Genomic DNA, 230,686 nt, shown 5'->3' with positions numbered 1-230,686 from the left:
CCGGTGAACGACACGTTCAGCGGGGTGCGCAGGTCGGCGCTCTGGGTGTCGGTCAGGCTCATCAGCAGCGACCAGACGACCGGCAGCAGCATGAAGGCCAGGAACAGGGCGAGGAACGGGGCAGCGAGAGTCCAGGCGGCGCGGGCCTGACGGCCCTGTGCGCTGCGGCCAAGTGAGAGGCGCGGGCGGCCTGCCGCCGGCTGGTGGCCGACGGAGGCGCTCTCGTCTCGGGTGCCGCCCTGCCCCGGAAGGGTGCTCGTGGGCATGGTTGTCATCCGTCCGTACGAGGATGCGGGAGACGGCTTCAGCGGCCGGTGCCGATGCTGGTGGCTTTGGACTGCAGGGTCTGCTCCACCTGGGCGACGGTGGCCTTGCCGTAGGCGAGCTTCTCCAGCTCGGAGTCGATGGCGTCGGCGACCTGCTGCCAGGTGGTGATGGCCGGCGGGGCCTTGGTGACCTTCAGCTGGGTCTCGAAGGCCGCCATCTTCGGGTTCTGGCTCAGCTTCCCCTCCGACCAGGACTGGACGGCTGCGGGCAGGTTGCCGGTGGCATCCCCGTACTCGGCCAGGTTCTTCGGGTCGGTGAGGAACTGGACGAACTTCCAGGCCGCATCGGCATTCTTGGCGCCCTTGAAGACCGCCAGGTCACTGCCGCCGGCCAGGCCGGCGGACTGCGTGCCCTTCGGCAGCGGCATGGTCTGCCACTTGCTGTCCAGCTGGGGGGCGTTCAGGTGCAGGTTGCCGCCAGTGCTGGCGCCCTGCTGCACGGTGGCGATCAGCCCGCTCTGGAAGTTCTGGCCTTGGTCGGTCTTGTCGTTCGGCGACAGGCCGTCCTTGAAGATGCCGCTGTAGTACTGAAGGGCCTTGGCGGCCGCGGGCGAGTCGAAGGTGAACTTCTTCGTGCCGGCGTCGTAGATGTCACCGCCCTGCTGCCACACCATCGGCAGCCAGAACAACCATGAATTGAAGCCCGTCAACAGCTGGGTGGCATGGCGCAGCTTGGGGTTCTGCTTACCCGCGGTGGCCTGAATGGCCTTCAGGTCCTTCAGGTAGCCGGCCCAGTCGTCCGCAGGGGCACCTTTGATGCCGGCCTTGGTGGTGATGTCGGTCCGGTAGTAGATCACGGACGTGTCGGCGATGAACGGGACACCGTAGGAGGTGTTCTTGTACTTGGTGGTGTCCCACTGCCCGGGGAAGAACACCGACGGCTGGAACGAGGCCGGAGTGGCCTGGAAGCCGTTCATGGCCGCCATCTCGCCCATCCAGGTGGAGCCGATCAGCGACATGTCCGGGGTGTTGCCGCCGGCGATCGAGGTGGTCAGCTTGTCGTGTGCGGCGTCCCACGGCACCGCGGTGATCTGGACCTTCACGTCCGGGTTCTGCTGCTCGAACTTCTTGGCCAGGCTCAGCAGAGCCTTGTCAGGGTCGCCCATGGACCACATGACCAGCTTGCCCTTGGCCTTGCCGCTGCTGATCTCCGCCGGGGCGTTGTCGGCCGCGGAGTCGGCGCTGCGGCCGCAGCCGGTGGCCAGCAGGGCGGCTCCGATGGTGGCGCAGGCTATCTGGAGGATTCTGGCGGTGGGACGGAGGGTGCTCATGGTTGCGGCTCCTTGCGGTCGTGCTGAACAGGGCGCGTGGGGTGTGGTGGGGCAAAAGGGACTGCGGCCGGTGGGTCAGCCTGGGGGGTGCAGGCGCCCGTCGTCGACGGTCACGTCGGCGGCGAGACGCGCATCACGGCTGGAGCGTCCGACATGGAGGCGGTAGCGGCCGGGCGGAGTACGCCATGCGCGGGCCTTGCTGTCCCAGATCTGGAAGGCGCGGGCGGGCACGCGTACCTCGGCTGTGACGTGGGCACCTGGCGCCGCCTGGACGGTGGCGAAGCCGGCGAGCAGGCGCACCGGCCGGTCGATGTCGTCCTGCGGCGGCTCCACGTAGACCTGGATGACCTCACGGCCGGCCCGGGGGCCGCGGTTGGTCAGCCCCACGGTCAGGTTGAGCCCGTCTCCGCCTGCGGGGCTGGGCAGAATGGCGGAGACGGGAGTTGGGGAGAGGGCGACGGACTCGTACGTCCATCGGGTCCAGCCGAGCCCGTGGCCGAAGGGGAAGGCCGGGACGAGACCCGCCTTGTCCCAGGCCCGGTGGCCGACGTGGACGCCCTCGCTGTAGTCCACGACGCCGTCGCGGGGCACTGCGTCGGGGACGGGGACATCCTCGGCGCGAGCGGGCAGGGTCCACGGCAGTCGGCCGGACGGCTCGATCCGGCCCAGCAGGACGTCGGCCAGGGCGTGCCCGGCCTCCTGGCCCGGCAGCCACGCCCACAGCAGGGCGGGTGCCTCGTCGGCCCAGGGCAGCAGCACCGGCGCGCCGGCGTTGACGACCACGATGGTGCGCGGGTTGGCGGCGAGCACCTTGCGGACCAGGTCGTTCTGATGACCGGGCAGGTCGAGCCCGGTGCGGTCCCAGCCCTCGGACTCGACCTCCTCGTTGGTGCCCACCACGACGACGGCCACATCGGCCGCCTGCGCCGCGGCGGCGGCTTCGGCGATCTCCTCGTACGGCGTTGGCCCGGGCGGAGCGTGCCGCAGCTGGGCGGTAACAAAGCGGCCGTAGCCACCGGCGTCCACGACGGTGAGGTCAAGGGCGAGCGCGAGCCTGCGACCTTCCGGTCCCACCTCGACGTCGATCCCCCTCAGTGGCGGGTGATTGTGGCTGGACTTCAGCACCAGCTCCACACCCCGGCCATCGTCTCCGGCCAGGATCTCCTCGCCGTCCACGGTCACGCTGAAGCGCCCTGGGCAGCCGAACTCCAGACGGTGCGTCCCCGGTTCGGCGAGGGTCAGCACCGTGCGCAGCAGCACCCGATGGGTCTTTGCGTCGAAGCCGTCGTACGTGGTCCAGTCCCCGGTGGCGTTTACCTCGCCGCCGATCCGGTTGCCGCCGGCGTCCAGGTGGTCGGCGCGCACGCCCGTCTCGCCGGTGTCGGGATCGGTGAGCAGCGCGGCGGTGGCGTACGGCAGGCGCAGGCGGGCTTCGCCGCCCCGATGCACGGTCAGTCGGACGGCCTCGGGGAGCGCGGCGCGCAGCCCTTCCTCGAACGACACGGTGCGCACCGCCGGGACGTAGGCGCTGCCGCCGCCCTGGAGATACGGCGCCACGGCGTTGGGGCCGATCAGCGCGACGCTGCGGATGCTGTCCGGCGTCAGGGGCAGCAGGTCTTCCTGGTTGCGGAGCAGCACGGTGCCCCGGGCGGCGACTTCGCGCAGCAGCCGGAACTCCTCGGCAGCGGGTTGTGCCGGTACAGGGGCCGGCCCCGGCTCGTCGAGTCGGCCGACGTGCCCGGCCAGGCGCAGCAGCCGCAGCACCTTGTCGTCGACGAGTTGCTCGTCCACCTCGCCCGCGCGCACGGCCGCCGCGAGAGCGTCACCCCAGGGACCGTCGGGGCCGGGCATCACCAGATCCAGACCACCGACCGCCGAGGCCACGGTGGACCGGGTCGCGGCCCAGTCGCTGACCACCGGCCCGGAGAAAGCAAACTCGCCCTTCAGCACCTCGCGCAGCAACCGCGCGTTCTCGGTCATCGGCGCCGACTCGGTCCCGTCGTCCAGACCCGAATACGCGGCCATCACGCTCCACGGCTCGGCTTCGGCGAGGACGTGCGCGAAGGGAGCCAGGTAGACCTCCCGCAGCGTCCGCTCGTCCAGCCTGGCGCGGTACTGGGTGCGGTCGGTCTCGGAGTCGTTGGCCACGAAGTGCTTCAGGCACGCGCCCACACCCCGGCTCTGCAGGCCACGCACGACGGCGGCGGCCAGGGTGCCGGTGAGCAGCGGGTCCTCGGAGAAGTACTCGAAGTGACGCCCGGCGACCGGGGTGCGCTGCAGGTTGACCACCGGCGCCAGCACCACGTCGACGCCCTTGCGACGGGCCTCCGTGGCGAACAGCTCCCCCAGGCGCTCGGCGAGGCCGGTGTCCCAGGCTGCCGCGAGCGCACTCGGCGCGGGGGCCAGCAGCCCGGTTTCGTCAGGGTCATCACCCGTCCCCCGCACGCCCTGCGGGCCGTCGGACATCGTCACCGCGGACAGCCCGAGACGGGGCTCGGCCGGGAGTCTCCACAGGTCGGCGCCGGTCAGCAGGCGGATCTTGGAGTCCAGGTCCAGACCGCTGACGCGATCACGGAGCTCGGTGTCATCAGGGAGGGCAGGGCGGCTCATGCTCGTCCTTCCAGGCCGCGATGCGGCACGAAGCGGGCGGAACGGGAGCAGGAAAGCACACTTACTAAGTACTTAGTAAGTCCTTGTGCGTAAGTTCTTTCTCAGGTTTGATCGACGGGTGACCACTGATCGACAGCCCCGTAGACTCCGCACGATGAGCGAGAGCACGCCGAACGGGGGGCGGCAGCCCCGCACAGGGAAGAGCCTCAAAGCCCAGCAGCGACGTCAGGAAATCCTGCAGATCGCCATGGACACCTTCGCCGCACGCGGCTACAACAACGCCTCCCTGCAGGAGATCGCCGACCGGGCCGGAGTCACCCAGGCCGGCGTCCTGCACTACTTCCGCTCCAAGGCCCAGCTGCTCACCAGCGTCCTGGCGCTGCGCGACGAAACCGGCATCGAACAGCTCGGCAGCGAGCGCCCCCGGGGCCTGGCCTTCCTGCGCCACCTGGTCGACACCGCCCACCGCAACGCCGAACGGGAAGGCATCGTCCGGCTGTATACCGTCCTGTCGGCGGAGAGCGTCACCGAGGGCCACCCCGCCCAGGAGTACTTCCGTGACCGCTACGCGGGACTGCGCGTCTTCGTCACCGAGGCCCTCGCCGAAGCATGCGAACTCGGCGAGGTCCGGGCCGACGCGAACCTCGAACACACGGCCAACGCGATCATCGCCGTCATGGACGGCCTCCAGGTCCAGTGGCTGCTCGCCCCCGACTCGGTCGACATGGCAGCCTCCACCGACCGCGTCATCACGGCACTCCTGGCAGACCTCACCGACAGCCGCACCTGATCTCGAGCACCGCTCGGCTCCCCGGCTCTACGACCCCGCAGCCGTAGCGGAGAACCCCCTGGCCGCAGGGGGCAAGCGCTCAGCGGAGCTTCGGGGAACTTGCCGGGTGTTGCACACTACGAATCTGAGACTGGGCTGGTCAGGTCGCCAGGCGCCATCACCTACAAGGGTGAAGAGGCTGCCCTGACGGCCGCAGCGGAGGTCGACCGGTACCGAGACTGAGCAGCTTGGCCATGGGCCGCGAGGTCCTACAGGTGGCCAGGCGGTCGCGGTGTACTTCGACATCTCCGACGACGCCTGCCTCGCGGAGCTGGTCGCATCCTGCTCTCCTGCAAGGGGTCGTGGATCAACGGACAGGCCCTGAACATCGACGGCGGCACCGCCGTGCGCCGACTCGCAGCTGTGGCGGCACAATGTGGGCGTGGGCATCCTCGGCGTCACGGCCGTTCGCGTCGCCCCCGCCAGCAGCCTCTTCGCCACCTGCTTCACAGTCCTCCAGGGAGAGTTCATGCCGTCCGCCCGCCCACGGCTCCTGTACGTCACCGACCTGTCCTACCCGGCGCGCGGTCGCCGCTACTGCGACGAGGACATCTTCCTGACCGCACGCCTGCGTGAAGACTTCGACCTCGCCCTGTGCCACCCGCTGGACGCGGCAGCACTGATGCACGCCTTCGACGCCGTGGTGGTCCGCAACAGCGGGCCGGTCCTCGAGTATCAGGCCGCGTACGACGAATTCCGCGAGCGTGCGGCCGCCACCGGGACCCGCGTCTACAACCCGCTCACGGGAAAGGCCGACATGGCGGGCAAGCAGTACCTCGTCGACCTGTCCGCCGCGGGACACCCGGTCATCCCCACTGTCGACCGCCCGGAAGACCTGCACCGTCTGCCGAAGGCCGACGCCTACGTGGTCAAGCCCAAGCTGGGCGCGGACTCCATGGGCCTGGAGATAGTCCCCGAGGACCGCCTGCGCGGCCTGGCAGACGGGAACGTCCTCGTCCAGCCGCGCATCGACTTCACGTACGAGGTCTCGTTCTGCTTCGTCGACCACGAGTTCCAGTACGCCCTGTACGCCCCGCACACCGACCGGCGCTGGCAACTGGAGCCGTACCGGCCCGCCCCGGCCGACCTCCGCTTCGCCCAGCACTTCATCGACTGGAACGGTCTCGGCCATGGCGTCCAGCGGGTGGACGCCTGCCGAGCCCCGGACGGCGAACTCCTCCTGGTCGAACTGGAGGATCTCAACCCGTACCTGTCCCTGGACGCCCTCGACGAGGAGACCCGGCGCATGTTCGTCGCCGCGCTGAAGGCGTCCCTGGCCCAGTTCCTCGACGCCGCGCCGCGTACCTGAAATCCTCGGGATCCGCAGCATCCTCAGCGTTCGAAGACCACCCGCCCGTCGAAGACGGTGAGATCCACCTCGACCTCGACGATGTCGTGCGGGTCGAGGTCCAGCAGCGGGCGGTCCAGCACGCACAGGTCCGCGATCTTGCCCAGCTCGATGCTGCCCTTCCAGTCGTTGGCGAAGTCCTGCCAGGCCGGAGTGGCCGTGTAGGCGCGCAGCGCCTCGGCGAGCGTCACGCACTGCTCGGGGCCGCTGGGCCTGCCGCTGGCCTTCGACTCGCGCAGCAGCATCGCGGCCACGCCCTGGCGCCAGTCCGGCTTGGTGACCGGCGCGTCGGAACTCGCGCACACCCGCACCCCGGCCTCGATCGCCGACCGAACCGGCCACTGGTACGCCGACCGCACGGGTCCCACGACCTCGTCCATCAGATCGGAGATGGTCCACTTGATGGCGGGGTTCATGTTGACCCCGTACCCGTGCGCCGCCAGTTTCGCCAGGCTCTGAGCGCCGATGAAGTCGCCGTGGATGACGTAGTGCCGGGCGTCGGCGCGAGGCGCTGCGGTCTCGGCGTCGACGAACGCGTCGACAACGGTGTCGATCGCCCGGTCGCCGGTGACGTGCACGCCGAGCTGGAAGCCGGCCTCGTGCGCGACCCGGATCATCTCCCGCAGCTCGTCCACCTGGAGCGCGGGGGTGGCGCCGTGCACGCACAGCGCGCCGTGGCCGCCCTCGGGATACGGGTCGTTCATCCAGGCCGTACGGTTCGGCGGCACCCCGTCGGCGAAGATCTTGACGCCGATGGCGTTGAGGCGCCGGGGGTCGGCGGATTCCGGTCGGCGCAGCTCGGCCAGCCCTTTGCGGACGTCGTCGGCGGAGCCGCCCATGGGCGCGGGGAGCAGCAACACACTGATCCGGGCGTCCAGTTCACCGTCGACGACCAGTTGGGCGTACGCGGTCCAGTTGTCGGTGCTCAGCCCGCCGGAGAAGGTCTCGTCACCGCCCGGCCCGAGACCGGGCTCGGTGTAACTGGTGATCCCGCGCGAGTGCAGCTCGCGGACCACCCCCTGGATGGCCAGGCGCCGCTCGGCGAGGGTGGGGGAGGGGAGCCCGGACTGCACGAGCCCCTGGGCCGCCTCGCGCAGGATGCCGGTGGGCTGCCCGTCCGCGCCGAGGTCGATGACACCGCCGCCCGGCGCCGCACTCTCCGCGTCGATCCCGCAGGCACGCAGCGCCGCGCTGTTGACCCATGCCATGTGCGCCGAGAAGTCGGTCAGACACACCGGGTGGTCCGGCGCGACCGCGTCCAGGTCCCGGCGGTGCGGAAACCGCCGCGGATCGGCGAGACACTCCGCCAGATACCCGGGGTCCCAGCCCAGCCCGACCACCCATTCGCCGGGCAGCGCCTCCCGGACCGCCCGCTCCACGGCACCGGCGATGTCGGCGATCGAGCCGACCGTCGGATGACCGACGTCGATGGCGAAGGGCGGCTTCGTCATCCCGTACGCCGCCCCGTGCAGATGCGAGTCGTTGATGCCGGGCAGGACCGTACGGCCGTTCAGTTCGACGACGCGGGTGTCCGGGCCTGCCAGGGCGCGCACCTCGGCGTCTGTCCCGACGGCGACGATGTCCCGGCCGCGCACGGCGACGCCCTCCGCCACGGTGAAGTCGCCGTCGACGGTGAGGACCTGACCGCCGGTCAGGATCAGGGTGGGGGAGCTGTCGCTCACGCGGAAACCTCTTTCACGGAGTTGATGCAGCTGACGCAGTTCATGGAGTTCACGGTGTTGATGGTGTTCACGGCCCCTGGGGTGTTGACCCCGTTCACAACCGACAGGCCCGGCCGAAGGGTTCACCGGGACGACCGGGGCGCGAAGTGCGCGAGCGCGGCGCCGGCCACCAGAGCGGTCCCCTGCGCCATCTGCTGCCAGAAGGTGGGCACATCGAGCAGTGTCAGCCCGTTCTGCAGGCTGCCGAGGAACAGCACGCCGAGAAGCACCCCGAGTACGGACCCGGATCCGCCGCTGAGCGCGACCCCGCCCAGCAGCACGGCGGTCAGCACGGTCAACTCGAACCCGGCCCCCGAGGTCCCGCCGACCGCACTGTCCAGCACGGATGCCTTGATGGCCCCGGCGAGCGCGGCGGCCACCCCGGTGACGACGAAGAGCGCGAAGGGCGTACGCCGGATGCTGATACCCGACAGATATGCGGCCTCCCGGTTGACCCCGATCGCGAAGACATGCCGCCCGGCCGGCGTGAGCGCCAGGAACAGGGCGCCCGCGACCAGCACGAGGGCGGCGATGACGACCGGTGCCGCGATCCCGGCGATCCGCGACCCGCCCAGCCAGGCGAAGCCGGAGCCGAACCCGCTGAGCGGCAACGGGAAGAGCTGCTGCGCGAGCCCGCGTACGGCGGTCAGCATGCCCAGCGTCACGATGAACGCCGACAGCCCGAAGTAGCAGCACAGCACCCCGTTCACCGCGCCGACCGCAGCCCCGGCGGCCAGTCCGCCCAGCACGGCGACGACCGGCGACTGCCCCTGCCCGGCCAGCCACCCGGCGACAAGTCCGCCGAGGGCGAGCGTCGAACCGACGGACAGATCGAGATACCCGCTGATCACGAGCAGCGCGAGGGGCACGGCGACGATGGCGAGGGTGGCCGCGTCGGTGGCGATGCCCCGCAGATTGGCCGGGTCGAGGAAGCTCCCCGTCGATACCTGGAACACCAGCACCATCACTGCGAGCACCAGGATCAGCGGATGCCGTCGCACGGTACCGAGACCGCCCGCGGCGAGGGCGCGCGGGCGCACGAGGACGGAGTCGGCGGTGGTCATACTGCTCCTTCGGCGGTGACGGACTGCTGGTGTGCGGGTTCGGCGGCGGAGGGCTCGGAGGGCTCGGAGGGCTCGGAGGTCTGGGAGGCGTTGTGCACGGCCGACAACAGGGCCTCCTCCGTGAGTTCGGCTCCGGACAGCTCGCCGACGACACGGCCCCCGGCGACGACGAGGCACCGGTCGGCGAGCTCGACGATCTCCTCCGGGTCGCTGGACGCGAACAGCACGGCCGTGCCCCGGTCGTCGGCGAGGGAGCGCACGACCCGGTAGATCTCCCGCCGGGCGCCCACGTCGACGCCCTGGGTGGGCTCGTCGAGGAGCAGCGCGCGGATGTCCCTGGTGTCGTTGATCCACCGGCCGAGGACCAGCTTCTGCTGGTTGCCGCCGGAGAACGAGGCCGCCGGCAGCCGGGGTTGTGCCGGACGCAGGCCCACCGCACCGGCCAGCGCGTCGAACACCCGCCGCTCGGCGCCGAGTGCGCGTACCCCGTACCGGGACAGCGGGCGCACCGCGGGAAGCAGCGCGTTGTCCCGGGCGCTCAGCGTCGGGAACAGCCCCTGCCTGCGCCGGTCCGCCGGTACGAGGGCGATCCCGGCGGCCAGCGCGTCGCCGGGCCGGGCGGCCCTGACGGTACGGTCACCGACCCGCACGGTCCCGCCGGAAGCGCGGCGCCTGCCGTAGAGGGTCTCCAGGATGCGCGTACGACCGGAACCGATCAGCCCGTACAGCCCGACGCGTTCACCACTGCCCACGGTGAGGGTGACGGGTCCGAAGCCGGGGCCGCACAGGCCCTCCAGGACCAGGCCGCCGTCGGATGAGCCCACACCCCGCGCCACTGGAGCGGCGGGGGAGGTCGTGGCGCGGGGTGTGGTGTCGGTGGGGACCCGGCCCCCGCTGGGCGGGAGCATGTCCCCGGGACCCACGCGATCAGGAACCTCGGCGTCGGGGCCCGCGCGATCAGGAACCTCGGCATCGGGGACCCGGCCGGGCCGCGGTCCCGAGTCGGCGAGCCCGCGGCCGGGGAACCCTTTGCCGCTCGGCTCACCGCCAGCTCCTCGGTCCCCGCCAGCTCCTCGGTCCCCGCCAGCCCCTCGGTCCCCGCCGGGACCGGCACCGGCGAGCCGGTCCCGGGAGTCGTCCTCGACCGGTCGGCCCGCGATCGCGGCGACCAGCTCCCGTCGGCTCTGTCCGGCGCCCACCGCGTGGTGGGCGACCCGGCCGTCCCGCAGCACGGTGACCGCGTCCGCGAGTCGTTCGACCTCCGCCAGCAGGTGGGTGACGTAGACGATGGCGAGTCCCTGGGCGCGGAGGTCCTCGACCCGCTCGGCCAGGGCGTCGCTCTCGGCGGTGGAGAGGGCGGCGGTCGGCTCGTCGAGGACCAGGACCGAGGCGCTGCGGCTGAGCGCCTTGGCGATCTCAACCAACTGGCGCTGTCCCATAGGGAGTTCGCCGACCCGGTCGCGTGGTGAGCAGGTCGCCGCCACCCGTTCCAGGAGTCCGGCGGCGACCTCTTCCTGGGCGCGGCGGTCGATCCGGCCGTATCGGGTCCACTCCTGGCCGAGGAAGATGTTCTCGGAGACGGTGAGTGCGTCGACCACGCTCAGCGTCTGGAAGATGATCGCCACGCCCGCCGTGATCGACTCGCGCGGGCTCAGCCGCTCGTACGCCCGCTCGCCGACCTCGATCGTGCCCGAGTCCGGCGGGTACGCCCCGCCCAGGCACTTGATGAGCGTGGACTTGCCGGCGCCGTTGTGCCCGAGCAAGGCGTGGACCTGTCCCATCGGCACGGTCAGGTCCACGCCGTCCAGGGCTCGGACGCCGCCGAAGGACTTGGTCAGTCCGCGGATCCGAAGGCTCACCTCCGTCATGACGGTCCCCTAGCCGTTCTGGGCGAGCAGTGCGTCGATCTTCGCGGTGTCCCGGGGGCCGACGAGCGCGATCGGTACCTCCACGCCGGGGTTCGCCCTGCCCGCGGCGACCGCGAGCGGCACGTCCACGATGGCGTTCGCGATGTCCTGCGGCGCGAGGGCGGCCGAGGCACGGTAGAACGTGCCCGCCTTGATCGCGAGCAGCGAGGGTGCCGCGCCGTCCTGCCCGCCGACGAACGTCTTCGCGTCGTCCTTCGCCCGCCCCGTCTGCTCCAGCGCCTTGTACCCGCCGTATGCCGCCGCGTCCGTGACCCCGAGGACCAGGTTGAGGTCGGGATGCTTGGCGAGGATGGCCTTGGTCCTGGTCAGGCCCGTGTCCGGGTCGATGGCCTGCTCCTGGGCGACCACGTCGACGCCCGGTGCCAGTCTGGTGAAGGCGTCGACCATGCCCTTGGTGCGTTCGCGACCCAGTTCGATCGTGCTGTCGGTGAGGAAGGCGATCTTGCCCTTGCCGCCCAGGTTCTCGAGCGCCCACTTGGCCGCCGCCTCGCCGAGCAGGGTGCCGCCCTCCCGGAAGCTGAACCGGATGTCGGCGCTCTGGTGCTCCAGTGTGCCGCCGTACGTCACCCAGATCAGGCCCGCGTCCAGCGCGGCCCTGGCGAGCGGCTCGGCGGCCTCGAACACCATCGGGAACGACACGATCGCGGGTGTCTTGCGGGCGACCCAGGTGTTGAGGTTGGTCGCCTGGGCGTCGGCGCTGCTGCCGTCGCTGGTTGTCAGCAGGGAGACCCCGTGCTTCTTGGCGGCGGCGGTGGAGAGCTTCACCAGCGTGGCGTAGAGCGGGAGTTGGGTGAACGGATAGTCCAGGCCGATCTTCGTCAGGGGCTCACCGGAGTCCTTGTCGGCGGCGGCTTTCTGCCCCGACGCCGCCGTGTCGCTGCCGGGCGCCGAACAGCCGGCGGCGGCGAGGGCGAGGGCCGCACCGGACCAGGCGAGGAACTGTCTGCGCGAGGCCGTGGAGTCGGCGAACGGGGATGTGATCATGGCGGTGCTCTCCCAGGGGATGTGCCCGTCGGGGGCGGGCTGCAAGGGGTACGGCAAGGGAACTGAGGGATACGACAAGGGAACTGAGGGGTAGGGCAAGGGGCTTGTGACGCTGCCGGTCAGGAGGACCGGCCCGTGCCGAACAGAAAAGACCCCCTGGCCCCGCCGCACCATCCGTACAAATACCGACCGCCTCCCGACCGCTCCCAACCCCGGTGGCAGGGCCGGGACCGATCCCGTCACGTCGGGGTGAACGTCTTGCCCGGCACGGGTCGCAGGCCTATCGTTAGAGGCCAAACGAACTGGCTCTGGATGACTCCCGGCCGGCTCCCGGAGGCGCGCATGCTCAGCCACCACCAGATCGCGGCGGCCACCCGCATCGGCATGCTCACGCGCGAGCGCGACACCGTGTCGGCGTGCTCCCAGGCCCTGGAGGAACTCGGCCGGGCCCTGCCTCTCGACCTGGCGACCCTGCTGTCCATCGACCCGCTGACCGGCGAACACGTCCAGGTCGCCGGCATCGGCTACACCGCCGAGACCTCGCAGGCACTGGCCGCCGAGTTCGTCGACACCCCCTGGTATCGCAACGTCGTCCGGCAGGACGTGCCGCCTTCCATCTCCGAGGACGCCGACGACCCCGGCCAGCGTTTCCGGCACGGCTGGTTCTACGCCGAGCGGGTCCGCCCGGCCGGCCTGCGCGACGCCATGACCGGAGCGCTCCGGCACGACGGACGCCTCGTCGGCCTGATCAACCTCTCCACCCGCGACCCGGACGCCTACGACACCGAGGCCCGCCGCCTCCTCGCCTCCGTCATCCCCGCGCTCGGAGCGCTCGCCGACCCGACGGCCCACACCGGCGACCTGCACGGACTACCGCCCGAGGGTGCGGCGAGCCTCGTCGCGGAGGGCGGGAGCGTCGGCCTGCCGGGACGGGAGCGTGCCCGGGTGGTGGCGGACGAGGAGTTCCGTCCGCTGCTGCGCGCCTTCGCCGAGACGGGTGGCCGACGGCTGCGGCTGCTGTGGCCGCTCGACGGCACCTGGTACCGCATCTCCTTGCACCGGCACACGACGGCGCCGGGGCTGACCGGCCCGGCTGCGGCGGTACTGGTCCACGAGACGCCGACCGAACTGCCGTACGGGCTCAGTCCGCGCGAACTGGAAGTGCTCACCCGCGCGGCCACCGGGCAGACCAACCAGGCCATCGCCCAGGCGCTGTTCCTGTCCCCGCGAACCGTGCACAGCCATATCGAGCATCTGCTCCGCAAGACCGGCGCCGCCTCCCGCGCCGAGGCCACCGCCCTCGCAGTCCGCGACGGTCTGCTGCGGCCGACCCCGGACCACCTGGGCCACTTCGTCGAGCGCGGCGGCGGTGGGGCCGCCGACGGACGCCGTACTCCCCGCAAGCTGCGCCCGTCGCACTGAACCCAGCGGCCCCTGACCGCGTATCACTCCACGGAGCCGCCGCGTCGCCGTACGCGCTCCGTGTGCAGTTCGTACGCAGGAACTCAGGAACTGAGAACTCAGGGACGCAGGGAAGGGGAGCAGAGTGTCGACACCGCCCGCTCCGGGTCGGCCGGAAGGCCGCCGACCCCTGGAGCCGACGCGCGTGGTGCGCCGTCGCCGCACCGATGCATTGGCGCAGCTCATGCGGGAGCACAAGGAGGCGATGGCAGAAATGCCGGAGAGGTACGAGTCCGTGCCCCTGCCGCCGCCTGTGCCCCGGCCCTGGCCCCGGCCGGCGCCTGGCGCCGAGGACGCGACGCAGGAGTTGCCGCCCGTGTCCCGCCGCCGACGTGCCGAACGGACGGAACGCACCGGCAGCGGCTTCGGGTTCGGCCCGAACCTGCGCCGCGTCGCCGTCGTGGTCGCCGTCGGCGCGGCGGCCCTGGTCGGCTTCGGCTCGGCCCTGCTGCTCCCGGGCAGTGCCGAGGGCGAGGAGGTCCGGCCGACACCCTCGGCCGCACCCACCGAGGCCCCTGTCGCGGCCCCCACCCCGTCGACACCGGCTTCGGTCGACCCGGACGGCCCCGGCACCCTCCGGGAGGGGGACAGTGGCCCTGAGGTGACCGAGCTCCAGGAGCGGCTGCTGCGCATCCCGAACGTCTACGACCACGGCGCCAGGACCGGCAGTTACGACACCACCCTCACCGAGGCCGTGGCCCGCTTCCAGCTCTGGTACGGCATCCGCGGCGACGAGAGCGGCGTCTACGGCGATGACACGCGCAAGGACCTGGAGTCCCGTACGGGCTCCTGAACGTCCTTGCGAGGGGCGACCTGACCGGGCGGTGGGCTCAGCGGGCGGCGTGGGTGTCGACCAGGGCCTGGGTGACCGCGCGGATGCTGCGGGCGATGTGCTGGAGCTGGAGCACCTCGGCGGCGTACATCTTGATCGTGTGCTCGATGACCGACTCGCTCAGACCGAGACCGGGCAGGTCGGCGCGGGCCGTCTGGAGGGCGGTGCGGGCGACCCGGATCTCGTGCTGGACCTGGATGTGCGCGTGCCGGGCGAGCAGGACGGGGTGGCGGATCAGCGTGGGGTAGCCCGCGTAGCGCGTCGGCACCAGCTCGCGCAGCCACTTGACCGCCGAGCGCTCCCAGTCGTAGCTGCCGGGGATCTTGACCTGACAGGGCCAGTCCGGGCTGGTCCGCGTGGTCATCGTGGACGTCATGGGCATGATCATCGCTCCGGGAGTGCGGCGTCGACAGGGTGGTGCGACGGATTCAGCGGCCCCGGCCTAGGGGATGGCCGGGGCCGCAACGGGTGTTCGCGCAGGCGGCACCCGTCCGGACACCCGCGGCGCCGACGCGGGTAGGAGACGGCGGCAGCGGGTGTACAGGGCGTGGATCGTGCCCCGGAGTCCCACCGGGACGCGATCCGTGAGCAGTATTTATATATGCCGTCTGCTTTGCAAGAAGTATGAAAAAATTCATGCACAAATCGGGATGAACGCCCATAACACCCCTGCGCTCGGACGAGGACACCGACGAGGGCACGGACGCCGACTCAGTCCCGAAGGAAGAACTGGTGCAGGTCGGCGCTCTGCTCGTACTCCTCCAGTCGCCCCTGCGTCCGCTCCGGATCGGCGTCCGTCATGGCCTGGAGCAGCGCGGCAGACAGCACCGCGGGCCCGGCGTACGAATCGAACACCAGCCGGGAGCCCGTGCCGGTGGCGAAGGCGATGTCGGCCTCGTCGGCCAGCGGGCCGAGGGCCAGGTCGGTGATCAGGGCCACCTGCAAGCCGGCCCGCCTGGCGACCTGCACCGCGGTGAGCGTCTCCTGCGCGTGCCGGGGCATCGAGAACGCCAGCACCCAGGTGCCCCCGGCCTCCCGCGACTGGAGGAGCGCGTCGTAGGCGGTGCTGCCGCCCCGGGTCACCAGTCGGACGTCCGGGTGGATGCGGCGGGCGGCGTAGGCGAAGTACTCGGCCAGCGATCCGGAGATACGCAGGCCGAGCACGGTCAGCGGAGTCGAGCGCGACAGGCTCCGGCCGACCTCGATCACCCGGTCGGGGTCGGCGAAGTCCCGCCGCAGGTTCTCCAGGTTCGCGATCTCGGCGTCCACCGCCGCCTGGAGTTCGTTGCTCCGGTTCTCCTCCGTCGTGCCCGGCGCGCTCGCGAGGGTGCTGAGCGCGATGGCCTGGAGTCTCTCGCGCAGTGCCGGGTAGCCGCTGAAGCCGACGGCCGCCGCGAACCGGGTCACGGACGGCTGGCTCACACCCACCCGGTCCGCGAGGTCCGTGATCGACAGGAACGCGGCCTCGGTGATGTGTTCGATCAGATACTGCGCGATGCGCCGCTGTCCGGGGGAGAGCCGGGGCCCGTCGAACAACTCCCGCAGCCGGGAGGTCGGCGCCGCTTCCACCTCCGGGGCCGTCTTCCCCGAGGTGATCGCGGACGCCTGGGCGCGAGCCTGCTGCGGCGATGGCACCGATGTGCCTCGTTCGTCTCCCACAGCGAGCCAACATAGCTCACCGTTCACCGGCGGAAGATCGTGATCGAGTGGCCGACCTCGTCGACCTCGTGGCTGCTGTGGATCAGCCGCGCCAGCCGCCCCTGAGCCTTGGCGACCGACGAGTCCGACACCACCAGCAGCCCATGCACCTTCCCTTCGGGCTGGCGGCGCGGATCGGACGCGTGGATCCCGTAGTACGACGGAACGCCGCTGCCCTTGTAGACCAGCCAGACCCGCTGACCCGCGTACCGGTCCCGCAGCCGGTCCGCGAGCCGCCCCAGGTCCTGCCCCCAGTCGACGTTGGAGTCGTGCAGCCGCTCGTGCGTCTTCGTCGGTCCGCCGAACGCCTCGTTGGCGTACGGCAGATAGAACGGGAACGTCCGCAGCGAACTGACCGCCACGAACGCCAACAGCCCCGCCGCGGCGACCGGTACCCACCGCCGCCGCAGCTCGAGCACACCGACCGCCGCCACTGCCCCGAACATCGGCACGAAGATGGCGTACCGCACCCCGAAGTCCCGCTGCCCGTCCATGGCCGAGGCCAGCAGCACGACCGTCGGAAGCAGCAAGTAGGGAGCGGCGGGCCTAAGTTGACGAGCCGTCAAAAACACGGCCGTGCCTGCCGCCCACAGCACCAGCATGCCGAGCGGCGTCTTCACCAGGAGCGCGGCCGGCAGGTAGTACCAGAGGGAACCCTCGTAGTGCCGCCCGAAGAGGAAGCCCTCCCAGTGCGCGTTCTCCAGGCCGAACTGCATCCGCATCCCGTCGCGGTAGGCGTCCGGGAAGGGCAGCAGGCTCGTCAGTTGCGCCCGCAGTCCGTGCACGGCCGGTACCTCGCCGGCGGACGGCGTCCAGCGCAGCCGAGGATCGACGACGAGATACGACGCCCAGACGACGGCCACCGCGACCAACGCCACCAGGACCGCGCCCGCGACGGCCCGCGCGAGCAGCTTCAGGCGCGCTCCCGGAACCGCCGTGCGCCGGGCACGCCACACCGAGAGGCCGGCCAGCAGGAGCAGCACGGGGACGGCGGCGAGGGTGTTCATCTTCGTGGCCACGGCCGCCCCGAGGGCCGCACCGGCGAGCGGAAGATACAGCCGAGGCTGCCGCCGCGCCCGCCACATTAGCCACACCGATGTCAGCACGAACCCGGCCGCCGGTACGTCGAGCGTGGCCAGCGAGCCGTGCGCGACGACGTCCGGCGAGAACGAGTACAGGGCCAGCGCCCCCAACCCGCCCACCGCACCGGCGAGTTCACGGCCGAAGGTGAACACCACCAGCCCGAAGAGCAGCGTCAGAACGATCACCGGCAGACGCGCCCACAGCATCAGACGCCAGGGGTCGTTGCCGGACTCGTAGAGCAGATGGCGGCCCACGTGGCTCTGGTCGCCGGCATAGCCACGGTCGAAGTGCGGGCCGGCCACGGCGACCCCGACGGCGATGATCAGCTTGCCCAGCGGCGGGTGCTCCGGGTTGAGACGCAGGCTGTGCTCGTGGAGGTAGACGGCCGCCGTGCCGACGTACACCGGCTCGTCGATGGTGGGCGTCTGCTCCACCGCCGTCGTGATCATCACCACGGCCAGCTGGAGGAGCAGGACGGCCACGGCGAGCGGGACCAGCAGGCGCCGATGGTGTCTCAGACGGGCGAACAGTTGCGCACGTCCGGACGGGGTCGCCGGCGCGGCGGGAGCGGCACCGGGGAGCACTTCCTCCGGAGTCTCGGAGCCGGGCGGACTCCCCGCGGCGGGGGGAGTCGTGGGGGCGAGAACCGTGTGCCGATCGCGCGTCATCGTCCGCCCCGCGGCGACGCCGACCGTGCGGTGGCGGGAGTGATCCGGAGCCGGGCCATGGCCCTACTCTCGCATCAGCTCCCGCCCCGCAGCGTGCATTACCGCTTCAGGAGTCGTACCGACAGTCCTTCCGCCGTGTAGACGGGTACGGCGCGGACCTTGTCCGAGTTCACCTCGATACGGGCGAACTGGCCGCACAGCGACGGAGCGTCGATGACGGGGACGACGCTGCCCACGGCGGGCGGGTTCTCGGCGTCGAGGTTCAGCGACAGGACGCTGCCCTTCTCCAGGACCACCCGCCGTGTCACCCTCACGGCCTCCTTGCGACGGCCCGCGCGCAGTGCGACGGCCAGCGTTCCCGACTGCTGGGCGTACGTGCCGTGCAGCTGGACCGGCTCGGTCACCCGCAGCGTCCCGCCCAGCACCCGGACGTCGCCGTGGCCCAGCGCGTGGGCTGAGGCCGAGACCAGCGCGCCCTCCTTGAGGACCGTCCCGCCCGTGTAGCTGTTGTGCCCGGTCAGCGTGAGCGTGCCGGTGCCGGTCTTGGTCAGTCCGCCCCGGCCGTCGATGTCGTTGCGCCAGCTGTCGGCCGCACCGAAGCCGCCGGCCGCCGCGTCGAGCCCGACGGTCACGTCGGACTCGAAGGAGCCGTAACCGTCCGCCGCGGCGAACAGGTTGAGCCGCCCCCACTGCTCGAAGCCGTCGAGCAGGACGTACCCGGCGGGCAGCGCGGTCGTGCGCAGCACCGCGCGCCGCTGCGCCGCGTCGAGGTACGGCTGACGCGTCTCCAGCAGCACCTCCGCGCCCTTCGGCACGGTCAGCGCCTGGTCGCGGCCCTTGCGGTTGAGGATGTACGTCAGCTTCGGCGTGACCGTACGCAGGTTCGCGTCCCGGTCGGCGTACGCGTCGCCGGCGCCCGGGTGCGCGTAGGCGTACAGGGTGTCCGCCGTCGTGCCCGTCTGCGCCTCGAAGTAGGCGAGAGCCTGGGCGCGCGCCGCGGCCTTGAGACCGGCGTTGGCCGGATCGGCGAGGGCGGCGGCGGCCAGGGCGGTGGCCATGACCCGCCCACCGAGGACGTCCGTGGGGGAGTGCATGCCCGACATGATCCGGGTGTGGCTCAGCTCGAAGGCGCGCGTCACGATCTCCTGGAAGCGCTCCGGAACCGCGTACGCGAACGCCAGCGCCGCCAGGTGGAAGGCGTTGGTGTGGCCGCTGGGGAAGCCGCCGTCCTCGGCCGCGTTGGTGCCGCGCTGGCGCAGCAGCTGGGTGACGACGACCACGTCGGACTCGTACACCGGGAAGCCGAGGGCGTCGGTCGCACCCGTCGGGACGACCTCGCTGTTCGCGTTCAGGCGCCACGGGCGCGGGTACTGGAAGGCGAACTTGGCGGGGTTGCCGGAGGCGAACGGCCCGCGCACGGTGTCGACCAGCTTCGCCACCTGACCGAGGTCCGAGGTGTACGAGCCCGCACCGAGGGCGGAGCCGGCCGGCGCGCCCGCCGGAACGGAGTCGCTGATCGTCGTCGCGGGCGTCGTGTCCGGCGCCGTCGTGATCGACGTGACCGCCTTGGCACCCGCCTTGTACAGGTCGGCCAGCGGGCCCAGCGCGCCGATCATCGCGTAGCTCTGGTGCTGGCGGTCGTAGACGAACGCCTCCTTCGCCTGCGCCTCGGTGCGCGCGTGGGTGATGCGGGCGCAGTAGCGCACGTTGGCGCGCAGCACCTCGGGCATCAGCGGGATGCCGGTGTTCCAGGCGTCGCCGGTCTTCCACACCTTGGCGAAACCGCCGAGAGCCCGGATCACCGCGTTGGTCTCGGGCGTCTGGTTCGCGACGATGTTGGTCGTGTAGTCGTCGACGAACGCGGCGGCGGTCGTCGCGCCGGCCGCCGAGGAGGCCGTCGCGGCGCTCGCCTGGCCGACGCTCGCCCAGGTGATCACGGTCGGGCCCGCGACCAGACCGGCCGACGCGGCCAGTGAGGTCTTGAGGAGCTTCCGCCGGTTCAGGGCGTGCCGGCCCGACGACGCGGTGGAGTTGAGCCCGTCTGTAGACGGCATGCGCGTGCCTCTCTTCAGTTCTTCGGCCGTGCGGCCAGGAGGGAAGGTGGAGCGAACGACAGGAGCTCGATGAGCACATGAGAAGCGCCGGCCCCATGCGGCCTGTGGTGAGGGCGAGTCGTACGGGTGAAGATCTACGGTCGGGCGATGTCCGGCCGGGGTCTGCTCAGCGACCGGGACATGTCATACCAGTGAACGGGCCAGTGCCACGGCACCCTCCACCGGCGGTACCCGCAGCGGCCGCAGCCGGGAACCGGGGACGAGTATGGCAAGTGACGCCAACAGAGCGTCGTGCAGGGCAGGTTGGGCGAGCACTGTACCGCCCGAGACCACCACGTCGTCGACGGGGACCCCGCGTGCGGCGAGCCGCACCACGAGCGACGCCAGCTCCCGGCCCCCCTCGGCGATCACCTCGCCGGCGATCAGGGAACCGCTCGCGGCGGCCTCGAACACCACGGGAGCGTGCCGCCCCCACTCGGCCGAGACATCCGTGGCGCTCTCCAAGGCAGCGCCCAGCGCGGGTACCTCACTCACCCCGAACGCGGATATGAGCCCCTCGGCAAGCGCGTCGGGCCCCTCGCCCCGGTCATGGGCGGCCCAGACGGCCCGCGCCGCCTCGCGCACGAGACCCGCGGCCCCTCCTTCGTCGCCGAGCACCGCGCCCCAGCCGCCTACCTGCACGAGGTCGCCGTCGGGACGCCGTCCCACGGCGACCGAGCCGGTGCCGGCGACCAGCCCGACACCCTTGTCCAGCCCCGCCGCCGGGACCAGCAGTTCGGCGTCGCCGACCACCAGGCACGGCACACCGAGACGTTCTTCGAGTACGGAGCGGATCTTCGCGCACTGCCGGGGCGTCTCACAGGCGTGACCGCCCACGGCCACCGAGGCGGGACGGGCGCCCGTGGGCAGCGCCTCGTCGACCAGGGCGCACAGCCAGTCGGCGGCGGCCACGGGATGGTGCGGCCGCCAGCCGCTGCTCGAACGAACCTCGTCCACGACGGTGGCGCTCCCCGCGAGGGCGCGGAGATGGGTCTTGGTGCCGCCCACGTCGATACCGACGGCGATGGGCGTGGAGTCCTGCACGGCTTCTCTTTCGTCGTTGCGCTGGGGCTGCGACGGTGGGCGAACCGTGTCTGGAGCAGGGAAAACCTGATGTACAGAAGAGCTAGGGAAGCCCCGGGACGGGCCTCTGCGCGGACACGGCAGGCGAGTACCGTGACATTCGTTAGGAAGTTAACTAACGAAGTACAGTGCGTGTCAAGAGGTATCGCGCACCCGACCGCGGAGGTGGCCCGACCGGGCCGGAACGCGGCGGGAAACCGCGATACCAGGGCATCCCATCGCCGCATCCCACGACATCGAGCTACCGGGGGAGCGCGGCCCTCGACCTTGGGGAGACTGTGGAACACGACGTGGCGAAGGCCCTCCGCCTGACCGAGAGCGCGAGCGCGGTGTTCGCCGTGCTGGCCGGGGCGGGCACGGCCACCCGGCCGCAGCTCGCGAGTCTGGCGGGCCTGTCGAAGCCGACCGTGTCCGCCGCCGTGGCGGAGCTGGAGAACGCCGGGCTCGCCGCCCACTCGGGCATCGCCTCCGGCGGTACGGGCCGTTCCGCCGCCGTGTACGGACTCGGTCCCGCGGCCGGCTCCGTACTCGCCGTCGACCTCGGCCCCGCCCTGACCCGGGTGCGCGGCTGCGCCCTGGACGGCACCCTGCTCGCCGAGGCCACCGGCTCCCGCGAGGAGGCCGCCGTCGTGGTGCGCGAAGCGCTGTCCGCGCTCCCCGCCGACGCTCCGCTGCGCACCATCGTGGTGGCCGTCGGTGACGTCACCGCGCGCGCCGAGGAGGGCACCGTGCGCCCGGCGACCGCCAAGGCTGGACCCGTCTTCGACGCGGTGGCCGTGGCGCTGCCGCCCGGCGTGCCCGTCCACCTGGAGAACAACGTCAACTGCGCCGCGCTCGCCGAGCTGCACGAGGGCGCGGCGCGCGGCCGGCACACCTTCGGCTATCTGCGGATCGGTGTCGGTATCGGTCTCGGCATCGTCGTGGGGGGCCACGTGCTGGCCGGGGCGAACAGGGCGGCCGGAGAGCTCGCCCGGCTGCCCTACCCCTGGGACGACGACCTGCAGCCCCGCCGCGAGGCCCTGGAGGAGTACATCGGCGCCCACTCCCTGCTGAGCCGGGCCGCCCAGGCCTGGCCGGAATCCGACGGCTCGTGCCCCCGTACCGCCGAGCAGCTGTTTTCGCTGGCCGGACAGGGCGGCGCCACGGCCCGCGCGATCATCGACCGGCACGCGGTGGACGTGGGCCGGCTGGCCGCCGCGGTGACCGCCGTACTGGACCCCGGGCTGCTCGTTCTGGGCGGCAGCACCGGCGCGTTTCCGCAGCTCCTGCCCGGTGTGCGGGCCGAGCTGGAGCGGCTGAGCTGGCCCACCGAAGTGGTCAGCAGCCAGGTCGGTGATCTCGGCACCGTGGTGGGCGCGGCGAGGCTCGCGGTCGCCAGAGGAGTCCAAACCGTGACCGAGGCGGCGCGGACGAAGGATTGACGGGTTCGGACTCGGTCTGCCAATGTCCGGACAAGCGCTTTCTAAGTCGGCCGGGACGCCGGCTTGGGGCGAGCCTCCCGCCCGTACTCGACGTACGGCAACCGCACGAGGGCGTGCCCGTGCGGTGACGGCCAGGACGGCCGGGGATCCCGCCCCGCGTGGACGACGCGGCCGGGCGAGGCCGCGCCCCGGAAAGCAACTTCTCCTGCAAACTGCACCCGTGCCGCCTCGGTCGGCGCCGTGCTCTGTCCCCTACGACGAAAAAAAGGGATCGAAGATGACCACTGTGGGTGTGCGGCGCTCCCGCCGACTCGGCCGCGGCGGTATGCGCCGCCTGGCTCCCCTCGCTGCCGTTGCCACGGCAGGTGCCCTGCTGCTCTCCGCCTGCGGAGGGGGATCCGACTCGGGCGGGACCTCCAAGTCGCTGACGTTCTGGATCTCCACGGTTCCGGGGCAGGACGCGGGCTGGAAGAAGATGGTGGCGCAGTACAAGAAGGAAGCCGGCGTCGACGTCAAGCTCGTCAACATTCCCTACGACGGCTACACGACGAAGCTGCACAACGCCGCGCAGGCGAACTCCCTGCCCGACGTGGCGGCCGTGCCGGCGCTGGACCCGATCTGGTCGAGCAAGCTGATCGACCTCAAGTCCATCGCCAACAACGCGACCAACAAGATCAACGCCAACTTCCTGGCGAAGGACTCGTCCGGGAAGGTGCTGTCCATCCCCTCGGACGTCACCGCGTCCGGCATGTTCATCAACAAGTCGCTGTTCGAGAAGGCCGGCGTCTCCTTCCCGACCTCGCCCCAGAAGACCTGGACCTGGGACGACTTCATCAAGGCGGCGAACGAGGTCCGGGAGAAGACCAAGGCCAAGTACTCCCTGACGTTCGACCAGTCGCCGTCCCGGCTCCGCGCCATGGTGTACGAGATGGGCGGGCAGTACGTCCACGCGGACGACTCCGGCAAGTTCTCGGTGGACGCGGCGACCAAGAAGGCCGTCAACACCTTCGTCGGATGGAACGACGACAAGACCATGCCGAAGTCGGTGTGGACCAGCGGCGCCGACCCGTCGGCCATGTTCCAGAGCGGTGACGTGGTCGCCTACTGGTCCGGCGTGTGGCAGGTGCCCGCCTTCGCGGAGAGCATCAAGAAGTTCGAGTGGGCGAGCGTCCCGACCCCCGCGCAGCCGGTGCAGGCCAGTGACGTCAACAGTGGTGGCCTGACGGTGGGCTTCAACAACAACGCCGACGCGTCCGCCGCCGCGACGAAGTTCCTGTCCTGGCTGTACGAGCCGGCCCACTACCAGGCGCTGTGCGAGGCGTCCGGGTTCCTGCCGGTCGAGAGCGGTCTGAACCCGAAGTACCCCTTCAAGTCCGAGGCGGCGCAGGCGGCGTACAAGCTGTACAACGAGTCGATCCCGCTCTACGCCCCGATCTCCGGCTACTTCAGTGGCGCGCAGACGAACTGGGTGCTGAAGGGCAAGACCCTCACCGAGGACCCGACCAAGACGGAACTCGGCAAGGCGATCAACGGCCAGCAGTCGGCCGACAAGGCCCTGGAGAACATCGTGGCCGGCTACAACCAGCAGGTCGGCGGCTGATCGCAGGCCAGTGGGCCGGGCGGCGGGGTCGAGACACCGCCGCCCGGCCCGGGCGCCCGCGCAACGCCGGGCTCATGGCGTGAGCCCACCGGAATCCATTCCACCAGCACGGAGTCAGGAAGATGACAAAACGCGCCTCGGCCGTGTCCGCGAGCCCGCCCAGGAGCAGGAGACGCAGTAAGTACACCCTTGCGCCGCTCGTCCTCATCGCGGCCAATGTCGTGCTCTTCTCGCTGTTCTTCGTCTGGCCGGCGGTGATCGGGCTCGTCTACTCCTTCACGAACTACACGGGTGTGGGGGCGTTCCAGTACATCGGACTGGACAACTACCACAACCTGTTCGGGGACTCCACCTTCTACGACGCGCTGAGCCGGACGCTGCTGTACGCCGTGCTCTTCGTACCGCTGAACTTCGGGCTCTCGCTGCTCGCCGCCAACCTGGTGGTGAACAAGCACGCCAAGGGCGCGTCGGTAGCCCGCGTCGTCTTCTTCATCCCGTGGCTTCTGTCGCCCATCGTCGTGGGTGTCCTGTGGCGGTGGCTGTTCGGTGAGAACTTCGGACTGGTCAACTACGTCATCGAGAAGTTCGGCGGAAGTGCCGTTCCGTGGCAGTCGAACGCGGACCTGTCGTTGATAGTGGTGGTGATGGCGGCATCCTGGGCCTGGACGGGTTTCTCGATGCTGCTGTTCATCGCGGCGATCAAGAACGTACCGGTGTCGTACTACGAGGCGGCCTCGCTCGACGGCGCCGGCCCATGGCGCCAGTTCATCAGCATCACGCTGCCGAGCATCGCGCCCACCTCGTTCATCGTCATCCTGCTCAACACGATCAACGCGATGAAGGAATACCCGGTGTTCGTCGCCCTCAACAACGGCGGACCCGGCACATCGAACAACCTGCTCGTCCAGTACATCTATGAGACCGGCTTCAAACGGGGCCAGATCGGCTACGCGAGCGCCGCGTCGTTCGTGCTCATGCTCATCCTGATGGCCGTCGCGATCATCCAGCTGATCGTCAACCGGCGGGTGGAGAACCGATGACAACCACAGACATGCCACGCCCGGTCGACTCCGATCCCAAACGGTCCGTCTCCAAGAAGCGGCCCTACAAGGCGGGTAGCGGCGGGCTCCGGCGGGCGGTGCCCGCAACGACACTGCTGTGGATCATGGCGTGCCTGTACGGGGTGCCGGTGCTGTGGTTCATCCTCAGCTCCTTCAAGCCGGCCGGCGACCTGTTCTCCTATCCGCTGACGCTGGTTCCGCACAACCCCACCCTGTCGGGTTTCAAGGCGGCGTGGGACAGTGCCAACTTCTCCCAGTACTTCATCAACACGGCCCTCGTGTGCGTGGTCACGACGATCCTCACGGTGGGTGTCAGCTGCTGCACGGGGTACGCGCTGGCCAAGTACGACAACAGATGGCTCAAGGCGTTCTTCATCTGCATCCTGGCCACCACGATGCTGCCGGGCGAGGTCATGCTCGCCCCGGAGTTCCTGGTGGTCCGCAACCTCGGCCTCTACAACTCCTTCGCCGGCATCATCCTCCCGGCGGTGCTCACCGCGACCGGATGCTTCATGTTCCGCCAGTTCTTCCTGACGGTTCCCGACGAACTCGTGGAAGCCGCACGCATCGACGGCGCGCGTGAGCTGTCGATCTTCCTGCGGATCATGGTGCCGATCTCCCGGCCCATCATGCTGACCCTCGCCATTCTGTCCTTCCAGTGGCGGTGGAACGACTACATCTGGCCGCTGCTGATGCTCAACGACCCCGACAAGTTCACCGTGCAGATCGGCATCCAGAGCATCGTCGGCGCGCAGAACATCAACTGGTCGGTACTGCTCGGCGCATCGGTCATCTCCATGATCCCGCTGATCCTCGTCTTCCTGGTCTTCCAGCGCTATGTCATGGGCGCCGACATCAACGCCGGACTGAAGGACTGACCTGACCGTGCCCACCGCGCTCGACCACGAGTTCGTCCGCGCGGCGGCCCGCGCCGCCGACCGGCAGGCCGCCCCGCTGGCGGCCTGCCCCGACGAGGAACCCGCCGGTGTGGCCCACCGCGCTCTGGCACGCCGGGTGAGGACTCTGGTCGCGGCATACCGTTCCCCGGACTCGGCACTGCACGGCAGCGGGCAGGCCGTCGCCGCCGCGATGACCCACCTCGGCGCCCTGCGGGCCGCGCAGACCACCACCGGCCTCTTCGCCGGCGGCGACAACGTGCAGTCACCGCCGGACTCCGCGTTCACCGTCAACGACGTGTGCGACGCGCACGTCCTCGCCGCCGGCGCGGGGCCGGAACTGCGCGACGTCACGGCCGCGCTCGCCGAGATCGCCGGCGCCGCCTCCGGCAGTCTCCTGACGGGTGGGGTGCACACCCCGAACCACCGCTGGGAGCTGTGCGCGGCGCTGGCCCGGCTGCACCGGTCGTTCCCTGACGACCGGCTGCTCGACCGTGCCGAGGAGTGGCTCTCCGAGGGCGTCGACATCGACGCGGAGGGCCTGTACTCGGAACGCAGTGCCGTCTACGCGTCCCTCGTGACCAACCCGTCGCTGCTGTTGCTGGCCGAGGTGCTCGGGCGTACCGACCTGCTGGACGCCGTCGAACGCAACCTCGCCACGACCCTGGACCTGATCAGGCCGGACGGCACGGTGGAGACCGTCCACTCGCGCCGCCAGGACCAGAAGCTTTCGTTCCCGCTGTGGCCCTACCTGCCGCACTACCGGCTGCTCGCGATCCGCACCGGCCGGGGCGACTTCGCCCGGGTGGCGCGGCTGGCGGCCGCCGACGGCATCGACGACCCCGACCTGCTCGCCGAGACCCTCCTCACCCCGGACCTGTGCCGCGCCCTGCCGGCCCCGGACGCGGAGAAGCTCCCGCGCGACCGGTACCTCCCCACCGCACGCCTCGCCGCACACGCCTCGGCCACCGCGCACACGGTGGTGTACGGCGGCTCCGACGTGCCCGAGCACCGGCGCATCCGCTCGGGCCTCGCCTGCAACCCCACCTTCCTGCGCATGTTCGCCGGTGCCGCCGTCCTCGACGCGGTCCGCCTCTCGCGGGTGTTCTTCGACCTGGGCCCGTTCCGCGCCGCCGACATGGAACAGCTCGCCGACAACCGATACCGGCTCACCCAAACCCTCACGACCGCCTACTACCAGCCGCTCCCGAAGGACCGAAGGCGCGACGACGGCGCCTACCGCCTGGTGGACGAGGGCCGCTTCTCCGCGGCGATGGCCTTCCCCGACCGCCCTCAGGACGAGGTCTCCCACACGACCCGAGTCGAGGTCGACCTGCGGGAGGACGGGGCCGACCTGCGGATCGACATCAGCGGCCCACCGGTGCCCTGGGCCCTCGAACTGACCTTCCGGCCGGGCGGCGAGCCGCAGGGCGCCGTACCGATCGGCGACGGACGCTGGTGCCTGACGGACGGGCCGTTGACCTATCGGGCCGGTGGCGACGAGATCCGGGTCGAGGCCGCCGTCGAGACGGGCGAACCGCTCGCCGGACCGGACCGGAGCGACGTACTGCGCTACGACCCGGGCCAGGACCACACCGTGGTGGGCGGCACCGACGCGACGACCGGGAACCGCGTGTACCTCGGTGGACACGGCCCGAACACACTGACTGTCGCGCTGCGAGCCCGCCGGCCCGCACCTGTCGTGTGACTCCGATGACGATGACTCCGACGAACCACACCATGGCCACCCCAGGCATGAAGGGCTGATCCCGTGCACCTCACGTCCCCTCCCGTGCACCTCACGCACCAGCGCGGACCCCTGCACGACCTGCCCGACAGCCCCGAGGCGTACGACGCCCTCCTGACCGCCGTCGTGGGTGAGGCGCTCACTCGCCTCACCCGCGACGGCAACCTCGAACACCCCGCCGCCACCGACGACATCGGCGACACGTCTCTCGGGATCACCTCGCTCCTGGCCCTCGCCTGGCAGCGCGGCAAGGACCCGCGCCTGCCCGAGGCGGTGGCCCGCAGTCTCGCCTTCCACCTCCGGCAGCGGGTCTACACCGAGGACAACCCCGGCTACCCGAACCTGAGAGTCCGCAACTCCGGTCTCCCGTACGCCCGTTACGTACTGGAGTCCGGCGCCCACCCGATCGGCGACTGGCCGAGCACGGTGTGGGCGCTGCTCCAGGCGGTGAACGTCCTGGACGCGGCGGAGGGACTCGTCGCCGACGAACAGCGCGCGGAACTGGTCGAGTTGGCGCACGGCTACTGGCGCTGGCTGACCGAGGCGACCTTCTTCAACCCGCAGGAGGCCGGCAACCAGGCCATCGGCTGCATCGTCGGCGGCCTGATGCTGGCGTCCCATCTCCGCCCGGAAGACGGCGAGTCGGTGCGCTCGCGCGCGATCTCGTTGTACGTCGACAAGATCCGCGCCCACCGGGTGAGCGACCGGGGCGCGGCGCTGCCGCCCGAGCACGGCGGCGCCTACGACAACAACTACGGCCCGATCTCCCTCTCCTTCCTGGCCCAGGCCCACCGGGTCAGCGGCGAGGAGATCTTCGCCGAGGACGGCGAGGCGCTGGCCCGCTATCTCGACGCCCGTCTGACGAACGGCGGCTACGACAACGGCGGCCCCCGCTACAGCGAACAGCACTCCGCCTTCGAATCGGTCCTCGGCCTGCGCTACTTCGGCCACCGCATCGGCGCCGACCTCGGCCGCTACCGGGGCGACAGCCGCTGGGCCCGCCACGCGGTCAAGCAGGACGGCGGCATCGACGGCCACTTCGCGTGGATGCTGGTCTGGCAGATCCAGGACACCACCCCCTGGCGCCGCACGCCTTCGACCGAACCACAGCGTCACCAACTCCGCGCAGGCACGGTCTCGGTGGCCTTCGACGACAAGATGACCCCGTCGCTGGTCGAGGCGGCGGGCACGTACTACCTCCCGGCGGCGGTCGACCGCCAGCACGGCTTCGGCCCGGTGACGGACGGCTTCCTCCTCTGCCGCCCGATGGGCGAGGTCCGCGTCCGCGACGTCCGCACCGACGGCCTCGCGGCCAAGCTGGTCACCAAGCCGGTCGTCGGCCGCGACCACGTCCTGCGCCACCTCCGGTCCCTGTACGTCACGGACGGCACGACCCTGTGGGTCACGGTTGCCGTCGAACACCTCGACGGCACCCCGTACCTGCTCGCAGGACTGCCGTACGCCACGGACGACGGCGACCGGGTCCGCAGGACCGCGGAAGTCGGCGCCGTGACCTCTGCGGGCCCCCTGCGTCTGACACACCCCCGGGCGAAGGGCGCGGACCACTTCGACGCCCGCACGCAGACGACCCAGGAGCAGGCGGCCTTCGCCCTCGCGGCCGACCCGCGCGGTTACGGCAACCCCGACGAGGGCTGGCGCCACCTGGTCAGCTCCACGGCACTGGAGGCCGACCCGGCCCCCGGCGCACCGGAGGGGCTGAGCGTCTTCGCCGTACGGTACGGCGACGGTGACGGCGGCGCCGAGTTCGCGCCGGTCCTCGAGGCGACGCCGGAAGGCCTGAAGGTGCGCACCGAGGCGTTCACGGCTGTGATCGGCGAGGTGGCGGGCGACGCCCACGGCGAACCGGAGCTGACGCTCGCCGGCCGGGAAGGCTGAGCGGGACCGCACCGGACGTACTACGTGGCCGAGCAGCTCACCCGCGCGCTGCTCGGCCACGCATGTCCTGTGCGGTGCTCAGGTCAGCTTCTCCACGACCAGATCCGCCCGGTCCCGGGTCGCGGCGACCAGGTCGGCGTTGCGCTGGTCGGTGCCCCGCACCCACGCGAGCGCCGTGTCGTGGTCCTTGCCGAACTCCTCGTGCCGGGCGACGAGCCGGCGGACCCGCTCGGCCTCGTCCAGCGCGCAGAACCACACCTCGTCGAGCTGGTCCCGCACCCGCTCCCACGAACCGTCGCTCAGAAGAAGGTAGTTGCCCTCGGTGACGACAAGCCGCGCCGACGGAAACACCGGTACCGCGCCCGCGATCGGCTGCTCCAGCACCCGCTCGAACCCAGGCGCGTAGACGATCTCCCCCGCGCCCGCCCCCGCACGGTCCTCACGCAGCCGCCGCAGCAGCGCCGCGTACCCCGCCGCGTCGAAGGTCTCCGGCGCGCCCTTGCGGTCCCGCAGGCCCAGCCGGTCCAACTCGACGTCGGCGAGATGGAAGCCGTCCATCGGCACATGGGCGACCCAGGGCGCGCCGTCGCCGTTCAGCGCCCGGACGAGCCGCTCGGCGAGCGTCGTCTTGCCCGCGCCGGGACTCCCGGCGACACCGAGCACGGCACGCCGGTCGTCCCGGACCAGCGCCCGGGCCCGGCCGAGGAGTTCGTCGAAAGTGGGTGCGGGGGAGGAGAGGGGGCGTTCCACGCGGCCGAGTCTCTCACCCGGACAGCCCTTCGTAGGCGGCCGCGAGGATCAGGAAGGCCCGGTCGTCGCCGAGGGCGCCCGCGTCGAGCATGCGGTTCATGACGTACGCCACCGTCAGGCGCGCGTCCATGTCGACCAGGACCATCGAACCGCCCCAGCCACCCCAGAAACACGTGCGGGGGTTGAGGAGCCCGCCGCTGTTCAGGCCGTACCCCATGCCCCAGCGCATGGGCACGCCCAGCACCGAGTCCGTCCCGGCGAACTGCTCCTCCAGGGCGCGTTCACAGCCCGCCTCCGACAGCAGCCGTACGCCTCGTGCGGTGCCGCCGCAGGACAGTACCGACTGGACGGCGGCGACCGAGCGGGCGTTGCCGTGGCCGTTCCCGGCGGGGATCTCGGCGCGCCGCCAGGCCTCGGTGTTGGCCGTCGAGGACGGGATGTCGGGGTTGCCGGCGCGGTCACGCGGAAGCTCGGCGTTCGGATCGAGCACTCGCTCGGGTGGAGCGATCACAGGCGCGACGCGATGGTCGTGCTCGGCGGGCAGCCCGATGTGGAAGTCGGCGTCCAGCGGCCCTGCGATCTCCTCGGCGAAGAAGACACCCGGGGTGCGGCCGGTGACCCGGCGGATCACCTCGCCGACGAGGTGGCCGAAGGTCACGGCGTGGTAGCCGCCCTCGGCGCCGGGCTTCCAGGCCGGGGTCTGGGCGGCGAGCCGGGCGGTGGCGGTCGGCCAGTCGTAGAGGTCCTCGACCGTCATCGGCTCGTCCCAGGTGGGCAGCCCCGCCGTGTGACCCAGCAGGTGCCGCACCCGGACGTCGTCCTTGCCACCCGCGGCGAACTCGGGCCAGTAGCGGGCGACCGGCGCGTCCAGGTCGAGTTCCCCCCGGTCGGCGAGGACCAGGGCGCACAGCGCCGTCATCGTCTTCGTCGTGGACCACGTGTTGGTGAGCGTGTCGCGCTCCCACGCGGCGGTACGCGCCTCATCGGTGTGGCCGCCCCACAGGTCGACCACCGGCTCGCCGTCGAGGAACACCGCCACGGACGCGCCCACGTCCTTGTCGTTGAGCGAGGCCGTCAACGCCTCGCGTACGGGGGCGAACTGGTCGGTGCACGTGCCGGAGGTCTCCACCATGCCGAGACCGTAGCCAGACCCTCGCGGAGACGGCCACCGATTAATTCCGGCCCAGTGCCCGGCCCGAATCAGGTCCGGTCGATGTGCACGCTCGTCGACTTCACCCGGGCCGTGGCCTCCACCCCGACTTCGAGGCCCAACTCCTCCACGGCCTCCCGGGTCAGCAGCGACACCAGCCGGTGCGGGCCCGCCTGGATCTCGACCTGCGCGGCGACATCGCCGAGTTTCACGGCCGTGACGATGCCGGAGAAGGCGTTACGGGCGGAGGTGTACGACGGCTCCTCCTCGCCGGAGCCGGTGCCCGCGCCCGTGCTGGCCAACTCGATGGAGAAGGCGGCCAGATCCCGTCCGTCGATCAGGCGTCGCCCGCCCTCGTCGCGGTGGGTCTTCACGCGGCCCGCATCCGCCCACCGCCTCGCGGTGTCGGGGCTCACGCCCAGCAGACGGGCGGCCTGACCAATGGTGTAGGACTGCATACGCGCCAACCTAGCTCGTTACCCGATCTCGCAAAATGAGCAACCGCGCCCGTCCAGGCGTACTGAAGTGGTAGGGAACGCACGCACGCAGCACAGCCACGCCCGGAGGTACCTCGCCCGTGAGCATCACCAAAGCGGCCCCGCCCGGGGCCGGCCACCGCGACACGGAGGCTCCGCCGGACGAGGCGAAAGGCAATGTGACGGACGAGCAGCAGGGCTGGCAGTTCAGCTCGCCGCTCGTCCTGACCATGCTGCTGATCCTCGTGGTCGCCCTGCAGGGGCCGATCCGCCGGGCGGTGTCCGCGCCGGTGATGCAGAGCTGGATGACGGTGTTCGTCGCCGTCGTCGTCCAGGCCCTGCCCTTCCTCGTCCTCGGCGTGCTGCTGTCGGCGATGCTCGCGGTGTTCGTACCGCCGTCCTTCTTCGTCCGCGCCCTGCCCAGCCGGCCCGCCCTCGCGGTGCCGGTCGCGGGGATGGCCGGGGCGATCCTCCCCGGCTGCGAGTGCGCGTCCGTACCGGTGGCAGGCGCGCTGGTGCGGCGGGGGGTCGCCCCGGCCGCGGCGCTGGCGTTCCTGCTCTCCGCCCCGGCGATCAACCCGATCGTGCTCACCGCGACCGCCATCGCGTTCCCCGGCAAGCCGGAGATGGTCGTCGCCCGGTTCGTGGCGAGCCTGCTGGTGGCGTGCGCGATGGGCTGGCTCTGGCAGCGGCTCGGCCGCACCGACTGGCTGCGCCCGCCGGCCCACCCCTCGGACGAGGGCCTCGGCAAGGGCGCCGCGTTCTGGAGCTCCGTACGGCACGATGTCATGCACGCGGGCGGCTTCCTGGTCGTCGGCGCGATGGCCGCCGCCACTCTGAAGGCCGTGGTGCCGGCGAGCTGGCTGAGCCTCGCGGCGGACAACCCGGTGGTGGCGGTCCTCGCGCTCGCCGTCCTCGCGGTGCTGCTGTCGATCTGCTCGGAGGCGGACGCGTTCGTCGCCGCGTCCCTGACCCAGTTCTCGCTCACGGCCAGGCTGGCGTTCCTCGTGGTCGGCCCGATGATCGACCTGAAACTCTTCGCCATGCAGACGGCCACCTTCGGCCGCGGGTTCGCCCTCCGCTTCGCGCCGGCCACCTTCGTCATGGCGGTGGCGTCGGCGGTTCTCGTCGGGGCGGTGCTCCTTTGAATCCTCCCCCAGCAGAAGCAGGGGATTCCTGGCTCACGCCGCCTGCGGGTCAGCGACCCAACAGGTCTTCCACGATCAACACCAGTCGGGTTGAAACCAGCCCGGTTTGTACCGCAAAGCTTGGAGGTGCATGTGCTGTCTTGGTTCTCGATCAGCACGACGTGCGCGCTTGGTTCTCGTAACGCACGGCGACTAGTCTACCCGCCCGCGTGGGCAGTCTTTCGCCATGGAGGCGAAACCCCGTTCCCTGCCCTGCTCCGCAGGAGTCCGGTTCCTCACCGTCCTGAAGGCCGGGGCATCCTCGGAGGCCTCAGGTGAACCGGCAGGCACAGGCGGTCGTTCTGTTCCTGGTCGGCGGAGCGATGGTGCACGCCGGCTCCACCGACCTCTACCTGCGCTACGTCAAGGCAGGGCTCCAGCCGATGGTCATCGGCGCCGGCGCGGTGCTGATCGTGGCCGCGCTGGCGACGGTCTGGTACGAGCGGAAACTCTCGAAGACGGGCCCCGACAACGAAGTTCACGCCCACGACGAGGAGGTCCACGTTGACAACGGGGAGGTCCACGTCCACCGTGAACCGCGCGTCTCCTGGCTCCTGGTCCTGCCCCTGTTCGCGCTGATCCTGGTGGCCCCGCCCGCCCTGGGCTCCTACAGCGCCCTGCGCACGGGTACGGCCCTCCAGGCGCCGTTGGCCTACGCGCCCCTGCCCTCCGGTGACCCCGTACGCCTCAGCCTGGTCGACTACGCGGGCCGGGCGGCCTACGACCACGGACGTTCGCTGGGCAACCGGCGGATCACGATCACCGGGTTCGTCGCGCTCGACGGCAAGGGCACCCCGTACCTCGTCCGGATGGCCCTCAACTGCTGTGCGGCGGACGCCCAGCCGGTCAAGGTCGGTCTGACCGGCCGGATCCCCCCGGTGCTCCAACCGGACACCTGGCTCGAACTCACCGGCACCTACACCGACCGGCGGACCAAGGACCCGGTGAACAGCGGCATCATTCCGTTCCTGGACATCACCGAGGCCAAGCCGGTACCGACCCCGCGCGACCCGTACGACGAGAGCTGGAACAACTGAGGCCCGAGTCAGGAGCCCGGGCGGGGCATCCGCTCAGGGCCGGAGCAGTCCGCGCTCGTACGCCTTGACCAGCCGCTGCGGCACCATGTGCGCGACCCCGTCGACGGTGACCGGCACCAGCTGGGTGGTGGTCGCCTTCCACTGGGCGCGGCGGTGACGGGTGTTGCTGCGGGACATCTTCCGTTTGGGAACGGCCATGGGATCCTCCTCGGTCGGCAAGCGAGACAGGACGCTACATGAAAATGGATCCCATTAACAGTTGGGGTCGGTCTGATCGGGAGAGCTGGAGGAAGGGGACAGGAACACCACGACGTCCGACTCCGCGCCCGGCAACGGCGCCGGTTCCCGCCAGCCCGTCCGGCGGTAGAAGGCCACCGTCTCGTGCGCCTGGTCCCAGGTCAGCAGCCACGCCCGGCCGCCCGGCGCGGCAGAGGTGAGCGTGGACAGCAGCCGCCGCCCCAGTCCGGTGCCCCGGGCGTGGGCCCGCACCCCCAGCTCGTCGATCTCGAAGGCGCCCACCAGCAACTCGTCGACACGCTCCGCGCCGAGCAGTTCGGTCACCCTGCCGTACGCACGGTCGGTGCGGAACGGGGCCTCGGTGATCCAGCCCGTGACGAACCCCCGTATCCCGCCGCCGTCCGCGAAGGAGACGACGGCATGGAAGCCGGGGCGGTGCGCGTCCGTCGCCAACCGCGCACGGAACCTGGCCGAAGTCTCCTCGGGGTCCCGGTCGTCCCAGGGTGGGGCGGTGAAGATCTCGACGTACGCTTCGGTGAGTTCGTCCGCGATGGTGAGAACGTCGGGTCCGAAAGTCCGCATGGGGAGCGAACATACCCCGTCGACGTCGCCGGGCGGCGTCCACCTGCACCGTGACTCCTGAGGAGAGCGACGACAGCTCAGGGAGCGGCGCGCAGGGAACCCTGGGGGTCATGGGGGTTCGGCTGTGTCGTTGGGCCCTCCCCGGCCAGCCAGTCGGCGACGGACCGGGCGATCGGCTGCCCGGTGTCCATCTCGACGAAGCCGAACTGGCCGGACTGGTTGCATTCGAGAAACCACCAGACACCCTCGAGATCCTCCGCGAAGTCGAAGGCCCCATAGGCGAGTTCGGCCTCTCTCAGATACCGGTGCACGGCCTCGGCGAGCCGCGGCGGCACCTCGACCGGACGCCACGGCTCGTCCGAGGGCGCGAACCGGACATCGATGTCGTCGGGATGGGCGTTCGGTGCTACGGCCTTGCGGGCGGCGAGGATCTGGTCGCCGACAGCCGTCAGGCGGATGTCGGCCCGCTTGTCGACCCGGCGTTGCAGCAGTGTGGGCCCGAAGGTGACGGCGGCGAAGTCGACATCGGGCGCCACCCGGCTCGTCGGCACCACCCTGGGCGGCTCCTGCGGATGCGATCCGGAGACGGGCTTGACGACCAGGTCGGGAAACCGTCGCGCGAAATCCCGGGCCGCCTGCGGAAACGTGGTGATCAGCGTGGCCGGTACGGGGAGCCGGCTGCGCTGCGCGAGATGCAGCTGCCAGGGCTTGTGGCGGGCCCGGGCAGCGGCATCGGGATGGTTCATCCAGCGCGCGCCGGTGCCCCGGAGCATGCCGTAGAAGGCCTGCGAGGCCTCCTCGGTGAGCCAGCCGGACGGCTCAGCGACCCGCGTGCCCGGAACCCCCGGCCTGCGCACCCAGACGGACCGCAGCCCGCCCATGCTCACCAGCCTGCCCCCGACGGACAGCTGCCCGCGAAATACGCCGTGCACGTACTCGCCGGACAGGGCGACCTCGCCGGGCAGATCGGCGGGATCGAGCCGGACCACGGGAACACCGGTGCCGTTCAGCCTGGCCACCACGAGATCCGCCGTCACATCGTGTTCGGACGTCAGAACCAGAACCGTCATCGCGTCAGGTCCACGTTCAGTCGTCGAAGTGCGTCTTGGAACCGGCAGTTGACGTAGTAGCCCCGAATTCACGCATCACAGCATGGTCATGAGCGGCAATCCGCCCACCCGGCAACACATTCAACTGCAGTCCGCAGTCGTAGCTGTACGGAGGGCTCACCTCCAACTGCTCAGCTGGGCGCGCGTAGTTCAGAACGAACAGCTGCATCGCTTCTCCCCGATCGGCGTCGACGTCGGTCAAGTGGACGGTGGAGGTCCGGTATTACAACTGTCCCGTCCCCGGTGCCCCGCTTCCAAGGAGTTATACGAATCGAACGCCTGAATGGTTGCCTCACGTTGTACCCAACCGCGTCCGGGCAGCCGTCCGCGGGCCGCGACCCATGCTCCACGGGTCGCCGGACCAGGGTCACGGAGAGGTCAGTGGCGCCCCAGGCCGCCACTGCCGAAGGAGCCGCTGGAACCGGGATCCCAGCGTCCCCGCTGCTGGTCCTCCCGCCGTTTCGTCGACGCGTGGTGGAGTTCGTGCGGCAGCAGCCGCTCCCGCTCCTCGCCCGCGAGCGGCATCTCGTCGGGCTCTCGCATCTCACGGATCTCACGGACCGGACCGGAGGGCGGGAGTGTGGGTTGTTCGTCGGGGCGGGGCCGGGCGGATTCCCGGTCCCGGACCCGCATGCCGAACCAGAAGGCCCAGATCAGTGCACCAGCGATGAACAGGCCTGCGACAAATGCGGCCGTTACGTTGAGTAGATCGCTCGACGCGGCCAGTAGTTCAGACGTTGTCGTACTCATATACCGATTATCGCCGACGGCCTATGAATGCGCGTCTGAAAACAGCCTGTGGAATCACTGTCCCTTTCTTGTCCAGCCAGGACTTCCAGCCGGGGCTTCCGGCCAGGGCTTCCGGTCAGGGCTTCACGGCGACGGCACCGAATTGCGGAAGAGCGCCGACGGAGTCGTCCTCCGGGTGCCACTGCGCACAGGAGACGAGCCCCGGGTCGAGAAGGTCCAGGCCGTCGAAGAAAGCGGCGACCTCGCCTCGGGGGCGGGCGGTGATCGGCGGGGTGGCGTTCTCGTTCCAGAACTTCATCGCCTCGATGTTTCCCTCACCGCCGAGGTCCGAGTCGGTCGTCGGATGGGTCAGGACCAGATAGCTGCCCGAGGGCACCGACGCCATGACCCGGCGCACGATCTCCTGCGCCTTGCCCGTGTCGAGCACGAAATTCAGGATGCCGAGCATCATGACGGCGACGGGCCGGTCGAAGTCGAGGGTCTCCGAGGCACGGCTGACGATGGTTTCGGGGCGGTGGACGTCCGCGTCGATGTAGTCCGTGGCCCCCTCCGGCGTGCCGGTCAGCAGCGTACGGGCGTGCGCGAGCACGATCGGGTCGTTGTCGACGTAGACGATCCGGGACTCGGGCGCGATGCGCTGGGCGATCTCATGGGTGTTGTCCACCGTCGGCAGCCCCGTCCCGATGTCCAGGAACTGCCGCACTCCCCGCTCGGCGACCAGGAAGCGCACGGCTCGCCCGAGGAAGGCGCGGTCCGCGCGGGCCACGCTGCGGATCAGCGGGAACATGGCGTCGATGTGGTCGCCGACTCCCTGGTCGACGACGTAGTTGTCCTTGCCGCCGATCCAGTAGTTCCACACCCGCGCGTTGTGGGCCACCGAGGTGTCCAGCCGGCTGCGTCCCTCTGACGTGCTGCCCTGCTCGCTCACGCCGCTTCCTCTCGTCACTTCCCTCACCCCGCACCGACGTTGACGCCCATACGGGCCGTCAACATCGTTCGCGCCTACGAGGGTGATCTTATGGCCGGGCGCTTCGCGGCCGGGCGGGGAGGCGCCGGGCGCGCATGCTGATGGGTGCCGGCGGGGCCTCTCGGCGGACCTGGTGAAGTCGGGTGTGCGACAGCGCCCCGAAAGGGACGCGGGCTGCATCGCGTGTGCGGCTCCGCCGCGTGTGCGCGGCCGGCCACGACGGCGCCGCGGCGGACCGGCACCTCACCGCACCTTCAGCGGAGCGCCTAGTCTCGCCGGACAGGCCCCAGGGGAGCGGGAGAGACGAATGGACCACGACGCCTACGACTACGACCTCGGTACTCACGGTCGGCCCGTGACGACATCGTCCGCCGAGGCCCAGAGGTGGTTCGACCGGGGCCTGGTGTGGACGTACGGCTTCCACCACGAGGAGGCCGTCGCCTGTTTCGAGGCTGCCGCCGCGGCGGACCCCGACTGTGCCATGGCCCACTGGGGCATCGCGTACGCCCTCGGCCCGAACTACAACAAACCCTGGGAGTTCTTCGACGGCGAGGACCTCGCACGGACCGTCGCCCGCACCCACGCCGCCGTCGAACTCGCCCAGCGGAAGGCGGCCGGTGCCACGCCCGTCGAACAGGCCCTGATCGCCGCTCTGCGGGCCCGCTACCCGCAGGCGGAGGCCGTCGAGGACTGCTCGGTCTGGAACGAGCCCTACGCGGACAGCATGCGGACGGTGTACGAACTGGCGCCCGACGACCTCGACATCGCCGCGCTGTACGCCGACGCGCTGATGAACCTGACGCCCTGGCAACTGTGGGACGTACGCACGGGCGAGCCGGCCGAGGGCGCCCGCACACTCGCCGTGAAGGCCGTCCTGGAGCGGGCGATCGCGACCGAGGCGGGATCGCGCCACCCGGGCCTCCTGCACCTCTACATCCACCTGATGGAGATGTCCTCCGCCCCGGAGACCGCCCTGCCCGCCGCGGACCGACTGCGCGGCCTGGTCCCGGACGCCGGCCACCTGCAGCACATGCCCACACACCTGGACGTGCTCTGCGGCGACTACCGGCGTGTGGTGGCGGACAACAGCGCGGCGATCGTCGCCGACGAGAAGTTCCTTGAGCGGTCCGGCGCGATGAACTTCTACACCCTCTACCGGGCGCACAACCACCACTTCAAGATCTACGGCGCGATGTTCCTCGGACAGTCCAGGACGGCGCTCGAGGCCGCCGCGCGACTGGAGGCCGCCATCCCGGAGGAGCTCCTTCGGGTGCAGAGCCCGCCCATGGCCGACTGGCTGGAGGGCTTCCTCGCCATGCGCGTCCATGTGCTGATCCGCTTCGGCCGCTGGTCGGACATCCTCGAACTGCCGCTGCCCGCCGACCCGTTGCTGTACTGCGTGATGACGGCCATGCTCCGGTACGCCCGAGGGGTCGCCCTCTCCGCCACCGGCCGGACCGCCGAGGCCGAGGCCGAGCGCGAACTGTTCCGCGCGGCGCTCACCCGGGTCCCGGAGACGCGGATGCTGTTCAACAACACCTGCCCCGACATCCTCGCGGTCGCGTCGGCGATGCTCGACGGTGAACTGGAGTACCGCAAGGGCAACCACCAGGCCGCCTTCGCTGCGCTGGAGCGCTCGATCGAACTGTGCGACAACCTCCCCTACGACGAGCCCTGGGGATGGATGCAGCCCACCCGGCACGCCTACGGCGCCCTGCTCCTCGAACAGGGACGCGTCGCCGAGGCGGAGGCCGTCTACCGCGCCGACCTCGGCCTCGACGAGACCCTTCCGCGCGCTGTGCAGCATCCCGGCAACGTCTGGGCCCTGCACGGGTTCCACGAGTGCCTTGAACGCCTGGGCAGGGAAGGGGAGGCGCGGATCGTGGCCCAGCAGCTGAAGATCGCGCTCGCCCTGGCGGACGTCCCGATCGAGGCGTCCTGCTTCTGCCGTCTGGACGTCGGTACGGGCGGCGCGGACGCGGGCTGCTGCTGAGGAGGAGCTCGACGCGACAGGTGGTCAGCAGCACATGTGATACGAAATGTTGACGTTTCATATCAATATATGCTAGCGACATGGCCTCACTCACTCTTACCGAGCTCACCGAGCGGCTGCCCAAGTCTCTCGGCCGCCCCGAAGCCGACCTGCTGGCGCCGGGCGGTCCCTGGAACCTGTCCCAGACGCTGCAGCACTGTGCCCAGACCGTCCGCTACTCCGTGACCGGATACCCCAGACTCAAGCCCGCCCTGTTCCGGGCCACGGCAGGCGCCCTGGCCAAACGCCTCTTCCTGCGCCGCGGAGCGACGAAGCACTCGCTCGGCGCGGAGATCGACGGGGCTCCGCCCCTGGACCCGAGCCTCCCGTCGGCAGAGGCCGCGTCCGGCCTCGCGGACGCGGTGGCCCTGTTCACCGGCCACACGGGACCGCACGCCCCCCACCCCGCCTACGGACGCTGCACGCACGACGAGTTCGCACGTCTGCACGCCATGCATCTCGCCGAACACCTACCCGGACTGGCCGACGCCTGACGCCGGGCCGCCCCGCGGACCCCCGCGACGCAGCTGCCGGCTCCGGCGAACGCGGCAGCAGCGTCACGGACGAGGCCCGCCGTCACCCCGGTTCGGCGGCGGCGCTCTTGATCGCCGCGGGCGGACACGGACGTAGGTCCCGCAGCGGCAGACGTTCGCGATCGCGTCGGTATCGGCGTCCGTGGGGTTCTTCGTGCGCATCAGCAGGGCCACCGCCGCCATGATCCGGCCGCGTCGGCAGAACCCTCTGCTCAAGCCGCGACCGGACAACGCTCATTGCCGAAAAGCGCGGACCGCGCGTCCCATTCTGGTCACCGCCTCACGCAGAACGGACGGTGTCGTCGCGAAGTTGAGGCGTACGTGTCCCTCGCCGCCGGAGCCGAAGACATGGCCGGAGCTGAGGGCGACCCTGGCTTCGGCGAGGAACATTTTCGCGGGTCCGGCCAGATCGCCCACCACGCCGGGGCCCTCGGCGTCCTGGTCGTTGTGCAGTCCCAGCCACGTGCAGTCCAGCCAGGCCAGGTAGGTGCCCTGGGGCTCCTGGTACCCCACCTCGGGGAGGTGTTCTTCGAGCAACTGCCCCAGCAGGCGCCGGTTGGCGTCGAGCCCGAGCAGCAGTTCGTCGAGCCAGCCCCCGCCCTCGCGGAACGCCGCGGTGTGGGCGATGACCCCGAGATGGCTGGGGCCGTGGCCGACTTCTTCCGGCAGGAGCCGAAGCTCGTCGGCGGCTTCGGAGCCCGCGACGGCCAGAGCAGCCTTCAGCCCGGCGAGGTTCCACGCCTTGGACGCGGAGGTCACCGTGAACGCGTTCTCGGCGCCGGGGACGCTCAGGAAGGGGGTGAAGGTGGCCCCAGGCAGCACCAGAGGGGCGTGGATCTCGTCGGACACCACTCGCACGCCGTGCTTGCGGGCGAGGGCCGCGACGGCCTCCAGTTCCTGGCGGGTGTGGACGACACCGGTCGGATTGTGCGGGTTGCTCATCAGGAACGCGGCGCGGCGGCCCTGACATCGTGCCCGCACGAAGGCCTCCTCAAGAGCGGCCAGGTCGACGCGCAGGTCGGGACCGAGGCGCGCCTCGACGATTTCGCGGGCGTCGTGGGCGACGAACGCGTAGAAGGGCGGGTACACCGGGGAGCACACGACGACCGCATCCCCGGGGCCGGTCACCAGCCGGAGCACTTCGACGATGCCGAGCATCACATCGGGGACGATCGCCGTGTGCTCGACGCGCAGCCCGTCCCACTTCCACCGCTCGGCCGCGAACGCGGCGAGGGCCTCGGCGTAGGCGCTCCCGTACGGATATCCGGTGTCACCGAGGTCGATCGCCGTGCGCAGGGCCTCGGCGATGGGCGGAGCCATCGGCACATCCATCTCCGCCACCCAGAGCGGAAGCACGTCCTCCGGGTGGGCACGCCACTTCATGCTGGTGCGCCGCCGCAACTGCTTCAGGGACAACTGGACGAGAGGATCAGTCCGGTCGGCTTCGGAGGCATCGAGGGCTTCGCTCTTCGCGGCGTCTGTCATTCCATGCTCCAAATCCCGGGCTCGCCGGGTCGGTAGGGATGTGCCACGACCCCGGCCGGCATCCCGACGGCGCCGACGGACCGACGGAAGCCGCCCGCAGTCACAACACTGCCCTGTGGTCGGCTCCAGAACCTCCTGCCCCTCGGCCCGCACGGCCGGCGAGGGCTCCCGGCGCCGAACACCCGCAGGGTGCGCGGCTCCGGGGAAGCCTCCAGTGTCCCGCCCAGCCGATCGCGGGTCGGGTGACGGTCCCGGACCGTCAGCGGTGGGCGTGCAGGCCGTCGAGGAGCGGGTGGTGGCTGTGCCGCCAGCCGCTGGCGACGCGTCGCGCGTCGGCCAGATGCGGGTGCCCGGCGGGGAGACCGGCGTGCTCGTGCTCGACGGGTGAGGGTTCGCGCACCGGCCACAGGCGTACGGCGAGCAACGCGGCGGCCAGGGCGACGGCGCCCAGGGCGAGCACCGCGGACCGAAGCCCGGCCACGGCGCCGAGCCATCCGGCCAGTGGGTACGTGAGCAGCCAGCAGCTGTGCGAGAGGGAGAACTGGGCCGCGAACGCTGAGGTGCGCGCCTCGGCGGGCGCCGCCCGGCGGATCAGCCGCCCCGTCGGAGTGAGCACCATCGAGCAGGCGGCGCCGAACGCCGCCCAGGCGGCCAGCAGCGCGGGCCAGCGCCAACTGCCGCTGTCCGCCGCGGTGATGACACCGAGCGCGACGAAGCCGGCGGTGAGCAGCAGCGCTCCCCGCATCATCACCGTGCGGTCCGCGACCCGGTCGAGCACCCGGGGCAGAAGCAGCGCCACGACCATCGAACCCGCCCCGAACGCGCCGAGCGCCAGGGGTACGTCGCCGACGCTCCGGCCGAGCAACTCGCGGACGTACACGACGCTGTTGACGGTGACCATGGCGCCCGCGGCGGCCACCGCCAGGTCGAGGGCGAGCAGGGCGCGCAACTGAGGGACGGCGAGGAAGAGACGGGTGCCGGCGGTCGCCCTGGCGTACGCGCCGCCGGTGTGCGGGGTGGTGGCGACGGCGGGCTTGGGCAGTGCGGCGGAGGTGACCAGGGCGGCCGAGGCCAGGAATCCGGCCACCGTGCCCAGGAACAGCCAGTTGTACGTGATCAGTGACAACAGTGCGGCGGCGAGGGCCGGGCTGAACAGGCTCTCCAGGTCGTAGGCGAGCCGGGACAGGGACAGAGCCCGGGTGTAGTCGCGTTCGGCGGGCAGAACGTCCGGTACGACGGCCTGGAAGGTGGGGGTGAACGTGGCCGACGCTGCCTGGAGCAGGAAGATCAGGACGTACACCTGCCAGACCTGGTCAACGAACGGCAGCAGCAGCGCGACCCCGGCCCGCGTGAGGTCCGCCCCCACCAGCAGCGCGCGTCGCGGCAGCCGGCCGGCGACCACGCCGACGGCCGGGGCGATCACCACGTACGCCACCATCTTGACCGCGAGTGCCGTGCCGAGCACCGAGCCGGCGTCGGCGCCCGCGAGGTCGTAGGCGAGCAGGGCGAGGGCGACCGTCGCCAGCCCGGTGCCGGTCAGGGCGACGACCTGGGCCGTGAAGAGGCGGCGATAGGTGCGGTTGTGGAGTATGGAGAGCATGCGGCGATCCCTTGGCCGGTCGGGGAGCGGGCGCGGTCCGACTTCACTGTAGCCATAGGTGCGCACCTGCGCACCTGTTGGTGCGGGAATCCGTACGCCGACACCCTCGACGGGGTCGTCCTGCCTCTACGCTGAGCCCATGCCTGTTCGCGAGCCCTTGCCAACTGCGGCCGATACGCACCTGCGTGCCCCGGACAGCGCGCGTCTCGCGGAGGCGACCGAGGTGTTCGCGCTGCTGTCGGATGCGACGCGGCTGCATGTGCTGTGGCTGCTGGCCCAGGGCGAGTCGGACGTCGGCTCGCTGACGGCGCGGTGCGGGGCGTCGCGGACGGCGGTCAGCCAGCATCTGGCGAAGCTGCGGCTCGCGGGGCTGGTGGAGACGCGGCGCGAGGGGCGGTACGTCCACTACAGCCTTCGCGACGGGCATGTGCGGCGCCTGGTGGTGGAGGCGTTGAGCCACGCCGACCACAGGGTCAGCGGGAAGGCGCCGCACGACTGAAGGGGCCTTGTCCTCAAACGCCGGACGGGCTGGATGGTGCCCGGCCGGCGCTTGAGCGTCCCCGGTCCGGCTACTGCTGGGCGGTGCCCCGGCGTCGTACGAGATAGACGGCCGCGCCCGCCACCACGACCACAGCCGCCCCGATGCCGATCCAGGCCCCCGCTGACATCCCACCGTCGTCATCGCTCGCCGCCTCGGCTGCCGGGGAGGCCGGCGCCTCTGTGGCCTCGGCCGTGGGTGTCGGCGACGCGGACGGTGACGGCGACTCCGACGCCGTCTCGCTCGGCGACGGGCTGACCGGCTTCGCGCCCGGCGCGGCCGCCTTCAGCTTGAGCACCGGAGCGGGCTGCTCACTGCTCTCGTCCAGTTCGATCCAGCGGTCGATCTTGCCGTCGCTGTAGGTCTGCAACGACTTGAAGGCGATTTCCTTCACGTCGGGGAGCTGTCGTACGACGACGGAGTACTCGGCGTTCACTCCGGCCTTCAGCGCCGGGCCCTTGATCGTGTAGCCGTCGTCGGCGGTGGTGAACTTCCAGCCCTTGGGGCCCTCGCCGTACGTCACGTCGCCGGGCGCGATGCCCTTGGGCAGGATCACGCGGACCTCTGCGATCCCGGCGGTGTCGGACTCGGCCTCCGCGTCGAAGGAGATCTCGACGTTCTCGGCGAGAGCCTGGGCCTTGTCGGACTCGACCTCCACGTGAGCGGCGGCCGGTCCGGCGGTGAGGAGGACGAGGGTGCCGGCAGCGGCGGCCGCGAGGGTCAGGCGTCGCGCGGTGCCGTGCTGGGTGGGAGCAGTGAACATGGGTGTCTCCGGGTCTTTCCGGGCGTGCGGTGGCACGGAACGGCCGACCTGCGTCGGGCCGTCGCGGCAGGGTCAGTTGGCGAGGGCGAGCCACGCCGGCGGAGGACCCCGCCGTACCACCACGTTCGCGAGGAGCGCCCCCCTGAGCGGCGGCGGCTCCGTCCGGCTCGGGCGGCGCACCCGCGATCCGCGCCCGGTCGGCACCGGCCGGCCGTCGAGCAGTGCCCGTACGGTGGCGATCCGTGCCCGTACCGCCTCGACGGTCCCGGTCAGGCCGCGCGCCAGCGACCAGCAGGCCGCGTCCGCGCGGTGCAGCAGCACGGCGACGAGGACGGCGGCCACGGCGTGGAGGACCGTCATCGCCGCCGAGTCGTGCAGCCGCCCGGGCCAGGCCCCGTGGGCAGGCAGCGCATGATGCGCATGCCCGGGCATGACCATGGCAGCCATGTGGCGTGAGTGAGCGGCCGACAGCCACACATGCAGTCCTGTCTGCGCTGCCGCGCTCGTCACCACCACCGCGACAAGCGATCGCGGGCGCCGGGTACCGGCCAGCCCCACGGCGAACAGCAGCGCCGCCGCTGCCACGCTCGACCGCCACGGAGCCGGCCCCTCGGCGACCAGATGATGCGCGCTGACCCCGAGCACCGTGCCGACGACGGCGAAGACCGCTGCCCGGAACACGGGCAGGGGCGCGGAGTGCGTCGTCGGCGTACGGAGCATGGTCATGACCCGCCCATCATCGACCATGCGGCGGCTGGGGAGGGACCGGGCCTCAGGATTTTCTTGTTCCTCTCCCATGACAGACCCGGGCATTGGTTACAGGACGGTCAAGTACCCAATGGGGGTTGGGGTTCTCCTGGTCGGTGACCTCGACCACGCCTGGCGCTACCCCCTGTTGAGCCGCCCGCAGGTGTGGCGCCGCCACACCTCTCCGAGCCCGCCCCGCGCCTGGCGGCCCCGTGGCAGATGGCCCAGCCCTGGGTCTCAGCCCCCGCCGAATGCCTTGAGGATGCGCTCGGCAGCGAGGGTGGCCGTCAACTCGCCGTTTCTGACCTGCTGTTCGAGGCCGGGGGTGAGGGCACGTACGCCCTCGTCCGCGTGCAGGCGGCCCAGCAGTTCGTCGCGGACCATCGTCCACGTCCAGTCGACCTGCTGGTCACGGCGTTTGGCGGCGAGGCGGCCGGTCGAGTCGAGCAGGGTGCGGTGCTGTTCGAGGCGGTCCCAGACCGAGTCGAGGCCGGTCGACTCGCGGGCGCTGCACGTCAGCACCGGCGGTGTCCAGGCGGCGTCCCTGCCGTGCATGAGCCGCAGGGCGCCCGCCAACTCCCGTGCGGCGGACTGGGCGTCGCGCTCGTGCGGGCCGTCGGCCTTGTTGACGGCGAGTACGTCCGCGAGCTCCAGGATGCCCTTTTTGACGCCCTGCAGCTGGTCGCCGGTGCGGGCCAGCGTCAACAGCAGGAACGAGTCGACCATGTTGGCGACGGCGGTCTCCGACTGGCCGACGCCGACCGTCTCCACGAGCACCACGTCGTAGCCCGCCGCCTCCATGACGACGATCGACTCGCGTGTCGCCTTGGCGACCCCGCCGAGCGTGCCCGCGGTGGGGGAGGGCCGGATGAAGGCCGCCGGGTCCACCGCCAGACGTTCCATCCGGGTCTTGTCGCCCAGGATCGATCCGCCCGTACGGCTGGACGACGGGTCCACCGCGAGCACCGCCACCCGGTGCCCGAGCCCGGTCAGCATCGTGCCGAACGCGTCGATGAACGTCGACTTCCCGACCCCCGGCACCCCGCTGACCCCGATCCGCCGGGCCCGGCCGCTGTGCGGCAGCAGTGCGGTCAGCAACTCCTGTGCCAGCGCCCGGTGCTGGGGCCGGGTCGACTCGACGAGGGTGATGGCCCGCGCCACGATCGCCCGCTTCCCGTCGAGCACGCCCTTGACGTACGCGTCGAGATCGATCACAGGTCGTGCCCGAGGTCGGCCGAGAGCCGCTGGACGAGGTCGTACGCCGCGTCCGGGATCACCGTCCCCGGCGGGAACACGGCGGCCGCGCCCATCTCCAGGAGCGTCGGCACGTCCTGCGGCGGGATCACCCCGCCGACGACGATCATGATGTCCGCCCGGCCCTCGGCCGCCAGCTCCTCGCGCAGCGCCGGTACGAGGGTGAGGTGTCCTGCGGCCAGTGACGACACCCCGACGATGTGGACGTCCGCCTCCACAGCCTGCCGGGCCACCTCGCCGGGGGTCTGGAACAGCGGACCGACGTCGACGTCGAAGCCGAGGTCGGCGAAGGCGGTGGCGATGACCTTCTGGCCGCGGTCGTGGCCGTCCTGGCCCATCTTGGCGACCAGAATGCGCGGCCGGCGCCCCTCGGCCTCCTCGAAGGCGTCCACCAGCGCCCGGGTGCGGTCGACGGACGGGGACTCGCCTGCTTCGTTGCGGTACACCCCGGCGATCGTACGGATCTGGCCCGCGTGCCGCCCGTACACCTTCTCCAGAGCGTCCGAGATCTCCCCGACCGTCGCCTTCGCGCGGGCGGCGTTCACCGCCAGCTCCAGCAGGTTCCCCTCACCGCCCGCCGCCCGGGTCAGCGCGTCCAGCGAGTCCTGGCAGGCCCGCTCGTCGCGCTCCGCGCGCAGCCGCCGCAGCTTCTCGATCTGCTGGGTGCGTACGGAGGAGTTGTCGACCTTGAGGACATCGATCTGCTCGTCGGTCTCCACGCGGTACTTGTTGACGCCGATCACCGGCTGGCGCCCCGAGTCGATGCGGGCCTGGGTGCGCGCCGAGGCCTCCTCGATGCGCAGCTTGGGGATGCCCGCGTCGATGGCCTGCGCCATACCGCCCGCCGCCTCGACCTCCTCGATGTGCTGCCAGGCACGGCGCGCGAGGTCGTAGGTGAGCTTCTCGACGTACGCGCTGCCACCCCACGGGTCGATGACCCGGGTCGTGCCCGACTCCTGCTGGATCAGCAGCTGCGTGTTGCGGGCGATGCGCGCCGAGAAGTCGGTGGGCAGCGCGAGCGCCTCGTCGAGGGCGTTGGTGTGCAGCGACTGCGTGTGGCCCTGTGTCGCCGCCATCGCCTCCACGGCCGTCCGCGTCACGTTGTTGAACACGTCCTGCGCGGTCAGTGACCAGCCGGAGGTCTGTGAATGGGTGCGCAGGGAAAGGGACTTGGCGTTCTGCGGGTCGAACTGCCGGACCAGCTTCGCCCACAGCAGGCGCGCCGCGCGCAACTTGGCGATCTCCATGAAGAAGTTCATGCCGATCGCCCAGAAGAAGGAGAGCCGGGGCGCGAACGCGTCGACGTCCATCCCCGCCTCCCGCCCCGCCCGGATGTACTCGACCCCGTCCGCGAGCGTGTAGGCCAGCTCCAGGTCGGCCGTCGCCCCCGCCTCCTGGATGTGATAGCCGGAGATCGAGATGGAGTTGTAGCGGGGCATCCGCTGCGAGGTGTACGCGAAGATGTCGGAGATGATCCGCATCGACGGCTTCGGCGGATAGATGTAGGTGTTGCGGACCATGAACTCCTTGAGGATGTCGTTCTGGATGGTCCCGGCCAACTTCTCGGGCGGTACGCCCTGTTCCTCGGCCGCCACGATGTACAGCGCGAGGACGGGCAGCACGGCGCCGTTCATCGTCATCGACACCGTCATCCTGTCCAGCGGGATGCCGTCGAAGAGCTGGCGCATGTCATAGATGGAGTCGATCGCCACGCCCGCCATGCCGACGTCGCCGGTCACGCGCGGGTGGTCGCTGTCGTAACCCCGGTGCGTGGGCAGGTCGAAGGCGACCGACAGGCCCTTCTGGCCGGCCGCGAGGTTGCGGCGGTAGAAGGCGTTGGACTCCTCGGCGGTGGAGAAGCCCGCGTACTGGCGGATCGTCCAGGGCTGGTTGACGTACATCGTCGGGTACGGGCCGCGCAGATACGGGGCGGCACCCGGATACGTCGACAGGAAGTCCAGGCCCTCCAGGTCACGTCCGGTGTAGAGCGGCTTGACCGCGATGCCCTCCGGGGTCTCCCAGAAGGCCTCGTCCGAGCCGGTGGCCCCCTTGACGGCCGTACGCCAGTCGACGGCGTCGGCGTTGGTGGTCGGGGTCCCCAGTTCGATTCCGGAGAAGTCGGGGATTCCCATCAGGACGCTCCCATGCGGTCGAGGGTGGCGGAGAGCACGGCGACGGCGTCGCAGCCCGCGAAGACGTACGCGTCGACGTCCGTGTACTGCCCGGGGCGGCCGGCGAGGAACACCTGCGAGGCGCCGGCGGCCTTCAGTTCCGCGGCGACGGTCGACGCCTGCTCCTCGTACAGCGTGTCACTGGAGCAGAGGCAGACCTCGGTGGCGCCGCTCTCCTCGAAGGTGCCCTCCGTGACGGGCTCGATGCCGCCCGCCTGGAAGAGGTTCGACACGAAGGACGTGCGGGCGGTGTGGGCGGCGGCCGGGCCGATGGTCGCCAGATAGACGCGCGGCCGGGTCCCGGTGGCGGCGAGATGGGCGTCGGAGCGGGCGCGCAGAGCCTCGTACGCCTCGTCGCGCCGCACCCGGGGGAGCCCTCCGGGCGGCGGCTCGGGCGCGGGCTCGCGGTCCGGGAGGCGCTCGGCGAGGTTCGGGAACTCGCTGACACCGGTGATGGGTTCGCGCCGCTTGGCCAGCTTGGCGGAGCGGGCTGCCCAGGTGGTGGCCAGCGCCTCACCGAGCCGGCCCGAGCGGAGGGCGGGCGCAAGGCCGCCCAGCCCCTCGAGCCACTGGAAGAACTCCCAGCCCGCGTGGGCGAGTTCGTCGGTGAGCCGCTCCACGTACCAGGAGCCGCCCGCCGGGTCGATCACCCGCGCCAGATGCGACTCCTCGACCAGGATCGTCGAGGTGTTGCGGGCGATGCGGCGCGCGAACGCGTCCGGCAGGCCCAGCGCGTGGTCGAAGGGGAGCACGGTGACCGAGTCGGCGCCGCCGACCCCGGCGGCCAGTGTGGCGACCGTCGTGCGCAGCATGTTCACCCACGGGTCGCGGCGCGACATCATCACCGGCGAGGTCACGGCGTGCTGCGTCTGCGCCCCGGCTGCCGGCGCCCCGCACACCTCGGCGACCCGCGCCCACAGCCGCCTGGCCGCGCGCAGCTTGGCGATCGTGAGGAACTGGTCCGCGGTGGCCGCGTACCGGAACTCCAGCTGCGCACAGGCCTGTTCGACGGACAGCCCCGCCCCGGTCAGTTCCCGCAGGTAGGCGACCCCGGTCGCCAGGGACGCGCCCAGTTCCTGTGCGGCCGAGCCGCCGGCCTCGTGGTACGGCAGCGCGTCCACGTTCAGCGCGCGCAGCCCCGGGTACTCCTCGGCGCACAGCCGCGCCAGCTCGATGACCGGGGCGAAGGCAGACTCCTCACCGGTGCGGGCCTCGTGGCCCAGCGGGTCGCCGCCGAGGTTGCCGCGCGCCGCTTCCCTGGCGACGCCCCGTTCCTCGTACAGCCGCAGCAACTCTCGTGCAGCGGGCTCGACTTCCCGTCCGGCGTCCAGGACGACGGGGGCCAGGTCGAGATAGACGCCGTCGAGGGCCCGGGCGAGCGACGCCACCGGGATCGCGTCCTGGCCGACGGTCAGCCAGAGCGAGGTGACGCCGTTCTCCAGGTCCGCGAGCACCGAGTCGCCGACGAGGGCCGCGTGCCGCTGCCGTACGTCCCAGCCTCCGACGGTGCTCCCCTCGGGCCGTCCGCCGCGGACGAAGGGGGCGAAGCCGGGGAAGCCGGGTTCGGGAGCCTCGTCGAGCGCCGTGTAGAGGGGGTGGGTGGTGAGCCCGTCCTCCAGCGCGGTGGACAGCGCGTCCTCGGCTGTCGCGGCGGAGACCTCCTTGCCCGCTTTGCGCAGCACGCCTTCCACCAGGCGCTGCCACTGCTCATGGGTCGTGGAAGGGAACTCGGCGGCCAGCGAGAGCCCGTCGTTGGGCAGGACTGTCATGCCCGGATGCTAGGGCAGAGAGGTCCGGCCACAGCAGAGCCCCAGCCTGTGACCTTGACCTCGGCTGAACTGTGACCCCGGCCTCACGGCGATTCAGGACCCCGCGAGGGGGCGGTGGGAGGCCTTCGCGGCCCTCTCGGAGCGGGGTGACAATTGGCGTCGCGTGAAGAAGACCGAGGTCCCGCTGGGCGAGGACCGGTGGCTGACCGTGGTCTCGCGCCCGAGGATCCCGACGGGACCGAACTGCTGCTGGAACCCTCCGGCCATCCCGCGGTGAAGCCCTACAGGGACGCGCCGGCCAACGACGGGATCCCGGCCACCACCTTCGCCGTGGACGATGTGCACGCGGAGTACGCCCGGCTGCGCGGTCCGGGCGTGCGATTCACCCAGGAGCCGCTGGAGATGGGCCCGGTCACCACAGCGGGGCTGGACGACACCTGCGGATACCTGATCCAGATCGTGCACCAGGCATGGGGAAAGGTGCCGGGCGATCACCCGGCCCGATATTCGGTGGCGGCCGATGCCGACGCACGCGACCATGCCCCCATGGATTCGCGCGCGCACGACAACGAAGCAACGGCGACTCGTTGGACGGTCGCGACCGTCTACGACGACATGTGGGTCGACCCGGACGACGACCCGCGCGAGACCGACACCGAGATCGTCGACGAACGCGGCACGCTGATCGAGGGCCTGCGCCACTACCGCCTCACCGTGGAAATGAAGTGCGCCGGCCTGGACGCCGAGCAGATGGCCCGGCGCTCCGTGCCGCCGTCCACGATGTCCCTGCTCGGGCTGGTGCGGCACCTGACCGAGGACGAACGGCACTTTCGCCGGGTCATGGCCGGCGAGGACGCGCCCAAGCTGTACCGCACCGACGACGACCGCGACGGCGACTGGAACGGCGCGGTCGCCGACCCGCAGGTCGTGGAGGACGCCTGGCGGCAGTGGCGGGAAGAGGTGGAACGGACCGACCGCTTCATCGCGAGCGTCGCCGACCTCGGCACCACGAACGCCGGCTTCTCCGACTTCGGCGCCGAGCACGGCGGGGCGATCCAGCTGCGTGACGTTCTGTCAGCGCACGTCAACGAGTACGCGCGGCACTGCGGCCACGCCGACCTCCTGCGCGAGCGGGTCGACGGCCGAGTAGGCCAGTGAGCGCCGCGTCATCGCTGAGACGGATCGGGTGGAACAACTCGTCGCGCCACCGATGAGTTTCCGCACCAGGATCGGTCGAAAGAGGTGACAGCGTTCCCGCTTCAGGAGGTACTCCATGACCACCGACGGATTCACCACGTGTCTCTGGTTCGACGGCCAGGCCGAGGAAGCCGCGCACTACTACGTCTCGGTCTTCAAGAACTCGAAGCTCGGCAGGATCGGCTACTACAACGAGGCCGGCCCCGCCCCCGCCGGCGGCGTGCTGGCCGTCGACTTCGTGGCCAACGGCCAGAAGTTCGTCGCCATTAACGGTGGCCCGCAGTTCAAGTTCAGCGAGGCCGTCTCCTTCCAGATCTACTGCGCGGACCAGGCAGAGGTCGACCACTACTGGGCCAAGCTCACCGAGGGCGGCGGCGAGGGCGGCCCCTGCGGGTGGCTCAAGGACAAGTACGGCCTGTCCTGGCAGGTCATCCCCGACGGCCTCATCGAGATGCTCAGCGACCCGGACCAGGAGAAGGCCGTCCGCACCACCAAGGCCATGTACGCGATGGGCAAGCTGGACATCGCCGCCCTGAAGAAGGCGTACGCGGGGGAGTAGGGGGGGCGAACCCGGTCCGGCCGAGCCGCCCAGCCCGGGCGGCTCAGCCCGGCCGACCGCTGTGCAGCGCCGTGTAGACAGCGCCGCGCCGCAGCAGCTCCGCGACGGGGAGGCCCTGGACCATCACTCTGGTGGAGCAGGGGCCCCGCATGCTGGCGCCGTACCCGGTGTCCCAGGTCGCACGATCACGTTGGCCCGATCAGCTCAGGGCACCACAAGCCAGCAAGCGGACGATCTCACGATCGAGCTAATCGAGCTAACGGGGCGTCGATCTCCGCCTCGTCCGCACGCATCTTCAGGGCACACATGGGATCATCCCAGCCGCCGACGGGCCCACGGTCCAACGATTTTCCACGGCAAGGAAAGGCAGGCGCCGGTGCGGGTCGTCCGGTGCGAACGCCCCGCAGCCGGCGCTCAGGGCCTGCCGTGGTTCACGGCGTCATTCCGTTGGTGCACGCGGCACCGGGCTCGGGCGTCTGCGCGCCCTGGACGTACTTGTCGAGGAACTTCGCGACCCGCGGGTCCGACGCCTTGTCCACCTTGAGCTGGTGCTCCCAGGCGCTCAGCACGATCGGCGACGACTGGTCCTCGTACGGACTCATGAAGGTGTACGACGTGTTGGTCACCTTCTCGGAGAGCGTCTCGACGTCCGCCTTGGCCGCCTTGTCGTTGTACGTGATCCAGACGGCACCGTGTTCAAGGGCGTGCACCGCGTTCTCGTTGGGGACCACCTTGGTGTAGACCTGCCGGTCGCAGTTCACCCACACCTGGTTGTGGTCGCCACCCACCGGCGGGCTCATCTTGTAGGTGACGGCCTTGGTGACGTGGTTCTGGGTGAGCTTGGACCAGCTCTTCACGCCAGAGATCGGCGCCGCCTTCGCCTCTTCCTTGTCCTGGGCGGAGTCGACGAGATACCAGCCGCCGCCGGCCAGGCCGACGAGTATGACGGCGGTCGCGCCGAGCGTGAGCAGACGCATCCGTCGCTCACGGGCCTGCTCGGTCTTGCGCAGCTCTTCCATGTGGGCGCGGCGGGCCGCGGTCTTCGCCTTGGCATTGGATGTACCCATGGGATGTCCTTCTCCGGGCCATGCCCGTCTCCGGGCACGGCGCTGCACGCTGGGGTGATGGTCGTGGTCGTGGCCAGGCAGAACCGGCCGTCGGATCGGGCCCTCGAACATGGGGCCCGGCCACGGCCTAGACCCGCAGCAACTGCAGCTCGTGGAGATCGGGAGGGCGGGCGGTGCCCGGGATCCGCGACGGGCCGAGCGGCAGCCGGGCGGGGGCGCTGCTCGGCTGGTCCAGTGCGGCGGCCCGGTCCGCGCCGATGAAGGGCGCGTGGTTGAGGACGCCGTGGTTCCCGGGGGCGTGACAGCCGTGGTGCGGGCCCTCCTGGCAGGGGTCTCGGTCGGCGATGTGCACGGCGTGCGCCGAAGCCGACACCGACGTCGACTGCGAGAGCCCGGTGTCCGGCGAGGGCAGGGCGCCGGCGCAGGAGAACGCGAACGCCGCGAGGACGAGAACCAGGACGCCCAGCAGGTGCGGGAGGCCGCCGTGGGCATGCCGTGTCGCGAGGCGACGCACCCGTGCAGCGGACATCTGGGCACCTGGAGGGAGTAGAGGGTCAGGAGAGACGAGCGCCGATGAAATTATCAGACTGCGGGGGTGTGTTATTGCCCTGCCCTGTGGGTTGTTTGTTGGCTGAGCGCCGGTGGGGGCTTGTCGCGCAGTTCCCCGCGCCCCTTTGGGCGGTCTGTGACAGCCAGGGCCGTTCGGCGCGCGTCCCGGACGAAGGCTGGCTAGCGTGAGAATCCGGACCACCCGACCAGATCGACAAGACCGGAGAGGCCGGAGCCATGGCCGTGCAACCTGAGGGAACGCCCTGTTGGGCCGACGCGATGTTCAGTGACGTCGAGGGCGCCAAGCGCTTCTACGGCGAGGTGCTGGGCTGGACCTTCGGCGAGTCGTCGTCGGAGTACGGCAACTACACGCAGGCGTACGCCGACGGCAAGGCGGTCGCCGCCGTCGTCCCGCCCATGCCCGGGCAGGAGGGGCAGTCGGCGTGGTGCCTGTACCTCGCCTCGCCGGACGCCGCCGCCACCGCCTCGAAGATCCGCGACAACGGCGGCGAACTGCTCATGGAGCCGATGCAGGTGGGCGACTTCGGCACCATGTGCCTGGCCCGCGACCCCAGCGGTGCCGTCTTCGGTGTCTGGCAGGCCGGTACCCACGAAGGCTTCGAAGCGGGTCCGCAACAGCCCGGCGCCTACTGCTGGGCCGAGGTCTTCACGCGCGATGCCGAGAAGTCGGACACCTTCTTCCCGGCCGTCTTCGGCTACTCGGCGAAGCAGATGCAGGACGACGCCATCGACTTCCGTATGTACAACCTGGGCGACAAAACCGTCCTCGGCCGGATGCGGATGACGGACGACTTCCCGCCCGAGATGCCGCCGTACATCAACGTGTACTTCAGCGTCGGCAACTGCGACGACGCCGTCGCCACGGCCACCAAACTCGGCGCCGTGCTGCGCTTCGGGCCCATGGACAGCCCGTTCGGCCGGTTCGCCGCGCTGAGCGATCCGCAGGGCGCCAACTTCTCCGTCATCGACACCACGACAACGGCCGGCGAGATGCCCAAGTCGGCGGACGTGACCTGACGGAGGCACCGGACGAGGGACCTGGAGCCCGCCTCGCGCATGGCATGATCGAGCGCATGCGTGAACGTGTGGTGGCCGCGTGCGACGGGGCTTCGAAGGGAAATCCAGGACCGGCGGGCTGGGCCTGGGTGGTGGCCGACGGCTCGGAGAGCCCCGCTCGCTGGGAGGCCGGGCCGCTCGGCAAAGCCACCAACAACGTCGCCGAACTCACCGCGCTGGAACGCCTGTTGACGGCCGTCGCACCGGACGTACCGCTGGAGATCCGGATGGACTCCCAGTACGCGATGAAGGCCGTCACGACCTGGCTGCCCGGCTGGAAGCGCAAGGGCTGGAAGACGGCCGCGGGCAAGCCGGTCGCCAACCAGGAACTCGTCGTCCGTATCGACGAACTGCTCGACGGCCGCTCGGTCGAGTTCCGGTACGTGCCCGCACACCAGGTCGACGGCGACAAGCTCAACGACTTCGCCGACCGCGCCGCCAGCCAGGCCGCCATCGTGCAGCAGCCGGCGGGCAGCGACCTCGGCTCCCCGGAGCCCCCGGCCTCGCCCGACACCCCGCGCTCCTCTGCCCCGAGGACATCCAGCGCGAAGACGTCCGCCGCGAAGGCGTCCCGGCCGCGCAGCGGCAACTCCAACCGGACCCTCAAGGCGAAGTTCCCCGGCCGCTGCGTCTGCGGACGCGCCTATGCGGCCGGCGAGGCGATCGCCAAGAACACCCAGGGCTGGGGTCACCCGGAGTGCCGTACGGCCGACGCGTAGCGGCTCCGCTGGGCAGGCGGTGTGTTGGCTGCGGGCGGGTGGGGGGCTGGTCGCGCCCACGCGGCGGAGCCGCAGATCGATACAGCCCCGCGCCCCTTGGGTGGCGCGGTGGCGCACCCGAATTCACCGGCCCCCACACACAGTGAGGCCGTTCGACGACCCCACATCCTGCTACTCTCCGACGCGAACTGACCACCTTCTGTAATCGCTAGGGGTGTGTGTGAAGGTCGCTTGTGTCGGAGGCGGGCCCGCCGGCCTGTATCTCTCGATCCTGATGAAGCTGCAGGATCCGTCCCACGACATCACCGTGTACGAGCGCGACCCGGCGGGCTCGACCTACGGCTGGGGCGTCACCTACTGGCGCGGACTGCTCGACAAGCTCCACGAGCACGACCCCGAGTCCGCGCGGGCCATCGGTGACGCCTCGGTGTCCTGGAACCACGGAGTCGCCCACGTGGGCGACAGTGCTACCCGGCAGCAGAGCGACGAGGGCTTCGGCATCGGCCGGCACAAGTTCCTCGACATCCTCGCCGGCCGGGCCCGACAGCTGGGCGTACGGCTGGAGTTCGAGCACGGGATCACCGACGCCGACGAGTTGGCCGACGCCGATCTCGTCGTGGCCGCCGACGGCGTCAACAGCGCGCTGCGCGAACAGCACACCGAACACTTCGGCGCGGGCCTGCGGGCCGGACGCAACCGGTACATCTGGCTCGGCACCACCAAGGTCTTCGACGCCTTCACCTTCGGCTTCAAGGAGACGGAGCACGGCTGGATCTGGTGCTACGGCTACGGCTACAGCCAGGACCACAGCACCTGCGTCGTCGAGTGCTCCCCCGAGACCTGGAGCGGGCTCGGCCTCGACCGGGCGAACGAGGCCGACGGCCTGGCCCTCCTGGAGAAGCTCTTCGACCACCTGCTGGACGGCCACCCCCTGATCGGCCGCTCCTCCGCGGACGGCGCCGCCCAGTGGCTCAACTTCCGCACCCTCACCAACCGCACCTGGCACCACGGCAACCTCGTCCTGCTCGGCGACGCCGCCCACACCACGCACTACTCCATCGGCGCAGGCACCACCCTCGCCCTGGAGGACGCCATTGCCCTGGCCGGCGCCCTGCGCACGCACCCAGAACTACCCGAGGCCCTCACCGCGTACGAGGAGCGGCGCAAGTCCGAACTGCTCTCCATCCAGAGCGCGGCCCGCTACAGCGCCCAGTGGTACGAGAACCTGCCGCGCTACATCCGGCTGCCCCCGGCCCGTATGTTCGCCCTGCTCGGCCAGCGTCACTCGCCCCTGCTGCCCTATGTGCCGCCCCAGCTCTACTACGGCATCGACCGGGCGGCGGGACGCCTCGAAGCGCTGCGCCGGTTCAAGCGGTGGCTCGGGCCGAAACTCGCGCGCACCGCGCAGGCACGGGCGCTGGCCTCCCCCCGTACCCGGGAAGAGGCCGAAGTCTCCGGAAAATAGCCTGGTCACAGCCCTTGTTATTGGGTGAATGGCGATTCACCGCTATGGTGAATCGCCATTCACCCCATTTTTTTGTCGCGCAGAGCGGCCGGCCGCTGGAGTGCCGATGGACCAGCCTGTCCCGATACCCACCCAACGCCGGATGCCCGCCCCGCGGCCCCTGCGCGACCGGACGACCGTTCCTGCGCTGGCGTTCGGCGGGATGCTCATGGCGGTCATGCAGACAGTGGTCATCCCGCTGCTGCCCGACCTGCCCCGGCTGACCGGCGCCTCACCCGGCGCGGTCTCCTGGATGGTGACCGCGACCCTGCTCTCCGGCGCTGTTCTCACCCCGGTGCTGGGCCGCGCCGGCGACATGTACGGCAAGCGGCGGGTACTGATCGCGGCCCTCGGGCTGATGGTCCTCGGCTCGGTCATGTGCGCCCTGTCCTCCGACATCGGCGTACTCATCACGGCACGCGCCCTGCAGGGCGCCGCGTCCGCCGTCATACCGCTCTCCATCAGCATCCTGCGCGACGAACTGCCGCCGGAGCGCACGGGAAGCGCGGTCGCGCTGATGAGCGCCACCGTCGGGATCGGCGCCGCCCTGGGGCTGCCGCTCGCCGCGCTGATCGTCCAGTACGCGGACTGGCACATCATGTTCTGGGCGACCGCGGGCCTCGGTGCGACAGGCATGACGGCAGTGTGGTGGGCGGTGCGCGAGTCGCCCGTCCGGGAGCCGGGCCGCTTCGACGTCGTGGGCGCGCTGGGGCTGGCCGTCGGGCTGGTGTGTCTGCTGCTCGGGATCGTCGAGGGCGGCGCGTGGGGGTGGGGCAGTCCGCGCGTCCTGGGGCTTTTCCTCGGTGCGGTCGGTGTGCTCGGCCTGTGGTGGTGGCAGCAGTTGCGCACCCAACAGCCTCTGGTGGACCTGCGGTTGGTGTCCCGGCCCCGGGTCGGCCTGTCCCATGTCGCCGCCCTGCTGACCGGGTTCGCCTTCTACTCCAACTCCCTGGTGACGGCCCAGCTTGTGCAGGCACCCGAGGCCACCGGGTACGGGCTCGGTCTGTCCATCGTGGAGACGGGCCTCGTCCTGCTGCCCGGCGGCATCGTCATGCTGGTGTTCTCGCCCGTCTCGGCCCGCGTCTCGGCGGCGTACGGGCCGCGCGTCACCCTGGTCATCGGTACGGCGGTCATCGCGCTCGGCTATGTGGTGCGCATCGCGGACAGCCGTGACCTGTGGATGATCATCGTGGGTGCCGCGGTCGTCGGCATGGGCACCACGTTCGCGTACTCGGCCCTGCCCATGCTGATCCTGGGGGCCGTACCGCCCGGCCAGACAGCCTCCGCCAACGGCGTCAACGTCCTGATGCGCACGATCGGCCAGGCCATGTGCAGCGCCGCGGTGGTCGCCGTGCTGGTACGCCACACCAGTCCGGTGGACGGCGCCCCGGTGCCCACCCTGCACGGCTACCTGCTGGCCTTCGGGATGGCGGGCGTTGTCGCCCTGCTGGCCTGCACGGCGGCCCTGACCATCCCCGGCGACCCGGTCACCGGCGCCACTCGGCGCGCCCGTGGCCGCACGCCGGGGGCCCGGGACGGGGCGATGGAGGGAGCATGAGCACCGTGCACACACCACCACCACCGCCGACCGGCCCCGTCCCGACCCCGGCCACGACTCCGCGCCGGGACGCGGAACAGACGAAGGCCGCCATCCTGCGCGCTGCCCGGCACCTCCTCGCCCGCCACGCGCAGGCCGACATCACGCTCAAGGCGGTCGCTGAACGGGCCGGCGTCAGCCCGCCGTTGATCCTCAAGTACTTCGGCAACAAGGACGCCCTCTTCGCCCGCGTCATGTCCTTCGACCAGGACGCCGACGCACTCCTCGACGCACCCCTGGACGACCTCGGCCGCCACATGGTCCGCCATCTCCTCACCGGCCAGACCGAGCGCGGCGCTGACCCCGTCCTGCGGATCGTGTTCGCCCCCTTCCAGGGCGACCGGGGCGACATCATGCGCGCCAACTTCCGCACCCAGGTGAGCGACCGCCTCGCCGGCCGCCTCCCCGGTCCCGACCCGGGCCTGCGCGCCGAACTGGCCGTCGCCACCCTGCTCGGCCTGGGCGTCATGTACGGCATCGCCCGCGGGACGCACCTGCGGGAGGCGGCGATCGACGACATCGTGGACCGCTACGCCCCCACCGTGCAGGCTCTGCTGACCCCTTGACGGAGGCTCAGCACACCGGCTGTCAGCGCAGCAGCCGGTCGAGGAACGCGTTCCCGAACACGCCGTGCGGGTCGAGCCGGTCCAGGGTTCCGACGGCCTCCTGCCACACGGCGTCCCCGTAGGAGGCCGGCACCGCGGTGCCGATGACCTCCTCGTCGCTCCAGCCGGCCGAGTCCGTGTACCCCCACCCCTTGGACCACTCGACCCTGGTCAGCGCGTGCCCGCCGTCGTACGTCCCGAGCAGGAACTGTTCGAGTTCCCGGAAGAACGCCTCCGCGTACGGCGTCCCGGGCAGCGTCAGTACGTCCAGCCAGACCGCGGTGTCCCACTCGGGATGCCCGTCGACCGGTCGCAGCGCGGACAGCAGCGGGGCGTGGGCGTCGGCCGATCCGGAGTCCGACGGGCGGTCGAGGCCCGTGGTGCGGATCTCGACGGTGCCGTTGACCGGGAAGCGGCCCAACGCGGCGTACGCGGCCAGGCGTTCCCGGTAGAACGCGGTGAACTCCGCGACAACGCGCTGCACTTGGGCCCGGCTGGTCAGCACCGCGTACCCGTTCGCGGTGACCCGCAGAGTCGTCGGCCTGACGTACAGGAGCGTGTTCTTCGACGGCCCCCAGATGTCCGCCGACAGCGTCGTCACGAGCCCGAGCGCGGCCACGTCCAACTGCGCGTTGCCGAGCACCGGGGCGAGATACCAGGCCCCGTCGGACAGGATCCGCCCGACGAGGTCCGCCACCACGGTCGGGACGTTGTCGGAGAAGGGATAGTTGTACGGCGCCGACACGCGCCGTGAGGTCAACGGCCTGGTCGGCGCGATGCTCCACACCTTCAGCCAGGGGAACTCGGTGAAGGCGAACCAGATCGTCTCGACCCGCCCCGCCTCGTCCAGGAAGCTCGCGAAGGTGCGCCCGCCGCTGCCGGGCGCCGCGAACAGTTCGGTCGCCGAAATGTCCGTACGGCTGACGCAGCGCAGGTTCGTGTTCGCCCCCACCCGCAGCACGACCTCGACGACCAGGGACCGGCCGAGGTGCGTCAGGAGCGCCGCGCAGTCCTCCTCGTCGCGCTCGAAAGTGCGCAGGACATAGGTGCCCGAGCCCTCGTCCCACACGACCGCCGTCAGCGACAGCACGAGGTTGCTGAGCGAGCCGTACGTGTGTCCGGGCAGCCGGGTCTCTCCGACGGCAGGTACGGCGGTGCCGTGGGCGTCGACGGCCAGCGCGCCGCCCAGCGTGAGGTCACCGGGCGCGGGCGCGGCGGTGACCCCGAGGCCTCGCTGCTCCAGGTAGGTGAGCAGGGCCTCCAGAGTGACCCCGGTGCCGGCACGCACGGCGGCCGGGCCGGTGGACGCCAGGGCGAGGCCGGTGAGATGGGGAGCGGTGTCGACGATCAGGACGGGTGCGTCGGACTCCGTACCGTCGGTGATCGTCAGGGGTGACCAGCCGTGCGCGGAGCCCCGGGCGCGGACCGTCCAGCCGTGCCGCCAGGCCCAGTTGACGACGTCGACCACCTGGCCGGGGGCGGCCGGCGCGCACGCCCACAGCCCGTCGGCGGTGATCTCGCCGACCCAGTTGCGGTAGCCGGAGCGGTAGGGCGTGACGTCCGCCGGAAAATCGGGAAGCTCGGCGGCGGCGACGGCCGGGTCGACCGTGATCGCCACGAGGGCGAGCGAGGCCGCGCCGAGCAGGAAACCGCGGCGCGTCCACGCGGTGTCGTTGTCCTCGGGGGTGTCGGAGCCGTCGGATCGCACCAGGTGATCAGTCACCCGGTCACGCTAGAGGGCGACCGGTCAGAAGATAGTTTCCTCTTTCATCAATTCACTCGTGCGGGTGAAGTGGAGGCGTGGAGGTTTGGCGGTGTCAGGGTGGGTTCCTGTCCGCCTGACCTGCGGAGGGATGACAGACTGATGCCATGGACGAGCGTGTAATGGGTAGGTCGGGTCAGCGGGCGTCGGCAATCGGCCTCGGAACGTGGCAGTTGGGCGCCGACTGGGGCGACGTGGAGGAGAAGGACGCCCTCGCGGTGCTGGACGCGGCGGTCGAGTCGGGAGTGACCTTCTTCGACACCGCCGACGTGTACGGCGACGGGCGCAGCGAACAGACCATCGCCACCTTCCTGCGGGGCAGGCCCGAGCTGGATGTGCTGGTCGCGACCAAGATGGGCCGTCGGCTCGACCAGGTCCCGGAGAACTACGTCCTCGACAACTTCCGTGCCTGGAACGACCGTTCGCGGCGCAACCTCGGCGTCGACCGGATCGACCTGGTCCAGCTGCACTGCCCGCCGACCCCGGTCTACTCCTCCGACGAGGTCTTCGACGCCCTGGACACCCTGGTCGCCGAGGGGCGCATCGCGCGGTACGGCGTCAGCGTCGAGACCTGCGCGGAGGCACTCACCGCGATCGCCCGCCCGGGCGTGACCAGCGTGCAGATCATCCTGAACGCGTTCCGTATGAAGCCCCTGGCCGAGGTTCTCCCGGCCGCCGAGAAGGCGGGCGTCGGCATCATCGCCCGGGTCCCGCTCGCCTCGGGTCTGCTGTCGGGCAAGTACACCAAGGACACGGTGTTCCCCGAGAGCGACCACCGCACCTACAACCGCCACGGCGAGTCCTTCGACCAGGGCGAGACCTTCTCGGGCGTCGACTACGCGACCGGCGTCGAGGCGGCGGCCGAGTTCTCCGCGCTCGCCCCGGACGGGTACACCCCGGCGCAGCTGGCCCTGCGCTGGATCCTCCAGCAGCCGGGTGTGACCACGGTGATCCCGGGCGCCCGCTCGGCAGAGCAGGCCCGCGCCAACGCGGCGACCGCCGCCCTGCCGCCGCTGTCGCAGGAGACGCTCACCGCGATCCGGGACCTCTACGACCGTCGGATCAAGGCGCAGGTGGAGAGCCGCTGGTAGCGAACCGGCGTACGCGTGTCACGGCTCCAGGAGCAGCTGCCGTTCCTGTTCCTGGTCGCCGGAGACACTGCCCCGGTCGTGGGCGGTGAACGTCCCGGTGAGGGTGGCGTCCGCGCAGCGCACGGCCGCGGGTGTGCCCTGCACGGTGACCATGACGGGCGCCGACAGTTCTTCCCTCCTCGGCTGACCGGGTGCGAGGGTCTTCGTACCGACGGTGAACGCGGCGGAATGCACGGTCGAGTGCCCGTCGTCGTCCCCCGGGAACTCGTCCGCGGGGCCGAAGGCCGACTCCAGGGCCCGTACGACCGTCTGCGCGTCGGCGGCATTGCCCCCGCTGATCGTGAGGGTGAGCTGTGTACCGGACATGGCCGGACCTCCTGTTCGCGGTGGCCACCGTGGTGCCCTCCGGGTAGCCGTCCCTCCGATCACTCAAACCCGTCCGGTCAGGACCTGATCGGTTTCGTCGCGACGGGGAACCCGTAGTCGGACAGGACGCGAGGGCGAGTGGGCCGGGAGGAGCCATGGTGGACGCGGACGGCGAGGCCGGCACGCGCAAACGCGGGCGCACGGAGACAGAGGACGAGCGGGCCGACCGTATGTGGGGTGAACTCATCCAGGAGGTGCGGGTCGCCCAGACGGGTGTACAGATCCTGTTCGGCTTCCTGCTGACCGTGGTCTTCACCCCGAGGTACCCGCAGCTGGACCAGACGGAACACACGATCTACATCATCACCGTCGTGCTGGGCGCCGCCGCGACCGGCGCCCTGATCGGGCCGGTCTCCCTGCATCGGATCGTCTCCGGCCGCCGGGTCAAACCCCAGGCCGTGCGCTGGGCCTCGCGCCTGACCTTCACCGGCCTGGTGCTGCTGCTCGCCACGATGACCGCGGCGCTGCTCCTGATCCTCAGGGTGGCCACCCATGACGGGTACGTGCCCTGGCTGGTCGCGGGGATCGTCGCCTGGTACCTGGCCTGCTGGTTCGTGGTGCCGCTGTGGACGCGGCACCGCTACACGGACTGAGCGCGGACCGCCGCGAGCTGCCGGTCGTGGACGCGGCTCAGCACGAGCAGCGAGACGGTCGCCCCGATCAGCGCGCAGAACATGTCCCACTGGGTGTCCCACACGTCGCCCTGCGTGGCCAGGAAGTCGTCGGCCGCCGCGCCGCCGATCAGGGCCGCCGCCCACTCGAACATCTCGAACAGCGCGCTGAAGGCGAGGCAGGCGCACACGGTGAGCGGCGCGAGCCAGCGGCTGCCGCGCAGCGGTGACGTACGGCTCAGCAGCTCCCGTACGAGCATGGCGGGGACGAAGCCCTGCATGAGGTGGCCGAGCCGGTCGTACGGGTTGCGGTCGAGGCCGAACGTGTCGCGTGCCCAGTCGCCCAGCGGGACCTGCGCGTAGGTGTAGTGGCCGCCGACCATCAGGACGAGGGCGTGCAGCGCGAGCAGACAGCACAGCAGGTTCGTGAGCGGGAAGCGCCGCCAGGTCAGGACGATCACGGGCAGTCCGATCAGGATCCAGACCGTCTCCAGGAACCAGGTCATCAGGTCGTGCGGCTGCCACATCGAGACCGCGAGTGCGACGGCCACGAGCCCGGCGAGCAGCACGGGAAGGTGCCGCCGCGGGGCGTCGGTGGCCGTCGGGAGGATGCGGGAGACGGTGTCAACTGCGGGCATCGGGACGCTCCTTGTGGTCGGAGCATCATCGTGGCGGAGCGTTCCGGCCCCGGGCATGAGTACGTGTACTCAAGCCCGGGGCGCCCGTGTCCTCAGGTGTTACGCGGGCGAGGTGCGTGTTCCGCGCAACGCCGTGATGCACGAGGCGATGGCCTCCTGGAGCTCCTCCAACTGCTGGACCATGTCGTCCTCGGCGAACTCCTGGACGTCGTCGAAGGTCAGCTCCTCGAATGCCTTCGTCGCTTTGGTCAAGCTGCTGTAGAACTTCGTCCGCCGTTCCTGGACGCGCAGTTCGGGGTCCGCCTCGACGGCCTCGACGACAAGGTTCTTGAGGGTGTCGTAGGCCTCGCTCGCCCACTCGCCGGTGTCCTCGTCCTCGTCCAGCTCGTCGAGGAGGGACAGATGGCGTTCGGCCTCCTGGCGCAGATCGACGGGCGCTTCGATGGTCTGCCCGGCGGGTGTCTTCACCTGACCGGACTCGGCGATCTGGCGGACGTATCCGACGCGGTCGGCCGAGCGGGACTCGCTGGCCACGGCCTTCTTCAGGTCGTCGGTGCGGACGATGTCGCGCGCCAACTCGGCCTGGAGATCCGGGTCCTCCTTGATCCGATCGAGCAGCGCGTGCCGGGCGGCGCGGGCGGTCGAGGGGTCCGCCATGATCGCGGCCCGCAGCGCGGTGGGGTTCTCCGCGACCTCCAGCGCCTTGGTCGGCCGGATGCCCTCCGCCTCGGCGGCCTCGGTGATGGCGGTGCCGCGCTCCGAGCCGGCGCTGGAACGGGAGCTGTAGTACGTGAGCCACAGGTCGGCGCCCGGGAGTTCGACCTCCGCGCCCGGAGCCAGCGCCTCGAAGTGCGGGACGACACCGTCGTCGGCGGCCTTGTCCCAGGCCTTGTAGTAGCGCATGACGCGCTCGGGCGAGCAGTCGGCGAGAGCGGCGAACTCCTTGGCGGAGACCTTCGGCGTCTCACCCGCCGGCTGACCGCCGGGCCGCACGCTCCGCGCGACCTTCAGCCCGAAGGCCCAGCCTCCGGTCCGCGCATAGGCCCCGAACTCCTGCGCGTCGCGCGCCACGAGCGGGGACACCTCGACAGAGGCGCCGACGGAGACTTCGACGGGCTCGTCGACGGGCTCGTCGGGCTCGGCGGACGGCTCGGACCACTCGGACCCGTCGAATTCCTCGGACAGTTGGGACACCTCGGGCGCCTCCGGCGTTTCTGAGGGCTCAGGGGTCTGAGACGCTTCGGACAGGGCGATCGCTACGGTCACAGGTGACTCTCCCGGGCGTGGCTGGACGGACTGCGAAGGTGCAGACAGGCAGCCTATTTGACGGACCGGGCCCTACCCGGATCCCGGCCTGTCACCGAACCCGTACGCCCGGTGGTCGACACGTGTACCCGGCCATGGCTGAAGGCGGATCACTCTCTGAAGGTCCGGAAAAAGGTGTCCAGCGCCTGCCGGTTGGCGGTGTCGTTCCAGTCGGCGGCGGGCGTCGTCCAGCGCAGCGAGTAGCCGGTGTTCTCGCCGGTGAGGAAACCACGGCCGAGCGTACGTATCCGGGTGCCCTCGAAGTCGGAGAGCCACTCCATGTCGGCCGCGCTCCGGCCGCGATAGGTCGTCGCCCGGATCGCGCCGATCCGCTGGAAGCCGATGCCCGCCTGGATCAGGACCGGCTCGACGTCCTCCCGCCACACGGCCACGGGGTCCGCACGGAGCCGTTGGCTGTACGTGACGGTCAGGGTCCGTGGGTCGCCGGCGGCGCCGAACACGATGCGGTAGGCGACGTTGCCGGGGGAGATGTCCTCGCTCAGCCGCTTCCACCCCTGGGGGAGGGCGACGGAGAACCCCTCCGGGGCGTCGTACACCTGGAACCCCGCGGGCAGCGCCCCGGCGGTGCCGCCCGTGGCCGAGGGGGTGGGCGTGGGTTCGGGGGACGCGGACGGCGGCGCCGAGGGGGGCGGCGGGGCCGGTGCGGAGGGGGAGGCGCTCGGCGTGATGGTCTCCTCGGGGACCGCGGTGTTCCCGCCGGTGGAGGGGACGGACGGGGCCGGAGGGGCGGGCGCGGCGGCTGACGGGGTGGTGTCCGCACCGGACGCGGAGGCGTCGATGCCGGGCAGGTTGTCCGTCGTGGCGAGGACGGCGACGGTGACGACGGCCAGGGCCGTACCGGCGAGGACGAGTTTGCGGGAGGCGCGTGTGTTCCAGGTCCGGCCGACGCGTGGTGCGGCGACAGTGCCGGCGGTGTCTCGCAGCCGGGCGGAGGGCACCGCTTCGTCCGAGGTATCGGGTTCGTCCCTGATGACGCGGAGCAGGGCGTCCCGTGCCACCGGAGCGGTCAGCCGTTCCCGGGCGTTCTTGCGCAGCATCCCCTGGATGACCTGGGCGAGCGGGCCGGCGCGCACCGGGCTGCGCAGCGGCAGCCGGTCGACCGCCTTGAGCGTGGCGTCGGGCCGCCCCCGGTCGCGGAACGGCGGCCGTCCCTCGGCCATCGCGTACAGGAGCGCGCCGAGCGCCCACAGATCGTCCGACGGCTCGGCGCGCGCGCCGTGGGCCTGTTCGGGCGAGGCGTACGAGGGCGCGCCGACCCGGGACGCGGTCGTGGCCCCCGCCAGGCCGAAGCCGGTCACCACGACCGGGCCCTGGTCCCGCACGAACACCTGACCGGGGCTGAGTTCGGCGTGCACAATGCCCTCGCGATGCGCGGCCTCCAGCGCGTCGAGCACTTCGAGGGCGATGCGCGCTGCCCGCACGTAGTTGAACGTGCCCTGCCGTTCCAGGAGTTCACTGAGCGGGGTGCCGTCGATCCACTGGGCGACCGTCCACAGGGTCCCGAACTCCTCGACGACGTCGATCACGGCGGCCACCCGGCCGGGCAGCACCAGCCCGAGGATCTCGGACGCGCGCATCACCCGCGCGATCGCCCGGCGGGCGGTCTGTTCCCGGGGATCGGGCGGGAGCTGGATCTGGGTGAGGACGACCGGGCGCTCGGATGCGGTGTCCTCGCCGTACCAGGAGACCCGGTTCGTTTCGCGATCGACGACATCGAGGAGTCGGTACCTTCCGGCCACCAACTCATGTGTGGAGACGTGCGCCTTGACCATGGCCATCCCTCGCTGAACCCCTGGCTCTCACCTTTCCCACAGGTACGAGGGGTGCGACCGGGTCTGTTCAAATATTCCGCAACTCGAGGGCGTGATTCTCCTCTTATTCATCTGCGGCGAGCAGGTGTGCGAAGAAATGGGGGCCATTCACTGGCCCTGACGTGACGGCCCGCACACGATCTCTCCACCGCATCCTCCGCCCGGCTCACAGCTCGCGGCGCGCCAAAAAGCCCAGCAGCGCCCGCAGCTCGCCGACCGCCGGCCCCGACAAGGGCAGTTCGTCCAGGCCGCTTTCGACCGCCGCGAGGTGCCGGCGGGCCTCCGCCAGGGCCGCTGTACGGCCCCCCGCCTCCATGACGAGCACCGCCGCCCGACGCGCGAGTGCCTCGTCGGGCGCGTCGACGGACTCCAGCAGCGCGGCGAGCCGCCGGGCGGCCGGGACGGGCGCGTCGAGCGCGGCCAGTACCGGGTACGACTTCTTGCGCTCCCGGAGATCGCCGTGGACGGGCTTGCCGGTGACAGCGGGGTCGCCCCAGATGCCCAGCACGTCGTCGACCATCTGGAAGGCGGTCCCGGCGTGTCGTCCCACCCGCTCCAGCGCGGCCGTCGTCGCCGGCGGGGCGCCGCCCAGCGCGGCTCCCAGGGAGAGCGCGCAGCCGAGCAGGGCGCCCGTCTTGCGTTCGGCCATCCTCCGGTACTCCTCGGGCCGCACCCGCTCGGGCCCGGTCCACGGACGGGCCGCGAACAGCAGGTCGTCGGCCTGCCCGGACACCACGTCCGTCAGCGCCGCCGACAGCGACCGCGTCCCCGCCGGGCCGCCCGGCGTCCGAGCGAGGGTCTCGACGGCCAGCGCGAACAGTGCATCGCCGGCGAGCACGGCCGGACCGGTGCCGTACGCCTTCCACACCGTGGCGCGGCGGCGCCGGGTCGGATCGCCGTCCATGATGTCGTCGTGCAGCAGCGAGAAGGTGTGCACCAGCTCCACCGCGACCGCCGCCGCGACCCCGGCCCGTCCGGGCGCCCCGGCCGCCTCCGCACCGAGCACGGCCAGTGCCTGCCGTACGCCCTTCCCACCGGACGCGTCGACGGGCGCACCGCCCACCTCGCACCAGCCGAAGGAGTACGCGGCCATCTCGCCCAGCCAGGGATGCAGCCGCCCGACGGCCTCGGTGAGCGCCGGCCGCACCAGGTCTCGGCACCGGTCGAGGAGTCGGGGCACGGACGGGGCTGCCGGTGCCAGGGCCTCGAAGCCCCGCGGCGTCATCGTGCGGCCTCCGGGTCCGTGTCGAGGCCGAGTTCGGCCTGCGCCCGCGCCACCATCGCGCGGGCGTGGCGCAGACCTATGCGTTCCAACTCGCGAGCCAGGTCGGCCAGTTCCTCGGCCGTCTCGGCGCGGTCGCGGCCAAGTCGGGCCAGCGACTTGGCCAGTCCCAGCCGCGACAGCGCCTCGCCACGCGGCTCGCTCATGGCGCGGAACTCCGCCAGGGCCTGGCGGTACAGGTCACGTGCCTCGGCGTAACGCCCGGCGCGGTAGAGGACGTTGCCGCGCATCTTGTGGTTGTAGGCGAGCGCGCTGGACAGGTTCATCGCCGTGCAGCTCTCCTCCGCCTCCGAGAGCAGCGCGAGGGCACGTTCCGTGTCCCCGTCGCGCACGGACACGATGTCGGCGAGCCCGCGTAAGGCCCAGGCGTGCCCGCGCCGGTCGTCGGCCCGCGCGGAGATCCCGGCCGCCTCCTCGAACATGGCGTACGCGCTGTCGTACGAGCCGGTGTTGCGGTGCATCTGCGCGATGCCCTCCAGCGCCCACACCGTGTGCCGCGCCTCACCGCGCCTGCGCGCCTCGGCGAGCAACTGCTCGTGCAGGCGGCCGACCGCCTCGTAGTCGCCCTGGATACGCCCGGTTTCGGCCAGCCCCGCGAGCGAGTAGCCGCGTACGACGATGTCGCCGCCGCGCTCACCGAGTTCGGCGGCCAGCCCCAGCAACCGCCGGGCCAGCGCGAACGCGCCGCGCTGCCGGGCCAGCGTGCCGCCGCTCCACAGCGCCCACGCCATCGCCGCCGTGTCCCCGGCCGCCCGGGCCGCGCGGTAACTCGCTTTCCAGGCCCGGTCCGCGTCGCCCACCTGTCCGAGCCGCCGGTGCGCCTCCGCGACCGCGAGTCCGGAACGGGCGGCCTCGCCGCGCCGCCCGGCCCGCTCGGCGGCGGCCAACTGCTCGGTGCCCGCGGCGAGTACGTCGACCAGGGAGGAGTTCACCGAGAGGCTGGTGAGCGCGCCCTGGTACTCCGGGGCGAATGCCTTGCCGTACATGCAGTCCCTTCGGTATACGCTCAGCGTATACACGGTGCGTATAGTGCGCCGAAAGTTCGCCCCGGCCGGTCGGGCCGGGGCGGGGTGGCGCCTTGCTGTTGTTGGTGTCGTCGATCAAGACGGTGGCAACGGCCGCGAGGTTGCCTATGCGACGCAGATCACGTTCCGGGACGCGGGTTGCGGTGGCGTCAGTGCTGTTGGGGCTTCTGCGGAGTCGCCTCACTCGGCCTTACGACGACGAACCCCTCGCCCTGGAGCATCAGTTGGACGGCCTCGCCGGAGCCGCCCCGGATCATCGAGCCGAAGGACTGCGAACGGTGCAGCGACGTCTGGAGATTGGCTGTCCAGCCGACGACCGCGTCCGTGTCGACGTACACCGGATACTGCGGCGAGACCGGTATCACCAGCGGATTGCCCTCGCAGACCAGCCCCAGCCGCCCCTGCCCGGTGAAGACGCTGTTGAACAGGCCCCCGCCGCTCATCCCCGCCCCCTTCACGGTTTTGATCTCGTACGTCAGCGACGCGTCGAAACACAGCACGTTGCGGCCGTTGACCGTGAAGACGTCGCCCGGGTCGATGTCGACGACGAAACAGTTCTGCGCCTCGTGCGCGAACCACGCCTCGCCCTGCCCGCGCACCGTCATCAATGGCAGCCCCTCACCCGTGACCGCACGCTTCAGCATGCCGCCGACGCCCTGCCCCTTGCGCTCGAACTGGAGGTTGCCGCGGAAGGCGATCATCGCGCCCTGGCGGGCGAACATCTCGCCATTGACTGCGTACTTGATGGACTTGGCGTTCTCGACGGTCATCCCGGGCGCTGTGGCCGGCTGAACCATGTACTCACTGGAAAAGAGGTCACCCTTCATGCGGGCATCGTGTCCCGGAGGGTGTCGTTCCGCCAACAGAACGCGCGGAAGGGGGAGGTCCGGGCGAAACGAGGCCTGAAGAGCGCTCTTGCGTCCGGACGATCCGACGTCGGCGGTGCCCGTGACGCTACGTTGTAGGGCAGGGCCAACTACGTTTCCCTACAAGGAGGTTGCCCGGTGACGCAGGACTCGTCCGCCCACGGCACGCAGACGCCGGAGAAGATCGACACGACGGTGCCGCACTCGGCCCGGATCTGGAACTACTGGCTCGGCGGCAAGGACAACTACCCGGTCGACCACCAGGCGGGCGACGCCTTTCACGAGATCTTCCCCGGCATCACCGACCTCGCCCGCGACTCCCGGGCCTTCCTCGGCCGTGCCGTACGCCGGCTGGCCGGCGAGGCCGGGATCCGCCAGTTCCTCGACATCGGCACGGGCCTGCCCACGGCGGACAACACCCACGAGATCGCCCAGCGGGTCGCTCCCGACGCCCGCATCGTCTACGTGGACAACGACCCCCTGGTCCTGACCCACGCCGAGGCGCTGCTCACCAGCTCGCCCGAGGGCGTGACCGACTACGTCGACGCCGACCTGCACGACCCCGACACCGTCCTGCGGGAAGCGGCCCGGACCCTGGACCTCAGCCGGCCGGTCGCACTCACGCTGATGCAGGTCAGCGGGCACATCGCAGACTACGACGAGGCGCGGGCCATCGTCCGGGCGCTGTTGGACGCTCTGCCGCCGGGCAGTTTCTTCGCCTTCAACGACAGCGTGGACACCAACAGGGCCAACGCCGAGGCCACCCGGCTCTACAACGAGAGCGGGGCCGTCCCCTATTACCTGAGGAGCCCGCAGCAACTCGCGGGCTTCTTCGACGGACTGGAGCTGCTGGCCCCTGGCGTCGTCCCCATCACCGACTGGCGCCCCGATCCCGGGACGGCCGCCGCGACCGGCGAGGTGATCGCCCTGGGCGGCGTCGCACGCAAGCCATAGCCGGGCCGGGACCGCCGAGGGGGCGTTCAGGCGCCGAAGAGCTGGGTCCAGTATGTGCCCGCCTTGCCGCCACCCGCGAAACCGATGCCTATGTGTGTGAACTCCCGTTTGAGGATGTTGGCACGGTGCCCGGGGCTGTTCATCCACCCGTCCACGACCTCGGCGGGGGAGCGCTGGCCGCACGCGATGTTCTCGCCGATCGTCCGCCGCGTGGACCCCGCCGCGGCGGCCCGGTCCCACGGCTGGCTGCCGTCGGGCCCGGTATGCGAATAGAACGCGCGGACCACCATGTCCGTACTGTGCGCCTGCGCGGCACGGGTGAGCAGGAAGTCGGAGGCCAGCTGCGGCAGCCCGGCCCGGGCGCGCTCCCGGTTGGTGAGATCCGTGACCTCGGCGGCGGTTCGTTCAAGATCTCCGGGCAGGAGGGGCCGGGCCCAGAGGGCGGTCCAGTACGTGTCGCCCGTGCCGGACCCGGTGACGTACGCCAGGCCGACCTGTGTGAACGCCGGGTCGTGCAGGGTACGCCGGGCCTGCTCCGTGCGCAGGCAGTAGTCGACGAACTCCTCGGGCGTACGCGGCCCGGAGACCAGATGCTCGCCGACCGTCAGATACGTGTACCCGGCGGCGGTGACACGCTGGTGGATGGAGGTGCCGTCCCGGCTCTCGGTGCCGAGGCGGCCGGCCGAGGCCATGTCGGCGGCGTGCGCCTGTGCGGCGGCGGAGAGCCGTGCGTCCAGGGAGACAGGCGGAGAACCGGCGGTGGCCCGGGCGGAGTTGACGAGGGTGAGAAACCCGTCGGTGGGGGCGAGTGAGCCCGGGGTTCCGGTGGGCGCGACGGGAGACACCGAACCCGGCCACGCGGCGGCAGGGGGAACCGACCCGGCAGTGCCGACCGGTGGCGGAGCGCCCGTCGACCGCGACCGGCGCGAAACAGCCGCCTCCGACAGACGAGAGGCCGCGCCCGACAACCGGGACGCGGCGTCGGACCAGCGGGACGGTGTACGTAGGGGTACACCCGCCGCCGGGAACGGCGAGGGGTGGTGGGCCGGGGCGCCTGCCGAGGTCGAGGCCGTGGAGATATCGTCCGCGACCTCCACCCCGAAGTCCCGGGCGAGGCCCGCCAGCCCGTCCGCGTAACCCTGGCCCAGCGCCCGCAGCTTCCAGCCCGGGCCCCGCCGGTACAGCTCCGCGAGCAGCAGTACCGTCTCCCGCTGCGGGCGCGGCGGTGTGAACCGGGCCAGCGCGCGGCCACCGGGGCCGGTGACCTGGAGTGTGGGCGCGGGCAGCCCGCCCAGCGCCGTACCGGAGTCGGCGGCGCTGACCACCACCGTGACGCGGGTGGCGCCGGGGCGCAGAGCCGCCGGGTCGACGGTGAGAGTGTCGCCGCGCAGCCGGGCGCCCGGGGCCGTCGGCTGGTTGTAGAACACGAAGTCGGCGTCGCCGCCGACCTTGCCGCCGTCGCCCGTCACCAGCGCGCTCACGTCGAAGGGGCCCGGCACCCGGAGCGTGAGGGTACCGCCCGGAAGGGGCGTGTTGCCCCCGGGGACCAACTCGCTCATCGCGCCTGCCCTGGGGTCGTGGTTCGTGCCCCCATGGGGGCGTTGCCCCTGTAACGCCCGGCCAGGGCGCCGCAGTTCCCCGGCCGACGACAGCCGACCGGGGAACAGGCCGGCTAAGACTCCTGGACTCGCACCAGGTGCACAGCCGTGCTGGACCAGTCGCCGGGCGCGAGATCGAGCCGCATCCCGTACTCGCCGAGCACGTTCGCATGGTGGACGACGCCCGTGCGCGCGTCCCGGTACCGAGCACCGGGCGTCAGACCCGGCAGCCGCACCGGAATCCGCGGAAGACCGTGCCGAGGGCCGTACCGGAAGCCCAGCACCAGGGACTCGGCCGCGTCCTCGCCGACGTACTGCACGACCGTCGGCTCCTCCCCGAGCGGCCCCGACAGCCGGTACAGCTCACCGTGCTGCACCAGATGCCGCACCTTCTTGTACTCGGCGACCAGCGCCGCACCCTCCGCGAGCTCCTCCTGGGACCAGCGCGTGAGATCACCGCCGATGCCGAGCAGCCCGCACATCGCCGCATGGAAACGGAACCGCAGCGGCACCGAACGTGCCGTCAGCTGATTGGGCACGTCGGTCACCCACGCCGACATGGCGCGCGCCGGATACACCTGCCCGAACCCGTGCTGGATCACCAGCCGGTCCACGGCGTCCGTGTTGTCGGACGTCCACGCCTGGTCCGTACGCGAGAGGATGCCGAGGTCGATCCGGCCACCGCCGCCACTGCACGTCTCCACCCGCAGCCCGGGATGGTCGGCGCGCAGCCGGTCGATGACGTCGTACAGGTTCGCCACGTACCGCGTCCACAGCCGGTCGTTGCCGTCCCGCTGTCCCGGCCAGCCCGACTCGCCGAAGGAGCGGTTCATGTCCCACTTGAGGAAGTCGACGCCGTGGTCCCCGACCAGCCGGGTAAGCCAGCCGTACGCCCACTCGGCCACCTCGTCCCGCGCGAAGTTCAGGACGAGCTGGTTGCGCATCTCGGTCCGGGCCCGCCCGGGAACGTGCAGCACCCAGTCGGGGTGCTCGCGGTACAGCGCGCTGTCCGGATTGACCATCTCCGGCTCGACCCAGATCCCGAACCGCATCCCGAGCCGGTGCACCGAGTCCGCCAGCGGCTTGAGCCCCTCGGGGAAGCGCTCCGGCGTCGGCGTCCAGTCGCCCAGCCCCGCCCGGTCACTGCGCCGCGCCCCGAACCAGCCGTCGTCGACGACATACAGCTCCACTCCGAGCAGCGCGGCCCGCTCGGCCAGCGCCTTCTGGCTCGCCTCGTCGACGTCGAAGCCGGTGGCCTCCCACGAGTTGTAGAGCACCGGCGCCAACTCCCGTGCCCGGGGCAGCACATGGGTCGTCGTGTACGTGTGCCAGGCACGGCTCGCCGCCCCGAACCCGCCGTCCGTGCACAGCCCGGCGAACACCGGCGTGGTGAACTCCTCACCCGGCGCCAGCGGAACGCTGGTCCCCTCGTGGCCGACGCCCCCGGTGAACCCGGCCAGCCCGTCGGGGGTGCGCTGCGCGGTGATGCGCCAACTCCCGCTCCAGGCAAGGGCGGCGCTCCACACCCGGCCGTGCTCCTCCGTCGCCTCACCCGAGTCGAGCATCACCCATGGGTTGGCGTGGTGGCTGGTGATCCCGCGCCGGCTGGTCAGCACCGTCTCGCCGAACGGCAGTGTGTCGCGCCGCAGTTGACTCTCGGCCGACCACTGGCCGGTGACATGGCTGAGCCGGTAGTCGCTCAGCGGCGGCAGCGTCCAGGCGGCGGAGTCGGCGCGCAGCAGGTCGACGTGTTCGTCACCGGCGTTGCGCACCACGGTCCGGCGCTCGACGACGTCCGTGTCGGCGCGGACCGTGTAGTGCAGCGTGACATCGAGGGGGTAGAGGCGGTCGCGGAACTCCAGTACCAACTCGCTCGCCCCGGGCGCCGGTTCGAGGACGCGGTGACCGGTCGGCACCCATTCGAAGCCGCGGGAGGAGTCCGCGTACCGGACCTGGAGCGAGGGCGGGCCGTAGCGGGTGCCGCCGTCGACGGGGAGTTCCTCGCCCACCGGAGGCCGTCCCTCGAAGCTGCTCGCCGTGTCCTGCGCCGGAGGAACGAGCGCGCCCGCCTCCGTCAGGGTCAGCCGAGGCCCCCACGCGAGATGACACGGCGCGCCGCTCTCGTCGATCCGCAGCGCGTACGACGTGCGCGGGGTGGTCAGCAGCCAGACCCCGGTGTCCGGGGAGTGGGAGATCAGCGGCATGGTGCCTCACGTTCGTGGAACTGGCGTTGCTCGGCGAAGCCAAGCGCGACCATGGATCATGTGTCAATGGGATGCCTGTATCGGTCTTTCACAAGTCTAGATGGGGCTCCGTCGATGGTTCATCTCATCGATGCTTCTTTCATTGACAGGGGAAAATAAGCGATCTAGGTTCCGGACCATGCCCTCGACCTACCGTGCCGAGGTGTTTCCGGCTCACACGCCGGCCGCCTCGCAGATTTTCACCACGGTCCTGTCCCACGGCCCGCTCACCCGCGCCGACGCGGCCCGGCGCGCGGGGCTGTCCGCCGCCGCCGTCACGAAGGCGGTCCGTCCGCTGATCGAGGCCGGCTATCTGGTCGAGGACGCGGACGTCGAGACCCGTCCGGCGCTGGGGCGGCCCGCGAACCTCGTGCGCGTCGACGGCGGACGGGCACTGTTCATCGGCATCAAGATCACCGGTGATGAGATCTTCGGGGTGCTCACCGACCTGTGCTGCCGCGTCCGTGTCGCCCGTGACCTCCCGCTGCCCGACCGTATCCCCAAGGCGGTGCTGGTCTCGGTCGCGGAGCTGGTGGGGGAGCTGCTCACCGAGGCGGACGGCTTCGGGGTGCCGGTACTGGGCTGCGGCATCGCCGTCGCCGGAGAGGTCGACCGCACCGAGGGCGCCATACGCTACTCGCCGTTCCTGGAGTGGCGTGACGTGCCGCTCGCGGAACTGGCCGCCATGACGACGGGGCTGCCCGTCACGGTCGACAACGACGTGCGTGCGCTCACCGTCGCCGAGCAGTGGTTCGGCGCCGGCGTGGGGCTGTCCGACTTCGCGCTGGTGACCGTCGGCGCGGGTATCGGCTGCGGGCTCGTGGTCCACGGGCGCGTGGTCGCGGGGGCGCAGGGAGTGGCCGGTGAGATCGGGCACGTCGTCGTCGATCCGGCGGGCCCGCCCTGCCACTGCGGCAAGCGCGGCTGCCTGCAGGCGTTCGCGGGGGACGCGGAGATCGTCGCCAGGGTCCGGGAGGTCACGGGCACCTCGATCACCGGCAGCGCCGAGGCCGTCGCCCTGGCCCACGCGGGCCACCCCGGAGTACGGGAGGTGTACACGCGGGCCGGTGAGGCGATCGGCCGGGGCATCGCGACCGTGGCCAACCTGCTCGGCCCTGAGCGCGTGATCATCTCCGGCGAGGGACTGGCCGCGTACGACCTGTTCGCCGAGCAGATCCGCGACGCCTTCACCGCCACCGCCTTCGGATCCGCCGCCCGCTGCGAGCTGCTGACCCGGCCGCTGCCCTTCGAGGAGTGGGCGCGAGGGGCGGCGGCGACAGCGATCCGGTCCTTCATCAGGGCGGACCAGTAGTAGGGCAGGACAGGACTTCGGGGTCAGCCTCTGCCAGGCGTCGGCCCCGCCTCGGTCTCTTTGGTCTCCGCCTTCGAGGCCGCCGGGATCAGCCCCTCCCGGTAGGCGACCGCCACCGCCTCCCCGCGGCTCGCGGCGCCCAGCTTGGCCAGGATGTTGGAGACGTGGACGCTGGCCGTCTTGCCGCTGATGAACAGTTCCTCGCCGATCTGACGGTTGCTGCGGCCGAGGGCGAGCAGCCGCAGGACGTCCTGCTCGCGAGCGGTGAGGGGCGTCGACGCCGCCCCGGGATCATCGTCCGGGGAGGGATCCGTGAGCCGACCGCGGCGGATCAGGGCGTCCACGTCCTGGAGGAGGGGCGTGGCGCCCAGACGTACCGCCGTCTCGCGGGCCGCGCGGGCCTGTGCGAGCGCCTCCTCACGGCGGCCGTCCGCCAACAGGGCCTCGGCGAACCGCCTTCTGCAGCGCGCCTGTTCGTAGACCTCGCCGAAGTCGAACGCCGTCACCGCCCGCTCCCACGCCTCGGCATCCGGACCGCCCGTCGCCCGGGCCCACTCCGCCTCCGCACGGGCCAGCCAGGCGTGTCCCTCCGGGCCCTGCGGGGCGCCGTCGCGGCCGATCGCGCCACGGGTCCGGGCCAGCTCCAGCAGTTCGGCCGCCGTGTCCGTCCACCGCAGGGTCCCCGTCTCGTCGCCGGACCGGCGAAGGCGGGTGGCTGTGTCGGCGACGGCGGCCAGGGCGAGGGCGGCGAGCCGGACCGCGACCTCCGGACGTGCCCCGGTGTCGTCGGTGAGCGCCTTCACCGTGCTGTGCACGCGCTCCACGGCCGCCTCGGGGTCCCCTGCCAGGGCGGCGGCGTCCGTGAGCACGATGCTCGTGACCAGCGTGGTCATCCAGTCGAACGGGCCGTCGAGGAGGGCCCGGGCGCGGTCGGCGGCGACCAGGTCACCGCGGGCCAGCGCCACGTACAGCGAAGGCCCCGCCACGTAACCGGCGGCTGTGGGGAGCAGCTCGGTGTCGGTCGCGGCAGCGCGGGCGCACTCGTCCCAACGGCCCAGCGTGTACAGGACCAAGGAGTGCAGATAGCGCATCTCCAGTGGGTAGGGCGAGGAGAGGAGACCGACGCGCCGGGCGCGGTCCAGGCCTTCGGAGAGCCACGGCAGGCTTTCCTCCAGCAGACCGGACTCGAAGCAGCCGATCGCGAGACTGAACAGCGCGCGCATCTCCACCGGTGTACAGCCCGACCGCCGGGCCAGTTCCCGGGCTTCCAGGAACCGCTCACGTGCCTTGGGCGTGCGACGGCCCCCTGCTTCGAGACCGGCCACGGAGATCATGAGGTCGGCCTGCGCGTCGAGGGCGTGAAGCTCCTCGGCGACAGAGAGGGCCTGCCGGGCGATCCGCAGCGCGGTGTCGTTGTCGCCCATCTGCCGTGCCGCCATGACATGGGTGGCCGCCGCCCACACCCACGTCCGCGACGGCGGCTCGGCCGGGATCAGGGCGAGCGCCTCGCTGCTGTACGCGAACGCCGCCGACAGGTGGTCGATGCTCATCAGGTTGTCGGCGAGCGTGTAGCGGACGCGGGCCGCGAGTTCGGCGTCCGTGTCCCGGCCGACTCCGGCGAGCGCCGCCCGGGTCAGCGACACCGCGCGGTGCGACTCCCCGGCGCGCGCCGCCGCGGCCGACGCCCGCAGCATCAGCGTCACCGTGTCCAGGCCCTCGCCCGTGGGACGGGCGCCCGCCTCCACCGCCGACCACATGTCGAGGGCGGCCTCCAGATGCCGCAGCTCCTCCGCGGGCGCGCCCACGCGATCGGCGTGATCGGCGGCCTCCAGCGACGCCTTGAGCGCCTCGGCCAGGTCGTGGCTCTCCCGGTAGTGGTGCGCGCGCTCCGCCGCACTCTCGGCCAAGCGGCCCCGTCCGGCCAGCAGCCGCGCGAACGCCCCGTGCAACCGGGACCGCTCGCCCGGCAGCAGGTCGGCGTAGACGGCCTCGCGGGCGAGCGCGTGCCGGAAGGAGTACGTGTCGCCCTCACCGGGGACGAGGAGTTGCCGCCCGACCGCCTCGCGCAGCGCCGACTCCAGCTCGTCCTCCGGCAGTCGGACGGCGTCGCTCAGCAGCTCGTGCTCGACGCGCCGCCCGGCGACGGCGGCGGTACGCAGCACCTGCTGGGCGGTGTCGGACAGTTGCTCGAAGCGGATCAGGAGAACGTCGGCGAGCCCGCTGGGTACCCCGCCCGACTCCGTGTCGGTGGCGGCGAGCAACTCCTCCGCATAGAAGGCGTTGCCCTCGGCCCGCTCGACGATCCGCCGCACGGTCGTGTCCGGCAGCGACTCCTCGCCCAGGGCACGCACCAGCCGGGCCACCTCGGGGTCGGCCATCGGCCGCAGCTCCAGCCTTTCCACGGCGGGCAGCCGCACCAGCTCCGCCAGCAGCGGGCGCAGCGGATGACGTCGATGGAGGTCGTCCGCGCGGTACGACGCGAACACCGCGAGCCGGTGGCCGGGCGCGCCGCCCGCCGACCCCTGGAGCACGCCCCGGCTGAGCAGGAACCGCAGCAGATCCCGCGAGGACTGGTCGGCCCAGTGCAGGTCCTCCAGGACGAGCAGCAGGGGAGCGAACTCGGTGACAGCGGCCAGCAGCCCGGCCATCCCCTCGAACAGCCGCAGCCGCCCACCGGCGTCCCGCGCCCCGTCCGCCGCCCCGCCACCGAGCAGCCGCCCGACCACGGGATGCGCGGCAAGGGCCCCGGCGAACCGCTCGTCGGCGGCCAGCACCCCCAGGATCTCGGTGAACGGCAGATACGGCAGGCCGACGTCACCGAGATCGACACAGTGCCCCGTGAGCACGGTCATACCGTTGTCCGAGGCCCGCCCGGCGGCCTCCGCCAGCACCCGTGTCTTGCCCACCCCGGCGTCCCCGGCGATGAGCACGGCACGGGCCTCACGGACACGGGCGCGATCCAGCACACCGGCGAGACGGGTCAGCTCGTCGTCACGGCCGATGAGTGGAGTGTTGAACAGGTTCTGCGGCACAGATGAATCCTGTCATGCACCACTGACAGCCCTGGCCGGCCAGGGCTCAGCGCAACGTCTCCGCCCAGTTCGCCGGCACCCGGCCCGCCGGTCCCGGCGTGGGCTGGTCGGCCGGATGGCTGGCCGGGGGAGCCAGGACCGGACCGGACTCGTACAGCTCGGACGTCTCGAAGTTCCAGAACCAGGCCTCGCCCGGCTCGTAACTGCGGATCACCGGATGGCCGGTGTCCCGGAAGTGGCCGGTGGCGTGCTTGGCGGGCGAGTCGTCGCAGCAGCCGATGTGGCCGCACTGGGCGCAGCGCCGCAGATGGAACCACCAGCCGCCGTCGGCGTCGCACTCGACGCATCCGGCACCGCTGGGCGGGACGCTGGGGTCGATTCCGGTGTCCTTGGTCATGACGGCTCCTGGGCCGGGACGGAGACCCCGGCCGGGTCGGGGTCGGTATCGGGGTCGACGGCGGTGAGGGGGAGCAGCACCTGGAAGCGGGTGTCGCCGGGTACGGACTCGACCTTCAGGTCACCGTGGTGCTTTTTGACGACGATCCGCCAGGAGATGTCGAGCCCCAGCCCCGTCCCCTCGCCCACCGGTTTGGTGGTGAAGAACGGGTCGAATATCCGGCCGCGGATCTCCGCCGGCACACCCGGGCCCGTGTCGCGGAACTCGACCAGCAGCCGGTCGTGGACCTGTGCCGTCCGTACGGTCAACGTCCCTTCCCCGCCTGCACTGTTGATGGCGGAGACCGCGTTGTCGATCAGGTTGGTCCACACCTGGTTCAGCTCGGCGGGGTAGGCCGGAATCCTCGGCAGTGAACGGTCGTAGTCCTTCACGACCTTGACGCGCGAACCCATCTTCCCCGACAGCATCAGCAGGGTGCTGTCGAGGAGTTCGTGCACGTCGGCGACCTGGTAGGGGGCGCGGTCCAGCTGCGAGTACTGCTTGGCGGCGTCGACGAGGTGCGAGATGCGGGTGGTGGAGTCCTCGATCTCGGACATCAACAGCTCGGTCTCGACCGTGTAGTTGAGCCAGCCGATGGCAGCCTGGAGGATCTCCTCGTCGACGGCCGCCGCGACCTGCTCCAGCCAGTCGACGTCGAGGCCGCCCTGCACGAAGGTCGGCGCGATCTGCCAGCCGCCCTGGATGCCGTGGTCGTCGAGCCAGTCGGTGAGCTCGTCCTCCCGGTCGGACGCTTCGAGCGGGCTCAGCGACTGCGCCTTGGCGACCCGCTCGGCCGTACGCTCCTGGAAGTCGACCAGGGACTTCAGGGCATCGCGGTGGTAGGGGCCCGAGGCGATGACCCCGAGCTTCTGCCGCATGTGGGCCACCCGGTCGCGCAACGACGACGTGGCCCGTACGGCCGCGGCGGCCGGGTTGTTGAGTTCATGCGTCAGCCCGGCGGACAACGAGCCCAGCGCGAGGAGCCGTTCACGCTGCCCGACTGCCCGCTGCGTGGTCTGCGAACCGTAGAACAGCCCCTCCAGCAGATGGACCGCCATCGGGAAATACTCCTGCATGAACGCCGCGAACGAGTCGGAGGACAGCACGAAGAACCGCGTCGGTTCCGTGACCCGCATCGAGTTCAGGTACCGCCGCGGTTCCCCGTCGCTGAGATACGCCTGCATGGCTCCCGAGTACACGCCGGACTGGGAGGTGCGGTTCACCTCGACGTCGTCGGCGCCGACCCGGCGCGACAGGACGACCGTGCCCTCGATCATCACGTAGAAGCAGGTGGCAGGGTCGCCCTCCGCGTACACCGGCCCCGGGTCGAACAGTTCGACCCGGCCCTCGCTGCACAGCCTGCCGAGCTGCTCGGCGGTCAGCTTCTCGAACAGGAACAGGGCCCTGATCTCCGCGGGGCTGCACGGCATCAACCGGCCGCTCACGACTGCTCCAGATATCGGTGTACGAGCATCACGGCCATGGCTCCCTCTCCGACGGCGGACGCGACCCGCTTGGCGGACTCCGCGCGCGCGTCCCCGGCGACGAACACGCCGGGGATGTTGGTCTCCAGGTGGTACGGCGGCCGGTCCAGCTCCCAGTCTGCCGGTGGCCGCCCGTCGGCGGTCAGATCGGGCCCGGCGAGGATGAACCCGCGCTCGTCGCGCAGCACCGTGCCGTCCAGCCAGTCGGTCAGCGGGGCCGCGCCGATGAACACGAACAGCCACTGCGCGTCGACCAGTTCGGTCTGCCCGCTCGCCGTGTCGCGCAACGTCAGCTGCTCCAGGTGGTCGCCGCCGTGCGCGGCCTCCACGACCGTGCCGGCCCGCACCGAGATGTTCGGCGACTCGGCGATCTGCTGGATCAGGTAGTGCGACATCGACGCGGTGAGGTCCGCCCCGCGCACCAGCAGCGTGACCGACTTGGCGCCCCTGGACAGGTACATCGCCGCCTGACCGGCCGAGTTGGCGCCGCCGACGATGTACACGTCGTGGCCCTGGCAGCCGGCGGCCTCGGTCAGCGCCGACCCGTAGAACACCCCGCACCCCGACAGCTCGGTGGCGCCCGGCGCCTCCAGCTGCCGGTACGACACACCGGTCGCCAGGATCACGCTGTGCGCGGCGATCGCCGACCCGTCCGCGAACCGCACGAGCCGCGCCGAGCCGCTCACCTCCAGGCCGGTCACCTCGCGCGCGGAAAGGATCTCGGCGCCGAACTTCGTGGCCTGGCGCCGCGCCCGGTCGGTGAGTTGGCCGCCGGACACCCCGTCCGGGAACCCCAGGTAGTTCTCGATCCGCGAACTCTGCCCGGCCTGCCCGCCGGTCGCCGACCGCTCCACCAGTACCGTCCGCAGCCCCTCCGAGGCCCCGTACACGGCCGCGCCCAGCCCGGCGGGCCCGCCGCCGATGACGACGAGGTCGTAGAAGTCGGCCGTGGGCGTCGTCGCCAGCCCCACCTGCGCGGCCAGTTCCGGCACCTCCGGCTCGACCAGATGCGTACCGTCCGCCGTGATCACCACCGGCAGCCGCTGCCCGTCCTGGCCGCAGGCCGCGAGCAGCCGCTGCCCCTCGGGTTCCTCGGTGGAGTACCAGCGGTACGGCACCTGGTTGCGGGCCAGGAACTCCCGTACGTCCGACGAGCGGGCCGACCAGCGGTGACCGACCACCTTGGTGCTCGGCACGGGTCGGAAGTCACTGCACCGCCATGCCTCCAGGAGATCGTCGAGCACCGGATAGAGCTTCTCCTCCGGTGGATCCCAGGGCTTGAGGAGGTAGTGGTCCAGGTCGACGACGTTGATCGCGTCGATCGCCGCGTTCGTGTCCGCGTACGCGGTGAGCAGCACGCGCCGCGCGCCCGGATAGACGTCCAGTGCCTGTTCGAGGAACTCGATGCCGTTCATCTGGGGCATCCGGTAGTCGGCCAGGATCACCGCGACCAGATCGCCGCGCAGCTTCAGCTCCCGCAGCGCGTCCAGCGCGGACTCGCCGGACTCCGCGCGCACGATCCGGTACGACTCGCCGTAGCGCCGCCGCAGGTCACGGGCGACGGCCCGGGAGACCCCGGGGTCGTCGTCCACGGTCATGATGACGGTCCGCGCTGCGTCCGCGGCCTGTGCCATACGTCTCCCACCCCGAGCGGTCTGGATCACCGGGCGACGTCAGCCCGGTGCCGCGCCGTCTCTGCCCCATCGTATGTTCGATCGCCCCGCCGTGCTTCGGTCAGCTCCGCCGCGCGCCGAGCACACAGAACTCGTTGCCCTCCGGGTCCAGCAGAGTGGTCCAGGACTGCTCTCCCTGGCCGATGTCCGCGTGGCGCGCCCCGAGGGCCAGCAGACGGTCGACCTCGGCCTGGTGGTCCTCGGGCCGGAAGTCGAGGTGCAGCCGGTTCTTGACGGACTTCGCTTCCGGGACGCGGACGAAGAGCAGGCCGGGCATACGGTCCGGGGTCGGTCGGATCTCGTACTCCTCGGGGGAGTCGTCGACGACCGCCCAGCCGAGCGCCTCGGTCCACCAGCGTCCCAGCGCCGCCGGGTCCGCCGCGTCCACGATCACTTGTTCCCATTCCAAGGTCATGTTTGCAGAGTAGTGAAGACTGGGCCCGGAACGCATCCATGATCACGACACGGAGGCAGCCGTATGACGCGCCCGATCACGGCAGGGGTGGACGGAACGTCCGAAAGTCACGCCGCGCTGGCCTGGGCGGCCCGGGAGGCCGTCCGCCGGAACCTCGCGCTGCGTGTGGTGCACGCCTGGCAGCTGGTCCCGGACCAGGCGTTCGGGGCCGCGACCCGGGAGACCCACGACCAGTGGGTGCGCGAGGGCGTGGACGAGGCCGCGCGGAGCGTCGCCGAACGTCATCCGGAGCTGGACCTGACCGTCGACGTGGTCGAGGGCAGCGCTGCTGACTCGCTCGCCGAGGCCGCCGCGCGGGCCGAGATGCTGGTGCTCGGCTCCCGTGGACACGGGGCCGTCGTAGGGTTCCTGCTCGGCTCGGTCGGGCAGCACGTGATCGCCGAGTCCGAGCGGCCCGTCGTCCTCGTACGGGCGGAGGACCGCGCCTCCGACGAGGCCGCCGGGCGTGAGGTCGTCGTGGGCCAGCAGGGAGACGCGGAAGAGAGCGCGCCGGCCCTGCGGTTCGCGTTCGAGGCCGCGGCGGCTCGCGGCGCCGGCGTCCTCGCCGTACGGGCGTGGAGCCTGCCGCCGGTGTTCGCCTACAGCCCGGGCTCGATGAAGCTCCTCGACGAGGCCGGCGGCCTGGAACCCTACGAGAGGAACGCCCTCGCCGCCGCCCTGGAGCCGTGGCGCGAGCGCTTCCCCGAGGTGCCGGTCACTCAGCACCTGGAGATGGGGAGCGCGGGGGAGGTGCTGCTGTCGGTGGCCTCGCGGGCGCAGCTCCTGGTCGTGGGGCGGCGCGCCCACCGCTCGGCCGTGGGCGCGCGGATCGGCTCGGTCGCCCACGGCGTACTGCACCACGCGCACTGCCCGGTGGCCGTGGTCCCGCACGAGTGACTCAGACGGGCGGCGCCGCCTCGTCCGTCGGCAGGGGCAGCGCCTGGCGGGCCTTGGGCAGGATGTTCACGATGTAGTCCTTGACCGCCTCGTCCAGCCCGATGTCGTGCTGCGCCCGCTCGGACAGGTACCAGCGGTGCTCCAGGAGCTGGTGGTAGATCTCGGCCGGGTCCACGTTCCCGCGCAGCTCGCGCGGCACCTCCCGCACGGTCGGCCGGAACACCTCCCGCACCCACCGGTGCGCCAGCACCTCCGGGCTCGCGCCCAGGGGGTCGCCCGGCTCGTAGTCGTCCTGGGTGGCCATCCAGGACTCCAGGTCGCTGAGTAGCCGCCGCGCCTGGTTCTCCTCGGTGTCGAGCCCGGTCAGCCGCAGCAGCTGCCGCTGGTGGTGGCCGGCGTCGACGACCTTCGGTACGAAGGTCACCGTGTCGCCGTTCGAGGAGTGCTCGATCTGCATCTCTGCCACGTCGAAACCGAGCTCGTTGAGGCGTCGGATGCGGCGCTCGATGTAGTGGTACTTGCCCGCCGGGTAGACGGAGGTGCGGGTCAGCTCCTGCCACAGGCGCTGGTAGCGGGCGCAGATCTCCATACCGAACTCGATCGGGTCCACTGAGGGGTGCAGCGCCCCGGACGCCTCCAGGTCCAGCAGCTCACCGCTGATGTTCACGCGGGCGAGGTCGAGGTCGTACTCGCGCTGCCCGTCGCTGAGCTGCGGGTGCAGATCGCCCGTCTCGGCGTCGACCAGGTACGCGGCGTACGCGCCCGCGTCACGCCGGAAGAGGGTGTTGGACAGGGAACAGTCGCCCCAGGCGAACCCGGCGAGATGGAGCCGGACCAGCAGGACGGCCAGCGCGTCCATCAGACGGTGCATGGTGGCCGGGCGCATCGTCGTCTCGAACATCGAGCGGTACGGCATGGAGCCGCCGAGGTGCCGGGTGATCAGCACCGGTTCCAGGGCGCCGCCCTCGTCGGTGGCTCGCCCGGTGACCACAGCGAGGGGGTCGACGGCAGGGATGCCGAGCCGGTCCAGGTCCCGCAGCAGCTCGTACTCGCGCAGGGCGGGGCGTTCCGCCAGCTCCTTGACGGCGATGACCTCGTCGCCGGCGCGTGCGTAGCGCACGACGTGCCGGGAGATACCGCGCGGCAGCGGCACGAGGTAGTGGTCGGGCCACTCCTCCAGGGGGAGGTGCCACGGCAGTTCGAGCAGGAGTGCGGGGTGCTCGGGGTTGGTGGCGCTGATCTGCAATGCCATGGCTCGACCGTTCTCGTTCCGCTGGTGATCGTCACCTCACTGTAGAGCGCCGCTTCACAGCGCCCGTTGCCGCGCCTGCTGGGCCGCCTCCCGCACGCTGCCGTGGTGCACGGGCCCGTGGCCGGGCAGCAGGACGTCGGCAGGGAGCTTTTCCAGCAGGTCCAGGGAGGCCACGGCACGCGCGCGCTCGCGATGGAACATGTCGGGCAGCAGCTGCGGGCCCTTGAGCCGGGAGGTCGGGTGCCCGCTGACCAGGGCGTCGCCGGAGACCACGACCCCGGCGTCCGGGAGGTGGAAGGCGCAGTGCCCGTCGGTGTGCCCGGGGGTGTGGACGGGGACGGGCCCGCCCGGCAGGTCGAGCGCCTCGGAGAACGGCTGCGGCTCGGTGACCGGCACCTGCGCGGTGCCGCCGGAGCGGATGGCGTGCACGGCCCACGGCAGTACGCCGGGCCGCCAGCCGTTCTTGAGTACGTCCCCGACGGTCACCTGGTGCAGGAAGTCCCGGCGTGCGTGCGGCACTTCGGCCTCGTGCGTCAGCACCGGCGTGCCGTAGGTGGAGCGCAGGTACTCGGCCGAGCCGATGTGGTCGTTGTGCGCGTGCGTGACGAGTATCGCCGCCACCGCCTCCGGCGAACTCCCCACCTGTGCGAGCGAGTCGAGCACCAGCTGCCGGTCGCCGGGGTACCCGGTGTCGATCAGCGTGGTGGCGTCGCCCTCGGTGAGGATCACCCAGTTGGTGTTGCTTCCGTGTACGAGGTAAATGCCATCGGCGACTTGGTGGACGTCTGCCCGCATGATCTTCCCGTTCTGCAGTTCGCTGCCGGATGACGCACAGCAAAGCAGACGGCGGGGGAGTGGCTCACGACGGGGCAGGCCGCCCCGTGCCTCACTGCGCCCCGTGCCTCACTGCACCCCGTGTGGCCGGAACTGGATGCTGATCCGTGGCCCCGTGACCCGTGTGCTCTTGGGAACGGCGTGCTCCCAGGTCCGCTGACAGGAGCCGCCCATCACTATCAGGTCGCCGTGCCCCAGGGGGCGCCGCAGTGTCTCGCCGCCCTGTACCGGCCGCAGCAGGAGGTCGCGCGGTGTGCCCACGGAGACAATCGCGACCATGGTGTCCTCGCGCGCACCGCGCCCGATCCGGTCCCCGTGCCAGGCGACGCTGTCCCGCCCGTCGCGGTAGTAGCAGAGCCCGGCCGTGGTGAAGGGCTCCCCGAGCTCGGCGGCGTAGTGCGCACAGAGCGCGTTCCGCGCCTCGGCCAGCACCGGGTGCGGCAGCGTGTCACCGGCTCCGTAGAAGGCCAGCAGCCTGGGTACGTCGACGACGTGGTCGTACATCGTCCGGCGCTCGGCCCGCCACGGGACCTCGGCCGCCAGCAGTTCGAACAGGGCGTCGGCCCCATGGAGCCAGCCGGGGAGTTCGTCGATCCAGGCGCCGTGACCCAGCGTCGTACGGCGCATTTCGGCCAGTGCGCCGAGCCGGACTTCGTCGGTCTGGTCGAAGAGGGAGCCTTGGAGATGCGCGGTCATGGCATCAGCGTACCCCCGTGTTCGAACACGTGTACCTATTTACTGGCTGGCGAAATATCGGCTCTCCCGAACCCTTTGGATGCACTGATGTATCGGATACATTCCTGTATCGAACGGAGGGTCGGACATGGCGGGCGAGGGAACGACGGGGCGGGTGACCAAGCGGCGCGTGCGCACGCGGGCCAATCTGCTGGAGGCGGCGTTCGCGGTGTTCGCCGCGAAGGGGTTCGGGCGGGTCTCGATCGAGGAGGTCTGTGAAGCCGCCGGCTACAGCAGGGGTGCCTTCTACTCGAACTTCGACAGCCTCGACGAGCTGTTCTTCGCCCTCTACGGGGAGCGCGCCGGTCTGATCGCCGACCAGGTCGCGGGCGCGCTCGCTCTGGACGGTCCGGATCTCGACGTGCCCGCCGCCGTCGACCGGGTCACCGAGGTCCTGCTGCTCGACCTCGACTGGCTGCTGGTCAAGACCGACTTCCTGGTCCACGCGGCCCGGATCCCGGCCGTCGCCCAGACCCTCCTGGAACACCGTGAGCGGCTGCGGCGGGCCGTCGCGGACCGGCTCGCCCGGGCCACCGGACACACCGAACTGCCCGCCGTACTCGGCGACACCGAGGGCGCAGCCCACGCGGTGATCGCCGCGTACGACGGGGTCACGACCCAACTGCTGCTGGACAAGGACGTCGAGCACGCGCGCGCGTGGCTCAAGCAGCTGCTCACCGCGCTGCTCACCGACGGCAGCGACAACCCGGCCGCGCACAGCGGCGGATGAGAAAGGGAACGGTCGCAATGGATGCGGACGTCATCGTCGTCGGAGCCGGCCTCGCCGGACTGGTCGCGGCCCACGAGCTGACCAGCAAGGGTCGACGGGTCGCACTCGTCGACCAGGAGAACGCCGCCAACCTCGGCGGCCAGGCCTTCTGGTCGTTCGGCGGGCTGTTCCTCGTCGACTCACCGGAGCAGAGACGCGTGGGAATCAAGGACTCCTTCGACCTCGCCTGGAGCGACTGGCAGGGCAGCGCACAGTTCGACCGCGTCGACGACGAGGACTCCTGGGCGGTGAAATGGGCGCGCGCCTACGTCGAGTTCGCGGCCGGGGAGAAGCGGTCCTGGCTCGCCGGTCACGGCATCTCCTTCCTGCCGACGGTCGGCTGGGCCGAACGCGGCGACCTGCGTGCCCACGGGCACGGCAACTCCGTACCCCGCTTCCACGTCTCGTGGGGCACGGGCACCGGAGTCGTCGAACCGTTCGTGCTCAGTGCCAAGCAGGCGTCCCGCGCCGGACTGCTGACCTTCTACCACCGCCACCAGGTCGACGAACTCGTCGTCACGGAGGGCGCGGTGCGCGGCGTACGTGGCACGGTCCTCGCCGAGGACACCTCGCCGCGCGGAGTGGCGTCCAACCGGGACCGCATCGGCGACTTCGAACTCACCGCCCAGGCCGTGATCGTCACCACCGGCGGCATCGGCGCCAACCACGACATCGTGCGCCAGTACTGGCCCGAACGGCTCGGCACGGCACCGGCCGACATGGTCACCGGCGTGCCCGCCTACGTCGACGGGCGGATGCTCGACATCAGCGCCGAGGCCGGGGTGCGCCTGGTCAACCGCGACCGTATGTGGCACTACACCGAGGGCATCCAGAACTGGAACCCGATCTGGCCCGGCCACGGAATCCGCATCCTGCCCGGCCCGTCTTCCATGTGGTTCGACGCGCTCGGCCGCCGACTGCCCGACCCCTGCCTGCCCGGGTACGACACCCTCGGCACCCTCAAGTACCTGCGCACCACCGAGGACATCGCCGAGCACGACCACTCCTGGTTCGTCCTCACCCAGCGGATCATCGAGAAGGAGTTCGCGCTGTCGGGCTCCGAGCAGAACCCCGACATCACGGCCAAGAACCGCAAGGCGTTCCTCAAGGAGCGCATCCTCGGCAAGGGCGCGCCCGGCCCGGTGGCCGACTTCGTGAAGCACGGCGCGGACTTCGTGGTCGCCGACACCCTGGACCAACTCATCGGGAAAATGAACGAGTTGACCGACAAACCGCTCCTCGACGTGGACCGGGTGCGCCGCCAGATCGAGGCCCGTGACCTCCAGATCGCCAACCCGTACAGCAAGGACGCGCAGATCCAGGGCATCCGCAACTCCCGCCGCTACATCGGCGACCGGCTCGGCCGCACCGCGACCCCGCACCGCATCCTCGACCCCGAGGCCGGCCCGCTCATCGGCGTCAAGCTCCACACCCTCACCCGCAAGACCCTCGGCGGCATCCAGACGGACCTCGACTCACGCGCCCTGGGCGCGACGGGCGAGCCCGTCGAGGGGCTGTACGCGGCCGGCGAGGTCGCAGGCTTCGGCGGCGGCGGCGTACACGGCTACAACGCCCTGGAGGGCACCTTCCTCGGCGGCTGCCTCTTCTCCGGCCGCGCGGCGGGGCGGGCGGCGGCACGGGCGACAACCTGAGACATCTTCAGCGCCTTCCCCCGGACGTCAGCAGTTCGGCCAGTACCGAAGCATGGCTCTGCGCAGGGGACCTGGTGGCGCTCACGAGCGTCACCGGTCCCTTGCCGGTCAGTGCGCGCAGCGCCTCCAGGGGTTCGGCCGCCCCGGGCGCGGCCAGCTCTGCCTCGTACCGGCGCCGGAACTCCTCGAACGTGTCGGACGGGTCCTCCTGGGCGTGGTACCAGCGGCGCAGCTCGGTCGACGGCGTAAGCACTTTCGGCCACTCGTCGACCCGCGCGGCCTCCTTGGACAGGCCGCGCGGCCAGAGCCGGTCGACCAGGACGCGCACGCCGTCGTCCGGCTCGGGAGGTTCGTAGACACGGCGGACGTTGACCGTCACGAGCGTCCTCCGGCGGGGTGGGGAGAATACGGGACCGAAAGAATGATGTGCCCGGTCACGAGGTCTCGCAACTTGACCATAAGGAGGAGGAATCCGCGCGGTGACGCCTCTAGGGTGAAATCCCTGAAGCTGATCAGATCTCATACCGTAGGAGCTCGCGTGAGACCCCCCAGGAAGTACGCAGGCACTCGCACCGCGGTCCTTCGTCGTGACGCCGTCGTCGCTACCGTGCCCGTCGCTCTCGCGGCCCTGCTGGCCGCCGCCGGACCCGCGGGAGCCGCGACGGCAGGTACTTCCGGTGTCGGAGACCCGTACTTCCCGCTGGCCGGAAACGGTGGCTACCACGTGGGCCACTACGACCTGCACCTTCGCTACGACCCCACGAGCCGCCGTCTCGACGGCAGGGCCGTGCTCAGCGTCCGTGCCACCCAGAAGCTGACCCGCTTCAACCTCGACCTCAGCGGCCTGAAGGTCACCGCCCTCACCGTCGACCACGTCAAGGCGGGGTTCCGGCGCTCCGGGCAGGAACTGATCATCAGCCCGCGCCGCGCCCTGCACAGGAACCAGACGTTCCAGGTCGCCGTCAGCTACACGGGCGTCCCCACGACGGTCATCGACCCGGACGGCTCGAAGGACGGCTGGATCCCCACCGACGACGGGGTGTTCGTCGCCGGCGAGCCGCAGGGCTCCATGAGCTGGTTCCCCGGCAACAACCACCCCAAGGACAAGGCCTCCTACGACTTCACGATCACCGTCCCCCAGGGGCGCACCGCGGTCGCCAACGGCGTCCTCCTGGGCCAGCAGACCGCGGGTGGGAAGACCACCTTCCGCTGGCGCCAGTCCGAGCCGATGGCCTCCTATCTGGCCACGGCCACGGTCGGGAAGTTCAAGGTCGAGCAGTACACCACCGGCAGTGGCATAAAGGTCTACAACGCCGTCGATCCGCGAGAGGCCTCCGCCGCCGCGCCCGTGCTGAAGAAACTGCCGTCCGTCCTGGACTGGGAGGCGGGGCTCTTCGGGCCCTACCCGTACCGCGCCGCCGGAGCCATCGTCGACCGCGCCCCGCAGGTCGGCTTCGCGCTGGAGACACAGACCCGTCCCGTGTACGACCGGGCACCCGACCTGAGCACCCTGGTCCACGAGAGCGCACACCAGTGGTTCGGCGACTCCGTTGCCCTCACCAGCTGGAAGGACATCTGGCTCAACGAGGGCTTCGCGACCTACACGGAGTGGCTGTACGCGGAACAGCACGGCGGTCCGAGCGCCCAGAAGACCTTCGACGGCCTGTACGCCACGGCCGCGAGCGACGATCTGTGGTCGTTCCCGCCCGCCAACCCGGGCAGCGGTGCGAACATCTTCGGCAGGCCCGTCTACGACCGCGGTGCCATGGCCCTGCACAAGCTCCGCAAGACGGTCGGTGACCAGGCGTTCTTCAAGATCCTGCGCACCTGGGCCACCCAGCACCGGGGCGGGCACGGTACGACCACCCAGTTCACCGCCCTCGCCGAGCGCGTCTCCGGCAAGGATCTGGACGGGCTGTTCCGGACCTGGATAGGCACGAAGGGCAAGCCGTCCGCGCCGTAGAACCGCCCGGCTCCCCGGGTTTCGGCCCGGGGAGCGCACCTCACTGCTCGCGCATGCCCCACGGCGAGCCGTACGCCGTCAGCAGGTCCAGGAAGGGGCGGGCCGGGAACGCCTCCGGGCCCAGGACACCCGAGCCGGTCCAGGCGCCGGTGGCGACGAGTTCCAGGGCGACGACCGGATTGACGGCCGTCTGCCACACCACCGCCTGGGAGCCGTACTCCGCCATGGACCACTGGTTGTCGACCACGTGGTACAGGTACACCTCGCGGGGCGCGCCGTCCTTCGTGCCCTTGACCCACGTCCCCGCACACGTCTTGCCGTGCATACGGTCGCCCAGCGTCGCCGGGTCGGGCAGGCACGCGGCGACGACGTCCCGGGGCGACACGGCGACCGGTCCTGCGACGCCGGGGACGGTCACGGGGTCGGTGCGGTCCAGGCCGAGCAGGTGCAGCGTCCTGAGGGTCTGGATGAACTCCTCGCCCAGGCCGTACTTGAAGGTGACGCGGCGCGCGTCGATCCAGCGCGGCACGAGCAGCACCTCCTCGTGCTCGACGTTCACGCACTCCACGGGGCCGATGCCCTCGGGGAAGTCGAACACCTCCGGCTCGCTGAAGGGCTGTGTGGTGAACCAGCCCCGGCCGGACTCGTAGACGACCGGTGGGTTGAGGCACTCCTCGATCGTCGTCCAGATACTGAAGGAGGGTGCGAAGTCGTAGCCGTCGACGGTGAGGTTCGCTCCGTCGCGGATGCCGATCTCCTCGATCTCGTCGAAGAGTTCGTCGGCCGCGTAACGGGCGAACACATCGGACATGCCCGGCTCCACACCCATCCCGACCAGGGCCAGCGCACCCGCCTTCGCCCACTCATCCGCCGCCGCGAACTGGGCGTCGCCGAGCTTGACCCCGCACTCCTCGTACGGCCGCTCGGCGTGCGGGCGCGACAGGGACATCGCCATGTCGAGGTAGGTGGCCCCGGCGGCGCGGGCCGCGCGGAACAGCGGCATCACAAAGCGCGGGTCGGTCGCGTTGAGCAGTACGTCGCACCCGTGCCGGGCCAGCAGCTCCGCCACCGCCGCCTCGTCGGACGCGTCGACCCGCTCCGCCACGAACCGCTCCCCGGCATCGAGCGCGGCGACCGCGGCCTCGGCCCGCACGGGGTCGTAGTCGGCCACGACCATCAGGTCGAAGAAGGAGCGCCGTGCGGCGATCCTGGTGATCGCGGTCCCCACACCGCCGGCTCCCACGAGCAGCACACGCATGGCAAAACTCCCTTTTGTAAAGGTTCCGATGCCGTTGTCCGCCGATCCAACGCCTCGCTCTCGCCTAAGGTCAATGGCGTTGGCATAAGAGCGAAGGGGCGGCCGTGCCGAAGCAGGTCGTGCCGGAGGAGCAGCGGCGCCGTCGCCGTCCCACCAGGAGCGGCACCGTGCTCTCCGAGCTCGTCGCCCGCACGGTCTCCAGCGCGTATCCCACGGCCCTCGACATGCTGCTGGACAGCGCCGCACGGACGCTCTCCGGAGAAGGCCCCGGCAGCACTTGTGATATTGAAAGCTCAGCCGATTGGATGTAACGAGCAACCAGGACACCTGTGGACCCCAGCAACAACAGCACCGGCAGCGACTCGGACCCTCAGCCGAAGGCGCCCACGGACGAGCCCCGCCCGGGTGGGCACGGCCGGCGCCGCTGGGCCATGGACACCCGGCCCCTGCGCCGCCCCGCCTACCGTCGCCTGTGGTCCTCCACCGCCGTCACGGCCGTCGGCAGCCAGCTCACCGCCGTCGCCGTGCCCAAGCAGATCTACGACATCACCGGCTCCTCCGCCTGGGTCGGCTACGCGAGCCTCGCCGGGCTCCTGCCCCTCGTCGTGTTCGCGCTGTGGGGCGGCGCGATCGCCGACAGCATGGACCGCCGCAAGCTGCTGCTGATCACCAACACCGGCATCGCCGTCACCTCGCTGCTGTTCTGGATCCAGGCTCTCGTCGGCCTCGACTCGGTGGTGACCCTGATGGTCCTGCTCGCCCTCCAGCAGGCGTTCTTCGGCCTGAACTCACCGGCCCGCAGCGCCGTCGTCGCCCAGCTGGTCCCCGAGGAGGAACTCGCCGCGGCCAACGCCCTGGGAATGACCGTCCTGTACACCGGCCTGGTCGCGGGACCGCTGCTCGCCGGCACTCTCATACCCGTCATCGGCCTCGCCGAGCTGTATCTGATCGACGCGCTCGCCCTGTGCGTCACCCTGTGGTCCGTCGTACGGCTGCCCCCGCTTCCGCCGGGGCCGGCGGCCTCCCGGAAGGCGGGCGCACGGGAGATCGTGGCCGGGTTCCGCTACATCGCCCTGCACAAGGTGCTCCTGCTCTCCTTCCTCGCGGACATCGTCGCCATGGTCTTCGGCATGCCCCGCGCCCTGTTCCCACAACTCGCCGCCCAGACGTACGCCCCCTACGGGGAGGGACTCGCCCTCGGCCTGCTGTTCGCGGCGATCCCGGTGGGCGCGGTGCTCGGCGGCCTGTTCTCCGGCACGTTCTCGCGGGCGCGCCGGCACGGCTGGATGGTGATCGGCGCGGTCGTCGCCTGGGGGCTGGCGATCACGGGCTTCGGGCTGAGCACCAGCCTGTGGGTGGCGGTGGCGTTCCTGGTCGTCGCCGGCGTCGCCGACATGGTCTCCGGTGTCTTCCGGGTGGCGATCCTGATGTCGGCGGCGACCGACGAGATGCGCGGCCGGATGCAGGGCGTGTTCACGGTGGTCGTCGTGGGCGGTCCCCGCCTGGCGGACCTGCTGCACGGCACCACGGCATCTGCTCTGGGGACTCGCACGGCCGTCGCCGGCGGCGGACTCCTGGTTGTCGCCATCACCCTGGCCCTGGCGGCCGCGATGCCGGCGCTGCGCCGCTACCGCGTCCGATAACGGCCGGCGCTCCTTATCCGGGCCCCCGGTTGAAGTGATCCATCAGCCGGCCCCGGGTCAGCTCCAGCCGATGGGCGAGGATCTCGGCGATGATCCGCACCAGCTGCAGCCCGAGGGCGGGCTCCTCCTCGCAGAGTTCGAGCACCGACGCGGCGTCGAACTCGTACGCGCGTACGGGGCTGAAGGCCTCGGCGCCGAAGTCCCACCGGTGGGGAGGGAAGAGCCAGGACCAACCGAGCAGATCGCCTGCGCCGAGGCTGCCCACGGTCACCCGCTGCACCGGCGTCACCTGCTGGACCAGGGAGACCGCGCCGGAGCGGACGACCCAGAAGCGGTCGGCGGTGCCGCCCGCCTCGAAGATCCTGAAGTCCTCGGGGAAGGACACCTCCGTCGCGAGCGCCAGCAGACGCTCACGGCGGGGCGGGGGAAGGGCGGTCAGCAGCTTTATCGCTTTGGTCATGAGCAGGGCTCCTCGCCGGCGATCTGGAGGGAAGTCGTCCACCGTGGCAGCGCCCTACCCGGTTCCGGTGGCTTCCCCTACACCCATTTCAGCCGTTGCGGACGCGCCGGGCACCTCGGCGGCAGGCACGAAACCGCTTTTTGACACAAGAAGACCCTGGCTGGACGGGGGAGACCAGCCAGGGCCGTAGGTGGTGGCACGCGGAGGGCGGTCGCCTCTCGGCGAAAGGCTCCATGGGGCTTCAGCCGAACGATCTTCCCCATGGGCTATAGGTGAGGCCCGGGGACACTGTCCCCTCCGCAGCCACGTACAGAAGAACGGCCGAGCTCTCCGGGTTGTTCCGGATCGACACCGAAGCCGGGCGTGATCCACGTCACTTCCGTATTCGCGGTGCTCAGCCCTCGGACACCTGGGCCATCAGCGTCTGCAGATGAAGGCCACGACGGGCGTCGAGCTCGCCACAGACACCCGTGCGGACGGCGGTCGCGAACTCGCGGCGCAGCACCGGCCAGCTCTCCTCATGGTCGAGTTCGGTGCTGTCGAAGACCAACTCCGGCCCTGAGCCGAAGAGTTCGACGCGGGCGACACCTTGCGCGACGTTCACCGAACCGGACAGGGAGGCCTGACTGACCGCGCCGTTCTCGTGCTCACAGGTGAGTTCGATCCAGCGGCGCGGATCACCTGTACCGCGCACCCGCGCGATCCGCCCCACGGACGCGTCGAGCAGATCGAGGACGTGCGGTCCCAGATCGAGCAGTGCGCCCTGTTCGAGGCGCCAGGGGGTCGCGAAGGCGCCGCCCAGGAAGGCGTCGCTCAGAAAGGACGCCCGCGCGCCGAAGACGTCCGCCTCACTCGCCGCCTCCAGGAACAGGCGGGTCTGCGGGTGGTAGCGGTTGGTCAGGGTGACCTGGGAGACGACCCCGGCCTCGTCGATCGCGTCCACCAGCTGCCGGGCCGCCGCGAGATCCCCGGCGATCGGTTTCTCCAGCAGCAGTGCCTTGCCCGCCTTGGCGGCGCGCAGCGCGAGCTCGGCCTGTACGGCGGGCGGCACGGCGAACGCCACCGCCTCGCAGGAGTCGAGCAGCTCCTCGAATCGGGCGGCGACCGGTGCCCCGTACGGCGCGGCCGTCTCCTGAGCGGCCTCGGGGCGACGCGCCCAGACTCCGGCGAGCTCGGTCTCGGGCCCGGCGGCCAGCACGCGCGCGTGCACCCCCTGCGCCCAGGGCCCGGCGCCGACGAGCCCGACCTTGACGGGCGCGTGCGACCACGGTGCGGCGGTACTCGTCACGGCAGGGTCCAATCCGTACGGGGAGGCCGATACGGAGATCACTCTGCGGGCCGGTCCGTCGTACCGTCAACCAAAAACCGTCCCGCCTACGCGCCGTGTGCTCAGCGGAACACGTTGTCCGCGTCGTCCCAGTGCGCGAGTTCCTCCGCAGCCTGGTTCGGCCGGGGGGAGCGCGTCCGGGCCTGGTACATCGCGTCGATCTCGAAGGCGTAGTGCCGCACGATCGCGTCCCGGCGCAGCTTCATCGAGGGGGTCAGCAGGCCGTTGCTGAGGGCGAAGGGCTCCGCGAGGACCCGGAACACCCGGATCGACTCGGACCGCGACACCGAACTGTTGGCCGCGGCGACGGCCCGTCCGATCTCCTCCCGCAGGGCGTTCTCCTCGCGCGCCTGGCGGTGCGGCGTGTCCTCCTGCAGGGCCAGCGAGGCGCGCCAGTGGGCCAGGAACTCCGGGTCGAGGGTGATGAGGGCGCCCACGCAGGGCCGGTTGTCGCCCACGATCACCGCCTGGTGGACGAGCGGGTGCATGCGCAGCCGCTGCTCCAGGGCGGCCGGCGCGACGCTCTTGCCGCTGCTGGTGATGATGATGTCCTTCTTGCGCCCGGTGATCGTCAGATACCCCTCCTGGTCCAGCCGTCCGATGTCCCCGGTGGCCAGCCAGCCGCCCCGCAATGCTGCCCGGGTGCCCGCGTCGTCGTTGACGTACCCCTGGAAGACGGACGTGCCGTACACGAGGATCTCGCCGTCCTCGGCGACCCGGATCTCCGTGCCGGGCAGCGGCTGCCCGACCGTCCCGAACTTCTCCCGGCCGACAGGCTGCGCGGTGATGCCGCCGCTGGTCTCGGTGAGGCCGTAGCCGTCGTGCACGAGGATGCCGATACCCGAGTAGAACAGGGCGAGTTCACGGTTGAGGGGCGAACCACCCGAGACCGCGCCACAGACCCGCCCGCCCAGAGCGGCGCGGAGTTTGCGGTACACCGTCCGCTCGTAGAGGGCGTGTTGGAGCCGCAGGTCGAAACCGGGCCCGGACCCTGTACCCAGCCGCTGTCGTTCGACAGCCGTCGCGAAGTCCCGCGCGGTCCCGGCGGCCCGCTCGAACAGGGTGCCCCGGCCCGCTTGCTGGGCGGCGCGCAGGAAGTTCTTGTAGATCTTCTCGAACACCGACGGGACCGCGTACAGGTACGTCGGCCTGAACGAGAGCAGCGCCGACGACAGCGCCTCCCCGGTCAGGTCGGGTTCGTGCCCCATCAGCATGCCGCCGCGCAGACACAGGCCCTGGATCATCAGGCCGTACACATGCGAGAAAGGCAGGAAGGCGAGGACCGTGGGCTGTTCGCCGGGCGGTGCCGCAGTGTGTCTCCAGCCCGCGAGGAGGGTGTCGCACGGGCTGGCCAGGTTGCGGTGGCTCAGGGCGCAGCCGCGGGGATGCCCGGTCGTGCCGGAGGTGTAGGCGATCACCGCGGCGGAGTCCGGCAGTACGATCCGGCGCAGCGAGTCGACCGTGGTGATCGGCACCGACCGGCCCAGTTCGACGAGTTGGGGCAGGGCCCCGTCGTCCAGCTGCCACACGTTGCGCAGCAGGGGCAGCGAGGTGCACACCGAGCCGACGGTCATCAGGCCTTGTTCGTCCTCGACGACGACGGCGCTGCACTGGGAGTCGGCGAGGATCCAGGCGACCTGGTCGCGCGAGGAGGTCGGGTAGATCGGCACGACCTCGGCGCCCACCGTCCAGAGCGCGTAGCAGAGCACCGTCCACTCGTAGCGGGTGCGGGCCATGATGGCCACGCGGTGGCCCGGTGAGATGCCGGAGGCGAAGAACCCCTTGGCCAGGTCGACGACCTCGTCCCGCAGCTCGGCCGCCGTGACCTGCGTCCAGACCTGCTTGGCCGGGTCGGGGCGGCGCGCGATCTGCGGCAGGTTCGGTTCACGCAGCGCCGTGTCGAAGACGCTGTCGGCGAGTCCGCCCGTCAGTGGGGCGGTGGTGGGGGGAGCGAGGGCGAAGTCGCGCATGCGCTGCTCCTGGATCGTACTGACTGTGACCGCGCCGACGAGTGGAGTTATCGACGGTGAACGAATCTAGCTCAGGTGAGGGGCTTTGTTGTCGGGAACTGTGAAGTCGTTTCCCCTCAGAGGTTTCGAAAGACGTTTTCCGCGCGCCCCTCCCCCTCACCTCACCCACGCACCGGCGTCAGCCACACCGTGGCGAGCGGCGGCAGAGTCAGCCGGACGCCCGACGACCGGGACGCCAGCACCCCGGAGCCCCGGACGTCGCTGCCGCCGTAGCGGGCGGCATCGGTGTTGAGGACCTCCTCCCAGGCGGGGACCGAACCGGGAACGTCGAGGTGGTACTCGTGCCGTACCACCGGCGAGAAGTTGCTGACGGCCAACAGAGGTACTCCTGCCGCGTCGTAGCGCAGGAACGCGAAGACGTTGTCCTCGGCGGCGTCCCCGGCCACCCAGCGGAAGCCGGCGGGGTCGGTGTCGCGTTGCCAGAGGGCGGGGGAGCGCCGGTAGACGGTGTTGAGGTCGCGGACGAGATCTCGGACGCCCCGGTGGTCGGGCTCGGCCGCGTACTCCTTGTCCAGCAGCCACCAGTCCGGCCCGTCGGCCTCGGACCACTCGGCGCCCTGGGCGAACTCCTGCCCCATGAAGAGGAGTTGCTTGCCGGGATGGGCCCACATGAAACCGAGGTACGCGCGGTGGTTCGCCCGTTGCTGCCACCAGTCGCCCGGCATCTTCGACACCAACGACTGCTTGCCGTGGACGACTTCGTCGTGGGAGATCGGCAGGACGTAGTTCTCGCTGTACGCGTACACCATGGAGAACGTCATCTCGTGGTGGTGGTACTTGCGATGGACCGGCTCGTGCGCCACATAGCCGAGCGAGTCGTGCATCCACCCCATGTTCCACTTCAGCCCGAAGCCGAGCCCCCCGCAGTCGGTGGGTCGGGTCACCCCGTCCCACGCGGTGGACTCCTCGGCGACCGTCAGCACACCGGGCACCCGCCGGTACACGGTGGCGTTCATCTCCTGGAGGAAGGCGACCGCGTCGAGATCCTCCCGGCCGCCGTACACGTTCGGCGTCCACTGCCCCGAATCGCGCGAGTAGTCGAGATAGAGCATGGATGCGACCGCGTCCACCCGGAGCCCGTCGAGATGGAACTCCTCGCACCAGTACACGGCGTTGGCGACCAGGAAGTTGCGCACCTCGGTGCGCCCGAGGTCGAACTCGTACGTCCCCCAGTCGGGATGCTCGGCACGCCGCGCGTCACCGGGCTCGTACAGGGGCTCCCCGTCGAACCGGGCCAACGCCCACTCGTCCTTGGGGAAGTGCGCCGGAACCCAGTCCAGCAGGACACCGACACCGGCCCGGTGCAGCGCGTCGACCAGATACCGGAAGTCGTCGGGGGAACCCAGCCGGGCGGTCGGGGCGTAGTAGGACGTGACCTGGTACCCCCAGGACCCGCCGAAGGGATGTTCGGCGACCGGCATGAGCTGCACATGGGTGAAGCCCAGGTCGGCCACGTACGCGGGGAGTTCGTCGGCGAGCTGACGATACGTCAACCCTGGGCGCCAGGAGGGAAGATGGACCTCGTACACGGAGAACGGCTCCTCGTGCACGGCCGTGCCGCTCCGGCGCGCGAGCCACTCCTCGTCGCCCCACTCGTAGTGGGAGGCGGTGACGACGGACGCCGTCGCGGGCGGCACCTCGGTGCGCCGGGCCATCGGGTCCGCCTTCATGACCCGGCCGCCGTCACGGCCCACGACCTCGAACTTGTACCGCTGGCCCTCGCCGACGCCCGGCACGAACAGCTCCCACACCCCGGCGGCGCCGAGAGAGCGCATCGGGTGGGCGGTACCGTCCCAGCAGGTGAAGTCCCCGGCCACCCGGACCCCTTGCGCGTTCGGCGCCCAGACGGTGAAGCGGGTGCCGGTGACGCCCTGGTGGGTCATCGGCTCGGCGCCCAGCGCCTTCCACAGCTCCTCGTGCCGGCCCTCCCTGATGAGATGCAGGTCCAGCTCACCGAGCGCGGGCAGGAAACGGTACGGATCCTCGACCTCCGACTCGCCGCCCTCGTACGACACCAGCAACGTGTAGTCGGGCATCGCGGCGCCGGAAGGTCCGAAGGGAAGTACGGCGCTGAAGAAGCCGTCACCGTCGTCGTCGAGCTTGCTCGGCCGCCCGTCGACGAGCACGCTCACGCCACGCGCGTACGGGCGCAGCGCACGGAGGACGACCCCGCCGCCGGGCCCGGGATGCGCGCCGAGCAGCGCGTGCGGGTCGTGATGGGTGCCGGAGAGCAGGCGCTGCTTCTCGCCGGGATCCCACAGGGCGTCGGGCCTGCCCAGGGAGGGCGTGTCGGAGAGGGAGGGATCGTGCAGGGCCACAGTTGTCAGCCTCCTCGGACGGAGAGTCGCTCGATCGCCGCCATGGGGACGGGGAGCCAGTCGGGGCGGTGCCGGGCCTCGTAGACGGCCTCGTACACGGCTCGGTCGGTCTCGTACGCGCGCAGCAGCCCGGGGTGGCGGCGCGGGTCCCACCCGGCCCGGGCGGCGTACCCCGCGCAATAGGCCTGGCGGCAGCGCAGCGCCCACTCGGGGCGCCACGGCAGGCGCGTGCGGGCGGCGTAGTCGAAGGAGCGCAGCATGCCGGCGATGTCCCGTACCGGCGACTGGGCACTGCGGCGTTCGGCGAGCGGGCGGGACGGTTCGCCCTCGAAGTCGATCACGAACCAGTCCCCGCCGCTGCCGCCGGTGCGCAACACCTGCCCGAGGTGCAGATCGCCGTGGACGCGCTGCGGGGCCGGACCGGCGTCGAACCCGGCCAGGGCGTCGAACGCGGCGCGCAGGCCCTGGGCGTACGGCCGCAACCCCGGTACGCAGTGCACGGCGGCATCGAGACGCTCGGTCATCGCCGCCGCCGTCCGTCGGCTGTGCCGCCCGCTGCGGCTGTCGCAGGCGAAGGCCGTCGCGAGGGCCAGGTGTACGTCGGCGGTGGCGCGCCCCAACTCGTAGGCCTCGTCGGTGAACGGGTGCCCCGAGGCGAGGGCGCGCAGGGCCAGCGTCCAGCCGTCGGAGGCATCGGGCAGGAACGGCTGGAGCACCCCGAGCGTCGCGTCCTGCGGCAGGTCGGTCCGGAACCAGGCGGCCGGGGCGGGTACGCGGGCGCAGCCCTGCCGGGCGAGGGCCGAGGGCACCTCCAGGTCGGGGTGGACACCCGGCTGGACGCGTCTGAGCACCTTCAGGATGAACGAGTCGCCGTACACGAGCGAAGAGTTGGACTGCTCGACGTCGAGGAGACGCGGGGCGAGTCCGGCGGGCACGGTGATGCCGGGGTCGGCCTCGAAGCGCAGGGGGCCGGCCGTTCCGGGGTGGCGGAGACGCTCCAGCAGCAGGCCTGCCGCCCGGGGGTCCTGCAAAGCGTCGTAGACCTGCAGCCCGGCCAGGGGCCCCTCGTCCGCACGGCCGATGAGGGCCCGGCCCAGGCGCGGCGACGGGCGGTCCCGCACGCCGAGGAGCAGTTGGTAGCAGTCGCCGGGCGGGGGAGGGCCGCCGGGGGTGGGTACGGCCGTGTGACCGGTGCGGACGAGCAGGTGCAGGCAGCCCGGAAACAGTTCGGTCATTGACAGCAGGCCCAGGTCCGTGACGGGCCGGTCCTTGCCCGCGAACCAGCGCTGCTGGGGCAGCCACTCGCGCAGCAGCCCGTCGAGCGAGGTCAGCGGCTCGGCGAGGTCCGTCCTGCTCGGGCGAAGAGATGCGGTCTTCGGCATGGTGACGCGTCCTTTCGCGGGCACACACTCACGGTCGTAGGGCAGTGCGCGGGGCGACTCGGGCGAGGCGGAACCAGTAGAAGCCGTGGCCTGCGAGGGTGAGCAGGTAGGGGAGTTCGCCGACTGCGGGGAAGCGGACTCCGCCGATGAGTTCGACCGGGTGGGTGCCGTCGAAGGTCCGTAGGTCGAGTTCGGTGGGCTGGGCGAAGCGGGAGAAGTTGTGGACGCACAGGACGAGGTCGTCCTTGTGTTCGCGCAGGAACGCGATCACGGCCGGGTTGGAGGAGGGGAGTTCGGTGTAGGAGCCGAGGCCGAAGGCGGGGTTCTGCTTGCGGATCTCGATCATGCGCCGGGTCCAGTGCAGGAGCGAGGACGGGGACGACATGGAGGCTTCGACGTTGGTGACCTGGTAGCCGTAGACCGGGTCCATGATCGTGGGCAGGAAGAGGCGGCCGGGGTCGCTGGAGGAGAAGCCGGCGTTCCTGTCGGGGGTCCACTGCATGGGCGTGCGGACGGCGTCGCGGTCGCCGAGCCAGATGTTGTCGCCCATGCCGATCTCGTCGCCGTAGTAGAGGATCGGCGAGCCGGGCAGGGACAGCAGCAGCGCGGTGAAGAGTTCGATCTGGTTGCGGTCGTTGTCGAGGAGGGGGGCCAGGCGCCGGCGGATGCCGATGTTGGCCCGCATGCGGGGGTCTTTGGCGTATTCGGCCCACATGTAGTCGCGTTCCTCGTCGGTGACCATTTCCAGGGTCAGCTCGTCGTGGTTGCGCAGGAAGATGCCCCACTGGCAGTTCGAGGGGATGGCGGGGGTCTTGGCGAGGATTTCCGAGACCGGATAACGCGATTCGCGCCGCACCGCCATGAAGATGCGCGGCATGACGGGGAAGTGGAACGCCATGTGGCATTCGTCGCCGCCGCTTTGGTAGTCACCGAAGTAGTCGACGACATCCTCGGGCCACTGGTTCGCCTCCGCCAGCAACACCGTGTCGGGATACATCGCATCGATCTCGCGCCGGACCCGCCTCAGGAATTCATGAGTGCGCGGGAGGTTCTCGCAGTTGGTCCCCTCGGCCTGGTAGAGGTACGGGACCGCGTCCAGACGGAAGCCGTCGATCCCGAGATCGAGCCAGAACCGAAGGGCGGCGAGAATTTCTTCCTGGACCGCCGGGTTCTCGTAGTTGAGGTCCGGTTGGTGGGAGAAGAAACGGTGCCAGTAGTACTCCTTGCGGACCGGGTCGAAGGTCCAGTTGGAGGCCTCGGTGTCGACGAAGATGATCCGGGCGTCCTGGAACTGTTTGTCGTTGTCGGCCCAGACGTAGTAGTCGCCGTATGGGCCTTCGGGGTCGTTCCGGGACTCCTGGAACCACGGGTGTTCGTCGCTGGTGTGGTTCATGACGAAGTCGATGATGACGCGCATGCCGCGTTGGTGGGCGGCGTCGACGAACTCGACGAAGTCGGCGAGGTCGCCGAACTCGGGGAGGACGGCGGTGTAGTCGGAGACGTCGTAGCCGCCGTCCCTCAGGGGTGATTTGAAGAAGGGGGGCAGCCAGAGGCAGTCGATGCCGAGCCACTGGAGGTAGTCGAGTTTGGCCGTGATGCCCTTGAGGTCGCCGACTCCGTCACCGTTGCTGTCCTGGAAGGACCGGACGAGGACCTCGTAGAAGACGGCGCGTTTGAACCACTCGGGGTCCCGGTCCTTGGCGGGAGTGTCCTCGAAGGTATCCGGGACAGGCTCATTGACGGTCACGGTGTTACTGGCCTCCAGTCGAATACCGCATCAGGTGAAATACGTGCGCGGGTGCCCTTCCCGGCTCCAGACGTACGTAATTGGTGCGGTCCCATTGGTAGGTCTCGCCGCTCAGTTCGTCGTGCACCGTGACGGAACTCTGTTCGTTTTCCCGCTTTTCCAGGCCGAGTTGCGGCATGTCCAACGAGACAGTCGCCTCCTGGGTGTGGTGCGGGTCGAGGTTCACGACCACCAGAACCGTGTCCTCGCCGGTGCGCTTGCTGTACGCGATCACCGCGTCGTTGTCGGTCCGGTGGAAGTGCAGATTCCTGAGCCGGTGCAGGGCGGGGTGGTCACGCCTGATCCGGTTGAGGGCGGTGACGAGCGGGGCGATCGACTGCCCGTTCCGTTCGGCCGATTCCCAGTCTCTGGGCCGGAGTTGGTATTTCTCGGAGTTCAAATATTCTTCGCTGCCCTCGCGCAGGGGGGCGTTCTCGCACAGTTCGTAGCCGCTGTAGATCCCCCAGGTGGGAGAGAGCGTCGCGGCCAGCACGGCACGCGCCTCGAATGCCGGACGGCCGCCCTGCTGAAGATACTCGTGCAGGATGTCGGGGGTGTTGACGAAGAAATTCGGCCGCATGTACGCGGCCGCCTCCCCCGACAGTTCGGTGAGGTACTCGGTGAGTTCGGCCTTGGTGTTGCGCCAGGTGAAATAGGTGTAGGACTGCTGGAAGCCGACCTGGGCCAAGGCGTGCATCATCGCGGGGCGGGTGAACGCCTCCGCCAGGAAGATCACGTCCGGGTCGGTGGCGTTGATGTCCGCGATCACCTGTTCCCAGAAGACGACCGGTTTGGTGTGCGGGTTGTCGACGCGGAAGATCCGCACCCCGTGCGCCATCCAGTGCCGCATCACCCGTGTCGTCTCGGCGATGAGGCCGGGCAGGTCGGCGTCGAAGGCGATGGGGTAGATGTCCTGGTACTTCTTCGGCGGGTTCTCCGCGTACGCGATCGTCCCGTCCGGGCGGTGGTGGAACCACTGGGGGAACTTGTGCACCCAGGGGTGGTCCGGCGAGCACTGCAGCGCGAAGTCGAGCGCCACCTCGAGCCCGTGCCGGGCGGCCTCGGCGACGAAGAAGCCGAAGTCTTCCAGCGTGCCCAGATCCGGGTGGACGGCGTCATGGCCGCCGGCCTCGGAACCGATCGCCCACGGCACCCCCACATCCTGCGCGGACGCCGACAGCGTGTTGTTGGGGCCCTTGCGGAACGTGTGCCCGATCGGATGGATCGGGGGCAGATAGAGGACGTCGAAGCCCATCGCGGCGATCGCCGGCAACCGCCGCGCCGCCGTCCGAAACGTCCCGTGCGGGTGTTCGGGCGTCCCCTCGGAACGGGGGAAGAACTCGTACCAGGCCCCGTACAGCGCCCGCTCCCGCTCCACCACCAGCGCCAACGGCTCACTCGACGTCACCAGCTCACGCAACGGATACCGGGCCAGCACCCTGTCCACCGCCGGGGTCAGAGCCGGCGCGAGACGATCCGTGACGGGCAGCGAGTCGTCGCTCAGGGTCCGTGCGGCGGCCAGTACCGCAGCCCGGGCCGCCCGCTTGGGCACACCCGCGGCGGCACGCTCGTACAGCAGCGCGCCTTCCTCCAGGACCAGCCCGACGTCGATCCCGGCCGGGATCTTGATGCCGGCGTGGTGCCGCCAGGTGCTGATCGGGTCGCCCCACGCCTCGACCCGGTAGGTCCAGTGGCCCGCCGCGTCCGGGGTGACGTCCGCACCCCAGCGGTCGGTGCCGGGAGCCAGTTCGCGCATCGGCGTCCAGGGGCCCGGACGGCCCTCCGGGCCGCACAGCAGCACCACGTTCGCGCCGACCGCGTCATGGCCCTCGCGGAAGACCGTCGCGGTGACCTGGAAGGTCTCTCCCGCGACGGCCTTCGCCGGGCGTCTGCCGCTCTCGACGGCCGGGCGCACATCCCGCACCGGGATGCGGCCGATGGCCGGAGTCGGGCTCATGAGTCTCACCTCTGCCGTGTTCTGGTCGGGACTGGGAACTGGCGACTGGCGACCGGGAGTCGCCGGCGGCGCTAGCCGCCCGCCGTGGAGCGCTGGACTGCCGGGGGCGCATGGCCGGTGAAACGGTCCGCGTGACCCCATCCGGCCTGTTCCCGGAGGTAGGCGACCAGGCTCGTGCGGAGATAGCGCTCGGCGGCGTGTACGGCCTCCCGTGCACACCGTTTCCCCATCAGCACGCACAGGGTGTAGCCCGAGTCCTCGAAACTGTCCCGCGCCGAACGGTCGGACGGGGCCGCGAGCATGACGCGCTCCCACGCCCGGTACCTGTCCAGCTGTCGGGCGACCTCGGCTTTGGCGGGCAGCAGCATGGCGCTGGTCCCCTTCCTCGTGACTCACTGCTTTCTACGGCGAGACCTTCACTCATGGTGCATGCGCGGCGACCAAGCGTCTTGTTGGATCTTCAACGACCGCTGGCAGCGCTCGTGTTGCACGAATGGACTAGTGCTCCCACTCTGGAGCTGACTCAGAAGCGAACAGTGCTCACGCTTCGCGTTCGGGGCCCGGTACCGCAGAGCGTGGAAAAACGTGAGTCCGCCGTGAGGAGCCAACGACGATGAAAACCGCAGAGCCCTGCTACTACCACCTCGACGTGGAGGTCTGTCCCGAACGGGTCGGGCAGGTCGGCCGCATTCTGGCCGCCCACCTCCGGCTCTGGGACCTGGAGCACCTCGTCGACCCCGTCTGCCACGGCACCGAAGTGCTGTTGCGCGCAATCGACGAGCACGCGACCGACAAGCACGCGGTGATCGAGATGTGGTGGAACGGCCAGCACCTCATCACGGCCCTTGCCGAGAACGACCGCGACCTGCGCCTCGACCAGGAACTCGGCAACTGCCTGGCCTGGATCGCGGCGATGAGCGACGGCTGGGGCTGCTGTGCCACGGACACCGGTGCCAAGGTCATCTGGTTCTCGCGCCGGGCCCCCTCCTGCGAAGGCGTTCCCCGGATCCCGACCGCGCCCGCGCCGACCTTGCGGGAGGTGCGCAAGGTGCCCCGGGTGATCCCGGCCTTCGCCAGTACGGAGAGCAGGGCGCCCGCCGTTCTCGCGAACGCGTAGGGCGGCGCGTTCCGGACTCCCCGGGGCATAGTGGAGTCGGCACCCTGCTACGGGGGCGGGGCGGGGTGGGGCACAAGGGGAACACCATGTTCAGGTATGTCCACTACGAGGTGACCTGCGCGCTCCTCGCGGTCTGCGCGACGGTGGTGAGCGCGGCGGTGGTGTTCGGGATGGAGGGCGTTCCTGGGACGCCACGGGGCATTGTCCCGGCGATCGCCCTCGGCCTGCTCTTCCTGGCGCTCACCGCCGGGTTCGGGGTCCTCACCGTCTCCCGGCTCAAGTGGTTCGGTGAAGGACGGGACTTCGACAAGGCGGTTCCGCTGGGGGAGACCGGCACGGTCCTGCCGACGCGGGCCAAGGGGTACCGCCACTGCGTCAATGTGCCTCTCTTCGTCTTCATGGTGGCATTCGCGCTGGGCGGCGGTCTGTTCTGGGACCGCGGTCTGGCCCTGTCCCCGCTGTTCTTCGCATCGGCGTGGTCGGCCCGCGGGTGGTGGGTCGCGCGCTGGGAGCAGCGGCACGGCCTGCTGCTCTGGAACCGCAGGGTCCGCACCCGGCCTCCGGAGGGCGGCCGGTATCTGTACTCGTCGGTCCGGTAGCCGGCGGGCTCAGCGGGGGATGCGCGAGGTCACCGTGAACTGCGCCCCGTCCGGATCGCGCAGCACCGCCTCGAACGGCGTGGAAACGGCGTCGTACCGCAGGACGCTCCCGCCGCTGTCCTGGGCGGTCTTGACGCAGGCCGCCACGTCCTTGACCGAGAAGTGGACCTGCCAGTGCGGCCTGATCGTGGGGTCGGGCGCCGCCTCCAGCGCACCCGAGACGATGCGGGCCACGATGTCGCCCCGGCTGCGCAGCACGACCTCGTCGCCCTCGTAGTGGACCTGGCAGCAACCGGGGCGGTCGGAGGCCCACTCCAGGATCTCGCCGTAGAAGATGGCCGCGTCGAACGCGTCGCGGGTCTGCAGCCGGACGAAGGTCGGTGCCGCCCGCCGCCAGGCCTCCCAGCCGGCGAGGAGCTCGCCCTCCCAGATCCCGAAGATCGCCCCGTCACGGTCGGCCAGCAGGGCCGCCCGGCCGGGCGGGAAGGAGATCGGCCCGACCGCCGCCGTACCCCCGCGCTCGCGGGCCCGGGCCACCGCGTCGTCCGCGCTCGGCACGGCGAAGTACGGGGTCCAGGCGACCACCATCTGCCATACGGAAGCCACCCCGGCGATCCCCGCGACCGGCGTGCCGTCCACCAGAGCGACCCGGAAGCGGTCGCCCAGCCGGGCTGAACGCCACCGCCAGCCCAGTACGGCGCTGTAGAACGCCTCGGTGGCCCGCAGATCGCGGCTGGTGAGACTCACCCAGCAGGGGGCGCCGAACACGGAATGGGTCGAGACGACGTCGGTCGCGCCGCTGGAATGTGTCGGGTCGTGGTTCATGGCACTCGCGTCCTGGCTCAGTCGGCCGGCAGGCACCGGTCCGGACACCAGTCTCCGGCCGGACCCCGTTCCAGTGCCTGCCGAGTACCCCGATCGGGGTAGTTGGCACGCAGTCACTACTGACCGGGGCGGGACGGGAAATGCTGTCCCCACGGAAGGGTGTTTCAACTCCGTCCCTCCGGTGACTCCGGGGGTGGAGGGCACACTGGGGAGCCATTCCCGGGACGGTTCGGCAGTGAGCCCGTCCCCCAGTCGCCCGGTGGCGAAGGACTCGCCCGGGCGACTGCGGTATGTACGGGGGCGAGCGGCCTCAGCAGGCGTCGGCGAGCAGTTCACCCTGCCGTGCCCGGCTCCTCTCGGGGTCGTCGACGGACTGCGCGGCGGACGGTTCCTCGCCGAGCTCCTCGCGGATGCGTGTGCAGCACGTGCTGAGCAGCCGGGAGACGTGCATCTGCGAGATGCCGAGTTGCGACGCTATCCGGCTCTGGGTCATCCCGCCGAAGTACCGCAGGTAGAGGATGGTCCGCTCACGTTCGGGCAGGGCCCGCAGACAGGGACCGACGGCCGTGCGGTCGACGATCAGGTCGAATCCGGGGTCGGGTCCGCCGACGGTGTCCGCCAGCGCGTACCCGTCGGTGCGCGGCAGCTCCGCCTCCAGCGACAACACGGAGAAGCATTCCAGGGCCTCCATGCCCGTGCGCACATCGCTCTCGCTCAGCTGTGTGTACGCGGCGATCTCGGCGACGGTCGGTGGCCGTCCCGGGACGGTGGCGGACAGTTCCTTGGAGGCGCTGCGCACCCGGTTGCGCAGGTCCTGGACCCGGCGCGGCACATGTAGTGCCCACAGATGGTCGCGGAAGTGCCGCTTGATCTCGCCGGTGACGGTCGGTACCGCGTAGGCCTCGAAGGCGGCGCCCCGCTCGGGGTCGTAGTGGTCGACGGCCTTGACCAGTCCGACGGCCGCGACCTGGTAGAGGTCCTCCAGTGCCTCGCCGCGCCCTCGGAAGCGGACGGCGATCCGCTCCGACATGGGCAGCCAGGCGCGTACCAGGTCGTCCCGGAGGGCGTCGTGCTCCGGCCCTTCCGGCAGACGGGCGAGCCGCTCGAAGTCGGCGGCGGTGTCGGGGGCGTCATCGTGCGGATGTTGCTTCGTTCTGGTGGCGATACGCATCGCGAGCACCCTCCTCAGCTGGTGCTGGATGGACAGACACCGGGGGAGAGTGCGCTCGGAGCGGACGGAGGTCGGCCGAGATCCGGCGAACCGGCTCCCACGGACGTGCCTCCAGTCCGAAGCACTGAAAGGTGATTCCCGTTCCGGGTGGCACGGAAACAAATGGATATAAATAGTGACTCGCAGCTTTTGCCTGATCACCACGCGAATTCATCCCATAGAACATGCTGCATACACGTTCTCTCGATGATGATCGCCGGCCTCCTCGCTCCTCGGCCGACTGGCCCGCTGAACGCCGGTCACCACCATGCACTCGAACGTGATGTGCGGCACGCGCCCACCTGGTGTGGGACGGCCCTTCCGTGGATTTCCGCTGCACACCGCTTGATCAGTGATCAAGGGGGCGAATTCGCTGGCCACAGCGCATTCCGCTCATTTGACTGTGTGCCGGGCGCAAGGATAGGAAGCAGCCATCCGAGGTCGAGAGGTGGACTGTGCACGAGCCGAACGTGGTCGGGGACTGGCACGAGTACGACGAGCATGCCGGCCTGCGTGTCCGCGTCCACCGTCTGGTGGCGGCCGAACCGCCGCGCGGGCGCGACGACGCCGCGGAGGGATTGGCCTACTTCAGCCTGCGGGTGACGGTCGAGAACCGCGGCGACCGGCATTTCGGCGTCCACCTGGAGGACGGCCAGATCGACATCCGGCTCGGCCCCGACGGCGAGGGTGCCTTCATCGACTGGCGGAACTCGCAGTTCATCGAGGGCTTCGACGTCCACCCGCTGCGCCGCGCCACGGCAGTCCTGTACGCGGCCGGCCCGGAAACGTCCCTGGCGCAGGTGGACGTACAGATCCAGTTGCGGGTCGAGGAGGAGTGGACCGCCCGGCACCTCTGGGCGGGCGGGATCGGTCTGCCCGAGGAGTTCACCGGCGCCGGCGCGCACCACGGCGCGGTCCGGGACGGGGTGGCCCTCCAGGCGAGCGACTTCCTCAAGGAGCAGAGGGACCTCAGGGAGCAGAAAGACCGGAAGGGCCAGACGGGACCCAGCTGAGCGACCGACCCGGCGTGCAGCGTTCGCCGTCGCCGGGCAGTCTCGGCTCCCGCTCCTGGGGGTTTCCCGTTTCTCAGTGCGCGATGTTGTCGATCAGCTCGCGCGCGCCCTGTCGCAGCAGGGCCACCGCCACGGACGTGCCGAGCGTGGCCGGGTCGAGGCGGCCCGCCCACTCGTGGGCGTTGAGCTGGACCTTGCCGTCCGGGGTGAACACGCAGGCACGCAAAGAGAGTTCACCGTTGCGGGCCACCTTCGCGTACCCGGCGATCGGGCTGTTGCAGTGCCCCTGGAGGACGTGCAGGAACATGCGCTCGGCCGTCGCCTCGCGATGCGTGTCCGGGTCGCCGAGGCCGCTGACCGCGTCGATCAGCTCGGTGTCGCCCTCGCGGCACTGGAGGGCGAGGATGCCCGCGCCGATCGGCGGCATCATCGTCTCGGGGGAGAGGATCTCGCTGACCACGTCCATCCGGCGGATGCGCTCCAGGCCGGACACGGCGAGGAGCAGTGCGTCCGCTTCTCCGGCCGCGAGCTTCTCCAGCCGTCGGTTGGCGTTGCCGCGGAACGGTACGCACTCCAGGTGCGGGTGGGAGGCGGCCAGTTGGGCGATCCGGCGCACCGAGGACGTACCGATCCGAGTGCCGTCCGCCAGCTCGTCGAGGGTGCGGCCACCGGGGTGGATCAGGGCATCGCGGATGTCGTCCCGCTTGAGGAACGCGGCGAACATCGTGCCCGCGGGAAGCGGCCGGTCGGCCGGCACGTCCTTGACGCAGTGCACCGCGAGATCGGCCTCACCGGCCAGTAGCGCGGCGTCGACCTCCTTGGTGAACGCCCCCTTGCCCTCGACCTTGGACAGATCGCCCATCCACTTGTCGCCGGTCGTCTTCACGGGGACGACCTCGGTGCGCACCCGCGGATGTACGACGGCCAGCTCGGCGCGCACCCGCTCCACCTGTGCCAGGGCCATGGGCGAGTCGCGGGAGACGATACGAATCAGTTCAGGGACGGACATGCCGACACGATAGTCCCTCCGGACCACCCTCCTGCTCCGAACCGGTCGCTTCGCCGGGGGAGTTCGCTCCCGGCGCGGAGGTCACCCGGGGGCGGACGTGCGGGACGCGCGGGCGCCTCTCGGCACAGGCCGCGGGGGCCGCCCAGCGGTCACGAGGAGTCGCCGTCGAACCGAGAAGGCCTCGGACCCGGCGCAGGACGGGGGGAGTTGTCCGGCGCCGGGTTCGAGGATCGCGCCGTTCCCCGTCCCCACGGATTCGACGCGGCGGGGCCTCCTCCGCTCAAGGCGGCCCCGGTCGGGGTGCCCGCGGCTCTTCGCTTCGCGGGCTTCGATGACCTGTGTGGTCACCGGGGACGGTGGTCAGGTGGTGCGGGGCATGAGAACTCCTGTGGCGTGGAGCGAGGAATTTCGGTGACAAGGCGGGGCTGCTCGCGGCAGTGGTCGACCGGGGATTCGAGCAGTACCTCGTCTCCAAGCGCGATGCTCGTCCCACCGCCGATCCGGTCGCCGACCTCAAGCGCGGCTGGGACAACCACATGCGGTTCGCGCTGGAGCACCCGAACCACTACCGCCTGATGTACTCGCCCGAGCTCACCGCACCCCCCGCCGCCGAGCAGGAGGCCCACGCCCTGTTGCACGGCGTGCTGGAACGGTGCGCGGCGGCCGGGCTGCTGACCGTCCCCCCGGAGGCCGCCACCCGGATCATCATGGCGGCGAACGTCGGCGCGGCCCTGTCCATGCTGACCAGGCCGGAGCAGTACCCCGACATCCGGTTCGCCGCGCGCCTGCGCGATTCGGTGATCGACTCCCTCACCCGCCCCGCCGACGCCGGCGTACCTCGCGACACCGGCCGGGGGAGCGCGGTACCTGCGGCGGCGGCCACCCTCGCGGCCCGACTGCGCGCAGAACCCCCACAGCGGCTCACCGCGGTCGAGGTGGCCCTCCTCCAGCAGTGGCTGGGCACCCTCGCGGACTCCGGTGAATCCACGGCCTGACCACGGGTGACAGTCGAACACCCGCCTCTCGAACTGGTTTTACCGTCCAGTAGGATCGCTCGGCACACCATCCCAGGAGGAAGCGTGCCCCGGTCCCAACGTTCACCCCTGCTGCTCGCCGGTCTGTTGGCCGCCGCCGGCGTCAGCCACTTCGTCGCGCCCCGCACGTTCGACGCGATCGTGCCGCGCGCACTGCCGGGCACGCCCAGGACCTGGACGTACGCCAGTGGCGCCGCCGAACTCGCGCTGGCGGCCGGGGTGGCCCTGCCGCGTACCCGACGGGTCGCCGCGCTCGCCACGGCGGGCTTCTTCGTCGGGGTGTTCCCGGCCAACGTGAAGATGGCCTTCGACTGGCGGAACAGGCCCGCCGCCCTGCGGGCCGGTGCCATCGGGCGGCTGCCGCTCCAGGTACCGCTCGTCCTGTGGGCACGCAGCGTCGCGAAGAACGGAGAGGGCCGGTCATGACACGCAAGGTGAACGTCGGTGACAAGATCGAGGACTTCGAGCTGCCCGACGAGAGCGGAGCGCCCCGTCGGCTGTCCGAACTCCTCGCCGAGGGGCCGATCGTCCTCTTCTTCTATCCCGCGGCCCTGACGCCCGGCTGTACGGCCGAGGCCTGTCACTTCCGGGACCTGGCCGCCGAGTTCGCCGCCGTCGGCGCGCGGCCGGTCGGAATCAGCGGGGACTCGGTGGACCGCCAGCAGGAGTTCGCGCAGAGCCACACGCTCGGCATGCCGCTGCTGTCGGACGCCGACGGGACGGTCCGCGAGCTGTTCGGTGTGAAGCGCGGGTTCTCCATGCTGCCCACCAAGCGGGTCACCTTCGTCATAGCCGAGGACCGGACGGTCCTGGACGTGGTGACGAGCGAGCTGCGAATGAACACCCACGCGGACCGTGCCCTCGCCGCACTCCGTGCGCATCAGGGCTGACGTCCGCACGGGCCGTGCCCGGCCGCCCCGCAGCGGGGCGGCTCGGTGGGGTTGCCGCGCCGAGGTGGGTCGTCGGGGTTGATGCCCCGGGGCCCAGGGACCATCCTGGGGCGTATGAAACAAGTCGCCGCCGCGGTGATCATCGATGCCCGAGGCATGGTGACGGGATGGAGCGAGGGCGCCCGGCGGCTGACGGGACACACGGCCGAGGCCGTCGTCGGACGCCCGGCCGCCGAACTCCTCGCCGAGGAGCTGCCGCCCACGGCGATGACAGAGCTGACCGGAGTGGTCGCGCTCCGCCACCGGGACGGCCACCGCGTCGCACTCGCCGTCAGCGCGTGCCCCGTACTGGGAGAGGACGGCGGCTCCCGGGGATTCGTCGTCACCGCCCTCCCCGAACCGCCGGTACCGGAGCCGCAGGCGGTCGCGCAGGGGCCCTCCTCGCTGGAGCGGGCCATCCGGCAGGCCTCCGTGTCGATGTCCGCCTTCGACACGAACCAGCGCTACACATGGCTGAACAAAGCCGCCTGTGACCTGATGGGCGTAGAGGAGCAGGCCCTGATCGGGCAGTTCTACGGGGACACGCACCTCGTGCCCGACGACCGGATCAGCCAGGGATTTCTGCTCAACCTGCGGGAGGTCGCCCGCACCGGCACCCCCGTACGCTACGAGACCTTCGGCAAGGACGTGAACGACGGCCGGGAATACGCGTGGAGCCTCGAGATGTGGCCGGTGCGCGACGACCTGGGTGCCATCACCTCGGTGGGCATCGCCGCGTTCGACAGCAGCGAGCAGCACTGGTCGCGACGGCGCCTCGCCCTGCTCAACGAGGCGGCGGCCGGCATCGGGACCACTCTCGACGTTGTCCGCACCGCCGAGGAACTCGTCGAACTGGTCGTCCCCCGGTTCGCCGACTTCGTCAGCGTGGACCTGCTCGACTGGGTGCTCGGCGCGGACGAACCTCCGGCAGCGCCGGCCGACGAGGTCGTACTGCACCGGGTGGCCCACGGTTCCGGCACCGAGGGCACACCGGAGGCCGTCATTCCGCTGGGGGCGAAGGACACCTATCCGCCGTTCACCCCGCCCGTGCGGGCGATGGCAGAGGGCCGGGCGGTGCTCGGGCGGGTCGGCGAGCGGGCGTTCGACGAGTGGGTGGCGGAGCGCAACGCCCGTGAGCCCGTCGGCCGCCCGTACCGCAAGGGCGTCCACTCCATGGTCACCGTGCCGCTGCGGGCCCGCGGCACCATCCTGGGCGTCGCGGTCTTCCTGCGCATCACCCGCCCCGACCCCTACACCGAGGATGACGTCGCCCTCGCCGAGGAACTGGCCAGCCGTGCCGCCGTATGTGTCGACAATGCCCGCCGGTTCGCTCGTGAGCGCACGACCGCGCTGGCTCTCCAGCACAGCCTGCTGCCCCGGGGACTGCCGGGCCAGGCGGCCGTCGAGGTCGCCCACCGCTATCTGCCCTGCGGGTCGACGGCCGGGATCGGCGGCGACTGGTTCGACGTCATCCCGCTGTCCGGCAGCAGGGTCGCCCTCTGCGTCGGCGATGTCGTCGGCCACGGAATCCAGTCCTCCGCGACCATGGGACGGCTCCGTACGGCCGTACGGACCCTCGCGGACGTCGATCTGCCGCCGGACGAACTCCTCACCCACCTCGACGACCTGGTCACCCATCTGGCCGACGAGGAGGACAGTGAAGACGTCGCCGAACTGGGCGCCACCTGCCTCTACGCCGTCTACGACCCGGTCTCGCGCCGGCTGACCCTCGCCTCCGCCGGACACCCGCCGCCGGCTGTCGTCCCGCTCGGCGGCGTCGCCGAGCTGATCGAGGTGTCGGCAGGACCGCCGCTCGGTGTCGGTGGCCTGCCCTTCGAGGCGACCGAGCTGCAACTGCCCGAGGGCTCGCTCCTCGCCCTCTACACGGACGGGCTGGTCGAGGACCGTGACCGGGACATCGACCACGCCACCGCCGAGCTGTGCCGCGCGCTGAACCTGCCCGGGGCCTCGCTCGACGCCGTGTGCGACGCGGTCCTCAAGGCCGTGCTGCCCGAGCAGCCGGGCGACGACGTGGCCCTGCTGCTCGCCCGCACACACGCGCTGGGCGCCGGCCGGGTGGCCACATGGGACGTTCCGCCGGACCCCGCGCACGTGGCCGTCGCCCGCCAGGCCGCCATGGAACAACTGGCTGCCTGGGGATTGGAGGAGGAGGCCTTCGTCACCGAACTCGTCGTCAGCGAGCTGGTCACCAACGCCATCCGGTACGGCGAACCGCCCATCCAGCTCCGGCTGATCCGCGACCGAGCTCTCATCGTCGAGGTCTCCGACGGCAGTTCCACCTCACCGCACCTGCGCCGGGCGCACGCCTACGACGAGGGCGGCCGTGGCCTGCTGCTCGTCGCCCAGCTCACCCAGCGCTGGGGCAGCCGCCAGACAGGGACCGGCAAGACGATCTGGGCGGAGCAGCCGCTGCCGGCGGGGTAGGCCCGACTCCGGCCGGGCGCCGGTTGGCGTCCGGCCGGGGTGGTCCGTTGGTCCGTTCAGCGGCTGGTCACTGGAAGTCGCACCCGGGGTTCGGCGCGTCTTCCGAGAAGGGTGAGCCGTGCGGCAGTACGTACAGGACCTCGAGTACGAGGGGCGTGCTGCCGAGATTGCGGCCGATGTGGACGTACCCGGGGCCGGCCGGCTCGCTGATGGCGCTGCCCCGCGTATACACGCCGTCGGACTCGCACGTGGAGTCGAAGTGGCTGAGGGTGCCCTGCTTGACGAGGCCGTGGACCGGGCCGTCGTGGTAGTGCCAGCCGGTGGCCTGGCCTACGGGGACGGTGACCTCCCGCAGGGTGTAGTCGGTGTTGCCGATCGTGGTCTGGGAGAGTATCCGGCCCGACACTCCTGGCCCGGGCGGAGTGGCGTGGGCCGTGCCGCAGGCGAGGACCGCGGTGACCGTGACTGCCCCGGCTGTGGCGGTGCGAAGGAGGTTGCGCATGGTGGGGGGTCCCCTCGATGGCGAGAGTGAGCGAGTCATGAGCAGGTCAACATGATCTCAACGTGATCCTAGAGCGGCGCAGCGGGCGGCGGAAAGAGGAGCGGGCCACCCGCTGAACAGGACGCGCCGGTGACCGCCAGTCCGTCACGTACCGGCAGTCACCGGCGCAGAGGAGGGGGCTGGGGCCCGGGCTCTCAGGCCCGCTCGGCCACTGCCTCGGCCTGGGCCTTCGCCTGCGCCTGCGCCTCCTCCGCTTCCGGCCGGGGCCGGCGCGGAATCCCCAGCGCGCACACCGCGCCAGCGAACACCACGACGACACCGACCCACACCGCCGGATGCAGCCCGTCCACGAACTGCTGCGGCGAACCCGTGCTGCCGTGCGCCACGAACACCGTGCTCAGTACGGCGATACCGAGGGCCCCGCCGATCTCCCGGACGGTGGTGTTGGCGCCGGACGCCTTGCCCGCGTGCTCGCGACTGACCGAGCCCAGCACGACCGCCGCCGTCGGCGCGAACACGAAGCCCATGCCGATACCGGCCACGATCATCGGCCCGACCAGGGAGGAGTAGGCGGTGTCGGTGTCCGCGACCAGGTTGATCCAGCCGAGCCCGACGCCCTGCAGGAAGAGGCCCAGCGCCATCAGCCGGCCACCGCCCACCTTGTCGGTGAGCAGGCCCGCGACGGGCGCGACGAACATCGGCATCAGGGTCCAGGCCAGGGTGCGGACCCCGGCCTCGAACGGCGTGCGGGGCGGCACGATCTGGAGGTACTGGGCGAGCAGGAAGAGAGACCCGAAGACGCCGAAGTACATGGCCGCCGAGACGAAGTTGGTGAGGGTGAACGCCCGCACCTTGTAGAAGGACAGCGGCAGCATCGGCTGCGGGACCCGCGCCTCCCAGGCGACGAACACCGCGAGCAGCACCGCGCCCGCGGCGAACGCGCCGAGCACCTCGGCCGAGGTCCAGCCGTCCGTCTCGCCGTTCACGATGCCCCACACCAGCGCGAACAGACCGGCGGCGGCCAGCACCATGCCGACCAGGTCGAGACGGACTCCCGGCAGCCTGCTCTCGCGGAGCGTCAGCAGGATCAGCGGCACGGCGACGATGCCCACCGGCACGTTGATCCAGAAGATCCACCGCCAGTCCAGCCCGTCGACCACCGCACCGCCCACCACCGGGCCCATCGCGACGGCAAGACCGCTGACGCCCGACCACAGGCCGAGCGCCAACCCGCGCAGCCGGTCCGGGACGGCCTGCGAGAGCAGGGTCAGCGACAGCGGCATCACGGCGGCGGCACCGAAACCCTGCACGGTACGGAACGTGATCAGCTGCGCGCTGGTGTCGGCGAGGCCGCAGCCGACCGAGGCCAGCGTGAAGACGATGATGCCGAGCACGAAGACCGTGCGTCGGCCGAACCGGTCACCGAGCGCGGCCCCCGTCATCAGCAGACAGGCGAAGCTGAGGACGTACGCGTTGACGAACCACTGGAGCTGCTGAGTGTTCGCCTCCAGATCGACGGCCAGTGTGTGCAGGGCGGTCGAGACGACCAGGTTGTCGAGCGCGACCATGAACATGGGCACGCTGCACGCGACGATCGCGAGCCACAGCGGCACACGTCGGCCCTCGTCCGGCGGCGCGAGGGCCGCGTCCTCCAGGACCGGGTTCTCTTCGGACAGCGTCATGGCGGGGGAGTCTCCTAGGGGGAGTGGCTGATCCAGTGATCCAGTGATCCAGTGATCCAGTGATCCGGCGGTGCGGCGGTGCGGCGTTGCGGCAGCAGAGGCAGGCGGGGTCAGGCAGTCGGCGAGCTGCCGTCGGCGGCGTCGGCGCGCTCCTGGACGGCCAGCCGCTCGCGCGCGTCCGACCAGTCGATGGGCAGGCCCGCCGCCGGTGTCTCCCAGAAGGTGAAGACGGAGCGGCTCATCGTGGAGCGCAGGCCGGTCATGACCGACTTGTGCGGCTCGGTGCGCGCGTACGTGTAGAGGGCCTGCTTGTCCTCCCAGGCCGACAGCGTCCAGAACGTGCGCTTCAGTGGTTGGGCGATCAGCGAGGCGCCGTACGCGCCGGGCGCGCTCTTCACCTGCTTCCATGCGGCGAGGGACCGCAGGAAGAAGCGGGGGACGTCGCTCAGGGAGCGGACTTCCAGGCGGGACGCCATGACGAACGCCGTCGCGTCGGGAGCGGGCTCGTCGACGGTGGTCCAGGGCAGGGTGGGCATGGCTGCGGCCTTCTTCTGAGAGGCAGGGCGAAGCGGAGGCTCGCTTGGATACCTCCACTATCCATGTTAGACAGTAGAGGTATCCAATGACCAGAGCGGAGCCCGACCGATGCGCATGTCCGAGCTGAGCCGCCTCAGTGGCGTCTCTGTCACGACGATCAAGTACTACCTCCGTGAAGGTCTCCTCCCGGCCGGCCGCCAACTGTCGGCGACGCAGGCCGAGTACGACGAGAACCACCTGCGCAGACTCCGGCTGATCCGCGCCTTGATCGGCGTACGAGGCCTGTCCGTCAGCACCACCCGGGAGGTGCTGGGCGCTCTCGCCGAGCACACCGCGGACGCCCACCGCTTCCTCGGGCTCGCACTCGGGGCGATCAGGCTGACCGACGAGACCGAGACCGACTCCACGGAATCGGCCGAAGTCGACGCAATGATCGAGGAGTTGGGGTGGAGCGTGCACAAAGCCGCCCCTGCCCGTTCCACCCTGGCCGAGACCCTCGCCTCACTGCGCACCCTCGGCTCACCACTGGAGTGGCGGGTGCTCCTGCCGTACGCCCGGCTGGCCGAGGAGACCGCGGTCCTCGACCTCGACCAACTGGACGGAATCGGGGACCCGTTGGAGGCCGCCGAGCGCGCTCTCCTGCTCACCGTCCTCCTGGAACCCGCGCTCATGGCGCTGCGGCGCATGGCCCAGGAGAACGAGTCGGCCCGGCGGCATACGGACGCGACGGACAACTGACCTGATCTACCGGCCCAGTTCACGCAGCAGCTGGGCCGCAGCCTCCTTTCCGGCGGAGAACGCGGCCTCGTGGGAGCCGATCTGGTCGTGGTACTGCTGCTTGGAGTGGAAGTACGAGCCGCACAGCTTGACCCGGGGCCCCTCGTTGACCTCGTAGATGGTCTGCTGGGCGCGGCGCATCGCCATGTCGAGGACCGGGTGCTCGTAGTGGAAGGTGCGGATGACGCTGTCCTCGGCGACCGGCAGCGGGTAGTCGAGTGTGACGAAGTAGTCGGTCTCCGACTCGAAGCCGTGCAGCTTGTTCATGTAGTAGGCCACGTACGTGCGGAGCTTCCCGTCCACCGTCACCTTCCCGTAGTTCCACGCCTCCCACCGGGACCGGTCACCCGGCATCACGGAGGGATCGGTGTGCAGGATCACCGTGGAGGCGTTGTAGCGCAGCGGCGCGAGCAACTCGCGCTGGCGAGCGGTGGGGTTCTCCAGCAGAGCGCGGGTCACATCGGCGTGCGTGGCGAGCACCACGTGGTCGAATCGCTCGGAGCCCGCCACGGTCCGCACGGTGACCCCGTCCTCGTCCTGGTGGATCCCGGTCACCGGCTCCGACAGTCGTACCTTCGGGTCGATCGCGGCAAGTACCTTGCGGACGTACGAGATGGAGCCGCCGCCCACGGTCCGCCAGTCGACGCGACGGCCGCCGAGGCCGCTCTCGTCGTGGGCCATGAAGAACGCGATCACGGTCGTGGCCGGCATCTCCCAGACCAGTTCGGCGGGCACCGACCACACCGCGCTGCACAGCAGGATGAAGTAGCCGTGACGGAACTCCTGGCTGTAGCCGCCCCGGTCGAGGTACTCGCCCATCGGCATGTCGGTGCGCTTGCGGAAGAAGTCCCGGCGCCCCTCCTCGTGGAAGCGGCGGGCCTCGCGCCAGATGGTCTGGAACGCCTCCGGATAGCGGGCGCGCACCTCCTCCTCCGGCAGGTCCATCTCGTCGCTGCCGTACTGCACCCCCTCGGTCAGGTCGAAGAAGTTGAAGCCGCTGAGCAACTGCTTGGGTTCCACGCCCAGTTCGTCGAAGAAGCCGCTGAGATTGGGGTAGGCGGGGCGGTTGAAGACGACGAACGCGGTGTCGATGCCCAGGACCCGGCCCGCGTCCTGGACCTCGACAGTGTTGGCGTGGCCGCCGTAGTGGTCCTCGCGTTCGAACAGGGAGATCTCGGCGTGCTCGCGCAGGGCGTAGGCGGCGGAGAGGCCGGCGACGCCACCGCCGACGACGGCGATGCTGGGCTTGGCGGACATCGGGTGCTCCTTGGGATTCAGTGGGTGAGCGTGGTGGTGGTCAGTCCGCCCGGCACGCCCTCTTCGGCGGCGACGGCCACCACATGGCCGGGACTCGGATGGATCAGGTCGAACTGCCAGCGCTCACGTGCCGGTTCGGGCTCACCGGTGTCGTACAGACGGATGCGTCCGCCGGTCAGGCCGGTGAAGGCGATCGTGGACAGGTCCCGGCGCAGGCCCGTGCCGAGCGCTTTGAGGTAGGCCTCCTTGAGCACCCAGTAGGCAGCGATGTGTTCGGGCCGTACGGCGTCCGGGACGGCGGCCAGTTCCATGCGCTCCCGGTCGGCGAAGAAGCGGGGAAGGTGCACGACCGCGTCGGACCTGGCCGGTGAGCGTTCGGCGTCCACCCCGCAGGCCCGGCCGCCGTCGGTGACCACGCAGGCGGTCAGTCCGTCGGTGTGGGAGAGGTTGAAGCGCAGCCGGTGCTCCGCGGACGGCTCGGGCTCCGGTCTGCCGTCCGAAGCGGTGTGGAAACGCCAGGAGTTGAGCGGCAGGCCGGTGCGGGAGCTGAGCGCGTGCCGGGCCAGCAGCCGGGCGGCCAGCCGACGCAGCCGTTCGGGCGGCGCGAGGACACGCTCGCACCGCTCGCGTTCGGCCGCGTCGAGCAGGACCGGACCTCCCGTGCGCGCGATGAACGCCTCGGCGGCCGAGTCCGGCAGCAGCCACAGATGGCGGTCGGGGTTCGGCATCCGGCCCTCCGGTCAGAGCCCGGCGGCGGGCAGCTCGCCGCGATCAGCGAGGGGGAACTGCCAGTACGAGAACAGCCGGTTCTCCCGGTGCAGATGCCGCAGCACCCGCATCACGTCATCGACGACACCGGCGTCGGTGACGGCTTCGTGAGGACGCAAGTGCCGTCGTACACGCTCCAGTTGGAGGAGGAGCAGCGCACCGCTGGGCAGCGGGTCCTCCAGTGCGGCGGCGGAGTGGACGTACGTGTGCACGCAAGCGGCGGCGGCGTGCAGTAGGCAGTACTCCTTGGCCAGATCGAAGAGTTCGGCCGATTGGCCGTGCTCCCGGCCCAGCGACGCTTTGAGCGAGGTGACCCGCTCGCGCAACGAGTCCGCCCCGGCGAGGAGTTGCTCCGCCGTGTCCGCAGCCCGAGTCAGCCGGTCACGCTCGTCGCGCTTGGCCTCCCCGGCCAGCCGGCGCAGCCGTACGAGCGCGGCGGGCGCGGCGAGGAGGGCGTCGTCCCGGCCCCGGCTGTACAACTCCTGGTCCCAGGGCCGGTACAGGGGCAGCTCGCGGTCGATGCCGAAGAGTACGGCCGCACGTTCGCCGGCCTCGTCGCGGAGTCCCTGGTCGGCGGTCGCGGCCGTGGCCAGGAGCCCGTCGAGCTGCAGCGCGATGTTCTTGAGGTTCACGACGGTGTTGCCGTCGGCGAAGTTGGCGACGGGCAGATCGCGCAGCATCTTCTGGTGGATCGCGTAGTGCGGATGGTCGCGGAGATAGAAGCGCGCTCCGAGTACTACGTTGAGCTGGGAGAAGGTGCGCTCCAGCAGCGTCGGTACGAAGTACTTGACGACGGACGACCACACGCTGGTCTGTTCCGGCACGACCTGCAGGGCCCGCACCGCGCCCAGACTGACCGCGTCGGCGACCATCAGATCCGCGAAGCACTCCACCAACTGGCGTCGGGAGTACGGGACATCACTGACCGTACGGCCGAAGACCGTCCGCCCCTCGGTGAAGTCGAGCGTGACCCGCAGCCCGGTGTCCACGGCCGACAGGGCTATGCCGCTGATGAGGGCGCGGGCCGTCTGTGAGGTCTTGAGCGCGATCTCCAGGCCCTGTCCCTCACGGCCGAGCAGTGCCGAGTCCGGCACGAAGACCCGGTCGAGCCGGAAACCGCTCATGTCGAGCCCGCGCAGTCCGTGCATGCGCTCCCGCGGCAGCTCGTCCACGGTCCCGGCCGGGGTCTGTCGTTTGTCGAGGACGAAGACGGAGTAGCCGCCGGGGCCGCCCCGAGGGTCGGTGCGCGCATGGATGGTCAGCCCGTCGGCGACCCGGCCGTTGCCGATCAGCCACTTCTCCCCGGTGAGGAGATAGCCGCCGTCCGTCTTCTCGGCGGTCATCTCGTTGGCGAGCAGATCACTGCCGTGCCGTCGCTCGGACAGGCCCCAGGCGTAGCGATTGCCGCTGCGGATGGAGTCCACCATCGCGCGCTTCTGGTCGTCGGTTCCGGCCACCCAGGCCGGCATGAAACTGAGGCTGGTGATGATGAACGCGGTCGCGGTGGTCGGATCCCGGCGGGCGATCAGCCGCATCAGGTTGAAGCCGATCTCCACATCACCCGCCTTGCCGCCCTGGGCACGGGGGAGTGAGTGGTCCAGGGCGCCCCAGCGTTGGAGAAGGTTCACGAACTCGTAGGGATAGTCCTCGCGTTCGTCGTATTCGAGGACGCGGGCGTACGGCATACGGCTGGTGGGGTCGTGCGGGTCGCCCAGGTGGCGTTCCAGCCGCCCGGCCAGCTCCGTGAGGTCCGACTTCGGCACGGGAATCTCCCAACGGTCAGTGGTCGGCGGCTGGTTCGGGGGCGAGTTCGGTGTGCGGTGCAAGTTGTTCCGGGTGTGCGCAGAAGAGGCGGTTGCGGGTGTGCAGTTCCGTGGTGATGTCCAGGGCGGGGAGGAGGGCGGGGGCCTCCCGGCGCGGGTCGGTGCCGTCCGCTCGGGCGAGGAGGTAGGCGAGGCAGGCGGCGAGCCAGCGGGTGTCGCCGGGTGGCGCCCCGAACAAGGGGCGGGTGGGGTTGGCCCACCAGAGGAGGAGGCAGCAGGCGGCGGCGTGTAGGTGGGCGAAGCGGTCCGCCAGATCTACGAGGCCTGTGTCTCGGTCGGCCGTCGTTGTGTCTTCCGTGAGTTTGGTGAGGGCGGTGGTGAGGCGGGTTATCAGGGCTGCGGTGGTTTGGTCGCCGTGGTCTGTGAGGGTGGTTGTTGCTTGGGGTGCGATGTCGAACAGGGCTGTGGTTATGGGGGACTTGCCTCGGGCGGTCAGGTCCAGGTGTTCGGGGGTGTACGGGGGGAGGGGTTCGGTGAGATCGAAGACGGCGCGTATGAGGTCGGTGTCTTCCCGCCGTGGGGGGTGGGGTGTGTTGGCGGGTGCTGCGCTGTCGTGGCTGTTCGCGCAGTTCCCCGCGCCCCTGGGGTGGTTGCTCTGGGCCAGGGTGGGAAGTTGAGCGGCGTATGCGCGGAGGTTTGCCAGGGTGCTCGTGTCCACCACCCTCACCATTGCCGTGTCTCGCTGGAGTTTCTGGAACAGGCCGTCGCCCGGGCCCTCCGTGCGGAGTACCGAGCGGGTGGCCAGGACCGTGGCACAGCGGCGGATCAGGTCCTCGGTGTTCTCCGCGACCACGTGCTTCGCGGCGCAGCCCCAGACGCTGAACACCTCCGGGAACACATGGATGCCCCGCGCGGCGGTCAGCGCCGTGACGTCCGCCGCCAGGAGCGCGGCCGACGCGACCGCCAACTCCCGTCTGGGGTACGGGGATTCGCGTACCGTTGTGCGGCCGACCTGACGGGCCGTCGCGAAGTCCAGGGTCAGGCGCAGGGCCGTGTCGGCGCAGCCGAGGCTGCCGGCCATGCTCATCACCCGGACCACCTGCTGAGCCTTCATGACCGACTCCAGCGCCTGGCCCTCGTGACCCACCAACGCCTCGGCGGGGACCGGGAAGCGGTCGAAGCGGAGGTGGGCGAAGTCGATGCCACGCATGCCGGAGGTGGGAACGGCCCGGCTGCGCTCGACGTCTTTGGGCAGGTCGAGCAGCACCGCCGAGAACGCGCCCGGCCCCCGCCCGCCCGTCCGCGCCACCAGATACAGGGCCTCGCAGCGGCGGCCCAGGCCCACCATCCACTTCTCGCCCGTCAACTCCCAGCCGTCCGCGGCCGGTTCGAGGCGGACGGTGTTGGCGAGCAGATCGCTGCCATGGTCGGCCTCCGACAGGGCGAAGCCCACCGCGCCTCCCCTGCCGAGGATCTCCGCCACGTGTTTCTGCTGCTCCGGCGAGCCGTGCAGCGCCAGACAGGTCGCCGCGGTGATGCCGAACATGGTGCCCGGCATGATGTTCAGGTCCCGGCGGGCGGCGGCGCGGACCACGACCATGCTGTGCTCGAAGGACTCGAACCGGCCGCCCCATTCCGTAGGCAGGTAGTTGAGGTGGAAGCCGGCCTCGCGCAGCGCACCGCACAACTCCTCGGGGAACGCGTCCTGTTCGTCCCGGCGGACGGCCGCCGCGAATCCGTACGGGTTGTCCGCGTCGTACGGATCGCCCAGCAGGCGCTCGATCTCCTCAACGGTCGGCGCGCTCATCGGGACCCCTCCAGCTCCACCTGCGGTTCCAGGGGAACGGGACGGTAGTCGGCCGCCGACGCCGGAATCCGCACACCGGAGACGCGCAGGTGGGCCAGGCGGGTGTGGAACGCGGCGCCGCGCATGAGGTGGTGGGCCACGTCCGCGACCCGGCGATTGCCCGGAGCCTTGAGATAGCTGGCGGTGACCCAGTCGTTGAACGCGCCCATCGCCGGGCCGCACCACACCTGGTAGTCGAGAACACGGTCCGGGTCGCCGACCGTCGACCAGCGGGACGCCATCCCGAGATACCAGCGGAACACCAACGCCATCCGCCGCTTCGGGTTCTCGGCGGCGCGGGCCACCTGTTCGGGATCACGCCGGCCGAAGTAGCCGACGCACTCCTGCCAGACGTCCTCCAGCGGGCGGCGCAGGATCTGCTTCTCCAGGCGGTCGCGTTCGCTGGCGGGCAGCGACTCCAGGCCGTCGTACGTCTGGTACAGCTCGTACAGCCGCTTGGCGCGCATCGGGAACAGGGTGCCCTTCTTCAACACCTGGAGTTCCACGCCCATTTCGAACATGTCGGCGGCCGGCGCCATCTCGCAGTCCGCGATGCCCGCGTCTGCCAGCAGTGCCTTCGTCGGCTTCGACGCGCCCGACTCCACGCACGACTGGTTGACCGACCCGGTGACCACATAGGCGGCGCCCATGGTGAACGCGGCCGCGATGGAGGAGGGACACCCGAGGCCGCCTGCGGCGCCCACCCGGATCGGGGTGGGGTAGCGGTGGTCGTGCTGCACGGTGTCGCGCAGCCGGAGGATCGTCGGGAGGAGGGCGGTGATCGGGCGGCGGTCGGTGTGGCCGCCCGAGTCGCCCTCGACCGTGATGTCGTCGGCCATCGGGACGTACTTCGCCAGGTCCGCCTGCTCGGCGGTGATCAGACCCTCGGAGAGGAGGGCGCTGACGACGGCCGCAGGCGCGGGGCGCATGAAGCGTTCCGCCGTCTCGGGGCGGGAGATCTTCGCGATGAGACGGTGTGCGGCGACGACCTCCCCGGCCGGGCCGCGGCGCAGGCCGGCCAGCCGGTAACGCACCACGTGCGGGCTGAGGCTCATGAAGGCCGACGCCTCCACACACCGCACCCCGTACCGCAGGAAGAGTTCCACGGCCTCCCGCTCCAGGCGCTCCTCGCTCGGACTGTGGATCAGATTCACCGCGTACGGCAGTCCCGGGATCTCGGCGGCGAAGCGGGTGAGCGCCTTCTCGATGGTCTCGGGCAGCAGGCCGGCCGCCCCGTAGGAGGCGAGGAAGCCCTCTCTGGCCAGGGCGATCACCAGGTCGGCCGAGGCGATGCCGCCCGCCATCGCGCCCGCCATATAGGCGTACCGGACGCCGTGCGCGGCCAGGAACGCGGGGGAACCGAGGGCGCGTGGAGGCAGTGGAGAAGCGGCGGCCAGGAGGGGGAACCCCTCGCCCGGTGTGGCCCGGCCGCCGGAGACGGCACCGATGCCGGTCGGCGTGCGGACGACGAAGGCGGGCCGGTCGAGGTCGGCGAGGGACTGGTAGATGCCGGCCGGGTCGGTGCCGGGACTGCTGTCTCCGTACCACCGCAGAGGAGTGGTCTGGGTGTGCATGGTCGGGGTCGTCTCCTCTGAGCCGGTCAGGCCCGGTCGCGGATGGTGTCGGGGCTGACCTCGATGGCCACGTCGGTGAGTTCGTAGATGCGCAGCCCCGGCTTCCACAGGTCGGCGTCCGCGATCACCACGAGCCGATCACCGTCCCGGCGGACCTCCTTGACGTGGACGTCGAAGCTCAACTCCCCGTCGTGGCGCAGGATCTGGCCCCGGTACTTCCAGCTCGTCGGCACGTCCACGGCGAGACCGAACCGGGGGTTCTCGATTCCCTGGGCGAGGCCCTGTTCCAGGACGAACAGGCGCAGCCCCTGGAGGATCGCCTCCACTCCGAGCGAGCCGGGCATCACCGGGTCGCGGTGGAAGTGGCAGTCGAAGTACCACTCGTCGGGCCGGACCTGGCGGTATCCATGGAGGTACCCGGCGCCGTGCCTGCCGCCGTCCGTCACCAGGTCGACGTGGTCGACGAGGTGGTAGTGGCCGCCGGGCAGGTGCAGTCGGCCGCCGGTCGGGTCGGTGAACGCGGGCGCGTCGTCGGGGAGTTCGATACGGCGGATGCGGGAGGCGGCCGGCTTCTCCTGCTCGATCCAGGGCGCGACGTACGTTCCGTTGTCCAGGCCCACCTGGTTGGTGAGCGCGGCCTCGCTGAAGTAGCCGAACAGCGACTCGCCGGTGTAGAAGACCTCGCCGTCGGCGGAGAGTTCGTACTTGAAGTTCTGAAGTACCGCACCGGACACGGCACTTGTCATCAGCAGCGTGGAGTGATGGCGGATCGTCCGGCCGCGCAGGTCGATGTCCTTGACGTACGTCGCTTTGCCGTCGAGGTTGCGGATCGAGTACTCGGTCTCGGGCTGCTTCAGCGTGGCGCCCAGGTAGTAGCCGTTGAGGATGGCCGCCTGGAGGGAGGTCTCCATCAGCACGCAGTTCGGCAGGTGGGGATGCGCGTTCTCGCGGTAGTACCAGGCGTCCGCCGGTGAGTCGTACTCCGTCACCATCTCCGCGCCCGGCTTCAACTCACCGCGTTTGCCCGTGAGTTGCATGATCCGGTCCACGAACTGGAAGTCCCCGTTGGGGATGTACGGGGCCCTGCTGTCCTTGTACACGTCGAACTCGGGGCCCATCGCCGTACCGAGGTCGCCCTTCGCGGCGTGTGCCAGATGGAGTTCGTTGATCAGCGCGGGCTCACCGGCGCGGTTTCGGCGGCCGAGGAACTCCGGGATGCCGCCGGGGCCGGCCCGGTACGGCGTACCGTCCTTCTCGCGGATCTGGATACCGAAGTTACGCATCCGGATCACCGGCTTGTCGCCCAGGTACACGAGGATGTCCGCGACGACGGAGGGACGCGGCAGCAGCGTCAGCTCCATGACCTCGATCTCGTACCGGATCTCCCGGTGCTGCGGCGTGATCTGGCCACGCACCTGCACCTCCGTCTCCAGCCCGACGATCGTCTGGAAGCGGGCATCGGGCAGCACCAGATGCATGCCCTGGTGGAGCAGGTACGCCTGGAGGGTCTGGACGGCACCCTCCGCCACCATCGACCCGGCCAGCACCGGGTCGTCGGGGAAGTGGCACTCGAAATACCAGGCGTCCGGCTCCAGCCGCTTGTGAGCGGTGATCGCACCGAGCCCGCGAGGCCCGCCCGTACGGTCGATGAGGATCTCGTCGACCATGCGCAGCCGTGCGTCGGGCAGCCGCAGCGCCGGGTTGAGGCCGGCGTCCTGGGCGTGATGCGGCCCGAACACCTCGCCGGGCTTCCCCGCTGCCAGCAACTCCAGGTCGGCGGCGGTGAGCCGGTTCTTCTCGGTGTCGGCCAGCGGCTTGAAGGAGGTCCTGGTCAGCGCGGCGCGGCGCTTCCTGTCCCGTTCGGTGACGACGACGCCCAACGGCGTGTCGAGTTCGGCCTGAGTGAAGAACCCGGCGCTGGCGTCCTTGAGTTCGAGGATCAGCTCGCCGTCGGCGTAGCAGAGGTAGCTGAAGAAGAAGAGCGTGGTGTCGCCCTGGCGGATGAATCGATTGATGGAGATGTCGTAGCGCAGGGTCTGGCCGGTCCTCGGCAGGTCGCCGTGGAAGACGAGGGTGCTGTCGAGGAGCCGGTAGACCCGCTCGCCCTTGTTGCGGAAGTCGATGCCGAGATAGCTGATGAGCAGCAGGTCGCACTGTCCCGCCTCGATGGCCACGGCCGGCGGCACCCCACCGTCCACCGCGTACCAGGCGTCCTTCGGCACGTCGTACTCGGTGCGGATGAACGAGGGTTCGTAGACGCCGGTCTCCGCCCGAAGGTCGGTGACCCGGGTGACGAAGTGGTACGGGGGTGCGGGCAACCGGACGCGCTTCGCGTAGCCGTCGATAGCCGCGAACTCGGGGCCGAACACGTCCGTGATCCGGCCGGTGGCGAAGGCGAGGAGCTGCGCCTCGTCCCAGATGACACCGGGGGCCTTGGGGGGATGGGCGGGTTGGGGCGCGGCTTCGATGGCTGCGGGCGGCGGCGGGCCGCTGGGGAGAGCGGGCGGGGGCAATGGCGGGGCGGCGGGCGCCGTGGCGGGCGCGGACCCGAAGGCCGCTTCGAGCAGCGCCTCCGTACGGGCCAGGGTGTTCTCCTGGAGGACGCGCTGCGTCTCCATCACCACCGAGTGCGTGGCCACCATCTGCTGCCGAATCTCCCGTACGAGATCGCCGGCGGCGCTTCGCGACGACCACCCGGAAGGCGGGGCAGCGACGGGCGTGTGAGCTGGTGTCGGTGCGACGGGGACGGCGGGTACGGGTACGACGGACGGGTGGACGGGCGCCGGAGTCGGTGCGGCCGGTTCCGTCCAGGGCAGGAAGGCGATCGGTTCGCCGTCGAAGGTGATGACCTCGATGTCGTCGAGGCTCGGGTCGGCGGGCATCGGGGCGGGTACCTCCAGGTCGGCCGCTGTACGGGCGGGTCGGGCGTCCTTGACATCAACTGCCGTGGGAACAAGCTCCGTTGAGCCGTACACGGCAACCGCGCCGACAGTTGCGGGCTCGGCGCACGCAGCGGTGGCGAGGACCGGCGAGGCCGCCGCCACCCGCGCCGCGATGCCCGCCGGGATGGGCACGCCGCCGCCGACCGGTACCCGCAGCCGGGCCGGTCGGGCGGCCGGCGCCGGCTCCGGACCGAGCAGTGCCGCCAGGTCCACCGGCAGCCCGTGCGCGGCGAGCCGGGCCGCCAGCTGGGCCACGGAGCGCGCGGCGGGGACACCGCGCCGGTTCACCGGCATCGCCACGTGCTCGGCGTCGCCGAGGGTGTCGTGCACCCACCGGGTGCAGGTGGCGCCCGGACCGACCTCGACGAAGTACCGGAAACCCCGGTCGTACGCGGTGCGCACCAGACGCGGGAAGTCGATCGCGGCGCGCAGGGTCCGCGCGATCCGCCGGGCCACCTCCGAACGCTCCAGCTCGGGCACGCAGCCGTAGTCGTACGCGCTCAGCAGATCGAGGTCGCCCGGCGAACCCGTCGGATGGTCGTTGAGTTCGGCGAGGCCGGCCAACTCCGCGTCCACCACCGGGCAGTGCATCACCGAGCCGACCGGGGAGCGCGCCGACGGGCAGCCCAACTCCTTTATCAGAGACCGGCATTGCGCCGGATCACCCGCGATCACCGCCTCGCGCGGGGTGTTGACGTGCGTCAGGAACACTTTGTCGTAGGGGGTGTTGGTGCGGGAGAGCGCCGCCGTGATCAGGTCCGCCGACTCCAGCAGCACAAAGCTGCCCCACACGGCCTCGTCCGGTGTGTCCTTGGGCAGTTGCCACAGCTCGCGCACGGTACGGCGGGGCCCGGACAGCCGGTCGCGGAACAGGGGAGTGGCGCTGATCCGGTCGTCCCGGCGCGCCGAACGCTGCCAGCCGCCGGTGGCGAACAGCATGCTGCTCTCGCCCAGGCTGTAGCCGAACGCGCCGTGCGCGCGCACGCCGAGAAGCTCGCGCACCAGGTCGGTGTAGAGGATCGCGAAGGTGGTGCCGGTGGCGAGCATGAACGGGATGTCCTCGCCGAGCCGGCCCTCCAGCGCCATCAAGTCCCGCCGGTCAGGGGTGACCTGGGCGCGTGGGTAGAGCTGGGCCGCGCGGAAGAGCCGATCCGGGTCGGCGGCCTCGGCCTCGAAGGCGTCGAGCAGGGACGGGAAGGCGCGGAAGAAGTCCTGGCCCAGACCCGGATACGAGTTGAACGCGCCCGGATAGACCAGCGCCACCTTCCCCTCCGGACCGATCGGCCGCGGCGCGAAGCAACTCCCTGCCGGGGTCGTCCACTCCTCGCCCTTCGCAGCCGCGCCAGGCAGGTCCCGCGCCGCCAACTCCAGTTGGGCAACCAGCTGTTCGGCGTCACGGCCGACCAGGACGACACGCAGCGCGCTGCCCGGCAGTTGTTCGGCGGCGGTCCGGCCAAGGCGGTACGGATCGGCACCCTCGGCCAGGAGCTTCACATGCCGGTCCATCTCCGCGAGCAGCCCGTTGACGTCCGGCGCGCCGAGCGGCAGCAGCACCGGGCCGCCGGCCTTGTGCCAGTCACTGCGGGCCACGTCGCCCCGGGTGCGGTCGGCGGACAGCACTACTTGGGCGTGGGCGCCGTCCGAGCCGATGGCACTGACGGCCGCGTACCGGCGTACGCCCTGTGCACCGCGCAGCCAGGGCCGGGAAGCGTCCGGTACGTGGAACGCCGAGGCGGTGAAGTGGTCGGACAGTTCCGCCGCGGGCCTGCGCCAGCCGGGTGACCCGGGGACGTAGGCGTGGTGCAGACACAGCACGGCGCGCAGCAGGCCCGCCATCGCGGCGGCGGTCTGCGTGTCGCCGAGCTGTGACTTGGCGCTGCCCAGCGCGACCTCGCCGGAGCCCGCCGGGTACACCAGGGCCAGCGCCGCCAGTTCGGCCGCGTCCTGGCCGGGGGTGCCGCCCGCGTGGGCCTCGACGTAGCCGACGTCGGCCGGGCCGATGCCGGCGGCGGCCAGCGCGTCCCCGGCGGCCAGTGCGAGCGTGTTCGCGTCGGCCTCCGGCAAGGCACCCGCGACGGGCGCGGCGTGCCGTACGGCCACGGAGTCGATCCGCGCGTACGACCGCCTCTCTCCCGCGCCGGGACGCGTGACGACGACGGCACCCGCGCCCTCGCCGATCCGCCGGCCGCGCCGGCCCTCGCCGAAGCTCAGGCCCGCCCCGGACACCGGCTTGTCGCCCCGCAGCAGCAGGTTCTCCGGCGAGGCGGCGAGATCCACCGCGCCGACCAGCACTGCCTCGACACTCTCGTCCAGCAGCAGGAGTTGGGCGATCTGGAGCGCCTCGGCGGTGCCCGCGCCGTCGGACGAGACGGTGAACGCCGGGCCGGTGAGATTCCACAGGGAGGAGATCCGGCTGGCCATGACGTTGCCTATGTAGCTCAGCACCTCGTTGGCGACGATCGGCTCGTGGACGCTATCCCGGGCGACGGCGGCGACGGCGGCGAACTGCTCGTCCGTCAGCTTCAGCCCGGCGTCGTCGTACGCGCGGCGCAGGAAGTCGCCGAGCCCGTAACGGGCCAGGTGGAGATGGGCACTCGGCTCGATCTCCATGGCCACGACCACCGCGATCCGGCGCGGCTCGGGCGCCCTGCGGCCCGCCGGTACCGTCCGGTCGTATCCCGCGTCGCGCAGCGCCTCGTCGGCGACCTTCGACATCAGGGCGTGCTGGAGGTTGTAGTTGCGCAGGTCGGCCGGGGGGATGCGGTTGTCGGCCGGGTCGAGGTCGATGCGGTCCACGAATCCGCCCTCGGGCAGCGCCGTCCGGTGCAGCCCCGCCCGCTCCAGCGTGCCGCCCGTCGTGTCCTCCAGGCCCCGCCAGCGATGTTCGGGCAGCGGCTGGAAGGCGTCGGAGCCGTCGTGCAGGGCACGTTCGAAGGCGGTGATGCCGTCGAGGGTGCCGAAGTGCGCGCCGAGACCGATGACGTCCAGGGCGGGGGGTACGACGGGTGCCGCGCCTCCGGCTTCCAGGGCGTCCGGCTGCTGGGAGAGGACGACATGGGCGTTCGTACCGCCGAACCCGAACGCGGAGACCGCCGCCCGGCGCGGCCCCGGCCCGCTGTCGGGCCAGTCGCGCCCCGCGCGGACGACGGGCACCTCGCCCGCGGCCGGTGTGCTGAGCGGCCGGTCGATGCCGATCGTCGGCGGGAGATGCCCGTGCGCCATCGACAGGATCACCTTGAGGAGACTGCTCAGCCCGGCCACGGTCAGCAGATGACCGAGGTTGCCCTTCACCGAGCCGAGCGGCGGAACGGTGCCGCGAGTCCCGAACCAGGCGGCGACCGACTCCGCCTCCGTGCCGTCCCCGATGGGTGTACCGGTGGCGTGGCACTCCAGGTAGTCCACCTGCTCGGGCCCGAAACCGGCCTGGGCGTAGGCGAGTTCGTAAGCGCTGAGCTGTCCCGCCGGATTCGGTACGAGGAGATGGCGCCCGGCGCCGTCGTTCGACAGGCCGATGCCGTCGATCACCGCGTAGACGCGGTCGCCGTCAGCGATGGCGTCGGCGAGCCTGCGAACGGCGACCATGCCGGCGCCCTGACCGGTCAGGATGCCGGTGGAGCGGGCGTCGAAAGGCTGGCTGACGCCGTTCTGCGGATAGGCGTGCAGGTCGGAGAAGGAGAGGTGGATGAGCGTCGGGTCGGGCGCGCACACCCCGCCGGCCAGCACCAGGTCGGCCTGCCCGGCGGCGAGATGGTCGCAGGCCAGCTTCAGCGCGTACAGGGCCGAGGAACAGGCGGCGTCGAGGGCGTAACGGGGGCCGCCGAGGCCCAGGGCGGTGGCCGCGAGCCGGGCGGGGGCGCCGCTCACCCGGGCGTCCGCCGGGGACACGGTGGCCGGGTCGAGCAGCGGGCCCGGGTCGGGCGCCGGGTTGCCGGATCTGCGCAGGCCCTCCAGCACCGCTTCGTGGACGAGGGGCAGGCTGATGCGCGCCGAGGCCGGCGTGGGGAAGGAGTAGTCGCCGACCACCAGACCGGTGCGGGCCAGCAGTTCCGGGCGGTTGTCGTGACCGCTGTCCCGCAGCGCCTCGCGGGCCACATGCAGCGACCAGTGGAAGACCCGGTCGAGGCCGGCGAGATCCTCGGGGCGGAGAAGGAAACCGGTTGGGTCGAACTCGAAGCCGGTGACGAAACCGCCCCGGACACAGGTGATGGCGTGATCGGGATCCGGGGCCTGCATCCTGCTGTCGGCCGGCCCGGGACCGGTGGGGCCGAAGATCTCCGGGCCGCCCTCCGCGCGGCTGTCGACGCCGGCGCGGAGGTTGTCCCAGAACGCGCCGGGAGTGTCCGCCCCTGGGAAGAGGCAGGACATACCGACGATCGCGAACTTGCTGCTCATTGAGGCTGTTCCCTCCAGGGTTCCGGGGGCCCGGCGGGGGCCGAACAGGCCCTCCGCCGGGCGACCACCGGTCCGGTCGTCGGCTCAGCGGCTCGCGAACTTGGCGGCCAGCTGCGGGGTGGACACAAGGGAAACTCCTGTGAGCCGAGTCAACACCCGGCCGTCGGGAGTGCACGCCGTCACTGTGAGCGCAGCGGACATACGGTTCCCGCTTCCGCCCCCGTTCCCGTTGTGGCTTCCGTTCACAGAAGCCGCCTCCGGCTCCACCACCACGACGAACGGCTCCCCGTCCGGCAGCGCCTCGTACAGATCGACCCGCGCCACCCCCATCGGCAGACTCGCCGTGTCCCGGTGCAGCCGCATCCACACCAGCGCTGCCTGGAGCAGCAGATCGGCTGTACCGGGCGCGTACCGGCCCGTCCCGAACGCACCCCCCGCCGGCCGGTGTTCGGCCAACGCGCACTCCAGGACCAACCGGTCCTCGCCCGACGCAAGCACCCGCCGCAGCCCGCGCAGCGACGCCCCGTGGAAGAGCGTGCCGTCGGCGTAGAACACCTGCGCGTCACTGCCACCGCCCAGCGCGGGCAGCCCGGTCACCCGCCGTGGCACCTCGGTACCGGCGTCGCCCAGGATCACCCGGGCCGCGTAGTGCGGCCGTACGCTGCCGTCGACGCCGGTCGAACGGATCGCGACGTCGGCCTCGGCGCCGTCGGGCGTCGGATCGACCGAGAGCTGGAAAGGCCCGCCGACGCCACCGACACCGCTACCGCCGCCGACCGGGTCACCGTCGAAGACCACACCCTTGTGGACCGCGAAGTCCCGGACCTGCGCGACGACGCCGCCGGTCAGCCGCTCCACCGCACCCGCGGCCCAGCCGAGGGCGGCGGCGGCGGGCAGCACCGGCACGCCGCCGATCACATGGTCCGCCACGAGCGGATCGGTGACCAGACCGGCGAGATCCCGTTCCAGCACGGCCGGTGACGTCGGCGCGACGGATTCACGCGCCGACAGGGGCGTGGTCGGCCCGAGAACCGTGACCACGTCACCGGCCCGCTCGGGACCGAACTGCTCGGTGAACATCAGGGTTCCGGTCCCCACCGGGATGAGCGGGATGCCCCGCTCCTCGAACACGGCCTTGATCTGCGGCGACACCATGCCGCTGTCCCAGGCACCCCAGTTGAGGGCGGTCACCCGCGCCTCCGGGTGACCGCGCCGGAAGGCGCCGGCCCAGGCGTTGAGCACCTCGTTGGCCATCGCGTAGTCCGACTGGCCCCGGTTGCCGAAGAACCCGGCGACCGAGGAGAACAGCACAACGTGCCGCAACCGATCGGCGGACAGGGCGGCCACCACCGAGCGCAGTCCGCCCAGCTTGACCGAGAAGACCCGCTCGATCTCGGCCGCCTTCTTCGCGGAGATCAGCTGGTCCGCGAGCACACCGGCGCCATGCACGACTCCCGTGACGCGCTCCCGGTACGGGGCCAGCGCGGCGGCGGTCGCGGCGGCGTCGGCGATGTCCACCGCCACGTACTCGACCTCGCTGCCCGCCGCCCGGATCTCCGCGAGGGTCGAACGGACCTCGCGCTCACCGATCACGGCCTGGTACAGCTGCTCGACCCGCTTCGGGGTCGGCTTCTCGCCGGCCCGCTTCAACCGGTCCGCGGCGGCCGCCTTCAGGGCTGCGGCATCGGTCAGCCCACGCGCCCACTCCGGCTCCTCGCCGAGTGCCGTACGGCCGAGGAGCAGCAGGCCGGGCCGGTGCGCGGCGGCCAGGGCGACTGTGCAGCGGGCGGTGATCCCGCGTCCGCCGCCGGTCACGACAAGCAGGTCGGCGGGGGTGAGGGCGGGGGCCGACCCGGCCGGGCTCGCCCCCTGGCCGGCGGAGCGGCCAGGAGTGAGGTCGAGGGTGAGGGCGACCCGGCGGGTACCGTCGCGGCCCACCTGGACCGGTCCGGAGGCCGCGTCGTACACCTCCTCCAGGACCAGTTCCGCCGCCTCCGCCGAGCTCAGGGCCGGGGCGAGATCCACAGCCCGGCAGAACAGTTCGGGCGCCTCCACGGCCAGCGTCTTGACCAGACCGCCGACACCGCCGGCAGGCACCGCGTCCTCACTCACCCCACCCAGTCCGAAGGCCCCGTCGAGCCGGGTGACCGTGACGAACGCGGCCCGGTGACCGCTCCCGGCGGCCTCGGCGAGCGGGCCCACCGCGTGCTTGGCGACGAGCAGAGAGTGTGCCAGCCTGCGTACGCCCTCGGCCCAGGGCAGCTCACCGGCCGCCGCGAACCCGAGCACGAGATGCACCCGCTGGCCGCCCAACTCCTCGAACCGGGACGCGAGTTCACTTGCCCCCCAGCCGCTGAGGGGCAGATCCGCCGCCCCGGTGATCCGCTGAGCGACACCGGGCAGCCGCAGCACACGCACCCGCCAGCCGGTCGCTACGAGCCGCGCCGCCGCAGCCTCGGCGACCTCGCTGCCGTCATCGACGACCAGGGCAGCTGCGCCCAGCGGATAGGCGTCCACGAGCCGGTCCGGCGTCGGCAAGTCGGCAAGCGACGCCTGCCCACGGCCCAGCGCGGCCGGCACGGTGCCGGACACCGCCTCGGGGACCGCCCGCCGGGCTTGGGGGCCCACGGCAGGGGCCGGGGAATCGACCGGGCCGGACGGGACCCCGGACAGTCCGGCGACGAATCCCACGATGTCGCCCAACGTGCGCAGCTCCGCCAGTTGTTCGGGCCCGACGGGGGTGGGGCTCGGGAACTGTTCCTGGAGGACGCCCATGATTTCGACGCGTTTGATGGAGTCGATGCCGAGGTCCGCCTCGACGTCCATGCCGAGGTCGAGCATCTCGGCCGGGTAACCGGTCTTGGCCGCCACGACGTCGAGGAGGGCACCGCGCACGGCATCACCGTCGACAGCAGCGACAGTAGCGGCAGCCGCAGGAGCTGTAGAAGCAAAGGGAGTTGAGGCCGGAGCGCTCGAACCGCCGTGGAGATTCAGCATGAAGCCGACGATCTCGTTCAACGTGCGGAGTTCCGCGAGTTGTTCGGGTCCGACGGGGGTGGGGCTGGGGAAGCGTTCCTGGAGGACGCCCATGATTTCGACGCGTTTGATGGAGTCGATGCCCAAGTCCGCCTCGACGTCCATGTCCAGGTCCAGAGTCTCCGCCGGGTAGCCCGTCTTGTCCGACACGACACCGAGAAGCACGTCCGCCACGTCCTTCGCGCCGACCGCGGCCCGAGGGGCCGGGGCCGCGGCGGCAACCGGGGCCTGATGGACCCGAGGAGGCGCGCTGCTCGAACCGCCGAGACTGAGCACGAAGCCGACGATCTCGTTCAACGTGCGGAGTTCCGCGAGCTGTTCGGGTCCGACGGGGGTGGGGCTGGGGAAGCGTTCCTGGAGGACGCCCATGATCTCGACGCGTTTGATGGAGTCGATGCCCAAGTCAGCCTCCACGTCCATGCCGAGGTCGAGCATCTCGGCCGGGTAGCCGGTCTTCTGCGACACCACGTCGAGGAGCGCCGCCTGTACGTCGTCCGCTGTGACGGCGGTCGACGGCGGCTCGGCGGCAGCTGCGACCGCGGCAGGCGCAGGGGCGGGGAGAGAAGCAGGGGCAGGGGCGACCGGGGGCGCGACCGCAGCGGCCACCGGAGCCGCCGGAGGGACAACCGGCGCCGCGACCGCGGCCGTAGTCACTGGGGCGATGGTGGGCGCCACCGGAGCGGTCGGCGTCAGTGTGCCGATCTCCATCGACGCCAGGTCCCGCAGGATCTCGTTGGCCCGCAGATGCGTACGCCCGATGGCCAGCCCGTGCTCCTTCACGGTGGCGACTCCGGGGATCACCGCGTCGACCCGGCCCTGCTCGTCGGCCCGTTCCAGGATGCCCATCAGGCGCTGGGCGCTGTTCAGCTGGCCCTTGAGATAGTCGTCGTGCAGGGCCAGATGGTCGGCGATCAGTCCGGAGAGCCGGTCGGCGCCCGGGGCGGTTGTCCGGTCGTGTTCTTCCACTTCTTCCACGGGGCGGCTCTCCAGGATGTCGGCGGCTGGAACGGGCGGCGCGGCGGGCGCCAACGGGCGGGCGACCGGCCGTACGGCGACCGCGGTCGAGGCGGACACGGGCGCGGGCGAGGAAAGCGGCGATGTCCGGGGAGCGGGTGCGTTCGCGACACTCGGTACGGGCACGGCCTCCTGGCCGGTACGCGCGCCGACAACATCGCCGTCCTGTGCCACGTGCGCCACCCGGTAGCCGTTCTCCAGCGCCTCCCGGTACGCGTCCCGGCGGGCCTGCGGCACATGGTTGATGCCGTTGAGCGCTACCGTCATGCCCTTGGCCGGCTCGACGGCCACCGGGTCGGACACATAGCGGTCGTCTGTCGCCAACGGCAGCCCGAGTACGACGAGTTGGGCGATCGCCCGCTTCAACGCCGTGTCGGCGTCCCCGCCGCTGCCCGGGTCGAGCTGGACCGCGAAGTGCTCACGCTCGCCGAGGTTGCGACGGACCAGTTGGGTCAGCACTCCCTTGGGGCCGAACTCGACGAACGTACGGAAGCCCGCCGCGTACATCTCCTCGACCCGGTCGGCGAACTGCACCGGCTTGACGAGCTGCTCCACCAGCGTCCGTCGGTTGCCGTCGACGTCCGAACCGTAGGCGGCGTCGGGGGAGTTGGCGAACACCGGGCGGCGCGGTTCGACGATGCGCACATCGGCGACACCGCGGCCGAAGGCGTCGACGGCATGGGCGACGAACGGCGTGTGGAAGGCCGCCGACACCGGCAGCCGCAGAGCCCGTACGTCCGCCGCGCCCGCCGCCTCCACCAGCCGCTCCACGGCATCGGTGGCACCGCCGACCACCACCTGGTCCGGCGCATTGCGGTTGCAGACGGTCAACCCGGGGTGAGCGCCGAGGAGTTGTTCCACCTGCTCGGCGGAGGCGGTCACCGCGGCCATCGCGCCGGGGTCGAAGCCGGGCTCGGCGGGCGGTGCCATCGCGGCGCCCCGAGCCCGGGCCAGCGTGAAGTACGTGTCGTCGTCGATCGAGCCGGCCGCCCACAGCGCCGCCAGTTCGCCGAAGCTGTGGCCGAGGAACCCGTCGGCGTCGAAGCCCAGTTCGGCCAGATAGCGGAAGTGACCGGCGGCCAGCGCGCCGATGGCGGGCTGGGCGTACTGCGTGCGGCGCAGCGCGCTCTCCTGGGCCGCACGTGTCGTCTCGTCGAAGGCGGGCGGCGGGAACGCGACCCGGGACAAGGGGAGTTCGTGGTCCCCGAAGGCGGCGTTGGCCCGGTCGAAGGCCGCCCGCAGCGGGGGCAGCGCCAGGACCGCGGTCCGGCCGGGGGAGACGTACTGGCTGCCCTGGCCCGCGAAGAGCGCGGCCACCTTGCCGATCGGGGCGGCGGACCGGCGGAAGTAGATGCCCTTCGGGTGCGTCCAGGAGTCGGCCTCACCCCTGGCCCGCAGTTCGGCGACGGCGAGGGTGCGCAGCTCGGCGAGTTCCTCCTCGGTACGGGCCACCAGCGCGAGCCGTGGACTGGCTGCCGGGGGCGGGCCCGGCCTTGGCGGCGCGTCCTCTTCCAGCGCCCGTATCAGACTGTCCATGTCATGCTCATGCCATGCATGAATCCGGCTGACCGGGAACATCACCCGCAGGTCGTCCCCTTCACCGTGCTCCTCCAGGACCAGGTGGAAATTGGTGCCGCCGAACCCGAACGAGGAGACCCCCGCCCGCCGTTGCTGTCGGCGCGGGTCACGGATCCACGGGCGGGTCTGCGTACCGACGTAGAACGGGCTCTCGGGCCAGTCGAGCGCCGGGTTCGGGGTGTCCACGTTGATGGTGGGCGGCAGCAGCTTGTGGTGCAGGGCGAGTGCCAGCTTGATCATGCCGGCCGCGCCGGCCGCCGCCTTGGTGTGGCCGATCTGCGACTTCACACTGCCGACCGCCGCGAACTGCCTCTCCTCGGTGTGCTCCGACACCACCGCCGACAGCGCCGACAGTTCGGTGGCCTCGCCGACCGCCGTACCCGTGCCGTGCGCCTCGAACAGCTCGACCGAGGCCGGGGAACAGTCCGCGTCCTCGTACGCGCGGCGCAGGGCGGCCATCTGGCCCTCCTTGCGCGGGGCGTAGATGGACTTGAACCGCCCGTCGCTCGACGAACCGATGCCACGGATCACCGCGTAGATCCGGTTGCCGTCCCGCTCGGCGTCCGAGAGCCGGCGCAGGGCCAGCATGCCGATGCCCTCGCCGATGAGGGTGCCGTCCGCGTTCTCGTCGAACGGGCGGATGCGGCCGGCCTTGGAGAACGCGGGCGTCTTGCTGAAGCACAGGTACATGAAGATGGTGTTCTCGGCGTCGCAGCCGCCCACCAGCATCATGTCCGAGCGCCGCTCCAGCAGTTCACTGGCCGCGGCCTTCACCGCGCCCAGCGAACTGGCGCAGGCGGCGTCGATGGTCATGTTGGTGCCGCCGAGGTCGAGGCGGTTGGCGATCCGCCCGGCCACGACGTTGCCCAGCATGCCGGGGAAGGAGTTCTCCTCCCAGGGCGCGAACGCCAGCTTGAACTTCTCCGCGATCTCGTCGGCGTCCCGGTCCGAGAGGCCGCAACTGCGCACGACCTCCTTGAGTACGGGCGTCTGGAGCCGGGCCGACAGCGGCTGGGTCAGCTGGTTGGCGCCGGTCACCCCGAGCACGACCCCGGTCCGTGAGGCGTCGTACCACTGCTGGTCGGAGCCCGCGTCGCGGAGCAGATCGCGGGCCACGACCAGGCTCAACAGCTGGAGCACGTCGGTGACTTCGAGGGTGTTGGGCGGCAGCCCGAACTCCAGCGGGTTGAAGGGAACGGCCGGGATGAAGCCGCCCCGCTTGGAGTACGTCTTGTCGGGCGCGGCCGGGTCGGAGTCGTAGTGCTCGCCCACACTCCAGTGGGTCTCGGGCACGTCCTCGATGCAGTCGGTGGCGGAGACCACGTTGTCCCAGAAGGCGCGCAGATCACGCGACTTGGGGTACAGGGCGGACAGCCCGACGATCGCGATGGGGTCCCGGGCCAGCCGGCGGTCGAGTTCGGAAGGATGCGAAGCGTTCACGGGAGGCTCTCTTGGTCTGACGGCGGGGGACGCTCGCCCCGCAGCGGTTCGGTGGAACTGCACATGACGCACGAGAGGAAAAAGGGAGAAGGAGGAAGGGGAGAAAGGGAGAGAAGGAGACGCAGAGAATGGACCGGAAAAAGGGGGGAATGAAGGTGCCGGTCAGGACGCCTGGAGCAGCGGGGCGATCACGCTGAGGGAGTCCGGGCGGGCGAGCATCGTGTAGTGGTCGCCAGGGCAGCGGTACGTGGTGAGGCCGTGCGCGGCGAGCGGGCGCCAGCCGAGCGTCGGGTCGGCCGGGACGAGGCTGCGTTCCGGCTGTACGAGCACCAGGGGCAGCGGGGCGGACCCGGGACGGTGCGGTGCCGTCAGCCGGTTGTTGCGCAACAGGCCGTCCACGTACGTGTCGTAGAGCTTGCGCAGACCCGGCAGCGGCGTGCCGGGCAGCAGCGCTCCGGCGGCGGTCGCGGTGTCGAGAACGGCAGTCAGCCCGTCGTCGGTCCCGCACCCGGCCAGCCGGTCCAGGTCGAGCGGCACCGGACGGTCCCGCTTGGCCCCCAGATACATGGCGAACCAGCTGAGCAGCAGATCCGGCCGTAGGGCGTCGTCGGGCTGCTTGTACTCCTCGACGGGGGCGATGCTGTCGAGGAGCACCAGGCGCCCGGGCAGTCGTCCGGCGGACATCAGCCCGGTCGTCGCCAGGGCGAGCACGCCGCCGAAGGACCAGCCGGCCAGGCTCCAACTTCCGCCCGCAGTACCGCCGTTCTGCTCCCGCGACCGCTCCAGCGCGGCCAGCAGCAGGGCCGCCAGGTCCTCCACGGTGGTCGCTGCCCGGCCTCCGGTGAGCGCCGCGTCCGCGTAGTCGGGGACCGCGCCCAGGTCGAGCACGGTGAGGCCCGTGCCGTCCGGCAGTGCGTTCGCGAGTCCCTCGTACACCTCGACGGCGAGGGCGCCCGGATGGACGACGTACACCGTGTGCCCGCCGGACATGGCGGCGCGGAACGTACGGGCGACCGGCGGCGGAGCCTTACGCGGTGGCCGCACGACGGCCGCACTCCTCGGCCAGGTAGGCAGCCAGGTCCTTCACCGTCGGGTGGTACCAGAGGGTCGTCGTGCTCAGCTCGAAGCCGAGCCAGTTCTCCATCTCGCCGGCGAGGATCAGCGCCTCGGTCGAGTCGAGGTCGAGTTCGTCGAAGTACACCTCGGGCGAGATCTCGCCCGTCGGCACGCCCATCCGGTGGGCGATCTTCTCGATGAGCCAGTCCTGGGCCTCACGAGCGCTCACTTCGGCCATGGTGTGTCGTCCTTCCCTGGGGCGCGCCCGGTTGGGGACCCGGGGCGCGAGCGGATGGTGAACGCTCCCGCTCGAAAGGGCCCTCAAGGGCCCGATTCGGGAGCGCACTGTTCCGACCCGGCATTAATAGGCGTACCGGTACGGAAATGGGTCGAGATAGACGGCAGCGTCTTTTGTGACTTACTTCACCGCGAGCGGCGAGAACAAGCCACCAGTAGACGGGTGTGGTAGGAAGCGGGTCTGTTTGGTCCAGACATGTGCTTCCACATGAAAGGAGCTGCGTTCGAGAGTGGCCGCCCGAAGCACGCAGGCCACAGTCTTGCCAGCTCGCTGAATCTCGGACAACCGCTCTTCCGGAGAGTGGAAAGAAATCGTGGTTTACGGGCGTAGAACGCGAGGCGGAATATGTTACCGGTGAGTGAAGTTCCGGCCGGTCGCCGCGGCGTCGACGCTAATTCTGCGGATCGTCGCCGCGCCGGAATGTGCCGGGTGTCATATTCACCCGTCGCACGAAGAACTTGCCGAAGTTCGTGACTTCGGTGAACCCGAGCTGGCGGGCGATGCTGCCGACGGGAAGATCCGTGTGGGCCAGCAGGCGCTTCGCCTCCAGGGCGACGCGGGCGTCGATCAGGTCCTTGGTGGAGGCGCCGGCGACGATGCGACAGGCCCGGGACAGGGTGCGGGGCGTGCAGTTGAGTGCTGCGGCGTAGTCCTCGACCAGTCGGGTCGTGCGGTAGGAGGCCTCCAGCTCGCGCCGGAAACGCAGGAACAGCTCGCCGTTCTCGCCGGAGGGGGTGTCGGCCTCCCGGTGATCATTGCGCTGGCTGCGGCAGATCTGGCCGATGTGCATCAGGGCGACCGCCAGCAGATGCTTGAGGATGTCCTCGCCGAGGCCCTGGTCGGGCCGCTCGAACTCATCCTGTATCAGGGCCAGTACCCGCCGGAAAGCGGTCAGCTCGTCGTCGCGGAGCTGCCAGTGGCAGGGACGCAGGACATCGTCGACCACTCCCAGGTGGGCGCGCAGCTGCAGGGGGAAGGTCTCGGTGAACATGACGAGGTTGGCTTCCATGTTCGTCGCCGCCGCGAACTGGATCACCTGGTTCGGCCGGATCCAGAGCAGGGAGCCCGCCTGGCACGGGTAGCGCGTGGAGTCGATCGTGAAGTCGCCGGTTCCCGACCCGACCAGCATGATCTGGTGGTAGGCGAGCCGGTGGGGAGCGATGGCGAAGTCCATGGGGATCCTCGCGCGCGCCTCGCTGAGCGAGGTCACGGCCATGCCGACCCCGGGTCTGCAGACGGGGGTGTAGGGGATCACGGGGATCGGTAACGAAGCGAAATCGACCATGAGCGTTCCGGAATCGACCTTTCTCAAGCTTCTTTAAAAATCAATGATAGGCGTGGCCGCCCGTTGCCAGATCACTTTCTGGTGCATGCACGAGTAACCGTCCTCACATGATGTGCAGGTGAAGGGAAGTTGACGGGATGACCACCCACTCCGGCGCCCCCGAGCGCTCGGTTGTCGACCGGACGCTCAGCATTCTCGGCGTCTTCGACCGCGACAACCGCACCCTGACGCTGAGCGACATCAGTCGGCGCTCCGGTCTTCCGGTCGCCACGGTCCATCGCATCGTCAACAAGCTCCATGGCTGGGGCGCACTGGAACGAGGAGAGGAAGGCGGATACAGCATCGGCCTGAGACTTTGGGAGACGGCGACGCTGGCCCCCCGTTACTCGGGCCTGGTCGAGGCCGCTCAGTCCCACCTCGTGGAACTCCACGGCCAGTCCGGCGGCGCGGCGGTCCTCGCCCTGCGCGACGGAACGGAGAGTGTCTGCCTGTCCTTCCTCTCCAACGACCCGGGTCTCACGGCCTATTGGGGCGACCCCGGCCGCCGGCTTCCCCTCCACGTCACCGCGACGGGCCTGGTGCTGCTGGCGAACGCGGGTGTCGTTCTGCAGGACGAGATCTGCGCCGGCCCGTTGCGCGCGTACACCCCCGCCACCATCACCAACGGCACCACGTTACGGAATCACCTGAGCAAGATAAGACGCGAAGGCTATGCGATGGTCTGCGGCTCCCTGCGCGAGGGCCGGGGAGCGATCGCGGCCCCGGTGCGCAGCGCGCGCGGCACGGTGGTGGCGTCGGTGGGTGTCGTGGGCCCGCTGAACATGCTCCAGCCGTCCAAGCTGGCCCCGCTGGTCATGGCCACGGCGGAGGCGATCTCCCAGCACGACCGGACGGAGGGGTGGCGGATGGCTGGGGTGGGCGCGTAGGCAACCCGGCGGGGGAGGGGCAGGCTGCTCCAGGTACGCCGTCCCGCCCCCGGCGGCCGGCGTCGCCCCACCGGTGGACGTGCACCCGTGCGACGCCGTCCATGGTCAGGACGGCGCGCCTGGCGCGTTGCAGCGGCCCAGCTCGGCCAGGTCGTCATGGCCGCGCGGCTGGAGCAGCACGACGGCGGGCAGCCGTGCCTCGCCGACCGCGTCCAGCCGCCAGTGCTCGTCCGCCACGGGCTTGCGGCAGACCACGCACGCCTCGGGTCCGGGCTCCCCGACAGGCAGTCGCAGAACGAAGGCACTTGCCCGGACGTCGTCGCCGCAGCGTTTTCCTTCGCCCGCCCCGCTGAAACCCCGCGCCCAAGGGAGCGTGGAGAACTCCGCGACCAGTCCCCACCGGCCCGCGGAGACAAACCGCGGCTCAAGTGGAGCGCATACGCTCACCAGCAGGACCGATACGACCGACCCACGATCGGAGCGTGCATGAGGACGGACCATGCCACGAACGGCGAAGTACCGCCGCCCGAGCAGGAGTTGGCGTCAACGAACGCCGCCGGGGTGGAGGTGAGGCCCGTCGCCGGGCACATCGGCGCCGAGATCTCGGGAGTCGACCTGACCGAGCCCCTCGACGACACCGCGGTCGCCGCGATCAGGGCGGCCGTCCTGCGCTGGAAGGTGGTGTTCTTCCGCGGGCAGCGGCTGGACCACGCCGGACACATCGCCTTCGCGCGCCGGTTCGGCGAGCTCGTCGTCCTCGGACGGCGCGGCGGCGCCTCTCCCCCCGAGTTCCCTGAGATCGAGACGACCGCCGACCGGCTGGAGCTGGGCGGACGCTACGGCATGGAACACGCCGAGTGGCTGGAGCGGCGCCGCCACTCGCTGCTGCGCGGCTGGCACTGCGACCACGGCGCCCGCATCGACCCGCCCGCTGCCACCATCCTGCGCGCCGAGACCGTACCGCCGTACGGCGGCGACACGACCTGGTCGAACCTGGCCGCCGCGTACGCCGGACTCTCCGCGCCCGTACGGGAGTTCGTGGACGGTCTCAGGGCCGAGCACCGGCTCGGCGTCGGCTACCAGGCGCGGCCCGGCGACGACGCGTACCTCCGGCATCTGCTGGACCATCAGATCGCCTCCGTGCACCCGCTGGTGCGGGTCCACCCGGAGACGGGGGAGCGGGTGCTGTTCGTCAACGGCTACTACCTGGAGCAGATCGTGGACGTCTCCCGGGCGGAGAGCCGGCTGCTTCTGGAGATGCTCCTCGAACAGGCGACCAGGCCCGAGTACACGGTCCGTTTCCGCTGGGAGCCCGGAAGTGTCGCCTTCTGGGACAACCGGGCCACCATCCACCTCGCCCCCAGCGACAACGCCCACCTCGGCCACCCCCGGGTCATGCACCGCGTGATGCTGACCGGCGACATCCCGGCCGGCGTGGACGGCAGGCCGTCGGAGCCCGTCATCGGCACCGAACCCGGGCGATGGTGAGGGTGGGTCAGGCGGTGGCCGGCTGCCAGCCCAGCGCGGGACCGAGCCGGGTCGCGATGTCCGTGAGGATCTGGACGTAGTCCTCGTGGTCGAAGGTGAAGGGCAGCGCGAAGGCCACCTCGTCGATCTCCTGGAACGCGACGTGCGCGTACAGGCGTTCGGCGATCTCGGCTGATGTGCCGACGAGGTCCGGCGCGAACATCAGCCGCGCCGGACCCTGCGGGGTCGCGGTCCGCGGCAGCCGCTTGGCTGCGTACTCCTCGTATTTCGCGCGCTGCTCGGGCGAGGCGCTGTCGGTGGGGATGACGACGAGACCCTGGGAGACCCGGGCCCGGTCGCCGTCCGGGTGGTGGGCCCTGAAGGCCCGGACGCCCGCCAGCTGGATCGCGGCGAAGTCCGGCGACTCCTCATCGCCCTCGGCCTTGACGACACTGCTGGTCAGGAAGTTCATGCCGTGCGCACCGGCCCACTGCGCCGACCGCAGACTCCCGCCGCCGTACCAGAGTCGGTTTCCGAGCCCAGGGGAATGGGGCTGCACCCGGTCCGAGAACACTTCGAACCCCTCGACCCCGCTGAAGTCGCTGGCCGCCTTCCCCCGTACGTGGTCCAGCAGCCGATCGACCCGCTGGTAGCTGAAGTCCTCGGCGTCCGCCGTGTCGGGGTACAGGGCGTCCTTGATCTGGTTGTAGTGCATCGGCGGGCCCACACTCAGACCCGGGTTGAGCCGGCCCCCGGACAGGATGTCGACGGTTGCCAGGTCCTCCGCCAGACGCAGCGGGTTCTCCCAGCCGAGCGGGATGACCGCGGTGCCCAGTTCGATACGGCGAGTGCGCTGCGAGGCCGCCGCGAGGACGGCCACGGGGGAGGAGATCCCGTACTGGAGATGGCGGTGGCGCAGCCACGCGCTGTCGAAGCCCAGCCGCTCACCCAGCTCGATGATCTCCAGCGTCGACTCGTGTCCCGCCCGCGGATCGTCGCCGTCGAACAGCCCGATGGTGAGAAAGCCCAGCTTGCGCAGCGGCTGTGAGGGAGACGGCACGGGCTCCTCCAACGATCGTCGTACGGACGTTCACGCTTCGCCGATTGTGCCAGGCGACCGGGTCAACGGGATCACCACCTCGTCCTCGACCGGCGGATCCAGTTCCTGCCTGAGCTTGCCGGTCGCCGAGAAACAGCGCAGCCGGATGGCCTCCGGGGACACGTCGAGGCGCAGGAAGCTCTTGAAGAACGGCGGGCTGTACGTCGCCGAACCGGGCGAGAACAGCTGCGTGTACGCCTTCCGGACCGGGAGCCGGAAACGCCGCGTGCGGTCGGGACGGCGCGCCGTGCCCAGCAGACCGGCGACCAGCCGGATGCGCCAGGTCAGCCGGACGGGCTCCCCGGGTGCGCGCGCCGGCCGGATGCCCAGGCGCTCGGCGATCACGGCCGTCGCCTCGGCCTCGGAGAGGGTGAAGAAGCGGCGCAGATGCAGCCGGCGGCCGTAGACCCTGCTGTAGAAGGCCAGCGAGTCGCCGCGCAGCGGATAGCAGCGGAAGTCGTCCTCGGTGACATCGGCGACCGAGACGCGCTTGATGGTGTGGGTGGCGTGCATGAACGCACCGCCGCCGCCCGAGACCACGTACTGAACGGTGCGGCCGTGCACGCTCACTGGATAGCGCTGGTAGTTGTGGATGTCGCCGCCGATCGCGGCCACGAAGTTGCGCTCCGGATCGCGGACGAGGTCGTCGACCGTGCCGCCGCCCTCGATGGGGCAGGGGTGGTGCTCGCCGTCCACGTACAGAGGTGATCCGGTGACAAGGATTTTCGGGACCGGTCCCTCGGACATCTCCCTCAGCCAGCGGCCCTGTTCGGCGTCCAGCGTGCCCAGGAGACCGGTGTCGATGCCTATGACGCGCACGGGTCCGGCGTCGATCGCCCAGTACGGGCCGGGCTGGAGGGCCTGTTGTGCGGGCGCCGAGCGCAACTCGCGTGCCTCGGCGAGGCGTTGCTCGTCGACGGCGCTCGGCCTGTGCCACAGGAGCGAGCGCAGCCAGGCCCGGGTGAGGGGGCGGGGCGCGGGATCCGCGGGCAGGGGTGGGGCGTCGCAGAACACGCGCATGAACCCGTTGAGGTCCTCGTACCAGTCGTGGTTGCCCGGTATCGCGTAGATGGGCGCCTGGTAGTCCTGGTAGGGGCGGAAGAACTTGGTGCCGTAGTCGTCGGTCGCCCCGACCGGGTAGATCACGTCACTGGCGAGCACGGTGAACGCCGTGTCCTGACCGGCCTTCAGAAAGCCCGGGACGACGGCGTACTGGGGTGCGTCGCCCTCGCCCGTGTCGCCGATGACCATGAAGGAGAAGCGGTCCGGGTCGTCTCGCCGGATCACCTTGTCCGCGGGCCCGCCCGCGGCCGTCCGTTGTGCCGCCAGCCGGCTTCGGGTCCGGCCCGTCGGGTCCCCGAACCAGGAGGCCAGCACGCCGTTGCGGGCGGGCCACAGCGTCCGGGGGTTGACCCACGAGAGCTTCTCGACCCGACGCGGCATCAACTCCCGGTAGGTGCCCGGGCTTTCGAGGCCCCAGCCGGCGCCCTCGGGGGTGTCGCGGGAGGAGTGGGCCCGTGAAGAGTCAACCATCGGGGCACCGTAGCAATGTCCTACAGTCGAAGATCCGTCCGGGTCGGAGTCGGCGTCCGCTGCCAACGAGGGGAGGGTTGTCCCCCGTTCTGCGTCGCCGACTGCTTCGGTATCTGCGGCAGTTGGCGCGCGGGTTGCTGCCGGGAACTCTTTGCGCCCCACTCCCCGTCGCCCAGCACGAGCAGCGGGTCGAACATCACCACGACCGCGGCCAGCAGCAGGAAGATGATGGGGCCGATCAGCATCGGCAGCAGCAGCGAGGTCGGTGAGTCGCCGGACCAGATGGTGTTGCCCGGGTCGTGCACGTGCACGCTGACGGCGGCCATGCCCGTGTAGTGCATACCGGTGACGGCCACACCCATGACCAGGCTGGCCCCGAGGCTGGTCAGGAACCCCCGGATGGAGACGACCGCCCACAGAGCGGCGGTCGCGGCGACGATGGCGATCACCACGGAGAGCGCCACGGTCACGCCGTCGTAGTGGATCGAGCCGTTCAGATGGAGCGCCGCCATACCGAGGTAGTGCATCGCGGCGACACCGAGGCCGGTCACGATGCCCGCGATGGCAAGCGCCGCAGGCGTGGCGCCGCGATACCCGACTACGAACACACCGATACCGACGACCACGATCGCCACCGCGAGGCTGGCGACCGTCAGCCCGGTGTCGTAGCGGACCGCGGTTTCCTCTACCTGGAACCCGATCATCGCGATGAAGTGCATGGTCCAGATTCCGCACCCGATGGCCGCTGCCCCCAGTGCCAGCCAACCCGGTTTCCACGAGTTCTGGTCGAGCAGCGTTCGGACCACGCAGCGCAACCCCAGGGCGCTTCCCAGGCAGGCCATGATGTAGGCGGCGACAGGGGTGACGAACCCATAACTGAATCCGTCAATTGTTCCTTGCATATGCCAATTCCCCCCGAGATACAACATGTTGAGAGATGAACTTCTCGCCTCAAGTGTGGGTAAAGCAAGCAGTTACCGCGAGTACTCAATGAATTTTGTTTGACCGATGGTCAAGATCGGTCGATAAGGGATGGGATTCGGTCGGAATCCCTTGTTCCGGTAGTGATGCCGCTGTTTGACCTGCCGATCGCTATGCTTCGCGGCGAAGCGTTCAAACGAACATTTCGAACGTGAGGGAGCGAACGGTATGCGCGAGCCGGTCGAACTGAGGCGGCAGCGGATCCTGGCCGCCGTGCAGGCGCGCGGCGCGGCCAGGGTGACCGACCTCGCCGCCGAACTGGAGGTCTCGGTGGTCACCGTCCGCCGGGATGTGGAGGAACTCGCCCGTGAGGGCAGGCTCCGGCGCGGCCATGGCGTCGCCCGCTCCACCCTCCCGGTGCCGGACGCCCCGTCCGAGTCCGTCACCGCGCCAGAGGATGGCGACACCGTCGTCCTGGTCGTCCCCGCCCGCCACTCCTACCTCTACGAGACCCTGCACGGCGCCCGTCCCGTCCTGGAGGAGGCAGGGCTGCGCATCGCCCTGCACATCGCCCCGCAAGTCGCCGGCGCCGAACAGCCCCTGGTGGAGCGGGCGTTGGCGGACGGTGCCCGGGGCGTGCTGATCGCCCCCCGCTGGCGCACCCTCGCCGCCGAGGAGGCCGACGCGAAGTGGCTGTGCGGGCTGGGCGTACCGACGGTCCTGATGGAACGCAGGCCACGTGCGGGCAGCGCGCTGCATGCCCTGGACTCCGTCTGTTCCGACCACTGGTACGGCGCCCATCTCGCCGTCGAACACCTGGTCGCCCTCGGTCACCGCAGGATCGTCTTCGCCGCTCGCGACGACAGCCCGACCGCACGGGCCCTGCGCGCCGCCCTCACCGAGATCGCCGGAGCCCATCCGGAGCTCGACGCCTGGACGCTCACGCTCAGTTCCCCCGAGGCCGGCCCCGACCGTACGGCCGGCGCGGACCGCCCGGCCGTCGACCTGCCCGGCGTCCTGCGCGAACTGGACGCCACGGCGTGCGTCCTGCACGGTGACGTGGACGCGCTGATGCTGGTCCAGGACCTGGCCGCGCACGGGGTCCGGGTGCCGGAGGACTGCTCGGTCGTGGCGTACGACGACGTCGTGGCCGCCCTCGGCGGTACCCCCCTCACCGCGGTGTCCCCGCCCAAGGGTGAGGTCGGCCGGGCCGCCGCCGAACTGCTCCTGCATCGGCTGCGGGACCCGCGCGGCGGCGCGGCGGGGCCGGCGCGGCGGATCGAGCTGCTGCCGGAGCTGAAGGTGCGCGGGTCGACCCGGGCGCTGACCTCCGAGACGTCAGCGCACCACGCGGAATGAGCGTTTGACCGCTTTATTTTCTTTTGATCGATCTATTGACCGTTTCCGGCGAGCCGATCAGGATTCCCGTATCTCGAACAGGAACGTGTCCCCCCCCCAGGACACACCGGAGCCGCGGGAGGCACCCCATGCCTGGTCGACAGAACCACCGTCGACGAAGCCGTCGGTCCGTGCTCGCCGCGATGGCCGCACTGCCGCTGACAGGTGCCGTGAGCGCCTGCAGCGCAGGAGCGGACTACCCCGTGGTGATCATGGGATCGCTGCTCGCCGTCATCCCCCTCATCCTCGCCTTCGCCCTGCTGCAACGCTTCTGGCGCAGCGGTCTTACGACGGGTTCCGTCAAGTAGTCAGTAATCATTGGCCGAGCAGCGGTCGTCGCACCGGAGTTCCCGACCACCAAGGAGTAACCGACCCCGTATGACCGTGTCCTCGCCGGGCCCCGGCTTTCGTCCCCGTGCCGCCCTCGCCATGTCCCCGGACGCCGCAGCCGCCGTCCTCGACCCCGCCTCGCTGACCGCCCTCGCCGCCGTCTGCGACCTCGCCCCGCTCCCGGTCCTCGACGACTTCGGCACCGAGCGCGCCCGCGAGATCCTCGCCGACGTCGACCTCCTCGTCACCGGCTGGGGCTGCCCCGTACTGGACGCCGACGCCCTCGCGGCGGCGCCCCGGCTGCGGGCGATCGTGCACACGGCGGGCAGCGTCCGCCCGCATGTCACCGACGCCTGCTGGGAGCGCGGCATCGAGGTGTCGTCGGCCGCCGCCGCGAACGCCCTGCCGGTCGCCGAGTACACCCTCGCCATGATCCTGCTCACCGGCAAACAGGTCCTGGAACGGGCCCATGCCTACGCCACCACCCACACCCGCGACAACTGGCTGCGCACCTCCCACACGATCGGTAACTACCGCCGGACCGTGGGCATCGTCTCCGCCTCCCTGATCGGCCGCCGCGTCATCGAACTGCTGCGCCCCCATGACTTCGACATCCTGCTGTACGACCCCTACGTCACCGATGCTGAGGTGGCAGAACTCGGCGTGGAGCAAGTCGAGTTGGACGTCCTCTTCGCCCGCTCCGACACCGTCAGCCTGCACACCCCGCTGCTGCCCACCACCCGGGGCCTGGTGAGCCGCGCCATGCTCGACGCCATGCGTCCCGGCGCCGTGTTCATCAACACCGCCCGGGGAGGCGTCGTCGACCAGGACGCCCTCACCGACGCCGTCCGGGAGCGCCGCATCCGCGCCGTCCTCGATGTCACCGACCCCGAAGTCCTGCCGACCGGGCACCCGTTGTGGGACTGCCCCGACGCGCTCCTCACCCCCCACCTCGCCGGTTCCCAGGGCAACGAGTGGCGTCGCCTGGCCGACCTTGCCGTCGCCGAGACGGAACACTGGGCATCCGGCGCGGGATTCCGCCATCCCGTACGACGCGAAAGGCTGGCCTTCCTCGCATGAGCAGCACGACCCGTATCAGCAGCAGCGGCATCCCGTTGGAACTCCCGTCCGAGGACCGCGAGTTGAGCCCCCACACCGGATACACCCGCGCCCACTGGGAGGCCGTGGCGGACGGGCTGCTGGCTGCCGCGTGGCGCTGGAGCACCCCCGGCGGCGCCCTGCTCGACCTGCCCGGCGCCCCCTCGTACTCGGGCGTGCGCTCCGACGGGCTCGAAGGCTACGCCCGCACCTTCCTCGCCGCGGCCTTCCGCGTCGCGGGCGCGGGCGGCGACGACCCGCACGGCTGGCTCGACCGGTACGCCCAGGGGCTCGCGGCGGGCACCCGCACCCCGGGCCGCGATGACACCGAGTCCTGGCCGCTCATCCTCGACCACGACGTACAGGGCCAGCCGATGGTCGAGTCGGCCTCCGTGGCCCTCGGCCTCAGGCTGACGGCGCCCTGGCTGTGGAAACGGCTCGACTCCGCCGTACAGGACCGGGCGGAGGAATGGCTGCGCGGCTCGCTGCGACACTCGCCGGCGCCCAACAACTGGTACCTCTTCCCCTATACGGTCGCCGGTTTCCTGGAGTCCGTGGGGCGCGGCGACGCGGAGACGGCGAGGGCACGCGAGCGGGCCCTGGAGCTGATGGAGACCTGGTATCGGGGCGACGGCTGGTACGCGGACGGCGACGGCCGGGCCTTCGACCACTACAACGGCTGGGCCCTGCACCTGTACCCGGTCCTCGACGCCCACCTCGGCGACGACCGGGAACTGGCCGCCCTCTACGGCCCCCGCCTGCGCGAACACCTCGACGGCTTCGGACTGATGTTCGGCTCCGACGGTGCGCCGATCCACTTCGGCCGCTCCCTGTCCTACCGCTTCGCCGCCTCCGCCGCCGTCGGCCTCGGTGCCCTCACCGGCCACACCCCGCTCACCCCGGGCACGAGCCGGCGTCTGATCAGCGGCAGCCTCCGCCACTTCCTGGACCGGGGAGCCCTGACCGAGGACGGTCTGCTGACCCTCGGCTGGCACGGCCCGCACCAGGCCACCCTGCAGACCTACTCGGGCCCGGCGTCCCCGTACTGGGCCTCGAAGGCCTTCGTCTCCCTGCTCGCCCCCGCCGACGCCCCGCTGTGGACGGCCCGGGAGGAGCCCGCGCCGGTCGAGGAGGGCGACCGGGTGCTCGCGCTGCCCGCGCCGGGGCTGCTGGTGCAGTCGACCCGCGCGGACGGGATCGTACGACTGCACAACCACGGCAGCGACCACGTCCGCCCGCACGAGGGCGAGACGGCAGCCGAGGACGACCCGCACTACGGGCGCCAGGCCTACTCCACACACTCCGGCCCGACCGCCCCCGCCAACATCGCCGACAACCACCTCTCCGTGGAGATCGGCGGCCGGGGCACCGTGCGCCGCCGTATCCACCCGCTGGGCGCGGGCCACGGGGACGGCTGGGGCTGGGCCGCATCCTGGCACCGTCCCGTGTTCACCGCCGGGCCGCCCATGGTGCCGGGTCTGCGGGTGGAGAGCGTCACGGTGGTACGGGGCCGCCACGAACTCCGCGTCCACCGAGTGACCGGCGCTCCGTCCGGGGCGCGCGTCACACACACGGGCTGGGCGACGGGCCCCGAGCAGGAGCTGACGTCGGCGCTGCACGGCCTGTACGGCTGGAGCCCGGACGCCGAGGAGACACGGGCCCCGCAGGGCACCGCCTACACCCGCTGGGCAGCCGTCCCACGCCTGACCGGCGAGACATCCGGCACCTCCCTGCACGTGGCCCTGGCGGCCCTCACGGCCGACCCGGAACCGCTGGTTCCCGAGCGAGTGATCGCAGGTGTCGAGGTCAGCGGCACAGCGGTCGAGGTGCACTGGGCCGAGGACGGGGTCCGTACCCGGATCACCTTCGAGCCCGTAGCCGTGCAGCACGGCACGCAGGACTGAACGGCACTGGTGAATTCGGGTGCACACCCGCGCCCCGACAGGGGCGCGGGGCTGTATCGATCTGCGGCTCCGCCGCGGGGAGCGACCAGCCTCCACCGGCCGTGCAGCAAAAGAACAACCGCCCGTCAGGGCAACAACTTGTCAAGCGCCGCCATACCCTCCTCCGCCAGCTTCCGCTCCGCCCAGGCAAGGTTGCGCGGAGTGAGGTCACGGCCCGTGGCCAGCACCAGATCCTCCGCCGACGCCCCATGCTCCGCACCGGTGTGCAGCAGGGCGTCGGGGGTCGTGGTGTCGTCGGAGGGAGAGGGCGAATCGGAGTGCTGGATCGGCATGACGTCTCCTTGCTCGACCGGACCTCCTACCACCATGCACAGCCCACGCCCCGCGCGCACCCCGCACCGGTACCGACACCCCTATTCGTCCACTCCCACCAGCGGCTCGTTCGACGGTGGAACGATCCTCGCCGTGAGGTCCGGGGCGGCCATCTCCGGGTCGAACGGGAACAGGGGGCGCCGGACACGGCGGTGCCCCAGCCGCGGCAGATCCTGGTCGACGCCACCGGGAGTGAGCGCGAGCTTCCAGCCGACAGCCATGTCGAACAGTTCCGGTTCGAGGTAGCCGATCTTGACGAGGACGAGGTCGGCGCTACGCGGATCGAGGTCCAGGTCGGTGAAGTCGTGCTCGTGGTGGTACGGCTTGCGCAGCCGGGTGAGGATCACGTGCACGCTGCCGACGCGCAGCACGACCTCGGTGCCGGCGTCCCGGTCCCCGTGCCGCACCGCGTGCACGACCCCGGTCATCGTGAGCGGCCCCGCGTGCCGGTCGTCCACCTCGGCACCGGCCGTGACCGTGACGACCGCCCCGGCGCCCGCCTTCACCGCGACTTCGACGGCGGCGGGCCCGGGCACCGAGGCGTAGATCACCGTCGGACCGTCCGGGTCCTTGAACTCGGGCCGGTCCAGGACGCGCCCGAGCCCCCAGGTCACGTCACCGGCGCCGCCCGCCGTCGGGTTGTCCCCGGTGTCGCTGATGAAGTACGGCCGGGCATCCGACGCGAGCGCGTCGTCCAGACACGCGTCCAGCGAGGCCGTCGGCGCGACGAACGCGAACCTGTTCCGCGCCTCCCAGAAGCCGCGCGCCAGTCGCTCGGCACCGGCGCTCACGGCGGCCTCGTCGGACCCGGTGACGACGACCGCGGCCCGGTTGCGCGGCTCGTCCGCCCACGCGTACCCGACCCAGATCGCGGCATCCAGCACACCGTCCACCGCTTCCACCTCGTCGACGGCCGCGTACACGCTCCTCGCCGGCTCGATACGCGTCGAGGTCTGCTCACCGGCCAACAGCACCGGCACCGGAACCCAGGCCTTGACCGGCCGTGGGGTGCCACTGACCAGGACGTCGACGAGGTTGCGTACCGCCCGTTCCTTCGTCTCCATGTGGTCCTCGTGCGGGGCCATCCGGTAACAGGTGATCAGATCGCTTTGGTGGGCGAGTTCGCGCGAGACGTTGCCGTGCAGGTCCATGGACGTGGACACGATCACGTCCGGCCCGACGGTCTCCCGGATCCGCGCCAGCAGGACCGTCTCGGCATCGTCGACGCCCTCCACCGTCATCGCGCCGTGGATGTCGTACCAGAGGCCGTCGACAGGCCCCAACTCCCGCAGACGGTCGATGAGTTCGTCGGAAAGGTCCGCGAACGCGGCAGCGGTCACCGTCCCGCCGGGCAGCGCCTTGCCGACCAGCGCGCCCCGCCACTCGGCCGCCTCCCGCAACGGCGCTCCGGGCGCCAGGAACGGATAACGGGTGAGGACGTCCGCGCCGCGCTGCGGATGGAAGGCCGGCGCCTCGGTGCGCGCGGGGGAGAAGGTCGACGACTCGATGCCGAGTCCGGCGATGGCGACGACCGGACGGGCTATGGCGTTACGGGGCTGAGGCACGGTTCCTCGCAGGGTGTCAGGCGCAGGGCGTCAGGCATGGCGGGCGGGAGTGTCGGATGCGGTCAGGGTCTGCAAGGCATGCGCCAGCGCCCGTTGCAGCGCGAAACGGCCCGCGCCGACCAGCCCGGCGTCGGCGCCGAGACTCGCCCGCTCGATCACCAGCTGCTCGGTCACGAGCGGATGGCAGCCCTCATACAGCTGACTGCGGACGGCGGCCACGAACGGTTCAAGCGTCGACAGCAGACCCCCGAGATACACGGCGTCGGGGTTGAAGAAGTTGACGTTCGCCGACAGGACGGTGCCGAGATAGCGGCCGGCCCGGCGCACCGCACCGGTCGCCTCCGGGTCGGCGTCCGTGGCCAGCCCGACCACGTCCTCGATGGAGTCGACGTCGGCGCCACGCTCCCGCAGGATCCGTACCAGCGCCGCACCCGACGCGACCGTCTCCAGGCAGCCGGTGTTGCCGCAGGAACACGGAGTGCCGCCCTCGTTCTCGACGCGGACGTGGGTGATCTCGCCGGCCGCCCCGGTGCCGCCCCGGTACAGCCGGCCGTCGGCGATGACCCCGGCGCCGATGCCGGAACCCACCTTCACCATGATCGACTGGCGCCGTTCGGCGGGCTGGACGCTGTGCTCGCCCACCGCCATGCAGTTGGCGTCGTTCTCGATCGCCGCCGGCACACCGAAGTAGTCCTCCAGCCAGGCCCGCACCGGAAACCTGTTCCAGCCGGGCATCCGCGCCGGCAGGGTGACGACGCCCGACTCGACGTCCACCGGGCCCGGCAGACACAGCCCGACGCCCCGCAGCAGCTCCCGCCCGTGCCGCGCGGCCAGCGCCTCCAGGGTCTCGGCGAGGGCGGGCAGCGCCTCCTCCGGCCCCTCGGCGGCGGCGAACGGCACCGTCGACACATCGGTGAGCCCGCCCCCGGGGAACACCACCCCGACCCGGGCATGCCGGCTGCCCAGGTCCGCCGCGACCGCGAACCCGTCGCTGCCGCCGAGCCGCAGCACCTTCCGTGGCCGCCCGCCCGTGGAGGAGCGGGTGCCCTGCTCCGCGACCAGCCCGTGGGTCACCAGCTGGCCGACGGTGAACGAGATCGTCGAGGGCGCGGCGCCCAGCAGCTCGGCCAGCTCGGTCCGGGTGGTCGCCTGCCCGGAGGCCAGCAGTTCGAGCACGCGTTCGGCCAGCGAGGAGACACCGGGCGAGGTCCGTCGATGCGGGGCACTTTTTTCGGTCATGGGCGAAGTAACTTCCGACGTGAGGGCTGCGGGTGCCGAGCGTACGTCGGTGATCGCACCCTCCGGCTTTTTTCAGAACAGCAGAAACAGTCTTTTTACAGCGGAGCGTCTGTTTCTTCGTAGCAACGGGTCGTTGACTGGCTCATCAACCACACCTCACATCTCCGGTGATCCGAGGAGAACCATGTCGTCCCCTGCTCGCACCGCGCTCGTCGCCGGTGTCACCGCCTCGGTGAGCGCTCTGCTGCTCGCGGGCTGTTCCGGCACGAGTGACACGTCGTCCGCGTCGAAGGACTCCATCAACTACGCCCTGCCCGCGAACTTCACCCCGAACTGGATCCTGCCGATCGGCACGGCGGCCCACCTCAACACCAACAACAACTCGATCGCGGCGAGCCTGTGGGAGCCGCTCATCGCCTACGACGGCTCCACCGGCAAGATCGCCTGGAACAAGAAGGCGTCCGTCGCCACCGCCGCCGACTTCGCCGCCGATGGAAAGAGCGTCACCATCACGCTCGGCGACCGCAGTTGGAGCGACGGAAAGCCGATCACCGCACGGGACGTCGAGTTCTGGTTCAACGTCATCAAGGCGAACAAGGCGGAGTGGGCCGGCTACAACCCCGGCAAGGCCCCCGACAACTGGACCGCGTTCAAGACCGTCGACGACCGCCACTTCACGATCACCTTCGACCAGGCCTACAACTCCCAGTGGATGCTGGCCAACGAGCTGAGCGCCATCACCCCGCTGCCCCAGCACGCCTGGGACAAGGCCGGCGCCTCGGCCGCCGTGTCGGACGCCGACCGTACGGCCGCGGGCGCCAAGCAGGTGTGGACGTACCTCAACACGGCCGCGAAGAACATCTCCGGCTACGACAGCGACCCCCTGTGGAAGACCATCAGCGGTCCCTACTCGGTGAAGTCGTTCTCCACGGCCGGAAAGGTCGTCCTCGCCGCCAACACGAAGTACGACGGCGGTGAGAAGCCGGACATCACCACCGTGAACCTGCTGCCGTTCACGACAGCCGACGCCGAGAAGAACGCCCTGCGCTCCGGAGGCGTCGACTACGGCTACATAGAGGCCACCGACCTCGACCAGAAGGACAGCTTCACCAACCGGGGCTACGCCGTGCAGCCCTGGTCCGGCTGGGCGATCACCTATCTGCCGTACAACTTCAACAACCCCGCCATGGGCGCCGTGTTCAAGCAGCTGTACGCCCGCCAGGCCGTCCAGAAGTCCATCGACCAGGCAGGCCTCTCCAAGGTCATCTTCAACGGCACCGCCGTGCCCGGTTACGGCCCGATCCCGCAGGCCCAGTCCTCCGACTTCCTCTCCGCCACCCAGAAGGGCGACCCGTACCCCTTCTCGACCGAGGAGGCCAAGTCCCTTCTCGCCGGGCACGGTTGGAGCGAGCAGGGCGGAGTCATGGTCTGCACGGACGCGGGTGCCGGCGCCGCCCAGTGCGGTGAAGGCGTCGCCAAGGGGACGAAGTTCGAGATGCAGGTGCTGTCGCAGTCCGGTTCGACCGTGACCGACAACATGATGAGCGCGATCCAGTCGTCGCTGGCGAAGACCGGCATCAAGTTCACCATCAAGACCGCGCCCGTCAACTCCGTACTGGCGCAGACCCCGCAGTGCACCGCGAGCCAGGCCATCTGCAAGTGGCAGCTGTCCTTCTTCGGCACGGCCGGCAGCTGGTACTTCAACGCCTTCCCGACCGGCGACTCCCTCTTCCAGACCAAGGGCGGCTCGAACTTCGGCAACTACTCCAACCCGGACGTCGACAAGCTCATCACCGCCTCCACCACGTCCACGTCGAACCAGGCCATCCAGGACTACAGCGCGGCCCTCGCCAAGGACCTGCCCGTGGTCTGGCTGCCCGAGCCCGACTACCAGATCTCCGTCGTCAAGGACGGCCTCGGCGGTTTCTCCCAGGACTCACTCGCCAACTTCCACCCCGCACAGTGGAAATGGACCAGCTGAGGCCCCTCGCATGGACACCTTCCTCTACCTGATCCGGCGGATCCTCCAGGCGCTCGCGGTGATCCTCATCGTGACCGTGGTGGTCTTCTGCCTCCTGCACGCGCTGCCCGGGGGTCCCGCACGCGGGATCCTCGGCCCGCAGGCCACCGCCCAGCAGATCGCCGCCTTCAACCACGAACAGCGCCTCGACCAGCCGCTGCCCGTCCAGTACGTCCACTACCTGGGCACCCTGCTGCACGGCGACCTCGGCACCTCGTACACCCTCAACGAGGGCGTCTCCACCCTCATCGAACAGCGCCTGCCCAAGACCCTCGTCCTCACCGTGCTGTCCGCGTTCGTCGGGCTGCTCCTCGCGATCCCGCTCGGCATGTGGCAGGCCGTCCGGCGCAACAAGCCCGTCGACTACGTCATCACCACGCTCGGCTTCGTCGCCTACGCGACGCCCGTCTACTTCCTCGGGCTGATCCTCGTGCTGGTGTTCACCCAACTGCTGCCCTGGTTCCCGTCCCAGGCACCCCAGGGCGAGACCCTCGGCCAGGTCCTCTCCCAGCCCGACGCGCTCGTCCTGCCGGTCGTCGCCGGCGCCGCCTCGATGGTCGCGGTCTTCAGCCGCTACATGCGCGCCGCCACCCTGGAGAACCTCTCCGAGGACTACGTCCGCACCGCCCGCGCCGGCGGCTCACGGCAGGGCGCCATCCTGCGGCGGCACGTGTTCCGCAACTCCCTCACGCCCGTCGTCGCCATGCTCGGCTACTACGTGCCCGTCCTCTTCGGCGGCGCCCTGGTCGTCGAGCAGCTCTTCAACTACCCAGGCATGGGCCTGCTGTTCTGGAGCGCGGCCCAGTCCTCCGACTACCCGGTACTGCTCGGCTGCGTCCTCGTCATCTCCGTCGCCACCGTCATCGGCACCCTCCTCGCCGACATCGTGCAGCGCCTCGTCGACCCCCGAGTGAAGGCAGGCCGAGCATGAGCGCCGTACTGCAGACCACGACGCCACCCGCGGAGGCGGTCGCCGGATACCGTCTGCCGCTGCGCCGGTTCACCCGCAACCGGCTCGCGGTAGCCGGGCTCGTGGTCGTCGCCGCGTTCCTGCTCTTCTGCTTCGCGGGCCCGCTCCTCCACTCCACCGACCAGACCCACACCGACCTCACACAGGTCAACCTCGCCCCGAACGGCTCCCATTGGCTCGGCACGGACGCCGTCGGCCACGACGAACTCGGACGGCTGATGTACGGCGGGAAGGTGTCCCTGCTCGTCGGCCTCGCGGCCGGCATCCTCGCCACCGTCATCGGCACGCTGTGGGGTGCGGTCGCGGGCTACGCGGGCGGCTGGATCGACGCGGTGATGATGCGGATCGTCGACGCGGGCATCGCCATCCCGGCCCTGTTCATCCTGCTCGTCGTTTCGGCGATCACCACTCCGGACACCCTCGGCCTGATCGTCATCCTGGGTCTGGTGTCCTGGCTGGTGCCGTCCCGGCTGATCAGGGCCGAGACGCTCACCCTGAAGAACCGCGACTACGTCCTGACGCTGCGCGCCATCGGCGGCACCCACGGCCGCGCGATCATCCGGCATATCCTGCCCAACTCGGTGTCGACCATCGTCGTCGCGGCCACCTTCCAGGTCGCCGACGCGATCCTGCTCGTCGCCTACGTCTCCTACCTCGGCCTCGGCGTCCAGCCGCCGTCGACCGACTGGGGCGGCATGCTGTCGGCCGGCCTCACCGCCGCGTACTCGGGCCGCTGGTGGCTCATCGTTCCGCCGGGCCTCGCCATCATCCTCGTCGTCTGCGCGTTCAACGCGATCGGTGACGGGCTGCGCGACGCCTTCGACGTCAAGGGGCGTGGATGAACATCCTGGAGATCGAGAACCTGGACGTCACCTTCACCACGGAGACGGGCGACGTACCCGCCGTCCGCGAGGTGTCGCTGCTCGTCCGCCCCGGCGAAACCCTCGCCCTGGTCGGCGAGTCCGGCTCCGGCAAGTCGACGGTCGCCCTTGCCGCCCTGGGCCTCCTGCCGGGCAACGCCCGGGCGAGGGGCCGGGTCGGGATCGGGGGCACGGACGTCGTCGGCGCCAGCGAGGCAGACCTGTCACGCCTGCGCGGCCGTCAGGCGTCGATGGTGTTCCAGGAGCCTGCCACCGCCCTCGACCCGCTCACCCGGATCGGCGCCCAGATCGCCGAGGTCGTACGCAATCACCGCTCCCTCTCCGCCAGGGAGGCCGCCGCGGAAGCCGTCGAACTCCTGCGCCGTGTCGGCATCCCCGACCCCGAGCAGCGGGCCGCCGTCTTCCCCTTCCAACTGTCCGGCGGGCAGCGCCAGCGCGTCGTCATCGCCATGGCCATCGCCAACGCGCCCGACCTGCTCATCGCCGACGAACCGACCACCGCCCTCGACGTCACCGTCCAGGCCGAGATCCTCGACCTGCTGCGCGCCCTGGCCGCCGACTCCGGCACCGGTGTCCTGCTCGTCACGCACAACATGGGTGTCGTCGCGGACTTCGCCGACCGGGTCGCCGTCATGCTCCAGGGCGAGATCGTCGAGACGGGACCGGTCGAGGAGGTCCTGCTGCGGCCCACCCACGAGTACACCCGGCGGCTGCTGTCGGCGGTGCCGAGACTGACCGTCGCCGAGCCGGGAGACCCGCCCGCGGCGGCAATCGAGGCCGCCACCGGCACTTCCGCCGCGCCCGTGGTCGAACTCCGGGACATCGCCGTCCACTTCGGCCGGGGCCGCCGTGCCGTACGCGCCCTCCAGGACGTCTCCCTCACCGTCGCGCCCGGCGAAACCGTGGGCCTGGTCGGCGAGTCCGGCTCCGGCAAGTCGACGGCCGCCCGGGTCGCCCTCGGCCTCGTCCCGCCGGCGTCCGGCTCGGTCGCCCTCTTCGGCACCGACCTCGGCCGGGCCCGGGGACGCGCCCGGCGCGCCCTGCTCGCCGGGGTCGGCGTGGTCCTCCAGGACCCGGTGGCGTCACTGGACGCGCGGATGAGCGTAGGCGAATGCGTCGCCGAGCCGTTGCGCGTCCACCGCAGGGGCATGTCGGCCGCCGAGCGCCGGGCGCGGGTCGCCGAGGTGCTCGAACTGGTGCGGCTGCCAAGGGAGTTGGCGGGGCGCGGGCCGCGCGAACTGTCCGGTGGGCAGCGTCAGCGGGTCAGTCTCGCCCGTGCGCTCGTCCTCGAACCGCGGTTGCTGGTGGCTGACGAACCGACGAGCGCCCTCGACGTGAGCGTCCAGCAGACGGTCCTCGAAGTGATCGCCGAACTCCAGGACGAGCTGGGCTTCGCCTGTCTGTTCGTCTCCCACGACCTCGCCGTGGTCCAGCGGTTCGCGCAGCGCGTGGTCGTGCTGCGTGCCGGGCGCATCGAGGAACAGGGGCCCACGGCGACGACTCTCCTGCACCCCGGCACGGACTACACCCGGCGCCTCATCGCCGCCGTCCCTGTCCCCGACCCGGTCCTGCAACGCCGTCGCCGCACGGAACGCCTGGCCGCCCTCGCCGTCGGCCGAACGGGGGCCACGGCGTGATCCTCCCCGCCACCGAGGCGTACGCCGGTGTCGACATCGGCGGTACGACCACCCAGGTCGTGCTGTGCGCACCCGACCTCACGGTCATGGCCCGGGCCGAGGTGCCCACCCCGGCGGCGGACGGCGGTCAGGCGATGACCGATACCGCGCTGGACGCGCTCACCGCCCTCCTCGCCCGCACACCGGCCCGCCTCCTCGGCGTCGGGGTCGGTGCGGCGGGCGTCGTCGACGCGGACGCCGGGCGCGTCCTCGTCGCCAGTGACTCCTTCCACGGCTGGGCCGGCTTCGAGGTGACGGCGACGATCCGGGCCGCGCTCGGTGTACCGGCGTACCTCGACAACGACGTCAACGCGTTCCTGCGGGGCGAGGCGGCAAGGGGCGCCGTGGCAGGCGTACCCCATGCGCTCGGCATGACGCTGGGCACCGGGGTCGGCGGCGCGCTGTGGCTGGACGGGGCGCTGTACGGCGGTCCGCACGGCGCCGCCGGTGAGATCGGCCATGTACCGGGCTTCGGCGACCTGCCCTGCACCTGCGGCGGCCGGGGTCACCTGGAGACGCTCGCCTCCGGGCGCGCGATCGGGCGACGGTACGGCGAACGCACCGGACGCGCCGGGCTCACGGCCAGGGCGGTCGCGGCGGCGGCGGACGCGGGCGACCACGACGCGGCCGCCGTGTACGAGGAGGCGGGGGCGGCCCTCGCCCGCGCGATTCTCATCACCACCGGCCTGCTGGACGTCACCGCCTACGTGGTCGGCGGCGGCGTCAGCCGCGCCTGGCACCTGCTCGAACCGGCGGTCCGTACGGCCCTCGCCGCCGAGCCGCCGGTCAGCGGACGCCCCGTCAGCGTCGTACGGACCGGCCTCGGCAGCGACGCCGTGGCGGTCGGAGCGGCTTCCCGCGCGCGGGACGAACTCGGTTCGGCCGCGCGGGCGTACGAGGTCAGGGAGTCGTCACTCGAACCGTGACGTGTCTCCCGCGCCCCGGCGCACGATCTCGGCCTCGCCGCTGGAGAAGTCGATGACCGTCGTCGGCTCCGTACCGCAGTCCCCGGAGTCGACGACCGCGTCCAGGACATGGTCGAGCCGCTCCTTGATCTCCCAGCCCTGTGTCATCGGCTCCTTCTCGTCGGGCAGCAGCAGCGTGCTGGACAGCAGGGGTTCGCCCAGCTCGGCCAGCAGGGCCTGTGCGACCGTGTGATCGGGGATGCGCACGCCCACGGTCCGCTTCTTCGGGTGCAGCAGCTTGCGCGGCACCTCGCGGGTCGCGGGGAGAATGAACGTGTAACTGCCCGGCGTGGACGCCTTCACGGCCCGGAACACGTCGTTGTCGACCTGCACGAACTGACCGAGCTGCGCGAAGTTCTGGCACACCAGAGTGAAGTGGTGACGGTCGTCGAGCTGCCGGATCGACCGGATCCGGTCGATGCCGTCACGGCTGCCGAGCTGCGACCCCAGCGCGAAGCAGGAGTCCGTCGGATACGCGATCAGCGCACCGGAGCGGATGCTGTCGGCGACCTGACTGATCGTGCGGGGCTGCGGGTTGTCGGGATGGACGTCGAAGTACCTTGCCATCCGTCGAGCCTATGCCCTCTGTGAGGTAAATTCCGGACCGTGATGCGGTGTGAACGTGATTGACCAGGGGAGAGTCGTCGTGCCAGGCAGCAGGACCGGAGGCAGGCGTAGCGGAACCTCCGGCGACTGGGCGGACGAACTCCTCGACCACCTGCGGCCGGCCGCTCGCGACCTCGGCCGGGTGACCACCTGGCTCGCCGGCACCATCGAGGCGGAGGTGTCCCTCCAGGACATGAACGGCACCCTCCTCGCCGGAATCCAACTGCCCGTGGACGACGGCCTGGTGACGGACGTGGCCACAGGCAGAATCGCTTCTGCAGCAGTGCACGCCCAGGGACGCCACGTCCGGCTGGCCGGACTCGGGCACCCTGTCACCAAGGGCGTGCTCGCGGTGGCCCGCAGCCGGCCCTTCGACCAGCGTGCCACCGACATCGTCGCCCGCACGGTCTGGGTGCTCGAACTGCTCCTGCGGGAACGCGAGACGCTCGGCGCCGAACGCCGGCTCGACCGGGCGACCGCCGACCTCAGACTCGCCATCCTCCAGCTGCTGATGGTGGGCGACATCATCGCGGCCCGCCGGGTCGCCGCCGGCCTCTGGCCCGGCCTGTTCGACACCGACTCCGCCTGCGTCTACGTACTGGAAGGCCACGCCGCACAACGCGACGACCTCGCCGAGGACTGCCAGGAGGCAGCCCAGGGGCACGCGTTGATCGTCCGGTGCCCGGCCGTGGACGAGCATCTGATCGTCGTGGCGCCCATCGAACGGGGGCACGACCTGGCGGGTGCGGAACTGCGCTCGGTCGTCGGCGAACATCCCGACACCTTCCTCGGTGGCAGCGTCCGACAGAACCTGGTGCAGACCGCCACGGCGTACGGACAGGCCGTCAGCGCCCTCGCCGTGGCCCGCTTCCGCCCGGACAGAGCCGCCGTGTACGCCGAACGCACCCACCCCGAGCGGCTGATGAACCCGTCGGCGCTGCGCGGCTGGGCGGACCGGCTACTGAGCCCGCTCGACGACCTGCCCCACCACACCCGCGCCGAACTCCTCGCCACCACCCGCCTCGGATTCTCCTTCACCGCTGTGAAGACGGCGATCATTCTCGGCGTCAGCCGCAACACCGTGCGCGCCCGGATGGAACGCGTGGAAGGGCTGCTCGACGCCGACTTCTCGGACCTCACCACCCGAGCAGCCGTCCAACTGGCCCTGAACACCCAGGCCGCCGTCCCGGACGGACCGCGCCCGCCCAGCGCCCCGCCGGCCGCACTGACCGAACTGCTGCGCACGGACCCGCTCCTGGCGTGGGCGGGCGGTCTCCTCGGGCGGCTCACCACGGACACCCGGGACCTGCGGCGGACGGTCCGTACCTGGATCGCCGCCGGGGGCAACGCGGAACGCACCGCACAGCTGCTCGGCATCCACCCGCAGACGGTGCGCGACCACGTACGCAGCGCGGAACCCGTCCTGGAACGCGAGCTCCTCGCCGGCGGCAGCGACCTGTACGAAGTCGTCCTGGCCCATCTGGCACTCGGCGACCTCGACGAACCCGCCGTCGGCGGGCGAAGCGGGACCATCCGGACGTGACCGTGCACGAGTGAGTGCTCGGTGCACGAAAGAGGGCATCGGCGCGATACACACCGTGCCCGCACGCACGTAGGTTCGCTACGCGGGCGCGGCGTGGCCGGCACGGGGGTGCGGCCGTACCCCGCGCCCGCGATCACTTCCGCACGTCAGGGTGCGAATAGCCGACCGGTTCCTGGGCACCCGGCGGCCATGAACACGGCAGAAGCAGCAGACACGGGACAGGTACTCGCCGCATCGAGCGACGTACTCAATGTGATCGCCGCCTTCGCGGGTGGCCTGATCGTGGTGGCCCTGCTGATCTGGGCCGTCCGGCTGGGAGTGAGGACCAAGGAGGCGGAGTCGCCCCCGCCCAGGCCCGAGGAGCAGCCCAGGCTGCCGGAGTCCGGGGCTGTGCACGAGGAACGGGAGCGGCGCGAGCCCAACGAGGTCCCGCAGGCCTCGGACGAGAGCGAGCGGCTCTATCCGCACAACCTCCATTCCGCCGGCACCAAACGCGGCCAGGACCAGACCCGCCCGCGCTGGTCGCCCGGCAACAGCGGATCCTTCGGTAGCGGTGGCTCGGGCCGTAAGTGACTCATAGAGTGGGCCGTATGGGGGAAACACGCCACACAGGGCCCACTTCGGAGTTCCACGCGCGCAACTTCTCCACGGCGGACGTCGCACGGCTGGTGGCAGGCCTGGACGCCCAGGACGGGGCCGCCGGCGTGCGACGGCTGCGCGCCTGGACACAGCGCGCGCTGGACCCCCGGCCGGGCGAACGTGTGATCGACGTGGGCAGTGGCACGGGATCGCAGACGCTGGTCCTGGCGGCGGCCGTCGAACCGTCCGGCGACGCGCTGGGCATCGAGGCGAACCCGGCGCTGCGCGAGGTCGCCGAGCAGCGGGGGGCGGCGGCCGGCAGCCGGGCCCGCTTCCTGGACGGCGACGCGCTCGCCCTCCCGTTGCCCGACGCCACGGTGGACGTGGTCTGGTGCGAACGGGTCCTGCAGCATCTCTCCGAACCGGACAAGGCCGTCGGTGAGATCGCGCGGGTCCTGCGCCCCGGCGGACGTGTGGCGCTCATCGACTCGGACTGGGCGACCGCCCTCCTGCACCCCGGCGACCCCGACGCGGTGGCCGCGCTCATGGCCGGAGCCCTGGCCGCTGCGGCCAACCCGCACTCCGGTCGCCGGCTCCTCGGCCAGTTGTCCGCCGCGGGGCTGGTGATCGACGACCAGGGCTCGCAGGCACTGCTCCAGGACAACACGACGGTGCCCTGGCCGTTGGTCCGCATGCTGGGCGAGTCGACCGTTCGGCGCGGCCTGATGACCGAGGCGCAGCGCGAGCGTCTGTACACGGAGCTGACCGAGGCCGCGGAGCGGGGCGCGCTGCACATGTCGGTGACGATGTTCGCCGTGGTGGCGCACCGCCCCGACTGACCTGCCCCTCAGACGTCGACGCCCGGCGTGCGGCCACGGCCGTGCCGTGATCCGCTGTGGGCGCGGGCATACGACGACTGACCCTGTGGCGGCGTGATGTGCTGGAGTGCGACGGCGGACCTGGTGGTGGGCGTGGGTGTCGCCGCCGTGGGCGCGGTGAGCGTGACAGCGGTGGCCCGCGCGGGCCGTAGTCGTGATCTGCCGCTGGCCGCGCTGCCGGTGCTCCTGGGGGCCCACCAGATTGTCGAGTCCCTGGTCTGGCGGGGGGACGGCGGACCCGGTCCGGCGACCGTGGCCTGGGCCGTCATCGCCCTCCCGCTCCTCGCCCTGTGGGTGCCGGCGGCCGTCCTGTACGCGGCACCCAGGACCGCGAGACACCGCCTCCTGCTGCCGCTGGCCGCGGGCATCGTGACGAGCACGGCACTCGCGTACAACCTGGCGACCCACCGGGTGACGGCGGACATCCGCGGCCACACGGTCGGGTACGCCGTCCACCTGTCCCACTCCGGACTGGTCGTCGCGGGATACCTGCTCGCCACGGTGGGCTCCCTGCTCCTCTCCGGGGACCGCCGACTGCTGCTGTTCGGGATCCTGGCCGGTGTGGGCGCGCCGGTGTGCTGGACTCTGTGGCGACTGGAGTTCGTGTCGACCTGGTGCGCCCTCGCCGCGCTCTGCTCCCTGGTCCTGCTGCACTGGGCCCGGGCACGTCCACTGGTACGGAGCTGACGCGGCCGACCGTCGCACACGCTATTCGGCGTCGGCTCCGGCTCCGGCTCCGATGAGCGCGCGCACCTCGAACTCCTCGTACGAGGAGGTGTCCTGGCGTGGGGCCAGAACAGTGCCGAGCCAGCCGAGGAAAAAGCCCGCCGGGATGGAGACGATGCCGGGGTTCTGCAGCGGGAACCAGGCGAAATCCGCTGACGGATAGATGGAGGAGGAGGTCGACGAGACCACCGGTGAGAAAACGACCAGCAGTACCGAGCAGGCCAGCCCTCCGCACAGGCTGAGCAGGGCGCCCCGGGAGTTGAAACGGCGCCAGAACAGGCTGTAGAGGAGCGTGGGCAGCAGGGCGGACGCGGCGATGGCGAAGGCGAGGAAGGCGAGCGTCGAGACGTTGGTCTCCCACGACAGCAGGGCCAGCCCCATGCCCAGCACGCCGATGAGGACCGCGGCCAGCCGGGCCACGCCCAGTTCCTCGGCCTGGGTGGCGCGCCCCTTGCGGATGACCTCGCCGTACAGGTCGTGGGCTAGGGAGGAGGCGGCGGCGAGGGTGAGACCGGCCGCGACCGCGAGGAGCGTGACAAAGGCGAGGCAGGACAGGAGCGCGGTGAGGATCCCGCCGCCGATGGACTGCGCGAGCAGCAGGACGGCCGCGTCGCCCTTCGGGTCGGTGTCGACGATGGACTCGCGGCCCACGAGGGCGGTGGCGCCCAGGCCGAGAACGCAGGCGGCCAGACAGACGAAGCCGACCAGACCCGCCGCCCATACGACCGAGGAGCGCAGGACGTTGGTGGAGCGCGGGGCGAGCAGCCGCATCATCACGTGGGGCAGTGCGGCGAGACCGAGCACGATGGCCAACTGGAGGCTGAGGAAGTCGAGTTTGCTGGTGGTGCTCGCGCCGTAGCGCAGACCGGGTTCGAGGAACCGCTGGCCGATGCCACTGTTCTCGGTGGCGGCCTCCAGCAGCGCGTTGAAGTTCCAGTCGAAGCGGTGCAGCACCATGACGGCCGTGACGGCGATGCCGGATATGAGCATCACGGCCTTGACGATCTGGATGAACGTCGCGCCGGGCATACCACCGAGGGAGGCGTACACGATGACGATGGTGCCGATGACGACGACGCACAGGGTGCGGGTGGTGGTGCTGGGAACGCCGGTGAACTGGGTCAACAGGGCGACACTGCCCACGAGTTGGGCCACCAGATAGAGACAGCAGATGGTCAGTGTGCAGATGGAGAGCGCCAGCCGGACCGACCGTCCGCCCTTGGGCAGCCGCAGCGCCAGCGTGTCCCCCAAGGTGAACCTGCCGGAGTTGCGCAGCGGTTCGGCGATCACCAGGAGCACCATCATCCAGGCGACCGTCGTGCCGCACAGGTAGAGCAGTCCGTCGTAGCCGGTGAGGGCGACCAGTCCGGTACTGCCCAGCAGGGTCGCGGCCGACAGGTAGTCCCCGCACATCGCGAGCCCGTTGCGCAGCGGCGACATCTCGCGGTTGCCGAGATAGAACTCGGCGACCTCGTCGCGTTGCGGGGCGATCAGCAGCGCGGCGAACAACGTCACCACGACGACAGAGAGAAAGAGCACGAAGGTCAACTGCCGACTGAACGGGTCGACGACCCCGGCACCGATGGTCACCACGTGCGGTTCCCCCTCGTGCTCCGCGGGACACCAGCTTGCTCGGCCGAACGGTGCTGCCCGGGCCGGCGCTGATCCAACTGGGCGCGCAGCCCCCGGGCGACCGGATCGAAGTGGGTGCGCATCCGCCGTACATAGCGCCAGGCGGTCACCCCCATCACCGCGAACTGCCCCAGCCCGAGCGCGAGTCCGAGCGTCACATGACCGGCCAGTGGCTGGTTCATGATTCCGGGTGCGAAGTTCGACAACAGGACGTACAGCAGGAACCCGCCGACGGCGAGCGCTGTCGACACCGCTGCAAAGCGGCGGTATCCGTTCCGCAATGACTGAAATTCAGGATGGCCGTGTATCGTCCGACCCGGTGCGGGTTCGGTGTACGCCGGGCTGTATGCGGGCGGCCCGTCCGGCCGCGTGAAATAATTGGACATAAACGCACCTTCTTTGCTGCATTATGTCGCGCATCCAACTCTGCTGAGCCGTTGATCGTCCAGCTCACCGGGGTGACGGAAAGTGCCGGAGTCGCGTTCTTGTGCGGACTTGGTGGGGGAATCGTGAATCCGGACGTTTCGCGGAGTGAATTCCGGTGCGGGCCCCGCCGGGGTGATGGCGGGGCAGGAAGCGGATTATGGCAGCGCCGCTCCGGAACAATCAACTCGCTGTGAATTACTAATGAGTACTGGCTCATTCATGCTCTTCGTGATCGCTTTGCAGCCCGGTACAACCTGCGGAAATCTGCCGGAGTGGATAAGGTCCGTACTATCTCTTCCGTCGAACTGTCTCAAATGTGCTGCACCCAAGAGGTGCGGGGGCCGCGGTGTGAAGACATGGTGAAGGGGAAGTCGGAGAGGGAGTAAGGGCGGGACAAAGGCAGGAAGCACGGAACGGCGGAGGGGTGATGGATTCCACCACGACAGTGATCCTGATCGTCGCGGTCCTGGCGGCAGCCGCGCTGGCCGTGGCGGGCACGCTGCTGGTACGGCTGGTTCGCGCCCGCCGGGATCTGCGCCGCGCGGGACTGCCCACCGGCCCGCGCTGGGTCTTCTGGGGCGCGGTTCTCTACCTGGTGCTCCCGACCGACCTCGTGCCCGACCCCGTCTACCTGGACGACATCGGCGTACTCCTGCTGGCCCTGCGCAGCCTGCGTGCACAGGGCCGGGAGCTCGACAGCGGACGGCCGCCCGAATCCGCTCCGGCCGGCCGCCCGGACAAATACAGCTGAGGGACGACGAAGGCCCGGCTCGCGGTGTCCCGCGAGCCGGGCCAAGTCGTCGCTGGTGCTGATACCGCGGTGCTGCTTACGCCTCGCTGGCCCGGAGCATGTCCTCGCGCTCGACGATCTTCACGCGCTCGCGACCCTGGGGCTCTCCCAGCGCCTTCTCCGCGGCGTCCAGCCGGTGCCAGCCCTCCCACGTGGTGAAGCGGACGTCCCGCTCGCCGAGGAACGCGTCCACGTCCTCCGGGGCGGGCGAAACAGGCGCGGGGAGGCGACCGTTCGTGTAGTCGTCCAGCAGATTGGCGACGGTCTCGTTGGCGTCGCCCTTCGTGTGCCCGATCAGCCCCACGGGGCCGCGCCGGATCCAGCCGGTGACGTACATCGAGGTGAGGTGCTCGCCGGTTTCCTCTACCACCCGGCCGCCCTGATCGGGGACGGTGCCCGACTCGACGTCCCAGGGCAGCTTGGGCAGCTTGTCGGACAGGTAGCCCACCGCGCGGTAGACCGCTCCGAGGTCCCAGTCCTTGAACTCGCCGGTGCCCTTGACGTTTCCGGTGCCGTCGAGAGCGGTCCGTTCCGTCCGCAGACCGACGACCTTGCCGTCCTCGCCGAGGATCTCGGTCGGCGACTCGAAGAAGTGCAGGAACAGTTTGTGCGGGCGGTCGCCGATGTCGCGGATCGCCCAGTTCTCCAGCGTCTTCGCGACCATGTCGGCCTGCTTGTTGCCGCGCCGGGTCGCGATCGAGCCGTCGTCGTAGTCGATGTCCTCGGGGTCGACGATGACCTCGATGTTGGGGGAGTGGTCCAGCTCGCGCAGCTCCATCGGGCTGAACTTGGCCTGCGCCGGGCCACGGCGACCGAAGACGTGGACTTCGAGCGCCTTGTTCGCCTTGAGCCCCTCGTGGACGTTCGGCGGGATCTCGGTCGGCAGCAGTTCGTCCGCCGTCTTGGCCAGCACACGCGCCACGTCGAGCGCGACGTTGCCGACCCCGAGGACGGCGACCTTCTCCGCGTCGAGGGGCCAGGTACGCGGCACGTCCGGGTGTCCGTCGTACCAGGAGACGAAGTCCGCGGCGCCGTACGAGCCGTCCAGCTCGATGCCGGGTATGTCGAGCGCCCGGTCGGCCGTGGCGCCCGTGGAGAAGATCACCGCGTCGTAGAAGGCGCGCAGATCGTCCAGGTTGATGTCGCCCGGGTAGTCGACGTTGCCGAAGAGGCGGACCTGAGGCTTGTCGAGCACCTGGTGCAGGGCCGTGATGATGCCCTTGATGCGAGGGTGGTCGGGCGCGACTCCGTACCGGATCAGACCGAAGGGGGCCGGCATCCGCTCGAAGAGGTCGATGGACACGCCGGGCTCCGCGGCCACTGCGGATTTGAGCAACGCGTCGGCGGCGTAGATCCCGGCGGGGCCGGCTCCGACAATGGCCACCCGCAGAGGGCGAGGCATGATCAGGTTCCCTTCGAACGATGACAAGATCTTCGAAGTGAAGCCTAAACTAAGGCAAGCCTAAGCTGGTACCGGGGTCGGGGTTATGAACTCATAAAGTGGACTTATGGGTTCAGAGGGCCTCCCTGGGTGGCCCGCTTCCTTAGAGGTTCCTATGAATCCGTGTGGCGCTTGAACGCCCGGGGGTCCGCCCGCGTATAGCGCTGGGGGCATTTCTATGTCGAACCGGCCATGCAGCGCAGGAGACTTCCGTGGGACGTAACACGCGCAGACGCCCAACAGGTCCACGCCGCGCCACCTTTGCGGCGGTCGCCCTGATGCTGGGCGGAGGTGGACTGGTCGTCGCGAACGTCTACGCCTCGGCCACCGAAGGCGGCCTGAACGGCGACTCGGCTCAGCAGAGCCGGACCGACCGGACCCTGTCCTCGGGAGCCGCCACGATCGACTGCCCCGATGTCGGCGGTCAGTTGGCGGACGTACCGGACGAGGCCCGGTCGGAGGTCGACAAGGAACTCGCCGCCCTGGACCAGCAGATCGCCGAGGCCTATCAGCGGCTGCAGAACTCGACACAGGCGATGCAGCAGGACAGTGGCTTCGCCGATTCCGCGATCATGAACCCGCTGACGGAGAAGCGGGCCGCGACCATCGAACGGATCGCGATAGCCATCGACCGGGTAGGAGACCGCCCCCAGGGACTCGAGGCTCTGGCGACCTGCGCGTTCCGCGCCTCCGGCAACCAGCCCGAGGAGGGCCAGGACCAGAACGGCGACCAGAACGGTGATCAGGCCGACGGCGGCCAGGACGGTCAGAACCAGGGCGACGGTCAGGGCGACGACCAGGGCGGCCAGGAAGACCAACAGGACCAACAGGGCGGCAATGGCGGACAGGCCGGAAACGGCCCGGTCGCCGGCGACTTCGCGGACATCACCACCGTCCAGCCCAATGTGCAGAACCCGTCCCCGGAGAACAACGCCTCCCGCGGTACCTTCGCCACGAGCTGCGGGGTGAACGCGAACGGCTTGTTCAACTCGGACAACGTCATCGTGGCCCCCGGTGTCTCCAACGGCGCTCACCACTTCCACGACTACGTCGGCAACCAGGCGAACGACGCGTTCGCGAGCAACGAGGACCTGGCCGACGCACAGACGAGTTGTGTGGACCAGGGCGACAAGTCCTCCTACTTCTGGCCGGTCCTGCGCCTGCAGAACGGCACGCAGGAGCAGGACGCCGGCTCGCCCGGCGGCGGTATCGAGGGCAACGCCGGTGAGATCGTCACGCCCCGGCAGGTCACGATGACGTTCGTGGGCAATCCGCGCGGCCAGGTCGTGGCCATGCCCAAGCTGCTGCGCATCATCACCGGTGACGCCAAGGCGTTCGTCAACGGCACCGCCAACGCCAACGCATCCTGGAGCTGCACCGGGTTCGAGGACCGGCAGCTGACGGACAAGTACCCGCTCTGTCCCCAGGGCAGCGACGTGGTGCGCACCTTCAGGTTCCAGAGCTGCTGGGACGGCAGGAATATCGACAGCGCCAACCACCGCACCCACGTGGCGTTCGCCGACGCCGCCGGGAACTGCGCGGGCGGCTTCCAGGCGATACCGCAGCTGGTGCAGCGCATCGTCTACGGCGTCGACGCACCGAGCCTGCGGGACGGCGGCCGTACGACCCCGCTGTTCGCGGTCGACTCCTTCCCCGAACAACTGCACAAGCCGGTCACGGACCACGGCGACTTCATCAACGTCTTCGACGAGAACCTGATGCGGGAGCTGGTCGACTGCATCAACACCGGACGGCAGTGCGGTGCCGGGTCCTCGAACGGCGAGGACCCGGGAAACACCCCGGCGCCGACTCCCGACCCGCCGTCCGGAGGGACCGACGAGCCGACCCTCGATCCGACGGACACCCCGACGGACACGCCGAGCGAGGACGAATCCCCAGAGCCCTCGTACTCCCCTTCCCTCTCCCCTTCCCCGAGTACGCAGACCACGGACCCGGGGAGCGCCGCCGCGAGCGCCACGCCCCCGAAGCCCGTCGAAGCGGAGCCCCGGGCCTACACGTCACCGCCGGCCACCCAGCGGGCCGAGGCCGCCGTGTCGCCGACTGACGGCGGTGACGGCGAGATCGGCAGCGCGGCGACCGCGGACGAGGGCAACGGCGACGATTCCGCCGCGCAGATCGAACCGCAGCCCGAACCGCAGGCGGTCACGGGTGATCTCGCCGACACGGGAACCCAGCTGTGGCCGGCCGGGCTCGGGGCGCTTCTCCTGATCGCCGGCTTCCTGCTGCTTCGCCGCGTCAGGCACGGATCACGATGACGACCGTGGGGGCGCCTGTTCAGGGCCGGTAGGACTGCTGCGGCGGCGTGTTCGTCCGGCCACCGGCGCCGCCGCTCTGCAGGTGCTCCGCCTGCTCCTTGGTCACCTTCTGCTCGGCACCGCAGAAGGTGCACTGGGTCGTGTACTTCGTGGAGAAGGGGAACAGGGGCACGAAGAACAGAGTGAACTTCGTGACGCGTTTCCTGAGCGCGTGTGCGGAGGGGTTTGCGCACTGGCCGCACACCAGCGTGAGTATCGCGAGCTGGTACAGGTACCCCTTGGTGCCAAAGATGATCATGTTGTATGTCCCCTCCCGGGTCAGCGCCCGCCGGTGCGGGGATGCTGATGATACTGAGCGCGTCATGATGCCGTCGTGGGCGCGGATCCGCAGGCCGCCTGCTTTGTCGGGCCCCTCAGAAGGGGGTAGTGGATTGTGTGCGTCCGGTTCATGGTGGTGGACATGACCGAACTGCAGACTTTCCAACTGCCCCGGACCGTCGAGGGCAGCGACGCCGACCGCTTACTCGGCCAAGCGCTCATCGCGGCCTGGCAGGCCGACGGCATCTTCCAGATCCTGGCCACTTCCGAACAGGATGCCGTCACCGGACGAGCCCTCGACGCATCCCGCGCCTTCGTCAGCCGCCCGCTGAAGGAGAAGGCCCAGCACGTGTCCGACCTCACCTACAGCGGATATGTCGCATCCGGTGAGGAGGAGACGGCCGGGGAGAAGGACGGCTCGGAGATCTTCACCGTGTGCCCGGACATTCCCGACGACGACCCCCGCGTCATCGACAAGTGGCCATGCCACGGCCCCGCCCCCTGGCCGTCCGATCAGTACGCAACGGCCATGAAGGACTACATGGCCGTCGTCGGAGACATCGGCCACCGTCTGCTCCGACTGACCGCGCTGGGCCTCGGCCTCGACGACATGGAGCACTTCACGCGGCTCACCGAAGACGGCTGGCACCACATGAGGGTGCTGCGCTTCCCGCCGGCGGATGCCACCTCCGAGCGCGGGATCGGCTCCCACACCGACTACGGTCTGCTCGTCATCGCGGTCCAGGACGACGTCGGCGGCCTCTACATACGGCCGCCCGTCCCGGGCGAGGCCCGGGGGCGCAACTGGCTGCCCGAGGAGTCCATGGCGGGGCGCTACGAGAACGAGGACCCCTGGACCTTCGTCCCCCCGGCCCCGTCGGTCTTCACGGTCTTCCCCGGCGACATCATGCAGTTCATCACCGGCGGGACTCTCCTCTCCACCCCGCACAAGGTGCGCCTGGCCGACCGCGAGCGATTCACCATGGCCTACTTCCACGAGCCGTCGTTCCAGGCCGTGGCCCGCCCCCTCGACGCCCCCGAGTCGGATGAGTTCATCCACTACGGGACGCACTTCACCAACATGTTCATGCGCTGCTACCCCGAGCGTTCCACCACCGCGCGGATCGAGCAGGAGGACCGGCTGGTCGTCCTGGAGCGTCTCCGCAAGGAGGCCCTCACCTCTTGACCGGTGCCCGCCGCGGCCCACTGAGGCTCCCGGCGCACTCTGAAGCCGCCCAGCAGCTGCTGGGCGGCTTCAGAGTGCGCCGGTGACGACTGCTCGGCCGCCTTCTCGTCCGCGGCCGGCCTATTCCGCTCTCAGGGCAGCAGGCCCAGACGGCGGGCCGTCATGACCGCCTCCAGCCGGGAGTGGCATCCCAGCCTGCGCATCGCGCTGCGCAGATAGCTCTTCACGGTTTCGGCCCGCAGGCCGAGTTCGTCCGCCACGTCGGTGTTGGTCCGTCCCAGTGCGACGCAGGACAGCACGTCGAGTTCTCGCGACGACAGGGCCGGGGCGGAGGGGCGCCGGGCCGCGGGGGCTCCGGCGTCGGCCAGTCTGTCGCTCAGCGAGGCGACCCGGTCGCGCAGGTCGGTGTCCGTGAGGTGCTGGGCGAGGACCCGCAGGTCGGCGTATGCCTCGCGTACCGCTTCCCACCGGGGGGACACCGCCCCCGGCGGCCGGTCGTCTCCCACCGCAGGCTCGTCGAGCTCGGCAAGGCGGCGCCCCACCTCGTCGCGCACCGCCAGGTTCTGTTCCAGGGCGCGGGCGGTGTCCATGACGGCGTCCACCGTCCGGTCGCCCAGCCCGACGGACTGGCGGACCGCGCCGTACATCACCGCCCGCACGGTTCGATTCACCACGACGGGGGCTGCCACGACGGCGCGAATGCCCTCCGCGGCGACCATGAGATCGTAGTGATGGCTGATCTGCCTGGAGTTCGCGTAGTCGTTGACCGCGATGGGGCGGTGCAGAGCCACCGCTTTTCCGCCGAGCCCCATGCCGAACCCGAGAGTCAGCCCCATGAGGGCTCTCGTCGAATTGCCGGCGAACTCGGTGAGCTGGGCGTGCCGCCCTCTGGTCACGACGCCACCGAAGGTGAGATCCACGCCGGTGGTGTGGCGTAACACATCGATGGCCCGTTTGAGTTGGCGGTCGTCGTCCGAAGTGGGGGGCGGTTTCACTGTCATACGCGTCCTCGGTCTGCGCGGGAGCCCAGTCTGCTCCCGCTGTGCGTTACCTGTGAGGGTTTTCGTGCCGGAGTTGCGCCCGCCACTGATGCGGGTGTTCTGAGGGGGGAGTTGCCGAGGGAAGCGGCGAGCGGCGGGGGAGGTGAGCCCGAGCGCGTCGCGAGAAGCGAGCCAGGAGCCTTCGTGAGGCTGTTTTCCTCGGCACCTCCCGCGTGTGTCGCCGCGCGCCCGCCGAAGCGGCCCCGCCGGTGCCCGTCAGCTCGAAGGGTCATATACAGCCGTACATCCCGTTCTCCGGGTCGGGAGGCGGCCTTCCACTAACACCACCATGAGGTAAAACCGTGCCCCCCAGCTACCCCCGGATGAGGGGTGGAGCGGAGAAAGGATTTTTGTGAAGCCTGCCTGCTCGCCGTGCGTGCGGGCGGATCGCTCCAAAACCTGACGAGCTGTCAACTACCTTTGCTTTTCTGGCTCTTGACGCCGAGAGATGCTTGCAGAACTGTTTTCCTGGCGGCGGGGGGAATCCGAATGTCGGCCAGGTGAGGAGTCAACCCGGTCATGTTGCCGGCGGAAGACAGTGAAGAGGCCGCCGCCGCCCGAGCCGCGGTGCTGGCGCTGCGCAGGGACAGCGGTATGCCTGTCGCGGGCGCGGCCTGGGTCGTCGGCCCCCGGTTGCTGCGGATCGGTGAGACCAGCGGTGTGAAGTTGCCGGGATGCAGAGGGTTTCCCGTGCCCGCGGGCGCCGGACTGATCGGCAATGTCCTGACGACACGTCGGCTCGCAGCGGTGAGCGACTATCGGTCGGCCCAGCACATCAGCCATGAGTACGACTTGTTCGTCGCGGTGGAGGAGGTGCGCGCGATGGCGGCGGCGCCCGTGATCGTGGGTACCACGGTACGAGCCGCGCTCTTCGTGGGGTCACGTGACGCGGTACGGCTGAGCGACCGCGTACTGACCGCGGTGACGGAGGCGGCACGCGACCTGGAGCAGTTCCTCGCGTCCCACGAGCACGCCCACCGGCTCCTGACGGAGGCCAGATCAGGGCCGAACGCCGCCTCGCCCCATGACGCGGCGGCCCTGGAACAGGTGCACGAGGTCCACACCGAGCTGCTGGATCTGACGGCGACGATCGGCGAGGGCCACCTCAAGGAACGCTTCCACGAGGTGTGTTCCCTGCTGGAGGCCGGTTGCTGCTCCGAGCGGACGACCCGCGGGCCGGCGGCGTGTCTGTCCCCGCGCGAACTGGACGTCCTGGCCGCGGTCGCCGCGGGCTGCACCAACGTGGACATCTGCCGCCGGCTCGGCATCGGCCTGGAGACCGTGAAGGGCCACCTGCGTTCGGTGATGCGCAAACTCGGCACCAGGACCCGCCTCGAAGCCGTCACCGCGGCCCGCCGGTCGGGCCTGCTTCCGTAGTGCCGACCTGTCACCCCGAGAGAACCGTCGCCGCACTCGGCGGCGTCGGCATCCCCGACGGCTGACGGACCCGCCTCACGTTCCGAAGCGCGACGAGCCGAGCCTCACCTGGTGACCGACGAGGCTGATCTCGACGCCGTCCGCGGTGGCGCGCGCCGCTTCGAAGCCGACGCCTTCCGGGAGGCCGACCCGCCAGACCATTCCGGCCCTTTCGACACCAGGGACCGTCAGGGAGAGCTCAGTGCCCTGCGCCAGGAGCGTGCCCGTGGCGTCCAGCGCCGTCCCGCCCGCCGTGCCCGAGACCTTGACGCGTGCCGCCTGGCCGTTCGACCCCGGCGCCCGGGAGACCTGCAAGGGGCCTCCGTGGCCCGCGAGCCGGGTCAGCACTCCGGACAGTTCCTCGTACGAGAGAGTCATGGTGCCGGTGGCGAGGTTCGCCTCGGCGCTGCGCGCTGTCAGCGACGTCACCCGCACATCACGCAGGTCCAGGTGGAGCCGGTCGATGTGCAGATAGCCGCCCTGGATATTGCTCGTGGTGTCGATGGAGAACCGGCTCGCCGTCAGCGCCACATGACCGAAGCTCTCGCCGGCCAGCTGGGTCAGGAAGGGAAAGCCCTCGATCGACACGTCCAGGTGGCCGTCGGTGGTGTTGCCGTAGCCGTACTTCTCCTCGGCGAGCTGCGCGGCCTCCTTGTCGGCGTAGTGCACGGCTACCCGGTCGGCAGCCGTGAACAGCACGGCGAGCACCACGACCGTGATCACCAGAACCTTCACCCATCGACGTCTCACGCCGATCCCCCCATGATGTGCGAACTGAGTACTGGGCGCTCACTTGGAGGCCGGGGGAGACTTTAGGACGCCGTCGGACATGAACAGCCGTCGGGTTGTTCAAACCCGCGTCAAGGACGCTCGGTCAGGCGGGCCGGGCGTCCAGGGAATGTCAGACGGCGTCCAGCTCGGCCGACTCCTCGGCGGAGAGCACCAGGTCCACGGCGGCCGCGGAGTCGCGGATGGTCTCCGGGCGGCTGGCACCGGGGATCGGGACGACCACCGGTGACTTGGCGAGCATCCAGGCCAGGCACACTCGCTGCGGACTGACGCCGTGGGCCGCCGCGATGCGGGCGAAGGGGGCGTACGCCGAACCGAGCCCACCGGCGCGGGAGATGCCGCCGAGCGGACTCCAGGGCAGGAACGCGATGCCCAGCTCGTCGCACAGCCGAAGCTCCGGTTCGCTGGAGCGGAACGCCGGGGAGAACTGGTTCTGCACGGCGACCAGACGTCCGCCGAGGATCTCGTTCGCCAGCCGGATCTGGTCCGGGTCGGCGTTGGAGACTCCCGCCATACGGATCTTGCCCTCGTCGAGCAGGTCCCGGACCGCGCCGACCGACTCCTCGTACGGGACCTCGGGGTCGGGGCGATGGAACTGGTACAGCCCGATGGCCTCCACGCCCAGGCGGCGCAGCGAGGCCTCGCACGCCTCCCTGATGTGTGCCGGGGAGCCGTCCAGGGTCCAACTGCCGTCACCGGGACGCAGATGACCGCCCTTGGTGGCGACCAGGACATCCGGCCCGCGCTCGTGGGAGGCCAGCGCCTTGGCGATGAGGGTTTCGTTGTGACCGACCTCGTCGGCGCCCAGGTGGTAGGCGTCCGCCGTGTCGATCAGTGTCAGGCCCGCGTCGAGCGCGGCGTGGATGGTGGCGAGGGAACGGGCCTCGTCCGGCCGCCCCTCGATCGACATGGGCATCCCGCCCAGACCGATCGCGCTGACCTCAGCGTCACCGATGCGTCGAGTGTGCATGTGCTCGTGGCCTCTTTCGAATGTCGCGAAGTAAGGGACGCGCTCCAGCCTTGCCTGCCGACGCTCAGAGGTCCAATAGAGGAATACGAACGCATTCAGCACCCGGGCAGCTGAATCCCGGTGCCGCCGCTGATAAAATGGGGTCACGCTTCGACACCGCCGGGGCCCGTACCAAGGGGTACGGGCCCCGGCGCGTTGGAGGCGTCAGACCAGGAAGGTTCCTCATGAACGCCAAACCGTCGGCTGCCACAGTGCCGCAGGGCGAGTTCGCCATCCCGAAGACGGTGTCCCCGGGCCTGCCACCGGCCGCGTCCTTCGACGCGCTCGGGCTGCCGCCGGAGCTCATGGAGACGATGACGGGCCTCGGGGTCACGGAGCCCTTCCCCATCCAGGCGGCGACCCTGCCCGACGCGCTGGCCGGCCGCGATGTCCTGGGCCGCGCCCGCACCGGCTCCGGCAAGACGCTCGCCTTCGGACTCGCGCTGCTCGTCCGGACGGCGGGCCGGCGCGCGGAGTCCAAGAGGCCGCTCGCACTGGTGCTGGTGCCGACCCGGGAACTCGCGCAGCAGGTGGGCGACGCGCTGGCGCCGTACGCGCGGACACTCGGCGTACGACTGGCGACGGTGGTCGGCGGGCTGTCGATCAACCGGCAGCAGGCGGAGCTGCGGACCGGGGCCGAGGTGGTCATCGCGACACCGGGACGGCTGACCGACCTGGTGTCGCGCCGGGACTGCGTCCTGAACCACGTGCGGATCACGGTGCTGGACGAGGCGGACCAGATGTGTGACCTGGGGTTCCTGCCCCAGGTTTCGGACATCATGGACCAGCTCCCCTCCGAGGGACAGCGGCTGCTGTTCTCGGCGACGCTCGACCGCAACGTTGACCAGCTGGTACGCGACCACCTCCACGACCCGGTGCTCGCCACGGTCGACCGGGTGGCGGGCTCGGTCACCACGATGGAACACCACGTGCTGAACATCCACGCCGCCGACAAGTACGCGACCGCGACGGAGATCGCGGCACGGGACGGCCGGGTACTGATGTTCCTGGACACCAAGACCGGCGTGGACCAGTTCACCCGTCACCTGCGGGCCAGCGGAGTTCGGGCCGGCGCTCTGCACAGCGGTAAGTCGCAGCCCCAACGCACGCACACGCTCGGCCAGTTCAAGGACGGCGAGATCACCGTTCTGGTGGCTACCAACGTCGCCGCGCGGGGCATTCACATCGACGCCCTCGACCTCGTCGTCAACGTCGACCCGCCGGCCGACGCCAAGGACTACCTGCACCGCGGTGGGCGTACGGCGCGTGCGGGGGAGTCCGGGAAGGTGGTCACCCTGGTCACCCCCAACCAGCGGCGCGATGTGAACCGGATGATGTCCGACGCCGGGATCCGTCCGACGGTCGCACAGGTGCGCTCCGGCGAGGAGAAGCTGACCGCGATCACCGGCGCGAAACGCCCGCCGACCGCGACGAAGACGAACACCGGCAATGCCCCCTTCCGCGGCCTCGGCACCCGCCCGGGCCGCCCCGCCAAGGAGTCCCGCAAAGCCGCCGAGGCCCGCAAGACCGCGGAAGCCCGTGCCGCGGCCCGGGTACGCAAGGGCCGCTGACGCCGGCGCCGCATCCCTGCCGGGCGGGCTACGGCTTGGCCCTGACCAGTCCGGCGTCGTACGCCGTGATCACGGCCTGGATGCGGTCACGGGCGCCGATCTTGGCGAGGACGCGGCCGACGTGCTTCTTGACGGTGGACTCGGTGAGGACGAGCCGCTCGGCGATCTCGCTGTTGGTCCAGCCCTGCGCGACGGCGACGAGCACCTCGCGTTCGCGATCGCTGAGCGCCTGCAACCGGGGGTCGACTGCCGTAGGTGCGCCGGTCGGGGCGAGGACCTGGTGGGCGTAGGCGTCCAGTAGCCGACGGGTCAGACGGGGAGCCACGACCGCGTCGCCGGTCGCGACCGCGTGGATGCCGGCGACGAGCTCCTCGGGGCGGGCGTCCTTGAGCAGAAAGCCGCTGGCGCCGGCCCGCAGGCCTTCGTAGGCGTACTCGTCGAGGTCGAAGGTGGTCACGATGAGGACGCGAGTGCGGCCACCGGTGGCGATGATGCGGCGGGTGGCCTCCAGGCCGTCCATGCCGGGCATGCGGATGTCCATGAGGACGACGTCGGGGCGCAGTTCAGAGGCCAGGCGGACAGCTTCGGCGCCGTGCGCGGCCTCGCCGACCGGAGTCAGCCCGGGGGTGCCCTCGATGAGCATGCGGAAGCCCATGCGCTGCAGAGGCTGGTCGTCGGCGATCAGCACGGTGGTCATGGCAGCTGCTCTCCCGCTGCGGACGAGGCAGGCGCGGCGGGTGCGGGCGCATCGAGCACGACGTCCACGAGCCAGCCGTGGCCGGTGTCGCGCGGTCCGATGACGACGGCACCGCCGTACATGGCGGCCCGCTGGCGGATGCCGACCACCCCATGGCCGGTGTCGCCGGTCCGCGGTGCCGACTGCGCGGGTGTGGGCGCGCCCGGCGGTACGCCCGTGTCGGCGACGCGGATCCGCACCTGGCCGGCGTCCGCGGTCACGGTGACCTCGGCGGCGGAGCCCGTACCCGCGTGCCTGAGCGTGTTGGTCAGCGCTTCCTGGACGATGCGGTAGACGGTGAGCTGGACGCCGCTGGTCAGTGGCTCGAGCTCGCCCACCGTCCGGTAGGTCACCGTCAGCCCCGCCGCGCGGACCCGGGCCAGCAGGGGGTCCAGATCCCGGATGCCGGGCTGTGGGCTGAGCATCCGTACGTCTTCCTGTTCCTCGCGCAGGACGCCCAGCACGCGGCGGAGTTCGCCCATGGCCTGGCGGCCGGTGTCGCCGAGGATCCGCAGTGCTTCGGCCGACTGTTCGCCCCGGTTGGTGGCCAGGGTCGCGGCGCCGTCGGCGAGGGAGACCATGACGGAGAGGTTGTGGCCGACGATGTCGTGCATCTCGCGTGCGACGCGGGAGCGCTCGGCGGCGGCGGTGAGCCGGACGCGTTGGTCACGCTCGACCTCCAGGCGTCCGGCGCGGTCCTCCAGCGCCGCCAGGTACATCCGGCGGATCCGGAGTGTCAGGCCGACGGCGATGGCCGCGGTTGCCGTTCCCAGCAGGAAGAACATGCTGAGCAGCGGATGTTCGACGGGCATCAGGAGGCACACCGCCAGAGCGACCTCGACGCCGGTCACCGCGGCGGCCCAGCCCAGTTTCCGCAACGACCCGTGCACGGCCAGGGTGTACAGGGCCACGAGTGTGCTGAGTCCGGCCTGCTGCCAGATGCCCAGGGACCACTGGACGAAGGACACCAGCGCGATCACGAAGAAGGTGGCGGCCGGGGCTCTGCGCCGCCACCACAGCGGCACGATGAGTGCGACGGCGAAGGCGAACAGGACGACCAGCGGATACGTGTCGTTGTCGACCGCCTCCCGGAAGGGACCGTCGTTGTCGCGGGAGATCAGATCGGGCAGGCTGACGAAAGCGACGAAGAGCACCACCGCGGTGTCGAGGAGCCATGGATGCCGCCGGTCCAACCGCTGCCGGCGGTTCTGGTCGCGCAGCAGCCGGCCCAGCAGCGGGTGTGTCCAGGCGGCGTCGAACCCGGGGGACGGCGGAAGTGCCGTCCCCCGGGTCGGGTGCGCGGCGGCTGCCGCCGGCTCGGGGCTCATGGTCCTCATTGTCCTCGCCCCGTGGCTCACGCGTCGCCGCGGACCAGCCGGTAGGCCGCCCCGGCGAGGGTCAGCGCCACCCAGCCGGCGAAGACGGCGATTCCCGCGCCGGGGGAGAGGGCGTCGGAGGACTGGTGCAGGGCGAAGACGGCCGAGCCCGCGTTGCCGGGGAAGTACGGGTTGATCGTGTCGTACCAGGAGTCGGGCAGCAGCGAGGCCAGGCCGGGCAGGATGAGCAGGACGCCGACCAGGGCCGCGATGGCCCCTGCGGAGGAGCGCAGCAGCACACCCAGGGCCACACCGAACACCGCGACCAGGCCGAGATAGACGCCGGCGCCGGCCAGGCTGCGCAGCACCCCGTCGTCGCTCATGGAAAGGGCGATCTTCTCACCGTCGAGGCCCAGCGTGCCGAGCTGGAAGGCGGCCAGCGCGGCGATGGTGGTGAGGACCAGCGCGACGGAGCCGATCACGGCGCTCTTCGACCACAGGACGGGCAGTCTGCGGGGCACCGCGGCGAGCGTGGAGCGGATCATGCCGGTGGTGTACTCGCCCGCGGCGAGCAGCACCCCGAGCACTCCGACGGCCAGCGACGCGAAGGTGACACCGGTCAGGGCCAGGCTGACCGCGTCGCTGATGCCGCCGGAACCCGGTCCGGGCGGCCCGTCGGCCACCGGGGCGTCCGGACTGTAGGTGGCGGCGGCGATCGCCCCGAAGACGATGAGCAGGACGAGGGCGACGCCCAGGGTGATCCAGCTGGAGCGCAGCGACCAGAACTTGGCCCACTCCGAACGAAGTACCCGGCGGGTGGTGACCTTGTGCACCGTCGTGCGGGCAGGAGCCGCGGACAGGATGTCGGCAGTCATCAGGCGGCCTTTCGGGCGGTCTCGGCGGGGGCGCTCTGGTACTCGACGGCATCGTGGGTGAGGGCCATGAAGGCCTCCTCCAACGAGACGGCCTGCGGGGTGAGTTCGTACAGCGGTACCCCGTGCCGGGCGGCGATCGCCCCGATCTCGCGGGCGCTGCGTCCGGACACCAGCAGTTCCTCGGTGGAGGAGGAGCTGATGGTGACGTCGGGGCCCGCCAGCAGTGAGCGCAGCGTCGTGGTCTCGGCGGTGACGACCTTCACGCCTCCGCCGCCGGCGTCCCGGGTGAAGTCGTCGACCGTGGTGTCCGCGAGGAGCCGGCCGCGGCCGATGATCACGAGGTGGTCGGCGATCAGCGCGGTCTCGCTCATCAGGTGCGAGGAGAGCATCACCGCCCGCCCCTCGTCGGCCAGGGAGCGCAGCAGGTTGCGTACCCACAGCACGCCCTCGGGGTCGAGGCCGTTGACCGGTTCGTCGAGCATGACGATCGCCGGGTCGGCGAGAAGGGCCGAGGCGATGCCGAGCCGCTGGCCCATGCCGAGCGAGAAGGCGCCCACCCGCTTGCCGGCCACGCTTGTCAGACCCGCCAGCTCGATGACCTCGTCCACCCGGCGGCGCGCGATGCCGTGGGTGTGCGCCAGCGCCATCAGATGGTTGAACGCTGTGCGCCCCGGGTGGACGGACTTGGCCTCCAGCAAAGAGCCGACCTCGTGCAACGGCGCCCCGTGCTGTGCGTAGGAGCGTCCGTTGACCGTGACCGAGCCGCCGGTGGGGGAGTCCAACCCGATGATCATGCGCATGGTCGTGGACTTGCCCGCTCCGTTGGGCCCCAGGAAGCCGGTCACCTCTCCCGGTTTGACGCTGAAGCTCAAGTGATCGACGACCGTCTTGTCGCCGTACCGCTTGGTCAGCTCACGCGCTTCGATCATGGAAGTGGCCTTTCCCGCCTCGAACACGGCCGCGGACGTATCGCGGCGTCTGATGTCGAAGCTACGAGAACGGCAGGCCGCGGCCCTGGGACCACAGGGGACACTTCGGCAGCGCAGTGGTACCCCGGTACCACTGGCGTGTCCTTCGGCGGAGGTACTCCGAGGAGTGGGTCAAGAAGCGACGGTGGCGCGAATGACGTCCGCCAAGGACGTGGCGGGGCGGCCGGTGAGGAAGGGCACCGCGTCGCTGACACCGTCGAGTTGGCCGGCCGCGATGGCCGTGTAGGTGGACACCCAGGCGTCGAGCTGCCACGGCGGCGCACCGTAGGAGGCGCGGGAGGCGTATGCCTCCTCGACTGTCTCGGGGTGGTAGGTGATGCTGCGGCCGAGCACCTCGGACACGATGCCGGCGGCGTCGTCCAACGTCAGGGACTCGGGCCCGGTCAGGTCGTAGACGGCACCGGTGTGGTCGCCCGGACGGGTCAGGATCGCGGCCGCCGCGTCGGCGATGTCGTCCTGGGAGACAAAGCCGGCCCGCCCCTGCCCGGCCGGACCACGGATCACACCGTCCGCACCGGCCAGCTGGGGGACGAACTCCGCGTACATGTTGTCGCGCAGGAAGGTGTACGCCATCCCGCTGGTGCGGATGTGCTCCTCGGTGTGGAAGTGGTCGCGGGCCAGGGTGAACGTCGCATAGGGCGCGGCGCCGAAGAAGGACACGTACACCAGGTGCTCGACACCCGCCTCGGCCACGCTGTCCACGAAGGCCTTGTGCTGGTCGAGCCGGTCGGCACTCTCGGAGGCGGACACCATGAACACGGTCTTAGCGCCGCGCAGTCCACGGACGACGGCGTCGTGGTCGACGAAACCGCCGAGGATCGCCGACGCACCGGGCAGGTCGGGCGCCCGTTCGAGGTCGCGCACCAGCAGCCGCTGCGCGACGCCCTGCTGGGCGAGGCGGCGGGCGACGCGTCCGCCGAGGGCTCCCGTGGCTCCGGTGACCACGACCGCGGATTCGGACGATTCGGTGGGCAGTTCGGTCATGGCTGGCATCACTTCCGGTCGGGTCGGGGTGTGAGCGGCTCGGGCGCGGGATCACACCGGGTGTATTGAAACCGGCACGGATCCGAAGGACGGGCACGCCGGTACCGCTGGGCGCGTCGCCGGGCCACCGCGCCCCCACGAAGCGATGACGGCGGCCGACGCCGGTCGTCAGAGGGCGAACGCCTCGGTCAGGCGGACGCTGTAGCCGTCCTCCTCCATGAGGACGACGGTGACGCCGAAGGGGGAGGGGTGGTCGATTTCGAGCGGGATGAAGGAGTAGTCGACCGCGGCCCGGACCGGGGGGATCAGTTTGCCGCCCGGCTGGGGTTCGGCCGCGGGCAGCCACTGGGGCTCGACCGCGGCCGGGCCCTCGGGGGAGTGCGCGAGGGCCCGCTCGGTGTAGGGGAAGCGGTGCAGCGTGTGGCCGTCCTTCGTCGCGTGCACCATGTTCAGGCATGGCGCCGGGTCGGTGACCGGCAACTCGCAGACGGTGGCGACGTCCTGGGTCTCCCAGGCGAGGACGACCTCGTCGGCTCCCGCCGCCGCGGCGATGTTCGACAGCTGGGCGATGCCGGTGAGCGCGTCCTTGCCGGTGTCGACGGGACGCAGCCAGATCAGGCCGACCAGTTCGCCGCGGACCAGCGGCATGATGACCGGGCGGGGCACCGCCCCCTCGCCCAGGCCCGCGGTGTACGCGTTCTTCATCGAGGCGGCCAGTGCGTCCCAGGTCTGCGTGTCCACGAACTTCCTCTCACCAACAGCACGTTCACGACTCAGGCGACCCTGTCACGGCAGCCGCCGTCGACGCCAACTCGGACGGGACCAGCGGCAGGAGCGGCCGGTCCGGGAGGGTCCGCGGAACGCGTTCCAGGATGCCGCCCGCGAACACGTCGCACAGCGGCAGTGTCTCCGGGCGGCACGGTAGGAACCGTCATACCGATTGCCCAGCTCCGCGCGGACGAAATGACAGCGGCGCACCGTGCCCTCACCGTCCACCGAGAGCACCTGCTCACCCGTGCGGCACGGCAGGTCCGCCGAGCGGTGCGGGTGACGGCTGAACGGGAAGAGCGGGTCCAGCGCGGTCCGCTCACCGGCCTGCTCGTCGGCGTAGGTGTGCCCTTCGGTCGTGTTCACCCACAGACAGACTGGTCCGGCAGCTCCGCGCGCAGACGTCGCGCGTGTTCCGGATGCTCAGGTACGCCGACGATGCCGATGCTGAAGTGGACGGCGTCTGCCCGGGATGGCAGGTGCGCCACGGAGCGACCGTGTCGCGGTCCGCGTCCGCCAGCCGGCCGGTGCGGCAGCTCAGGTTGGTCCGGATGGCGACCCGGCGCACATGCGGCTGGTGCGAGAGCTCCACGAGTGTGCGCCGGTACCAGAACGGACCAGTCCCTCGCCGGACGGGGTGAACACGCGAACGGGCAGTAGGGGCAGTCGTGGTCGCGGCGAGGACGTCCAGCTCGGCGGTGAAGCCGGCGCGTGGCTGCGAACCGAACCGGAGCCGGTACTCCGCTACGGGCAGCCCTTCGGCGTGGCGGTCTGTGCTGCCAGGAGTTCGGTGACCATCCGGCGGGCGGGGGTGTCGGTCTGTTGCGCGATGCGGTGGAAGGTTTCCTGGGCCGCGCGGGCCGGCCAGTCGGGCGGCAGGTGACCGGCGGGCAGCCGTGGGTCCGTGCGGATCGTGTCCAGCCATTCGCTGATCACGCGCAGTCGGACACCGAGCGGGTCGCCGGAATCGGTGCCGGGCCAGGCGGACCAGCGCTTGTCGAAGTCGGCGTACCGGGCGCCGACGCCGCCCAGGTCCCAGGTGTCGCGGATCATCAGGCCGATGTCGGTGGCGTCGTCCGCCCTGGCGTGGAAGATCTTGACGTGGGCGGCGAGGCCGAGCTCGGAGACCAGTGAGGAGGCGTCGATGTCACCGGGCGCGATCCACAGCCCGCTGTACAGGGCGCCGAAGCCCGACCAGGTGAGCCGGGAGCGCAGATCGTGCCGCTGGCGCTGCCAGGATTCGGGCAGCGAGAAGCCGAGCAGCGTCCAGGTGCCGTCCCAGTCGTCGTTGACGGCGCCGGTCTGCCAGAGGCGTCGCTTGCCGTCCCAGAGGATCTGTTCCGTCTGCGGGGTCAGACCGAAGTGCATCCTGCGTCCCTGACGCTGGCGCTGCAGCAGACCCCGGTTGACCATGCGGGTGAGGGTGGACCGGACGGCGTGTTCCCCGACTCCGGCGCGGGCGAGAACATCGATGATGCTGCCCGAGTACACAGGCCCGAGCCCCTCCTCCAGAACGTAGCTGCCGAAGAAGGCGAACAGGAGCGACTGGGGGCGCAGCTGTGGTCCGGCGGAGGTTTCCCCGGCGGCCTGTGGGTTCTCGTCGTGCACGTCGGAAAGGGTACGGCCGCCCGGAGGGTCCCCGGCCCCAGGGGGGACAGGCCAGGTCACGGGGACGTGGGGCCGACGAGGCCGCGGATTCTCGTACAGCGCTGCACGGATGGAACTCCCTTTTGACTGGGCCTCGTTGGGCCGTGGCCGGTGCTCGTCGAAGTTCTCGGAGCCTGTCTTGTCCGGAGTGCTGACAGCGCGAACATAGGTGTGTACATTGCGGCCGTCAAGAAAGTGCACAACATTTGGGGTCGCAAGTCCGCGCGACTCGTTCCGTCACCTCGGGGCGGACACATATTCAGCGTTGCTTCCGTCAGGAGGGGCCCATGCAAAGGCGCGTTCTCGGGCTTGCCGCAGTAGTGATCACCGTTGTCGGCGTGGCCGGATGCGGGTCGTCCGACCCGGCAGCCAGTGGTTCGTCGTCCTCGGACGGCGGCAAGACCACACAGGTCAAGGTCGGCATCATCCCCATCATCGATGTGGCCCCGCTCTATCTGGGCCAGAAGAAGGGGTTCTTCAGCAGCCGGGGCATCGAACTGGAGATGGTGAGCGCCCAGGGCGGCGCGGCGATCATCCCCGGTGTGGTGAGCGATCAGTTCCAGTTCGGGTTCAGCAACACCACGTCGCTGATGATCGCCCAGGTCAAGGGCGTACCGATCAAGTCCGTGGTCAACGGTGCGGCCTCCAACGGCAAGGTCGGGGCAGACGTCACCGGTGTGGCCGTCAAGAAGGACAGTTCGATCAAGTCGGCCAAGGACCTCGCCGGTCGCACGGTCGCCGTCAACACCCTGCAGAACATCGGGTCCACCACGGTGCGTGAATCGGTGCGGCTGGCCGGCGGGGACCCGTCGAAGGTCAAGTTCGTCGAAATGCCGTTCGACCAGATGCCGGCCGCACTGGACGCCGGGCGGGTGGACGCCGCCTGGATGGGCGATCCCGCGATGACGATCGCCAAGGCGCAGGGCGCCCGCGTCGTGGCCTCGCCGTTCGCCGAGACGGACCCCAAGCTCACCGTGGCGACCTACTTCACCTCCACCCAGCTCACGAAGCAGAAGCCCGACCTGGTGAAGAAGTTCGCCGCGGCCATGAGCGAGTCGCTCCAGTACGCCACCGACCACCCGGACGAGGCACGCCAGATCCTCACCACCTACACGAAGATCAGCGGCGATGTCCTGAACAAGCTCACGCTGCCCAACTGGCCTGCGGAGATCGACATGGCCTCGCTGCAGAAGCTGGCCTCCCTCGGGGAGACGGACGGGCTCTTCGACGGCAAGAAGCCCGACCTGAACGCCCTGTTCTCATGACCCGCGTCACTGTCACCACCGAGGCGGCGGACCCCGCCGGGACCGGCACCGGTCCCGGCGGGGCCCGCGCCCGGCGGCTGCCGGAGCGGGCCGTCACCCCGCTGCGCGGCCTGGCCGGACTCGCCGGGCTCGTCGCCGTACTCGAAGTGCTGCCGCATACCGGCCTGGTGTCGGCCGACTATCTGCCACCGGCCTCGGAGACCGTCCGCGCGCTGTGGCACCTGCTCGCCGAACAGACGTTCTGGACCGCGCTCGGCGACACCCTCACCGGCTGGGGCCTGGGCCTGGCCATCTCCGTCGTGGCGGGCGTGGTGGCCGGACTGGTCATCGGCTCCGTACCCGTACTGCGCGCGGTCACCGCCTCCACCATCGAGTTTCTGCGCCCCATCCCCTCCGTCGCCCTGATCCCGATAGCCGTACTGCTCTACGGCGCCGATCTCAGATCGAAGCTCCTGCTCGTGGTGTACGCCTCCTTCTGGCAGGTCCTCGTCCAGGTCCTGGCCGGCATCCAGGACGTCGACCCGGTCGCCGACGACACCGCCCGCAGCTATCGGCTCGGCACCTGGGGACGGCTGCGCCACGTCATGTGGCCCACCGCCCTGCCGTACGTGATGACGGGCGTACGGCTGGCTGCCACTGTCGCCCTCATCCTCGCCGTCACCGCCGAACTCGTCATCGGCGCACCCGGTCTCGGCCAGGAGATCGCCGTCGCGCAGACGTCCGGAGCCGTGCCGCAGGTGTACGCCCTGGTCCTGGTCACCGGGCTGCTCGGCGTCGCCGTCAACCTGGTCGCGCGAGCGGTCGAGCGACGGGCGCTGCACTGGCACCAGTCCGTCCGCCTGGAGGTGTCCGCATGACCGTCCTCAACGTCCTGCGACGCGCCCTGCTTCTCCTGGGCCTGCCCGCCGTCCTCTTCGCCGTCTGGTGGTACGCCACCGCCGACAGCACCGACTTCTACGTCCCGCCTCTGTCCGCCATCCTGGAAGCCTTCGGGAAGGTCTGGACGGGGGAGCGGCTGCTGTCCGACGTCGTCCCGAGTCTCCTGCGCCTCGCGGCCGGCTACCTCCTCGCCGTGGTGGTCGGGGTGGGCCTCGGCCTGCTGGTCGGCATGCGGCGGGCCGTACGGGACGTCCTGGAGCCGGTCCTCGAACTCTTCCGGGCCATCCCGCCGCCGGTGCTCGTCCCGGTGATCATGCTGTTCGCCGGCATCGGCGACACCATGAAGGTCATCGTCATCGTCAGCGGCTGCGTGTGGCCGATCCTGCTCAACACCGTCGAAGGCGTCCGCGCCGTGGACGAGGTGCTCAGCGACACCTGCCGGTCCTACGGCATCACCGGCACCGCCCGGCTGCGGCATCTGGTGCTGCGCGCGGCGAGCCCGCAGATCGTCACGGGTATGCGCCAGGCCCTGTCGATCGGGATCATCCTCATGGTCATCAGCGAGATGTTCGCCGCCAGCAACGGCCTGGGCTTCACGATCGTGCAGTTCCAGCGCTCGTTCGCGATCCCTGAGATGTGGAGCGGCGTACTGCTGCTCGGCATCCTCGGCTTCCTCCTGTCCCTGCTCTTCCGGTTCGCCGAGAACCGGGTCCTGGCCTGGTACCACGGCCTGCGCCGCGCCCAGCGCAACCCCTGAAACGGAGCCGTCGATGCTCGACGTACGCAACCTGCAGAAGATCTACACCGGACGCAACCGTCACGTCGAAGCCGTGCGGAACCTGACGTTCCATATCGGTGCCGGTGAACTCGTCTGCCTGGTCGGGCCGTCGGGATGCGGCAAGACCACGCTGCTGAAGTGCATGGCGGGACTGCTCGCCCCCACCGACGGCCAAGTGTTGCTGGACGGACGCCCGGTCGACGGGCCCCCGCCCGGGATGGCGGTCGTCTTCCAGGAGTACGGCCGCTCGCTGTTCGCCTGGATGAACGTCCGCGACAACGTCGCCCTGCCACTGCGCCGCAAGAAGCTGGGCAAGGCCCGGACACGGGAACTCGTGGACCACGCACTGGAGGTGGTCGGCCTGGCCGACGCCCACGAGGCCTACCCCTGGCAGCTGTCGGGCGGTATGCAGCAGCGCGTCGCCATCGCCCGCGCCGTCGCCTTCGAACCGAAGGTCCTGCTCATGGACGAGCCCTTCGCGGCCGTCGACGCGCAGACACGCGCCGAACTCGAGGACCTTGTCCGGCGCTTGTGGCGGGAGTTGGGGGTCACCGTCCTGTTCGTCACCCATGACATCGACGAGGCCGTCTACCTTGGCCAGCGCACCATCATCCTGTCCAAGTCGCCGACCGTCGTACAGGAGGACGTCACCATCGATCTCCCCGACGAGCGCGACCAGTTGCACACTCGCTCCAGCCCCCGCTTCGCCGAACTGCGCGCCCACGTCTACGAACAGATCCAGCGGGCAAAACACCGGAGCGGCGACACGGACGCCCAGGCCGTGGACCGGATACCCGAGCCCGCGCTGCAGAAGACCGAACGCTGAGCGGCCTCTTGGGGGGGCGAGACATGGAGCAGCCGACCGGGATCGAGGAACTGGCGGAACAGGTCGGTTCCTGCGCCTCGACGGGCAGGGCGTTCCAGGCCGGCAGGCCGACAGGTCGTGCAGGTAGGGCCCGGTGGTCGTCGGCCGACCGGCATCCCCTCACTCGCGGTGCTCCAACTGCCGCGCGGACGAGCTTGCCCGGTGTGCGGCAACGGCCATGACGACGACAGAGGCCAGGACGATGCCGGCGCCGACGTAGAGCGGGGAGGTGTAACCGAGGCCCGCGGTGATGGCGAGGCCGCCGAGCCAGGCACCGAGGGCGTTGCCGAGGTTGGACGCGGACACGTTGGCACTGGCGGCCAGAGCCGCTCCGTGCGCGTAGTCGGTGACGCGAGTGATCATGCCGGGCACACTGGCGAACCCGGTCACTCCCATCAGGAACACCAGCACCACCGACGCGGCGGCGCTGGTGGCCAGCAGACCGAACACGGCCAGGGTGACGGCGAGTCCGAGCAGGGACAGGACCAGGGCGCGGTCACGGTCGCGGTCGGCCGCTCGCCCGCCGACCAGGTTCCCGACGACCAGGCCGACGCCGTACACCATCAGCAACCAGGCGACGTCCGCCGACGAGAAGCCGCCGACCTCGGTGAACGTGTAGGCGATGTAGCTGAACGCGCCGAACATCCCGCCGTAGCCGAGTGCGGTGGCCGTCAGCGTCAGCCAGACCTGCCAGGACCGGAACGCACGGAACTGGGCCCGCAGGCTACTGGGTGGTGTCGGCTCCGAGGGGTCCGTCACCGGCGACGGCCGCGCCTCTCCCGCGCCACCGGGGACGAGGGTGACGATTCCCGCCAGCGCGAGCACGCCGATCGCGGTGACCGCCCAGAAGGCGGCCCGCCAGCCCCAGCGTTCACCGACCAGCGCACCGAACGGCACGCCCAGCACGTTCGCCACCGTCAGCCCGGCGAACATGACCGCCACCGCGCGGGACTTCCTCTCCGGCGCGACCAGACCGCGCGCGACCAGCGAGCCGATACCGAAGAACGAACCGTGGCACAACGCGGCGACGATCCGGCCGAGAAGCATCACCTCGTAGTTCTGCGCGATCGCGGACATCAGGTTGCCGACGACGAACAGCGCCACCAGGCCGGCCAGAACCTGCTTGCGGGGCAGCCGAGCCGTCGCCGCGGTCAGCGCGATCGCGCCGACCGCGACACTCAACGCGTACCCGGAGATCAGCCGGCCCGCGGCCGCCTCGGACACGTCGAAACTCGACGCCACCTGCGGCAGCAGCCCGGCGATCAGGAACTCGGTCAGACCGATACCGAAACCACCCAGCGCCAGCGCGATCAGTCCACTCGGCATCCGTCGCATGGCCACACCCTCGCCCCTGGCGGCGGACCCGTCCATGGACAAAGATCGACGGCACTTGGACGGAAGGTCGGATCGTGTTCAGCCCGCGGTGATGCGGGCGTTCACCCGCCGCATCCAGTCCTGGTCGGTGTGCCAAGTGGGGTGGTGCGGGGCCGCGTTGGAGGTCAGGACGACACCCTGGAAGCCCGCCGCGAGGCAGCGGTCGACGACGAACTCCGCGATGTCCTTGCCGACGGCGTCGTCCTCGAAGCGGGTCAGGAGCGGGGTGTAGCCGACGACGCCCTCGCCGAGGACGGCGGGGATGCCCCGGAGGCGGGCGAACTCGGCGACTGAGTCGACCCAGGCGGCCAGCGTCTCCCGCATGGTCTGCCGGTGCGACGCGTAGTTCTCGTAGAGCCAGAGGTCCCAGCGGTCGGGGTCCACCCAGTCGTGCGCGTAGAACAGTTCGCGCGGTATCCCCGTGGCGGCCAGCCGCCAGGGCTCGTCCGGCTGGTAGTCGGCGAAGGCGGGCGCGTCCGGGCGCAGCATGGCGGCCAGTTCGGGGGTGGGCCAGGCGGCCGACTCGGGCGCCGCCTCGGTGCCGTGTCCGAGTCCCACCGCCTCGTACAGCGCGCCGAGCACGCCGTAGACATAGAAGTGGAAGTGCGCGAGCTGCGCCTGCTCCGGCAGGTCGTGCAGCTCGTCGGGCCACGGCTCGCCCAGGGAGTAGGTGGCGGGGATGTCGGGGTGACGTGTCTGCAGCAGCTTCACGGCGCGTTCGAGAGGGCCGCGAAGGCGGGCGTAGTGGCGGGTGTCGCTGTCGCCGTCGTTCGGTACCAGGGAGCAGTTGTCGACCTCGTTGTGCACCTCGACATAGGCGACGGGGTCGGCGAGACCGCGCTCGGTGAGGAAGTCCAGCAGCCCGGCGAGTGACTCGGCCACCGCCTCTGCGCGGTCCGGTCCGGGCACCTCGGCCAGGGCGCGGTGCCAGGCGTCGGTGTCGGCGAAGCTGGGGGACTGCTGGTACTCCCACGAGGACACGATCACCTTGCAGTCGTGGCGGGCCGCCGCCTCGAACAGCTCGACGAGCCGTCGGCGGCCGTCCAGCGGATACCCGCCGCGCACGTTGTACCAGCGGGTGCGCTGCCCGAACTCCTCGCCCAGACCGCGGACTTGGACGGTCTCCGGCTCGGGGACGCGTCCCGAGAACAGCAGGAAGGGCATCGCGCAGATGCGCACGGTGTTGAAGCCCCGCTCCACCGTCTCGGTGAACGCCCGGTCCAGGTCGGCGAACGGCTCGCCGGGTCCAGCCTGGGTGTACCAGCTGAAGTCCCACAGGGTGATGGCCATTGTCTGCTGCTGTGTGGTCATGGGAGCACGCTAGCTCAATTCATTATTTATGAATAATGCTTGACAGGGGTGGCGGGACTGCCCAGGCTCATGTGCCATGACCGAATCCATCCGTCCGTCCCGGCGTACCGTCGTGACGGCACTCAGCGCCGCCGCCGTCGTCGTCGCTCTGCCCGCCTGGCCGGAGACCGCGCAAGCGGCGACCGCCACGGCAGGTCCGGTGCTCGACCCCCACCCGGCCACCGAGCCGTCCGGCACCCATGTGCGTGACGTCGGCGGCACCAACGTCGTCTTCCAGTACGGCGCAGTCCTCCCCGCCTTCGACGGCTGGCGCACCCACGAGCCCACCCGGGACTACCTGTCCCTGGACAGGAAATGGCGCTTCCGCTTCGACCCGGCCGATCAGGGGCTCGGCGAGGGCTGGCAGTCCGCGCGCCACGACGACAGCGCGTGGGGCCGCATCGACGTCCCGTCGGCGTGGGACCTGCTGGACACTCCCGGATTCGGCTCGCAGGACGCCCCCTTCGCCAAGGGCACCGCGTTCAGCGACGGCTACGCCTGGTACCGAACCACCGTCGACGTCCCCGGTTCGTGGCGCGCCCGGCACGTACGCATCGCCTTCCTCGCCGCGGGGTACAGCGCCGAGGTCTGGCTCGACGGCAAGCACCTCGGCAAGCACGAGGGCGCCAACTCCCCCTTCGCGCTTCCGGTGGCGGGGGCGCTGCGGCCGGGAACGCGTCAGACGATCGCCGTACGGGTCTTCCGCCGGGCGAGCTACACCGACTACACGGCCTCGACTCCCCAGCCGGTCACTGACGACCACGAACTGCCGTACAAGCCCGTCGACTACTGGCCCTACGCGGGCCTCACCCGGTCGGCCTGGATCGAGGCCGCCCCGCAGGTCACCATCGCCAGACTGCTCGCCGTCGGCGCGAACGGGCGCCTCGAGGCACGCGCGGTCGTCGAGAACCACAGCGCCTCGGACTTCGACGGCCGGCTCACACTGGATCCCGGCCGGGAGAGCGGCGGCCGGCCCGTCGTGGTCGCGGCCCGGATCGCGGCCCGCTCGGCGGGCGTCGTACGCGTCTCGGTCCCGATACCCCACGCCCCACGCTGGAGCCCGGCCTCGCCGCGCACGCTCACCGCCCGCGCCACCCTGACCGCCGGGAGGCACGCGGGCCCACGGGTGGACACCCTGTCCACCAACTACGGCGTGCGTGAACTGACCATCGGCGACGCGCAGTTGAGGCTGAACGGCAAGCCGCTGTTCCTCAAGGGCCTCAACTGGCACGAGGAGACCGCCGCGCACGGCAGGGCGATGACGCCGGCCGAGTACGACCGGGAACTGAGCCATGTGACGGCAGTGGGCGCCAACCTCATCCGCAACTGCGTCTACAACCGCCACCCGTACGTCTACGACTGGGCGGACGAGCACGGCGTGCTGGTGATGGACGACATCGACACCATGTGGCTCAACACCGCCCAGGAAAAGCTCCAGACCGAGCGCTACGGCCTTGCCCGCGCACTCGCCCTGACCATGGCCTGGAACCAGCACAACCACCCCTCGGTGATCCTCTGGGGGCTCCAGAACGAGTCGGAGATCGACGCCGCGGGCGCCCCGGTCTACCGGGCCTGGCTCGCCGACCTCAAGGCGGCCGTGAAGGCGGTCGACCTCACCGCCCGCCCCGTGACCTGGGCCTCCAACACCAGCAACGACCCCGCCTTCGACCTGGCCGACGTGATCGGGTTCAACGAGTACTTCGGCTACTTCTACGGCAAGGACGCAGACCTCGGCCCCACGCTGGACGCGGTCCACGCGAAGTATCCCGGCAAGCCGATCCTGATCACCGAGAACGGCACGTGGTCCGAGGCGGGCACCCACGGCCCCGACACCACTCAGGGTACGGAGGAGTGGCAGGCGGCGAGCTTCACCGCCCACTGGAACCAGGTGACCGCGCGCAGCGACTTCGTCGCCGGTTTCACCTACTGGGTCCTCAAGGACTACAAGCAGCGCGCCGGGTACAACCAGGCCTACAACGGCATCTCCGTCATGGGCCTGCTGACCTTCGCGGAGGAGCGTCCCAAGCTCGTCTACGACGTGTTCCGGAAGGCGGTCATGCCCACAGGCAGGTGACGCAAGGCAGGTGACGCCGAAGGGGGGAGGGGCGATCTGCCCCTCCCCTTCTGTTGGCGGCGAGTGCCACTCCGGCTCCCGGTACCGTGACGCGGTCGGCGAGAGCCCCGCCCCTGGGCCAGGCGTCGGTCATCGGCTCGGGGAGCCTGTTTTCCACCTCGGCGCGGCGACGGCTCGCGGATACGCGACCGAAGGGGCGGTGGTCGTGATCACGGACTTGGGCGACCCAGCGGCGAGGCGGGCGCGGCAGGAATCGAGGAGATCGGGGAACGCGCGGCGTAAGTGCGCTGCGACGTGACCTCGGCCGCCGGTCCACAATCCTCTCCCGGCTGTACGGCGTTCCAGGCGGCGCCACGTGGTCGACGCGATCTCTCTGCTGCTGGGCTGCTGGGCGTGATGGCCACGGCCGGCGGGCACCGGCGACCGTGGCGCTGCCCAGGTCCTGCTTCGGCATGTCGCCGACGCGTACTACTGGCCGACCCTGGTCCGGGCCGACGGCGGACAGCACCACGAAACCACGCAGGTCGCTGCGTTTGGCATCGCCGACGCCAGTGCGAGCATCGGGACGTGGACACACAGGGCGGCGACCTGCGGCATCGGCTCAAGCCCGGAGTGGGACGGCGACTCCTGGAAACCGCCGGAGGCTCAGCCCTTTACGCTGCCCTCGGTCAGACCGCTGCGCCAGAAGCGCTGCAGGGCGACCATGGCGATCATCAGAGGGACGACGGAGACGAAGGCACCTCCAACGGTCAGCTGATAGAGCTGCGGTTGGCGGTCGGCGAAGGACTGCCACGACGTCAGACCGAGGGTGATGGGGTACAGCTTGGAGTCGGAAAGCATGACCAGCGGCAGGAAGTAGTTGTTCCAGATGCCGACGAACTGGAAAAGGAAAATCGTCACCAGGGCGGGGGTCATGATGCGCAGAACAACGACCGTGAAGATGCGGATCTCTCCCGCGCCGTCGATGCGGGCTGCCTCCAGCAGCTCGTCCGGTATGGATGCCGCGGCGTAGATCCGGCACAGGTACACGCCGAAGGGACTGACGAAGCTCGGCAGCAGTACGGCCCAGTAGGTGTTGGCCAGGCCTGCCTCGCTGAACAGCAGGTACATGGGCAGCGCCAGCGCCGTGGCAGGGATCAGGACGCCACCCAGCACGATGTTGAAGATCGTGTCGCGGCCGGCGAAGGAGAACTTGGCCAGCGCGTAGCCGGACATCGCGGCCAGAAGCGTCGCCACACCTGCGCCCACGCCTGCGTACAGCAGGCTGTTGGCGGCCCAGCGCAGGTAGATCGCATCGTCGTAGGTGACCACCTGGCGCAGGTTGCTCAGGAACCGGGGATGGGAGAACCACAACCCGAAGCTGCCGAACAGGTCGCCGGTGGACTTGGTGGACGCCACGACCAGCCAGTACACGGGGAGCAGGAAGTACCCGGCGGCTGCCACGAGCAGGCCGGTGACCAGGATGCGACTGCGCGTGGTGACCCCGGTGATGCCGCCGCGCGGCGTCGCGTGGTCGTCGGAGGCCGGCGTCTCGCCCCTCGGTGGGACTGCGCGGGCCGGTGTCTGGAGACTCACGCGTCCCCACCTCTCTTGTTGATCAGCCGCAGAAATCCGAAGGAGAGCACGAACGCGGCGAGGGCGAGCAGCACTGCCTCGGCAGCGGCGAGGTGGTAGTTGTCGTTGGTGAACGCCTCGTTGTAGGCGCTGAGGTTGGGGGTGTAGGCGCTGTCGATACTCGATGAGACGGGCTTGAGCACCAGCGGTTCTGCGAACAGTTGCAGCGTGCCGATGATGGTGAAGACCGTGGTGAGGATCAGCGCCGGGCGCAGCAGCGGCAGTTTGACGTGCCGGACCGTCGCCCATGCACTGGCGCCGTCGATGCGGGCGGCCTCGTACAGCTCCGCGGGGATGGTACGCAACTGGGCGACGAGAACCAGAACGTTGTAGCCGGCGAACTCCCACGTGACGATGTTCGCGATGGACCACAGAACCGTGTTTCCGCCCAACAGGTCGACCGACAGCCCCAGATGGCGCATGCCGTCCACGAGAGGGCTGACTCCCGGTACGTACAGGAAGCCCCACAGGATGGACGCGATGACGCCCGGAACGCCGTAGGGCAGGAAGAAGGCGGCGCGGAAGAACCGAACGCCTTTGGCCGAGGCGCTGTCCAGCAGCAGCGCGAGCCCGGCGGACAACACGACCATCACCGGCACCTGGACGACCGCGAACAGCAGTACGCGACCGATGCTGCGCAGAAAGGCGTGATCGGACAACGCGTCGGAGTAGTTGCTCAGCGCTACGAAGACGGTATGGCTGCCGCCGAGCCCCAGGGATCCGGTGTACTCGACATCCATGACGCTCTGGTAGACGGCGTAGCCGATGGGGAGGGCGAAGGTCAGGAGGAACAGCAGGAGGAACGGCGCGACGAAGACGACGGGCGCCAGATTTCTGCGGCGGCGGGGCGCTCGGGTGGGCATCAGGGTTCTTTCTGGAGTCCGGAGGGGAGAACGGCGGCGGCCGTGTAGCGCCCTCCGGAGGTGGTCACTGGCCGGTGGAAACCTTCAGACCCTTCTTCTTCAGGTCTTCGACGGTCTGCTTCTGCGCCTGCTTGACCGCGGAGACGAACGTGCCCTTGCCGGCCAGGGCGGCCTGGAAGCCGTCGTTGAGGTGCTGGTAGGTGGCGTCGATCGTCGGTATCCACTTCCACGAGTTGTCGATGTTCTTGTCCGCCTCTGCGAAGACCTCGTTGTACTTCTGGCCTCCGAAAAACTGTGACGGCTTGTCCAGTGAGGAGCCCTTGTACCCGTCGGCCGCCGCGGGCCAGCCGTATCCGCCCTGCAGCAGCAGGTCGACGCTCGTGGGGTCGGTGTTGAGCCATTCGGCGAACTTCAGGGCCTCGGGGATGTGCTTGGCGCCCTTGAGGACAGCCGTGGAGGATCCTCCCCAGTTCGCGGACACGTTCGAGCCCTTCGTCCACTGCGGCATGGGCGCGACCGCCCATTTGCCGGTGGTCCGAGGAGCGTTTCCGCTGATGATGGCGTCGCCCCACTGGGCACTGACCCACGAGGTGATGCCACCGGTCTGCAGGTCCTTGTACCAGCCGTTGGCGAAGTCGGGTTCGGTCTTGATCACTTTCTTGCTGCGCAGGTCGTCCCAGAAGGCAGCGACCTTGAGGGTCTGCGGGGAGTCGATGTTCACCGACCAGGTGTCGCCGTTCACGCCGAACCACTTGGCGCCGGCCTGCCATGCGAGTGCGGTGAACCAGGCGGAGTTGCCGGCGGGGAAGGTGCTGATGTAGGCCTTCGGGTCGGCATCGTGGATCTTCTGCGCGGCCTGGGCGAACTCGTCCCAGGTGGCGGGCGGCGTGATGCCCCACTTCTTGAACAGGTCGGAGCGGTAGAACAGGCCCATCGGACCGGATGCCTGGGGGATCGCGTAGACAGCCTTGTCGAAGACTCCCTGCTGCCACTGCCAGTCCACGAACTTCGACCGGTCCTTGTCCGCGCCGTACTGGGACAGGTTCACCAGGCCGTTCTCCAGCAGGAACGACGGGATCTCCTGGTATTCCACCTGTGCCAGGTCGGGCGCGTTGCCGCTCTTGAGCGCGGCGCGCATCTTGGCGTAGCCGCCGCTGCTGCCCGCCGGGATCTTCTCCAGTTTGACGCGGATGTCCGGGTGAGTGGCGTTCCACTTGTCGACAGCCTTGTCGACACCGGGAACCCACGACCAGAAGCGCAGGTCGACCTTCTGGCCGGGCTTGACAGGTTTCTGGACCGCGGGGTCCTTCGAACCGGTCGAACCCCCGCAGGCGGAGATCAGCAGGGAGGCGGCGGCAAGGGTGACTGCGAGTGCGACCCGGCTTCTGCGGAGGTGTGTGGTGCGGCTCATGGGAGGAGGTCCTTCCTGGCTTCGTACTGAAGGTGCCTGTTGCATGCCGGTCAGTCTCGGAGCGCCATCGCCACATCGTCAAGATATATTCATAATTAATTGAAACAGCTATGGTGGGTGCAGGAAGCCGGAGGGAAGAGGTAATCGATGACGGAGTGCCACAGGATGGCGGGACGTGTGGTGGTGATCACCGGCGCCGCGCACGGCATCGGCGCGGCCACGGCTCGAAGGCTCGCGGCCGAGGGCGCGACCGTCGTGGCCACGGACGTGGACGACGCGGCGGGCAAGGCGCTCGCCACGGACATCGAGGACGGCGGAGGCCGCGCGGAGTACGTACGCTGCGACGTCACCTCGGCCGCCGACTGGGAGCACCTGGCCCGCCACGTCGAGCAGCACCACGGGCGGCTGGACGTCCTGCACAGCAACGCCTTCGCCCAGGTCAACAAGCCCGCCCACGAGCTGAGCGAGGCCGAGTGGGACGGTCAGATGGCCGTGCTGCTCAAGCCGGCCTGGCGCGGGATGAAGACCTTCGCGGCCATGTTGCGCGAGGCCTCGGGCTCTGTCGTCCTCACCTCCTCGGTGCACGCGGTCATCGGCCTGCCCGGCCATGCCGCCTACGCCGCCGCGAAGGGCGCGCTGTGCTCGCTGGGACGGCAACTGGCCGTCGAGTACGGGCCGGACATCCGGGTCAACACCGTGCTGCCCGGCCCCATCCTCACCGCCGCCTGGGACGGCATCCCGGAGGCCGATCGGGCGCGCAGTGTGGCCGCCACGGCGGCGAGGCGGTTCGGGCAGCCCGAGGAGGTGGCCGCCGCCGTCGCCTTCCTGGCATCGGCGGACGCCTCCTATGTGACCGGAGCGAGCCTGGTGGTTGATGGAGGATGGAGCGTCATGAAGGAGTCCTCGTGAGCGGCGCGCACCCCGCGGTGGGGTGTGCGCGGCCTCAGCGCACAGGACCGAGACGGAAACGGAGAACACGGTGATCCATCCCGGTAGGGGGCTGCACGGCCAGGCGGTTGAGGAGCTGGGCCGACGCATCATCCGCGGCGACTACCCTCCGGGCTCCGTGGTGGACCCGGCCAACTTCGAAGTGGAGCTGGGCGTCAGCAAGACCGTGGTCCGCGAGGCGATGCGCGTACTGGCGTCCAAGGGCCTGCTGGAGTCACGGCAGAAACGCGGTACGACCATCCGGCCCCGCGCCGACTGGAACCTGCTCGACAGCGACCTGCTGCGCTGGCAGGGCAGCAGCGCCCCGACCGACGGCTTCCTGGAGGACCTCGCCGAGGTCCGCGCGATCGTCGAGCCCGCCGGCGCCCGCCTCGCCGCGGCCCGCCGTACCACGGCCGACCTGGACGCGATGCGGCAGGCACTGGCCGCGATGGCGTCGGCGGGCACCGACGCGGCGGCGATGGTCGAGGCCGACCTGGCCTTCCACCGCGCCCTGCTGGACGCCGCCCACAACGAACTGCTCAGCCGGATGGAGGTCGTCATCGAAGCCGGCCTGCGCGTCCGCGACCGGATCGTGCACGGCGCCCAGCACTTCTCCGACTCCATCCCCGTACACCAGGAACTGGTCGACGCCGTCGAAGCGGGCGACCCGGACGCCGCCGCGGCCGCCGTCGACTCACTCCTGGCACAGGCCACCGACGATCTGGCGGCCGTAAGGGCGCGGACCGACCCGGACGTCGCGACCGACCCGCTGCCGAAGGAACTTCCTTGAAGATAACCGGACTTGAGACGTTCCTCGTGGCCCCGCGCTGGCTGTTCCTGCGCGTCGCCACCGACGAGGGCGTCACCGGCTGGGGCGAACCCGTCATCGAGGGCCGCGCCGACACCGTACGCGCCGCCGTCCACGAACTCGCGGACTACCTCGTCGGCCAGGACCCGCTGCGCATCGAGGACCACTGGCAGGTGCTCACCAAGGGTGGCTTCTACCGCGGCGGCCCGATCCTCTCCAGTGCCGTCGCCGGCATCGACCAGGCCTTGTGGGACATCGCAGGCAAGACCTACGGCGTCCCGGTCCACCGCCTTCTCGGCGGCCCGGTACGCGACCGCGTCCGGATGTACGCCTGGATCGGCGGGGACCGCCCCAGTGAGGTCGCGGAACTGGCCGAGGAACAGATGAAGGCGGGCTTCACCGCCGTGAAGATGAACGGCTCGGCCGAACTCGCCCCGATCGACACCCCGGCCCGCACCGCCGAGGTCGTCGCACGCGTCGCCGCCGTCCGCGAGGTGCTGGGCGACGAACGGGACATCGCCATCGACTTCCACGGCCGCGCCTCCACCGCCATGTCACGCCGACTGCTGCCCCAACTGGAGCCGCTGCACCCGCTGTTCGTCGAGGAACCCGTCGCGCCGGAACACTCCGCCAACCTGCGCAGCCTGGTGGAGTCCACGAGCGTTCCCCTCGCCACCGGCGAACGCCTCTACTCCCGCTGGGACTTCCGCGACGTCCTGGCCAGCGGCATCGCCGTCGCCCAGCCCGATCTGTCGCACGCCGGCGGCATCTCGGAGGTCCGCCGCATCGCGGCCATGGCCGAGACGTACGACGTCACCATGGCCCCGCACTGCCCCCTCGGCCCGATCGCCCTGGCCGCGAGCCTCCAGATCGCCTTCTCCGTACCGAACTTCCTCATCCAGGAACAGAGCATGGGCATCCACTACAACCAGCAGTCCGACCTGCTGGAGTACGTGATGGACCCCGAACCCTTCCGCTTCCAGGACGGTTACGCCGTCGCCTCCACCCGCCCGGGCCTCGGTGTCGAGATCGACGAGAAGGCGGTACGCCACGCCGCAGAGACCGGACACCGCTGGCGCAACCCCGTATGGCGCGGCCCCGACGGAGCGTTCACCGAGTGGTGACCACCAGCAGGACCTGATCCCCGGACCCCACGCACAAGGAGAGCTTGCTCCCATGAACCTGGTGGAATCACTCCGAGCCCACCGCCTCCTGGCGATCGTACGAGGCAAGGACGCCGCTGCGGCCCTGCGCAGCGTGTGCACCCTCGCCCAGGAGGGCATCGCGGCCGTCGAGGTCTCGCTGACCACCGCGGACGCCACGGACGTCATACGGCAGGCGCGCGCCGAACTGGGCCCCGACGCACTCCTCGGAGCCGGCACCGTTCGCTCGGCCGCCGACGCCGCCCGAGCCGTGGACGCGGGAGCCTCGTACCTCGTCACCCCGGCTCTGGTCGACGGGCTGGAGGCGTACGGCGTACCCGTGCTGATGGGCGCCCTGACACCCAGCGAGGTCGAGACCGCCCTCGCCCGGGGCGCCGCCGCGATCAAACTCTTCCCCGCCTCCTTCGGCGGCCCCGGCTACCTCAAGGCCCTGCGCGACCCGTTCCCCGATGTGCCCTTCGTGCCGGTCGGCGGAGTGGACGCACAGGCGGCCCGCGACTACCTGGACCGGGGCGCCATCGCCGTCGGCGTCGGCTCACCCCTCGTCGGGGACGCGGCCGACGGCGGCGACCTGGGCCAACTCCGCGCCCGCGCGGCCGAGTTCCGCAAGGTGGCGGCGGGGGAGACCCCGTGACGGCCCCGACTCCGCCCGAGGTCATGACCTTCGGCGAGACCATGGCCGCGCTGCGCGCCCACGGCGCGCTGCGACTCGGCGGCAGCCTCGGCCTGTCCGTGGCCGGAGCCGAGTCCAACGTCGCCATCGGCCTCGCCCGGCTCGGGCACCGGGTGAACTGGGCCGGCCGGGTCGGCGCGGACGAACTCGGCGCGCTGGTCCTGCGCACGCTGCGCGCCGAGGGCGTCGACACCGGCCACGCGGCCACCGACGACACCGGCCGCCCCACGGGACTGCTCCTGACCGAACCCCGCCTGGGCACCCTGACCCGCGTCAGCTACTACCGCGCCGGTTCGGCGGGTTCGGCGGTCTCCCCGGCCGACGTACTGCCCGCGCTGGCCCCCGGCACCCGCGTCCTGCACCTGACCGGCATCACACCGGCGCTCAGCGCATCGGCGGCCGAAGCCGCTCTGGCCGCCGCGACGAGCGCCCGCGACGCCGGCATCACCGTATGCCTTGACGTCAACTACCGCTCCCGCCTGTGGACCACCGACGCCGCCCGCACCGCCCTCCGGCCGCTGCTGGACCGCACCGACCTGCTCATAGCCTCCGAGGACGAGCTGCCGCTCGTACTGGAACGACCCGGCGCGGACGAATCCGAGGCCGTCAAGAGCATCCTGGCGGCGGGTGTCGCCGAGGTGGTCGTCAAACGCGGCGCACTCGGCGCGACCACCTACACCGCCGACGGGACGACCGACCGCGCGGCGCGACAGGTCGACGCGGTCGATCTGGTCGGCGCGGGCGACGCCTTCGTGGCGGGATACCTGTCCGGACTCCTCGACAGCGCGGACATCCCGGCCCGGCTGCACCGGGCCGTCACCACCGCCGCCTTCGCCGTCGCCACCCGGGGCGACTGGGAGGGCCTTCCGACGCGGGACGAACTCGGGCTGCTCGACCAGCCCGACGGCACGACCATTCGCTGACCCAGGAGACCGAACATGACAACAACGGCAGCGTCGGTGGCGGTCCTCGTGGACGGCGGGTACGAACTCGCCGAGGGCGGCCGCTGGGTCGACGGCCGGTATGTGTACGTCGACATCCTCAGCGGCCGGCTCTTCGAGCTGCACGACGGCACCGGCCTTGCGGCCCCGCGCCAACTGGCCGCCCTCGACGTGCCGTTGGGCGCCGTCGCACCGGTCGCAGGCAGGCCCGACGCGTGGATCGCCGCAGCGGGCACCGGCATCGCGCTGCTCACCGCCGACGGCGCCCTGGAATGGCTGGACCGCCCCGAGGACCGTACGCCGGTCCCCAGCAGGATGAACGACGGCGTCGCCGATCCCGCCGGGCGTTTCTGGGCGGGCAGCATGGCCTACGACGGCACCCATGGCGCGGGATCGCTCTACCGGACGGACCCCGACGGCACCGTCGTACGCGTCCTCGACGGCCTGACCATCGCCAACGGCCCGGCGTTCACCGCCGACGGCACGACCATGTACCTCGCCGACACGGCCGCCGGTACGATCCTCCGCTGCCGGGTCGACCCCGTCTCGGGCGACCTCTCCGGCGGCCCGGACACCTTCGCCCGACTGGGCGATGAGGACGGCAGCCCCGACGGTATGACCGTCGACGACGAGGACTGTCTGTGGGTCGCGATGTGGGGTGCCGGTACAGTCCGCCGGTACCATCCAGACGGCCGCCTGCTGCACACCCTGACCGTGCCCGCGCCGCATCCCACCTCGGTGTGCCTGCGTCCCGACGACAACAGCCTCTTCGTCACCACGGCCCGCTACGGCGTGACGAATCCGACCGCCGCCTCCGGCGCGGTACTCGGGATCCCCGTACCGGTCCGGGGAGCGGCGGCCTGTTCCTGGCGGGGCGGGCGGTAGAGCGGCCCCGCGAGTCGCTACCGTTTCTTCCTCTCCGACGAAAGATGACTGACGTGGCACTGATTCTGGTGACCGGCGCCGCCGGCGGGCTCGGGCGCAACACGGCGAACGCATTGGCCGACGACGGGCACGACGTGGTCGTCCACGTCCGCAATCCGGCCCGTCTCACCCGCGAGGACGACACCGCCCGGTGGAAGGGTGTCGTCCTCGGGGATCTGGCCCAACGGGACGACATTCACGGCGTCGCCCGGCAGGCCGCCGAATTCGGCCGCTTCGACGCCGTCATCCACAACGCCGGCGTCCTGCACTCCTCGGACGAGACCACTGTCAACACGGTCGCGCCCTACCTGCTGACGGCACTGATGGACAAACCGGCCAAACTCATCTACCTCAGCAGTTCGATGCACCGAGCGGGCTCCACCGACCTGGGACCGCTGACGGCCGGCACCGCTTCCTACTCCGACACCAAACTGTGGGTCACCACTCTCGCGCTGGCCTTCGCGTCCCGCTGGGAGGGAACGTCCAGCCATGCGGTCGACCCCGGCTGGGTGCCCACCCGTATGGGCGGCGCCGGCGCATCGGACGACCTGACCGCCGGGCACCTGACACAGGCGTGGCTCGCCACCCACGACGACGTGACCCCGAGCACGGGCGGCTACTGGTACCACCAGCGGACACAGACACCACACCCCGCGTCGCAGGACGAGGAGTTCCAGGCTCGTCTCATCCACGCCCTGGAGAAGCACACCGGGGTCCCGCTCGACTGAGCGCGACCCCGGCGGAGTGTGGTCGGAGGCCGAGACCCGCCGACGTCAGGACGTCGTGCCGCGCGGTTCCCGGACGACGGCGGCGCCTCCCGGGGGGACCAAGACTGTTCCCGTGACTTGAGCGCCCGTGAGGAGTTCCACCCCTTCGGCGGAGACTTCGGCCCCCTTTCCCGCGTGGTCGATGAGGAACAGGAAGTCGGCCTCCGCGCCGCGACGCCGTACGACCTCGATTCCGGCGGGCGCCTCGTGTTCGAGGGCCACGCCGGCCTCCTCGCGGATGCGGTGGAGGAGGGCGGACAGGGTGTCCTGGTCGGGGTGGGTGGCCACATACCAGGCGGTGCCGCTGCCGTACCGGTGGTGGGTGACGGCGGGGTGGCCGGCCAGTGGGCCGTCGGCGTGGGAGGCGACGGCCTGTGCGCCGGTCAGCCGTATGCGTTCCGACCACAGGTCGGCCGTGGCGCCCGATGCCACGTCGCCGGTCAGGCCGGTCGTCTCGCCCGGCAGCAGAGGGAAGAGCTCGTCGGTGACCACGCCGAGGACGTCGCGGAACGCGCCGGGGTAACCGCCCAGGTGCACGTGAGTGTTCTCGTCGACCATGCCGCTGTGGAAGCCGACGGCCAGCGTGCCCCCGCGTTCGGCGAACCGGGCGAGGTTCGCCGCGGCTGCCTCCGTGACCAGGTACAGCGAGGGTGCCAGGACGAGTTCGTAGCGGTCGAGTTCGGGGTCGTCGGGGCGTACGAAGTCGATGGCGACCCCGGCCCGCCACAGGGGGGTGTACCAGTCCCGAACCAGGTCCTGGTAGCGCAGCTCGCCGCTGGGCTGGGAGGGCAGTTCCAGTGCCCAGCGGGCGTCCCAGTCCCACACGATCGCCACCTGTGCCGTGCTGGTGGAGTCCCGCACTTCGGCCAACGCCCGCAGGTCCGCGCCGAGTTGGACGACGTCGCGCCAGATCTGACTGTCGGTGCCGGCGTGCGGCAGCATCGCCGAGTGCCACTGCTCGGCGCCGGCCTTGGCCGCCCGCCACTGGAAGAACGCGATGCCGTCGGCGCCGTGGGCCACGTGCGCGAGCGCGTTGCGCCGCATTTCTCCAGGGCCCTTGGCCCGGTTGACCTGCTGCCAGTTGACGGCACCCGTCGAGTGCTCCATGAGGAACCAGGGGCCGCCCGCGAGCGACCGCATCAGGTCGCCGCTGAGAGCGATGTCGAGCTCCGCCTCCGGGTCGTCGGACATCAGATAGTGGTCGTTGGAGAGGATGTCCAACTCCGGTGCCCAGCGCCAGTAGTCGAGGGCGTCGAAGGTGCGCAGGACCATGAAGTTGGTCGTCGCAGGCAGGTCCGGCGCGGCCCGGAGCAGTACCTCGCGTTCGGCGGTGCACAGGGACAGCAGCTCGTCGCTGCAGAAGCGGCGCCAGTCCAGTTGGTGGGTGGGGTTGGGGACGGCGCCGGTCGCGCGGGGCGGGATGATTTCGGCCCAGTCGTAGTACCACTGGCTCCAGAAGGTGGTGCCCCAGGCGTGGTTCAGTGCCGCCAGGTCGTTCCCGTACCGTGCGCGCAGCCAGTGGCGGAAGGATTCCGCGCTGTCGTCGCAGTAGCAGGCGGGGTTGTGGCAGCCGTACTCGTTGTGGACGTGCCACATGACGACGGTCGGGTGGTCGGCGTACCGCTCGGCCAGCGCGCCGGCGATCCGCAGGGCGGCCTCGCGGTAGGCGGGGCTGGACGGGCAGAACGTCTGGCGGCTGCCGTACGAGAGTCGGCGGCCGTCCTTGTCCACCGGGAGTGCCTCGGGGTGGGCGCGGAAGAACCAGGCGGGCGGTGCCGCGGTGGGTGTGGCCAGGTCGGCGCCGATGCCGTTCTCGTGGAGGAGGTCGAGGAGTCGGTCCATGCGCGTGAAGTCGTAGACGCCCTCGGCCGGTTCGAGCAGCGCCCAGGAGAAGATGCCGACGCTGACCATGGTGACCCCGGCCTCGCGCATCAGGCGCATGTCCTCGGCCCAGACCTCCTCGGGCCACTGCTCGGGGTTGTAGTCACCTCCGTAGGCGATTCCAGGAATGCGAAGACGGCGTGCGGTACTCACTGGTGGTGCTCCGGGAGGGGTGTAGGGGAGGGGCAAGTGGGGGTGTGTCACCCCTTGTTGGCGCCCAGGGTCAGGCCGCTGACGAACTGCCGCTGAAGTGCGAAGTACACGGTCAGGGTGGGGATCGCGGTCAGCAACGCGCCCGCGGCGACCAGGTTGGGGTCGGTGAAGTACTGGCCGGAGAGGTTGTTGAGGGCAGAGGTGATCGGCATGTTCTCACCGGTGGAGATCAGGACGATCGCCCAGAAGAAGTCGTTGTAGATCCAGATGGAGAGGAGGGTCGCCAGAGCCGCCATCGCGGGCCTGCACAGGGGCAGCACGATCTGCCAGTACAGGCGCCAGACGGAGGCGCCGTCGACGAGGGCGGCCTCGGTCAGCTCGTGCGGGAGCGAGCGCATGTAGTTGGCGAGCACGAACGCGCAGAAGCCCGACTGGAACGCCACATGGATGAGGACCAGGCCCAGAGCGGAGTCGTACAGCTTGCCCGATGCGGTGATCCCCGGCAGGTCGATGAGCAGGTAGAGGCGGTACAGCGGGGTGATGATCACCTGCTGCGGGAGCAGGTTGCCGGCCGTGAACACCAGCAGCAGGGAGAGGTTGACCCGGAAGTCGAAGCGGCTGACGTAGAACGCCACGCAGGACGACAGAAACAGGGTCAGCAGCACCGCCGGGACCGCGATGATCAGCGTGTTGCCGAAGTAGTGCAGCATGTCCGACTGCGTGAACGCGTTCGTGAAGTTGGCGAAGCTCAGCTTGTCGGGCCAGGAGACATAGCCCTTGTCGCTGGTCTCCGAGTAGGGGCGCAGGGCCGCGAACATGGCCCACAGCAGGGGCGCCAGCCAGGCCAGGGACGTCACGACGAGGAACACGTGCAGCAGGACCCGGGCGGGGCGGACGGGGGTGCGCTGTTTCAACGACATGGAGGCGCTCATGCCCGCCGCTCCTTCCGGAAGGTGCTGATCAGATACGGGATGATCACGGCGAGGGAGATCACCAGCAGGACGACGGCGATCGCCGAGCCGTACCCGATGCGGCTGGACTCGCCGATGATGTTGTTGGTGACCAGGATCGACAGCAACTCGGTGCCCTGGGCGCCCTTGTTGAAGACGAAGACCAGGTCGAAGGCGCGCAGGGCCTCGATGATCGTGACGACGAGGACGACCGTGTTGGTGGGGCGCAGGGTGGGGAAGATGACGTTCTTGAACGTCTGCCACTCGTTGGCGCCGTCGAGCGAGGAGGCCTCGCGCAGGGACGGGTCGACGCCCTTCAGGCCGGCCAGGTAGAGGATCATCATGTAGCCGGTGTGCCGCCAGCAGGCGGCGACCAGGACGGCCCACAGGTTCAGGTGCGGGTCGCCGATCCAGTCGATGTAGTGGCCGGGCTTGTTGGCGCCGATCAGGCTGTTGATCAGGCCCGTGTCCGGGTTGTAGACCAGCTGCCAGACGAAGCCGGTGACCGCCAGCGACACCACGACCGGCAGGAAGAACGCCGTCTGGTAGACCCGGCTGAACCGGATGTTCTTGTCCAGCTGGACGGCCAGGAGCAGTCCGAGCGGGGTCGGGACCAGGATGAGTACGACGAACCAGATGACGTTGTGCTGGACTGCGGGCCAGAACTGCGGGTTGTTGGTGAACAGTTCGCGGAAGTTGTCCAGCCCCACCCACTTGATCGAGTCGAAGCCGATGCCGTCCCAGGTGGTGAAGGCGAGGGCGATGGAGGCGAGGGCGGTGACCCAGACGAGGGCCACGTGCAGGATCGTCGGCACGCCGGCCATCAGGCCGAGCGTGAGCCGGTCGCGGCGGGTCAGCAGACGCCGATGGCCCTGCGGAACCCGCTTCTTCGAGGGCACGCCCCGGGGCGGCTCGGCGGCCGCCTCCGGGGACTTCGTGAGGATGTCGGTGCTCATGAGGAGGCGAAGATCGCCTTCTTCTGGCGCTCGATGGACGACAGTATGCCGTCGATGTCCTTGGGGTCGCGGACGAACTTCTGCAGCGCGGGCTGCATGACCGTGGAGGTGAAGTCCGGGCGGCTGTCGCGGTCCATGAACTGCGTGAGGTGCTTCGCCTGCGCGATCATGTCGTAGCCCTTCTTCTGAAGGGAGCTGTAGGCGGAGGTGTCGGCCTTCGTGGAGGCGGCGATCAGGCTCGGGTCGGCCTTCAGGTAGATCTCCTCGGCCTCCGGAGTGCCCAGGAACTCGAGCAGTTTGACGGCGCCGGCGTGGTTCTTGGGCTTCTTGCTGAGCATGATGCCGTCGGTCGGCGCCTCCACGGTGTCCTGCCCGTGCGCCGGGTCGATCTCGGGGAAGGCGAAGAAGTCGAGGTCGTCCAGGTCCGCCTTGTTGGTGAACTGCTGGGCCACGAACATGCCGAGCATGTACATGCCCGCCTTCTTCGCCACCAGCGTCTGGGCGGCGTCCTGCCAGGTACGGCCGACCGCGCCCTCCTGGTGGTAGGGGAGGGACTCGGCCCAGGTGTCGAAGGCCTTGCGGACCTTCGCGTCGGTCCAGGAGGCCTTGCCCGCCATCAGCTCGACGTGGAAGTCGTAGCCGTTGAGGCGGAAGTTGATCTGGTCGAAGGAGCCCATCGCCGGCCAGGCGTCCTTGTCGCCGAACGCGATCGGGACCAGCCCGTCCTTCTTCATCTGCTTGCACAGGGCGATGTACGCGTCCCACGTGGTGGGGACCTCGTAGCCGTACTGCTGGAAGACGCTCTTGCGGTAGAAGACCGCCCACGGGGACGTGGTCAGCGGCACCATGTAGTACTTGCCGTCCTGCCCCTTGCTGAGGTCGTGCATGGCACTGGGGAAGTTGTCGCCGATCGTCTTCCACACGTCGTCGATCGGGGTGGCCAGTCCCTTGGCCGCGAAGAACTGCATCCGGTACCCGGCGAACCACTGGAACACGTCGTCCGGCGTGCCCTGCAGGTAGGAGTTGATCTGCTCCTGGAACGTGCCGTGGTCCTTGGTGTTGATGTCGACCGTGATCCCGGACTGCTTTGTGAAGGCCGCGTAGATGTCGCCGTACGCCTTCTTCGGGACGGCGTCGGACGCGTTGGAGCCGACGGTGACGGTCTTGGAGTCGGCGCCGGTGCCACTCCCGCCGCACGCGGACAGCAGTGGGATACCGGCACCGAGGAGTGCGGCCCCACCGAGTCCGCGCAACACGGCGCGGCGGCTGGCGTCAGGCAAGGGCTGACCAAGGGATGAATGGCGCATTTCGGCTCCTGAAGGGCTGTCATGGCCCGGGCGTGGCGCATCGGCTCAAGGGGGCATGACGGGAAGCGGTCGACGGATACGACCAGAAACGAACGCGATCGGACAGATCCGATCGGCTGACGCGGTGAAGAGTGAACTTTCCAGGGGTCCGCTGTCAAGGCCCTGCGGAGAAGGCGTCGCCCGGACCGTCCCATGAGCAGGAAATCGGTCATTCGACGCAAGAAAAGCTGCCCGTTCTCTTGACGGGGGACCCTGGCGCGGCGTAGATATGACCGCGCGGTCAAGACCGCGCGGTCATACGGTTGACCTGGTTCGATACTCACGGCCATCGGGAGTTCTCATGACACGAGTGGTGGGGCGGAACGCGGGTTCCCCCGCACCGCGCAGCGCGGACGTGGCCCTTGCGGCCGGCGTTTCGCGCAAGACGGTGTCACGGGTCTTCAACAACGAGCCGTACGTCTCCGACGAGGTCCGCCGACGCGTTCTCGACACAGCCGGAGAGCTCGGATACCGGCTGAACCACGCGGCCAGGGCGCTCGCCTCGGGCCGGAGCCGTTCGATCGGGGTCGTCGCCCTGGGCACAGCCGGGTACGGAACCGCCTCACTCCTCGTGGGAGTGGAGAAGGCCGTACGGGACGCCGGTTACGCACTGCGGGTGCTCAACACCGTGGACGGTGACCCCGACGGCATCGCCGGCGCCGTGCTGTCGCTCCTCGAACAGGGAGTTGACGGCGTCGTCGTCTCCGAACCCATCGTGGAAGGAGAGATCTCCGTCAGGATCGACGTACCGGTCCTCTTCCTGGGAGCGCCCCCGGCCTTCACCTCCGCTCGAACCCTGAGCGTGGGTGTGGGCGCCTACGAACTGGCACGGGCAGCCACCGAACACCTGCTGGATCTGGGACACACCACCGTCCACCATCTTGCGGGCCCGCAACGCTGGTACGCCTCCAAGGACCGTATCGACGGCTGGCGCGCGGCGCTCGCGGAACGGGGCGCGCCCGAATCCCCGGTGATCGACGGCGACTGGTCACCCGAATCCGGCTACGCCGCAGGCCGGGAACTGGCTGCGGACAGTTCGGTGACCGCCGTGTTCGTGGCGGGCGACGAGATGGCCATCGGCCTGATCCACGCCCTGCGCGAGGCCGGCCGTCAGGTACCGGAGGACATCAGCGTGGTCGGATTCGACGGCAACCCCGTCTTCGCCCACGTCACCCCTCCGCTGACCACCGCGCGTCAGCCCTTCGACGCCGCGGCGCGGGAAGGGATCAGACTGCTCGTGCACGCCATCGAGGAGCCGGGGACCGACCTGCCTCCGGCGAGCGAGCCACCGGTCGAACTCGTCATCCGCGGCTCGACCGCGCCCCCGCCCTCACGTCAGGGGCGGACGGCACCTCGCACCGCTTGAGCCACCGCACCGACCGCGTGCGGACCCGAGCGCACGTGTGAGCACCACCGCTGTCTCCCGAGGACCCTCGTTCCAAGAGGCTCGTCGGATTCGTCGTCGCCAAGGCGTCGGCCGTTGTCAGGGCGGCTGACGTCACTCGTCCCTGGACTCCGCTGTTCCACGCCCGGATCGATCCGGCGTGCGGCGGGCACTGAAACACACCTTCATCCCTTCCCCTGGGAGCCGCAATGTCCACTGTGCAGACAGGCGCCAGATCCGGCGCCGCTCCGCATTCCCGTCCTCTCTTCCTCCTGACGGCCGTAATCGCCCTGCTGGCCGCCGTGGCGACGCTGCTGCTGCCCGCCGCGGGCCGGGCGGACGCCCTGGCCCGTCCGTCGCAGACGATGTACACCCCGCCGTCGAACGCGCCCTCGCCCGGGTCGTTCTATCCGCGGGCGCTGCGTCTGCAGCACAACGGCTCGGCCAACGGCACGATCCTGTCGACCTTCGAGCAGTACACCACCGGGACACCGGTCTTCCCGATCTACCGAAGCACCGACAACGGCAACGCCTGGACGAAGATCTCGGACATAGCCGACACCCAGAACGGCTGGGGCATGCGCTGGGAGCCCGAGCTCTTCGAACTCCCCACCGCCATGGGCGACTTCCCTGCGGGTACCATCCTCGCCGCCGGAGCGTCCGTCCCCTCCGACCGCTCTGCCATCAAGATCGATGTCTACGCCAGCACGGACCGCGGACTGACCTGGACCTTCGTCAGCAACATCGCCACCGGGGGCCCGGCCTTCGACACGAACGGCAACGGCAACACCCCCGTATGGGAGCCGTTCTTCCTCTACGCCAACGGCAAGCTGATCGTCTACTACTCCGACCAGCGTGATTCCGCCTACGGCCAGAAGCTCGTGCACCAGGTCTCCACGGACGGGCGCACCTGGGGGCCTGTGGTGAACGACGTGGCGATGCCCACCTACAGTCAGCGCCCCGGCATGGCCACCGTCGCGAAGCTGCCCAACGGCAACTACGTCATGACGTACGAGTACGGCGGCTCGGCCGCGGGCAACTTCGCCGTCTACTACAAGATCTCCGCCGACCCGGAGGCCTTCAACTCCGTCACGGGCATCCCCCTGCGTGCGACGGACGGCACGGTGCCCACCAGCACCCCATACATCACCTGGCTGCCCACCGGCGGCCCCAACGGGACCCTCGTCGTCAGCGCCTACAGCACGGGCGACCTGTTCCTCAACACCGCGAACGGTGCCGCCGACACCTGGACGCGCATCAACTCCACCGTCGTCGGCGGCTACAGCCGTGGCCTGCTGCCCCTGCCCGACGGCCACAGCCTGCTGGTGCTCAGCGGGGGCAGCGGCGGCAGCAACGTCCGTAACCCCGTCACGTACGGCACCATCGATCTCGGCGGCGGAATCTCGGACGGTGCCACCTACACGGTGTCGAACGCCAACAGCAACCTCCCGCTGACCATCGCGGGCGGCTCCACCGCAAACGGCACCACCGCGACGCAGCAGAACACCACCAACGCCAACGACCAGCAGTGGCGCTTCGCGGCGCAGCCCTCCGGCTTCTTCAAGATCTTCAACGTGGCCAGTGGCAAGGTCCTCGGCGTGGAGAACCAGTCCACCGCCAACGGTGCCCGGGTCCTGCAGTGGGACGACAACGGCACCCTCGACCACGAGTGGGCCGTCGCTCCCAACCCCGCCGGCGGCTACACGCTCACCAACCGTGTCACCGGCAGGTACCTGGAGATCCCGAACGCCTCTACCGCCACCGGCACCACCGCCGACCAGTGGAGCGACACCGGCTGCGCCTGCCAGCGCTGGAACCTCACCCAGACCGCCCTGCCGCCGCTGGGCACCGGACAGTACATCCTCGTCAACAAGAACAGCGGCAAGTACCTCGACATCCCCAACGGCTCCACGGCCACCAACACCGCCGTCCAGCAGTGGCAGAACTCCGCCTGTGTCTGCCAGCTCTACACCTTCCAGTCAGCGGGCAGCGGAGCCTGGACCATCAGGAACGCCAACAGCAACCTCAACCTCGACATCCGCAGCGGGTCCACCACCCCGGGAGCCGTCGTGGTCCAGAACACCCCCTCCGCCGCCAACTCGCAGAAGTGGACCCTCACCGACGCGGGCAACGGCTACTACGAACTCAAGAACGTCAACAGCAACCTCAACGCCGGCGTCGCCCAGTCCTCCACCGCCAACGGCGCAGGCGTCGTCCAGTGGAACGACGTGAACGTCGACGACCAGCTCTGGAAGATCGTCCGCATCAACTGAGAGGGCCTTCGGACAACGGGGTGCCCGGGCCCGGCGACCATGTCGCCGGACCCGGGCTTTTGCCGCCGGTGGTGTCTACGTCATCGCGTCTCGCGCGCGTACGGCGCGACGCTGATCCGGTCGATCAGTGGTGCGTAGCGGGAGCGGAGCGGTACGCCGGGGAAGGTGTCCGAGGCGTAGGTGGTGCCGTCGAAGTTGGGCAGTTCCTCGGAGCGGAAGGTGATCGTGTTCTGTCCCTTCTTCAGCTGGACGGCGACGGTCAGCTCCCAGAAGTTGTTCTGGTGGAAGCTGTGCGGGAAGCTGACCCGCCGTGTCTCCCCGCCGTTGACGCTGATGTCGGCGTGGCGGGCGAGCGGATCGGGGTTGTAGTGGGTGGCCTCGGCCTGTTCGGGGTTGGAGTAGCGGATGCGCAGCGCGTACAGGCCGCTCCGGTCGGCGGCGACGGTGAACGTCGCGGTGTTGCCGTTGCCCGGCTCGCCGCCGACCCCGGTGATCGCCGTGCCGGCGGTGGCCAGGGAGAGCGGGGTGAGCGCGGCCGAGCCCGCGAGCTTCGCATCGCCGGCCTCGTACGTACGCGTCTGGAGCGTGCCCTCCGTGGGGGTGACGGTGAGGCGGTCGACGAGGGTGGTGGCCGAACCGCCGGTCACCGTCACCTTGTTGACGCCGCCCGACAGGGAGACCGCCACCTTGCTCCTGCCCTTGGCCAGGCGCAGGACGTCGTGCCCGTTCACGGAGAGCCGGGCGCCCGTGCCGTCGAGAGCGTCGACCTTGAGCGTGGCCTCGCGGTCGGCGGGGGAGTAGACCCAGAACGTCGCCGTCTGGTCCTTCCTGAGCTGGGCCGCGCCCGAGCCGGTGGCGGGGGCCTGGGCCCGCTTCGGCAGGTCGTAGACGGGTTGCGCCCCGCCGCCCAGCCAGGCCAGCTCACCCTCGTACACCTGGGTGCCGGCTGAAGCCTCGGGGAGGGAGAGGGTGAGGCGGTCGACGATGGCGTCGCCCTTGGTGGCGCGCTTGCCGTCGGCGCTCTTCGCGGCGAGCGTGAGGGTGTGCTTGCCCTTGGTGAGCTGGACCTTGGTGTCGGTGTGGTCCCAGACCACCCACTTGTAGCCCAGCGGCAGGTACAACTCCTGCTCGCTGTCCGCCTTGCCGTCCACCCGCAGGAAGACGTTGGTCGGGCCCTGCTCCTTCACCTTGTCGAAGGTGTTGAGCGAGTTGGCGAAGACGCTCAGGTCGTAGGTGCCGTCCTGCGGCACGTCCACAGTGGTTTCGAGGGTGACGTCCGAGCCGGTACGCAGGCCGCCGACGTCGTACCCGCCCGAGGTGTAGAACTTCGACACGTCGCGGGGTGAGCCCTCCGGCCCGTTCCTTGAGTAGCCGGTTCCGGTGTGAGCGGCGTCCTCCGCCTCGTACGAAGCCTGCCAGCGCACGGGCGGCGACTGCGTGCCCTTCGCCTTCCCGGCCGGGCTGAGGACGATCTCGTACGCCGATGACTCCCGCAGCTTCGGCAGCGCGCCGTCGCCGAAGTCGACGACTACCGTGCCGTCGGCACCGACCTTCAGATCCTGTTCGGCGAGCAGCTTCGGACCGGAGTTGTCGCCGACCTGTCCGCTCCACTCGATCTCCCGCACCCAGGCGTGCACACGCTTCCCGAAGAGCTTCTTCGGGACGTCCGCGAAGGTGATGTGGCCCTTGCCGGTGGACCCGCCGAAGATCAGCCGGGCCTGCTTCTTCTTCTCGTCGAGAGTGGCGACGCCCTGCATGGTGTAGTTCTCGCCGGGGAACGGCGGGGTCGCCTTCACCGTGTGCCCGCTCATCGAGGCGTACGCGTTCAGCAGCCACCACTGGCCGTTGCCGCGGCCCGACTGCACCGCGGAGTCGGAGAGGTTACCGTCGATGTTCCAGTAGGCGATGTCGGCATCGACCTTGGATTCCTCGATCGCGGACACCCACTGGATCATCTGGCCGGGGACCGAGGTGTGGTAGTTGAAGGCGTACTCGTTGATGTTGACGGGGAGTTGGGTGCCCTCCCTGTCGGTGCCCTTGAACAGTTCCTTCTCCCACACCCGGTACTTGGCGACGCTCTGGCGCACCGCCTCCGGGTGGCTCAGCTCGTGCCAGGTGATGACGTCCGGGAGAGTGCCGGCGGCCAGGGTGTGCGTGAGGAAACCCTTCACCTGGTCGTAGAGGACGCTGGTGTTGGGGCCTGCGATGCGGGCGCTCGGCATCTTGCCCTTGATGAGCTTGTACGCGTCGTCCCAGGCGGCGAAGAAGTCGTCCGGGTCGTTGAGCCAGCTGACCTTGTCGAGGCTCCAGTCGCCGGTGCCGAACATGTTGCCCTCGGGCTCGTTGAACGGCACGAAGACGATGTTGTCCTGGTACTGCTTCGGCAGCTGCAGCACCTGGTCGACCTGCTTGGCGATCTTCTCGTTGTAGAGCCTGAGCTTCTCCTCGGGGGTGTTGCCCGGCCACTCGTACGGGAAGCCGCGGTGGATGTCTGTCATATAGATGTACACGTCGCCGTTGGTGGAGTCGGCCAGCGGCTTGACCACGTCCAGCGCGTCGGCGCCGGGGTGCTGCGGGCCGTCCTGTGCCTTCGTGGAGACCGTGCGCAGGCCCATGCCCTCGATCAGGTTGTTGGTGGGGACACCATCCCCGTACACCCCGTAGAGGGTGCCGGAGGCGCCGCCGTGGAACGTGCCTGTGTCCGAGCCGAGGTCGACGGTGAGCTGCCCCTCGCGGACCACGGTGACGGTCGCCGTCACGGCTCGGCCGGCGACGGTTCCGGCCACGGTGAACGTTCCGGGCCGGGCGTACTTGTCGGACGGCACGGTGTCCCAGGTGATCGGCGCGTCGCGGTCGTAGCCGTCGGAGAAGGAGGAGCGGACGGACGCCGGCAGGGTTGGGGCGGTCCCGGTGGTGGTCCGGGCTTCGAAGGATGTCTTCGAGACGTCCTGGAGGGTCGGCACGGCCCCGACCAGGCCGGCCACCTGCTCGGCGCTGAGCGCCGAGTGCCACACGGCGAAGTCGTCGATCGAGCCCTTGAGCAGCGGGTCCGGCCAGAAGGACTTGCCGATGTAGCCGGCGGCCGTGGCCGAACCGTCCAGCAGTTCCTTGGCCTTGATGCCGGTCGCGGCGGACGACACCGCCGTGCCGTCGAGGTAGGTGGTGAGCCGACCGGCGCTGGTGTCGAGGGTGACGGTGACGGTCCGCCAAGCGTCCGCGGGCAGCATCGCGTAGCCCAGGGCCTGCGCCTCCGCTCCGCCTCCGCCGGTGGTCACCGAGGTCTGGAACAGTCCGTTGCCGTTGTACGGAGTGCTGAAGAAATACTTGGTGGTGTTGGTGCCGAGATCGAAGATCCGCTGCCAGGACGACTTGTCGCCGCTCCACTTCACGCGGGCCGAGACCGTCAAGTCGGTTGCGTCGCCGAGGACTTCACGGGGCAGCCGGACGTACGCGCCGTTCGAGGTGGGCGCCCCGCCGGGCAGGGCGAGCGCTTTGCCGCCGTCGGCGCCCGCGACGGACTGCGCGGTGTCGCCGTTCACCAGGCTCGCCGTCAGGCCGTTGCCGGAGCTGTCGGTGACCCTGCCCGACGCGAGGTCGTCCTGGTCGAAGGTGTAGCGGGCGGCGGGTTGGGGTGCGTCGGCCGCCTGTGCGGGGAGGGCCGGCGCGGCCAGCAGGCCCGCACCGAGAGTCAGTGCCACGGCGGCCGAGCCTCGGCGCCTGGCGGATCTGTCAGCAGGTGGCATGGATTGCGTCCTAATCCTTGAGGGGGGCGGTTCCAGCCCACTTCGGCCGACTGGCGCCGGGCCATCTCGGTGGAGGGGTAGCCGGGAGCGGGTCGAACCGGTTCGGCGAAGCTAGCACCGAGGAAACCGGCCAGCAATCCCCCCGACATACGGAACCCGTGTCGCGTATGGCGGATTGCAGGGTCTTTACGGAAAGAGTGGTTCGAAGTGTTGACAGGCGCCTGGCTTGTTTCTACGTTCACTTCACGCGAACCGGTTCGACAGCCGATAGTCGTCGCTCTACCCTTCCAGTGCCACGCGACCGGGGGACGGTTTCCTCTCCGAGGTATCGAACCGGTTCGAGCAAGGAGTTGCCGTGAACATCGGTGAGATCGCCAAGAGGGCCGGTGTCTCGCGGAGCACCGTGTCCTACGCGCTGAGCGGCAAGCGGCCGGTTTCGGAGGACACGCGCCGCAAGATCCAGCAGGTTGTCGACGAGTTGGGCTACCGGCCCAGTGCCAGTGCCCGCGCGCTGGCCAACGGCCGGACCAGCACCATCGGTCTGGTCTTCCCGCCGGCCGGGAACCACTACACGGGAATGCAGCTGGATTTCATCGGCAGCGTGGTGGAGGCAGCCGCGGCCTACGACTACGACGTGCTCCTGTCTCCCAGCGGCGTCGACAGCGACCGTTCCTTCCAGCGGCTGTTGGGGGAGCGTCGGGTCGACGGCGCGATCCTGATGGAGATCAGGCTGGAAGACGACCGGGTGGACCATCTGTCCGCCGTTGACTTCCCCTCCGTCGCCATCGGTCGGACTGCTCGGCCCGAGGGCGGTTGGTGGGTGGGGCTGGACCACACCGCGTTGGTGGAGCGCTGCGTCCATCACCTGGCGGATCTCGGCCACCGCCGAGTCGCCTTCGTCAACCGTCCCGAGCAGTTGCTGCGCACCGGGTACGAGTCCGCGCACCGAGGCCTGGACGGTTTCACGAAGGCTGCGGCCGAACGCGGACTGACGGTCCGGACGTACTGCTGTGGCGACGACGCCGCCTCGGGTCAGGCCTGTCTCGAACGGATTTTGCACGACGACCCGGCCACCACGGCCCTGGTCACCCTGAACGAAGCCGCGCTCGGCGGCCTCTATCGGGGTCTCGCCGAGGCCGGCCGCAATGTGCCGCGGGACTTCTCCCTCACTGGGGTCGTGGCCGGCCGCTGGGCGGAAACGGTGACCCCGCAGCTCACCGCGGCGGACGTACCGGCCGCCGAGATGGGCCGACTAGCCGTCGACCTGCTGGTGGAGCGACTCAACCATCCCGACGCGCCGCCCCGGCACCATCTCCTCGCACCGCCCATATCCCTGCGGGCCAGCACCGGCCCCGCAGGGGCCACACCCACCACGGACGCCTGACCCGGTACGACACCCTGACGCACCCCACGGCTATGCCCTGACCTCCTTCTTCACCTCGCCCGACGCTCGAACCACTCATCAACCGCGCCCGCACTGACGTCAGGCGTGCCCGAACCCCCGGCAACCCCTCGCCTCGGCACCCGCATGCCAAAAACAAAGGAACCCGCGATGAACAGCTCCTCCAGAAGGCGCCGCCTGACCGCCGCAGTCCTGACCGTCGTCGCCGTCACCGCCGGTGCCACCGCTTGCGGCTCCGGTAAGAGCGGCTCCTCCACGAAGGCGGCGGACGACGCCACGTACACGATCTGGGACCCGTACCCGCAGTTCGCGAAGGGTTCGGCGTGGGCGAAGCTGCTGGAGGGCTGTGGCACCGAGGCGGGTGTGAAGGTCAAGCGGACGGCGTTCGACACCAGTGACCTGACCAGCAAGACGCTGCTGGCGGCGCAGCAGGGCAACTCCCCGGATGTGCTGATCGTCGACAACCCGGTGGTGTCGACGCTGGCGGAGGCGGGCGTGCTCACCACGACCGGCGACAACAAGCTCGACACCTCCGGCGTCGATCCCAACCTGCTCGGCGCCGGCCAGTCGGGCGGGAAGACCTACGGCACGCCGATCGGCGCCAACACCCTCGCCCTCTACTACAACAACAAGGTGCTCAAGGAGGCCGGGGTGGACATCTCCTCGGTCAGGGACTGGACGTCGCTGACCGCGGCGCTGGCGAAGGTGAAGGAGGCGGGCAAGAAGGGCATCACGTTCTCCGCGATCGGCACGGAGGAGGGCAGCTTCCAGTTCCTGCCGTGGTTGTGGGGCTCCGGCGCGAAACTGACCGAACTCGACTCCGCCCAGGGCGTGTCCGCGCTGTCGCTGTGGAAGGACTGGCTGGGCAAGGGCTACGCCCCCAACTCGGTGCTCAACAACACCCAGACGACGAGTTGGCAGGAGTTCGCGAGCGGCGACTACGCGTTCGCGGAGAACGGCACCTGGCAGCTCGCGGGCGCCGACAAGGCCGGTCTCGACTACGGCGTCATCCCCGTGCCCGCTGCCGCAGGAGGCAACGCGGCGGCCCCGACGGGCGGCGAGTTCGTCACCATCCCGGTGCAGGACGACACCGGCCGCTACACCACCGCACAAAAGCTCGTCTCCTGCCTGACCAGCACCCAGAACCTGTACGACACCGACACCACCCTGTCCTATGTCGCCCCCACCGGTGAGGTCCAGGACAAGCAGGTCGCGGCCAACGCGAAGCTCAAGCCGTGGGTGGACGCGGTCAAGGCGGCCAAGGGCCGCACCAGTGACGACCTGGGCACCAAGTACCCCAAGATCTCCGAGCAGATGTGGAAGGCCGTCCAGTCCGCGCTCAGCGGCGCCAAGTCCCCCAAGGACGCGCTCACTTCGGCCCAGTCCGCCGTCAAGTAACCAGTGCCAGAGGCCCGTTGATGAACCGCAACCCACCAGCGCCCCACCCGCTGCCGGTGCGCGAGGGGAACGGGGCGGCGAGTGCCGCCCCGCCCCCGGCCGCCGCCCCGCGACAGCGCCGGCCCGCCTCCCCGCAGTGGGCCGCCTGGGCCTTCCTGGCCCCGGTGGTCGTCTATCTCGCCTTCTTCTACGCGTATCCGCTCTACCGCAACATCGATCTGAGCCTGCGCAACTACACGGTCCGCTCCTTCGTGCAGGGGGACGCCCCGTTCACGGGCCTGAAGAACTACCTGACGGTGTTCGACGACCCGGTCTTCGCTCCGGCCCTGCTGCACACCATGGTGTTCACCGTCGTGTGCCTGGTCTTCCAGTACGCGATCGGCCTGGCGCTCGCGGTCTTCTTCAACCAGCACTTCCGGCTCTCCGCGACTCTGCGCGCACTGTTCCTGGTGCCGTGGCTGCTGCCTCTGATCGTGTCGGCGTCCACCTGGTCGTGGATGCTCAACAGCGACTCCGGCATCGTCAACGCCACCCTGCACGCCGTCGGTATCGGCCCGGTGAACTGGCTGACCTCGCCGTCCTGGGCACTGGCCTCGGTGATCATCGCGAACATCTGGATCGGCGTCCCCTTCAACCTCGTCGTCCTCTACTCCGGCCTGCAGTCCATCCCCACCAGCCTGTACGAGGCCGCCGCCCTCGACGGCGCCAACGCCTGGCAGCGCTTTTGGCGCATCACCTTCCCCCTGCTGCGCCCGGTCTCCGCGATCACCCTGCTGCTGGGTCTCGTCTACACGCTCAAGGTCTTCGACATCATCTGGATCATGACCAAGGGCGGCCCCGCCGACTCCTCCACCACCTTCGCCACCTGGTCCTACCAGCTCGGCTTCGGCAACCTGCTGCCCGCCTTCGGCCCCGGCGCGGCCGTCGGCAACCTCCTCGTCGTCGCCGCCCTGCTCTTCGGCCTCGTCTACATGCGGGTCCAGCGAAAGCAGGCCCTGTCATGACAGGAATCGCCATGAACCGGCGCCCCCGTACGTGGTGGAAGACCGCCGTCGGCCTCGTCCTGACCGCGTTCATGCTCTTCCCGGTCTACTGGATGATCAACGTGTCCTTCACCCGCGACCAGGACATGCGCAAGAGCCCGCCGGACCTGTTCCCCGCCCGGCCCACGCTGGAGGGCTACCGGGCCGTCCTCGACCAGCAGTTGCCCTACCTCGGCACCAGCCTCGTCATCGGTCTGGGCACCGTCGCACTGACCGTGGCGCTGGCCGCACCCGCCGGCTACGCGCTGGCCAAACTGCGCCCGCGCGGCGGCGGCCTCCTCAGCTTCGTCCTGCTGGCCGCCCAGATGATCCCCGGCATCATCATGGCGATGGGCTTCTACGCCATCTACCTCCAGCTCGGCCTGCTGCAGTCCGTGCCCGGCCTGATCGTCGCCGACTCCACCCTCGCCGTCCCCTTCGCCGTCCTCATCTTCACCGCGTTCATGTCCAACATCCCCGGCGAACTCCTCCAGGCCGCGACCATGGACGGCGCCGGCCCGCTGCGCACCTTCCGCTCGATCGTCCTGCCCATGAGCCGCAACTCGGTCGTCACGGTGTCCCTGTTCGCGTTCCTGTGGTCCTGGTCCGACTTCATCTTCGCCAGCACCCTCGCGGGCGGCGGCGCCAACGAGCCGATCACCCTCGGCATCTACCACTACATCGGCAACAACAACCAGCAGTGGAACGCCATCATGGCCACCGCCGTCGTCGCCTCCCTGCCCGCCACAGTCATCCTCGTCCTCGCCCAGCGCTACGTCGCCGCCGGCGTCACCGCCGGAGCCGTCAAGGACTGACCCCCACCATCTCCTCCCGGTCCCCACCGTCCGTACACCGGACGGACGGCCGACCGCCGATCACCCCTGCTCAAGAAACGAGTACCGCCTCCATGACCGCCGCTCCGCCCGGCCCGGCCTTCTCCGTCCATGACATCCCGTTCAGCACACACGGATCCTGGTTCGGCATATCTCCCGTGCTGGCGGAGAAGACGCGCGCCGAGGACCTCCACCTCGTCTCGCACCAGAACGGCATGCACGCCGTCCTGAGCCTGATTCCCCTGGACCGGGCGACGGGCGACCGCGCCGAGACCCGCGTCGAGGCGACCCCGGGCCTGCTCAGCTGGACCGGTACGGACGGCCGCATCGACCTCGCCTACGAATCACCGGACACCGTCCGCCTGCGAAGTGCGGGGCTGTCCCTGCGCATCTCCGCGGCGGCGAAAGCCCTGACCCCGTTCAGCGGCACCTACTTCTTCCACGACGCGGCCGCCGACGCGCACGTGTTCACGTCGTACGAGACCGGGCGCCGCTACCGCGTCACGGTGCTCTCCGGCACGGTGACCGACACCTCCGGCAGCCAGGCCCTTGGCAGTGCCGACCGGGGCCTCACGGTCGCCGCCGAAGCTGACGGATCGTGGGAGGTCGCGGTCGAGGAACTCGACACGTCCCGCCCGCCGTACGCGTCGGCGGCGGCGTTCGCCAAGCTCGTCGAGGAAGGGCAGAACTCCTTCGCGGACTTTGTCGACGCGGTGGCCCCCTGGCGCTCGTCCGCCACCCCGGCCGCCGAACTCGCCGCCTACGTCCTGTGGTCCGCGACCGTACGGCCGGCGGGGCTGGTCACCCGGCCCGCGGTGCTGATGTCCAAGCACTGGATGGACAAGGTCTGGAGCTGGGACCACTGCTTCAACGCCCTCGCCCTGGCCCCCGGCTCCCCCGAACTGGCCTGGGACCAGTACCAGTTGCCCTTCGACCACCAGGACCAGACAGGAGCCCTGCCCGACTCGGTCACCCACTCCGAGGTCCTGTACAACTTCGTCAAACCGCCCATCCACGGCTGGGCCTTCGGCCACCTGCGCCGACGGCTCCCCGAGCCGCTCGGGCAGGCCGAACTGGCCGAGACGTACGGCAGGCTGGAACGCTGGACCGACTTCTGGCTCGCCGCACGGCGCGCCCCCGGTAGCGAACTGCCCCACTACCAGCACGGCAACGACAGCGGCTGGGACAACGCCACCACCTTCGACCCCGCACGCGTGATCGTCTCCGCCGACCTGGCCGCCTTCCTCGTCCTCCAGTTGCACCAACTTGCCGAACTCGCAAGTGAGTTGGGTCGGCCGGACGACGCTCGTCGATGGCAGCGAACGGCTGCCGAGACCCAGGCGGCGATGTTCGACCAGCTCTGGGCAGGTGACCGGTTCGTCGCCCGGGGTGTCGGCACCGGGGAGACCTGGAGCACGTCCAGCCTGCTCGACCTGATGCCCATCGTGCTGGGCGAGCGCCTGCCGGACGACGTCAGCAGCGTGCTGGCCGACCGGATCGAGGCCCACCTGACCCCGTACGGCCTGGCCACCGAGCTGCCCACCTCGCCGCACTACCGCTCCGACGGCTACTGGCGCGGACCGATCTGGGCCCCCGCCACCGTCCTCATCGAAGACGGGCTGCGCCGGGCCGGGCACGAACGCCTCGCGGACGAGATCAGCGCCCGCTTCCGCGCCCTGTGCGAAACCTCCGGCTTCGCCGAGAACTTCGACGCCCTGACCGGCACGGGCCTGCGGGACCGCGCCTACACCTGGACCGCCGCCAGCTACCTCTTCCTCGCAGCGGCACACGCACGCCGAGTCAGCCGCTGACCAGCCACCTTCCGCACTGCCTGGGCCCTCACCGACCCGGTCCCGATCCACCAGGAGCCGCACATGCACCCGCCCCGCCCGCGCCCCCGACCCGGAACCCGAACCGGACGCCGAGCAGTCCCAACCACCGGCGTCCTGCTGGCAGCCCTGGCCGGAGCCCTGCTGCCCGCCGCCCCGTCGCAGGCAGCTGACACCAGTGTCACCGTCGACTTCTCTACCGCCGGAGGCGCCCCCACCTACCACGCCTCCGGGACGATCTACGGACTGACCCCGACCGGCTCGCTGCCCCAGGACCACTTCTTCAAGGACATCAAGTGGCACTTCATGCGGGCCGGCGGCGCCCAGCTCAACAGTGGCGGCTACGCAACCAGCCTCGCCGACTACCAGACCCGCTGGGCCTCCACTCTGGCCCAGTACAAGCGCACCGCCGCCCTCGGCGGCACCTTCGTGCTGCTCCCGCACGACCTATGGGGCGCCGACGGCACCACCAGCCAGGGCTGGCCCGGTGACAACGGTGACTGGACGCAGTTCGACGCCTTCGTCACCCAGCTCATCAGCGACGTCAAGGCCAACAACATGACGGTCCAGTGGGACCTGTGGAACGAACCCGACGGCAGCGGCTTCTGGGGCGCGTCACAGACGCAGTACCTGCAGATGTGGTCGCGCTTCCACGCCAAGGTGCGCGCCGCCTTCCCCTCCCAGCTCATCGTCGGCCCCAGCATCGCGGGCCAGCCGAACCCCTCCAACAGCTGGTGGACGACGTACCTGGCCTACGTCAAGGCGAACAACGTCGCCCCCGACATCTACAGCTGGCACGACGAACCCGGCGACCCCGCCACCGACGTCGGCCGCGCCAACTCCACCCTCTCCGCCGCGGGTCTGACCAACACCCGCCCGTACCAGATCAACGAGTACGCCACCCTGTCCATGCAGTCGCCGGGCGGCGGCGCCTGGTTCATCGGCCGCCTGGAGCGGGCCGGCGCCGACGGGCTGCGCGGCAACTGGGCGTCGGGCACCGCGCTGCACGACAACGAGGCCAATCTCCTCACCAAGAACAGCGCCGGCCAGTACCTGCCGCTCGGTGAGTGGTTCATGTACCGCTACTACGGCTCCCAGACCGGCAACATCGTCAAGCTCACACAGGGCACCGGCACGGACGGCCTGGCCACCAAGGACAACACCGCGGCCAACGCCAAGATCCTGCTCGGCAGCAGCGGAAACACCGGCACGGTCAACGTCGACCTCACCGGACTGAACACCACCTCGGTCGTGGCGAACGGCCAGGTCCGTGCGGTAGTGCAACGTGTGCCCTACAACGGGGGCGCGGCGGTCACCGGCCCGGTCACGATCTCCGACACCACCCTGACCGTCAGCGGCAACGCGGCCTCGGTGAGCATCCCCTGGACCAGTGCCAAGGACGGCTACACCGTCACCCTGCTCCCGCCGTCCAACACCACGATCTCCACGGTCGCCGTGAGCGAGAACAGCGGTCAGTGCCTGGACGACACCAACGTCAGCACCGCCAACGGCACCCAGTACCAGCAGTATCCCTGCGAGGGCGGCTACCAGCAGATGCTCGACTTCAAGCCGGTCAGCGGCAAGACCAACACGTACACCGTCGTCAACGAGCTCAGCGGCAAGTGCCTCGACGTCTCCGGGGCATCCAGCGCCGACGGCGCCGCCGTCATCCAGTACACCTGCAACGGCGCCACGAACCAGCAGTTCACCCTCAACCCCGTCACCGCGCTCGGCAACAGCCAGGACCACCAACTCGTCGCCGTCCACAGTGGCAAGTGCGTCGACGTCAGCGATGTCTCGACCACACCCGGCGCGTTGATCCACCAGTGGACCTGCGACCCCGCGAGCGCCCTCGGCAGCAAGAAGAACCAGATCTGGCGCCTGCTCGGCAAGAACTGACGGCGACAACTCCTGCGGGCCTTTCCGCCATGCGATCGCCCGTTTCGCTGCCGGACGGCCACGACCACACCAGCAGACTCGAACCCTTGATGCCGCGCCCACCCTTGGTACGGCTGCCCCGCCCGGTACGTGTTCCTCGTACCCGTGACGGTCTGCCGGTGGCACCGGCCCCGGACCGGCGCCACCGGCAGACCGTGAGTCAGCCTGCGGTGACGTCCCTGCGCGCTGCCGGGCCGGTCGGCGCGGCTACGCGGTGGCCGACGGCAGCAGGACGATCTTGCCGCCGACGTGTCCCGTACGGCTCAGGTCGAGTGCGGCGGCGGCCTCCGCGAGGGGGTAGGTGCGCCAGATCGGGACGTGAAGTCGTCCTTCTTCGATCAGGGGGAGAATGTCGTGCAGGGCCCGGATGCCGTTCCCGCTCGGGCCGTCGGTGTGGACCTGGATGCCCAGGTCGCCGGCGTCGAAGGCCACGAGGGTGAGGACGCGCTCGGGGCCGCCGGCGAGTTCGATGGACAGCGGGATCTCGCCGCGGCCGGATGCGTCGAGCACGGCGTCGACCGCCTCGGGGGCGATGGCCCGTACCCGGTCGGCGAGCCCCTCGCCGTGGGCGACGGGGATCACGCCGAGCGTGCGCAGCCGTTCGTGGTTGTCCTGGCCGGCGGTGCCGATCACACGCGCGCCACGGGCCACGGCGAGCTGGGCGGCGAACGTGCCCACGCCACCGGAGGCGGCATGGATCAGCAGGGTCTCACCCTGGACGACCTTGAGGCGTTCGAGGACCGTCCACGCGGTTCCGCCCGAACCCGCCAGAGTTCCGGCCACCTCCCAGGGAAGGCCGGCCGGCTTGATGACCAGCGCGGCCGCGTCGGCGACCGCGGTCTCGGCGTAGGCCGGGGTACGCGCGGTCCCGAGGACCTCGTCGCCGACGGCGAAGGCGGTCACTCCCTCCCCCACATGGTCCACCACACCTGCCACGTCGGACCCCAGGCCCGCAGGGAGGTCGAGGGGCATCACCTGGCTCATGAACCCCTGCATGACCTTCCAGTCGAACGGATTGACGCCTGCCGCCCGCACCGCGAGCCGCACTTGTCCGGGGCCCGGGGCCGGCGCCGGAACATCCATGACGCGCAGCACATCGCTGGTGCCGTATTCGAAGAACCGCACTGCGAGGGACATATGGTTCAGCT

The 230,686-nt window shown here is 70.5% G+C and carries 187 protein-coding genes and 3 pseudogenes (1 of these 190 only partly in view); 81 read left to right on the top strand and 109 right to left on the bottom strand.

What is annotated here, in order from left to right; all coding sequences use genetic code 11:
* The 3 genes from OG734_RS02955 to OG734_RS02945 form a co-directional block, all read right to left on the bottom strand.
* Nucleotides 1–266 carry the start of a carbohydrate ABC transporter permease gene (locus OG734_RS02955; protein WP_330285890.1) on the bottom strand. It extends 715 nt beyond the left edge of the window, so 266 of the gene's 981 nt are visible here — the first part of the coding sequence; its start codon is at nucleotides 264–266; its stop codon lies off the left edge, out of view.
* Nucleotides 267–304: 38 nt separating this feature from the next.
* A complete protein-coding gene (locus tag OG734_RS02950) occupies nucleotides 305–1,597 on the bottom strand; it encodes an extracellular solute-binding protein (protein WP_330285889.1) in 1,293 nt (430 codons plus the stop codon).
* A gap of 75 nt (nucleotides 1,598–1,672) precedes the next feature.
* Entirely contained in the window at nucleotides 1,673–4,207 is a 2,535-nt protein-coding gene (locus OG734_RS02945; protein WP_330285888.1) for a beta-glucosidase family protein, read from the bottom strand.
* Between the two features lie 154 nt (nucleotides 4,208–4,361).
* Here OG734_RS02945 and OG734_RS02940 point away from each other — a divergent pair, with 154 nt between their 5' ends.
* Together OG734_RS02940 and OG734_RS02935 are read left to right on the top strand one after the other, a co-directional pair.
* Nucleotides 4,362–4,997 carry a TetR/AcrR family transcriptional regulator gene (locus tag OG734_RS02940; RefSeq protein WP_330285887.1) on the top strand — a complete coding sequence of 212 codons (636 nt, stop codon included), beginning with the start codon at nucleotides 4,362–4,364 and terminating at the stop codon, nucleotides 4,995–4,997.
* Between the two features lie 508 nt (nucleotides 4,998–5,505).
* Nucleotides 5,506–6,345: a hypothetical protein gene (locus OG734_RS02935; protein WP_330293542.1), complete on the top strand. Its 840-nt coding sequence runs from the start codon at nucleotides 5,506–5,508 to the stop codon at nucleotides 6,343–6,345.
* Nucleotides 6,346–6,368: 23 nt separating this feature from the next.
* Here the strand turns inward: OG734_RS02935 and OG734_RS02930 are convergent, their stop codons facing one another.
* The 4 genes from OG734_RS02930 to OG734_RS02915 all read right to left on the bottom strand — a co-directional run bounded on the left by OG734_RS02930 (nucleotide 6,369) and on the right by OG734_RS02915 (nucleotide 12,081).
* Complete coding sequence (locus OG734_RS02930; protein ID WP_330285886.1) at nucleotides 6,369–8,066, bottom strand: amidohydrolase; 1,698 nt, start codon at nucleotides 8,064–8,066, stop codon at nucleotides 6,369–6,371.
* Between the two features lie 122 nt (nucleotides 8,067–8,188).
* Entirely contained in the window at nucleotides 8,189–9,169 is a 981-nt protein-coding gene (locus tag OG734_RS02925) for an ABC transporter permease (RefSeq protein WP_330285885.1), read from the bottom strand.
* Nucleotides 9,166–11,037: a sugar ABC transporter ATP-binding protein gene (locus OG734_RS02920; RefSeq protein ID WP_330285884.1), complete on the bottom strand. Its 1,872-nt coding sequence runs from the start codon at nucleotides 11,035–11,037 to the stop codon at nucleotides 9,166–9,168. Before OG734_RS02920 ends, OG734_RS02925 begins: the two co-directional genes overlap by 4 nt.
* Before the next feature lie 9 nt (nucleotides 11,038–11,046).
* A complete protein-coding gene (locus OG734_RS02915) occupies nucleotides 11,047–12,081 on the bottom strand; it encodes a sugar ABC transporter substrate-binding protein (protein WP_330285883.1) in 1,035 nt (344 codons plus the stop codon).
* Between the two features lie 342 nt (nucleotides 12,082–12,423).
* Here OG734_RS02915 and OG734_RS02910 point away from each other — a divergent pair, with 342 nt between their 5' ends.
* Together OG734_RS02910 and OG734_RS02905 are read left to right on the top strand one after the other, a co-directional pair.
* Nucleotides 12,424–13,503 carry a LuxR C-terminal-related transcriptional regulator gene (locus OG734_RS02910; RefSeq protein WP_330285882.1) on the top strand — a complete coding sequence of 360 codons (1,080 nt, stop codon included), beginning with the start codon at nucleotides 12,424–12,426 and terminating at the stop codon, nucleotides 13,501–13,503.
* 124 nt (nucleotides 13,504–13,627) lie between these two features.
* The gene (locus OG734_RS02905) at nucleotides 13,628–14,335 is read left to right on the top strand and encodes a peptidoglycan-binding domain-containing protein (protein WP_330285881.1); all 708 of its coding nucleotides are present in this window, start codon (nucleotides 13,628–13,630) and stop codon (nucleotides 14,333–14,335) included.
* Nucleotides 14,336–14,372: 37 nt separating this feature from the next.
* Here the strand turns inward: OG734_RS02905 and OG734_RS02900 are convergent, their stop codons facing one another.
* The 5 genes from OG734_RS02900 to OG734_RS02880 form a co-directional block, all read right to left on the bottom strand.
* Nucleotides 14,373–14,762, bottom strand: a complete 390-nt coding sequence (locus tag OG734_RS02900) for a hypothetical protein (RefSeq protein ID WP_330285880.1) — start codon at nucleotides 14,760–14,762, stop codon at nucleotides 14,373–14,375.
* Between the two features lie 323 nt (nucleotides 14,763–15,085).
* Nucleotides 15,086–16,009: a MurR/RpiR family transcriptional regulator gene (locus OG734_RS02895; protein ID WP_330285879.1), complete on the bottom strand. Its 924-nt coding sequence runs from the start codon at nucleotides 16,007–16,009 to the stop codon at nucleotides 15,086–15,088.
* Between the two features lie 47 nt (nucleotides 16,010–16,056).
* Nucleotides 16,057–17,823 (bottom strand): ArnT family glycosyltransferase, encoded by a 1,767-nt coding sequence (locus OG734_RS02890; RefSeq protein WP_330285878.1) that lies wholly within the window; start codon nucleotides 17,821–17,823, stop codon nucleotides 16,057–16,059.
* 98 nt (nucleotides 17,824–17,921) lie between these two features.
* Entirely contained in the window at nucleotides 17,922–19,877 is a 1,956-nt protein-coding gene (locus tag OG734_RS02885) for a phosphatase PAP2 family protein (RefSeq protein ID WP_330285877.1), read from the bottom strand.
* A gap of 183 nt (nucleotides 19,878–20,060) precedes the next feature.
* Nucleotides 20,061–20,960, bottom strand: a complete 900-nt coding sequence (locus OG734_RS02880) for an N-acetylglucosamine kinase (protein ID WP_330285876.1) — start codon at nucleotides 20,958–20,960, stop codon at nucleotides 20,061–20,063.
* A gap of 329 nt (nucleotides 20,961–21,289) precedes the next feature.
* On the opposite strand from OG734_RS02880, the gene OG734_RS02875 reads away from it, so the two are divergent.
* The 6 genes from OG734_RS02875 (at nucleotide 21,290) to OG734_RS02850 (ending at nucleotide 29,620) form a co-directional block, all read left to right on the top strand.
* Nucleotides 21,290–22,420 carry an ROK family transcriptional regulator gene (locus tag OG734_RS02875; RefSeq protein WP_330285875.1) on the top strand — a complete coding sequence of 377 codons (1,131 nt, stop codon included), beginning with the start codon at nucleotides 21,290–21,292 and terminating at the stop codon, nucleotides 22,418–22,420.
* Nucleotides 22,421–22,697: 277 nt separating this feature from the next.
* A complete protein-coding gene (locus OG734_RS02870) occupies nucleotides 22,698–24,020 on the top strand; it encodes an extracellular solute-binding protein (RefSeq protein ID WP_330285874.1) in 1,323 nt (440 codons plus the stop codon).
* A 122-nt stretch (nucleotides 24,021–24,142) separates the two neighbouring features.
* Complete coding sequence (locus OG734_RS02865; RefSeq protein WP_330285873.1) at nucleotides 24,143–25,060, top strand: carbohydrate ABC transporter permease; 918 nt, start codon at nucleotides 24,143–24,145, stop codon at nucleotides 25,058–25,060.
* Nucleotides 25,057–25,959: a carbohydrate ABC transporter permease gene (locus OG734_RS02860; protein WP_330285872.1), complete on the top strand. Its 903-nt coding sequence runs from the start codon at nucleotides 25,057–25,059 to the stop codon at nucleotides 25,957–25,959. Before OG734_RS02865 ends, OG734_RS02860 begins: the two co-directional genes overlap by 4 nt.
* Before the next feature lie 7 nt (nucleotides 25,960–25,966).
* Complete coding sequence (locus OG734_RS02855) at nucleotides 25,967–27,685, top strand: hypothetical protein (protein ID WP_330285871.1); 1,719 nt, start codon at nucleotides 25,967–25,969, stop codon at nucleotides 27,683–27,685.
* Nucleotides 27,686–27,769: 84 nt separating this feature from the next.
* Complete coding sequence (locus OG734_RS02850; RefSeq protein WP_330293541.1) at nucleotides 27,770–29,620, top strand: hypothetical protein; 1,851 nt, start codon at nucleotides 27,770–27,772, stop codon at nucleotides 29,618–29,620.
* A gap of 78 nt (nucleotides 29,621–29,698) precedes the next feature.
* On the opposite strand, the gene OG734_RS02845 is transcribed toward OG734_RS02850, so the two are convergent.
* The 3 genes from OG734_RS02845 to OG734_RS02835 all read right to left on the bottom strand — a co-directional run bounded on the left by OG734_RS02845 (nucleotide 29,699) and on the right by OG734_RS02835 (nucleotide 31,978).
* Nucleotides 29,699–30,370, bottom strand: a complete 672-nt coding sequence (locus OG734_RS02845) for a nucleoside/nucleotide kinase family protein (protein WP_330285870.1) — start codon at nucleotides 30,368–30,370, stop codon at nucleotides 29,699–29,701.
* A gap of 13 nt (nucleotides 30,371–30,383) precedes the next feature.
* On the bottom strand, nucleotides 30,384–31,502 hold the full coding sequence (locus OG734_RS02840; protein WP_330285869.1) for a serine hydrolase domain-containing protein: 1,119 nt from the start codon (nucleotides 31,500–31,502) through the stop codon (nucleotides 30,384–30,386).
* A 68-nt stretch (nucleotides 31,503–31,570) separates the two neighbouring features.
* Nucleotides 31,571–31,978 (bottom strand): TOBE domain-containing protein, encoded by a 408-nt coding sequence (locus OG734_RS02835; RefSeq protein ID WP_330285868.1) that lies wholly within the window; start codon nucleotides 31,976–31,978, stop codon nucleotides 31,571–31,573.
* A gap of 119 nt (nucleotides 31,979–32,097) precedes the next feature.
* Here OG734_RS02835 and OG734_RS02830 point away from each other — a divergent pair, with 119 nt between their 5' ends.
* On the top strand, nucleotides 32,098–33,144 hold the full coding sequence (locus OG734_RS02830; RefSeq protein ID WP_330285867.1) for a permease: 1,047 nt from the start codon (nucleotides 32,098–32,100) through the stop codon (nucleotides 33,142–33,144).
* Between the two features lie 314 nt (nucleotides 33,145–33,458).
* Nucleotides 33,459–34,220, top strand: a complete 762-nt coding sequence (locus tag OG734_RS02825) for a TIGR03943 family putative permease subunit (RefSeq protein ID WP_330285866.1) — start codon at nucleotides 33,459–33,461, stop codon at nucleotides 34,218–34,220.
* 33 nt (nucleotides 34,221–34,253) lie between these two features.
* Here OG734_RS02825 and rpmF read toward each other — a convergent pair whose 3' ends face one another.
* From rpmF to OG734_RS02795, 6 genes are all read right to left on the bottom strand, one after another.
* Nucleotides 34,254–34,418 carry a 50S ribosomal protein L32 gene (rpmF, locus tag OG734_RS02820; RefSeq protein WP_319090754.1) on the bottom strand — a complete coding sequence of 55 codons (165 nt, stop codon included), beginning with the start codon at nucleotides 34,416–34,418 and terminating at the stop codon, nucleotides 34,254–34,256.
* A 54-nt stretch (nucleotides 34,419–34,472) separates the two neighbouring features.
* Complete coding sequence (locus OG734_RS02815) at nucleotides 34,473–35,039, bottom strand: GNAT family N-acetyltransferase (protein WP_330285865.1); 567 nt, start codon at nucleotides 35,037–35,039, stop codon at nucleotides 34,473–34,475.
* Between the two features lie 77 nt (nucleotides 35,040–35,116).
* A complete protein-coding gene (gene tgmB, locus OG734_RS02810) occupies nucleotides 35,117–36,109 on the bottom strand; it encodes an ATP-grasp ribosomal peptide maturase (RefSeq protein WP_330285864.1) in 993 nt (330 codons plus the stop codon).
* Nucleotides 36,110–36,125: 16 nt separating this feature from the next.
* Entirely contained in the window at nucleotides 36,126–36,317 is a 192-nt protein-coding gene (gene tgmA, locus OG734_RS02805; protein WP_330293540.1) for a putative ATP-grasp-modified RiPP, read from the bottom strand.
* A 209-nt stretch (nucleotides 36,318–36,526) separates the two neighbouring features.
* Complete coding sequence (locus OG734_RS02800; RefSeq protein ID WP_330285863.1) at nucleotides 36,527–36,898, bottom strand: DUF6479 family protein; 372 nt, start codon at nucleotides 36,896–36,898, stop codon at nucleotides 36,527–36,529.
* A gap of 115 nt (nucleotides 36,899–37,013) precedes the next feature.
* A complete protein-coding gene (locus OG734_RS02795) occupies nucleotides 37,014–37,826 on the bottom strand; it encodes an SAM-dependent methyltransferase (protein WP_330285862.1) in 813 nt (270 codons plus the stop codon).
* A gap of 346 nt (nucleotides 37,827–38,172) precedes the next feature.
* On the opposite strand from OG734_RS02795, the gene OG734_RS02790 reads away from it, so the two are divergent.
* Both OG734_RS02790 and OG734_RS02785 read left to right on the top strand, forming a co-directional pair.
* Nucleotides 38,173–39,858: a hypothetical protein gene (locus OG734_RS02790; protein WP_330285861.1), complete on the top strand. Its 1,686-nt coding sequence runs from the start codon at nucleotides 38,173–38,175 to the stop codon at nucleotides 39,856–39,858.
* An 80-nt stretch (nucleotides 39,859–39,938) separates the two neighbouring features.
* The gene (locus tag OG734_RS02785; protein ID WP_330285860.1) at nucleotides 39,939–40,391 is read left to right on the top strand and encodes a DUF1569 domain-containing protein; all 453 of its coding nucleotides are present in this window, start codon (nucleotides 39,939–39,941) and stop codon (nucleotides 40,389–40,391) included.
* 63 nt (nucleotides 40,392–40,454) lie between these two features.
* Here the strand turns inward: OG734_RS02785 and OG734_RS02780 are convergent, their stop codons facing one another.
* From OG734_RS02780 to OG734_RS02770, 3 genes are all read right to left on the bottom strand, one after another.
* Complete coding sequence (locus OG734_RS02780; RefSeq protein ID WP_443065058.1) at nucleotides 40,455–40,592, bottom strand: hypothetical protein; 138 nt, start codon at nucleotides 40,590–40,592, stop codon at nucleotides 40,455–40,457.
* Between the two features lie 72 nt (nucleotides 40,593–40,664).
* The gene (locus OG734_RS02775; RefSeq protein ID WP_330285859.1) at nucleotides 40,665–41,915 is read right to left on the bottom strand and encodes a MalY/PatB family protein; all 1,251 of its coding nucleotides are present in this window, start codon (nucleotides 41,913–41,915) and stop codon (nucleotides 40,665–40,667) included.
* Between the two features lie 259 nt (nucleotides 41,916–42,174).
* Nucleotides 42,175–43,515 (bottom strand): MFS transporter, encoded by a 1,341-nt coding sequence (locus OG734_RS02770; RefSeq protein WP_330285858.1) that lies wholly within the window; start codon nucleotides 43,513–43,515, stop codon nucleotides 42,175–42,177.
* Between the two features lie 139 nt (nucleotides 43,516–43,654).
* On the opposite strand from OG734_RS02770, the gene OG734_RS02765 reads away from it, so the two are divergent.
* Nucleotides 43,655–44,014 carry an ArsR/SmtB family transcription factor gene (locus OG734_RS02765; RefSeq protein WP_330285857.1) on the top strand — a complete coding sequence of 120 codons (360 nt, stop codon included), beginning with the start codon at nucleotides 43,655–43,657 and terminating at the stop codon, nucleotides 44,012–44,014.
* 70 nt (nucleotides 44,015–44,084) lie between these two features.
* Here the strand turns inward: OG734_RS02765 and OG734_RS02760 are convergent, their stop codons facing one another.
* From OG734_RS02760 to OG734_RS02740, 5 genes are all read right to left on the bottom strand, one after another.
* The gene (locus OG734_RS02760) at nucleotides 44,085–44,816 is read right to left on the bottom strand and encodes a DUF1775 domain-containing protein (RefSeq protein WP_330285856.1); all 732 of its coding nucleotides are present in this window, start codon (nucleotides 44,814–44,816) and stop codon (nucleotides 44,085–44,087) included.
* Nucleotides 44,817–44,888: 72 nt separating this feature from the next.
* On the bottom strand, nucleotides 44,889–45,542 hold the full coding sequence (locus tag OG734_RS02755) for a hypothetical protein (protein ID WP_330285855.1): 654 nt from the start codon (nucleotides 45,540–45,542) through the stop codon (nucleotides 44,889–44,891).
* Nucleotides 45,543–45,800: 258 nt separating this feature from the next.
* Nucleotides 45,801–46,778, bottom strand: a complete 978-nt coding sequence (meaB, locus tag OG734_RS02750; RefSeq protein WP_330285854.1) for a methylmalonyl Co-A mutase-associated GTPase MeaB — start codon at nucleotides 46,776–46,778, stop codon at nucleotides 45,801–45,803.
* A complete protein-coding gene (scpA, locus tag OG734_RS02745) occupies nucleotides 46,775–48,949 on the bottom strand; it encodes a methylmalonyl-CoA mutase (protein ID WP_330285853.1) in 2,175 nt (724 codons plus the stop codon). Before scpA ends, meaB begins: the two co-directional genes overlap by 4 nt.
* Entirely contained in the window at nucleotides 48,949–50,757 is a 1,809-nt protein-coding gene (locus tag OG734_RS02740; protein WP_330285852.1) for a methylmalonyl-CoA mutase subunit beta, read from the bottom strand. Before OG734_RS02740 ends, scpA begins: the two co-directional genes overlap by 1 nt.
* Before the next feature lie 91 nt (nucleotides 50,758–50,848).
* On the opposite strand from OG734_RS02740, the pseudogene OG734_RS02735 reads away from it, so the two are divergent.
* From OG734_RS02735 to OG734_RS02725, 3 genes and pseudogenes are all read left to right on the top strand, one after another.
* A pseudogene (locus OG734_RS02735) lies at nucleotides 50,849–51,225 on the top strand (VOC family protein); the annotation flags it as partial.
* Nucleotides 51,226–51,372: 147 nt separating this feature from the next.
* Nucleotides 51,373–51,915 (top strand): DinB family protein, encoded by a 543-nt coding sequence (locus OG734_RS02730; protein ID WP_330293539.1) that lies wholly within the window; start codon nucleotides 51,373–51,375, stop codon nucleotides 51,913–51,915.
* A gap of 115 nt (nucleotides 51,916–52,030) precedes the next feature.
* Nucleotides 52,031–52,513 (top strand): VOC family protein, encoded by a 483-nt coding sequence (locus tag OG734_RS02725; protein WP_330285851.1) that lies wholly within the window; start codon nucleotides 52,031–52,033, stop codon nucleotides 52,511–52,513.
* A gap of 431 nt (nucleotides 52,514–52,944) precedes the next feature.
* On the opposite strand, the gene OG734_RS02720 is transcribed toward OG734_RS02725, so the two are convergent.
* Nucleotides 52,945–53,580, bottom strand: a complete 636-nt coding sequence (locus OG734_RS02720; protein WP_330285850.1) for a DUF3105 domain-containing protein — start codon at nucleotides 53,578–53,580, stop codon at nucleotides 52,945–52,947.
* A gap of 127 nt (nucleotides 53,581–53,707) precedes the next feature.
* Entirely contained in the window at nucleotides 53,708–54,109 is a 402-nt protein-coding gene (locus tag OG734_RS02715) for a DUF6153 family protein (RefSeq protein WP_330285849.1), read from the bottom strand.
* A 257-nt stretch (nucleotides 54,110–54,366) separates the two neighbouring features.
* Between OG734_RS02715 and OG734_RS02710 the strand changes: the two genes are divergently transcribed.
* From OG734_RS02710 to OG734_RS02690, 5 genes are all read left to right on the top strand, one after another.
* Nucleotides 54,367–55,167: a VOC family protein gene (locus OG734_RS02710; RefSeq protein WP_330285848.1), complete on the top strand. Its 801-nt coding sequence runs from the start codon at nucleotides 54,367–54,369 to the stop codon at nucleotides 55,165–55,167.
* A gap of 44 nt (nucleotides 55,168–55,211) precedes the next feature.
* Complete coding sequence (locus tag OG734_RS02705; protein WP_330285847.1) at nucleotides 55,212–55,925, top strand: ribonuclease H family protein; 714 nt, start codon at nucleotides 55,212–55,214, stop codon at nucleotides 55,923–55,925.
* A gap of 220 nt (nucleotides 55,926–56,145) precedes the next feature.
* Entirely contained in the window at nucleotides 56,146–57,390 is a 1,245-nt protein-coding gene (locus tag OG734_RS02700) for an FAD-dependent monooxygenase (protein ID WP_330285846.1), read from the top strand.
* Nucleotides 57,391–57,496: 106 nt separating this feature from the next.
* Nucleotides 57,497–58,987: an MFS transporter gene (locus tag OG734_RS02695; RefSeq protein WP_330285845.1), complete on the top strand. Its 1,491-nt coding sequence runs from the start codon at nucleotides 57,497–57,499 to the stop codon at nucleotides 58,985–58,987.
* Nucleotides 58,984–59,592, top strand: coding sequence for a TetR/AcrR family transcriptional regulator (locus OG734_RS02690; protein WP_330285844.1), 609 nt, complete (start codon nucleotides 58,984–58,986; stop codon nucleotides 59,590–59,592). The genes OG734_RS02695 and OG734_RS02690 overlap by 4 nt, the downstream gene beginning before the upstream one ends.
* Nucleotides 59,593–59,614: 22 nt before the next feature.
* Here the strand turns inward: OG734_RS02690 and OG734_RS02685 are convergent, their stop codons facing one another.
* The gene (locus OG734_RS02685; RefSeq protein WP_330285843.1) at nucleotides 59,615–61,354 is read right to left on the bottom strand and encodes a cholesterol oxidase substrate-binding domain-containing protein; all 1,740 of its coding nucleotides are present in this window, start codon (nucleotides 61,352–61,354) and stop codon (nucleotides 59,615–59,617) included.
* A 146-nt stretch (nucleotides 61,355–61,500) separates the two neighbouring features.
* On the opposite strand from OG734_RS02685, the gene OG734_RS02680 reads away from it, so the two are divergent.
* On the top strand, nucleotides 61,501–62,484 hold the full coding sequence (locus OG734_RS02680) for an aldo/keto reductase (protein ID WP_330285842.1): 984 nt from the start codon (nucleotides 61,501–61,503) through the stop codon (nucleotides 62,482–62,484).
* An 18-nt stretch (nucleotides 62,485–62,502) separates the two neighbouring features.
* On the opposite strand, the gene OG734_RS02675 is transcribed toward OG734_RS02680, so the two are convergent.
* Nucleotides 62,503–62,850, bottom strand: a complete 348-nt coding sequence (locus OG734_RS02675; protein ID WP_330285841.1) for a hypothetical protein — start codon at nucleotides 62,848–62,850, stop codon at nucleotides 62,503–62,505.
* A gap of 155 nt (nucleotides 62,851–63,005) precedes the next feature.
* Here OG734_RS02675 and OG734_RS02670 point away from each other — a divergent pair, with 155 nt between their 5' ends.
* Nucleotides 63,006–63,503: a DUF6328 family protein gene (locus OG734_RS02670; protein ID WP_330285840.1), complete on the top strand. Its 498-nt coding sequence runs from the start codon at nucleotides 63,006–63,008 to the stop codon at nucleotides 63,501–63,503.
* Here OG734_RS02670 and OG734_RS02665 read toward each other — a convergent pair.
* From OG734_RS02665 to OG734_RS02640, 6 genes are all read right to left on the bottom strand, one after another.
* Nucleotides 63,491–64,159, bottom strand: a complete 669-nt coding sequence (locus OG734_RS02665) for a DUF2238 domain-containing protein (protein ID WP_330285839.1) — start codon at nucleotides 64,157–64,159, stop codon at nucleotides 63,491–63,493. The genes OG734_RS02670 and OG734_RS02665 overlap by 13 nt on opposite strands.
* A 99-nt stretch (nucleotides 64,160–64,258) precedes the next feature.
* The gene (locus OG734_RS02660) at nucleotides 64,259–65,242 is read right to left on the bottom strand and encodes a hypothetical protein (protein WP_330293538.1); all 984 of its coding nucleotides are present in this window, start codon (nucleotides 65,240–65,242) and stop codon (nucleotides 64,259–64,261) included.
* A gap of 332 nt (nucleotides 65,243–65,574) precedes the next feature.
* Nucleotides 65,575–67,257, bottom strand: coding sequence for a serine/threonine-protein kinase (locus tag OG734_RS02655; protein WP_330293537.1), 1,683 nt, complete (start codon nucleotides 67,255–67,257; stop codon nucleotides 65,575–65,577).
* Between the two features lie 205 nt (nucleotides 67,258–67,462).
* On the bottom strand, nucleotides 67,463–68,521 hold the full coding sequence (locus OG734_RS02650) for a polyprenyl synthetase family protein (protein ID WP_330285838.1): 1,059 nt from the start codon (nucleotides 68,519–68,521) through the stop codon (nucleotides 67,463–67,465).
* Nucleotides 68,518–69,564, bottom strand: a complete 1,047-nt coding sequence (locus OG734_RS02645; protein ID WP_330285837.1) for a tetratricopeptide repeat protein — start codon at nucleotides 69,562–69,564, stop codon at nucleotides 68,518–68,520. The genes OG734_RS02650 and OG734_RS02645 overlap by 4 nt, the downstream gene beginning before the upstream one ends.
* Before the next feature lie 188 nt (nucleotides 69,565–69,752).
* Nucleotides 69,753–70,430 carry an AIM24 family protein gene (locus OG734_RS02640; RefSeq protein ID WP_330285836.1) on the bottom strand — a complete coding sequence of 226 codons (678 nt, stop codon included), beginning with the start codon at nucleotides 70,428–70,430 and terminating at the stop codon, nucleotides 69,753–69,755.
* Between the two features lie 177 nt (nucleotides 70,431–70,607).
* Between OG734_RS02640 and OG734_RS02635 the strand changes: the two genes are divergently transcribed.
* Nucleotides 70,608–71,423: an SAM-dependent methyltransferase gene (locus OG734_RS02635; RefSeq protein ID WP_330285835.1), complete on the top strand. Its 816-nt coding sequence runs from the start codon at nucleotides 70,608–70,610 to the stop codon at nucleotides 71,421–71,423.
* Nucleotides 71,424–71,449: 26 nt separating this feature from the next.
* Here the strand turns inward: OG734_RS02635 and OG734_RS02630 are convergent, their stop codons facing one another.
* Nucleotides 71,450–72,982 carry a CAP domain-containing protein gene (locus tag OG734_RS02630; RefSeq protein WP_330285834.1) on the bottom strand — a complete coding sequence of 511 codons (1,533 nt, stop codon included), beginning with the start codon at nucleotides 72,980–72,982 and terminating at the stop codon, nucleotides 71,450–71,452.
* Nucleotides 72,983–73,095: 113 nt separating this feature from the next.
* Complete coding sequence (locus tag OG734_RS02625) at nucleotides 73,096–75,225, bottom strand: alpha-galactosidase (RefSeq protein WP_330285833.1); 2,130 nt, start codon at nucleotides 75,223–75,225, stop codon at nucleotides 73,096–73,098.
* 178 nt (nucleotides 75,226–75,403) lie between these two features.
* On the opposite strand from OG734_RS02625, the gene OG734_RS02620 reads away from it, so the two are divergent.
* Complete coding sequence (locus OG734_RS02620; RefSeq protein WP_330285832.1) at nucleotides 75,404–76,576, top strand: ROK family transcriptional regulator; 1,173 nt, start codon at nucleotides 75,404–75,406, stop codon at nucleotides 76,574–76,576.
* Nucleotides 76,577–76,599: 23 nt separating this feature from the next.
* On the opposite strand, the gene OG734_RS02615 is transcribed toward OG734_RS02620, so the two are convergent.
* The 5 genes from OG734_RS02615 to OG734_RS02595 form a co-directional block, all read right to left on the bottom strand.
* The gene (locus OG734_RS02615; protein WP_330285831.1) at nucleotides 76,600–79,608 is read right to left on the bottom strand and encodes a helix-turn-helix transcriptional regulator; all 3,009 of its coding nucleotides are present in this window, start codon (nucleotides 79,606–79,608) and stop codon (nucleotides 76,600–76,602) included.
* 46 nt (nucleotides 79,609–79,654) lie between these two features.
* The gene (locus OG734_RS02610) at nucleotides 79,655–80,005 is read right to left on the bottom strand and encodes a UBP-type zinc finger domain-containing protein (RefSeq protein ID WP_330285830.1); all 351 of its coding nucleotides are present in this window, start codon (nucleotides 80,003–80,005) and stop codon (nucleotides 79,655–79,657) included.
* Nucleotides 80,002–81,489 carry an ATP-binding protein gene (locus OG734_RS02605; protein ID WP_330285829.1) on the bottom strand — a complete coding sequence of 496 codons (1,488 nt, stop codon included), beginning with the start codon at nucleotides 81,487–81,489 and terminating at the stop codon, nucleotides 80,002–80,004. The genes OG734_RS02610 and OG734_RS02605 overlap by 4 nt, the downstream gene beginning before the upstream one ends.
* Nucleotides 81,486–83,162 (bottom strand): FAD-dependent oxidoreductase, encoded by a 1,677-nt coding sequence (locus tag OG734_RS02600; RefSeq protein ID WP_330285828.1) that lies wholly within the window; start codon nucleotides 83,160–83,162, stop codon nucleotides 81,486–81,488. The genes OG734_RS02605 and OG734_RS02600 overlap by 4 nt, the downstream gene beginning before the upstream one ends.
* A gap of 100 nt (nucleotides 83,163–83,262) precedes the next feature.
* Nucleotides 83,263–83,616 carry a VOC family protein gene (locus OG734_RS02595; protein ID WP_330285827.1) on the bottom strand — a complete coding sequence of 118 codons (354 nt, stop codon included), beginning with the start codon at nucleotides 83,614–83,616 and terminating at the stop codon, nucleotides 83,263–83,265.
* A 63-nt stretch (nucleotides 83,617–83,679) separates the two neighbouring features.
* Between OG734_RS02595 and OG734_RS02590 the strand changes: the two genes are divergently transcribed.
* Nucleotides 83,680–84,552: a universal stress protein gene (locus OG734_RS02590; RefSeq protein WP_330285826.1), complete on the top strand. Its 873-nt coding sequence runs from the start codon at nucleotides 83,680–83,682 to the stop codon at nucleotides 84,550–84,552.
* A 1-nt stretch (nucleotide 84,553) separates the two neighbouring features.
* On the opposite strand, the gene OG734_RS02585 is transcribed toward OG734_RS02590, so the two are convergent.
* The 3 genes from OG734_RS02585 to OG734_RS02575 form a co-directional block, all read right to left on the bottom strand.
* Nucleotides 84,554–85,804, bottom strand: a complete 1,251-nt coding sequence (locus tag OG734_RS02585; protein ID WP_330285825.1) for a DUF4032 domain-containing protein — start codon at nucleotides 85,802–85,804, stop codon at nucleotides 84,554–84,556.
* Between the two features lie 54 nt (nucleotides 85,805–85,858).
* The gene (locus OG734_RS02580) at nucleotides 85,859–86,599 is read right to left on the bottom strand and encodes an MBL fold metallo-hydrolase (RefSeq protein ID WP_330285824.1); all 741 of its coding nucleotides are present in this window, start codon (nucleotides 86,597–86,599) and stop codon (nucleotides 85,859–85,861) included.
* Nucleotides 86,600–86,707: 108 nt separating this feature from the next.
* Nucleotides 86,708–87,334: an alpha-ketoglutarate-dependent dioxygenase AlkB gene (locus OG734_RS02575; protein ID WP_330285823.1), complete on the bottom strand. Its 627-nt coding sequence runs from the start codon at nucleotides 87,332–87,334 to the stop codon at nucleotides 86,708–86,710.
* Nucleotides 87,335–87,461: 127 nt separating this feature from the next.
* On the opposite strand from OG734_RS02575, the gene OG734_RS02570 reads away from it, so the two are divergent.
* Together OG734_RS02570 and OG734_RS02565 are read left to right on the top strand one after the other, a co-directional pair.
* On the top strand, nucleotides 87,462–88,103 hold the full coding sequence (locus tag OG734_RS02570) for a TetR/AcrR family transcriptional regulator (RefSeq protein WP_330285822.1): 642 nt from the start codon (nucleotides 87,462–87,464) through the stop codon (nucleotides 88,101–88,103).
* Between the two features lie 17 nt (nucleotides 88,104–88,120).
* Nucleotides 88,121–89,794, top strand: coding sequence for an FAD-binding dehydrogenase (locus OG734_RS02565; protein WP_330285821.1), 1,674 nt, complete (start codon nucleotides 88,121–88,123; stop codon nucleotides 89,792–89,794).
* Nucleotides 89,795–89,801: 7 nt separating this feature from the next.
* Here OG734_RS02565 and OG734_RS02560 read toward each other — a convergent pair whose 3' ends face one another.
* Nucleotides 89,802–90,173 carry a DUF488 domain-containing protein gene (locus tag OG734_RS02560; RefSeq protein WP_330285820.1) on the bottom strand — a complete coding sequence of 124 codons (372 nt, stop codon included), beginning with the start codon at nucleotides 90,171–90,173 and terminating at the stop codon, nucleotides 89,802–89,804.
* A gap of 228 nt (nucleotides 90,174–90,401) precedes the next feature.
* On the opposite strand from OG734_RS02560, the gene OG734_RS02555 reads away from it, so the two are divergent.
* The gene (locus OG734_RS02555; protein ID WP_443064818.1) at nucleotides 90,402–91,757 is read left to right on the top strand and encodes a M1 family metallopeptidase; all 1,356 of its coding nucleotides are present in this window, start codon (nucleotides 90,402–90,404) and stop codon (nucleotides 91,755–91,757) included.
* 40 nt (nucleotides 91,758–91,797) lie between these two features.
* On the opposite strand, the gene OG734_RS02550 is transcribed toward OG734_RS02555, so the two are convergent.
* Nucleotides 91,798–93,015, bottom strand: a complete 1,218-nt coding sequence (locus OG734_RS02550) for a saccharopine dehydrogenase family protein (protein WP_330285818.1) — start codon at nucleotides 93,013–93,015, stop codon at nucleotides 91,798–91,800.
* Nucleotides 93,016–93,119: 104 nt separating this feature from the next.
* Between OG734_RS02550 and OG734_RS02545 the strand changes: the two genes are divergently transcribed.
* Both OG734_RS02545 and OG734_RS02540 read left to right on the top strand, forming a co-directional pair.
* Nucleotides 93,120–93,326: a hypothetical protein gene (locus OG734_RS02545; protein WP_330285817.1), complete on the top strand. Its 207-nt coding sequence runs from the start codon at nucleotides 93,120–93,122 to the stop codon at nucleotides 93,324–93,326.
* Between the two features lie 18 nt (nucleotides 93,327–93,344).
* Nucleotides 93,345–94,658, top strand: coding sequence for an MFS transporter (locus OG734_RS02540; RefSeq protein WP_330285816.1), 1,314 nt, complete (start codon nucleotides 93,345–93,347; stop codon nucleotides 94,656–94,658).
* A 13-nt stretch (nucleotides 94,659–94,671) separates the two neighbouring features.
* Here the strand turns inward: OG734_RS02540 and OG734_RS02535 are convergent, their stop codons facing one another.
* The 8 genes from OG734_RS02535 to OG734_RS02500 form a co-directional block, all read right to left on the bottom strand.
* Nucleotides 94,672–95,118 carry a Crp/Fnr family transcriptional regulator gene (locus tag OG734_RS02535; RefSeq protein ID WP_330285815.1) on the bottom strand — a complete coding sequence of 149 codons (447 nt, stop codon included), beginning with the start codon at nucleotides 95,116–95,118 and terminating at the stop codon, nucleotides 94,672–94,674.
* A gap of 394 nt (nucleotides 95,119–95,512) precedes the next feature.
* Nucleotides 95,513–96,406: a Gfo/Idh/MocA family protein gene (locus OG734_RS02530; protein ID WP_330285814.1), complete on the bottom strand. Its 894-nt coding sequence runs from the start codon at nucleotides 96,404–96,406 to the stop codon at nucleotides 95,513–95,515.
* Between the two features lie 101 nt (nucleotides 96,407–96,507).
* Complete coding sequence (locus OG734_RS02525; protein WP_330285813.1) at nucleotides 96,508–98,415, bottom strand: AMP-dependent synthetase/ligase; 1,908 nt, start codon at nucleotides 98,413–98,415, stop codon at nucleotides 96,508–96,510.
* 161 nt (nucleotides 98,416–98,576) lie between these two features.
* Nucleotides 98,577–100,793, bottom strand: coding sequence for a 1,4-alpha-glucan branching enzyme (glgB, locus tag OG734_RS02520; RefSeq protein ID WP_443064817.1), 2,217 nt, complete (start codon nucleotides 100,791–100,793; stop codon nucleotides 98,577–98,579).
* Between the two features lie 5 nt (nucleotides 100,794–100,798).
* Nucleotides 100,799–102,175 (bottom strand): maltokinase N-terminal cap-like domain-containing protein, encoded by a 1,377-nt coding sequence (locus OG734_RS02515; RefSeq protein ID WP_330285812.1) that lies wholly within the window; start codon nucleotides 102,173–102,175, stop codon nucleotides 100,799–100,801.
* A gap of 28 nt (nucleotides 102,176–102,203) precedes the next feature.
* Entirely contained in the window at nucleotides 102,204–103,922 is a 1,719-nt protein-coding gene (gene treS, locus OG734_RS02510; RefSeq protein WP_330285811.1) for a maltose alpha-D-glucosyltransferase, read from the bottom strand.
* A 4-nt stretch (nucleotides 103,923–103,926) separates the two neighbouring features.
* Entirely contained in the window at nucleotides 103,927–105,918 is a 1,992-nt protein-coding gene (locus tag OG734_RS02505) for an alpha-1,4-glucan--maltose-1-phosphate maltosyltransferase (RefSeq protein ID WP_330285810.1), read from the bottom strand.
* Between the two features lie 71 nt (nucleotides 105,919–105,989).
* Entirely contained in the window at nucleotides 105,990–106,286 is a 297-nt protein-coding gene (locus OG734_RS02500) for a DUF5133 domain-containing protein (RefSeq protein WP_330285809.1), read from the bottom strand.
* Nucleotides 106,287–106,531: 245 nt separating this feature from the next.
* Here OG734_RS02500 and OG734_RS02495 point away from each other — a divergent pair, with 245 nt between their 5' ends.
* Nucleotides 106,532–107,035, top strand: a complete 504-nt coding sequence (locus tag OG734_RS02495) for a pep a2 (RefSeq protein ID WP_330285808.1) — start codon at nucleotides 106,532–106,534, stop codon at nucleotides 107,033–107,035.
* 86 nt (nucleotides 107,036–107,121) lie between these two features.
* Entirely contained in the window at nucleotides 107,122–107,634 is a 513-nt protein-coding gene (locus tag OG734_RS02490; protein WP_330285807.1) for a hypothetical protein, read from the top strand.
* Between the two features lie 9 nt (nucleotides 107,635–107,643).
* Here the strand turns inward: OG734_RS02490 and OG734_RS02485 are convergent, their stop codons facing one another.
* Together OG734_RS02485 and OG734_RS02480 are read right to left on the bottom strand one after the other, a co-directional pair.
* Entirely contained in the window at nucleotides 107,644–108,459 is an 816-nt protein-coding gene (locus OG734_RS02485) for a VOC family protein (RefSeq protein ID WP_330285806.1), read from the bottom strand.
* A gap of 310 nt (nucleotides 108,460–108,769) precedes the next feature.
* Nucleotides 108,770–109,630: a SigB/SigF/SigG family RNA polymerase sigma factor gene (locus OG734_RS02480; RefSeq protein WP_330285805.1), complete on the bottom strand. Its 861-nt coding sequence runs from the start codon at nucleotides 109,628–109,630 to the stop codon at nucleotides 108,770–108,772.
* Nucleotides 109,631–110,124: 494 nt separating this feature from the next.
* On the opposite strand from OG734_RS02480, the gene OG734_RS02475 reads away from it, so the two are divergent.
* Nucleotides 110,125–110,682, top strand: coding sequence for a hypothetical protein (locus OG734_RS02475; RefSeq protein ID WP_330285804.1), 558 nt, complete (start codon nucleotides 110,125–110,127; stop codon nucleotides 110,680–110,682).
* Nucleotides 110,683–110,755: 73 nt separating this feature from the next.
* On the opposite strand, the gene hemC is transcribed toward OG734_RS02475, so the two are convergent.
* Nucleotides 110,756–111,691, bottom strand: coding sequence for a hydroxymethylbilane synthase (hemC, locus tag OG734_RS02470; RefSeq protein ID WP_330285803.1), 936 nt, complete (start codon nucleotides 111,689–111,691; stop codon nucleotides 110,756–110,758).
* A gap of 437 nt (nucleotides 111,692–112,128) precedes the next feature.
* Here hemC and OG734_RS02465 point away from each other — a divergent pair, with 437 nt between their 5' ends.
* The 4 genes from OG734_RS02465 to OG734_RS02450 all read left to right on the top strand — a co-directional run bounded on the left by OG734_RS02465 (nucleotide 112,129) and on the right by OG734_RS02450 (nucleotide 116,099).
* Entirely contained in the window at nucleotides 112,129–112,686 is a 558-nt protein-coding gene (locus OG734_RS02465) for a TetR-like C-terminal domain-containing protein (protein ID WP_330285802.1), read from the top strand.
* A gap of 84 nt (nucleotides 112,687–112,770) precedes the next feature.
* Nucleotides 112,771–113,151 carry a DoxX family protein gene (locus OG734_RS02460; protein ID WP_330285801.1) on the top strand — a complete coding sequence of 127 codons (381 nt, stop codon included), beginning with the start codon at nucleotides 112,771–112,773 and terminating at the stop codon, nucleotides 113,149–113,151.
* A complete protein-coding gene (locus tag OG734_RS02455) occupies nucleotides 113,148–113,615 on the top strand; it encodes a peroxiredoxin (protein WP_330285800.1) in 468 nt (155 codons plus the stop codon). Before OG734_RS02460 ends, OG734_RS02455 begins: the two co-directional genes overlap by 4 nt.
* A 114-nt stretch (nucleotides 113,616–113,729) precedes the next feature.
* On the top strand, nucleotides 113,730–116,099 hold the full coding sequence (locus OG734_RS02450; protein WP_330285799.1) for an ATP-binding SpoIIE family protein phosphatase: 2,370 nt from the start codon (nucleotides 113,730–113,732) through the stop codon (nucleotides 116,097–116,099).
* Between the two features lie 67 nt (nucleotides 116,100–116,166).
* Here OG734_RS02450 and OG734_RS02445 read toward each other — a convergent pair whose 3' ends face one another.
* From OG734_RS02445 to OG734_RS02435, 3 genes are all read right to left on the bottom strand, one after another.
* On the bottom strand, nucleotides 116,167–116,601 hold the full coding sequence (locus OG734_RS02445; RefSeq protein ID WP_330285798.1) for a cupin domain-containing protein: 435 nt from the start codon (nucleotides 116,599–116,601) through the stop codon (nucleotides 116,167–116,169).
* A 194-nt stretch (nucleotides 116,602–116,795) separates the two neighbouring features.
* Entirely contained in the window at nucleotides 116,796–118,283 is a 1,488-nt protein-coding gene (locus OG734_RS02440) for an MFS transporter (protein ID WP_330285797.1), read from the bottom strand.
* Nucleotides 118,284–118,393: 110 nt separating this feature from the next.
* Nucleotides 118,394–118,819: a DUF3291 domain-containing protein gene (locus OG734_RS02435; RefSeq protein ID WP_330285796.1), complete on the bottom strand. Its 426-nt coding sequence runs from the start codon at nucleotides 118,817–118,819 to the stop codon at nucleotides 118,394–118,396.
* Between the two features lie 109 nt (nucleotides 118,820–118,928).
* Here OG734_RS02435 and OG734_RS02430 point away from each other — a divergent pair, with 109 nt between their 5' ends.
* The gene (locus OG734_RS02430; RefSeq protein ID WP_330285795.1) at nucleotides 118,929–119,558 is read left to right on the top strand and encodes a MerR family transcriptional regulator; all 630 of its coding nucleotides are present in this window, start codon (nucleotides 118,929–118,931) and stop codon (nucleotides 119,556–119,558) included.
* 6 nt (nucleotides 119,559–119,564) lie between these two features.
* Here OG734_RS02430 and OG734_RS02425 read toward each other — a convergent pair whose 3' ends face one another.
* From OG734_RS02425 to OG734_RS02380, 10 genes are all read right to left on the bottom strand, one after another.
* On the bottom strand, nucleotides 119,565–120,854 hold the full coding sequence (locus OG734_RS02425; protein ID WP_330285794.1) for an NAD(P)/FAD-dependent oxidoreductase: 1,290 nt from the start codon (nucleotides 120,852–120,854) through the stop codon (nucleotides 119,565–119,567).
* Nucleotides 120,855–120,871: 17 nt separating this feature from the next.
* Nucleotides 120,872–121,582: a 4'-phosphopantetheinyl transferase family protein gene (locus OG734_RS02420; RefSeq protein WP_330285793.1), complete on the bottom strand. Its 711-nt coding sequence runs from the start codon at nucleotides 121,580–121,582 to the stop codon at nucleotides 120,872–120,874.
* A gap of 12 nt (nucleotides 121,583–121,594) precedes the next feature.
* Complete coding sequence (locus OG734_RS02415; RefSeq protein ID WP_330285792.1) at nucleotides 121,595–123,385, bottom strand: acyl-CoA dehydrogenase; 1,791 nt, start codon at nucleotides 123,383–123,385, stop codon at nucleotides 121,595–121,597.
* Nucleotides 123,386–123,401: 16 nt separating this feature from the next.
* Nucleotides 123,402–125,192, bottom strand: a complete 1,791-nt coding sequence (locus tag OG734_RS02410; RefSeq protein WP_330285791.1) for an acyl-CoA dehydrogenase family protein — start codon at nucleotides 125,190–125,192, stop codon at nucleotides 123,402–123,404.
* Nucleotides 125,189–126,805: a PfaD family polyunsaturated fatty acid/polyketide biosynthesis protein gene (locus OG734_RS02405; RefSeq protein WP_330285790.1), complete on the bottom strand. Its 1,617-nt coding sequence runs from the start codon at nucleotides 126,803–126,805 to the stop codon at nucleotides 125,189–125,191. The genes OG734_RS02410 and OG734_RS02405 overlap by 4 nt, the downstream gene beginning before the upstream one ends.
* 26 nt (nucleotides 126,806–126,831) lie before the next feature.
* On the bottom strand, nucleotides 126,832–134,139 hold the full coding sequence (locus OG734_RS02400; RefSeq protein WP_330285789.1) for a beta-ketoacyl synthase N-terminal-like domain-containing protein: 7,308 nt from the start codon (nucleotides 134,137–134,139) through the stop codon (nucleotides 126,832–126,834).
* 84 nt (nucleotides 134,140–134,223) lie between these two features.
* On the bottom strand, nucleotides 134,224–141,207 hold the full coding sequence (locus OG734_RS02395) for an SDR family NAD(P)-dependent oxidoreductase (RefSeq protein ID WP_330285788.1): 6,984 nt from the start codon (nucleotides 141,205–141,207) through the stop codon (nucleotides 134,224–134,226).
* A 162-nt stretch (nucleotides 141,208–141,369) separates the two neighbouring features.
* The gene (locus tag OG734_RS02390; RefSeq protein ID WP_330285787.1) at nucleotides 141,370–142,251 is read right to left on the bottom strand and encodes a thioesterase domain-containing protein; all 882 of its coding nucleotides are present in this window, start codon (nucleotides 142,249–142,251) and stop codon (nucleotides 141,370–141,372) included.
* Nucleotides 142,235–142,501, bottom strand: a complete 267-nt coding sequence (locus OG734_RS02385) for an acyl carrier protein (RefSeq protein WP_330285786.1) — start codon at nucleotides 142,499–142,501, stop codon at nucleotides 142,235–142,237. Before OG734_RS02385 ends, OG734_RS02390 begins: the two co-directional genes overlap by 17 nt.
* Before the next feature lie 451 nt (nucleotides 142,502–142,952).
* Complete coding sequence (locus OG734_RS02380; RefSeq protein ID WP_330285785.1) at nucleotides 142,953–143,777, bottom strand: AraC family transcriptional regulator; 825 nt, start codon at nucleotides 143,775–143,777, stop codon at nucleotides 142,953–142,955.
* Between the two features lie 206 nt (nucleotides 143,778–143,983).
* Between OG734_RS02380 and OG734_RS02375 the strand changes: the two genes are divergently transcribed.
* The gene (locus OG734_RS02375; RefSeq protein ID WP_330285784.1) at nucleotides 143,984–144,772 is read left to right on the top strand and encodes an IclR family transcriptional regulator; all 789 of its coding nucleotides are present in this window, start codon (nucleotides 143,984–143,986) and stop codon (nucleotides 144,770–144,772) included.
* A 105-nt stretch (nucleotides 144,773–144,877) separates the two neighbouring features.
* Here the strand turns inward: OG734_RS02375 and OG734_RS02370 are convergent, their stop codons facing one another.
* Nucleotides 144,878–145,009: a hypothetical protein gene (locus tag OG734_RS02370; protein ID WP_330285783.1), complete on the bottom strand. Its 132-nt coding sequence runs from the start codon at nucleotides 145,007–145,009 to the stop codon at nucleotides 144,878–144,880.
* Nucleotides 145,010–145,258: 249 nt separating this feature from the next.
* Between OG734_RS02370 and OG734_RS02365 the strand changes: the two genes are divergently transcribed.
* Nucleotides 145,259–146,260, top strand: coding sequence for a TauD/TfdA dioxygenase family protein (locus OG734_RS02365; protein WP_330285782.1), 1,002 nt, complete (start codon nucleotides 145,259–145,261; stop codon nucleotides 146,258–146,260).
* Between the two features lie 7 nt (nucleotides 146,261–146,267).
* On the opposite strand, the gene OG734_RS02360 is transcribed toward OG734_RS02365, so the two are convergent.
* Genes OG734_RS02360 through OG734_RS02350 form a run of 3 tightly spaced genes read right to left on the bottom strand, consistent with a single transcriptional unit; the run spans nucleotide 146,268 to nucleotide 149,773 of the window.
* Nucleotides 146,268–147,299 (bottom strand): LLM class flavin-dependent oxidoreductase, encoded by a 1,032-nt coding sequence (locus OG734_RS02360; protein ID WP_330285781.1) that lies wholly within the window; start codon nucleotides 147,297–147,299, stop codon nucleotides 146,268–146,270.
* 30 nt (nucleotides 147,300–147,329) lie between these two features.
* On the bottom strand, nucleotides 147,330–148,871 hold the full coding sequence (locus tag OG734_RS02355) for a metallophosphoesterase family protein (protein WP_330285780.1): 1,542 nt from the start codon (nucleotides 148,869–148,871) through the stop codon (nucleotides 147,330–147,332).
* 20 nt (nucleotides 148,872–148,891) lie between these two features.
* Nucleotides 148,892–149,773 (bottom strand): MHYT domain-containing protein, encoded by an 882-nt coding sequence (locus tag OG734_RS02350; protein WP_330285779.1) that lies wholly within the window; start codon nucleotides 149,771–149,773, stop codon nucleotides 148,892–148,894.
* 247 nt (nucleotides 149,774–150,020) lie between these two features.
* On the opposite strand from OG734_RS02350, the gene OG734_RS02345 reads away from it, so the two are divergent.
* From OG734_RS02345 to OG734_RS02330, 4 genes and pseudogenes are all read left to right on the top strand, one after another.
* On the top strand, nucleotides 150,021–151,151 hold the full coding sequence (locus OG734_RS02345; RefSeq protein ID WP_330285778.1) for a substrate-binding domain-containing protein: 1,131 nt from the start codon (nucleotides 150,021–150,023) through the stop codon (nucleotides 151,149–151,151).
* A 236-nt stretch (nucleotides 151,152–151,387) separates the two neighbouring features.
* Nucleotides 151,388–151,498, top strand: a pseudogene (locus OG734_RS02340) (carbohydrate ABC transporter permease); the annotation flags it as partial.
* 70 nt (nucleotides 151,499–151,568) lie between these two features.
* Nucleotides 151,569–152,600, top strand: a complete 1,032-nt coding sequence (locus tag OG734_RS02335) for a hydroxyacid dehydrogenase (protein ID WP_330285777.1) — start codon at nucleotides 151,569–151,571, stop codon at nucleotides 152,598–152,600.
* Nucleotides 152,597–154,522 carry a DUF2264 domain-containing protein gene (locus OG734_RS02330; protein ID WP_330285776.1) on the top strand — a complete coding sequence of 642 codons (1,926 nt, stop codon included), beginning with the start codon at nucleotides 152,597–152,599 and terminating at the stop codon, nucleotides 154,520–154,522. The genes OG734_RS02335 and OG734_RS02330 overlap by 4 nt, the downstream gene beginning before the upstream one ends.
* Nucleotides 154,523–154,647: 125 nt before the next feature.
* On the opposite strand, the gene OG734_RS02325 is transcribed toward OG734_RS02330, so the two are convergent.
* The 3 genes from OG734_RS02325 to OG734_RS02315 all read right to left on the bottom strand — a co-directional run bounded on the left by OG734_RS02325 (nucleotide 154,648) and on the right by OG734_RS02315 (nucleotide 157,698).
* Entirely contained in the window at nucleotides 154,648–154,854 is a 207-nt protein-coding gene (locus OG734_RS02325) for a hypothetical protein (RefSeq protein ID WP_330285775.1), read from the bottom strand.
* An 81-nt stretch (nucleotides 154,855–154,935) separates the two neighbouring features.
* Nucleotides 154,936–156,459 carry a M81 family metallopeptidase gene (locus OG734_RS02320; protein ID WP_330285774.1) on the bottom strand — a complete coding sequence of 508 codons (1,524 nt, stop codon included), beginning with the start codon at nucleotides 156,457–156,459 and terminating at the stop codon, nucleotides 154,936–154,938.
* 30 nt (nucleotides 156,460–156,489) lie between these two features.
* Nucleotides 156,490–157,698, bottom strand: coding sequence for an ROK family transcriptional regulator (locus OG734_RS02315; protein WP_330285773.1), 1,209 nt, complete (start codon nucleotides 157,696–157,698; stop codon nucleotides 156,490–156,492).
* A gap of 184 nt (nucleotides 157,699–157,882) precedes the next feature.
* Between OG734_RS02315 and OG734_RS02310 the strand changes: the two genes are divergently transcribed.
* The 5 genes from OG734_RS02310 to OG734_RS02290 are packed head-to-tail and all read left to right on the top strand — an operon-like array spanning nucleotide 157,883 to nucleotide 164,171.
* Nucleotides 157,883–159,679 (top strand): peptide ABC transporter substrate-binding protein, encoded by a 1,797-nt coding sequence (locus OG734_RS02310; RefSeq protein ID WP_330285772.1) that lies wholly within the window; start codon nucleotides 157,883–157,885, stop codon nucleotides 159,677–159,679.
* Nucleotides 159,680–159,689: 10 nt separating this feature from the next.
* Nucleotides 159,690–160,649 carry an ABC transporter permease gene (locus tag OG734_RS02305; protein WP_330285771.1) on the top strand — a complete coding sequence of 320 codons (960 nt, stop codon included), beginning with the start codon at nucleotides 159,690–159,692 and terminating at the stop codon, nucleotides 160,647–160,649.
* A complete protein-coding gene (locus OG734_RS02300; protein WP_330285770.1) occupies nucleotides 160,646–161,530 on the top strand; it encodes an ABC transporter permease in 885 nt (294 codons plus the stop codon). Before OG734_RS02305 ends, OG734_RS02300 begins: the two co-directional genes overlap by 4 nt.
* Nucleotides 161,527–163,206 carry an ABC transporter ATP-binding protein gene (locus OG734_RS02295; protein WP_330285769.1) on the top strand — a complete coding sequence of 560 codons (1,680 nt, stop codon included), beginning with the start codon at nucleotides 161,527–161,529 and terminating at the stop codon, nucleotides 163,204–163,206. The genes OG734_RS02300 and OG734_RS02295 overlap by 4 nt, the downstream gene beginning before the upstream one ends.
* Entirely contained in the window at nucleotides 163,203–164,171 is a 969-nt protein-coding gene (locus tag OG734_RS02290; RefSeq protein ID WP_443064816.1) for an ROK family protein, read from the top strand. The genes OG734_RS02295 and OG734_RS02290 overlap by 4 nt, the downstream gene beginning before the upstream one ends.
* Here OG734_RS02290 and OG734_RS02285 read toward each other — a convergent pair.
* Nucleotides 164,157–164,777, bottom strand: coding sequence for an L-threonylcarbamoyladenylate synthase (locus OG734_RS02285; RefSeq protein WP_330285768.1), 621 nt, complete (start codon nucleotides 164,775–164,777; stop codon nucleotides 164,157–164,159). The two genes, OG734_RS02290 and OG734_RS02285, sit on opposite strands and share 15 nt — an antisense overlap.
* A gap of 79 nt (nucleotides 164,778–164,856) precedes the next feature.
* On the opposite strand from OG734_RS02285, the gene OG734_RS02280 reads away from it, so the two are divergent.
* The 4 genes from OG734_RS02280 to OG734_RS02265 all read left to right on the top strand — a co-directional run bounded on the left by OG734_RS02280 (nucleotide 164,857) and on the right by OG734_RS02265 (nucleotide 168,503).
* Nucleotides 164,857–166,359 (top strand): helix-turn-helix domain-containing protein, encoded by a 1,503-nt coding sequence (locus tag OG734_RS02280; protein WP_330285767.1) that lies wholly within the window; start codon nucleotides 164,857–164,859, stop codon nucleotides 166,357–166,359.
* Nucleotides 166,360–166,548: 189 nt separating this feature from the next.
* Nucleotides 166,549–166,932 (top strand): DUF6479 family protein, encoded by a 384-nt coding sequence (locus tag OG734_RS02275; RefSeq protein WP_330285766.1) that lies wholly within the window; start codon nucleotides 166,549–166,551, stop codon nucleotides 166,930–166,932.
* A 17-nt stretch (nucleotides 166,933–166,949) separates the two neighbouring features.
* Nucleotides 166,950–167,777 (top strand): methyltransferase domain-containing protein, encoded by an 828-nt coding sequence (locus OG734_RS02270; RefSeq protein WP_330285765.1) that lies wholly within the window; start codon nucleotides 166,950–166,952, stop codon nucleotides 167,775–167,777.
* 96 nt (nucleotides 167,778–167,873) lie between these two features.
* Nucleotides 167,874–168,503 carry a DUF6629 family protein gene (locus OG734_RS02265; protein WP_330293534.1) on the top strand — a complete coding sequence of 210 codons (630 nt, stop codon included), beginning with the start codon at nucleotides 167,874–167,876 and terminating at the stop codon, nucleotides 168,501–168,503.
* 21 nt (nucleotides 168,504–168,524) lie between these two features.
* On the opposite strand, the gene OG734_RS02260 is transcribed toward OG734_RS02265, so the two are convergent.
* Entirely contained in the window at nucleotides 168,525–170,135 is a 1,611-nt protein-coding gene (locus OG734_RS02260) for a solute symporter family protein (RefSeq protein ID WP_330285764.1), read from the bottom strand.
* The gene (locus OG734_RS02255) at nucleotides 170,129–170,560 is read right to left on the bottom strand and encodes a DUF485 domain-containing protein (RefSeq protein ID WP_330285763.1); all 432 of its coding nucleotides are present in this window, start codon (nucleotides 170,558–170,560) and stop codon (nucleotides 170,129–170,131) included. The genes OG734_RS02260 and OG734_RS02255 overlap by 7 nt, the downstream gene beginning before the upstream one ends.
* 467 nt (nucleotides 170,561–171,027) lie before the next feature.
* On the opposite strand from OG734_RS02255, the gene OG734_RS02250 reads away from it, so the two are divergent.
* On the top strand, nucleotides 171,028–171,351 hold the full coding sequence (locus OG734_RS02250; protein ID WP_330285762.1) for a YkvA family protein: 324 nt from the start codon (nucleotides 171,028–171,030) through the stop codon (nucleotides 171,349–171,351).
* A 76-nt stretch (nucleotides 171,352–171,427) separates the two neighbouring features.
* On the opposite strand, the gene OG734_RS02245 is transcribed toward OG734_RS02250, so the two are convergent.
* Nucleotides 171,428–172,792, bottom strand: a complete 1,365-nt coding sequence (locus tag OG734_RS02245; RefSeq protein WP_330285761.1) for an FAD-dependent oxidoreductase — start codon at nucleotides 172,790–172,792, stop codon at nucleotides 171,428–171,430.
* Nucleotides 172,793–173,043: 251 nt separating this feature from the next.
* Here OG734_RS02245 and OG734_RS02240 point away from each other — a divergent pair, with 251 nt between their 5' ends.
* On the top strand, nucleotides 173,044–175,107 hold the full coding sequence (locus OG734_RS02240) for a DUF1996 domain-containing protein (RefSeq protein WP_330285760.1): 2,064 nt from the start codon (nucleotides 173,044–173,046) through the stop codon (nucleotides 175,105–175,107).
* Nucleotides 175,108–175,126: 19 nt separating this feature from the next.
* On the opposite strand, the gene OG734_RS02235 is transcribed toward OG734_RS02240, so the two are convergent.
* Entirely contained in the window at nucleotides 175,127–175,405 is a 279-nt protein-coding gene (locus OG734_RS02235; protein WP_330285759.1) for a zinc-ribbon domain-containing protein, read from the bottom strand.
* Between the two features lie 162 nt (nucleotides 175,406–175,567).
* Between OG734_RS02235 and OG734_RS02230 the strand changes: the two genes are divergently transcribed.
* Nucleotides 175,568–176,611: a 2OG-Fe(II) oxygenase family protein gene (locus tag OG734_RS02230; protein ID WP_330285758.1), complete on the top strand. Its 1,044-nt coding sequence runs from the start codon at nucleotides 175,568–175,570 to the stop codon at nucleotides 176,609–176,611.
* 131 nt (nucleotides 176,612–176,742) lie between these two features.
* On the opposite strand, the gene OG734_RS02225 is transcribed toward OG734_RS02230, so the two are convergent.
* The gene (locus OG734_RS02225; RefSeq protein ID WP_330285757.1) at nucleotides 176,743–177,612 is read right to left on the bottom strand and encodes a helix-turn-helix transcriptional regulator; all 870 of its coding nucleotides are present in this window, start codon (nucleotides 177,610–177,612) and stop codon (nucleotides 176,743–176,745) included.
* A 558-nt stretch (nucleotides 177,613–178,170) separates the two neighbouring features.
* Here OG734_RS02225 and OG734_RS02220 point away from each other — a divergent pair.
* Nucleotides 178,171–179,028 (top strand): helix-turn-helix transcriptional regulator, encoded by an 858-nt coding sequence (locus OG734_RS02220; protein WP_330285756.1) that lies wholly within the window; start codon nucleotides 178,171–178,173, stop codon nucleotides 179,026–179,028.
* A 75-nt stretch (nucleotides 179,029–179,103) separates the two neighbouring features.
* Here OG734_RS02220 and OG734_RS02215 read toward each other — a convergent pair whose 3' ends face one another.
* Complete coding sequence (locus OG734_RS02215; RefSeq protein WP_330285755.1) at nucleotides 179,104–179,817, bottom strand: LmeA family phospholipid-binding protein; 714 nt, start codon at nucleotides 179,815–179,817, stop codon at nucleotides 179,104–179,106.
* Nucleotides 179,818–179,968: 151 nt separating this feature from the next.
* Nucleotides 179,969–180,826 carry an aldo/keto reductase gene (locus tag OG734_RS02210; RefSeq protein WP_330285754.1) on the bottom strand — a complete coding sequence of 286 codons (858 nt, stop codon included), beginning with the start codon at nucleotides 180,824–180,826 and terminating at the stop codon, nucleotides 179,969–179,971.
* Nucleotides 180,827–181,050: 224 nt separating this feature from the next.
* Between OG734_RS02210 and OG734_RS02205 the strand changes: the two genes are divergently transcribed.
* The gene (locus OG734_RS02205) at nucleotides 181,051–182,436 is read left to right on the top strand and encodes a DEAD/DEAH box helicase (RefSeq protein ID WP_330285753.1); all 1,386 of its coding nucleotides are present in this window, start codon (nucleotides 181,051–181,053) and stop codon (nucleotides 182,434–182,436) included.
* Nucleotides 182,437–182,464: 28 nt separating this feature from the next.
* Here the strand turns inward: OG734_RS02205 and OG734_RS02200 are convergent, their stop codons facing one another.
* The 8 genes and pseudogenes from OG734_RS02200 to OG734_RS02165 all read right to left on the bottom strand — a co-directional run bounded on the left by OG734_RS02200 (nucleotide 182,465) and on the right by OG734_RS02165 (nucleotide 189,712).
* Nucleotides 182,465–183,133 (bottom strand): response regulator transcription factor, encoded by a 669-nt coding sequence (locus OG734_RS02200; RefSeq protein ID WP_330285752.1) that lies wholly within the window; start codon nucleotides 183,131–183,133, stop codon nucleotides 182,465–182,467.
* Complete coding sequence (locus OG734_RS02195; RefSeq protein WP_330285751.1) at nucleotides 183,130–184,500, bottom strand: sensor histidine kinase; 1,371 nt, start codon at nucleotides 184,498–184,500, stop codon at nucleotides 183,130–183,132. Before OG734_RS02195 ends, OG734_RS02200 begins: the two co-directional genes overlap by 4 nt.
* Nucleotides 184,501–184,526: 26 nt before the next feature.
* Nucleotides 184,527–185,363, bottom strand: a complete 837-nt coding sequence (locus tag OG734_RS02190) for an ABC transporter permease (RefSeq protein WP_330285750.1) — start codon at nucleotides 185,361–185,363, stop codon at nucleotides 184,527–184,529.
* On the bottom strand, nucleotides 185,363–186,292 hold the full coding sequence (locus tag OG734_RS02185) for an ABC transporter ATP-binding protein (protein ID WP_330285749.1): 930 nt from the start codon (nucleotides 186,290–186,292) through the stop codon (nucleotides 185,363–185,365). The genes OG734_RS02190 and OG734_RS02185 overlap by 1 nt, the downstream gene beginning before the upstream one ends.
* A gap of 171 nt (nucleotides 186,293–186,463) precedes the next feature.
* The gene (locus OG734_RS02180) at nucleotides 186,464–187,336 is read right to left on the bottom strand and encodes an SDR family oxidoreductase (protein WP_330285748.1); all 873 of its coding nucleotides are present in this window, start codon (nucleotides 187,334–187,336) and stop codon (nucleotides 186,464–186,466) included.
* Nucleotides 187,337–187,504: 168 nt separating this feature from the next.
* Nucleotides 187,505–188,077 carry a hypothetical protein gene (locus OG734_RS02175; RefSeq protein ID WP_330285747.1) on the bottom strand — a complete coding sequence of 191 codons (573 nt, stop codon included), beginning with the start codon at nucleotides 188,075–188,077 and terminating at the stop codon, nucleotides 187,505–187,507.
* Nucleotides 188,078–188,102: 25 nt separating this feature from the next.
* Nucleotides 188,103–188,749 (bottom strand): annotated as a pseudogene (locus OG734_RS02170) (STM4011 family radical SAM protein); the annotation flags it as partial.
* A gap of 99 nt (nucleotides 188,750–188,848) precedes the next feature.
* Nucleotides 188,849–189,712, bottom strand: a complete 864-nt coding sequence (locus OG734_RS02165) for a PaaX family transcriptional regulator (protein ID WP_330285746.1) — start codon at nucleotides 189,710–189,712, stop codon at nucleotides 188,849–188,851.
* A 326-nt stretch (nucleotides 189,713–190,038) separates the two neighbouring features.
* Here OG734_RS02165 and OG734_RS02160 point away from each other — a divergent pair, with 326 nt between their 5' ends.
* The 4 genes from OG734_RS02160 to OG734_RS02145 are packed head-to-tail and all read left to right on the top strand — an operon-like array spanning nucleotide 190,039 to nucleotide 193,499.
* Nucleotides 190,039–191,016 carry an ABC transporter substrate-binding protein gene (locus OG734_RS02160; protein ID WP_330285745.1) on the top strand — a complete coding sequence of 326 codons (978 nt, stop codon included), beginning with the start codon at nucleotides 190,039–190,041 and terminating at the stop codon, nucleotides 191,014–191,016.
* Entirely contained in the window at nucleotides 191,013–191,873 is an 861-nt protein-coding gene (locus OG734_RS02155) for an ABC transporter permease (RefSeq protein ID WP_330285744.1), read from the top strand. Before OG734_RS02160 ends, OG734_RS02155 begins: the two co-directional genes overlap by 4 nt.
* The gene (locus tag OG734_RS02150) at nucleotides 191,870–192,652 is read left to right on the top strand and encodes an ABC transporter permease (protein ID WP_330285743.1); all 783 of its coding nucleotides are present in this window, start codon (nucleotides 191,870–191,872) and stop codon (nucleotides 192,650–192,652) included. The genes OG734_RS02155 and OG734_RS02150 overlap by 4 nt, the downstream gene beginning before the upstream one ends.
* Nucleotides 192,653–192,665: 13 nt before the next feature.
* Nucleotides 192,666–193,499, top strand: coding sequence for an ABC transporter ATP-binding protein (locus OG734_RS02145; protein WP_330285742.1), 834 nt, complete (start codon nucleotides 192,666–192,668; stop codon nucleotides 193,497–193,499).
* A 159-nt stretch (nucleotides 193,500–193,658) separates the two neighbouring features.
* On the opposite strand, the gene OG734_RS02140 is transcribed toward OG734_RS02145, so the two are convergent.
* Nucleotides 193,659–194,864, bottom strand: a complete 1,206-nt coding sequence (locus OG734_RS02140) for an MFS transporter (RefSeq protein WP_330293533.1) — start codon at nucleotides 194,862–194,864, stop codon at nucleotides 193,659–193,661.
* An 87-nt stretch (nucleotides 194,865–194,951) separates the two neighbouring features.
* A complete protein-coding gene (locus tag OG734_RS02135; protein WP_330285741.1) occupies nucleotides 194,952–196,223 on the bottom strand; it encodes a cellulase-like family protein in 1,272 nt (423 codons plus the stop codon).
* Between the two features lie 76 nt (nucleotides 196,224–196,299).
* On the opposite strand from OG734_RS02135, the gene OG734_RS02130 reads away from it, so the two are divergent.
* Nucleotides 196,300–198,336 carry a glycoside hydrolase family 2 protein gene (locus OG734_RS02130; protein ID WP_330285740.1) on the top strand — a complete coding sequence of 679 codons (2,037 nt, stop codon included), beginning with the start codon at nucleotides 196,300–196,302 and terminating at the stop codon, nucleotides 198,334–198,336.
* 645 nt (nucleotides 198,337–198,981) lie between these two features.
* Here the strand turns inward: OG734_RS02130 and OG734_RS02125 are convergent.
* The 3 genes from OG734_RS02125 to OG734_RS02115 all read right to left on the bottom strand — a co-directional run bounded on the left by OG734_RS02125 (nucleotide 198,982) and on the right by OG734_RS02115 (nucleotide 202,224).
* Nucleotides 198,982–199,911 carry a carbohydrate ABC transporter permease gene (locus OG734_RS02125; protein WP_330285739.1) on the bottom strand — a complete coding sequence of 310 codons (930 nt, stop codon included), beginning with the start codon at nucleotides 199,909–199,911 and terminating at the stop codon, nucleotides 198,982–198,984.
* Nucleotides 199,908–200,813 carry a carbohydrate ABC transporter permease gene (locus OG734_RS02120; protein ID WP_330285738.1) on the bottom strand — a complete coding sequence of 302 codons (906 nt, stop codon included), beginning with the start codon at nucleotides 200,811–200,813 and terminating at the stop codon, nucleotides 199,908–199,910. Before OG734_RS02120 ends, OG734_RS02125 begins: the two co-directional genes overlap by 4 nt.
* A gap of 64 nt (nucleotides 200,814–200,877) precedes the next feature.
* Nucleotides 200,878–202,224, bottom strand: a complete 1,347-nt coding sequence (locus tag OG734_RS02115; RefSeq protein ID WP_330285737.1) for an ABC transporter substrate-binding protein — start codon at nucleotides 202,222–202,224, stop codon at nucleotides 200,878–200,880.
* A 165-nt stretch (nucleotides 202,225–202,389) separates the two neighbouring features.
* On the opposite strand from OG734_RS02115, the gene OG734_RS02110 reads away from it, so the two are divergent.
* From OG734_RS02110 to OG734_RS02080, 7 genes are all read left to right on the top strand, one after another.
* Complete coding sequence (locus OG734_RS02110; RefSeq protein WP_330285736.1) at nucleotides 202,390–203,133, top strand: SDR family NAD(P)-dependent oxidoreductase; 744 nt, start codon at nucleotides 202,390–202,392, stop codon at nucleotides 203,131–203,133.
* Nucleotides 203,134–203,203: 70 nt separating this feature from the next.
* Nucleotides 203,204–203,944 (top strand): FadR/GntR family transcriptional regulator, encoded by a 741-nt coding sequence (locus OG734_RS02105; RefSeq protein ID WP_330285735.1) that lies wholly within the window; start codon nucleotides 203,204–203,206, stop codon nucleotides 203,942–203,944.
* Nucleotides 203,941–205,086: a galactonate dehydratase gene (gene dgoD, locus OG734_RS02100; protein WP_330285734.1), complete on the top strand. Its 1,146-nt coding sequence runs from the start codon at nucleotides 203,941–203,943 to the stop codon at nucleotides 205,084–205,086. Before OG734_RS02105 ends, dgoD begins: the two co-directional genes overlap by 4 nt.
* A gap of 52 nt (nucleotides 205,087–205,138) precedes the next feature.
* Entirely contained in the window at nucleotides 205,139–205,759 is a 621-nt protein-coding gene (locus tag OG734_RS02095; RefSeq protein ID WP_330285733.1) for a bifunctional 4-hydroxy-2-oxoglutarate aldolase/2-dehydro-3-deoxy-phosphogluconate aldolase, read from the top strand.
* Nucleotides 205,756–206,721, top strand: a complete 966-nt coding sequence (locus tag OG734_RS02090) for a sugar kinase (protein ID WP_330285732.1) — start codon at nucleotides 205,756–205,758, stop codon at nucleotides 206,719–206,721. Before OG734_RS02095 ends, OG734_RS02090 begins: the two co-directional genes overlap by 4 nt.
* A 15-nt stretch (nucleotides 206,722–206,736) precedes the next feature.
* On the top strand, nucleotides 206,737–207,624 hold the full coding sequence (locus OG734_RS02085; RefSeq protein ID WP_330285731.1) for an SMP-30/gluconolactonase/LRE family protein: 888 nt from the start codon (nucleotides 206,737–206,739) through the stop codon (nucleotides 207,622–207,624).
* Nucleotides 207,625–207,668: 44 nt separating this feature from the next.
* Nucleotides 207,669–208,391 carry an SDR family NAD(P)-dependent oxidoreductase gene (locus OG734_RS02080; protein ID WP_330285730.1) on the top strand — a complete coding sequence of 241 codons (723 nt, stop codon included), beginning with the start codon at nucleotides 207,669–207,671 and terminating at the stop codon, nucleotides 208,389–208,391.
* Between the two features lie 45 nt (nucleotides 208,392–208,436).
* Here the strand turns inward: OG734_RS02080 and OG734_RS02075 are convergent, their stop codons facing one another.
* From OG734_RS02075 to OG734_RS02060, 4 genes are read right to left on the bottom strand one after another with little or no spacing between them, the layout of a single operon-like run.
* Entirely contained in the window at nucleotides 208,437–210,464 is a 2,028-nt protein-coding gene (locus OG734_RS02075; RefSeq protein WP_330285729.1) for a beta-galactosidase, read from the bottom strand.
* Nucleotides 210,465–210,511: 47 nt separating this feature from the next.
* Nucleotides 210,512–211,396: a carbohydrate ABC transporter permease gene (locus OG734_RS02070; RefSeq protein WP_330285728.1), complete on the bottom strand. Its 885-nt coding sequence runs from the start codon at nucleotides 211,394–211,396 to the stop codon at nucleotides 210,512–210,514.
* Nucleotides 211,393–212,370: a carbohydrate ABC transporter permease gene (locus OG734_RS02065; RefSeq protein ID WP_330285727.1), complete on the bottom strand. Its 978-nt coding sequence runs from the start codon at nucleotides 212,368–212,370 to the stop codon at nucleotides 211,393–211,395. Before OG734_RS02065 ends, OG734_RS02070 begins: the two co-directional genes overlap by 4 nt.
* Nucleotides 212,367–213,677: an ABC transporter substrate-binding protein gene (locus OG734_RS02060; protein ID WP_330285726.1), complete on the bottom strand. Its 1,311-nt coding sequence runs from the start codon at nucleotides 213,675–213,677 to the stop codon at nucleotides 212,367–212,369. Before OG734_RS02060 ends, OG734_RS02065 begins: the two co-directional genes overlap by 4 nt.
* A gap of 340 nt (nucleotides 213,678–214,017) precedes the next feature.
* Here OG734_RS02060 and OG734_RS02055 point away from each other — a divergent pair, with 340 nt between their 5' ends.
* A complete protein-coding gene (locus tag OG734_RS02055) occupies nucleotides 214,018–215,082 on the top strand; it encodes a LacI family DNA-binding transcriptional regulator (protein WP_330285725.1) in 1,065 nt (354 codons plus the stop codon).
* 227 nt (nucleotides 215,083–215,309) lie between these two features.
* Nucleotides 215,310–217,373 carry an RICIN domain-containing protein gene (locus OG734_RS02050; RefSeq protein ID WP_330285724.1) on the top strand — a complete coding sequence of 688 codons (2,064 nt, stop codon included), beginning with the start codon at nucleotides 215,310–215,312 and terminating at the stop codon, nucleotides 217,371–217,373.
* A gap of 80 nt (nucleotides 217,374–217,453) precedes the next feature.
* Here the strand turns inward: OG734_RS02050 and OG734_RS02045 are convergent, their stop codons facing one another.
* Entirely contained in the window at nucleotides 217,454–221,071 is a 3,618-nt protein-coding gene (locus tag OG734_RS02045) for a LamG-like jellyroll fold domain-containing protein (RefSeq protein WP_330285723.1), read from the bottom strand.
* Nucleotides 221,072–221,471: 400 nt separating this feature from the next.
* Here OG734_RS02045 and OG734_RS02040 point away from each other — a divergent pair, with 400 nt between their 5' ends.
* The 6 genes from OG734_RS02040 to OG734_RS02015 all read left to right on the top strand — a co-directional run bounded on the left by OG734_RS02040 (nucleotide 221,472) and on the right by OG734_RS02015 (nucleotide 229,499).
* Entirely contained in the window at nucleotides 221,472–222,500 is a 1,029-nt protein-coding gene (locus OG734_RS02040; protein WP_330285722.1) for a LacI family DNA-binding transcriptional regulator, read from the top strand.
* A gap of 168 nt (nucleotides 222,501–222,668) precedes the next feature.
* A complete protein-coding gene (locus OG734_RS02035; RefSeq protein ID WP_330285721.1) occupies nucleotides 222,669–223,916 on the top strand; it encodes a sugar ABC transporter substrate-binding protein in 1,248 nt (415 codons plus the stop codon).
* Between the two features lie 20 nt (nucleotides 223,917–223,936).
* The gene (locus OG734_RS02030; protein WP_330285720.1) at nucleotides 223,937–224,920 is read left to right on the top strand and encodes a carbohydrate ABC transporter permease; all 984 of its coding nucleotides are present in this window, start codon (nucleotides 223,937–223,939) and stop codon (nucleotides 224,918–224,920) included.
* An 11-nt stretch (nucleotides 224,921–224,931) separates the two neighbouring features.
* Nucleotides 224,932–225,753, top strand: coding sequence for a carbohydrate ABC transporter permease (locus OG734_RS02025; RefSeq protein ID WP_330293532.1), 822 nt, complete (start codon nucleotides 224,932–224,934; stop codon nucleotides 225,751–225,753).
* A gap of 92 nt (nucleotides 225,754–225,845) precedes the next feature.
* Nucleotides 225,846–227,582, top strand: coding sequence for an amylo-alpha-1,6-glucosidase (locus OG734_RS02020; RefSeq protein WP_330285719.1), 1,737 nt, complete (start codon nucleotides 225,846–225,848; stop codon nucleotides 227,580–227,582).
* A gap of 63 nt (nucleotides 227,583–227,645) precedes the next feature.
* Nucleotides 227,646–229,499 carry an RICIN domain-containing protein gene (locus OG734_RS02015; protein ID WP_330285718.1) on the top strand — a complete coding sequence of 618 codons (1,854 nt, stop codon included), beginning with the start codon at nucleotides 227,646–227,648 and terminating at the stop codon, nucleotides 229,497–229,499.
* Between the two features lie 246 nt (nucleotides 229,500–229,745).
* Here the strand turns inward: OG734_RS02015 and OG734_RS02010 are convergent, their stop codons facing one another.
* Complete coding sequence (locus tag OG734_RS02010; protein ID WP_330285717.1) at nucleotides 229,746–230,675, bottom strand: NADP-dependent oxidoreductase; 930 nt, start codon at nucleotides 230,673–230,675, stop codon at nucleotides 229,746–229,748.
* Nucleotides 230,676–230,686 lie beyond the last annotated feature (11 nt).

The organism is Streptomyces sp. NBC_00576, from assembly GCF_036345175.1.
GTDB lineage: Bacteria > Actinomycetota > Actinomycetes > Streptomycetales > Streptomycetaceae > Streptomyces.
The sequence above is the reverse complement of the archived record's forward strand: the minus strand, read 5'-3'. Positions and strand labels throughout refer to the sequence as shown.

Excerpts from the sequence above, each read along its gene's own strand:
- OG734_RS02950 (WP_330285889.1), bottom strand. The coding sequence starts at position 1,597 with ATGAGCACCCTCCGTCCCACCGCCAGAATCCTCCAGATAGCCTGCGCC.
- OG734_RS02945 (WP_330285888.1), bottom strand. The coding sequence starts at position 4,207 with ATGAGCCGCCCTGCCCTCCCTGATGACACCGAGCTCCGTGATCGCGTC.
- OG734_RS02940 (WP_330285887.1), top strand. The coding sequence starts at position 4,362 with ATGAGCGAGAGCACGCCGAACGGGGGGCGGCAGCCCCGCACAGGGAAG.
- OG734_RS02935 (WP_330293542.1), top strand. The coding sequence starts at position 5,506 with ATGCCGTCCGCCCGCCCACGGCTCCTGTACGTCACCGACCTGTCCTAC.
- OG734_RS02925 (WP_330285885.1), bottom strand. The coding sequence starts at position 9,169 with ATGACCACCGCCGACTCCGTCCTCGTGCGCCCGCGCGCCCTCGCCGCG.
- OG734_RS02920 (WP_330285884.1), bottom strand. The coding sequence starts at position 11,037 with ATGACGGAGGTGAGCCTTCGGATCCGCGGACTGACCAAGTCCTTCGGC.
- OG734_RS02915 (WP_330285883.1), bottom strand. The coding sequence starts at position 12,081 with ATGATCACATCCCCGTTCGCCGACTCCACGGCCTCGCGCAGACAGTTC.
- OG734_RS02910 (WP_330285882.1), top strand. The coding sequence starts at position 12,424 with ATGCTCAGCCACCACCAGATCGCGGCGGCCACCCGCATCGGCATGCTC.
- OG734_RS02900 (WP_330285880.1), bottom strand. The coding sequence starts at position 14,762 with ATGATCATGCCCATGACGTCCACGATGACCACGCGGACCAGCCCGGAC.
- OG734_RS02890 (WP_330285878.1), bottom strand. The coding sequence starts at position 17,823 with ATGACGCGCGATCGGCACACGGTTCTCGCCCCCACGACTCCCCCCGCC.
- OG734_RS02885 (WP_330285877.1), bottom strand. The coding sequence starts at position 19,877 with ATGCCGTCTACAGACGGGCTCAACTCCACCGCGTCGTCGGGCCGGCAC.
- OG734_RS02870 (WP_330285874.1), top strand. The coding sequence starts at position 22,698 with ATGACCACTGTGGGTGTGCGGCGCTCCCGCCGACTCGGCCGCGGCGGT.
- OG734_RS02865 (WP_330285873.1), top strand. The coding sequence starts at position 24,143 with ATGACAAAACGCGCCTCGGCCGTGTCCGCGAGCCCGCCCAGGAGCAGG.
- OG734_RS02860 (WP_330285872.1), top strand. The coding sequence starts at position 25,057 with ATGACAACCACAGACATGCCACGCCCGGTCGACTCCGATCCCAAACGG.
- OG734_RS02840 (WP_330285869.1), bottom strand. The coding sequence starts at position 31,502 with ATGGTGGAGACCTCCGGCACGTGCACCGACCAGTTCGCCCCCGTACGC.
- OG734_RS02835 (WP_330285868.1), bottom strand. The coding sequence starts at position 31,978 with ATGCAGTCCTACACCATTGGTCAGGCCGCCCGTCTGCTGGGCGTGAGC.
- rpmF (WP_319090754.1), bottom strand. The coding sequence starts at position 34,418 with ATGGCCGTTCCCAAACGGAAGATGTCCCGCAGCAACACCCGTCACCGC.
- OG734_RS02815 (WP_330285865.1), bottom strand. The coding sequence starts at position 35,039 with ATGCGGACTTTCGGACCCGACGTTCTCACCATCGCGGACGAACTCACC.
- tgmB (WP_330285864.1), bottom strand. The coding sequence starts at position 36,109 with ATGACGGTTCTGGTTCTGACGTCCGAACACGATGTGACGGCGGATCTC.
- tgmA (WP_330293540.1), bottom strand. The coding sequence starts at position 36,317 with ATGCAGCTGTTCGTTCTGAACTACGCGCGCCCAGCTGAGCAGTTGGAG.
- OG734_RS02800 (WP_330285863.1), bottom strand. The coding sequence starts at position 36,898 with ATGAGTACGACAACGTCTGAACTACTGGCCGCGTCGAGCGATCTACTC.
- OG734_RS02790 (WP_330285861.1), top strand. The coding sequence starts at position 38,173 with ATGGACCACGACGCCTACGACTACGACCTCGGTACTCACGGTCGGCCC.
- OG734_RS02785 (WP_330285860.1), top strand. The coding sequence starts at position 39,939 with ATGGCCTCACTCACTCTTACCGAGCTCACCGAGCGGCTGCCCAAGTCT.
- OG734_RS02780 (WP_443065058.1), bottom strand. The coding sequence starts at position 40,592 with ATGCGCACGAAGAACCCCACGGACGCCGATACCGACGCGATCGCGAAC.
- OG734_RS02775 (WP_330285859.1), bottom strand. The coding sequence starts at position 41,915 with ATGACAGACGCCGCGAAGAGCGAAGCCCTCGATGCCTCCGAAGCCGAC.
- OG734_RS02770 (WP_330285858.1), bottom strand. The coding sequence starts at position 43,515 with ATGCTCTCCATACTCCACAACCGCACCTATCGCCGCCTCTTCACGGCC.
- OG734_RS02765 (WP_330285857.1), top strand. The coding sequence starts at position 43,655 with ATGCCTGTTCGCGAGCCCTTGCCAACTGCGGCCGATACGCACCTGCGT.
- OG734_RS02760 (WP_330285856.1), bottom strand. The coding sequence starts at position 44,816 with ATGTTCACTGCTCCCACCCAGCACGGCACCGCGCGACGCCTGACCCTC.
- OG734_RS02755 (WP_330285855.1), bottom strand. The coding sequence starts at position 45,542 with ATGACCATGCTCCGTACGCCGACGACGCACTCCGCGCCCCTGCCCGTG.
- scpA (WP_330285853.1), bottom strand. The coding sequence starts at position 48,949 with ATGGGAATCCCCGACTTCTCCGGAATCGAACTGGGGACCCCGACCACC.
- OG734_RS02740 (WP_330285852.1), bottom strand. The coding sequence starts at position 50,757 with ATGACAGTCCTGCCCAACGACGGGCTCTCGCTGGCCGCCGAGTTCCCT.
- OG734_RS02730 (WP_330293539.1), top strand. The coding sequence starts at position 51,373 with ATGTGGGTCGACCCGGACGACGACCCGCGCGAGACCGACACCGAGATC.
- OG734_RS02725 (WP_330285851.1), top strand. The coding sequence starts at position 52,031 with ATGACCACCGACGGATTCACCACGTGTCTCTGGTTCGACGGCCAGGCC.
- OG734_RS02720 (WP_330285850.1), bottom strand. The coding sequence starts at position 53,580 with ATGGGTACATCCAATGCCAAGGCGAAGACCGCGGCCCGCCGCGCCCAC.
- OG734_RS02715 (WP_330285849.1), bottom strand. The coding sequence starts at position 54,109 with ATGTCCGCTGCACGGGTGCGTCGCCTCGCGACACGGCATGCCCACGGC.
- OG734_RS02710 (WP_330285848.1), top strand. The coding sequence starts at position 54,367 with ATGGCCGTGCAACCTGAGGGAACGCCCTGTTGGGCCGACGCGATGTTC.
- OG734_RS02705 (WP_330285847.1), top strand. The coding sequence starts at position 55,212 with ATGATCGAGCGCATGCGTGAACGTGTGGTGGCCGCGTGCGACGGGGCT.
- OG734_RS02695 (WP_330285845.1), top strand. The coding sequence starts at position 57,497 with ATGGACCAGCCTGTCCCGATACCCACCCAACGCCGGATGCCCGCCCCG.
- OG734_RS02690 (WP_330285844.1), top strand. The coding sequence starts at position 58,984 with ATGAGCACCGTGCACACACCACCACCACCGCCGACCGGCCCCGTCCCG.
- OG734_RS02680 (WP_330285842.1), top strand. The coding sequence starts at position 61,501 with ATGGACGAGCGTGTAATGGGTAGGTCGGGTCAGCGGGCGTCGGCAATC.
- OG734_RS02675 (WP_330285841.1), bottom strand. The coding sequence starts at position 62,850 with ATGTCCGGTACACAGCTCACCCTCACGATCAGCGGGGGCAATGCCGCC.
- OG734_RS02670 (WP_330285840.1), top strand. The coding sequence starts at position 63,006 with ATGGTGGACGCGGACGGCGAGGCCGGCACGCGCAAACGCGGGCGCACG.
- OG734_RS02665 (WP_330285839.1), bottom strand. The coding sequence starts at position 64,159 with ATGCCCGCAGTTGACACCGTCTCCCGCATCCTCCCGACGGCCACCGAC.
- OG734_RS02655 (WP_330293537.1), bottom strand. The coding sequence starts at position 67,257 with ATGGTCAAGGCGCACGTCTCCACACATGAGTTGGTGGCCGGAAGGTAC.
- OG734_RS02650 (WP_330285838.1), bottom strand. The coding sequence starts at position 68,521 with ATGACGCCGCGGGGCTTCGAGGCCCTGGCACCGGCAGCCCCGTCCGTG.
- OG734_RS02645 (WP_330285837.1), bottom strand. The coding sequence starts at position 69,564 with ATGTACGGCAAGGCATTCGCCCCGGAGTACCAGGGCGCGCTCACCAGC.
- OG734_RS02640 (WP_330285836.1), bottom strand. The coding sequence starts at position 70,430 with ATGAAGGGTGACCTCTTTTCCAGTGAGTACATGGTTCAGCCGGCCACA.
- OG734_RS02630 (WP_330285834.1), bottom strand. The coding sequence starts at position 72,982 with ATGAGCGAGTTGGTCCCCGGGGGCAACACGCCCCTTCCGGGCGGTACC.
- OG734_RS02625 (WP_330285833.1), bottom strand. The coding sequence starts at position 75,225 with ATGCCGCTGATCTCCCACTCCCCGGACACCGGGGTCTGGCTGCTGACC.
- OG734_RS02620 (WP_330285832.1), top strand. The coding sequence starts at position 75,404 with ATGCCCTCGACCTACCGTGCCGAGGTGTTTCCGGCTCACACGCCGGCC.
- OG734_RS02610 (WP_330285830.1), bottom strand. The coding sequence starts at position 80,005 with ATGACCAAGGACACCGGAATCGACCCCAGCGTCCCGCCCAGCGGTGCC.
- OG734_RS02600 (WP_330285828.1), bottom strand. The coding sequence starts at position 83,162 with ATGGCACAGGCCGCGGACGCAGCGCGGACCGTCATCATGACCGTGGAC.
- OG734_RS02595 (WP_330285827.1), bottom strand. The coding sequence starts at position 83,616 with ATGACCTTGGAATGGGAACAAGTGATCGTGGACGCGGCGGACCCGGCG.
- OG734_RS02590 (WP_330285826.1), top strand. The coding sequence starts at position 83,680 with ATGACGCGCCCGATCACGGCAGGGGTGGACGGAACGTCCGAAAGTCAC.
- OG734_RS02585 (WP_330285825.1), bottom strand. The coding sequence starts at position 85,804 with ATGGCATTGCAGATCAGCGCCACCAACCCCGAGCACCCCGCACTCCTG.
- OG734_RS02580 (WP_330285824.1), bottom strand. The coding sequence starts at position 86,599 with ATGCGGGCAGACGTCCACCAAGTCGCCGATGGCATTTACCTCGTACAC.
- OG734_RS02575 (WP_330285823.1), bottom strand. The coding sequence starts at position 87,334 with ATGACCGCGCATCTCCAAGGCTCCCTCTTCGACCAGACCGACGAAGTC.
- OG734_RS02570 (WP_330285822.1), top strand. The coding sequence starts at position 87,462 with ATGGCGGGCGAGGGAACGACGGGGCGGGTGACCAAGCGGCGCGTGCGC.
- OG734_RS02565 (WP_330285821.1), top strand. The coding sequence starts at position 88,121 with ATGGATGCGGACGTCATCGTCGTCGGAGCCGGCCTCGCCGGACTGGTC.
- OG734_RS02550 (WP_330285818.1), bottom strand. The coding sequence starts at position 93,015 with ATGCGTGTGCTGCTCGTGGGAGCCGGCGGTGTGGGGACCGCGATCACC.
- OG734_RS02535 (WP_330285815.1), bottom strand. The coding sequence starts at position 95,118 with ATGACCAAAGCGATAAAGCTGCTGACCGCCCTTCCCCCGCCCCGCCGT.
- OG734_RS02525 (WP_330285813.1), bottom strand. The coding sequence starts at position 98,415 with ATGCGCGACTTCGCCCTCGCTCCCCCCACCACCGCCCCACTGACGGGC.
- OG734_RS02515 (WP_330285812.1), bottom strand. The coding sequence starts at position 102,175 with ATGCCGAAGACCGCATCTCTTCGCCCGAGCAGGACGGACCTCGCCGAG.
- OG734_RS02505 (WP_330285810.1), bottom strand. The coding sequence starts at position 105,918 with ATGAGCCCGACTCCGGCCATCGGCCGCATCCCGGTGCGGGATGTGCGC.
- OG734_RS02500 (WP_330285809.1), bottom strand. The coding sequence starts at position 106,286 with ATGCTGCTGCCCGCCAAAGCCGAGGTCGCCCGACAGCTGGACAGGTAC.
- OG734_RS02495 (WP_330285808.1), top strand. The coding sequence starts at position 106,532 with ATGAAAACCGCAGAGCCCTGCTACTACCACCTCGACGTGGAGGTCTGT.
- OG734_RS02490 (WP_330285807.1), top strand. The coding sequence starts at position 107,122 with ATGTTCAGGTATGTCCACTACGAGGTGACCTGCGCGCTCCTCGCGGTC.
- OG734_RS02485 (WP_330285806.1), bottom strand. The coding sequence starts at position 108,459 with ATGAACCACGACCCGACACATTCCAGCGGCGCGACCGACGTCGTCTCG.
- OG734_RS02480 (WP_330285805.1), bottom strand. The coding sequence starts at position 109,630 with ATGCGTATCGCCACCAGAACGAAGCAACATCCGCACGATGACGCCCCC.
- hemC (WP_330285803.1), bottom strand. The coding sequence starts at position 111,691 with ATGTCCGTCCCTGAACTGATTCGTATCGTCTCCCGCGACTCGCCCATG.
- OG734_RS02455 (WP_330285800.1), top strand. The coding sequence starts at position 113,148 with ATGACACGCAAGGTGAACGTCGGTGACAAGATCGAGGACTTCGAGCTG.
- OG734_RS02450 (WP_330285799.1), top strand. The coding sequence starts at position 113,730 with ATGAAACAAGTCGCCGCCGCGGTGATCATCGATGCCCGAGGCATGGTG.
- OG734_RS02445 (WP_330285798.1), bottom strand. The coding sequence starts at position 116,601 with ATGCGCAACCTCCTTCGCACCGCCACAGCCGGGGCAGTCACGGTCACC.
- OG734_RS02440 (WP_330285797.1), bottom strand. The coding sequence starts at position 118,283 with ATGACGCTGTCCGAAGAGAACCCGGTCCTGGAGGACGCGGCCCTCGCG.
- OG734_RS02435 (WP_330285796.1), bottom strand. The coding sequence starts at position 118,819 with ATGCCCACCCTGCCCTGGACCACCGTCGACGAGCCCGCTCCCGACGCG.
- OG734_RS02430 (WP_330285795.1), top strand. The coding sequence starts at position 118,929 with ATGCGCATGTCCGAGCTGAGCCGCCTCAGTGGCGTCTCTGTCACGACG.
- OG734_RS02425 (WP_330285794.1), bottom strand. The coding sequence starts at position 120,854 with ATGTCCGCCAAGCCCAGCATCGCCGTCGTCGGCGGTGGCGTCGCCGGC.
- OG734_RS02420 (WP_330285793.1), bottom strand. The coding sequence starts at position 121,582 with ATGCCGAACCCCGACCGCCATCTGTGGCTGCTGCCGGACTCGGCCGCC.
- OG734_RS02410 (WP_330285791.1), bottom strand. The coding sequence starts at position 125,192 with ATGAGCGCGCCGACCGTTGAGGAGATCGAGCGCCTGCTGGGCGATCCG.
- OG734_RS02405 (WP_330285790.1), bottom strand. The coding sequence starts at position 126,805 with ATGCACACCCAGACCACTCCTCTGCGGTGGTACGGAGACAGCAGTCCC.
- OG734_RS02400 (WP_330285789.1), bottom strand. The coding sequence starts at position 134,139 with ATGAGCAGCAAGTTCGCGATCGTCGGTATGTCCTGCCTCTTCCCAGGG.
- OG734_RS02385 (WP_330285786.1), bottom strand. The coding sequence starts at position 142,501 with ATGGCCGAAGTGAGCGCTCGTGAGGCCCAGGACTGGCTCATCGAGAAG.
- OG734_RS02380 (WP_330285785.1), bottom strand. The coding sequence starts at position 143,777 with ATGGCCGTGACCTCGCTCAGCGAGGCGCGCGCGAGGATCCCCATGGAC.
- OG734_RS02375 (WP_330285784.1), top strand. The coding sequence starts at position 143,984 with ATGACCACCCACTCCGGCGCCCCCGAGCGCTCGGTTGTCGACCGGACG.
- OG734_RS02365 (WP_330285782.1), top strand. The coding sequence starts at position 145,259 with ATGAGGACGGACCATGCCACGAACGGCGAAGTACCGCCGCCCGAGCAG.
- OG734_RS02355 (WP_330285780.1), bottom strand. The coding sequence starts at position 148,871 with ATGGTTGACTCTTCACGGGCCCACTCCTCCCGCGACACCCCCGAGGGC.
- OG734_RS02350 (WP_330285779.1), bottom strand. The coding sequence starts at position 149,773 with ATGCAAGGAACAATTGACGGATTCAGTTATGGGTTCGTCACCCCTGTC.
- OG734_RS02345 (WP_330285778.1), top strand. The coding sequence starts at position 150,021 with ATGCGCGAGCCGGTCGAACTGAGGCGGCAGCGGATCCTGGCCGCCGTG.
- OG734_RS02335 (WP_330285777.1), top strand. The coding sequence starts at position 151,569 with ATGACCGTGTCCTCGCCGGGCCCCGGCTTTCGTCCCCGTGCCGCCCTC.
- OG734_RS02330 (WP_330285776.1), top strand. The coding sequence starts at position 152,597 with ATGAGCAGCACGACCCGTATCAGCAGCAGCGGCATCCCGTTGGAACTC.
- OG734_RS02325 (WP_330285775.1), bottom strand. The coding sequence starts at position 154,854 with ATGCCGATCCAGCACTCCGATTCGCCCTCTCCCTCCGACGACACCACG.
- OG734_RS02315 (WP_330285773.1), bottom strand. The coding sequence starts at position 157,698 with ATGACCGAAAAAAGTGCCCCGCATCGACGGACCTCGCCCGGTGTCTCC.
- OG734_RS02310 (WP_330285772.1), top strand. The coding sequence starts at position 157,883 with ATGTCGTCCCCTGCTCGCACCGCGCTCGTCGCCGGTGTCACCGCCTCG.
- OG734_RS02305 (WP_330285771.1), top strand. The coding sequence starts at position 159,690 with ATGGACACCTTCCTCTACCTGATCCGGCGGATCCTCCAGGCGCTCGCG.
- OG734_RS02300 (WP_330285770.1), top strand. The coding sequence starts at position 160,646 with ATGAGCGCCGTACTGCAGACCACGACGCCACCCGCGGAGGCGGTCGCC.
- OG734_RS02295 (WP_330285769.1), top strand. The coding sequence starts at position 161,527 with ATGAACATCCTGGAGATCGAGAACCTGGACGTCACCTTCACCACGGAG.
- OG734_RS02285 (WP_330285768.1), bottom strand. The coding sequence starts at position 164,777 with ATGGCAAGGTACTTCGACGTCCATCCCGACAACCCGCAGCCCCGCACG.
- OG734_RS02275 (WP_330285766.1), top strand. The coding sequence starts at position 166,549 with ATGAACACGGCAGAAGCAGCAGACACGGGACAGGTACTCGCCGCATCG.
- OG734_RS02270 (WP_330285765.1), top strand. The coding sequence starts at position 166,950 with ATGGGGGAAACACGCCACACAGGGCCCACTTCGGAGTTCCACGCGCGC.
- OG734_RS02265 (WP_330293534.1), top strand. The coding sequence starts at position 167,874 with ATGTGCTGGAGTGCGACGGCGGACCTGGTGGTGGGCGTGGGTGTCGCC.
- OG734_RS02255 (WP_330285763.1), bottom strand. The coding sequence starts at position 170,560 with ATGTCCAATTATTTCACGCGGCCGGACGGGCCGCCCGCATACAGCCCG.
- OG734_RS02250 (WP_330285762.1), top strand. The coding sequence starts at position 171,028 with ATGGATTCCACCACGACAGTGATCCTGATCGTCGCGGTCCTGGCGGCA.
- OG734_RS02245 (WP_330285761.1), bottom strand. The coding sequence starts at position 172,792 with ATGCCTCGCCCTCTGCGGGTGGCCATTGTCGGAGCCGGCCCCGCCGGG.
- OG734_RS02235 (WP_330285759.1), bottom strand. The coding sequence starts at position 175,405 with ATGATCATCTTTGGCACCAAGGGGTACCTGTACCAGCTCGCGATACTC.
- OG734_RS02230 (WP_330285758.1), top strand. The coding sequence starts at position 175,568 with ATGACCGAACTGCAGACTTTCCAACTGCCCCGGACCGTCGAGGGCAGC.
- OG734_RS02225 (WP_330285757.1), bottom strand. The coding sequence starts at position 177,612 with ATGACAGTGAAACCGCCCCCCACTTCGGACGACGACCGCCAACTCAAA.
- OG734_RS02220 (WP_330285756.1), top strand. The coding sequence starts at position 178,171 with ATGTTGCCGGCGGAAGACAGTGAAGAGGCCGCCGCCGCCCGAGCCGCG.
- OG734_RS02210 (WP_330285754.1), bottom strand. The coding sequence starts at position 180,826 with ATGCACACTCGACGCATCGGTGACGCTGAGGTCAGCGCGATCGGTCTG.
- OG734_RS02205 (WP_330285753.1), top strand. The coding sequence starts at position 181,051 with ATGAACGCCAAACCGTCGGCTGCCACAGTGCCGCAGGGCGAGTTCGCC.
- OG734_RS02200 (WP_330285752.1), bottom strand. The coding sequence starts at position 183,133 with ATGACCACCGTGCTGATCGCCGACGACCAGCCTCTGCAGCGCATGGGC.
- OG734_RS02195 (WP_330285751.1), bottom strand. The coding sequence starts at position 184,500 with ATGAGCCCCGAGCCGGCGGCAGCCGCCGCGCACCCGACCCGGGGGACG.
- OG734_RS02190 (WP_330285750.1), bottom strand. The coding sequence starts at position 185,363 with ATGACTGCCGACATCCTGTCCGCGGCTCCTGCCCGCACGACGGTGCAC.
- OG734_RS02185 (WP_330285749.1), bottom strand. The coding sequence starts at position 186,292 with ATGATCGAAGCGCGTGAGCTGACCAAGCGGTACGGCGACAAGACGGTC.
- OG734_RS02180 (WP_330285748.1), bottom strand. The coding sequence starts at position 187,336 with ATGACCGAACTGCCCACCGAATCGTCCGAATCCGCGGTCGTGGTCACC.
- OG734_RS02160 (WP_330285745.1), top strand. The coding sequence starts at position 190,039 with ATGCAAAGGCGCGTTCTCGGGCTTGCCGCAGTAGTGATCACCGTTGTC.
- OG734_RS02155 (WP_330285744.1), top strand. The coding sequence starts at position 191,013 with ATGACCCGCGTCACTGTCACCACCGAGGCGGCGGACCCCGCCGGGACC.
- OG734_RS02150 (WP_330285743.1), top strand. The coding sequence starts at position 191,870 with ATGACCGTCCTCAACGTCCTGCGACGCGCCCTGCTTCTCCTGGGCCTG.
- OG734_RS02145 (WP_330285742.1), top strand. The coding sequence starts at position 192,666 with ATGCTCGACGTACGCAACCTGCAGAAGATCTACACCGGACGCAACCGT.
- OG734_RS02140 (WP_330293533.1), bottom strand. The coding sequence starts at position 194,864 with ATGCCGAGTGGACTGATCGCGCTGGCGCTGGGTGGTTTCGGTATCGGT.
- OG734_RS02135 (WP_330285741.1), bottom strand. The coding sequence starts at position 196,223 with ATGACCACACAGCAGCAGACAATGGCCATCACCCTGTGGGACTTCAGC.
- OG734_RS02130 (WP_330285740.1), top strand. The coding sequence starts at position 196,300 with ATGACCGAATCCATCCGTCCGTCCCGGCGTACCGTCGTGACGGCACTC.
- OG734_RS02120 (WP_330285738.1), bottom strand. The coding sequence starts at position 200,813 with ATGCCCACCCGAGCGCCCCGCCGCCGCAGAAATCTGGCGCCCGTCGTC.
- OG734_RS02115 (WP_330285737.1), bottom strand. The coding sequence starts at position 202,224 with ATGAGCCGCACCACACACCTCCGCAGAAGCCGGGTCGCACTCGCAGTC.
- OG734_RS02110 (WP_330285736.1), top strand. The coding sequence starts at position 202,390 with ATGGCGGGACGTGTGGTGGTGATCACCGGCGCCGCGCACGGCATCGGC.
- OG734_RS02095 (WP_330285733.1), top strand. The coding sequence starts at position 205,139 with ATGAACCTGGTGGAATCACTCCGAGCCCACCGCCTCCTGGCGATCGTA.
- OG734_RS02085 (WP_330285731.1), top strand. The coding sequence starts at position 206,737 with ATGACAACAACGGCAGCGTCGGTGGCGGTCCTCGTGGACGGCGGGTAC.
- OG734_RS02080 (WP_330285730.1), top strand. The coding sequence starts at position 207,669 with ATGACTGACGTGGCACTGATTCTGGTGACCGGCGCCGCCGGCGGGCTC.
- OG734_RS02070 (WP_330285728.1), bottom strand. The coding sequence starts at position 211,396 with ATGAGCGCCTCCATGTCGTTGAAACAGCGCACCCCCGTCCGCCCCGCC.
- OG734_RS02065 (WP_330285727.1), bottom strand. The coding sequence starts at position 212,370 with ATGAGCACCGACATCCTCACGAAGTCCCCGGAGGCGGCCGCCGAGCCG.
- OG734_RS02060 (WP_330285726.1), bottom strand. The coding sequence starts at position 213,677 with ATGCGCCATTCATCCCTTGGTCAGCCCTTGCCTGACGCCAGCCGCCGC.
- OG734_RS02055 (WP_330285725.1), top strand. The coding sequence starts at position 214,018 with ATGACACGAGTGGTGGGGCGGAACGCGGGTTCCCCCGCACCGCGCAGC.
- OG734_RS02050 (WP_330285724.1), top strand. The coding sequence starts at position 215,310 with ATGTCCACTGTGCAGACAGGCGCCAGATCCGGCGCCGCTCCGCATTCC.
- OG734_RS02035 (WP_330285721.1), top strand. The coding sequence starts at position 222,669 with ATGAACAGCTCCTCCAGAAGGCGCCGCCTGACCGCCGCAGTCCTGACC.
- OG734_RS02030 (WP_330285720.1), top strand. The coding sequence starts at position 223,937 with ATGAACCGCAACCCACCAGCGCCCCACCCGCTGCCGGTGCGCGAGGGG.
- OG734_RS02025 (WP_330293532.1), top strand. The coding sequence starts at position 224,932 with ATGAACCGGCGCCCCCGTACGTGGTGGAAGACCGCCGTCGGCCTCGTC.
- OG734_RS02020 (WP_330285719.1), top strand. The coding sequence starts at position 225,846 with ATGACCGCCGCTCCGCCCGGCCCGGCCTTCTCCGTCCATGACATCCCG.
- OG734_RS02015 (WP_330285718.1), top strand. The coding sequence starts at position 227,646 with ATGCACCCGCCCCGCCCGCGCCCCCGACCCGGAACCCGAACCGGACGC.
- OG734_RS02010 (WP_330285717.1), bottom strand. The coding sequence starts at position 230,675 with ATGTCCCTCGCAGTGCGGTTCTTCGAATACGGCACCAGCGATGTGCTG.